Source organism: Arthrobacter sp. TmtSoilC51, assembly GCF_055388015.1.
Genome location: NZ_AP035877.1, coordinates 3,842,419 through 4,073,104, shown reverse-complemented (window position 1 = coordinate 4,073,104; position 230,686 = coordinate 3,842,419). Strand labels below are relative to the sequence as shown.

Below are 230,686 nucleotides of genomic sequence, written 5' to 3'. Positions count from 1 at the left end.
GGCAGGAACGGCTTTTTCACGTAGTCGTCCGCACCCGTCAGGAAAGCGGTCAGGGTGTCCGGTTCGTCTTTGCGTGCAGTGAGCATGACAACATAGGCATCACTGAATTGTCGGATTCGCCGTAAAACCTCGTGACCATCCATGTCTGGAAGCCCGACGTCCAGTGTCACAGCAACGGCCTGATGATGTCGGACAACTTCGACGCCTTCGCGTCCAGTGGCGGCGGAATGGACCACAAATCCCGCCTCTTTCAGGATGGCGCCCACCAAGTTCCGGACGTCTTCGTCATCCTCAATGACTACAGCAACCCCAGGCTCGTTCATTGATTCCCTCGAGTCGGCGCACATCCCCGCAAGCCCAGCGCAATGCGGGAAGCGTCACCCAATACGTACGATACAAGCATTCAAGTTTTATAGCACCTAATATGTGCAATATGCGCCGTCCCAACGTTCCGGTTTTACGCTCCGCCCCCTGCTCTTCCCGGAATCGGCGCGAAACGATATTTGGTCCGTGTCCCCCAAACGAAGGATTCTGCCTTGACTGAGCAGCCTTTGCTTCGCACAGCCGCCCGCATCTTTAGACAACTGACGCCGAGGGCGCGGGTAGCCGTCTGCGAATTGCCTTTGACTCTTGTTGTCGGAGGATTGTTCGTCTCTGCTCCTGCCCTTTGGCCAAATCTCATGCAGAACGGGTTGTTTGTCACCGGAATCCTCATGCACGGGATCCTTTTCGTGACTTGCTTCCTGGTACCGTGGGAGCGACTTGCGCCGAGCGCAAGCCTGGCCATCCCCGTCCTGGATCTGGTTGCCCTCGCATTCACGCGAAGTGGTGCCTACGGCTCATTACCAGGTCTTGGCGTGCTTGCCCTTTTCCCTGTGATCTGGTTATCCGCCTCAGGCCTGCGAACCAGGTCAAGCCTCATCATCAGTTTTCTGGGACCTCTGGTTATTGCACTTCCGCCATTCATTTCGCACCTGCCCAAACCGCCGTCCTCCGACATGTTCTCGGTTACCGTCCTGCCTCTCGTGATGTTGGCGGTGGCAATCACCATCCGGCTCTCCGGCTCGAATGCCCGGATTCAGCAACAACGTGTCAGGCAGCGCGACCAGGCTCTGCGGCAATTGCTCACGGCCAGCAGGGACCGCGAAATGCTGCTTGCGACAATCCTGGACACGATCGACGTCGGAATTGTCGCCGTCGATTCCAAAGGCGAGACGCTTTTGACCAACACCCAACAAAAAGAATTCGATCGCGTGGCAACTCCGGCCCGGCCCGGCGCGGCTCCGGCAAAGGACGAAGTCCTGATCTTTGGCCAAGACCGGCTGACGCCACTTCCACCGGAAAAGAGCCCTGTTCAAAGGGCAGTCCAGGGGGAAACATATTCCGATTACCTCGTGTGGTTCGGTACAGGAGCCGAACAGCGGGCCATTTCGACCGCCGCTCGCAGCATGAAATATGGCGTGGACGAAGGGTTCGGCGGTGCCGTCATCGTGTTCCGTGACGTGACCGACGTCGTCCAGGCCCTCGCGGCCAAGGACGAACTGGTTGCCAATGTCTCGCACGAATTCGGATCCCCGCTGACCTCGATCCTGGGCAACCTGGACCTGGTGCTCCGTGGGGATGAAGAGCTTTCCGATAGGGCAACCACCCGATTGGAAGTCGCCGAGCGCAACGCCGAGCGGCTCCGCGTTTTGGTGGATGATCTGCTCATGTCCGCCGCCGCAGTGGAGAGCATCCACCTACGGCGTACTGACGTGGCGGGCCTGGTTGAGAACAGCTTGGTCTCAGCCCATGCGCAGGCTGATTTTGCGAATGTGGGCCTCGTGGCCGATGTACCTTCACCACTGTGGGCCGATGCAGATCCGTTGAGGCTGGGACAGGCCCTGGATAACCTCGTGTCCAATGCCATCAAATACTCGCCAGGTGGCGGACGGGTTACCGTGCGGGCGGCCCGGAACGACGGATGGATCCAGCTGGAAGTTCAAGATACCGGCATGGGCATGACCACTGAGGAGACCTCCAAGATTTTCACACGCTTCTTCCGGACCGGCGCTGCCCGCCAGGCCGCGATTCCAGGGGTTGGCCTTGGACTGTCCATCACAAAGTCCATTGTGGAACGACACGGCGGCAGCATCACGTGCACCAGTAAACCGGGAAGAGGCAGCACCTTTACGGTTTCGCTTCCGGCCACCCCATCCCAGGAGAACATGAAGGCATAGGCCGTTCAGTGCATAAAGCCGCTACCGTCCCAGTCCCGATCGTACTTACCGCAACGGGTGCAGCGTCTATAACGACCGCTGCCATCTTCTGCCGACTCCACATGCCAGGCGTGACTCAAGTTCAGTTTGCACATGAGCATCTTGAGCATGGCGCTCTCCGTTCCTAAGCACGTACAACCCGCATACCGTGATTGCTTCGTGCCTCCTCAGTTTAGGCGTCGCGCCTTTTCGGTCGGTAGGACAATTGCGTTCGGGCATGCCCGGAAGATGTCCCGGAATGCCCACGATGTTCGGACCCGATGTCGTAGTCTGATGCGTAGTCGTGCCAGCTGCCGAGGAACGCGCAATGCCGGTTACTTTCATTGGGGGAATTGATGACGAATGACACGGATGGTCCGGCTTACGGCCAGCCGGACGTGCCAGCGGGGCCGCTGCAACAGTCGCAGCCCTTCGCGCCGCCAGGCTCACCTCCGTACTGGTCGTCGCAGCCCTTTGCGGCACCCGCTGCTCCGCCAGCGCCACACCAGTACCAGCAGCCACCTTTTCAGTACCAGCCCTACTACCAGCAGCCCTTCCAACCTCCGGGCTTCGGGCCCCCGCCCTTCCCACAGAATCCTGCGCGGGAAAATTGGTCCAGCGGTTCCAACAAGCGCTTGGGTCCGTCCTTTTGGATCGTGGGCGCATTGCTTGCCATACTTGCCCTCGCCAATGCACTGACTGGCAACGGCGAATCGATCCTGATCTTTATCGGCCTGGCAGCGTTGCTCACTGGTCTCTATTCGCTCATTTTCAAGAGACCCTCCTGGGCTGCGCTACCAAGTAAACAGGCGGCGATAGTGGTTGCCGTCGCCGGGGCGGTCTCGCTTTTCCTGGGCGTTATTGCTGCCGGAACTGAAGCGGCCCGTGATTCGGCGGCTACCGCTGCTCCGGGACCTGCGAGCACCATCCAAGACGGGACTATCCAAGACGGGACTATCCAAGATGGGACGTGGATTGTTGGGAAGGATATCGCCCCGGGAACGTACCGAACCATGAATGAAGTTACAGGCGCCTGCTACTGGCAGATCACGCGCCCGGGCAGCGGTAGTGACAGCTCCGAAGGAGCTGTGACGAGCGGGTTCCCCGTGGTGAAGTTGGTCAGGGGCCAGAGGCTGATAACAGAAGGCTGCGGAGGCTGGGCGAAGCTGTAGGCTCCACCCAGCCCGTGTCTCTGCAGCGTATTGACGTGGAACCGCTCGACGACGGCGCAAGGTCCCGGGTGACTTTCGAGCTCGATTTCGAAGGCCACGGCTTCGGCAAGGCGCTCGTGCCCGCCGTACGTCAGCTCGCGGCGCGGGGTGCCCCAGCGAGGCAAAGACGGCTCAAAGAGCAGCTCGAAGCGCCCGGATAATGCGGCACGGGAATCTGCAAGCGGCCGTAGGCGGCAAAGTGGTCGTCGAGCGCATGAGTCAACCCCGCGCCGCCCAGTCCGCATTCGTTGAACGCCACACGGCCGCGGCCACGAACGTGAGCCCGACGATCTCGAGCGCGCCACCGGCCACGGCGAACCACTCGTTGCCGACGATGATGTTGATGACGTGGCCGATTGTCCAGCAGATGATGAGCGCGCCTGCCCACCACGGCACCCCGACGGCGCGGCCGGCCAGGATCACCGCGAGGCCGAGCAGCAGCGTGCCGATAAGATTGCCGATCGCGAACAGCAGGTAGAACGGCTGGCCCCACGTCCCCGCGGGCGATGCATCCAGGGCGGCGGCCGCATCCACGCCGCTCGTGGCCAGGGCGATCCTGTCGAGGTTGGCGAAGCTAATGCCGAAGTAGCTGATGTAGCCGGCGACCATAAGCGCCACCGCCCACAAGGCCAGTCGCGGACGGGCCGGACGCAGCAGTCGCAGCGCAGCGGGAAGCCCAAGAACTGCCACCAGTGATCCGACAAGAGCGAACATGACAGCTGCCAGCAAAGCGCCGGGGGCCGCAGCGGCCAGCTCGAGGCCACCCGCGGAGCTGCCGGTGTCGCTGAGGCCGGTCGAGGTTGATACGCCGGCATATATCGCATTGCACACTAGCTGACAGACGAAGGCGACCGGCAGGGCGATCGCGGCGCTGCGGCGGCGGAACCCGGCGGTGGGATCGAGGACTGGATCCGGGTCGGAAGCCGAAGCATTCATGGCCTGACTTTACGGCAGTGCACCAGCAGCAGGAAGGGGCAGCGCTCGAGGAGCCGAGGGTCTGGCTGTCCGGCTGATCCGGACGGATTGGCCTGCCGCCGCTGAAAAAACATCAGCCGAGGAGATGAAGTCGTGACGTCAGCCGCGCTTTTTCGCAGCCATCTCTTCCGGCCCGGGCAGCGCCTTCGTGGTGCGCCACGTGTCCAAGGCAATCACTGCGGCCAGCACTATGAGTGACAAAGAAACTGAAGCGAGGACATCCGTTAGCCAGTGGTAGCCGAGGTAGAGCCTGCTGATGGCCTGGGTGGCGACCCCCGCGACGGCGGCGCTGAAGCCGGCAATGACAGCACCTATCCTGCGGCGGCGCGAAAAGACGAGGAATGCTCCCACAAGAAGGAAGTCGGACGCGCCGAGTACGTGGCCCGAGGGAAAAGAGTAGGTGCTGTCAGCGCCGAGCACCATGAGATCCATGGGCGGTCTTGGCCGTTCGACCAAACGCGTAATGACTTGGGCGAGGATCACGCCGGTCAGCATAGCGCCAGCCAGCAAGAGAGGTCGCCAGAGTTTTCGCGCCCTGATTATCCAGATCCCGGTCACGGCCGCCACGATGATGGGCATCACTATGGGGCCAAAAATGGTGGCAAGGACACCCATGACCGTTGTCGCCGCCGGCGAGCGTTGGCTCACGAACCAGGAGCTGACTGTTTCATCTACTGTGGCCAGATCTATTTTTTGCTTTACTTCGGCGAGGATGAGGAAGAAGGATCCGGCGCCGACCACCGCGAGGATAACCGCGATGACATAGAGGATCTTTTGACTCCTGGGTGCAACGTATCGTTCCGGGATTGTGAGCTTGTCGTGAAGGACCCCGGATGTATCTCCAGGGTCTCCGGGGGCGTTCGACGGCGGGCTGTCCGGGATGGGCATATCACAGGATAGCTGCTCCATCGGCGCAGGCGGTGGTCTCTCTCGGATCCAGCGACAGCCTTAGAGGTAATCCCCAACGTGGTCCCGGGCGATTTCCAACAGTGTTGTGTGGAACGCGACTTCGGCCGGCGCGTAGACCTTGTCCTGGCGTTGGGCCAGGAGAACCCGGCGCAGTGGGGCAGCAGCGCCGAGGCTCAGCACCCGGACGTCGGGGTGCTGGAGTGCGACGGCGGTTTTGGGCACCATTGCGACGCCCATTCCAACGCTGACCATGGCCTGCGCTTCCTGGTAGTCGTTGGCCAGGAATCCGATGGTCGGCTCGAAGCCTGCTTCGTTGGCCGAGCGTCGGAGCACTTCCACCACGGGATGCGCGTCCGCACGCACGATCCAGGATTCCTTTTTCAGATCCTCCATCTTTACTTCATCGAGGTCGGCCAGGTGGTGTCCTTTGGCCACGAGAATGACTGTGCTTTCCTGGAAAACTTCGGTCGTCCGGATAGCGTCGTCATGGAAGCGATTCCAGGGGTAGTCCCAGAGCAGGCAAAGGCCGGTCTCCCCGGATTCGAGGTCCGAGACCAGTTCCTCAAAACGGGCGCTGCGGACGGACAGGCTGATCGCCGGGTATCGCTTCTTGAAGGCGCGGATCACGAGCGGCAAGAACGATCCGGCGAGGGTGGGAAACGTGCCCACCGTCAGGGAGCCGCGGCGGAGTCCAGCGATCTGGTCGAGGTCGTTCCGGGCGGCGCGCATCTGCCCCACCATCTTGCGGGCGTGCCCGGCGAGGACCTGGCCGGCCTCTGTTGGCACCACACCGCGAGAGCGACGGGTCAGAAGCGGCTGCCCTACTTCCTGCTCAAGCTTGCGCAGTTGTTGGGAGACCGCCGATGGCGTGTAGAGCATCAGATCGGCCGCAGCAGTGATGGATCCCTGCTCCACCACCTCAACCAGCAGAGCCAACCGCCGAATGTCGAATAATTCCTGACCATGATCATTAAGCATCAGTTAACTCTCCTCTGATTTTGGTTCATTCTATGCAATCCTGCGCGATTTCCCCTAGCTATTGCCCAGAAAGCAGCCAGTAGTCAGAACGCAGGCAGCCTTCAACGGCTCAAAGCATAGTGAATGAAGCATCTCTACATGCCCCATCAAATATCCAACATTGTCTTCATTTGTGATCCGGATCATTCTTCTAATAGGCCCCTGAAACCCAGAGCGGCATGAGGAGATGGACGGATTGCCATGAAGATTGAAGCGGAATGGATGCGTGGAGGCACCAGCAAGTGCTGGGTCTTCGAAGGTGAACACCTGGACGAAACCCACAAAGACCTGGACTCTTTGCTGCCCCGGCTTTTCGGAAGCCCGGACCACCGCCAGATTGACGGCGTCGGAGGATCAACGTCCACCACCAGCAAGGCCATGATTCTGCGCCGACCTGCCGACCCGGATGTCGACGTCGAGTTCACTTTCGCTCAGGTCGGCATCGAGGAAGCGGCCGTGGACTGGGGGAGTAACTGCGGAAATTGCTCTGCGGTTGTTGGACTGTACGCGATCGAGAAGGGCTGGGTCACGCCCAGCGGCGACAACACCCGGATCGTCACGCGAAACACCAACACGGGCCAGATCATCATCCAGCGCGTTGCCACCCCAGAGGGCGCCCTGCCGATCGTTCCGGATGCGGAGATGCCCGGCGTCGTATTTCCCGGATACCGGGTGGGCCTGGGCTTCAAGGATCCCGCCGGAAAGACGACCGGGAAGCTGCTGCCCACGGGCGAACCGACGGACACGATAAGCGCCGGCGGGACGCGCTGGACAGTTTCAATGGTCGACGCCGGAGCTCCGGTTGTGATTGTCAAGGCTGAGGAGCTGGGCCTGGACACCGCCCGCTTCGAAAGTTGGCAGGCGGGCGTGAAGCTGCAGTTGGACACCCTGGACCAGATCCGGCGGCAGGCCGCCGTCCGTATGGGCCTGGCCCCAACAGTCAAGGATGCTGCCCGCGCTATCCCCAAGCTCGCAATAGTTGGAGCCCCCGGCGCGGGGGACACCGGCGACGTCAACGTCATGATGCTCTCCATGGGCAAGCCCCACCCGGCCCTGGCAATTACCGGAAGCATCGCCCTGACACTTGCAGCAAGCACCCCAGGAACTGTCCTCAACAGCATCACGGGCAGTGAACCGCGATCCATCCTGCGGCTTCGTACTCCTGCGGGCGTGATCGAGACCTGGAGCGAAGAACGCGACGGGTCCTTGTTGGTCGGGGTGGACCGGACGGCACGCACCATCGCCACCACCACCCTGCATCTCCCGGAACTCCTCGGCAGCGCCGTCGAGCCTTCCTTCGCATCAGCCGCCCAATAACATCCGCTGCTCAGTGACATCAGCCCACTCAACGAGGAGTAAAGATCATGACTAAGACCGATTACCAAGCCGCCTCCACATCAGTGGATGATGTTCAGGAGGCTGGTTCCAAACGTCCCAACCGCAGCCGCCGTATCCTGCTGATAACAGCAGCCGTGATTGCTGTCCTGGGTCTGGCCGCTGTGATGTTCGGAGGCGCCATTTTCAACCCGGCGGCCACCTCGGGAACGGAGCCGACCTTGACCGCTACGCAGATCATTCCCTTGGTCATCCTCGTGGTCATGTTCGTTGTCGCTACCAAGTGGCCCCTGAACATCGGTGTGATGGGGCTGGTAGCCTCGTTCGGCGTCGGGTATTTCATGCTGGGAATGACCGATAAGGAGATCCTGGAGGACTTCCCGGCCAGCATCGTCCTGACGATCATCGGCGTGACGTACTTCTTCAGCATGGCAAACCGCAATGGAACCATCGACATCATCGTGCAGAACTGTGTGCGCCTCGTCCGGGGCAAGACGATGCTGCTGCCGTGGGTCTTCTTCCTTATTGCTGCGGCGCTGACCTCGCTGGGCACGTTCTCGCCTGCCGCCGTCGCACTTCTGGCACCTGCCGCCATGGGTTTTGCCTACGAATCCCGTATTCACCCCGTCCTCATGGGTGCCTTCGTCATCAACGGCGCACACGCCGGTGGGTTCTCGCCACTCTCGGTTGCTGGCGTCCTGGTCCACAACATCGCCCACGATAACGGCTTCCCCATTTCCCAGGGCGGACTCTTCGCGGCGAGCTTCGCCATCAACCTGCTTCTCTCGGCACTCTCCCTGGCTTTGTTCGCGGTCTTCGGAAAGCTGAAGGACGGCACGGGGGTCAAGAACGTCGACCTCGATACTCCCCGCACCACGCGGCCTCACGGCCAGCAGATCATCACGCTTCTGCTGATCGCCGTAATGCTCGTCTGCACCTTGGGCTTCCGGATGCCGATTGGCTTTGTTGCCCTTTCCGCCGGCCTGCTGCTGGCGCTGATCAACATCAAGGAACACCGGACCTTCATCGGCGGCGTTTCCTGGTCCACCGTCCTCCTGGTGGCCGGCATGATCACCTACGTCTCCCTGCTGCAGCATGTGGGCGTTATCGACACCCTTGCAGAGATGGCTTTGGCTCTCGGCGCACCCCTGCTGATCGCTTTGGTTCTCTGCTACGTCATCGGCGTCGGTTCAGCATTTGCCTCGTCCACCGCGCTGCTGACCGCGTTCATCCCGCTCGCCGGGCCGCTGCTGGCCTCCAGCACGTTGAGTGCATCAGGAATGGTCGCGGCCCTTGCAATCGCAGCAACTGTGGTGGATGTTTCGCCCTTCTCCACCGACGGCGCACTGATCGTGGCCAACGCCCAGGAATCAGACCGTCAGCGCGTCTACAAGCAGCTGATGATCTACGCCGGTGGAGTGGTCCTGGTGGCGCCCGCCATGGCTTGGGCGCTGCTGGTTCCGACCGGCATCCTCTAAACCGCAACTTTTCACATGACTGCCGGCAAGTCCAGGTCGGCACGCGGAGGGACCCGCCCTGCATACCAACGCAACAGGTAACCCGACAGACGGGCGCAGGACTGGATCATCTCAACGCACCAAAGGCGGGACCACTGAACAGGTGGTTCCGCCTCTGGCGTGGGAAAAGCCTACGACGGCGTTGCTGCCGCTGCCCGTGCGGAAGGGTGACGGCGGGCGTACGCTGGCCGCATGGAGTCCGAGGTTAGGACCATCGCTTTGCGCACCGGGATCAACGTGCCCTGTTTTGTGCAGGGTCACCTTGTGGAAGCGTACGACGACGGCGGCGCACCCTTGGTTTTGTTGCATGCGTGGGGTGAATCCTGGCGGAGTTTTGATCGGCTGATTGCCTTGCTTCCATCCGTTACTCTGGTGGCGCCGGACCTTCGTGGCCATGGCGAGGCTGACAAGCCCGAAGACGGGTACTCGCTTACGGCGGTTGTGGAAGATGTTGTCGCAGCGTTGGATTCCTTGGGCGTAGCAAGAGCGCACATATTGGGTTCATCCAGTGGCGGCTACGTGGCGCAACAACTCGCTGTGATGAATCCGGAGCTCGTGCAATCCCTGATTCTGGTGGGATCTCCATTGAGCCTGCACGGGAAACCTCACTTCGCGAACGAGGTTGAGGCGCTTACTGATCCGATTTCAGAGGACTGGATTCGGGAATCATTGTCGTGGTATCGCTTGCTGCACACTGTGCCCGCCGCGTACATCGAGGACAGAGTGCAGGACGGTTTGGTCATGCCGGCGGCCGTTTGGAAGGCTTCCTTGCGGGGCTACTACCAAGCTGTTCCGCCATCGGAAGCCGGCACCATCTCAGCCCCGACGCTCATCCTGTGGGGCGCACATGATCACATTGTCCCGCGGCACCATCAAGCAACCCTTGCCAGCCGTATCTCGGGAGCTCAGCTGAAGATCTATGAGAAGACAGGTCACTTGGTGTTGTGGGAGTGCCCGGAGCGCGTGGCCGAGGATGTGCGTACTTTTCTGGCTGGGGTTGCGGGGTAGGGGCGGCTGACCATTCGCTGGGACATATCGAGGTTACGAGGAGCGACTCTCAAACGACCGCGGCGGTTGCTGCGGAGGTCTTGCTTGCGGTGGCGTAGCCGGCCTTGCTGCCGGTGACGGTGACGGTGATGGTCTTGCCCGCGTCTCCGGTGACCGGGATGTAGGTCGCGGCGGTGGCGCCGGTGATGACCAGGCCGTTGGCTTTCCATTGGTAGGTCAGGGTGACTGGGGATGGTCCCCACACGCCGGGTACGGCGGTGAGGGTTGATCCGACCTTGGCTGTGCCGGTGATGGTGGGCACGGGTGCCGGCGCCAACGCTGGCAGGGCAAGGACCGCGGCTGTAGCTGCGGAGGTCTTACTGGCGGTGGTGTAGCCGATCTTGCTGCCGGTCACGGTGACGGTGATGGTCTTGCCCGCGTCTCCGGTAACCGGGACGTAGGTCGCGGCGGTGGCGCCGGTGATGACCAGGCCGTTGGCTTTCCATTGGTAGGTCAGGGTGACTGGGGATGGTCCCCACACGCCGGGTACAGCGGTGAGGGTTGATCCGACCTTGGCTGTGCCGGTGATGGTCGGCACGGGAGCCGGCGCCAAGGCCGGCAATGCAAGGACCGCGGCTGTAGCTGCGGAGGTCTTACTGGCGGTGGCGTAGCCGGCCTTGCTGCCGGTCACGGTGACGGTGATGGTTTTGCCGACATCCCCGGTGACTGGCACGTAGGTCGCGGCCGTAGCGCCGGTGATGACCAGGCCGTTGGCTTTCCATAGATAGCTCAGGGTGACCGGGGATGGTCCCCACACGCCCGGTACCGCGGTGAGGGTCGATCCGACCTTGGCTGTGCCGGTGATGGTCGGCACCGGAGCCGGGGCCAACGCCGGCAATGCAAGGACCGCGGCGGTTGCTGCGGAGGTCTTACTGGCGGTGGCGTAGCCGGCCTTGCTGCCGGTCACGGTGACGGTGATGGTTTTGCCGACATCGCCGGTGACTGGCACGTAGGTCGCGGCCGTAGCGCCAGTGATCACGAGACCGTTGGCTTTCCATTGATAGCTCAGGGTGACCGGGGATGGTCCCCAAATACCTGGTACCGCGGTGAGGGTCGATCCGACTTTCGCGGTTCCCGTGATGGTGGGTACTGGAGCCGGGGCCAACGCCGGCAGGGCCAGGACCGCGGCGGTTGCTGCGGAGGTCTGGCTTGCGGTGGCGTAGCCGGCCTTGCTGCCGGTCACGGTGACGGTGATGGTTTTGCCGACATCCCCGGTAACCGGGACGTACGTCGCGGCCGTAGCGCCAGTGATCACGAGACCGTTGGCTTTCCATTGATAGCTCAGGGTGACCGGGGATGGTCCCCAAATACCTGGTACCGCGGTGAGTGTCGATCCGACTTTCGCGGTTCCGGTGATGGTCGGAACCGGAGCCGGACTCAGCGCTTGGGCTGGGAAGGCCAGGTTGAGGGTCGTGGTGCTGCCGCTGACCATGGCCACAGGCTTTGCAGCAGCTTCACTTGTCACGTTCCCTGAATACAGGTCTCCCAGTTCCGGGTTCCCGGTGCTGACCTTGACCACATACTGGCCCGTGCTCAGTCCCGGAATTGAGTATTTGCCAGTGGAGTCCGTCCAGGAACTACGTGTGACGAGCGAGCCGTTGGTTGTATAGGCGTACACGGGAACACGGGCCACTGGCTTTCCAGCTTTGTCGAGAACAGTTCCACTGAGTGTGCTGCCGGCGGTCAGGGTCGCGTTGACGTTCAGGACTGGTTGTCCGGCTTGGACTGCCAGCGTGGAGGCCTGTCCTACGCCCGCCGACTCGGGTTTGTTCTGGTAGAACTGGGCTTCCTCGGTGGAGTAACCACTGGAACGGTTGAACGCCACCTTGTAGGACCCGGCGGCAAGCCCAACGACGCTGAAGTTGCCGGCCTGATCGGAATAGCCTTGCTTGACAGCTTTGCCAGTCCCGTCAAGGACCGTGACTGGTGAATAGCCTTGCCTGGACCCGGAGATCTTGCCGGCAATTGAAGCGCCGAGTTGGGCCGTGAAATTGACAGATGCCTTCTCCAGCCCTGCGGTCAGCGCCAAGGATGATGCCGTTTCAAACGAGGCTCCGCCATACCACTGGTCGGTTGCTCCGCTGCTGGAACCCTCAAGTTTTGCCTTGTAGGAGCCCGTGGGCAGACCGATGATCTTATAGCTGCCATCCGCACTGACCCTGGTCGACTCCACCGGCGAGCCGGCGTTGGTTGCCGAGTAGACGTGGACGTAGGCGTTGGCCGGAGTGATTCCGGCAGCAGCCGAGAGCTTGCCGCTGATGCTCGCACCCTTAACCAGGGTGGCGTTGACGCCGGCGAGATCTTGGCTATTGGTGAGGGTGACGGCGTTGGCCGTGGCGAAGGAGGCAGCGTTGGCGTGCCACTGGTCCAGGGCACCAGTCCCGTTGCTCGCGAACTTCAGTTTGTAGCTGCCTGCAGGAAGCCCGATGAGCTTGTAGCTGCCGTCCGAACCGACCCTTGCGGATTCCACAACGGCATTGGCCGAATCACTCTTGTAAAGCTCCACTCTCGTGTTTTGAACTGCTATGCCGGCCGGCGCGGTGATCTTGCCGCTGATGGTGGCGCCCTTGATGTAGGCGGCGTTGACAGCGGTGAGGTCCTGCCCTGTGGTGACGCTCACTGCCGTGCCCGTGGCGAAGGTAGTTCCGTTCTTGTACCAGAGATCAAGGGCACCGGTGTCGTATCCACCGAAGTTCAGTTTGTAGCTGCCGGCCGGGAGGCCAATGAGCTTGTAGCTGCCATCTGATCCGATGGATGCGTATTGCACGTACCAGCTGGGGTCGTCGGCCTTGTACGCATAAACGTAGGCGCTGGCCAGACTGACACCGGCCGGTGCGGTGATTTTGCCGCTGATCGTCGCACCCTTGACGAGGGTGGCGTTGATGCCGCTGAGGTCTTGGCCCGTGGTCAGAGTGACTGTGGTGCCGGTGGCGAAGGACGTAGCGTTTGCGTGCCACTGGTCCAAGGCCCCGGTGTTGTTTCCACCGAAATTCACTTTGTAACTTCCAGGGGGAAGCCCGATGAGCTTGTAGCTGCCGTCGGACCCGACCGAAGTGCTCGCGACGGACGAATAGGCGTTGTCGGATTTGTAGACGGCGACGCTGACACCGCCCAGGCTGACTCCGGCCGGTGCCGTAATTTTGCCGCTGATCGTCGCGCCCTTAACAAGCGTGGCATTGAGACCGATCAAGTCCTGACTGGTAGTCAGGGTGATGGACGTGGCGGTGGCGAAGGATGACGCGTTGCTGTGCCACAGGTCCTGCGCTCCGGAACCGGAACCGGAGAACTTCAGTTTGTAGTTGCCGGCCGGGAGCCCAATGATCTTGAAGCTGCCATTGGAACTGAGGACGGAGTTCGCGATCGGGTAGGACTCGGTATCGGACTTGTAGGCGTAGGCCCTGATAGTGGAAAGGCTCACGCCGGCCGGGGCGGTGACTTTGCCGCTGATCGTCGCGCCCTTGACCAGCGTGGCGTTGATGCCGGTGAGGTCCTGCCCGGTGGTCACTGTGAGAGTGGTGGCAGTTTCAAAGGAAGCGGCGTTGCTGTGCCACTGATCCAACGCCCCTGTCTCGTTTCCGGTGAACTTCACCTTGTAGCTGCCAGCCGTGAGGCCGCTGAGCCTGTAGCTGCCGTCGGAACCGAGATCGGCGGAGCCCACGTTGTAGTCCTTGTTGTCTGTCTTGAAGAGCTCCGCGCGGGTGTTGGTTAGATTGACGCCGGCGGGTGCGGTGACTTTACCGCTGATGGTCGCGCCTTTGACCAATGTGGCGTTGACGCCTGCCAGGTCCTGGCCCGTAGTCAGGGTGACGATGGTGGCTGTGTCGAAGGAGGCGGCGTTACTGTGCCATTGCTCCAGGGCACCGGTGTTGTTTCCCTCGAAGTTCACTTTGTAGCTGCCTGCAGGGAGCCCAGTCACCATGTAAGTTCCGTCGGAACCGACGTACGAGTACGACGCGTAGGATCCCGGGTCATCGGACTTGTAGACATAGACCCTCGCGTTCGCAAGGTCGACGCCGGTTGGTGCGGTGACTTTTCCGCTGACAGTCGCGCTCTTCACGAGTGTGGCGTTTATACCGGTCAGGTCCTGGCCGGTAGTGACGGAGACCACCGTGGCGGTTTCGAACGACGCCGCGTTGCTGTACCACTGGGCCAAGGTCCTTGAGTCGTTACCGCCGAATCTCACCTTGTAGCTGCCAGCCGGAAGCCCAGTGAACTTGTAGCTGCCGTCGGAACCAATATAGGTGGAATCCACATACGTGTACTCGTTATCGGAACTGTAGATGGAAACCTGCAAATATCCGAGGCTGACTCCGGCCGGTGGCGTGACCTTGCCACTAATCGTCGCGCCCTTCGCCAACGTGGCGTTGATGCCTGTGAGGTCTTGGCCGGTGGTGACGGTGACCGCCGTCGCGGTTTCAAAGGAGGCCGCGCCGCTGTGCCACTGGGCGAGCGCGCCTGTGCCGCCGCCGTCGAACTCCACTTTGTAGCTGCCGGCTGGAAGCCCGGTGATCTTGTAGCTGCCATCGGAAGCAGGGTATGCGGAGCCGATGGTGGGGTAGGAGGAGTCGGATTTGTAAATCGCCACCCAGGTGTCGCGGACGTCTATGCCAGCGGGTGCTGTGATTTTGCCGCTGACGGTTGCGCCCTTGACGAGGGTGGGATTGATGCCGGTGAGGTCCTGACCCGTGACGAGAGCGATGACAGTAGCGGTGTCGAACGACGTGGCTCTTAGGTGCCACTGATCGAGTGTTCCTGTGCCATAGCCTGAGAATTTCAGTTTGTAACTGCCAGCCGCCAGACCCCTGAACTTGTAGGTGCCGTCCGGGTTGGCGTAGGCAGAGGCTACGGGAGAATAAGAATCGCTTGTCTTGTAGAGCTCTGCCCGCGTGTTGGTCAGGTCAACTCCCGCTGGCGCTGCGATCTTGCCGCTGATGGAGGCGCCCTTGACGAGAGTGGCGTTGACCCCCGTGAGGTCCTGGCCTGTGGTGAGAGTGATTGTGGTGGCGGTCTCGAAGGATGCCGCGTTGCTGTGCCACTGGTCCAGGGCGCCAGTGTTGTATCCACTGAACTTCAGCTTGTAGCTTCCGGCAGGGAGCCCAATGATTTTGTAGCTGCCATCAGAACTTACAGAAACCGACTTAACGGGGGAGCTGGAGAAGCTGGCGCTATAGGCGTACGCATACGTGTTGTAGCCCAGAGTCACTCCAGTGGGCACTGTAATTTTGCCGCTGATAGTGGCGCCCTTGATGAGGGTTGCGTTGATGCCGGTGAGGTCCTGGCCCGTGGTGAGAGTAATTGCCGTGGCGGAATCGAAGGATGTCGCGTTGCTGTGCCACTGGTCCAGGGCCCCGCTGTTGTAACCCGTGAAGTTAAGTTTGTAAGACCCGGCAGGGAGACCGATGAAACTGTAGCTTCCGTCGGAACCGACCCACGTGTAGCTATAGTACGAGCCGGCGTCGTCGGCCTTATAGAGATAAACGTAAGTATTAGGGAGGGTGACGCCGGCGGGTGCGGTGACTTTGCCGCTGATGGTGGCGCCCTTGACGAGTGTGGCGTTGACGCCAGAAGCGTCCTGGCCAGCGGTCAGGTTGATAGCAGTGGCGGTCTCGAAGGTCGCGGTGTTGTTATACCACTGCTCCAGGGCCCCGTTGCCGTTTCCTGCGAACTTCACCTTGTAGCTGCCAGCCGGAAGACCGATGATCTTGAAGGTCCCATCGAAGCCAGGGTAGGCAGACGCGAGATAGGACGATTCGTCGCTGGCCTTGTAGACGTAGATTCGCGTGCTTTGGAGGCTGACGCCGGCTGGTGCCGTAATCGTGCCACCGATGGTGGCGCCCTTGATAAGCGTGGCGTTGATTCCCGTGAGGTCCTGGCCGCCGGTTATGACAATGGCGGTCGCGGCACTGAACGACGCGGCGTTACTGTGCCACTGATCCAGCGCCCCTGTGTCACCGCCGGCAAACTTCAGCTTGTAGCTCCCAGCTTGCAGTCCAATGAACTTATAGGTGCCGTCCGAATTGACATATGCGGAGCCTACGAAGGAATTCTCCGAGCTTGCCTTGTAGAGCTCAATGCTTGCGCCGCTGACGTCGATGCCGGCAGGTGCGGAGACTTTTCCGCTGATGGTGGCGCCCTTGATAAGGGTGGCGTTGATGCCGGTGAGGTCCTGTCCGGCGGTGAGGGACACGGCGGTGGCTGTTTCGAAGGTCGCTGCGTTGTTGTGCCACTGATCCAGGGCGCCAGTGTCGTAGCCAGTGAACTTTAGTTTGTAGCTGCCAGCTGGAAGGCCGACGATCTTGTAGTTGCCGTCGGAACCAACGTACGCGGACTCGGCGTACGAGTCGCCTCCGCTGGTTGGGTAGGCCTCAACCTTGGCGCTATTGAGGTTGACGCCCGCTGGTGCGGTGACTTTGCCGCTGATGGTGGCTCCCTTGACGAGCGTGGCGTTGACCCCAGGGAGATTCTGACCGCTGGTGAGTGTGACGGCGGTGGCGTCGTCGAATGTGGAAGCGTTGCTGTACCACGTGTCCAGGGCACCTGTGCCGCTGGCCGAGAATTTCAGTTTGTAGCTGTCTGGTTGAAGTCCCGGCACGTTGTAGCTGCCATCGGAAGTGACCCAAACAGAATCGACGTAGAAGTCAGGCGAATTGGTTTCATACACCTCCACTCTCACATTGCTGAGAATGACGCCCGTGGGCGCGGTGACCTTACCGCTAATGCTGGCAGGTAAAGTTTCGGCTGCGGACGCCTGGAGGCCTCCTAAGAAAAACATCCCAGCTGCAGCAGCAAGAAGAACGGATATCCAGACACGCAGATTTGTAGCAAAGCGCAGCACAGGCCCCCCAATATGTACAAGCGGCTCCCAGAGGTGAACGAAGTCTCTGGGGCCGAAGCTCGTAATTTAGGCTTAGTGTAGCGATCGGAGCCACGTTTGCACTAAGAAGTCAAATAATGACAAAGGGGCTCGGGTATTCTTTGGCGGGGAACTGCCGCTCCTCCATTCTGAAGTTTGGATGTGCAGCTAAGCACCTTTCGCCGTGCACAGGTGTCGAATGAGAAGGCACATTCTTGGGGCGCTGCGCAGTTTGCTTAATAGAGAAGGAAACATTGGGGAAGACTGTGGGCAAAAATAAGAGTCAGCTTCGCACTTCCGTTGCAGCCTCGCGGCTTCCTGGGCTGTGTCTCGTGATGACGGCCCTTTCCATTCTGGCGTTTCAGCCCGGCGGACTCTTCAGATTCGTCTGGATCAAAATCGCGGTAATGATATTGGCCGTTCTCTTCGGTGTTCTTTCGCCAGTCGGCGCCCAAGTTCCACGCTTGCTAAAGATCCTCGTCTTTTCCCTTGCGCTGTGGATCCTGATCGCGATGTCCCTGTCGGGGAGTCCTTGGTCCAGTCTTGTCGGACGGTGGCCGCGGTACGAGGGCCTTCTTACTCTCGCCTTGTACTTGGCCGTATTCCTGGTGGGCGCCAAGGTGCTGGGCGGAAGCGGATCCCTTCCTCAATGGAAGACCCTGCGCCTTTCCTTGGCCGCCGTTTCTCTTCCCCTATTTGCCATTTCCGCCGTGGAGTCCCTTGGCCTGCGCCCTTTGGGTGGCGGCTTGGATGACCGTCCCGGTGCCACTTTAGGCAACGCAACGGATCAGGGGCTCATCGGATTCATCATCGCGGGAGTCCTGTCCGCACCGTCTTCCTCGGAGCAGGGCTGGCAATTGTGGCTGCGGCGCGCAGGGCTGGCGGCCAGCGCCGCCGTCGTCCTCCTCTCTGGGTCGCGAGCGGCTCTTGTGGGGCTCGCAATAGTTGCGTTGCATGCCGCGATCCTGTGGATGAGGAGCCGATTGTGGACAGGACTCAAGGCGGGCTTGGGTGCCGCCGCAGCCATTGCCGGCCTTGCGGTTGCCGTGCTCATGGTCCCGACCACGCGGGAGCGGTTGCTCTCTGCCGGAACCGTTGACGGGCGCTTGCTCCTATGGGAAAGAAGCCTTGCCTTGATAAGCGGCCATCCGCTATCCGGTGTTGGCCCAAGCGGCTTTGTGGATGGGTTGCCGGCATTCCTGAATGACGACTGGGCCCGAAGCGTTGGCGACACCTTCCCGACCGACTCTCCACACAACTGGATCCTGCAAGCTTTGGCCGCGGGCGGTGTCCCGTTGCTTCTTCTTGCACTGGCCTGCGCGGGGACCGCCATGTGGTTGTTCCGGGCGCGCCTCATGGAGACCCAAAATCCCGAGCTCAAGCGCTATCTGCTGGTGACGGGCGTTGCCATTCTGGCGTACTGGATTGCTCTCCTGACTCATTTCACGTCCATTGGAACCATCGCGCTGGTGGCGTTGCTGTGCGGTGGACTGGTGGGGCGCGACAGAGTCCCAGTTGCGTCCACCCCAGTCAGACCAGCCGCTACGTCGATAACGAGGTTCGGCCCCCTGCTTCCGCGCGTCGGAGGGATCGTCCTCGCGTGCGTGTGCCTGGCCGTGGCGATTCCTGCCACCCTTGCGGAGTGGTCAATGAGCTCCGGCGCCCAAGCTGCCCGGTCCGGCGACCCTGCACGGGCGCAACAGGCCTTTCAACTGAGCCACAGTCTTAGGCCGTGGGACAGCGATACGGCATTGCTCGCCGCCCAGGCCTTTGACGGGCCTGCAACAACGGGGGACCAGCTCTCAGCCCAGTATGCAGTTGAATGGGCGCGCTTGGCGCGGGAGGTTACACCGCAATCCCAAGAGGCCGGTCTTGCCCTTGCAATCGGCTACATCTACAGCGGCGAACTGGATAATGCAAAGGAACTGCTGGACGAGTTGCTGGCCGAGGCGCCTTCTTCGACGAGTCTCTTCGTGCAGCGTGGCGTCGCGAATTTCGGACTTGGACGTACGGCCGAGAGCATTGATGACCTTCAAAAGGCAGCCAGTCTCGATCCGACGATGGAGGAACCTTGGCGCATTCTCTCGGCGATCTATCAGCGGCTGGGGGACGATGGGGCCGCTCAGGCTGCCTTGGAACGCGCTGAGATACTCAGTCCGTAAGCGTACGACGGCGTTGGACAGCCTTACTGACAGATGCGCATGCGAGCTTGTCATTTGCAGCAAGTCTTCTGTCAAAAACCAGTCGATAAACCGGCAAGTCTGTGACTTCAGGCTGCGAGTCGATCAGATAGACCGCAGGTTAACCCTTTGTAACTACTGTTAAGTACCCCTGCTGTGAGCAGGCCCTGAATGATATCGTCGTCCCTGGAGAGACAGCTGGGATTTCGGAACGCTATTCCATGGGGGATCTGCATCCGCAACATCACATGAATATCGTAATTCGTCTCAGGGGGGACAATTGAAGAAATCTATTGCAGCGCTTGCACTCGCAGGCATAATCGCACTGGCTGGAACCGCTCCGGCCGTGGCCACCACCTACCCGGCGCCGGGCAACGAGCAGGGCACCGTTTCCGACGGCACCATCGCTGCCGGCGAATCCATCACTTTCGCCGGTACTGGCTACATCCCCGGCGAAACAATCAATGTTTCGTTCGAGCGGACCGGCGGCAAGAAGGATGCGTCCGGCGAGCGGCCCGCTCCGTCGAGCTTCAGCGTTATTGCTGACGGCACCGGCGCTTTCTCCACCTCCATCACCTTCACGGATGGTGGTCGGTACACGATCAGCGCCGTCGGCGCCACGTCCGGCAACACGCGCTGGGCAGCCATCACTGTCAATTCAGGCAACGGAGGAGGCAAGGGCAGCTCCGGATTCACTGGCGCTTCCAGCGTTACTGCCGTTGGCGCAACCGGTCAGGCCAACAGCGCTGGCGATTCCAGTCTGGTCATGTGGTCGCTTGTTGGTGCAGGCGCCCTGGCCGCCAGCGCAGCGTCCGCAGCGGTAATTCGCCGCCGCGGTAAGGATGCCAAGGCCTAATTCCAGACACGTAACGCATCTTCACACGGGCAGGTGTTTTCCGGGAAACCGGAAAGCACCTGCCCCTGGCTTTGACCTACGATGTTGATGCGCCTCTCCTGAATCAAAAAACGGTAGACACTCTCAGAGCTATTAACTAATATACGTATATCAAATTTCGTAATTCCCGTAAGGGCTTTATAGGGTTTGCTCATGACGACATGGGGGAATATTGTGCGCAAAGCTGTAATCCCGGCTGCTGGATTGGGAACGCGTTTCTTGCCCGCTACCAAGGCAATGCCGAAGGAGATGCTGCCGGTTGTGGACGCACCAGCCATCCAGTATGTGGTCGAGGAAGCTGTAAATGCCGGACTCACCGACATCCTCATGATCACAGGCCAAAGCAAGCGGGCGCTGGAAGACCATTTCGACAGGACCCCGGCACTTGAACGGTCCTTGGAGCTTAAGGGCGACCAAGCGCGCTTGGATGCCGTCCAACACGCATCAGCGCTTGGGCCCATCCACTACGTTCGCCAGGGTGAACCAAAGGGCTTGGGCCATGCTGTGCTTTGTGCTCGCCAGCACGTGGGCGATGAACCATTTGCGGTTCTGCTCGGAGATGACCTTATCGATGAACGCGACGAACTCCTGACCACAATGATGGAAGTTCAACAGAAGACTGGCGGCTCGGTGGTTGCCCTGATTGAGGTGGAGCCAGCACAGATTAGCGCCTATGGCTGTGCCGACATCTCTTCCATTGACGGTGAAGGCTATGTCCGCGTCAACAGCTTGGTTGAGAAGCCCAAAGTGGAAGATGCGCCGTCCAACCTTGCGATTATTGGACGCTATGTCCTGCACCCGGCTGTCTTCGACGTCTTGGAGAACACTGGGCCCGGCCGTGGCGGAGAGATTCAGCTGACTGACGCCCTACAAACTCTCGCCGCAGGGGAGGGCGAAGGCTCAGGTGTCTATGGCGTAGTCTTCCGCGGTCGGCGCTACGATACCGGAGACAAGCTCAGCTACCTGAAGGCCGTAATCACTCTGGCCTCTGAGCGCCCTGAATTCGGTGAGGATCTAAAGACTTGGATGAAGGGCTTCATCGGTTAGGAATTGCGCTGGGACTAGGCGAATTTTGTGCGGCTCCTCCGGGCAACCAACAGCACTGCTGCGACGCCAATGACAGTCCCAAGTGTGTTCATGACAACGTCAACCACGCTTGAAAAGCGGGCTGTAATGAACAGTAATTGCCCAAGCTCCATGCATGTGGAAACTATGATTCCAAGCCCAACGATGACCCACCAGGCTCGTGTTGGGAAGGCCATAGCGGCAAAGATTCCGAGGGGAATGAACATAACTACGTTCGCCGAGGATTCCACCACGTGGTAGTCGAACCAAGACGGTACGCCGTGCCGATGCAGAAAATTCAACAACGTCGCGAGGGTACCTTGGATAGGTTGGTCCACTGGAGAAGGCCAAAAACCCACAACAGCCAAGCCCCCCAAATATGCAACCAAAGCTATCCGCCAGGGGAGTGTGTTTTTCAATTGCACCTCAGGAAGTACGGATAAGTGCCCAAGCGCTGACGCTGGCGGCGGCAACTGCCAGCAGTGCCAAGAGAACGTATTGGGGAAATTCCTGGGGCAGAGTCGGTACCCGGTACGCCGGCAAACGTAGCTCGAAATGCCACCGTCGCCTACGCCAATGTCGCCCCATGATCATATGAATACCACAGAAGGTCTTGGATCAGGAACGCGAAAATAGAAAAGGGTGGCTTGTCGACGAAACAATCTCCGTCGACAAGCCACCCTGGTTTTGAAGCGTGGTGCCTTAGGCAGCAGCCTCAGTGTTCTTGGCGCGGCGGCGGGCGACTACCACGGATGCGGTACCGGCTGCCAACGCACCTGCGCCCACGAGGGACCACAGGATCAGGCTGGAGTCAGCGCCAGTGTTTGCCAGCGGAACGCCGCCAGTGTTCGCAAGACCCGTTCCCGTGCCGGAGTTTCCGCCGGTGTTGGAAAGGGCGGTGCCTCCAACTACCACCGTGACAGGACCAACAGTGTGGCCTGACGAGTTGCCCCTAGCAGTCAGGGCATATGCACCCGGAGTGTCGATGACAATCGGCGTTGCAAAAGCGCCGTTTCCATCGGCGACTGCACCGAGCGTCGAGGGTGCAAGCGGAATGCGGCCTGAGACGGAGAGGCTGCCGGCAGAAACGCTGCCACCACTAGCTGCCGGTGTGCCAGTCGGCGTGACAGTAATGGTAATGCCTTCACCCGGAGTAAAACCTGTGCCACTGAAAGTAAATGCTTCGCCCGGTGCTACCGATGCGTCGGAAACTGCAACGCTGGAGTTCGGTGCTGGGTAGTTGGTTGCCACGGCCGGAACTGCGCCGACAAGTGCTATGGAGCCTGCGAGCGTAAGCGCTGCAAGAGATTTCTTCATGTGTGTCCCCCTGAGACCCGTTTTGGTTACCACGTGTGTGTTGGAGATTTCCGCAGCCCTGAGCGACCGTAACGAAATCTCATGTGTTGCCCAACTAGAACTTACCATTTCAGTGGTAGTCTCAGCAAAGAAAATCCAAACCCGTTACAAAAGGTTAACGAGCTCGTCTTGTCCTATTCACAAGGGGTCATTTGTGCGGTAAGGACCACATCCTTGACCGGTTGAGTTGTGGGCGTGACAACTAAGTCGGGTTCGGCATGCTGGACGATATGGCCGAAATTAAACTCAACGGTGGTGCTCTGGCCTGGTGTGACTTGGACAGTGGCTGTTCCGACAGCCCTCTGGTCGTGACGCTGCGCCGCAAACGGGATTTTTCTGCCGTCCTTGACAACTGTGTCAATATTAGACTGCGCCGGGCCATAGGCGACGACGTTGGTTTGTACTGTTCCGGCAGGAACGCCGTATGCACCGTCGCCGGTCACATACGCAGGCAGAGATCTAGCAGCATCAGTTGGTGCGGTATTTGTGTTCGTAACACGGACAGTAATCTCCCGATATCCATCGCGAGTGCAGTCCCTCACAACCTGGACGGTCCGCCGAATCCAATAGTCCATCTTACCCCCGGTGCCGTCGTTAAAATAGACACCAAACTGAGCCGGAGATACGGCGCCACCAGATACCAGGCCGCCTAGTGTGTATTGGCCTATGGTGGCTTGTTCATCATCGGACGCTGACCACAGAATGATACGGCGCTCTTCAACGCCTTTTGAGACGGCTTCCATTAGTTTCTTGGGATCGGACTTCCCGGTCGAGAGAGCGGCAAAAATTTCTTTTGCTGTTCCAGCGAAGTACAAGTCCTGTTGTCGGGGGTCTTCGATCTTCGCGTAAGCATCAGATAGCAAAGTCTGCACCACATTTTTTCCAGTCAGCTGCGCGGGAAGCTTGCTTCCAATCTGCTGAAGTGCAGGATCGGACACCTGTACAGGGCCAGTTGCATCCAATATGAAGCTCAGCGCAACCGGATCAAGCGATAGGACACCATCAAGTCGCTCTCCGGTACTTTTCTCCCACATGGTGCGAGCGGTGCTGGCTGTCGTTGCGAAGTCCGGTGTGAGGTTGACGTCTTGCATGAATTTGCCGACCCGGCCGGAGTATATGTTCTGCTGTTCGGAATCGATTGGCACTGGCGGTGAAAATACTCCGAGCGCCGTGGCGCTCGTTTGAGAGTCTAAGCTCAAATTTCCTTTGTCAATAGTGAGGACTGCCAGGGCGCCTGGGATCCCACCAGTCGCCCGGGCCTCCGCGTTGTTCTGCATCAGAAGTAGGTAGCGTCGTGGACTATCGGCACCCAACATGCCCGGGGCAAGTTTGGATACTGCTGCTGCAGAATCCAGATCCTTCTGAAGGGAGGACAACTTCTCCCTTGCGTCAACAAGTGGACCCGAAATTTGTGGAAGGAGACTGTCAACTTCTATGTCGTTTAGACGCTGTACCGATTCTCTAACCGTGTATGCCGCCGCCTGTACTTTTGGTGCTGCAGACTGCAGTGGCTTTAGATCCATGCCTGTTGAGCTGGGAGTAAGGGTTTTCCAGTCAAGCGACTCAAATGCCCTTACCAGTGGAACGGCTCCGAGCCGAGCAACATCGTCGGCAGATGCTGCTACTTCACTGGCAGCTTGCAGGTTGGATCCCAGCCAAGGCAGGATTGACGCTGCCTTCCATACGGGATCGCTGGCGGCTTCGCGGGCCGACTGCGTGTGCTGAACGAGTGACTCAACTGTTCCCGCGGCTGCGATGGCGTCATTGGCAGCAATCTGCGTTTTGAGCGCTGGGAGCAGCGCTGTGCCGGCTTGCAGTTCCGACCTAATGATTGTTGCTTTCGATCCAATCCAAGCCGTAGCGCCGAGGAGCACAATGACAGTCGCCGCGATCCAGATACCTGCCAACTTGAGGCGTTGTTGAAGCTTTCGTGTGGAACGAGCGGATTTGCTCTTAGTTTTCGGGGACATAGCCGCCATAACCTCTTTTTCAGTATTCGACTCAGGTTTGTCGGTCAGTAGGCACCCGTACTGTGAAACACTGCCCTAACGGTCCGCAGGATAATCACCAGATCGCCAGCCAGGGACCAGTTTTCTACATAGTAGAGGTCGAGCCGCACGGAGTCCTGCCATGAGAGATTCGAACGCCCACTCACTTGCCAAAGACCTGTCAGCCCTGGCTTGACCAAGAGTCGGCGACGAACGTCATGTTCATATGCTTCTACTTCGCGTGGAAGGGGCGGACGCGGTCCAACCAGACTCATGGAACCACCTAGGATATTGAACAGTTGGGGAAGCTCGTCCAAGCTGTATTTGCGCAAGATATTTCCAACTCTAGTAATTCGAGGGTCATCCTTGATCTTGAATAGAACGCCTTTGCCTTCGTTGCGGTCTTGCAGTTCCGTGAGGCGGGCCTCGGCATCCACGACCATGGAGCGGAACTTCAGCATTTGGAAATGACTGCCTTCCATACCAACGCGGTTCTGCTTAAACAAGACAGGCCCCTTACTATCGAGCCTTACCAAGAGCGCGATAGCTCCCATCAGGGGAGAAACCAAGACAATTAGCACAAGTGAAACAACTATGTCGAAAAGGCGTTTTGCGACTCGTTGCCCACCCTCCAGCGTCGGAGTTGTCACATGAATCAGCGGGAGGCCCGCAACCTGCTGGGTGTGGATTCTCGGGCCTGCAATGTCCGTCAGCGCAGGGGCCATGATTAGTCCGACATTGCGGGCTGCGAGTTCCCATCCCAGGTGCCGAATCGTCTGTGGGTGCAGTTGGACGCCAGCTGAGACTGCTACAGCATCGGCTCGGCAAACGTCGATTGCTTCGAGGACGGCGACCGTGTCCGTCCCGGACCCTAGTATAGGCAAGCCCGAATTCGGCTCGATGGCGGGCTGGTCTCGAGCACCTGGCATATATGCGGCGACGGGCAAATACCCAGCGTGTTTCGCGCCATAGAGGGAAGCAGCGAGATGGGCGACCGCGCTTGGACCACCCAACAAAAGGAGCCTGGACATGCTCCCGCCGTTCTGTCGGGCAAGACTCAAATGCTGTCGCAGAAGCCAGCGCGCAAGAAGGAGGCCAACGAGCCCAACAGGAAGGGCGATGCCCACATAGCCCCGTGCCGTTTCGAACCTGAAAACGTAGGAGAAAATGGCAATGAGTCCGAAGAGCCACAATGATGCAGCTGCAACTCTCTTGTATTCGTCGGGTCCCGATCCGAGGATGCGACTCTGCCTGCTATTCCAGGCCCCCAGCATGAGCCACCAGACGGCTGCCAATGCCACTGAAAGCCAAAAGTAGTTCGGTTCTTGACTTGTAAGTAAGAAGTCTGTCTCAACGCCGAAACGTAGTACGTATGCTCCTGATACGGCCCACAAGATAACAAACGCATCAACAAACTTCAGGAGCCGCGATGTGCGCGGCCTCCAACCAGATCCGGTCCCCAATTATCATCCCCATTAACGTGAATTCGCTTCGCTTGGGAGGCCCCCGCCGTCAGGATACAACTGCTTCGACAAACCAAGGCAATTCTGATCGCTTGTTTCCTTCAGCCTACGATCTGGGATAGAACCTTCACATCAGCTTAATTTAGCGCCTCGAGGCGGACGACGCTAGGCCAAATCACGGGGTTGGCCTAGCGTCCTGCATGGCAGAAGCGTCACATGGCGGAATGAGCGCCAGCAAAACGTATGATTAGTCATGATTGTCAGCTATGGGCGTCATACGGTCTGACATACCTGGTTCAGTTCGCATGTGAGAGGCCATTTGAAAGTGGGGAAAATGGAACTAGAAACTGGATCACCTGTCCGACGTTCGGTCGCAATCATTGGTACGCGCGGGTACCCGAGTTACTATGGAGGATTCGAAACTGCAGTTCGCAGACTTGCACCTCATCTGGCCGGCAACGGATGGGATGTGACCGTCTATGGCCGGCCTGGAGCGACTAAGCCAGCGGATCCAACAAACGACGAACGCGTGAAGACAGTGGAAACGCGCGGTGTCGAGACCTCGTCTCTGAGCACTTTGTCGTTCGGTCTCACTGCGGTACTGCATGCCCTACGCGTCAAACCGGATGTGGCCCTGGTCATGAACGTTGCTAATGGATTCTGGTTACCCTTGTTGCGACTTCGGGGCATTCCGACCGTTGTTAACGTAGACGGCATAGAGTGGGAGCGCGCCAAATGGGGCCGTCTTGCCAAATTCGTGTTCCGCCTCGGGGCTAGGTTTACGGCTTTGACAGCGACTGAACTTATTGCTGATGCAACTGCAATTGCTGAGCGCTGGGAACTCGATTTCGGCAGGCAGTCTAGGTTTGTTCCGTATGGTGGAGACATCCCCGGCAAGCTCCCCGTCGACGAGGGCCTTACCCACAGGGGCTACATACTGGCGGTTGCACGCTTCGTTCCCGAGAACACGATTGAGGAGTTCTTTGATGCGGCCGCGACACTGGCTGAAAAGTATCCTGTCGTCATTGTGGGCTCGTCCGGCTACGGCGGGGAGCTTGATGCCAAGGCCAGGGAACTCGCCGAGCAACATGCCAATGTTTCTTGGTTGGGGCACCTCAGCGATGATCGCAGGCTTCATTCGCTTTGGCAGCATGCGGGCGTGTACTTCCATGGTCACAGCGTTGGCGGGACGAACCCAGCATTGGTCCAGGCAATGGCTTGTGGGGCGCCCATCGTGGCGAGGGACACCGTGTACAACAGGGAAGTTCTCGCTGACACGGGGATATTCGTCGAGCCAGACTCGGGTGAGATTGCGAAAGCACTGGACGCTTCGATGCGGCAGGCCGAAACCGCTGACATCACGCCAATTGTTGAGCGTGCCGAAACTCATTATTCCTGGCCCGGAGTCTGCGACGCATACGAACGGGCCTTACTAGCACAACTGCCAGACTACGTCGTCAGCCTGCGAGAACGACTCAGCTCGCGCGTAAGAGCCAACCGGTAAGTGAGATTCAGCATCAGGAACACTTTTGATTTAGTGTAAGGGCGCCGCAGAGTTCGAGGCAGTCTGCGCCCAGATCTCGATAGCACGATGGAAGATTACCGAGGTCACCCCCAACGTGGCACTCAATGACATGAGCACGATGGATCCATCGAACTTCAGCTTTGCTATAAACCTACAAAACAGTGTGGTGAAACTATGAAGTTGCTATTTGACGCATACTGGCTCGTCAAAGGCCCCCCCTCTGGAAAAACAGTTGTACGAGAGATCGTCCAGGCCTGGAGCCAAGAGTTTCCTGAAGACCATATCAGTTTGTTGGTTCCGGAAGCCGATCGGGTCATGGTCGAAGACATGGACTTTGTCAGGGACCGCGGAATGACTCTTCGCGCGACGCGGGCACCGATACACGCATTAGCTGTCGCAGGGATGCGCATACCGGACGACGTTGACGCCGTGATCAGTCAGAATTTCACGCCGATCATCCCACATCGAGCGATCAAAGCAACCTTCCTTCATGATGGTATTTTTAGACAGTATCCGGAGTGGTTCACGACAAAAGAGCGACTTTATCTGAACTTAGCCACGTTGTCTATCCGAGCAGCTAATCTGGTTCTCACATCAACTACGACGGAGTCCAAAAGAATCCAAAGGTACTTCGCAGGCACAAAACATAAGACCCACGCAGTTGGACTCGGAATGCCTTCGTGGATCGCGAGTGGAGATGTGGGTGAGCGGCGTCCAAAACCGGAAATCAAGCCTTACCTGCTAACCGTAGGTCGCCTAAATGTTAGAAAAAACCTTCGAGCGCTCATCCAGGCATTCGAAAGCACCCCTTCAGTTGAACGTAACTTCGACCTAGTCGTGGTCGGTGAACCAAACGGTAAAGCTGGAGACATTGCGCATAAATCGACTTCCATCCGGTTCATGAGTGGTATAGGTGACTCGGAACTTCGCGACCTTTATAGTGGTGCAGCCGGTTTCGTGTTTCCGAGCCTCGATGAAGGCTTCGGCCTTCCGCTGCTTGAAGCCGCGAACTTTGGAATTCCGACGGCTGCGAGTGATATAGAAGTTTTTCGCGAAATAGACCTGGCCCACATATATTTTAACCCTCGAATCCCGCGCAGCATTTCCGAGGCGCTTTGCCATCTCGTCGAGTTGACGGCTGATGGGGTCCCGGCAGGGCAGGCAGAACGCTTCAGCCGGGCGCAAGCAAAGTACAACTGGACTGAAGTGGTCAGAAACATGAGGCACACCTTGAATGCGGAAGGACTTTTGACATGCGGCGCATCCTAAATCGAATATATCGGCGCCTCCGAGACAGCGACGGCTTGGATCCCAGCGTGTCTACTAGCGATCTTGCATATTTTGCGGCCGGTAAAGGCGTGCAGGGAATGCGTGGAATCATACGTCTGCGTGCCAAGACATTCCTGGGTTCGGGGACAAGAATTCTTGGCCGTCAATCGCTGAAGATCGGAAAAGGTTGCAGTATTGGCGACGGTGTCACGATTAATGCGATTTCCCGAAATGGGGTCAACTTGGGTAATCGCGTTACGATTGACCGCAACGCCTCACTTCTGGGAAGTGCGGTTATTCGAAGTGTTGGCGAGGGAATATCTATAGGTAGCGGCGCATCGGTTGGGGCGTTCAATGTAATTCATGGCGGCGGCGGGGTCACGATTGGTAAGGATTCACTTCTGGGACCATTTGTAGCAATCTATTCAGAAAATCATCAATTTCAGGATCCTGACATCCCGATACGCTCGCAAGGTCACGTTCGGCAGTCTGTCCAGATTGGGAACGACGTCTGGATTGGAGCACACGCGGTCGTGCTGGCCGGAGTCTCTATCGGGGATGGTGCTGTAGTCGCAGCTGGAGCTGTCGTGACTAAGAACGTGCCCGACCGAAGTATTGTCGCTGGAGTGCCAGCCAAAGTGATAGGGAGCCGATAAGTGACGGCTGACAATCGAGTTGCGTCATTCATTATAGTGACCTACAACAGTGCCGAGGTTGTTGGGCGCTGCTTGGAGCCACTGGCCGCTTTGGTCGACGGAGGACACGAGGTGATCATTGTCGACAACAATTCGGTTGATGCCACCTTAAATATCTGCAGAGCCGTAGTGCCCGGTGTCAGAGTTATTCAAAATGCTAATAACGAGGGATTCGCCAAAGCTGTCAACATTGGCGTGCGTGCTTCCAAAGGTTCGACAGTGATCCTGCTAAACCCTGACGCCGTTGGAACCGCATTAGCCTTCGAGCAACTTATCAAATTCAGTTCTGAGAACCCTGAAGCTGTTTTGGCTCCGATGATCGTTCACCCGGAACAACGCCTCAAGGTTGTTTCGGCGGGGCGTATGCCGCACTTGAGACGGATGTTTCTGCATTATTCAGGTCTTTCCCGCTTGGCGGGCCCAAACTTCCTCGAAGGTCACTATCTGCTCCCGCATCAAGCTGGGTCGGATCGGGACGTTGAATGGGCGACAGGTGCCTGCTTGGCGATTCCCAGGACAATTTGGGAAGCCGTGGACGGAATGACTGAACGATGGTTCATGTATGCGGAGGATATAGAGTTTTGCTTTCGTGTTGCGGTCGCCGGCTACAGGATAAGACTCGTCCCGGGAATTCAGGTTAGTCACAACACGGGGACCGGCACATCTGAGCCAAAGTCCATGAAGCCGGACTGGATCGTCAATCTCTGGCAGTTCTACAGGGATGACTTGAGTCCGAACCGAGCCTCCAGCACTGTCTGGAAGTTGGTCGTTGCAGTGGGCTTGGCGTCACGAGCTGGCTACTACTCACTTAAAGCTGCTCGTTCGACAGAACATCAAGCGTGGCGCCATGAATCTCGAAGGTTCAGGGCCTTCTGTACTGCGGTCCTCAAGGCGAAATGATAACTGTTAAGCCCTCATCCACTGCCCTGCTCCTCGGCCTGCTTGGCACCTTTGTTGCAGCAGTACTGTATGCAACTCTCCCCGCAGGCCTATCAGAGCTGTGCTTGATCATCCTTGTCGCCGGGATCCTACTTGTTGCCTGCTCAGGGATGACTGCGAGTTGGACAATAGTCTTTATGGGGGCGACCTTTAACGGAATGTCTTTGGATCTAGGGGCTATTAGTGTCCGACCTGAGCATCTGACCATTCCAGTGTTCTTCATTATGGTCTACCAACTGCGCCGTGGGTTGCCATTTAGGCTTGGTCGTCCGAGTGCGGCGTTGATCAGCTTCGCTTCCGCCTTCATATTATGGAATGGCCTTGTGTCTTTGAGTAGCCCCAAACCGCCAGCCAGCCTATGGATAGTCTTACAGTATGCCCTTGGTGTCGCATGGTTGCTGCCCTTTATAGTTTCCCCTAGGTCCAAGTGGCCGCTCGTACGTGCAGGATCAATTGTCTTTGCCGGAGTCACGTTGCTGGGTCTGATTGCGTATTCTGCTTATGCAATTGGAATATCTGGGATACCTGGAGTCAGCCCAATAAGTGGCCGGCTGCAGGGATTTTCTTTTGAACCCAACATCTATGCTAGTCAGGCTGTTGTCTGGCTGGCGGTATTGTATTTCTGGCGCCGTTCTCTTGGGCGTGTGGAGAGGATTGCCGCATTCGTAATTGTTGTTGGTGTACTATTCGCCGGCACAAGATCTGCTTGGCTTGCGCTCCTGGCCGTTGCCGCTCTCGGCTTACTGAATGTTGCCAAACGGGGATCACCCCGATCGGTTGCCATTGGTGGTGTACTCGGTGTGACGGGTGTTTGCGCGCCTTTTCTGTTGTCTACCCTCACGACAGCTGGCTTTCTTGGAAAGGAGATCACGCATCGCCTCCTGAACCTGCTCGAGTCGGACTCCGGTACAGGAGCATATCGAATCGACAATTTTGAAGTTGCTTTTAGCGATCTCAGTACATGGGATTCCTGGTGGGTGGGCCTCGGTGCCAATTCGTTCTCCCAATATCACACTATGGACTCCACCGGACGTGGTCCAGCATACTTGGGATCTCTGTGGGTTACATTGCTCTATGACTCTGGATTTATTGGACTTGCATTATTCTTGGGATTGTTCTTCGTGTTGTGGAGAGAAACCGAACGACGGAGCGAGGGTCTAGCCGTTTTTGTTGCAATTGGCATTTGTGCTGCATTTACGAACTTCTTGTGGTTCCAATATGCGTGGTTATCGATTGCCATGGTAAGTGGCAAAATAGCCGGGGACGACAACCAGGCCGGAGCTGACAAGCAACTCAATTCAAAAATGGTATATGGAGGACTTCAAAAGTGAAGGCACTTGTTCTTTGGGCTGATGAAGAGTCGCCTAATCTAGGCGTGAGGGTATTGGCCAAAGGTATGGAGGTGCTACTGAAGCGGGCTTATCCGGGCATTGTTGTAGACAGCTTGGCGGATGCAACAAATGCCGCAGGAATCGGTCTTTCTGGGCGCCACCTAGCCAGGGAGTTAGTGGGCGCCCGTGGACCGCTTGCACGATTCATCAAGGGCTACGACGTCGTTGTGGACATAGGCGGCGGCGATAGCTTTAGCGATATCTACGGGTTGAAGCGACTTGCACTGATGCAGCAGGTTCATATCCTTTGCCGCAGGGCGGGAGTCCCGTTGATCATCGGGCCTCAGACCATCGGCCCTTTCTCGTCGCCGGCGGCGAAGTGGATTGGGCGATCCATGCTAACTTCTAGCGTGATGTCTGTCGCAAGGGACTCGAAGAGCGCGGAGTACTCCAGGACTATTGGCGCACCAGTGAGCCTGACTGCAACGGATGTTGTTTTTGCGTTGGATAAGCCTCGCCATAGGTCCAGAAATGGTGTGGTAGTAAACGTGTCAGGATTACTGTGGGATTCAAGTCGCCACGGCGATTCCGCTGCCTACCAAACATCGATTAAGCGGCTGGTTGATCAACTCTTGGCAGATGGGCGATCAGTTACCTTCCTCGCACACGTGCTTGACAGTCCCTCAGCAGATAACGATTGTCGAATATTTCCGGCTCTGAACGAGCTCTACGGTGGCAGCACCTCCTACGTCATTCCTCGTGACCTTGAATATGTCCGACAGATGCTTGCGTCGGCCGAAGTGGTCGTCGGTTCGCGGATGCATGCTTGCCTGAACGGCTTGTCTGTGGGTACACCAGCTGTCGCATGGGCTTACTCTCGGAAGTTCGCTCCACTCCTCGACGACCTTGGTTGGGAACAGGTCGTCGACTTGGCGACTTCAAAGGATCCAGTGGCCGCGACGATGGACCATATGTCCGTTGAGGGAGATTCCCGTCAACGGATTGGGGCCTTAAATGAACGGGCTGAGTCAAAGTTGGAAGCAGTTGTAGAGCGTCTCAGGGCGGGGTGGAACTAAGTGACTCCGTCGAAGTTGGAAAAGGCGGTCGGTCAGGTTATCGATAGTGGCATGTGCAGCGGGTGCGGCGCGTGTGCTTTGATCGATTCATCCATATCGCTCTCGCTCAATGATGAAGGCTTTCTAAGGCCGACGGTCGACTCGCCGTCATCGCAGAGCGATGACGGGCAACTTGCCAGAGAGTTCCGTCGAATCTGTCCAGGTGTCGGAGTAGATGGACGCCAGCTTTCGGCGCCGATGTCACATCCTGTTTTCGGGCGATATTATGGCGTTTGGACAGGGTATGCATCGGACGATGCCATTCGATTTAGCGGCAGCAGCGGGGGCGTGCTGACTGCCCTAAGTGTTTGGTTGCTTGAATCAAATCAGGCAAGTCGAGTCATTGGTGTTGGCGCTAAGGTGGGTGCACCTTCTCGAAGCGTTCCCGTCAGCATCATGTCAAAGGCGGAAGCGATCGCGGCGTCGGGTTCGCGGTATGCGCCGGTGGCCAATGCTTCTCAATATGACCAGGCGGATGGTGCCGGGGTCTTTATCGGCAAACCATGTGAGGCCTATGCCGCCTCTCAAATGGACGATGCATCCTCAGACTCTGGACCAGTGCGGCTGTCGTTCTTCTGTGCCGGGACCCCTAGCCAGCTCGCTACAGAAGCCCTGATCAGGAACATGGGGGCGGAACCTAAAAACATAAAATCGCTTCGATACCGCGGTAATGGCTGGCCGGGATACTTCACATTTGAGGATGAGTTCGGCGAAGTGGGCCAAGTCTCGTACGACGATTCTTGGGGTAAGCATCTGGGCCGCAACCTCCAGTGGCGGTGCAAGCTCTGCGTCGACGGGACAGGTGAGTTTGCTGATATTTCAGTGGGTGACTACTGGGAGACGGATGCGAAAGGTTATCCAACGTTTAGTGATTCCGAAGGCAACTCGATAGTAATCGCCCGCACGGCGCGGGGTCTTAGAATCGTGCAGGAAAGTGCGGCGGCTGGCGTTTTGAACCTAGCTCCAGCGAAACTTGATTCACTTATGAATATTCAGCCACTACAACGGATCCGTCGAATATCCATGGCCGGTCGGCTTGCTGGGCGACTCCTGGCGGGGCGGCGAGTCCCTCGATACCGCGGATTCAGGTTGACTCGCCTGGCGTTATCGTCCATCCGACTGAATGTGCGAGCAACGATCGGCACGTTTTTGCGAACGCTCCGCGGCAGATGACCTCCCAGTTTTCTCGTTGGAATACCCCGAGTCTCATGGCGATGGGGCGATTAATTGCGACCGTTCTGTCGTTTATCACAGTTCCCCTCATCGCAAGATTTCTTGGACCGGAAGGCAGAGGTGAGACGGCCACCGCAATTGCCGTTTTTGGACTGGCACCCGTGCTTCTGTCGTTTGGTCTTCATTTGGGCGTTCGACGAATGGTCGCTCTTGGCTGCGAAGAGACTGTCGTACGATCTGCTAGGGGTCTTTGCCTGGTTCTTTTTGTGCCGACAATAGTGCTAACGCTGATTCTCCACGGCACGTTGTTTTCCAGCTTTTCCACCGACGTGGCGTTGGTCGCCGACGTTATTCTGCTGCTTTCGCCTCTAGTAGTCTCCTGGATGATCGACGTCTCGGTATTTGTTGTGAGGTCGGACTTTTTTGCAGTGACCCTTGTATTCCTAATTCAGCCATTCGTTATGGTAGCTGGAATTATTGCGCTGTGGGGACTGGGAGTTATCTCGACGACGAACGTACTGATCGTTTATGGATGCTCAACAATCCTAACGACAATATTTTCCTGGCTTCGACTCCGAGTTGGTTTGCGAGGCCCCCGGCTGTCGATGAAAGCCTTGCTGAGGGAAAGCAGGGCTTATGCGGGAAGTAGCATCGCGGAGGCGGGCCTTCGGCGATTGGACCAAGTGCTAATGCTCCCACTTTTGGGGGCAGTCTCCGTCGGAATGTATTCAGTAGCCGCATCGGTTGTGATAGCACCGCTGTCCCTGAGCCAAGCACTGGCTGCTAGTTATTTCGGTTCTATCGCCACAGCAGTACGACGCGGGCAGCGAACACTAATCGCGGAGGCTGTCAGATCCGGATGGATACTTGGAGCCATGTCGAGTTTGGCTGTGGCTGCATTGGCACCTTTGTTTGTTAATCTCGTCTTTGGCCCTGCATTTTCCGAAGCAGTGGCACTGGTTTTGTGGTTAGTGCCGGTTGTTGCTCTCGGTGTTGTTGCATCCGTCCAGACTGGAATTCTAAACGCAATGGGACGCGGTCGAGTTATGTTCGTCGGAAACACGAGTGCCTTGGCGGTCGTTGTTTGCGGGTTTCCACTGTTCTTGCCATTGTGGGGAATGTCGGCCGCGATCGCTATTGTGATTCTTGCCAATCTTGTGCTAGTGATAATTACCGCTTCCGGTTTGGGTATCGGTTTCAGTCAAATGATTCCTAGGATTTGCGATGTAAACCGAACTCTGAAAATATTCTTTGGGAAGTTATAAGCTAGGAGCCCGTATGATGAAAGCAACGTTTATTCGCCCATTTGTTCGCCGATTTGGATCCGGTCGAATTGGCCGCTTGGTTTTGGGGGTCGCCGTTCGACTCGAAGGCGGGCAAATGTTATCGCTTTCCCTTCGGGACTATTTGTTGAAATATCATGGAGTCGCAGCCGGAAACTACAGCTATGGATCCCTTCTTGTGCCAGGCATGGCCGATCGAGGACTTGTTATTGGGTCCTACGTATCAATTGGGCCGAACGTCCGTAGGTTCGGGGCCGCCCATCCTCTGGACAGTATTTCCCTGCATCCGTATTTTTATAACCCTCAGTTGGGTTTGGTCGGACCGGAACGGGATGTCGAACGCACCGAGTGCCAAATAGGCGATGATGTTTGGATCGGTGCGGGTGCGATCATTCTTCCGGGCTGTACAAAAGTGGGAACTGGCGCCGTGATTGGGGCGGGCGCAGTAGTAACCAAGAACGTCCCTGCTTTCAGTATTGTTGTGGGCAATCCCGCCCGGATTATAGGAGAGCGCCTAAGCGAAGAGGAACGGGAGCAGACCCGCCACCATGCGTTTTGGGCCCGTCTGCCGGAGGAAATACTCCGGGATGTTTTGGCCGGCTAGCGATGGAGCCCCCTGGCTCTTGTTGCGTACGCATGGAAAGTGCTTCAAGATGTAAGTCGTCGCAATGCGACTCTCGGTGCTTCGTGGGAAATGATTCTGTGTCGTAGCTAAAAAGAGGGGCCCGTGGTCCTGCAGGGAGGAGTGTGTAGCGTTCAACCAGGAACGGGGCCACGAGCCTTGACTGAGGCTATCGTTGTAGCGGCCGACGCTGCCATCAGCATGTTCAAACCTGCCCGACTACCGCCTCCTCTGCAACGGCAAGCTGGCTGACGGGCGCTGCCAGGTCATTGTCGAAACCGACCAGCCACCGGGCTCCCCCCAATTGCGGCGTTGTCGCGCCCCGGCGGAAGGAAGCGCTTCCAGCACGGATCCGGGACATCCCTGTCGCTGGCGCGTGGAAGTGTTCTGATCCAAGTACCGCTGGCACCGCGAGGAAGCAGCCTGCCCGCGGCTCTGGTTCTACGAGTCCGCCGCCCAGGTCCCGCGCTGTCCGGTCCACCGGCCGGTTCCGGGACCGGGTCGTTGACGAATCTCCACCACCCGTTTTCAAAGTTCGTGTTGCGCTCGTTCGGCGATCTGAGTCCTCCGTGAAGACGACAGTCGTAGAGGACGCGGTCTGGTCTGGCACCCGCGGATGCACATGGTCAGGCGTGGAGCCGCGCTCCACTCCTGAAGTGACCGATGCCTTGGTTGGCAATGACAAAGATTTCAGCGGACTAGGACGACGGACCATGTTGGATTCCCTAGTGATGCGGGAACGCTTTTGAAGTCCTGTCCATAAGCCGGTTGCCTTTCTAACACCCCGAAGCCTTTAGACCTAGACGTGAGGCCCAGAATTTGAGTGGGGCCCGTCTGATTAGGGGGATCCACAACGAACTAATTGAAAGTCCGCTTCAGTTTTGGAACGCCCCTGACCCGGATTCTTTCGCAAGGCTGGCTGCAAAAACGCACTCAGGAGCGCCCGCCGACTCGTTCTCCTGGAAAGACTTGCGCTGAACGGTCGCCTGACTTGGTTTTTGATCCGTCGGCCGAGCGCCGGCGCGACTGCTGTGATCCAGTCCGCTCGGTGACTGAAGAGTTCTTGTGCAGGTCTTCGTGGCTGTAGTACGTGTACGAGTATGAGTCGGGTCCCTTTGTTGGAAGCCGGTTGAGAACAATGCCCAGTACGTTCGAACCAACCATGGCCAGAGCCGCGAGCGACTTTTCAAGGTCTTGATAGCGAAGCTTCTGGGAACCGGCCACGACGACCACTCCTCCAACATGCTGCGAAAGTACTGCAGAATCTGTCACTGGCAACAGGGGCGGTGCGTCAATGATTACCGTATCGAAGGATTGCTCAAGCCGAGAAATTAAGTGTTTCATTTCATCGGATCCGAGTAATTCGCTGGGGTTTGGGGGGATTTGCCCAGAAGTGAGGACAAACAGGTTATCTTCACCCCATGGCTGCAACAAGTCGTTGACGTCAGATGTCCCCAGCAGTGCAGTAGTAAGACCTGCGTTTCGGTCAAGTCCCAAGTACTCGTTGACCATGGGGCGCCGGAGGTCTGCGTCGACCAGACAAACTGAGAGTCCGGCCTGTGCCAAGGCAATCGAAAGATTCGTTGCGGTCGTGCTCTTGCCTTCGCCCGGCAGCGAGGACGTAATTAGAACAGATCTTGCATGTCCCGAAACATTGGCAAACTGCAGGTTCGTCCTTAGCTGACGGAAGGACTCCGACCGAGGACTTTGTGGAGCAGACTGGGTCAGAAGTGGTTTCTTGGAGGCCTCCTGATCGAACGATATTCCGCCGAGTAGTGGCGAATCTGTTACTCGCCGGAGGTCCGCTTCACCACGGATCCTATTGTCCAATGTGGTCCGCACGAGTGCACCGGCGATTCCCAATGCAAGTCCCACCGCCAGACCGGCCAGAAGGTTGATTCGTGTGTTCGGAGCGGACGGGGAGGCTGGAGCCTTCGCCGGTTTGATAATCGAAAGTCCTACGGGCGAGGTCCCTCCGGTTTTGGGCCGCTCCAATGAATCAACGGCTCGAATCAGGCTATTTGCGACTGCCTGGGCTATCGCCGCCGCTTGCACAGGTGATTGGTCCACCACAGTGATGTCGATCAAAACAGTGTTGACCTCCGAGCTCGCCTTCACACGTGTAGCGAGCTCCTCAGCGGTCACGTCCAGGCCGAGATCGTCAATCGCAGGTTGGAGTACAGCCGGTGATCCGACTGTTTTAACGTAAGACTGAACCCTGGCCTGACTGAACGTGTTTCCCTGCTGCAGTTCAAGGACCGAACCCGAACTTTGTATGGCTACGAACAGCTGTGTGTCTGCCGTATATGTCGGCTTGGCCAGCACGGAAGCAGCTCCGCCGACTAGAAGCCCAACTAAGGTTGACGCGACAATTAGGATCCAATTGCGCCGCATGACGCGCAAGTAGTCACGTAGGTCCAAACTGGTGTTCCCCCTGTGTCATGGTCCAAAGTTGCCTGATGGCATGTCCCGAGGACTGGCAATATCTATGGTTATAGCAAGTGTACTCGGCTCAGGTCCCTCGCCCTGTGCGGCGTAACAAGTCAACGACTTCGCCTTCCAGAACGGCATACGCAATTCTGAGACAAGACGAATTCAGAAGAGCTGTTGTGTCTTTGCATTGAAGATTTACTGCTTTTTGTTTCAAGGACTACGTATCGCGCTTTGCCGTTGAATAGACTCGACTGCAACCCGGATTCTCCTGCATGTCACATGTGACCGACTTTCGTTGGAGTGTAGGACCCGAATGGATTTCCAGCCAGGATGCAGGACGTCTACCCGTTCTTCAGATACTTTTCGAGGCGTCTCTGGAAGGGGACCGTCTCAAAATCAGCCTGCTGTAGTTTGTCCAGGCTCAGGGTACTGTTTTTCGGTCGCGGTGCAGCCAATTTGTCACGGAAGTAGGCTTCCGTGCTGACCCCTGAGATACTCTCCGGCGAGGCTCCCACTGTCTCGTACACGCAAGCGGCGATATCGGCCCACGACAGCGGGGTGCCGTCATTGCTCACGTTGTACGTCCCGTAGTTGGCCCGCGATTCCAGAAGATGGCGGATGGCAGCGGCGATGTCTTCGGCAAACGTGAGACGTCCGACCTGATCATTGACTACGGCCGGCTCTACTCCGCGCTCAGCAAGACTTGCCATGGTACGGACGAAGTTGTTTCCCTCGCCAATTACCCAACTTGTGCGCAACGTGTAGTGCTTGGGCACCACACTGACTACGGCGTCTCCTGCGGCTTTGCTCTGACCATAGACGCTGAGCGGTGAGAAGGCTTCTTCTTCCGAGTGGGATTCCTGTACGCCGTCAAAGACGTAGTCAGAGGAGATATTCACCAGCGTCAAATCATGGTCTATCGCCAGTCGTGCGAGTCTTGCTACGGCTGATACGTTGGTCTGCCAGGCAGTCCTTCTGCCCTCAGGCGTTTCTGCCGCATCTACCGCCGTGTAGGCGGCAGCATTGATGATCGTGGCATAGGACTTCCAGTCCCGTGATTCGAATGATTCCTCGCTGTTCAGGTCAAATTCACTGCGGCCAGCGAACTCTACAGCGGGGTCAGATGCAAACTCTGCCCGGAGCGCTTTCCCAAGCTGACCGTTCGCGCCGAGAACCAGTGTCATTTTGGGAGCCATGGGAGACACCTCGGAGAGGCGCGGGTGAGCCTTGTCCTTCTCGGAGAGCTCAGCCTGTGAAAGAGATATGGGCCAGTCGATTGCAGCGGTCTCGTCGGCAAGATTCAGGAACGTGTACTGTTCTTGTGCCTGCGCGCTCCAATGGTCGTTCACCAGATAGGTGTAGGCCGTATTGTCTTCAAGAGTCTGGAAAGCGTTGCCGATGCCACGAGGAATGTAGATGGCCTGGCTTGGATCAAGAGTCGCCGTGAATACAGCTCCAAACGTCGGACCTTGTCGTAGGTCAACCCAAGCGCCAAAAATCTTGCCGCTGGCTACGGATATAAACTTGTCCCACGGCTCGGCATGGATGCCGCGGGTAGTTCCTTTCTTTTCATTAAAGGAAATGTTGTTCTGGACGGGCTTGAAGTCCGGCAGGCCAAGATCCAGCATCTTCTCCCGCTGCCAGTTCTCTTTGAACCAGCCACGGTTGTCGCCGTGGACTGGCAGATCGTAGATCACGACACCAGGTATCGGCGTGTTCGTGGAGCTCAGCTTCTTTGAAAACTCGATCGGCATGCTACTGACCCTGCTTCTTGTACTTGGCTTCAGTTTTGGCCTTCTGAGGGCGCCACCATTGTTCGTTGCTTCGGTACCATTCGATGGTGTCTTTGATGCCGGAATCGAAGTTCGAATATTCCGGTGTCCATCCCAACTCGGTTCGGAGCTTTGAGGAATCGATTGCGTAACGAAGGTCGTGACCAGGGCGGTCAACGACGTGGTCGTAGGCATCACGGCTGTGGCCCATGTGTTCAAGAATCAGTTCGACGACGTCCTTGTTGTTCTTTTCGCCGTCGGCACCGATGAGATAGGTCTCTCCGATACGACCCTTCTCTATGATCGCGAGTACGGCCGAAGAATGATCGTTGGCATGAATCCAATCCCGGACGTTTTCGCCCTTGCCGTAAAGCTTGGGCCTGACGCCATCGATGACGTTGGTGATCTGCCGCGGTATGAACTTCTCGACATGTTGGTAGGGACCGTAATTGTTGGAGCAATTGCTGATTGTGGCCTGCAGACCGAAAGAACGTACCCAAGCACGAACCAGCAGATCAGACCCCGCCTTTGTGGAGGAATACGGACTGGAAGGATTGTAAGGAGTGCTTTCCGTGAAGCGACCCGGATCGTCCAACTCCAAGTCGCCGTAAACCTCGTCGGTGGAGATGTGGTGGAAGCGCTTGTTGTACTTTCTGGCCGCCTCAATCAGCGTGTAGGTTCCTATGATGTTTGTATCCAGGAAAGGGCGCGGATCGTGCAGAGAGTTGTCATTGTGGGACTCGGCGGCGTAATGAACTACAACCTCGTGGCCTTCCACTAGCTCGTCAACAACCTGGGCATCGGCGATATCGCCCTGCACAACACGGACACGCTCGCCGAGCAAACCATTCAGAGATGTCAAGTTTCCGGCATAAGTGAGCTTGTCCAGTACCGTGACGTGGTGAGTAGTGTGCTCAACCACGTAGTGAACAAAGTTTGAACCAATGAAGCCGGCACCGCCGGTTACGAGAATCTGCCCCATGACGCATAACCATACGGGTTTGCGCATCATCCTACGAACCGGAATGATCTGAGCATGCGAGGAATCATCTTGGCTGGGGGAACTGGTTCGCGACTGCATCCGATTACCCACGGCATTAGCAAGCAACTTGTCCCGGTCTATGACAAACCGATGATTTATTACCCCTTGTCGACTCTGATTCTGGCGGGAATCCGCGACATTTTGATCATCACGACACCTCATGATGCCGAGCAATTCCAGCGACTTCTCGGTGACGGTTCCCGATTTGGAGTGAGCCTCAGTTACGTTCAGCAGCCCTCTCCAGACGGACTGGCCCAGGCCTTTACACTCGGAGCGGAGCACATCGGCGATGATTCGGTCGCGCTTGTGCTGGGCGACAACATCTTCTATGGACAAGGCATGGGTACACAGCTGCGACGATATGCGAGCGTCGATGGCGGAGCTGTCTTTGGTTACTGGGTAAAGAACCCGAAGGCATACGGAGTAGTGGAATTCGGCCAGGACGGCCGGGCGATTTCCCTCGAAGAAAAGCCTGAGAACCCAAAGAGTCACTACGCCGTTCCGGGTCTCTACTTTTACGACAATGAAGTGGTCGAGATCGCCCGTAACCTCAAGCCGTCCGACAGAGGCGAGTTGGAAATCACGGACGTCAACAAAACATATCTGGAACGCGGCAAACTACATGTTGAAGTATTGCCTCGCGGAACAGCGTGGCTGGATACGGGGACCTTCGAGGACCTCAGCGATGCCTCGAACTTCATACGGACGGTGGAAAACCGCCAAGGCCTGAAAGTGGGATCGCCGGAAGAAATTGCATGGCGCGCCGGGTTCCTGTCAGACGAGGAACTCCGCACACGGGCAGAGCCTCTGGTAAAGAGCGGCTACGGTCTGTATCTCCTCGGACTGCTAGAAGCTAGCCAGCACGATCACCGGCCAGAGCTCGCCCATTAACGACAGAACGCGTACTGGACTGCGGTTGCAGTCAGCGCCAATATCTTCGGCCTCGGGCAGCTGACACGCATAGCCCGGACCGTAATCTCTAGTGCTGGCTGCATCGTTTTTGTTGCAGATACTCAGGCTTTTCCCTGTGGAACCAAGTAGTCACGCTCCAAAAGACAGGTACCGATTACTCGGGTGCTTGGATCCTCGCGTCCCTAACCTCAAAGAATGATCATTCTGCTGGATGTGGGCCCTGAATGGCCCGAAAGACCTGCGCGGCATGCGGGAGAGTTGCTGCAGGACGCTGGCTGGACGTTATTGTCAGCGGCTGCCGCGCTCATTGTGCTCCCCGCAATCGCAGTTGACGAGGCGTTGCGTGCCTTGTTCCCAAGGAGAATAAGGCACGAAATAGGAGACGAATACTGACGGGAATCCAGCCTCGATCAACCCGAGGTCCTCGGCAGGTGCACAGTCGGACGTGACCTGTTGAAAAGTGGGATCCCAGGTTATTGCAACAATGGCCGTTCTGCCTGTCAGTGATAGCTTCCGCCGCTGAGATTATTGGTCGCGACGTAGGTAGCCAACTCGTCCTTCCCGATCGCCGCCCCGATCTCCGAAATCGCTGCCGTGTCTGCAACCACGATCGATTGCCCGTCCGGCGATGTACCCACACCGAGGTTGGGCAGGGTGAACATGATGGTGTCGCTTTCCCGGAGGTCCTTGAACTGGAACGCGAGGCTTCCGATAGTGGCGGCGTCTAAGCCTTTGTCCACGCTCACGAACGGTGAAATGGCTCCCACCATGTTGTTGATCGTCACCGGATTCAGCAGGGTTTCCTTGGAGATCGTCTTGCTGATGACCGCTTTGAGGAAGAGCTGCTGATTCTTGACGCGGGTGTAGTCGTTGTCCGGGAAAGACTTGCGCTCACGAACGAAGGCCAGCGCTTCGGTTCCATTCAAGGTTTGCTTGCCGGCATTGAATGTGTGTCCCGGGAGCGTGCTGGGGGAGAACGGGGTCTTCACGTTGACCTCAACGCCGCCAAGGGCGTCGGTCAATCCCTTGAAACCTTCGAAGTCCACCATTGCCACGTGATCGATGCGCTGCTGGAAAAGCGACTCAACAGTTTGCACTGTCAGGGCAACTCCGCCGTAGGCCATCGCTGCGTTGATCTTGGCCTCACCCTTACCCGGGATACTCACCCAGGTATCGCGCATGATGGAAATCGCGAAGACGTTCTTCCGGTCGGCAGGAATATGGACCAGCATCAGCGTGTCCGTGCGCTGGTCAGTTGCTGCGGTGTCCTCTGTGTCCAGGTACCGGTCCGGATTTTTGTCCTAGCCCATTACCAGGATATTCATCGCCCCGGTCGCAGTCTTCGGCGGCCGGGTGGACTCATCCGGGAATGCGGACTCGATCTTGGTGGTCCCATGCAAGATCAGAAATCCAGTAATCGGCGTCACGATACGGCCCACGTGCCCACTGTGTATATGAACCACAAGTAGGCATGAGGGATCTGCGCCCAAGGGATCTCCCGTGCCGTCGATTCGCTAGGACTCACATGCCCGACTCAATTCCCCTGGTCACCATCGTCCTCGAGGCTCCCGGAGGTGTTGACCGAGAGTCCGTGATGTACCGAAGACTTATCGCCGCAAGGCTTCGCTATGAAGCACAGTTCTCCATAATCCAGGTTGATGAGCCGCTCACGACGCAGAAAATCACACGGCTTAGCGAAATCGTCGAAACCAAGTACGTCGTTTTCATGAGGACCTCGCATCAGCTTTCCCCTACCTACATGACCACGATGTTGGATTACCTACGTCCACGGACTGTCTATCTCGGGGAACCGGTCTTCTACAATGGCGCCATCGCCAGCAACGTGGCATCCACCAAGATCGACGACGCTTATCGCTACGCCCGGGATACTGACGTATTCGGTGTTGTTTTCAACACTCGTCGGTTAAGGGATGCGTTGGAAGCAATTGGCGACGTCGACCGCTCGGCTCTGTATCTGAGCTACCGTCTGTACTGGTCCATCGGAACGGTAAAGCCTCTCGCTACAGGCTTCTCAGTTGCATCTGACACCAAATCCGCCATTGGCCTGCAAATAGCTGAGGATGTCACGCGGCTGGTCCCACTGATTCCAACGGCTTCGAAGGAGGTCCGTCTCCACCTGGTGCGGTATGTTGCGCTGTTCCTTCGCGGCATGCGGGCCGGGAAGGTGACGCAGGTGGCTTTGGCTAGTCTCCGGGACGTGGTCCGGTCCTATCGTCTGGTCGAGCTGCTCCGCTTCGTTGAACCCTTGCAGCCGGTGGAGGCGTCCTGGATTCGGTGGTTGTCTGACCCGGAATCCGATACCCACCTCTACAAGCAGCTGAGCGACCGCGACTCATACTTGTCTTTCAGGGAAGGCCAGCCCACGCAGCAGCCCCTCTACGAATTGCATTTCGGTGGGGACACTGTAGTCATCGAGAAGTCGTATCGGCCGCGAGAATTACGGCCCGGCTATTCACGGGCTGCCAGCTACGACTTCTACAGCCGGCCCATCAGGCCTTCCTCAACCATGATCTTCTTTGACAGGCCCCTACAGGCAGACGACAATGCTGAGCACCTGTATGAATATTTCAGGGCGAACCATGGGGAGTACACAGAGGCGTACTTTGCGTTGAACCCAAAATCGCCGGACTGGAAACGGCTGCAAGCGAAGGGCTTCAAACTGATTCCGATCTTCACCACCGAGTTCTACGAGAAGTTCCTCATCTCGGATCTGGTGGTTTCGTCCCAGATTTACAACATCCGGTACCGGGGCAAGTCCTTCGCGAACTCCCGCTTTGTGTATCTGCAACACGGCATTCAGCTGAACGACATGACTGACTGGATCCTCTCCAAATACTTCGACGTGTTCGTGGCCACCGGCCAACTCGAAGCCGACTATCTGGGCAAGCTTGCCCCCGTCGAAACCCTGAACTCAGGGCTGCCCCGGTTCGAAGCCCTGACCCGAACGGCACACGAGCCACAGCACTTGCTCTTCATGCCAACGTGGCGTTTCAACCTGCACCAAGTGTCCACCGAACAGTTCGCCCAGTCGGACTACTTCCGTGCAATCGACGCCGTCCTCTCGGATCCACAGCTACTAGCGTTCCTCGAAGAAACTGGCCGTACTCTCCATGTGAAACTTCATCCAAACGTGGAAAAGAGAGTCAGCCAATTCCGGTTCTCCAAGAACGTTGTGAAGACTGATTTGAGCTATCGCGAAGCCATTGCCTCAGCTGAGATGGTCTTCACCGACTACAGCTCAGCCGTGCTTGATGCAGCCTTTATCGGGACGCCAATCGCCTATTACCACTGGGACGCAGCGGACTTCTTCCATGAGCAACCTTATGAAGGCCGAGTGGACTACCGCGATGATGGCTTGGGCCCAGTCTTTGAGGAGCACGCAGACCTGATCAACCACATCGTCCAAGAGCACTACCTCCGGCCTCACGAACTATTCAGTGCCCGCCGCGAACGCTTCTTCCAGGGAGTGGACCCCCAGAGAATCAATGCGAAAATCGTAGAGAGGATGCTGAGTCTCTGATGAGAAAGATCCGAGGCATAAAACGCACCGTCACGGGCATCGCGGTAGATGCTGCCTACTCGCAGGCCGGTACGGTGTTCGCCCGCAAACTGATGGCATCCCCGGCCAATGCACCAGCACGGCGATTCATCAAGGCAAAAGGCTTGGAAGGAAGCATTCGCAGGTTGGCGTCCGAAAACCTGCCGCAAGGAACCTACTTTGCAAAGCTGACTATTTCAAAATGGCACGCGCATAAGGGTAGGGGATTCAGGCTGCTCCAGGACGGCCAAGTGGTCTATGGGAACGCGATCGAACCCCCGGCTCGCGGCTTCCCGCTTGAATATCGCAACATCATTGTCACCTCCAAGAACCCCAAGCGGTTTACCTTGGACATCGACGCACCATATGAGCTGAAGATCGGCCGCGGTGCATTCACTACTCCCCAGCAGCTTAAATACGATCACCAGTACGGCGTGGAGCAGCACGGGGACACCTACTATTCGATGCGGGGAAATACCACCAATCCCAAAAAGCTCTTCATAACTTTCCCGGGATTCGGGCCATCGACTTCACGGATCTCCTACGCCGTCAGTTACCTCAAGGCCATTACTGATGCCGACCTGAAGGACACCCTTATGGTGTGTTTCCAGGACCGCTACCTTGCCGCAGGCTCTTACATGATGGTGGACAACGCTGGCCGGCCTCTGTACGGGCGGGTGTGGCAGGCCATCGAGGATCTACGGACCCGCTTCGGTATCGACCCAGCACAGATGCTGTTCTTCGGAGCTTCCAAAGGCGGCAGCATAGCCATCCACTATGCAAAGGACTTCCCGGCCGCGCAGCTCCTGCTAGCTGTGCCGCAAATGAATTTGCCGTACTACTTCAACAAGCCGTTCTTTCGAGACAACCTGTTCCGAAACCGCGCGCTCCATGATGTGCAGCAGCCAGAGAACAGCCTCCGCGAATACTTCGCTGAGGGAAGAAGAATCGACTATTTCTACACGAACTCCGATGAACTCAGCAACCACTCACTCATTGAACTTGTTGGAGACGTTCCGAACCTCACGAAATACCGCATTGATGGTGTCCACTCAGACGTGGCACGGGCCGCGTTGCCAGCTATGTTAGGCCTTATCCGTGGGTTCTTGGGCGGTCCACAGCATAGGGAGATCGGCGCCGACGAAGTACGTTCCTTCCCCCAAGAGAACGCCATTCAATTGCAGGTTCGGGTTGATTCTGCCGCCTCGAAGATTGCCCGCGCGAACTGGTTCATTGAAGGCTGGTTGGGCCGGACAAGATTCTTGCAGTCGATGTCCGAACATTCCTATGACTTCCTGAAGTTCACTTCGGAGAAGCAACGGCTCTATCCGGCCTACGATCCGGTCCAGCATCTCTCAGCGGTTGTAGCGATCGAAGCCAACGGAACTCAGTGGACTGGCTCTCTGCCCGCTTCCTTGATGCCGGATTCGAAGCAGGACGTGCAGCACTCAATGAGTGCAACTGCTCTGAGCCTCCATGCGAAGGATCCACAGACGTATGTGGTCCTTGACGGTGACCGTTTCGCCCGCTTTCGATATCGCAGCTATGGCGCAGACAATGAGGGCGACACGATGGAGGTCCACTTCGTTAGCGATGCCGAAATCGAGGTGTCTGGGGTGACCCTTGAGCGAGGCTCACACAAGGTTTCGCATGTTGCGGTCGTGGAACCTCTGGACGGCTGGGCCATGGCAGATCTGCTTGCCTTGAGATTCGTCATCACCGCTAAAGCCGAACATCTGTTGATCGTGGTTCATGGTGCCGGCTCGGCCGACGAGGCCGTGGATACCTTTGGAGCCGTGGACTGGAAGGCCTCCACGGTTGTTGCCGTAGTGGATGAGGCGCCGGCTTCGCATGAGGTGCCCGTAAATGTCAGATAGCGCCTCCGGGGCTGGCTCAGGAAGACTGGGTCAAACCCAAATTATTCGCTCCTACGCGGATGTCTCCACCATCACGGACAACGTAGTTCACTTGAATCAGACGCCAGAATCGGAGTTTCTCCACTCCTCGGTGGAGTTTGCCGGGAAGGGAAACGTGCTGTTCGTGGAGGACGGCGTCCAGCTTCGAAATTCGAGGCTACGGTTCCTGGGAAACGGCGCGGTCATTCACTTACGCCGCTCAGCACGGTACTTGCGGATTATTGCAACTGTTTTTGAAGAGTCAGTGCTCTATCTCGGCCCGGGCGCATCATTCACGGCGGAGGCTCATTTCCTTCCAACGGAACGCAAACACGTCATCATTGGCAGCGATGCCATGTTTGCATCCCGCGTCGTCTTCCGCACAGCCGATCCACATCTGGTCTATTCAGCGCTGACCCACCGTCGAATCAATGCCAGTGCCTCCATTTGGGTGGGGGACCACGTGTGGCTAGGCGAAGACAACTTGCTGCTCAAAGGAGCAAAGGTAGGTTCGGGCAGTATCTTGGCGGCACGAGCCGTCGTAACCAAGAACGTCCCGTCCAACTCAACGGGAGCCGGCGTGCCAGCCCGCGTAGTAGCCAGTGGCGTTTTCTGGACCAGGCCTTCCGTCCACGCATATACGTCTGCGCAGACGGAGGAGAGCGCGGTAGACCCAGCAGGCGACTTCATTTATACGCGCGATAAGCATGTTGTGAACATGGATCAACTCGAGCACATGCTGGATGCTGCGTCCTCAGGGCTTGAACGAGCAGCGTGGTGTCACAACCTGGATCAAATGACCTCGAAGAACAGGTTCTTCATCTGATCTGCACGCTTACCCCGCGATTGCTTCCGGGATGGAAGGCCTAGCTCCCCAAGCCCTTGGCTGTCACGTAGGCTGCAAGCTTGTCCTGGCCAATGGCTGTGGCGATTTCCGAAATGGCGGCATTGTCCGCCAGCACGATCGACTGACCATCCATTGACGTGCCCACGCCCAGGTTGGGCAGGGTGAACATGATGGTGTCCTTCTCGCGGAGATCTTTGAACTGTAGAGCGAGTCCACCGATGGTGGCGGCGTCGAAGTCCTTATCAACGCTGATGTAAGGGGAGATCGCGTCCACCATGTTGTTGACCTTCACCGGGTTGGTGAGGGTGTCCCGGGAGATCGTCTTGCTGATGACGGCCTTGAGGAAGAGCTGCTGGTTCTTGACGCGCGTGTAATCGGAATCAGGGAACGACTTCCGCTCACGCACAAAAGCCAGCGCCTTCTCGCCGTCGAGCATGTTCTTGCCCGCCTGGAAGGTGACCTTGCCCTTCAGCACGCTGGGGGTGAATCCCTGCTTGATGTTGACTTCCACGCCGCCCAGCGCATCGGTCAGTCCCTTGAAGCCCTCGAAGTCCACCATCGCAACGTGGTCGATGCGCTGCTGGAAGAGCGACTCCACGGTCTGAACGGTCAGGGCAACGCCGCCCTGAGCCATGGCGGCATTGATCTTCGCTTCGCCGTGACCCGGAATGTTCACCCAAGTGTCACGCATGATGGAAACCGCGAAGACGTTCTTGCGGTCCGCCGGGATGTGGACCCAGATCAGAGTGTCGGTCCGCTGGTCTGTCGGGGCGGAGTCATCCGTGTCCACAGACTTGTCCGCGTTCTTGTCCTTGCCCATGACAAGGATGTTCATGGCACCCGTGACGTTCTTGGTGGGTCGCGTCGCCTCGTCCGGGAAAGCATTCTCGATCTTGGTGGTCCCGTTGTTGAACGTCTGCGCGAGATTGTAGATATAGGCGCCGCAGACTAGGCCTATGACCACCACGGCTGCCGCGAAGCCGAGGAGTACGTTTCGAGCCGTCTTTTTGGAGCTCTTTTGACGTCGCGGACGGGAGTCTGTCGCAACGGCTTCGGTATCAAGGGGATGCGTCATGTATTCCTAGAGTTGGCAGCAGCAGAGTCGATTCTAACAAATGGACAAACATGCCAGATCCGGAGCTAGCCTTTGGTGCCCCGGGAAGACTGCTCTGTGTAGATGCGTTGCGAATAGAAAGCGTCGTTTTCCGCACCCCATTGGTTGGTGACATTGACGGTGTAGTAACGGCCGGCAGCCAGGGTTGTTTTGCCAACATTCACGAGGATCATTTCCAGTTCCGGGTTCATGCCGCTCTGGACTCCGTACGCGGTATTTGTGCTTGTGGGCTTCACGGTTTTCACGACGCGTTGCCCGCCTTTGGTGGTCCACTTCACTTGGGCGTTGCCACCTGAAAGATTGAAGCCTGTTATCCGCACTTGGCCGGTGGATGCGTCAAAAGTCGCGTCGGTAATAATTGGCGTTGCAATTCCAGCCTCCACCTGGGCTTTGAGGGGAACGCCCGCACCAACGCAGGTGTAATACGAATCCCACATGAAAGAAATGATCTTCTGCGCGTTGGAAAGCTGTTGAAGCTGCCGATCGATCCTGGCTTTGGAGCTTTGCCCGCGGAGACTGTCACCGCAAGGGTTGGAGGCTGTGGCCGGAGCCATGCCCTCCAAGTTTGCCCACAGAACTGCGCCCGTTCCGGAAATGCCCGCAGCAGCTGCCAGGAAATAATCCCGAATAGGTGCCACGTACTTACTGCTCCACGAGCCCTTACCTACGATGCTCTCCGCATAGCGGTCCACCGCCGAGTTCGCTTCGTTCGACTGAAACGCTCCTCCCTTGCCGGTTCCCATGCCGTCTTGGATGGCGATGTTCAGAATGAGTCCGCTGGCCGTTTGGGCAATTCTGCGGATCCCGTTTCGAGCCTCCGTCAGGCTGATACTGAAAGCGCTGACCCGCGCGTCAAGGTAGGGACTAATGATTGCGCCGCGCGTGGGGAAGATTCGATGGATGGCCTGGTTCTGCATCCGGTACAGATCCAGGATGGGGTCGAAGGTGTGGCCATCGGTGACGGGCATTTCTGTGCTGTGATAGAAGCCAGCCAGGCCCTTCACGTTATTTGTGGCTGCCTGATATTGAAGGAAGCGCTCGGTGAAGAGCGCAAGTGTCCCCTGATAGGAAACGTCAGGGAGGTACGCCGTATCCGTTCTCTTTACGGGCAGGGGCAGGCCGGCATAGAACTTCATGCCCAGTTTCGTGGCCGCTAAGGCGAGGGAAGCCGCTGGATCCATGCCACCGGCCGCGCCACCCCCTGCAACAACCACGTCATACTTCCCGTTCGTAGACGTGCAGCCGCTGCCTTGGGCAGGGAGGACCAGCACAACGAATGCCTTGCCTTGGCTGGTGATCCTGCGGTCCTGAGGACACTTCACGGCTTGGCTGCTCCATACGCTTCCGTCGGAGTACGTGAAATAACGGTTGACCTCCAGAGTTCCTGCAGCAGCCTTGGCGCAATTCACTCCATCGATGACACACTCCTTGGGCAGCGTTGCCAAGGTAGCTGGCGCGAGGGGCGTTCCAAAAGTGATGACAGTGTCAGCGCCTGCTGTTTTGATTTCAGTGAGCTTCTGGGTGTTTCTCGAAGTGTTGGGGGACGCGAAAACGAAATAGCCGCCAATTGGGTAGCTTGCCGGTTTCGGCGCCCGGGCAGCCGGAGTTGGCTTCGGGGCCGCTGGGGGCTGTTTATCCTGGGCTGGTGGCGTCGCCTCGGTGCCAGGGCTGGGGGCAACCAAAGCGGTTCCTCCAACTCCGGCTGTGAGCACAAGTGCTGCGAGGAGGACTTTGATGCGTGGACGGCTTCCGCGAATGAGCGTCATGAATTCCTTGGGGTCGGCATCAGCAGACGATCCTACGGAATCAAATGACTGTTATCCATACGCTAGACTAAATCGGGCTGCCCTCCTGCTGTTGGTGGCCGCGCCGACCCTCATTCAGGGTGGACGCGCTGGAACGGACGCTACTAGCGTTCTGTACGACATATCAACGGGGGGAAAGTTGGGCACCGGAATTAAAAGTGTTCAAGCCGCACTTGTGGTCATATTGATGGCTCTTCTTGGCTTTTTTGCCACCCAGCCAGCCATGGCCACCACGGTAACCAGCCCTGGCACGGACACGGAACAACCGGCCGAACCATCGCCGACGCCCGAGCCTACATTCCCGGTTGTCATCCCGCCCGTTATTGAGCCTTCTTCGCCTCCCCCCACTTTGGAACCTGTTTCTCCGGCACCTGCCCAGCCTTCCGAAGAGCCAGCTCCCGCGCCCGTGGTACCGCCCGTCGTCGAGCCCGTCGCTCCGCCCGCGGAAGTACCTCCCGTGACTCCTCCTGCTACCTCGCCCGTTCCTGCTCTTCCCACGGATGTTGCTATCGAGAACTTCGTTGTAGAGCCCGAGGTTCCCGTGGAGACCGACACGGCCACCGCCGAGGCAACCCCTACCCCTACACCGACTCCTACCAAAACCGCCGCCCCGCCAGTTGTCAGCGCAGACATCACCGGCCCGTTGAAGGTAGCCCTGGCCCCCGTCGCGGAGAACAACCCCCTAGTCCAAGGCCTGACGGTCTTGGTGTTGCTGCTGCTGGGCCTTGCATACTTCCGTGCCCTGCGCTCAAAGGGGATCCGCGGACCCCGCCTCAACGGCAAGTAGTCCATGGATACCTCCCTCCCCAGGGACGCGGCTGCCGTAAATCCTGCATTCCCGTTGCGTCTAATGCTGCTCACCCACTCGTATTGGCCGGAGCACAGCCCGCCGCAGCGCCGTTGGCTGTCCCTGACCCGGGAATTCCGGAAGGCAGGCTGGGACGTCGACGTCGTCGCTCCCGTCGCGCACTATCCCAACGGCAAGCGGGATCTGCCCCGGCGAAAGGCCGGATTCGCTTTTGCACACCAGGAAGGCCCGCACGGCGAAACCATCAGGCGCGTGCCGTACCTGCGGCACCTTGGCACATCGCCACTCGCACGCTTCGCTGACCAACTCTTCTCCGCTGTTATGTCCGTTCCCATAGGTTTGGGCGGCAAGAAACCGGACGCGATTCTCGCCACCGCACCGAGCCTCCCGACGCTGGCTACTGGATACGTACTTTCCCGACTTCGCAGGGTGCCCTTCATCGTCGAGATGCGGGATGCCTGGCCGGACCTGGCCCGCGACGCGCGAATCGTGCAAGGCAGCGTCAAAAGCCTGGTGGAGCGTGTGGTTGAGTTCGTCCAGCAGCGGGCGGACCTGGTTGTCACGGTTACCGACGGCTTTGCAGAGACCCTGCGGGACCGCGGCATCAAGAACGTCGTCACCGTGAGCAATGGCCTCGATCTAAACTCCATGCCTTTCCTTGAGCCCCCGGCCTTGGAACGGGACGTCTTTCATGCCGTGTACCTCGGGAATCATGGCAAAAGCCAGCGCCTGGACATCCTCATCAGGGCAAGTGCACTTCTGGGCGAGGGATTCCACCTGACATTGGTAGGTCACGGCACGAGCCGTCCGCAATTGGTGAAATTGGCCCGCGAACTCAACGCGCCCGTGACCTTCTTCCCTTCATTGCAGGGGCAGGCAGTCATGGACAAATACCGTGAAGCCGATACGTGCATCGTCTCCCTGCGAGATGACTGGAAGTCGTTCGAGACCACTGTCCCGTCCAAGACCTACGAGGTTCTGGCCATCGGCAGGCACGTCACCGCCGTGGTTCGGGGTGAAGCTGAACGCATCATCATTGAAGCCGGCGGAGGTGACGTCGTCGCGGCGAACGCAGAAGCAGTGGCGCAGCTATGGCGGGAGCTTTCCGAGGACCGAAGCAGGCTGGCCTCAGGCACAAGCGGACGCGACTGGGTCAGGGACAACGCCGACTACTCGCAGCTGGCCCTGCGATACATGGACTCAATAACCTCGTTGATCAGTCCGGAGCCAGCCGATGCTCGGGGGACTAAGTGATCCAACTCCTCAAGAACATCGCGCTGACTGCAGGAACCGTGTCAGAGCACCTCACTGAGTCGCCCTTTGTTTTGTTCCTCCAGGTCCTTCGCCGGCTGCCGTCCAGGATCGTCAGGCCGCTGGCTCGTTTCCTGGCCACGCTTGCTCCCAGTTCCGCCCGTCCACTCTTCCTGCTGGCTAGCCACGCGGCGGGGGACACCGCGGGGCTTACCCGTCGGTTTGAGCATGCTGTCCGCGCCGGCCTTGATGGCGAACGCGCCCGAAGGGCTGCAGAAGTAGCCATCGCTGCCGGCCAGCCAGCGTGGGCGGATGTCTTCCTGCCCCTCGCCGCAGGGGCGACGCGGACTCCGGCGACCCTCGCCAGGCGCAAGTGGTACGACGGCGACATGAGTGGCGCCGTCGTCGTCCTCGCTGGCGAGCCGGGCGGGACTGGAAAACAGCGGCAGCGGCTTGAGTCCGAAGTCCGCGTCTTCCAAGGGTGGCGTCCACAGCTGACTGCGTCTGCAGTGAAACCGCAACCGCGCAGGGTCCTGCACCTGCTGACGAATTCCGTGCCGCACACCGGAAGTGGCTATGCCCGGCGCAGCCACTCGATCCTCACCGCTCAACAGGACGCCGGTTGGGAAGCCATGGCCGTAACCCGCCTGGGTTACCCCGTGCAGATCGGCGCCTTGACAGCCCGCCAGTATGACGTCGTCGATGGCGTGCGCTACGAACGTATCTTGCCTGCCCGGATGCAGCCATCCATGCATGGTCGCTTACAGCAGCAGGCCGAAGGCATCTTGTCCCTTGCCCGAGACTTCAGGCCGTCGGTTCTCCACACCACCACCCACTTCGTCAACGGCCTGGTGGCCCGGGAAGTTGCAAAAGCCCTGGACGTCCCCTGGGCCTACGAGGTCCGTGGGCAATTGGCTGACACGTGGGCCTCGACGCGCGGCGAGGAAGCTCGCCGGAGTGAACGGTACAAGCTCTTTACCGAACGCGAAGCCGACGTCATGCAGAGCGCGGACCTCGTGGTGACGCTCGGCGAATCCATGAAACACAACATCGTGGCCATGGGCGTCCCGGACAGCAAAATCCTGATATGCCCCAACGCCGTGGGCGGCGCGTACCTGGAAGAACCGCTTAATCACGGCGATGCGCGGCGGGCTTTGGGATTGGACCCGAACGGGCTTTACATCGGGACAGTAAGCAGCCTTGTCGACTACGAGGGCCTCGACGATCTGGTCACCGCATTTGCGCTGCTTGCGCCACGGCTGCCACAGTTGAAGCTGGTCTTGGTTGGGGACGGCACTGCCGCGCCCGCTCTTCAGGACCAAGTCCGGCGCCTGGGAATTTCGGAACGAACCATATTTACAGGCCGCGTCCCTCCGGAGCGGGCTCGTCTGCACCACTTGGCGCTGGATATTTTTGTGGTTCCACGCAAGGACCTGGCTGTGACCCGGGCCGTGACGCCGCTCAAACCTGTGGAGGCACTGGCCTCTGGCCGGCCAGTGGTGGCCAGTAATCTGGACGCCTTGCGGGAGATAGTGCACGACGGCGTAAACGGCAGGGTGGCGAACGCTGAGGATCCGGAGGGGCTGGCTGAGGTGTTGTTCGAATTGCTGGACGATGAAGCTTTGCGCCAGCGGCTGGGCGCCGCGGGCAGGCAGGAAGTATTGGCTACGAGGACGTGGCAGGCGAATGCCCGGGCATACATTCGGGCTTATGAAAATTTGGGCGTCTAACTACGTAAGGAGGGTCAGCTGATGTCGGCGAAGAAAGCACTACTGCCCGAGCCAGCACTGGTACAACCACTGGCTGTGGACATGCGCCGCCTGACGCGCGTTGGTGCGCGTCCGGGCTTTCTGGACTATCTGGTTCAGCTCTGGGACTTCCGTGAGTTCATTTTCTATGACGCCCGCGCCAGGGTGCAGAGTGGCACCCGACGAGACCGTTTGGGTAGCGCATGGTTGCTGCTCAACCCGATCTTCAACGGCCTGACGTACTACGTTATTTTCGGCATCCTGCTCCAGACCAGCGGCGGCATTGAGAATTACGTCGGCTACCTGGTGATTGGAATCTTCATATTCCAGGGCACATCGGGAGCCATAACAAGCGGTGCCCGTTCCATCCACAGCAATAAGTCCGTGGTCCAGGCTTTCAATTTTCCCAGGGCCACTTTGCCGATCGGCATGAACATCCGGGAAATGATGTCCAACGTGCCGCTGATCCTCGCGATGCTTTTGATCATTACCCTGATCCCGCCGGTCGAGAAAATCACGTGGCTGTGGCTACTGATCATCCCGGCACTTTTGCTTCAGTCAGTCTTCAATCTTGGCGTGGGACTGATTCTGGCCCGCATCATTTCGCGCGTCCACGATGCTACCCATCTACTGCCGTTCTTCATGCGCGCGTGGATGTATGGCTCCGCAATCTTCTACTCCTACGAGAAGTTCGTGACACACCCCGACCTTCTTGCCGTTCTAAAGATGAACCCGTTGTTCAACGTCATCGACATCCTTCGGGATTGCATCCTTTACGCCGAATCACCCACCTGGCAGTCCTGGGCGACCCTGGCCGTCTGGGCATTGGGTGCACTTCTTGTGGGTATGGTCTTCTTCTGGCAAGGGGAGGAGTCCTATGGTCGCGGATGAGCAAGTCCTGGAGGTTGAAGGCCACCCGTGCGTGGTGGTTGACCGTGCTGCGATGGAATACCGTGTGGTCACAACGGACTCGGAAGCAGTTGCGCAAGAACGCCGGGACACCAGTTTCCTGAGCCGGCTGGGCCGCAGGCCAAACACCGTGACGGTACGCGCGCTTTACGAACTGTCCTTGGTGGTTGAACGCGGCGAGTCCGTGGGAATCATCGGCCGCAACGGCTCTGGCAAGAGCACTCTGATGAAACTCATAAGCGGTCAGATGCGTCCAACCTCCGGAGCGATCTTCGCTTCAAGTACACCGATCATGCTCGGTGTGAATGCTGCGCTGATGCCCGACTTGTCCGGGCACCAAAATGTGGTCCTCGGCTGCCTAGCCATGGGCATGAGCCGGCAGGAAGTCGAGGCCAAGTTCGCGAGCATCGTTGAACTCTGTGGGCTGGAAGATTCCATTTACCTGCCCATGAAGTCATATTCATCGGGCATGGCCTCGCGACTCCGCTTCGCCATCGCCGCGAGCATCGACCCAGAGATTCTTCTGGTGGACGAAGCCCTGAACACTGGTGACGCCCAGTTCGGCGATCGAAGCAAGCGTCGGATGGACCAACTGCGCGAACAGGCTGGCTGTGTCTTCCTGGTCAGCCACTCCCTGGACACCATCACCAAGATGTGCAGCCGGGTCCTCTGGCTGGACAAGGGACACCTGATCATGGATGGCGAACCGGAAGAGACCGTTCGCGCTTATCAGGACTTTACCGGTAATTTGGCCAAGGGAAACAACCTCTCCGCTGCACGTGTCCGCGACGAAGCTCGTGCCAATCTGCAAATGACTGAAGTCCTGGCAAGGAGCAAGATGCGCAGGAGCCGGGCATGACGGGTTTGATTTCGAATGTTCGTACAGCGGCATGGCATCTCCGGCATGGCGGCCTGTCACAGTTGAGATCGTGGTACCGCCGCCAGCGCGCACAGTCCCCGAGCGGCGTGCGGAACGCGCAGGGGACCATGCTCCGCAGCGGGCTTTCCTTTGCGCCCTTCGAATACCCCTCCGTACCTCCCCGCCGAGATGACCTCACAGTGGGCGTCATTCTGGATGACTTCTCCGGCAAGGCTTTTGCCTATGAGTGGAACGTGGTTTTCCTGCAGAAGGACACTTGGCTGCAGCAGCTCGAAGAACAGGCTGTTGACTTCGTGTTCGTCGAGTCGGCCTGGAATGGCAATGCCGGTTCGTGGCAGTACCAGCTCTCGGGGCCTAACGGACCCAAGCCCGAATTTCTTGAGCTGATCCGATGGTGCCGCGAGCAGGGCATTCCCACCGTCTTTTGGAACAAGGAGGATCCGCCCCACTTCGAGGACTTCCTTCCGGCGGCACGTGAGTTTTCTTTTGTCTTCACCTCGGACGAGAACAAACTCCCCGATTACCGGGAGGCCTTGGGGCATGACCGGATTGCGGTCCTGCCTTTCGCGGCCCAGCCTGCCATCCACAACCCTGTCCGGCCCTCCAACGGCCGGCATTCCCGGGACGTCGCCTTCGCCGGCATGTACTTCGCCCACAAGTACCCGGAACGCCGTGAGCAGTTGCAGCTCCTGCTGGATGGGGCGATCTCTGCCTCTTCGAAGTTCAAGAACGGTTTGGAGATCTTCTCGCGGCAGTTGGGCGGTGACCCGGACTACCAGTTCCCGCCTCCCTACGATTCGCACGTCGTCGGGTCACTGACGTACGACCAGATGCTGACGGCATACAAGTCGTACAAAGTGTTCCTCAACGTAAATTCCGTTGTTGATTCACCCAGCATGTGTGCCCGCCGCATCTTCGAGATCACAGCTGCTGGAACGCCAGTAGTCACCACGTCGAGCCCGGCCCTTCCCCGGTTCTTCCCTGACAGTGAAATTCACAGCGTGGACACCACTGAACAGGCCTCGGATGTCATCAAGGCTCTCATGCGAAGTACCGAACTCAACGATCGCTCGGTGCACCTTGCCCAGCGACGGATCTGGGCGGAGCACACCTATGCCCACCGCGCAGAGGAAGTCGTGGCGGCTGCTTTGCCTGCCAGGTCCCAGCCTGTTGAACCCCAGGCGGTCAGCGCGCTGGTTTCCACCATCCGTCCCCAACAGTTGGAGCACGTCTTCAGCACCATTGCTTCGCAGCGCGGAGTGGACGTTGAACTGGTCCTCCTGACTCATGGGTTTACGCCTGAGACCTCCACGATTGAGGGGCTTCGCGAGAAGTACAACGTGCCCAAGTTGACTCTTCTCGAAGCGCCGGAATCGCTCAGCTTGGGAGCTTGCCTGAACCTTTGTGTTGCGGCTTCCAAGGGCTCGGTTCTCACCAAGATGGACGACGACGACTACTACGGTCCGGACTATCTGAAGGACCAGTTGAACGCGCTCATGTATTCCGGCGCTGACGTGGTGGGCAAGTTCGCCCACTTCATGTTCATCTCAAGCCGTAACGCTGCTGTGTACCGCTTCGGACACATGGAACACAGGTTCAGCCACATGGTGATGGGTCCAACGATCATGGCGAACCGCTCTGTCTTCGAAAAGAATCCATTTGAGGAGAGAAGTCGCGGCGAGGACACAGCATTCCTCAACGCGGTGACCGAATCAGGGGGACGGATCTACTCCTCCGACCGATACAACTACTACCAACTCCGGAACGGCTCAGGACACACTTGGACTGCTTCCGACGACGAACTTCTCGCCTCCGGAGAGGTCAAGTTCTGGGGAAACCCTGCAGAACACGTCACGCTCTAGCCAGACTCACAATGCTGTAAACAAAAAAGGGGAACTTTGCTTTGAACACCATCAATCGAGTGGCCGTCATCGGCCTCGGATACATTGGCCTTCCGACGGCCGCCATCCTTGCAACCAACGGGATCGAGGTAATTGGCGTTGATGTTAACCAGCGTACGGTTGACGCCGTCAACGCTGGACAGGTCCCGTTCGTGGAGCCTGACCTCGGAGTCCACGTCTCCGGCGCCGTGAGCCAGGGCCACCTGAGCGCCAGCACGTCAACGCCCCAGGCGGACGCCTACATCGTTGCAGTGCCCACGCCGTTCAAGGAAGACCGCTCCGCTGACCTGAGCTACATTGAGGCCGCAGCCCGTGGCATCGCGCCTCAGCTCCAAGGTGGTGAGCTCCTGATCCTGGAATCCACCTCCCCTCCCGGCGCCACAGAGCACATGGCCAACTACATTCTGGACCTCCGGCCGGACCTCAGCCTTGATGGTTCCGACTCGAAGCCTGCCATCCTCGTGGCACATTGCCCTGAGCGAGTCCTTCCGGGACGGGTCATGATTGAACTCGTCACCAACGACAGGATTGTGGGCGGCATGACCGCTGAGGCAGCAGAGAAGGCCAAGCATCTCTACGCCGTCTTCTGCCAGGGCGAAATCCTCACCACGGATGCCGTCACCGCTGAAATGGCCAAGCTGGTGGAGAACTCCTACCGCGACGTCAACATTGCTTTCGCCAACGAGCTTTCTGTCATCAGCGACAAGCTGGGTATCGACGTTTGGGAACTGATCCGCCTGGCCAACCACCACCCGCGCGTCAACATTCTGCAGCCGGGTCCTGGCGTCGGTGGACACTGCATCGCCGTGGACCCGTGGTTCATTGTTGCAGCGGCTCCGGAGGAATCCCGCCTGATCCGTACCGCCCGCGAAGTCAATGACTCGAAGCCTGAGTGGGTCTTCGAAAAGGTTGTCGCCGCTTTGGAGGAGCTCCCCTCCACGGCAGAGGTGTCTGTCCTTGGACTGGCTTTCAAGGCCAACATCGACGACCTCCGCGAATCACCGGCTATCGAGATTGCGGCGCACCTGGCCGATGCTCTGCAGGACCGCCGTATCAACGTTGCCGAGCCGCACGTCGAAGAACTCCCCAAGCAGCTGGCTAATCGCAGCAACGTTGAGCTCGTTTCGATCGAAGATTCCATTGAGCGCTCAGAGGTTGTTGTTGTCTTGGTGGACCACGATGACGTCAAGACCGTTGCGCCGGAGCTGCTGCAGGGCAAGATCGTCATTGATACGCGTGGTGCGTTGACGCTTGAGCAGGAGACCGTGAATGCCCTCTGAGCGGACAGCATCCTGGCACGGAGACCAGACTCCGGCAGCAGTCGCCCGCCTTCGCCGTCGCCTTGCCGAAGGGCAGATCTCGGGCGACGCCGCAGCAAGCATTGAAGCTGCGGTACAAGAAGTTGAATGGCTGCTTCAAGACGCTACCCGTTGGCAAGGCCGTTTGACTAACGACTCTTCGGTGCAGCGCCCGAAAACGAAATCAGCTCCCACCCAGAAACAGGCTCCAGCCGCTGCCAAAGCGAAAGTCCTTGACCGAGCCTCGTTCCCAGCAATGGAGGCCGTTGCAGGAAATGGCCAAGTTGCCGACATCACCGTGGCCTCGATTCTGGATCCCTTCTCTCAGACCGCCTTTTCCTATGAGTGGAACAATATTGCGGTGGAGCCGAAGACGTGGAAGGCCCAACTACAGGAGACGAAGCCGGACCTTCTGTTCGTTGAATCGGCCTGGCAGGGAAACAACAGTTCCTGGCTGTACCAACTGACGGGCAGCCTGGCTCCGCGTGCAGAGATCAGCGAGCTCGTTGCTTGGTGCAAGGAGCAGGGAATACCAACGGTCTTCTGGAACAAGGAAGATCCGCCCCATTTTGACGACTTCCTGAAGAGCGCCAAGCTCTTTGATGTTGTTTTCACCTCGGACATCAACTGCGTACCAAAATACGTGGAGGCTCTCGGCCACGAGCGCATCCATGTTCTGCCGTTCGCTGCCCAGCCCCGTATGCATAACCCGGCGCGGCCGAACAGGATCACGCGCGACCGCGCCATCGCCTTTGGCGGAATGTACTTCCGCCACAAGTACCCCGAGCGCCGCCAGCAAATGGATTACTTGCTGCCTGCTGCACAGAAGTTTGGCTTGGACATCTTCTCGCGTCAGCTGGGTAACGACGAAAACTATCAGTTCCCCGAGCCATTCGATAAGAACGTGGTGGGCTCCCTCCCATACGAGCAAATGGTCACGGCCTATCACGCCTACAAGGTGTTCCTCAACGTGAACTCGGTGGTTGACTCGCCGAGCATGTGCGCCAGGCGGATTTTCGAAATTACCGCCTGCGGTGCGTCCGTGGTCAGCCCTCCAAGCCCGGCCATTGAGCGGTTCTTCCCCGATCAGTCGATTTTGACCGCGGCTGACGAGAAAGAAACCCACGCACACTTGAGGGCGTTGATGCGTAGCGAGTCGTATCGACAACGACTCGTCCACCGTGCGCAGCGCGAGATCTGGAAGAACCATACTTACGCCTCACGAGTGGACCAGATTCTGGCTAGCGTGGAACTGCCTGTACCTGCGCGGGACCGCTCTGTGTCCATCATGGCGCCCACGTACCGGCCTCATGCGATTGACTCCATTCTCGAGAATGCGGCTAGGCAGGTAGACCTGGAGAAGGAACTGGTAATCCTGACTCACGGCTTCGAGGTCAATGCCACTGAGGTGAAGGCGAAGGCCTTGGACTTGGGTCTGGGCAATGTCAGCATCATTTCCGCCGCGCGGGCAGTCACCTTGGGGGAGTGCCTGAACCTGCTGGTAGATGCTGCCGAAGGCGACATCCTCACCAAGATGGATGACGACGACTATTACGGCGAAAACTACCTGCCTGACCTTGTGCATGCGCTGAACTTCTCGCAGGCAGACTTGGTAGGCAAAGCGGCGACCTACTTCTACTTCGAGAGCAAGGACGCGACGATCCTGTCTTATGGAGCCCACGAGCACAGGTATACGGACTTCGTTCGCGGTGCTACTCTCACCGCGCCAGCCGAGGTATTTCGTGAGCACCGGTTTGAAGCACTTGGCCGTTCTGAGGACTCAACCTTCCTCAAGAACGTCAAGGGTGCCGGTGGCCGGATCTACGCGGCGGACCGATTCAACTACTTCGTCCGTCGCTCAGCAGACGTCAGCAGCCACACATGGCAGGTTGCCGATGACGAACTATTCGCTACGGGCGACGCCGAGGTCTTCGGCGATCCCATTGCCCACGTTTCGGTTTAGGGGAGCGCACAATGAATCTCGGAACGTTTAAGAGACTCCTTGGCCGACGCATGACGCAGCTTCACGCAGTGTTGCTGGCCTTGGCGCTGTTGGGGATCGTTGTTTGGGTCCTCAGCTCGGATGAACGATGGCTTGCCCTGCCCTTCGCTTCAGTGGCAAGCGCTGTTCTTCTGCTTGGAACCCAGTTGCAGTTTTCAGTGGATACGACTCAGACACTGAAAAACAACTCCCAAAAGCGCCATGCCGCACTGAAAGTCATGACTCAGCAAATCGAGTCCAAGACCCACGCCCGTGCGGATTCGATCGACCGGCAACTTAAAACAGTCGTTCAAGATCTGGCCAAGGTTACAGACGGGCAGCAACTCAAGGCGGTGCGCCAGGAATTGGCGAACCTCGCATCGCAGGGACAGGCTCTCTCCGATCAGCAGCGATTCCGTTTTGCTGAGATCATCGATCTCTACCAAGATCACGTTGATCGTCAGCAGGCTTTTGAATTGCGCTTGCGCCGGCTGGTGGACGAGAGCGTTGAATCGCAACTTTCTACTGTCGCAGAAGACAACGCCCCTGACGATGCGTCAGCAGAATCCACCCCGCCGGCGCCGTCCGTGGACAGCTTGGTCGAGTCACTTTGGCCGTCCGTCCAGAACCACATCTGGATTCGTGACCTCTATTCGCGCTCAGGCTCGGTTGCACCCCGGGGATTCCTTGCGTCGCCGAAAGACATGAAGGCCGGTGCCTTCCTGGCCGTTACCGAGTCTGTTCTCGTCAACTGGGGTATTGACAGCCTGACGTTCCATTTGGCTGAGGAGCGTGCCCGTCTCGGTATGACAACTGTCGCGGTGGAAACTGATGATCGTTTGGCCGACATTGCGGCCCAAGCACTGGGTGGGAACCTCAAAACTATCTCCACTGGCACGTTGGCAGCCAAGGAGCTCGGCTACGAGCTAGGGACGTTGATCACCGAGCCAGCTGGCTTGCTGCTCAGCCGCCGCTTGGATGATATTGCGTTGGCCAGGCTCGCAGCAGTATTGAACGATTTGCACCTTGTTGAGAGCGTCTACCTGACTGCGGCTCCGACGGGCGATGGGGGTTCAACTGTCGGCGTGCTGGCGAGCGCTGGGTTCAGCCGATCCCAGGCGATCGAAGAGAGCACCATTGATCGGGCAGGCCTAGAGCTCTGGCAGAGGGCCAGCTGATGTCCATGGCGACGGATCCGCTTCACATAAAGATCCAGAAGCCTCAGGCCAAAGGATCAAAGGTCACTTTCTCCTTTAGTGCATCACGCAACCTCGAGCTGCAGTCTCGCAACAGTTGGTACATCGACTATCAGGGCATTGATGTATCCCATGTCTCCAATGACATGTTTACTTTGGTATTCCTGGCCTGGCAGCTCCCAGTATTCCTGAAGTCGCGCGCGCTGAAGATCACTATCTCGGCGGATTTCCCTGTCTCCGAGGACGTGTGGCTCTTTATCCGACGGCTGATGAAGAACAAGGGGACGTCACTGCAGCGCGTTCGATTTGAGGGGCTCGTCAGCCGTCCGCCGGAAGCGACAGACGGTACGCCAGGATACGCGTATCGCCAAAAGGGCACGCTTTGCGTGGTCCCAGATGGCGTGCCTCATGGTGTAGTTCGTGAAGTTTTGACGCAGTTCACGGACGTCAAGGAACTTTCATTCCGCTCCCTGGAAGTACTCTTCGCTGCCAGTGCAGAGTCCGTCGCGCCCGGGCAGTCCCGACTTTCATCCAGCCTCAGCATCAGCTCTGACTTTGGTGTGACACTCCGGCGAATCGCACTCGGCGCTGCTCCCAGGGCTTTCAGCGCCTATGTTCTCGCCGCAGTCCCCGGCTTGATCGGCGGTGGTTTCACGCGGTTTGCCACTTTCCTGGGAGGGAATCGTTTCTGGCAGCACACCGTTGACTCAAGTTCAATCGGAAATAGTGGACAACGCACGGAGAACTTCCAAGCGCTCTCGGACTTCCTTGCCACGGCAGCCGGCTATCCCGTGCAATTCGCCAACCTCGGCAGGTCACTTTCCGGCTTTGGAGCCGTGCGTGCCCTTAACCGGCTGGCACCGGCGTGGATCGTGGACTACGAATCTGCCATTGCTAAATCGGAAAAATGGGCAACGCGTCCCACCGGTGTTTTGGCTTATGTTGCAGCATCAATGGACCGCGACGGTAAGTTGAGCGAGCGGGCAGAGACCCTGTTCCGGGAAAGCTCGGCTTTTGCGAACATCCGTGCCGTAGCGCAGGGAAATGCGAAAGTGGGCTGGGACTCGAACATTATGTGGGAGTCACGGCTCGGAATTCCGGATTTTGAGCAAATGGAGCTTCACGAGCTTTGCCACAAACTGACAACCCAGCCCGCGCAGGAAGAGGCCGGCGACGCATCCATTGTGGACACGCTTGCGCCATTCGGACAGCAGGGGTATCCGGATCTTTGGAACCTCCGGCAACTTGCCCCCGGCGAGTATAGAAATGGCTTCGAAGAATGTATAGCAGCTGTTCTGGAAGATGCCGTGGAAACGTCTGAATGGCGAGGCCACTATCCTCTGCGCTCAGAAGCCGTAAAGTTTACGGGCCTCGTGGAATTGCCACGTCCGTGGCCTATGTCCTTTAGACACCAGCAGGTGCCAATTGGCTAGGGTCCTGATTCTTGTAACCTACCAGGCAGCCTGGGGCGGGCTACATGAAAATGTTGCATACGCCGTCCGTGCCTTGATTCGGGCAGGTCATAGCGTAGATGTGGCCTGCCCGCCATCGCGGCTTACGGATCACCTGCTTGCACTTGGGGCCGGCGTCATCGACCTGCTTCCTTCGGCGACGTCTGAGGAACTGGAACCGTTGTTGAGGGGCCGTCAATACGATCTGATCCATGCGCACCCGTTCCGCTCACGTGAAATCGGCCTTCAATTGGCAGCTGCCTGGAAGATTCCGTTCATGGCCACCTTCCACGGCTCGTACTTGGATGCTGTTTCCACATGGCATGAACGTGCTGCTGTGATCGCTGCTGTATCGCCGGCTGTTTCGGAAAACCTTGTGGCGCATGGTGGCGTCCCGGGGCACAAGATCACTGTGATCCGCAACGGGGTGGAAGACGAACTCTTCGAGAGCCCGATCAGACCAGTCCTTGAGCGGGTCCGGGATGGCCGTGGCGACATCGTGGTGCTTGCTCGCATGGACCGCGATAAACAGGCCTTGGTGGAGAGCGTGGTGCCGACGGCAAAGATGCTCGCCCAAGAATTTCGCGAACTGCAGTGGCGACTAAGAATTGCCGGTTCCGGCGGTGCCGTGGGGGACTTCCGGGAACATCTTGGCCAAATGCTGGCAGTTATGCCCAACATTTCAATTGACTGGATGGGCTGGGTCAATTCCCAAGAGGCCAGCAGGATTCTAAGCGGTGCCGTCCTGGCGTTCGCCTCAGGCCGCGGTGCCGCCCAGGCTCTGGCCTTGGGAACCCCTGTAGTCGCTGCTGGCTCCCAGGGTGTGGTTGGACTCCAGGAAGGCGAGAACTTACAGCGCGGCTTTTGGGGCAACTTCGGCGGGCAAAAGCCGGAGGTTCCGACGGACAACCTCGACGTCGCCCACCGCGTGACTCAATTGGTCCGAGACCCTAAGTCCTGGCACGAGAAAATGTCACGCGGCAGGCAATCAATCCGTGGCGACGCGGCTCAGTCGGCCGTCGACGCGGCCTACGTGTCAGCTGTCCAGCTTGCCATGGAAACGGCGACTGGGTAGTTTACACGGACCGACGGGCGGGTTACGCGAAGTAACGGTCTTTGGATCACTATTTTGGAGAATGGAAGAGAAATTTGCGCGAACAATACATCGATACTGCATCCAATGTAGTGACCCGATTCCGCACTATCGACGAATTCGTGGAGCGTGGAATTGCGCCTAGGGGCATCATCTCGATTAATGAGGCCGGCGTTCCGATTGACTTGCTTAACAGCGACATCGGTGCGGATACCACCGTGGTCTTCTTCCACGGGGCTATCGAACCGCACTATCGCGTCCCCGTTTTGACGGGGCAGGGCATTTCCAACGGCCTGAACGCCAACCGAATATTTGTTTCCGATCCCAGCCTGTACCTCTCCTCGGAATTGGCGCTCGCGTGGTACGCCGGAAACCACAAACAGGATCTTCAATCCCTGCTGATGCGGGTCATCTCGCATGTGGTGAGCTCGCACGGTGCCAAGAGGGTAATCTATTTTGGCGGTTCGGGTGGAGGCTTCGCGAGCTTGTACTACTCGTCGCAGACTCCCGGCTCGGCAGCGGTGGTTTATAATCCTCAGACAGACATAACCAAGTACCATTCCAGAGCTGTCCGTTCCTTCGCGCAGATTGCCTACGGCATTCCGGAAGACGAATACGACCCGCTGTCGTCAATCCGCAACCGCCCAGTGACTAATCTGTGCCCGCTGTACTCGGAGCCCTTGTCGAACAAGGTCTACTACATGCAAAACAGCAACGATCAGTACCACGTCAAACGGCACATGGAGCCATTCCTTGCAGCGGCCTCGGGCGTCAACGACGTCGAGGTTCTTGTGGATGCCTGGAGGGATGGGCACACGCCACCGCCAAAGGAACTGCTTTCGGAAACCCTTCGGCGTTTCTGTGAATCGGGTTCCTGGTGACGTTGGCCGGGAGAGAGAACGCCATGGATGACCTTCCTGTAGCATCCGGGTTCGCCGACCTCGGGACGTTCCTCTCTGCGGATCGCATTCCCGATGGTCAATTGGAGATCGTGCATCGAGGGTTGCCAATCGAGGTGCTTAACCTTCCTGTTGGTTCAGACACCACGTTTGTGTTTTTCCATGGTGCGGCGGAGAAGGACGTGCGATTGCCGTGGTTTGCCGGGAAGGGCATATCCTCGGGACTGCCTGTGAACCGGATTTTCATCTCGGATCCGAGCTTGAGGAAAGCCGAGGAGCTGAGGCTCTCGTGGTATGCGGGATCGGATGCTCACCCTGACCTTCAGGAAGCCTTGGCAGACATCGTTCGTCGCATCGTGCGGGCGAGCGGTGGGTATAACGTCGTCTTTTTCGGCAGCTCCGGCGGCGGATTTGCAACACTTGCTGTGTCAAGGTTTTTCCCGACGTCGCTCGCGTTGGCCGTCAATCCTCAAACCTCACTCGGACGGTATTACAAATCGGCCTCGGACCGGTTCTTGACGCACGGTTGGGGTATGGAGGGCCGCGAACTAACAGAGCTGCCCGGAACTGTGGCGCACGACCTCGTAAAGTCATACCGGTCTGGTTTCGCTCACACCGTCGCCTTTGTACAGAACGCTCGTGACTGGTTTCACATCCAAAACCACCAGTTGCCGTTCCTCGAGGCAGTAGGCGAATCCGAGAATGTTTACATGCTCATGGATCGATGGGGTCCAGCGACTGGGGACGGACATACCCCTCCGCCCAAGGACCTGCTCCGGCAGCTCCTTGAAGTACTGGCGATTTGCCGCGGCGACTGGGCAGCAGCCCTGTTGGATGGCGGTTTTCAGCATGAAACGAGGCCCCAGGATGTGAGTGCCCGGCTGCGGGAAACCGCCGAGGTCGTCGAACAAACTTAACGGATGCGGGCCCTGCCCTCATGAGAGAGTGCGGGGCCCGTATGTCGAGTGGCAGCTATCCTTTAGCCTCGATCTGAGTAGAAGGCGTCATTTTTGGCGCCCGATCCATTCACCACATCGATCATGTAGTACTTTCCTGAACCAAGCGAGGTACTACCCAATTGGGCGGTCACGGACTCCAAGCGAGGATTGAGACCTTGCTGGATTCCGTAACTGGGGTTGTAGTTGGTGGCCGGTACCGTCTTTTCATAGGTCCGACCACTGGTGTCCGTCCATTTGATATAGACGGTTCCGCCACTGAGATTTTGCCCCGTCACGAGAACGTCTCCGTTACCGTAAAAGATCGAATCGGTAATTATCGGGGTCATGCTCCCCGTCTTCATTCGATCAACCAGCGGACCCCAGGCGCCTGAGCCTATGCATGTGTAGTAGGTGTCCCACATGAAGGAAATCACCTTTACCGGTGCGTTGCCCATCTGCTGCAACTGCTTATCGATCCGAGCCTTAGTGGTTTGACCCCGCAAGTTGGTGTCGCAAGGATTTTGGCTCGTTGCAGGGGCCATTCCTTCCAAGTTGCCCCACAGCTGGGCTCCCGTACCGTCAATTCCGTTTGCTGCCGCTGCGAAGTAGTCGCGGTTAGGGGCAAGATATTTGTCACCCCAGGTCCCACTTCCAACTATTGATGCGGCGAACGGATCCACTGCGGCGGTGGCTTCATTTCCAAAATATGCGCCGCCTTTACCGGTCCCCATGCTGTCTTGGATGGCGATGGACAGGCGGACCTTCCCGGCAGTCTTGGCAATCTTTTCGGCGCCATACATAACCTGTGTAGTGGTGATTTTTGAGCCAGTGCGACGTGAATCCAGGTACGGGCTGACCATTGCGCTGCGGTCCGGCAGAATCCGTGAAATAGCGTCATTTTGCATCTGGTAAAGGTTCAAGATGGGCTGGAATGACGTACCGTCAGTCACCGGCATTTCGAAGGAATGATAGAAACCGGCCAAGCCAGCTTGGTTGATTACTGCCTTCTGGTAGCGCAGGAATCGGTCCGTGAATTGCGTAAGTGCGGGCAGGTACGACACATCTGGCAGCCAAGCCAAGTCCGTTCGGCTTGCAGGAATTGGCATACCCGCGTAGTACTTCATACCCAGGGAAGTCGCAGCCTTTGCGAGCGAGACGTTGATTCCCAAGGTGCCGGCATACGGGGCGCCGCTTACTACCACGACGTCATACACCCCATTGGAGGACGTGCAGTTACTGCCTTGATTAGGAAGCACGAATACGGTGAACGGCTTTCCATTGCCCGTAAGGGAAACGTCCTTTGGGCAATAGCGGGACGGCGCGCCCCAGAGACTTGCATCGGAGTATGTGAAATATCGATTGACCTTCAGGCCAGTGGCCGCGGCCGTGGCACAGTTGACTCCGTTGATATTGCAGTCTTCAGGAATCATGTCGAGTGTGGCGGGCTTGAGCCTGGAGCCGAAGGTGATCACCGTGTCTCCACCTACGGACTTTATGTCGGTCAGTTTCTGAATGTTGATCGCATCGCTGGAACTGCCGAAGATGAAATAGCCGCTAATCGGGAAGACCGGCGGCGGCGTAGCAGCTTGGGCCGGGGAACCGTAAAGGAAGCCTACTATCAACACAAATACCGCTAAGATGCTGGACGCTAGATGTCGGGCGCGGATAGTAGGAGGGGGTGACGTTTCAGAGCTGAAGTTGGCCACAGCGGATCCTTGGACTCGTAGGGTGAGACCTTGGACCTATGGCAAAAGAATGGCGCGCTGCTACGTCAAACTCAAGGGCTTGACTAGAATCTTCAAGCTTCCGTGGGGCGAGTAAAGTGCGGCGGAACTTGTGACGGCCCCGTTACCGGGGCCGTCAAGGCTAGACAGAGACTGTCATGCCGAATTCGTCGATGCGCTGCCCTACGCCCAACAGTTCTGCTATTGCTGCGACGGTGCGCTCGGAGGCTCGGCCGTCGCCGTACGGGTTGACTGCGTTGGCCATGGTGTCGAAGTGATCGGCGTCGTTCAAGAGGCGGTCCACCTCAGCAACGATGCGTTCTTCGTCAGTACCAATGAGAGTCACTGTGCCGGCCACAACGGCTTCGGGACGCTCCGTGTTTTCCCGCATGACGAGAACGGGCTTGCCAAGGCTGGGAGCTTCCTCCTGGACTCCGCCGGAGTCGGTGAGGACGATGTGTGCCAGCGACAGCATGCGGGTGAATTCCCCATACGCCAGCGGCTCAGTCACAACAACATTCGGCTTGCCCTCGAGGGCAGGCAGCACGGCTTCGCGAACCACCGGGTTCTTGTGGGCCGGAAGGACGATGACAAGGTCCGGTTCAGCGTCAGCGATGCGGGCCAGGGCGCGGCCGACGCCGCGCATGGCATCGCCCTGGTTTTCCCGACGGTGCGTGGTGACAAGAAGAATCTTGCGGCCGCTGGCTGCGAGTTCCTCAAGCTGGGGGTCGGTGAAGGGGATCTGCTTGTCCACGGTGGTGAAGAGAGCATCGATGACTGAGTTGCCAGTAACAACGATGTCCTTGGCAGGCACGCCCTCAGCGAGGAGGTTGGCGCGGCTGGTGGAGGTGGGAGCAAGATGCAGCGTGCTGATCTGGCTGGTGATCTTGCGGTTGGCTTCTTCCGGGAATGGCGAAAGCAAGTTGCCGCTACGGAGGCCAGCCTCGACGTGGACCACGGGAATACCGTGGTAGAAGGCGGCGATCGCTCCGGCCGTAGAGGTCGTCGTATCGCCCTGGACGATCACGGCATCCGGCTTGTTGGCAGCGAACAGCTTGTCCAGGCCAGTCATGGTCCGGGTCATGATGTCAGTGAGCGACTGGCCGGGCTGGAGGATATCGAGGTCGTGGTCCGGCGTGATGCCGAATAGCTCGTTGACCTGGTCCAGCATTTCGCGGTGCTGGCCGGTGACGGTGACGATGCAGTCGAACTCTTCGGATTCATGCAAAGCATGGACGATGGGCGCCATTTTGATGGCTTCCGGACGGGTACCGAAAATGGGCATAATGCTGGGCACGTTTTTCCCCCAAGAGAGCGATCTTGCGATAGACAAAGACTTCAGTATCCTACCGGAGGGTGCCGGTGAAGAAGAATCGACGCACGCGAAGGGTGAGGGTTTTTGGACTAACCGGCCAAGAGTAGAGTGGCAAGCAGGACAGGAACTGCCAGGACCACTAGGACAACGAGAATAAGGGCTATGCGCCGCTTTTGCTGTTGATGGTTGGCGGCTGGTGTCGGAACGATGGGGATCGGTGCGGAAGAGGGCCGTGGATGGTCTGTGCGGGCCGACGGTTTGGTGCGGGCAGGACCTTGGGGCAGTTGGAGATTGAACCGCTGACGCTTGAAATGCCGGCCGGCCGGAAGCGGGCGTGGGGGTGTATCGCTCACCTTGTGCACCTTCCGTTGACGGCCGCTTAGCGACGCTTTTTCTGACAGCTCTTCCATCTACCTTAGTGAGAAGAACACTCCGGCTGCATCCACACGTCCATGAGCCCACCCGTTTCGACGACGAATCGGTCCAGCCAGGCTGCGGCCGAAAGCTCGGGTTGGGAGCCCACCATCTGGATCTCAGCAGACGTGCACTGCCGCATCAAAGTACCCGCCCGGACGAGGTGATAATCGGAGGTAACCACGGTGACGGACTTCCACCCGTTCTGGGCGATTAGCTCCGCAAGGCCTCTGGCTTCGCCCCGGGTATTCAGCGGGGAGGGACGGAAGCAAATCAAATTAGGGTCATCGTCTTCGTGGCACAAAGCGTCACCCTCGACATTGCCGGACAGGCCCGTAGTCGAGACGACCAAAATGGGGATGTCCAAGCTTTCCTGGAGTTCTTGGGCTACGGGAAGTCGTTCCTTGCTCAGCCCGCCCAAAACCACGATTGCGTCGGTCCGATGCGGGGTGCCCTGTGGAGGGCTGTAAAAGAACTGAAAAGCCGCGATCAGCCACAGGATGGCGATCACCAAAACCGCTACCATGGCGCGCACAACGCCGCGCGTGACGGAGGCAATTTTGAGGGGCACGGGGACAGTCTATGGTCCCGGAATGTGTGTTCCTCACACCCCTTGGAGTCCGTATATCAACTACCGAGTATCAACATCCTCAAACACCAGGAAAGTCTGGGTATCCAGCACTCCCTCCATGGACTGCAGTTGGTCGAAGATCACACGGCGCAGGTGGATGTTGTCCGTGGCGCGGACCAGCAGGATGACGTCAAAGTCGCCACCCACCAGGGCGATGTGGTGAACCTCGGGAATCGCGCGCAAGTGCTCCTTCAGTTCGCGCCATGAATGCTGCTGGACCTTGAGGGTGACGTAGGCGGAAGATCGTAGGCCGGCTTTGATCGGGTCCACCAAGGCCGTGAACTTGGTCAAAACCCCCTCTCCAGTGAGGCGGGCAATGCGTGAGTAAGCGTGCGCCCGGCTGATGTGCACGTTCTCGGCCACTTGTGTAATGGACATCCGGCCGTCAGTTGTGAGCTCGCGGATGATGTCCCGGTCAACATCGTCCAGGGGTACGGCAGTCTGCTCCGCCTCGGTCTCGCTCACGTGGTCTCCAATTCGTCTACAGGACTGGCTCGTTACCCAGCTCACATTTACAATTCGTCTTTCAGAATAGCCACTTCCTGCATGCTCTTCCATGATTTGAACGAAAGCTGGATACGAAACAGCTGTCCGGAACATACTGGAAGCACATAGTGGCTAGAGAAGGACGGACCAATGACGATCCACGCAGACCACACTGCGCCGGAAACGGCAGTAGAGGACCAAGCTGCTGACGTCCAAAGAAAATTTGGCATCAGCGTAGAGGACTACATGCTGCCCGCCCGGCACCAGATTCAGATGGTGAATCCGGATGGCACCCTCCGCTCCCAAGAAGAGCAGGGCACCGAACCCGGCCATGAGTACCCCACGCCGAGCGATGCTGAACTCATGGCCGCTTACGAGCAGCTCGTCGTCGGGCGTCGCGTCAACGATCAGAACTCCGCGCTCGTCCGGCAAGGCCGCATGGCTGTCTATCCGTCGAGCCACGGACAAGAGGCCTGCCAGGTGGCGGCCGCCATGTGCCTGAGCGAAGGTGACTGGCTCTTCCCGACGTATCGCGACGCCGTCGCAGTGATGACCCGTGGTGTGGATCCTGTTGAAGCGATGACGATCTTCCGTGGCGACTGGCATGGCGGCTACGACCCCAAGAAGCACCACGTGGGTATCCAGTGCACCCCGCTGACCACGCAGCTGCTGCACGCCGTCGGGGTCGCGCATGCCGCCAAACTTCGTGGTGAGGACACCGTGGTGATGGCCATGTGCGGCGATGGTGCCACGAGTGAGGGTGACTTCCACGAGGCCCTGAACTTTGCGGCCGTCTTCCACCTGCCGGTCATCTTCTTCGTGCAGAACAACAAATACGCCATTTCCGTTCCGCTTAGCCACCAGTCGGTGGCGCCATCGCTGGCCCACAAGGCTGTTGGCTACGGTATGGCCGGTGAGCGAGTGGACGGCAACGACCTCGTCGCGCTCCTCGCCGTGATGGACCGTGCCGTGAAGCTGGCCCGCGAAGGCTCGGGACCTCTCCTGATCGAGGCCCACACGTACCGCATGCAGGCGCACACCAACGCCGACGATGCTACGCGCTACCGCCCCGACAGTGAGGTGGCTGAATGGCAAGCGAAGGATCCGCTGACCCGCATGAAGTCCTATCTCACCGGCAAGGGGCTCCTGGACGACGCCGCCAATGAACGCATTGCCGAGCATGCCGAAGCCGTAGCAACCCAACTCCGCGAAGGCCTGGGCGAGGATGTTCCGGTTCAGCCTCTGGACCTCTTTAAGTACGTCTTCTCCAAACCCACCCCGCAGCTAAAAGAGCAGTCTGACCTGCTGGCAAGCGAACTCGCCCGCGAGGAGGGCTCAAAATGACCGTCACCACTTCCGTCAACGGCAACGTTAGCGCCGCCACCGCCAGCGCCGCCGCGTCCGCTGCAGCTACCGCTGAGGCGAGCGGCCCTCAGTCCATCACCATGGCCAAGGCGCTCAACACGGCAATGGCCGATGCCATGCGTGCCGATTCCTCGGTGCTGGTATTCGGTGAGGACGTCGGAATGCTGGGAGGCGTCTTCCGCATCACCGATGGCCTCATGGCCGAGTTCGGCGAACAGCGCTGCTTCGATACCCCTCTGGCAGAATCCGGAATTGTTGGCATGGCAGTTGGCATGGCCATCAACGGGATGCGGCCTGTCATTGAAATGCAGTTCGACGCCTTCGCCTATCCGGCTTTTGAGCAGATCGTCAGCCACGTTGCCAAAATGCATAACCGGACCAAGGGCAAGGTCAAGATGCCCCTGGTCATCCGCATCCCCTACGCCGGCGGGATCGGGGGAGTGGAGCACCACTGCGACTCTTCCGAGTCCTACTACGCCCACACCGCCGGCCTGAAGGTTTACACGCCAGCCACTGTGGCCGACGGATACCGGATGCTACGTGAAGCCATCGACTCCGATGACCCCGTGATGTTCATGGAGCCCAAAAAGCTCTATTGGTCCAAGGACCAGGTGGACTTGGACGCCTTGCGCGCAGAGCACGACGCCGGCACCTCCACCGAGGGCCGGGCGGCTATTGCGCGTCCAGGCACTGACGCGACGCTGATCGCCTACGGTCCCTCTGTTCCCACAGCGCTCGCAGCGGCGGCTGCTGCGGCCGAAGAGGGCCGCTCGCTAGAGGTCATTGACGTCCGCACCCTCGTCCCCTTCGACGACGAAACCGTCTGCGCGTCCGTACGCAAGACGGGACGCGCCGTCGTGATCGCCGAAGCCCATGGCTTCGCCTCTGTGTCCTCCGAGATCGTGGCCCGCGTCCAGGAGCGTGCGTTCCACTACCTCGCCGCGCCGATCCGCCGCGTGACCGGCTTCGATGTCCCGTTCCCGTCTCCCAAGCTGGAGCACTACTACCTGCCGAGCGTCGACCGCATTCTCGACGCCGTCGACGACCTTCAATGGGAGGACTGACCATGAGCTCAGATATGCAGGTATTCCGCCTGCCGGACCTGGGGGAGGGCCTCACCGAGGCCGAACTCGTGAACTGGCTCGTCGCTGTGGGTGACGAAATCAAGGTCGATCAGCCGATCGCCGAAGTGGAAACAGCCAAGTCCATGGTGGAAGTGCCCTCGCCTTATGCAGGTACAGTGGCCGAGCTTCACGGTGAGGCTGGCCAAACGCTCGACGTCGGCAAGCCGCTGATCTCGATCGCCCGTTCAGGCGCTGCTCCCGTTGCGCAGGAAACTCCCTCCACTGCCGAAGATGCGGTCTCGACCGGGGTGGTGGCTTCCCCAGAGGTTGATGCTGCCGCCGAGACGTATCGCACCGAGGAGAAAGCCGGGTCTGGAAACGTACTCATCGGATACGGCACTCCTGGTGGCGTGACTGGTGGCCGGACGCGCCCGCGGAAGGCGAGCCTCGCCGTCGTCGACCGCGAAACGGAAACCCGGGCCGAAGCCCCGGTTGCTGCCGAGCCACCTGTCGCCGGAACGCGCATTCCCGGCAAGCTCAGTGCGGTTATCTCGCCACTTGTCAGGAAGATGGCCCGGGACCACGGTGTCTCCCTTGAGACCATCCAGGGCTCAGGTGCCAGTGGGCTGATCATGCGCCGGGACGTGGAAGCTGCGATCTCTACGCCCGAAGCTCCCGAAGCTCCTGAGGCTCCTGGTGCTCCCGTTTCAGCGCTGGTTGCTGAGGGGGACCTCGACTCCCGCACCGGGCTACCTATCTCGGCCCGGACTCCCGTCCGTGGTGTTCGCAAGGCAGTTGCCGCGAACATGACCAAGAGCCGCACGGAGATCCCTGAGGCGACGGTCTGGGTGGATGTGGATGCCACGGCATTGCTTGATATGCGGGCTGAACTGAAGAAACGCGCTCCGCACGACACACCCGGTCTACTGGCTTTCATCGCCCGTTTTGTCACTGCTGGGTTAAAAAAGTACCCGGCCCTGAATACGCGCTTTGAAAGCGGAGAAGACGGCTCCCAGGAGATCGTCGGTTTTGACGGAATCAACCTCGGTTTCGCAGCACAGACGGATCGGGGGCTGGTGGTCCCGTCTGTCCGGAACGCTCACCAGCTGAGCGCTCGCGAATTGGATGCCGAGATCCGGCGCTTGACCACCGTGGCGCGAGACGGCAAGGCCACGCCCACTGAGCTCGGTTCAGGGACCTTCACGCTCAACAACTATGGCGTGTTCGGCGTCGACGGCTCGGCCGCAATCATCAACTACCCCGAAGTGGCGATGCTTGGTGTTGGCCGCATCATCGACCGGCCCTGGGTGGTGAATGGCGAGCTTGCCGTGCGCAAGGTTACCGAGTTGACCCTCGCCTTCGATCACCGCGTGTGCGACGGCGAGACTGCGGCCGGTTTCCTCCGGTACGTCGCCGACGCCATCGAGAACCCTGGTGGAGCGCTCGCAGATATGTAGGCAGAAGGGGGCGGCGTGGGTTGACGCCGCCCCTGGACCTCGCCTCTATGAGCCAAGCCCCTTTGTCAATGCTGCGAATTGCTGGGCCGCTTCGTTGCGTTTGTAAGGCGGGCTTCCGCGGTACAGGCCCCGCTGGAGATCGCCAATGAATTTCTCCGGCTCAAGTTCATCAACTTTTTCCAGGAGTCGTGCACGTTCCGGTGCCTCGAGCAGGCTCGCAAGATGCCTGCCAAAGAGTTCACTCATCGTTAGTGTCAGATCAAAGTCATTAGAGACGAGTAGATCAAACTCATTGTTGTAAATGTGGTCCTCATCGGATGGGCAATCCGCAAGCCACGTAAGTGCTGTCCCGATGTCTTCCGCATCCTTGGTCTTGTGCCATTTGGAACGGTCGGCCAACGCCTCGAGCTTAAGAATGACGTAGAACGATGGAGACACCACCTTAATGGGATCCGTGCCGGGGATCTGAAAGGTTTCGGCGGCATCGAAGGCAGAGACGTAACCGAGAACGTTGATGGGTTGCGAACCTGTGGGAGGATGCACAATGCCCTTTGGGTCTTCTAAGTCTCCGAACGGTATGACGTCGACTGGTGTTGTTTCGACCCGAAACCGTATCGCCGACTTGCTGCTATCAATGAGCTCGAAGGCTGACCTCAGGCGGTCGAGTCCGTTCCACGAAGGCATGGCGAGTGCCACGTCGATATCGCGTGTAGTGCTCAGTTCCTGAGATTCCAGGCCAAAACTCAAGTGAAGCAGATTTCTTGCTTCCGCGCCGACGACCATATCGTTCGTTGTGAGTTCCGTTTTGGCCGCCAGGGTGCTGATTACAGTTGCAAGTGGTTCAAAGCGTGATTGGTCTGAGCCACTGAAGTCGAGGTTCCTCTCGAACGAAAACACTGGCAATCTCCTGTTCCCTGGAATCGATGGATGAGATGAGATCGGCATAGACGAGCAATGGTGGTGCGGTTGTTTCGTTAGTCAGCAAATGCGACTCGTCAACGCTGCGAGGCTCGCCTAGGAAACTGTCCGGAGGCAGACTCCAGAACTTTTTGCGCAACTCAATGTTCGGTGTCGAGCTTCGTCGTAGCCTGTTCACTCGTATGAAATCCGATGTGAGGCTTGGGATGTAGATCGTGGCCGTTCTGGGGTGGATCAATTCCGGGACCGCGGACCCACCACTTACAGTTGCATCAGCGAGGTTTAGGTCCAACCCAAAAGGGGACTCCATTTGGTCGAGGCTGAGGGTCGGGCGAAGTTTGCTTCGATACGCGGCTAACCACGTTTGCGCGGTCAAGGCGCGACCGGAGTCAACCCATTGGCGTTCATGGACCATGCCGGTCTCTTCCAAATAGCGGATGGCCCGAGGGACAAGACCGAGGGAAACTCCTGCCACTTCGGCTAGAAGTCGTGTCGGTGCTTTCATTAGTCGAGGCCACGCAAGCAGGCAAAAAACGAGCTGTGCCGTCTTTGGTGAAGTGAGATCTACTGTGGTCGTTCTGTCGTGTTCGTTGATCCATGTTTTCAACAGATCGTCGGACTTTAGGTTCGAGCGGGGATCCATCTCCACGACCAGGCCGGGCGATCGTATGCTAAGCCGCCCAGCAAGGTCAGCGTGGTTGATCTGCATGTCGCGGAGCTGCGAGCTCAGCATGGGACCAATTTTTGGGGCAAGCACGAAATTCGCGTTGCTCGCTCGCGCGACGGATAGAGCCAAGTTTGGCGGTAGTGGATACTCACCGATTTCGACTGCGTTCAGTGTGGCCTCTACGTCCCCAATCACCAAGCGCAGCTTGTAGTTGGGGAGTGGTTTGTTACGGATGGTGCCGATGCGTCTAACGAACCAGCCTTGATCCCGGCATTGGCGGAGAAAGTTTTCGAAGAGAACGTCGGGGTCCATGTTCAATATTCTAGCTCGTTCAACGAGATTGAACAGCGTTAGATATTGAACGTTTCTTGAAAGCCTCGACTGGGGTTCGAGCGTGCGCAGCTAACGACCCAGGATTAGTAGGCGCGAGACAGACGCATAGGCCTGCTCTTTGTTGGGCAAATCCTCGACAAATCCTCACAAAAGACTTGGCTAATAAGGCAGCCAACTCTGCGTACAATTTTCTGTGGGGGTCAGCTGGTGGTCTCCAGTTGCCCGCGGCCAGCCGTACCGTGCTCAGTCGCCGTTCTAGGATGCCCAACGATGTTAAAAAACTCCCCAATGCGATCGTTGAGGACTGTCGGCTTCGCGCTGACCACGCTCCTCATCACTGGGGGACTGGCTGTACAGCCGGCAGTAGCGGGAGATAGTGACATCATCCCGAGCACCCCGCAATCACTCCGTCCGGCACCTGAGGTGGCAACGGACCAATTTATTGTCGGGTTACGGGACAACGCCGAAGCGGCTGCGGCTGCCGTGGAGCAGGTTGCCGGTCATGCGGCTATGAAGCTCGGAGTCGTTGCCGAGAGCTCGCACCCGAATGCAGCCGGCGGCCAGGTCATCAAACTTGCCAAGGCCCTTTCAGGGACAAAAGCCGAGGAATTCCTGAAGACCCTTCGTGCGGATCCCAACGTTGCCTACGCCGAAGCCGACGCCATCATGTATGCGGCTGCTGATCCGAACGATGCTTACTATTCCGTTCAGTGGGATCTGGCGGAGGACTTGGCTGGTATTCGGCCGGCCGGGGCATGGCAGTACAACCATGGTGAAGGCGTAGTAGTTGCCGTAGTGGACAGCGGGATCACCAGCCATGTGGAGCTCGACGCCAATGTATTGCCGGGCTACGACATGATGTCCGATGCCGCTGATGCACGCGATGGGACTGGCAGGGATGCGGACCCTACGGATCCCGGGGATTGGTCGACAGCAAGTGAATGCGAGGTGGGCAGCCTGCAGATAAATTCCTCCTGGCACGGAACCCACGTTGCGGGCACAATCGCTGCCATCGGGAACAACACTTACGGTGTGACCGGCGTGGCCCCGAAGGCAAAGATCCTTCCGGTGCGGGCGTTGGGTGCCTGTGGCGGGTATTCATCCGACATCGCAGATTCAATCATTTGGGCTGCAGGCGGCGTTGTTAGCGGGGCTCCAATCAATCCCACTCCGGCGCGAGTTATCAACCTCAGCCTCGGTGGTATCAGGCCCTGTTCTGCCACCTATCAAAACGCCATCAATTTCGCCTACAACGCTGGGGCAGCGGTCATCGTTGCTGCTGGAAATTCCAACCGTCCAGCGGCCGACTCCAGCCCGGCCAACTGCCAGAATGTCATCACCGTTGCGGCTAGCGACGGGACGGGAGCGAAGGCGAAGTACTCCAACTACGGGAGCGTCGTTGATGTAGCTGCTCCCGGCGGCGACATGAGTTCCTCGGCTGTGAACGGCATCTTGTCCACCTCCAATTCAGGGACAACCACGCAGGCAACGCCTGGCTATGCGTTCATGCAGGGAACGTCCATGGCTGCCCCTCACGTGGCGGGTCTTGCGGCTCTCCTTTTCTCAGCGGAGGGCAGCTCCTTGACTCCGGAGCACCTGGAACAGCAACTGAAGGAGACATCGCGGCCCCTTCCTGCTGGCTGCCCGGCCGGATGCGGTGCCGGTCTAGTCGATGCAACCGCGGCGCTCACCACGTTTGGCGGGCACCTGCCGGTGACGCCTGCGCCAATAGTATTCACAGACCGGGACGGCACCTCGAACGATACGTACACGATTCCCGCCACGGCCGGCGCTGAGTATTTGGTTGGCGGAAAGGTTGTTGCCGCTGGCACCTATCCGGGCAGCGGGGCAGTGACTGTTACCGCAAGGGCTCTTGCGGATTATTCGTTGGCCCCTGCAGCTGTGGCCGAGTGGAAGTTCACCTTCAAGACCTCCATTCAAAAAATCACTGATTTCGACGGGGACGGCAAGAGCGACGTCCTTGCTAGGGATAGCGGCGGTGTTTTGTGGCTGTACCCAGGCAACGGTTCTGGTGGCTGGCTTGCCGCCCGCAAGATTGGTGCAGGCTGGAATGCCATGACGTCCATTGAGTCACCGGGTGACTTCAACGGTGACGGCAAGATGGATGTCATCGCGCGGGATGCGAACGGTGTTTTGTGGTTGTACCCGGGCAATGGTTCCGGTGGTTGGTTTGCTGCCCGCCAGATCGGTTCCGGTTGGAACGCGATGGCCGCGATCGAGGCACCTGGTGATTTCAATGGGGACGGCAAAGCGGATGTGATTGCCCGGGACGCCAATGGTGTCTTGTGGCTGTATCCAGGTAACGGTTCCGGCGGTTGGTTTGCTGCGCGGCAGGTTGGTTCAGGGTGGAATGTCATGACCGCAATCGACGGCCCGGGCGACTTCAACGGGGACGGCAAAGCTGATGTTCTTGCGCGCAACGCGTCCGGTGCTTTGTGGCTCTACCCCGGCGATGGTTCCGGTGGATGGCTTGCTGCCCGCCAGATTGGTTCCGGCTGGAATGTCATGACCGCCATGGAAGGCCCGGGTGACTTCAACGGAGACGGAAAGATTGACGTCGTTGCCCGCAACGGGTCAGGTGACTTGTGGCTCTATCCCGGTGACGGTACAGGTGGCTGGTTTGCTGCCCGCCAGATTGGTTCCGGCTGGAACGCCATGACGGCCATCCTCTAGCCCGGCCCCAGTGCATCTACTACCGGGTCATTCCGGCTTCTCCCAGCTGCGCATGGGTAGAATCGAGGCCTGAACATCGCCGGATTGCACTGGATACGGAGAACTCATTGTCAGCTTGGCACGAACTTGGCTCGGACAACTACGTCTTGGAAACCGAGGGATCCTTACTCAACACCGGGCTCGTAGTTGGCAGTGAGCTCGCCATGGTCATTGACACCGGATGTGGCCCGCGCCAGGGCCGCGAGATACTTGCTGCTGTCCGGGAAAAGACCCAGCTTCCGCTGGTGGTAGTCAACACCCACGCGCACTACGACCACTTCTTCGGCAACGCTGTTTTTGCGGACGACGGCGTGACAGAGTTTTGGGCGCACGCCAACTGTGCGGCAACCATTGAGCGGGACGCCGACAACCAGCGTCGCTTCGTCACCACGAACGAACCGGAGATGGCCGCTGGGGAGGGCGACGCCGTCGACATCGTTGTTCCGAACGCGATCGTTGGCGACCAGCCGGTTCTGGTGGACCTTGGCGGAATTACGGCGACACTGTTCTATCTGGGTCGCGCCCACACCGACGGTGACCTCCTGGTGGGGACCAACTCGACGCTCTTCGTAGGCGACCTCGTCGAGCAGGGAGCCCATCCTTCGTTTGAGGACTCTTATCCCGAGGAATGGGCAGACGTCCTCCGGCACATCTCCGCTTTGCGTCACCGCTACGAATTCCTGGTTCCTGGCCACGGCAAGCCTGCGAGCGACGAATTCGTCAAGACCATGGCCGACACCATGAGCACCGCAGTGCGGCAGGCAACCCAGTCCATCCGCGACATGCCCAACGATGCCACCAAGGCCATCCCGGTGCTGCCTTATGGACCTGAGCAGTCGCGCTGGTTCATCAAACGGCTCCAGGAGACCAATGCCCAGCACGGACGGGCTGCGGGCGGATCCCTGGCGACGCCTGACTTTGGACCCGAGAAGACTGGCTTTTACCCTTCGTCATAAATGAAGGTTGCTTATAAATTTGTCATCTTGATTACTGCCTCCCCATGGACTATTGGGTAACACCAGTCCTAGGATGAAGTCGACCATCGGTTTGCGGCTACCTGGGGGGTGTCGAGATGAAGGCCATTCGCGCAATTCCGCGCGCTACTCAGATTCTCCGCTCCGTCATGATCGCTGGCGCTGGTACCGCAATTTGGATGGCCTTGTCCGCGACGGCTGCCAACGCCGATTCCGGGATCACCGATAATCACTCGTTGCTTGGTGGAGTGACGTCTTCGGTGTCTTCAACTGTTTCATCAGCCGACGGTGTCAGTACGCAAGCCAACAAGGCGCTCGGTGCCACAACGGGTGCGGTTAAGAAGGCTGTTGGGTCAGTTGCAACTGCCGCCACACCAAAGGCTTCGGGACCCGCGGTCAGTATCCCGGTACCGAACGTACCGCTTCCCGCTCCCGCCAAAGCCGTTATCCCGACGCAACCGATAACCGTGCATGTTCCTGCTGTAACTCCGGTGGTTGGGCAGGTGGCTGACTCCACGGACAAAGTGATCGCCACGGTTCCCGTGGTCAAGCAAGTAGTTCCCGGGAACACGGTTGGGAGCGTTGCTGACAGGCTGGTCAAGCCTGCCACGGGCAGCATTGACGACACCGTTGAAAACGTTCTTCCTCCAGTGAATGATGTCCTGGCGCCCGCTGGGCTGGACCCGGTGACGGACGTGACCAACCCGGTTGCGGCGCCCATCGTTAAGGTCATCGACAGCATCCTGCCGCCTCTCGGCAACGTCCTGCCTCCGGCCGCTGGACCCGGAAACCTGCTTCCACCGCTATTGGGCGGCGGGGCTATACTCCCCGAAACGCCAGGTGCTGGGGATATCCAGCCTCCCGCCGTCGGTACTTCGCCGGCAGCGACTTCAGTCGCCGACGACTCGGCCACGGAATCCGCTGGCCTGCCCCTCGGGACAACCCCGCCCACCTTTAATGCCGGCGTTTCACTGACCTTTGTTCTGGCGCGAGGTTTTGCTCCTGCTTCGTCTGGTGACGTAACCGGCGCCTCTGCCATCGTCGAACCTGAGGCTCCAACCGAGCTGCCTGCTGACCCCGACGCGGCACCCCTCGGTGTCATTGGCGCGGGCTCGGGTACCTCACAAAATGGGCCACCAAGCCCTGCAGCAGCCTTCCTGCACGGTGCGTTGATCGTTCCTGCAGACTCACTTTCTGGTCCAGCAGCGGCCAGCAATGAAGATCATCCAAAGCCGGTGTCCTTCGATCCCGGCTCATCTCCTGACTAGTTCCCCAGCCCAGCCGCGCTTCTACATGCGGCCGATGGTTAGCCGGACGATCCGTAATGGGACGTCTTTGGGAACACGACCTTCAGGAGAAGATCACAATGAACTCGACAATTCGCAGGTGCCTGATCGGCACATGCTTTGCCGGAGGCTTGATCGCCCTCGGCGGGACCGCGGCCAACGCGGCAGATACGACCAGCGGAAAGGACGGCATCCTTTCCGGTACCCAGGTGGTGGCACCGGTGACAGCGCCAGTCAACACAGGCGCAACGTCATTAGCCCTTGTGGGAGATTCTTCCTCAACCACAAAGGCGCCAGCAGCCGCTCCGGCTGCACAGACAGCGCCAGCTGCCAGCACCACCGGTTCCAACGGCGTTGGCTCCGGGACACAGGTAGTCGCGCCCGTAACAGCGCCCATAAACCTGGGCTCGTCATCAGTGGGTCTGCTGGGGGGCTCCACTGCGACGGGCCCAGCCAAACCTGCCGCTCCAACTGCATCAAGCAGTTCGACGCCGGCGGCTGGCACCAACGGTTCCGGAGGTACTGCCTCCGGTACCCAAGTAGTTGCACCGGTGACGATCCCCGTAACTGTGGGATCGACGTCGACGGGTGTCCTGGGGGACTCATCGGCAACGACATCACCAGCAGCAACATCAGGTTCTGCGCCGGCCCAAGCGCCAGCGCAGGCAACAACGTCGGGGGGAGATAGCATCGCATCCGGCGCTCAGGTAGTGGCTCCGATATTGGTCCCTGTTAACATCGGAGCCACTGCCGCGGGTGTGGGTGGAGATTCATCTGCCACGTCCGGCGCACCCTCGAATACGGGCAGCGCACCTGCTGCCGCTACTCCGGGTGCAACGACCAGCGGTTCTGATGGTGTTGCTTCCGGCACCCAGGTGGTTGCTCCGGTTACCGCTCCGGTGACTGTTGGTTCGACGTCGGCTGGTGTGCTGGGTGACTCTTCGGCCACTGGCGCTGGTTCCTCGTCCGGTACTTCCGGAACGGGAACCGCTTCGGGGTCCGGCACCAACGGGTCAAATGGCGTTGCTTCCGGAACCCAGGTGGTTGCTCCGGTTACCGCTCCGGCGACCGTTGGTTCGACGTCGGCTGGTGTGCTGGGTGACTCTTCGGCCAGCACTGCCGGTACTTCCGGTGGGACTGCCCCGGCGGGAACGTCGGGTGCTACGACCTCCGGATCTAAGGGCCTTGGCTCCGGTACACAGGTGGTGGCTCCGGTTACTGCTCCCGTGACTGTTGGTTCGACCTCCGCGGGTGTGCTGGGTGATTCCTCTGCCGGCACAACTGGTACTTCCGGTGGGACTGCACCGGCGGGAACCGCACCAAGTGGCACCACGAGTGGGAGTGACGGGATTATCTCCGGCACGCAGTTGGTTGTTCCGATCACGGCTCCTGTCGCCATCGATTCCACTTCGCTTGGCATCGGTGGCGCTTCGGTAGGATTCATCACGCCTCCCGTGGTGAATCCTCCGGTTGTGAATCCGCCCGTGGTCAACCCTCCCGCTGTGAACCCACCCGTGGTCAACCCTCCCGTTGTGAACCCTCCCGTGGTCAACCCTCCCGTCGTCAACCCGCCAGCGGTTAACGAGCCGGGCGGTGCTGGACTTGGCGTTGGCGGTGCTAACCCTGGCACCAACAATCCGGGTGTCGAGATCGGTCGTGCCGGATCCGGCAACGCTGGCATCGGGACGACCGGAATCGGTGGCACTCAGCTGGGTGGCAGCGTTCTAACCGCAGGCGGCACGCAAGGTGTGCTGACAGCAGGCGCTGCGACCGGCGTCGGGGGTTCCAACTCCCTGGCCACTACGGGATTGGACGGCAGCTTCACCCTCTGGGCAGTTGGCCTTCTCCTCATGGGCTTGGCGCTCGCGGCAGGCGGTCATCGGAAGGCAACTGCTAAGCGCATCTAATCGCCTGGACGAGGCCTAGTCTCGCGAGCAGTTGTTGCGGTTCCGGATCTCCGGAACTGCGACAACTGCGAGGAGGCTGGGTTGGAGTCCTAGGATGAAGGGGATGACAACTACCCAAGAAGAACAAAACTTCAGCCTCCGCAGCATTGCGCTACCGGCCTTCGGGCCAGCGCTGTTGTTCTGTATCGGCGAAGGGGCGGTTCTTCCGGTGATCGCGCTCTCGGCGCGTGACCTTGGAGCATCGGTAGCAGTCTCGGCGTTGATCGTCACGCTAATCGGTTTGGGATCCTGGCTCTTCAATATCCCGGCATCGCTGATCACCATGAGGTTCGGCGAACGTTGGGCAATTGTCGGGGCAGGTGCCGTAGGAGCCCTTGCCCTCGGCGCAGCAGCTTTCGCTCCGCAGATGGAGCACGGGATCTGGCTGCTGGCCGCGGCTATGACCTTGGTGGGCATGTCTGCGAGCGTCTTCAACCTTGCCCGCCAGAAGTACCTCACCGAGGCTGTCCCCGTAATGTTCCGCGCTCGTGCGCTCTCCACTCTGGGCGGTGTCACGAGGATCGGCATCTTCATCGGTCCGTTCATCGGTGCCGGCGTGATGCAGTTCTCCGGAATCAGCGGGGCGTACTGGGTTGGTTTTGTCGGGATGATGGCCGCCGCTGCCTTGTCGCTCACCATCCCGGACTTGGAGGCTCCCGCTACGTCCGACGGCGGACCAGTGATTCCGGCGTCAACGCTGCGAAAGGTGGCCGCTTCACATGCGGGTGTCTTCCTGTCTGTGGGCTTCGGAATTCTACTGCTCAGCGCGCTGCGTGCTTCGCGCCAAGTTGTCATCCCGCTGTGGGCTGATCACTTGGGCATGGACGCGACACAAGCCTCCCTGATCTACGGCCTCTCGGGAGCCATCGACATGTTGGTGTTCTATCCGGCAGGGAAGCTCATGGATCGCAAGGGACGGCAGTGGGTGGCGGTTCCGTCCACGGTGATCATGGGAACGGCGTTGGTCCTCATCCCGTTTACGGGTGGGTTCGTGCCGCTGTTGTTGGCTGCCCTGCTGATTGGCTTTGGCAATGGCATCAGCTCCGGGTTAATCATGACGTTGGGCGCTGACTTCTCACCGGATAACGGAAGGAGCCACTTCCTTGGCATCTGGCGGTTCATTGCTGATTCGGGTGCTACAGGTGGACCGGTACTCTTATCCGCCCTGACTGCTGCCATTTCGCTCGCCGCTGGCGTCTGGGCTACTGGCGTCCTGGGCTTCGCAGCGGTAGCCGTGTTCGCCGTCGCAATACCCAGGCTGAAGCATCGACGGAACTACTAACTCCAAATCTTGGCTGGGTTCCCGGGCGGCGTTGCTTCCGGACCCTGTTTTCGGCTGCCCAGCTGGCAAATCAACCCATTCAGGGTGTTTCCCCGCCGAGCAAGGCTCAAAGCAGGTCAGGAAGCCCCGCGTTCCTGAGTGGTCCACGGGAATAGTTGGTTAGTTGGGGATGGCTCGAACCATGTTGTTGCGTTTCTCGTGGGTCAGTTCGACCAGCCCGAGTTTTTCGAGCAGCGGCGGGACGTACATACCAAAGCGGCCGCGGTATCCTTTGCGGAGCCCGTACCACCCGGATACAGGGTTCATGGGGTCCCGTCCCCATGCTTCAACGCTTCCCTCTGGTGCTGGTTTATTCTCATCGGCCGCGCCCAGAGGCACCCAGTCTTGCTGCTCACGGAGCCAGGTGGACAGATCCTCGATGGCTCGCAGGTGATACCTCAGGGTGGTCGATCCTACTTGGCAAACAAGGGCTGGCGGGTCTGACTCCGGGTCGCGGTACATGGAGTACTCCGACGAGCCCGGTGCCGTGACCAGCACCCATGGGTCTTCTTTGGTTCCTTCAGCAGTCATGACAGGTCCTTTCCCGCGTCCCCGGTTTCAGCGTAGAGGAGTAAGGCTCCCGCACCTACAGCAGGATGGCCGTTTACCGATGTTGGTTTACAGGGCAAAATCCGCCTAGGAGATTGGCTGGCGGGAGCGCCGGAGCGAACGTCCCCGAAGAATCTCTGCCGCGCCGTATCCCAGGCCAAGGACAATCATGCTGCCCAGCCACGCCGTCGACAGGAAGATCAGGACCATCCAGTTCCTGTCCTCGACAGGTTTAAGCGACTGCCCCGCGACGACTACCTGTTCCCCAGCCGGGCGCGCTACCACCGCCATCCGTAGGCCCGGCTCCGGCTGCCAGGTCACGGCATCGGATCCAGTCCGTCTTGCCGCCTCGAGGACTCCGTCAGGAAGGACGGGAAAGGACCCATGAAGGGCGGCTGTGCCGGACATCGGTTTGTTATCCGCCCCGTAGACGATGACGAAGACACCGCTGTCAGGATTCAATTCCAGCGGCGGCGCAGTTGGCGCCGGAGAACCAATGGCTTCAACCCGTGCTGCAGCAGCAGCCGTCGGCGCATCATTCGCTGCGCGGCGGCCCAACTGCTGCAGCGTGACGTAGGCACTTCCGAAGATGAGAGTGACGATGACGGCTGCGGCCAGCCAACCGATGACCCGTTGCATTCCTCCATCTTCGGCCCAATACGGCCAAGACACACGAAGATGCCGAAAAATGGGCATCCAGACCCAAACTCACAGCCCGGCCTGGGACTTCTTAATGAGTTCTTAAATGCCCTCGCGAGAATTGGAAGAACGATACGTCCTGCCGAAGGGTCCCATGTTGCCGCAACCTACACTTCCCCCAGTACCCCTACAGCGGCTGCCAGCGCCCAAACACTGGCTGGCCGTTGGGCTTATGTTGGTGGCAGTCGTCATCGCAGTCGGGCTGGCGGTCCAGGTCGTGCCAGGATTTACGTCGGCTGAGCTGACTGTGGATCAGAACTTCAGCCGCAACCATAACCCTGTCCTGACCGGTTTAGCCCTGGCTTTTAACCTGCTGTTCGAGCCTGTGGTGGGAGCGATGGTGGTGCTCGCTACAAGTCTGTATCTCCTGCTGATTCGACGTTCCCCCCAGAAAGCTGTGCTGTTTGCCCTCACAGTTGGTTCGGGATGGTTAAGCTGCCAACTGTTCAAGGTGGTCATCGGCAGGATCCGGCCCGACCCGGCACTCTTGTTGGACCCGCTGGCGCCGGAGCCGGTATCCAACAGCTTTCCCAGCGGGCACACCTGTCTGGCCGTCGCCCTGGCCTTGGCAGCGTATTTCGTGGCCCGGGGTACCCGAGTGGAGAAGCCCGTTCTCTGGACAGGAATGATCCTCGCAGTGATCGTCGGCTGGTCCCGTGTCTACATCGGCGCGCACTATCCACTGGATGTCATGGCGTCGTTTCCGGCGACCATTGGCGTCGTCGTGTTGATGGCTGGTCTCTGGAACCGTCAAGCACCATCGATCGTGGCCCGGTTCCAGTCCGCGAGAGACCGGCGCGCAACAATGGATTCGTGACCACTGCAACCAAGCCATCCCTGCTCCTGGTCGAAGACGACGTCGTCCTCGGGCCGCTCATCGCCGAGCTCCTTGAGCCGGACTACCAGGTTCACGTTGCCGTCGACGGCCATGAAGGCCTGCATCGGGGACTCTCCCGGATCTGGGATGTGATGGTGGTGGACCGGGGCCTGCCCGGCATGGACGGCGTCGCGCTGATTGCCGCGCTCAGGTCCAGGGGTATCGCCACCCCTATCCTCATACTCACCGCCCTCGGCGCAACGGAGGAGAAGGTCAGGGGACTCGACGCCGGCGCGAATGACTACATGACCAAGCCCTTCGACCTCTTGGAACTGGGAGCCCGGCTAAGGGCGTTGACCCGCAGCTACCAGCAAGAGGTCAAGACCTTCAGTATTGGAGACTGGGAACTGGACCCTTCTTCCAGGTCCGTCCGTTCCATTCACGGATTCCGAACCTCATTGACGGCCAAGGAGAGTGAATTGCTGACTACGATGGCCGCGCAACCGGACCACGTGTTCACACGGGAAGAGCTGATCAATGCCACCTTCAGCCAAGGTGAACTGCCCGGAGTGATCGACACCTACGTCCACCACCTGCGTCGGAAGATCTCCAGATCGATCGTCCGTACCGTGCACGGGGTGGGGTACCAGATCGGCGACGCGAATGACTGAACATCCTGCTCCTTTGGGCCAGGACCAGGCATTCCTGCGTAGGACATCCATGAGAATCGCCCTCGGCATCAGTGCCGCCTGCGCCGTTCTGGTCCTCTGCCTTCTGGCGGCGTCCACGCTTTACCTGCTTAACCAGTCCGGCAGCCCGGAACCGGCTGAACCCGGCGCCGTGTACGCCTATCTAGATACCAACGATCTGATCAAAGCCATGATCATCGCAGGAGCGGCCGGCATCCTTCTGGCCGGGGGCGTTGGATGGCTCAGTGCACGCAGCGCGATCCGTCCGCTGGGTGAAGCGCTGGCCATGCAGCGGCGTTTCGTCCAAGACGCGAGCCACGAGATGCGCACGCCATTGGCCATCCTGGACGCCAGAGTTCAATTGGCGCAGCGCGGCACAGAAGCGGATTCACCGGCCGGGCAGGCGTTGGCGCAGATCCGGAGCGACACGGCCGCGCTGACGGCGATAGTCAACGAACTCCTGGAATCCGCCATCGGAACAGGACAGCAACCGGACATAGCCCTGACCAACGTCGCCGGTGTTGCCCAGGACGTGGTGGACAGTATTCGCCAATTGGCCGTTGACCGAGGCATCACCGTGGATTTTTCCAGCATGGGGCAAGCGCGGACCCTTATTGCTCCTCAAAGACTGCACCGTGCAATCCTGGGTCTGGTCGAGAACGCACTCGTCCATACGCCGGCGGGAGGCCAAATAATGGTCGCCACCACCGTGGCCGGAGGCCAGGCCATGATCACCGTGACCGATACGGGTCCCGGCATCACCGGCATTGACCGGGCTCGGATTTTTGACCGATTTGCCCGAACAACCCATCAGGGCGGGGGCCAACAGCAACGCAGCTTCGGCATTGGGTTGTCCCTTGTTCGCGAGATCGCCGTCTCTGCGGGCGGCTCCGCGGACGTGGCCTACGCGGGCCCGCATGGTACCTCCATGAGGATTACACTGCCCGTAGCAACGACAAATCCAGGCCTCCCACGGGAAGGTGCGGCCCAAAGCTCCCTCCGCCGTTGGCCTTCACGACGCCGGTAGACGAATCACGGGTCCAACGGCGCTGGACGCACCTGAACAGCGGCACGGGAAGCGATGACTGAAACGGCGGTGAAAGCACCGGCGGCCATGATCCCGGCCAGGACCACAATCTGGAACCTCCCGGCTTCAAGGGGTGAAACACCGCCGAAGATCGCCCCGACAAAAGCACCCGGAAGAGTAACTAGCCCCGTAGTCTTCGTTTGGTCAATGGATGGAATCAATGCTGAATAGACGGCGCGACGGGCCAATTCCAACGTTGACCGGCGAGGTGTCGCGCCCAGGGCCAACCACCCTTCCACTTCCTCCCAGTGATCACGGACGGCCTCCGAGAAACGGCGACCGGCCAGGGTCGCCGTGGTCATGGCGTTGCCGATGATGATGCCACCAATCGCCAATGCATAACGTGGAGTCAGCGCAACCGCGCCGCTGGCGAAGATGACGCCGAGCGTCACGGCGACGCCCAGCCCCATGGATCCGCCAACGAGGCCAAGGGTTTTCCAACTCCACCCGATGCGCCGGGCAGCAGTCGTTGCAGCCACAGCAAACATGATCAGCAGTGCCAGCGCCACGAAGCCGGGACTTGAGATGACACCGCTGAGGATGACACTGATAGCTGCTAACTGAACCGTCCCCCGCAGGATCGCCAACGCTGGCGCCCACCTGTAAGGCACTTTATAGGCGGTCAGCGCTGCCGCGGTCAGGGTCACGAGGAGGACGACCCCCAGCAAGGTCGGCCCCAAGGCCTCAATCGTCGTCATCCGGTCAGCCTAGTGTCAGGAAGAAAAGTCTGCGGGACTTGTGGTCAGGAATGGGCCGAAAGGGCGTAGCCTGAGTTTTGAGGATATTCGCTCCTGACGCCGGGCCGTTCCGCGGCGCATCTTGGCGCCACCCGCCTGGCGGCCAGGTTCGCTCAAAGCACGTACACATTCTGTGCGGCCTTCACATTCAATTTCACTTGCGCTAAATCGCAGCGAGTCCGATCCAACTAACCCATCATTGAAGGGCAGTGCTGATAAGAATGCACATCAGGGAAATTTGGAACCAGCTATCTCCGGATACGCGGCAATGGCTTATCGACAATCCCGGGAGCATGATCATCCCGCGTACGGTAACGGCCAAGCTCAACCATGAAAGTGGTGAGGATGGTCCTGTTGACGGGCACGGAGGCACATTGTTGACCGAAGATGACCGGGAATTCATCCATGACCAAGCACGGGCCAGCAAGGATGAGCACGCGGGGGATCCCAGGTTCTTCGATTCCGTACGCCCGGAGGACTGAGGCACCCAAACAAGCGGCGGGTTCCATGCCGGCCGCGCGACTGGAGCGTCGCTCCAAAGGTAAGCTGTCGGCGTCGAGCGCTAAACCGCTGGTTCCCTAGCGCTTCCTGGCCGCCAAGCCGAACAGCCACGTCCCACCAAGCGCGGACAGGTATCCGGCGAGGACTATGAACGCGGTCCCGGACCAGAAGTAGTCCACGGTGCTGTCGGCGCTGAGTCCCGGCATTACTTGGAGCAGTGAGTAGCCTGCCACGATAGCTGCCAGGAGCAAGGCAATGGCGGTCAGCCATACCCAGAGCCGTGATGCAGCCCAGTGCTCGCCGTAGCCCTTCCAAACATTCCAGCTGCTTCCGGTGCGGAGGATCAGCCAGCCAGCGGGCAGCATGACAGCGCCCACCACAAGGAAGGCTGCTACGACGTCGGAAGGCCGGTGCCATTGATTGATGAGCGTGGAAACTCCAGTGGCCACGGCGAACGTGCTGCCAAGGAAGCCTGCCAGGGGCCGCCAGCGGGGCGAGACCATGAGGAAGACCGCCGCAGCAGCAGAAGCTGCCAACGTTGTGTGGCCGGACGGCAGTGAGTTGAGTTCAAGTGTCTGCACACCGCGGTCTGGCCTGTCGGGGATAAAGAACTTGAGTACCTGGGTAGCCAGATTGGCGGCGATGCACGCGGTGATGGCAATTCCTGCGGCGGTCCAACGGCGACGCGCCACCGTCACGAAGAGCACCACCAAGGTGGCGATTGCCAATGACAGGATGGGCAGCATATCCAGGAATTTCGTGGAGGCCCTGCCCGCAGATCCGCTCAGTTCGGTGGCCTCGACCAATGCTGACTCGTCGATGAACTGACCCATGGTGGTCCGCACGAAGAAGTAGTACGTGGCAATCAAGCCCAGCATGCTGGCGATGGTACCGAGGCAGAAAAGCAGTCCTGTACCGAGGCCGGGCTTGCGACCTTGTGCTGACCGGTCAGGGGACATTGCCAGGGAGCGGGACTGCTGGGAACTCATTGAATCTAGACTGCCACAGTTCGCTGGAAGGCTCATGTGAAGATGCCTCTGGCGTGGCGTATATATCAATAAGGCGCCTTATGGTCAAGGGTAAATCGGCCTACTCTTAACGTATGGAACCTACTACAGGCCTAATGCTGGCGTTGCTGGCTGTGATTGTCTGGCTGGGGATAACCATTGTGCCGCTGATGCTGCTGGCTCCGTCGCATTCTCGGGAAGATGGGACCTCCGCGAACCGGAGGGGCCGCCGCGAGGGTCACAAGAGGGCGTTTTCGGGCGCGCGACCGGTCTTCTCGCACTCATCCGCGCGAACGCGATCGATGCGGCATCCTCGTATCCAGCACTGAAACCCCGTCCGGCACTGAACCCCCATCCAGCACTGAACCCCCACCCAGCACTGAACCCCCGTCCGGCTGTGAGCCGGAGGAATTAACGTGGCGCCGCTTTTGTCGGTCACGAAGCCACCGCTCCACGCTGCCCATGGCCCGCGTCGCAGTGGCCCAGTAGGCCACGCCCACGAGCAATGATGCCGCAAGGGCCAGTCCCTGGTTGGCCTGTTCAAAGAGCGGATACACGAGCCAGTGCGTGACGTAGATATACAAGGATGAGCTGGCCAAAAGTGCCGTGATGCGGTGCAGGCCACGCGGCACGGGCAGGGTAGGGATCCAGAGCAGGATGAGGAAGCCGGCCAGGATAGTGGCGCTGCGGTATTCGTTGCTGAAGGACCCTGGAATCGTCAGGAGGGCGAAGGCGGTCATGGCAGCGCGTTGCCACCGCTTTCTGGATACAGCAGCAGCCCATCCGAAGGCGAACAGCCACAGGACAGGCCCTTGGCCAGGGTACGGCAACTCGATGACGTCGAAGCGCTGCAGGAGGTCGACACCGGCCAACGCGAGAGGAAACGCCCACGGCCATCTGCGCAGTGCACGGTCTACCGCGGGTATGGCCAGCAGGACAGCCAATCCGACCAGGATGTGAACCAATACTTCGACAAACCAGAAGCGGGACATGTCAGTCCACCCCTGCGGGCCCACGAGCGAGTTCAACAAGAGCACGTTGTGCCAGCCGTAGTCGTCAGTGACGGCGAACGCGGCGCCGATGACCACGACGCTGGGTATGACAATCCGCGCCACGGCACGCAACTGCCGACGGAGCCGTTCCCGCCGGGATCCCGTCAGCTGGAAACGGGCAAAGTTGTAGCCAGCCACCGCCATAAGCACGTGCGCGGTGCCTTCCCAGGAGAAGAATTTGATGTGCGTGGCCACGATGAAAATGATGGCCACCGCACGCAGCACGATCCCCGTTTCCATGCGTGCCGACAACTTCCCCCGCCATGTACGGAGAAATCCCTTGCCCATGGCACCCGCATCTTCCGGGGTTCGATGAGTTGTGGGCTTAGATGCCGGGACGAGCTCGCAAATGGGCATCAGGTGCCACCCTTGAGGGGTGCGGCCCAGCGCGCGCTCAAGCCGGACTGACGCAGCTACATAGGAGAGCGAATCTCCGCCAAGGGAAACGAAGCTGTCCGTCTCTGCGATGTCCTGGCGTTCCAGGACGTCTGCGAAGATCTCACGAACAGTCTCTGTCTCAGGCGCGGGTTCCGAGGACTGTGCCCCGTGGCCCCGCTCGGACTGCGCAGGCAATGCGAGGATGGCCGGATAATCAGGCTTCCCATTGCCGAGCCGTGGAATGTCTGGCACCGAATGCAGCTGGACGGCTGCGCGCGGTAGGCCCAGATCCTGCGCCAGGCTCTTGGCTACCAAGGCGAGATCGTGGTGACCTTCCACCGCGGCGACCACAGCGTCGTCGGAGCCGGCGGCAGCGGCTGTTAGTCCAAGATCGGCAAGGAGCCGTTCCACCCGTCCCAGGTCAACGCGCAGACCAACGATTTTCACGAATCGGCTGCGCCTGCCGACGATCTCATAGAGTTCATCAGGTCCAAGCCGGGCAAGGTCCCCCGTGTGGAGCTCTGTGATTTCCCGCCCAAGGGCCAGGTCTTCGGGCTTTTCTGCGTAGCCCAGCATGACATTCGGGCCTGTGTAGACCAGCTCGTGGTCGTCCAACCCCGGGACCGGTTCGAGCCGGAATTCTCCGCCGGGAATCGCGACTCCAATGGCCTGTGGATGCTCCGCCGCCAGGTCCGGCGGCAAGTAAGCCATGCGGGCTGTGGCTTCGGTCTGCCCGTACATGACAAAGAGGTCCCAACCGCGCTCGCGGCCCAACTCTGCATAGGACCGGACGCGCTCCGGAGCAAGGCGACCTCCGGCCTGCGTGATGTAGCGCAGGCTCGGAACGTCCATGTGCTCGAATCCCGCACGGTCCAGAAGCTCGAAGGTGTAAGGCACGGCAGCGAAGGAGGTCACCCTCTGGGAACGGACCAAGTCCCAAAAACAGGGGTCCACTACGGAGAGGTCCGTCAGCGCCAGAGATGCGCCTACCAGAAGATGGCTGTTCACCACGCTCATCCCATAGCAGTAGGAGAGGGGGAGTGTTGTGGCGGCAGTATCGCTGGGGCGAAGGTGCAAGTACTGTGCGATGGCTGCCGCGTTCGCCTGGATGGAAGCCCCGGAAAGGCGAACGAGTTTCGGTGATCCCGTGGAGCCTGACGTGCTCACCAGAAGCGCCAGATCCGGGTGCAACTGGTGTGTTGTCTCGTATCGGCGCACTTCCAGGGTGGGTTCACCGTTGGAGGCCCGGGCAATGATGTCCGGATCGTAGGCCGCGATGAGTGTTTCGGCTGCTTTTCCGCCGCCCGCGGGCAGGATAAGCAACGGATGGCCTGACGCCAGGGCGGCGAGATACACGGTCAGGGACGGCAGGGTGTTGTCGGCTTCAAGGGCGATCAGGCGCCGCGCAGGGCCGAGTTTGCGTGCCATGTCCTCCACTCGCGCGGCAAGGTCGCGGTAGCTGATGGTGCAATCCCCGGTGCTGATGGCGGTGCGGTCGCCGAAAGACGCCAGGTTGGTGGCGAACGAGATTCGGGCCACATCCGGTTGGGTAGTCACGGGCCAATGTAACAAGGTAAACCTAACCTAACTCAACTGGATAATGCCTTGGCTAAGAATCATGACGCGATTGGCGGCGCCCCCGGCAGGCTACCGACGTGAGGCTGCCGCAACACTCCTGTGACGGTTGACACGTGTTAGGTGACCGGAATAGGCTTCCTCACACGTGTTAGGGAAGGAAATCTACATGCCGGGAACCAATGGGGCTTTGCGACAATTCACACGCAGAACCGCCCTCACAGCCCTCGGTGCTGGGATAGTCGGAGCAACAGCGGCGTCGTGGCCGCGATTGACCGGGACGGATATTCCAGGCCGGGGAGACAATAGCCTCAGCATCGCCATCATGGGCACCGCCGCAGACGCCGCAGCGCGTCAAAAGGTCATCGACGCCTTCGCGAAGGTCCACCCCGAGATCAAGGTCAAGGTCCAAGCCATCCAAGCTGTGGACTGGAAGGACTTCTTCACCAAGATCCTCACCATGGTGGCTGCAGGTACGCCACCGGACGTTGTTTACGTGGCAACGGAAGGCGCCCAGCTCTTCGCCGAGAAGCTGGCCCATCCGCTGGACGAGTACCTGCGCCGCGACGCCGAGCACATGAAGGAGTACTTCGAGGACGTCCACCCCAGCCTGGTGGAAGCCTTCATGTACAAGGGCAGCCTGTTCCAGCTCCCTATCGACTGGAACGCCGCCAACATGTACTACAACACCGCAGCATTCCAGCAGGCCGGCCTTGAACGCCCTGCCGACGACTGGACGCACATGGACTTCCGCAGCACGCTCGCTGCGATGAAAAAGGCCAAGCCACAGGACTTCACGCCCTATTACTGGACCAACCGACTCTTCGGTGGAGTAGTGCCATGGCTGTATGCCAACGAGACGAGCTTCCTCAAAGAAACCAAGTCCACCGGCGGCGAATGGCTGTGGGATGGCTTCTATGCCAACGATCCCTCGCGCAGCCTCCGCTCCGGCGGTTACCAATGGCTGGAACCCAACGCGGACGATCCCCGCGTCTTCGAATCGTTCGACTACCTCCGCGGCCTGGTGAAAGACGGGCTGGGTGTCCGGCCCGAGGAAGGCGGCGGCAGTGCACTGATTGGTCTCTTCGCCTCCAACAGGATAGGTACGACGCCGGCGGGCGGCTATTGGGTGCAAGGCCTCCACGAAGCGGGAATGACGGAAGATGGATTCGACGTCCAGTTCTTCCCGAAATGGCGAGGTCAGCGGCACCAGTTCGGCACGGCAGGCTACGCCATCATGAAGACCGCCAAGGACAAGGACGCAGCCTGGGAATGGGTAAAGTTCAGCTCCAGCCTGGAGGCCATGAGGATCGTGTTCCCCACACCGAACACCACTCCCGCCCGCCGTTCCATGGTCAACGAACAGCTCTACGCAGGCACCGGCCCGCGGAACTGGAAGGTCTTCTACGACACGCTTGACCGGTTCCCCACCACAGGTCCCATCCCCGCACCACCCCAGCAGGCCGCCGTCGAGACGGCGCTCATGAAGAACGTATCCCTGGCTGTCAGCGGGGACGAGCGCCAGCTCAAACAGGCCCTCGAATCAATGCAGCGCGATCTTGAACTGGCCCTGAGGAGGCAGCCATGAGCACCGCAACCAGTACCCCCACCGGGACAGGGAAGCAGCCGGGCAGCCGTCAGGCCACCCACAAGCACAGCCAGCCCTCCAAGCGTGGCCGCGTCCAACAACGCTGGCTGCCATGGGCCTTCCTTGCCCCGACCATCGTGGGCATGGGGATCTTCACCCTCCTGCCGATCGTCGCTTCGGTGGCGCTCGCCTTCTTCCGCTGGGACATCATCTCCGCGCCGACGTTCGTGGGCTTCGATAATTTCGCCGAGGTAGTCCAGGACCCGACGGTGCGCGTCTCGTTCCTCAACACCATCGTGTTCGTCATCGTGGCCGTCGCCCTCCAGTTGGGACTCGCCCTGGGCTTGGCCATCATGGTGCAGGAGAAGCTCCCGGCCTGGCTGCGGGTGTTCTTCCGTTCGGCCTTCTTCTTCCCGCTGATTCTTTCCGCCGCATCGGTCTCCATCTTCATGCGGTACCTCTTCAACGAGCAGTTTGGCGTGGTGAACTGGCTATTGTCCATGGTCGGCGTCCCCGCGGTACCGTGGCTGACGACGCCAGGGGGATCGGCCGCCGTCGTAATTCTCGTGTACGTGTGGCAGAACTTTGGCTTCTCGTTCCTGCTGTTTGTTGGTGGGCTTGCCTCGATCCCCGTTGAAACCTACGAGGCCGCGTCGATCGACGGTGCCACGGGCTGGCGCAAACACTTCTACGTCACTCTGCCGCTGCTGAGCCCCACCACCCTGGTGGCCTCGGTGATGGCCATCATCAACGCCCTGCAAGTGTTCGATCAGCCCTATGTGCTCACACGCGGCGGGCCCGGCGACTCAACGCGCACCGCCGTCATGGTGATCTTCGAATCCGCGTTCCAACGCCTCGAATTCGGCCAGGCCTCGGCGATCGGCGTGATCCTGACGCTCATCATCATGGCCATCACCGCCGCGCAGTTCCGGCTCAGCAAACGATTCGTCTTCTACCAGTAAGGCCCGCCATGACCCTCATTTCAGATCGTGTTGAAACCACGGCGCCTGTAGTTACGCGTAAAAAGCGCGACTGGTCAGTTGCCGGGCGCGTCGCCATCTTGCTGATCGCATCCGTCTTTGTCCTGGGCCCCGTCCTCTGGACGTTATCCACCTCGCTGCGGCCGCCGTCGGAATCCTTCAAACTGCCGCCTGCCTTCCTGCCGCTGAACCCCGATCTCGCGTCCTACCAGCAGGTGTTCAAGCAGCTCAACATCGTGGGACTGGTACTGAACAGTGCCCTTGTGACCGGACTGATCGCCGTCGGACAGATGGTGACAGCAGCACTGGCTGGTTACGCGTTCGCGCACCTTCGTTTTAGGGGACGGGGCGCCCTGTTCTCCATCGTGCTGGCCACCATGATGGTGCCCGCCCAGGTGACGATCGTGCCGGTGTTTATGCTGATCCGAGGCGTCGGGCTCTCGGACACGCTGCTCGCGTTGATCATTCCAGCCATCCCGACGGCGTTCGGCACCTTCCTGATGCGCCAATACTTCATGGGATTGCCGGGTGAGCTCGCTGAGGCCGCCGCTATTGATGGCGCCTCACCGTGGCGGACCTTCCGCTCCGTCTACGCGCCGCTGGCCATGCCGGGCCTGGCGATCGTGGGCATCCTGGCGTTCAACTTCCACTGGAACGAGTTCTTCAGGCCACTCATCATGACCATCTCCGAGCAGAACTTCACACTGCCATTGGGACTGGTCTCCCTCCAAGGCAACCTCGGCACAGGAAGCATCTCCGTGGTGCTCGCCGGCGTCGTACTCTCCATGATTCCCGCGCTGGTGGTGTTCATGTTCGGCCAGCGCGCACTGCAGGACGGACTCACCGCCGGAACGGGCAAGTAGCTCCACTCATTATTGAAAGGGTTCCAGTGACGGACCTTGCACTTTTTAGTTCCCTTGTTTCGGCTGCCAGCCATCCGGATCCGGCGTTCCCGCGCTTCCACCCGCGTCCCGCCCAAGGCTGGATCAACGATCCCAACGGCGTCAGCTACATCAACGGCCGGTACCACGTCTTCTTCCAGTACAACCCGGAATCTGCCCGACACTCGCAGATCCAGTGGGGCCACGTGAGTTCCCCCGACCTGATCCAGTGGGAAGAACACCCCGTAGCGTTGAAGCCGCAGCCCGGAGGTCCGGATTCCGCAGGCTGCTGGACGGGCGTGGTGACCTCCGATGGTGGCGTCCCGACCGCGGTCTACTCGGGCGTCCGCGATCACGGAGGGCACTCGCAGGTAGTCATTGCCCGCGGTTCCTCGGACCTGGTGACGTGGGAGCAGACCGGGCACGTTGCTGCGTCAATGCCCTCCGATCCTCTGGTCACGGCCGTGCGCGATCCCTTCATCTTCCGCTTCAACGGGGCTCGATACGCCATCCAAGGAGCGGGCCTGTCTGATGGGCGCGCCGCTCTGCTCCTGTACACAGTGGAGGACATGAATGACTGGCACTACGAGGGGATTTGGCTAACCTCCGCTGATCCCGTGGCTGCCGTTCACACGCCTGCCGAGATTTGGGAGTGCCCGCAGTTGGTGCAGGTGCCTGACGCGTCGGGCGGCTCCGCGTGGGTGATGATGTTCTCGCTCTGGCTGGCTGGCGATGACCACGAGCACGCCAACGGGGTTGGGCACCTGATCGGTTCCCTTGCCTCGGACCCCGCGACGGGGCTGCCTGTGTTTGTGCCGTCCTCCGGTGGGAAGTCCGATCTGGGGCGCGACTTCTATGCACCGCAGGTTGTCCAGCTCTCTTATGGCTCCTCGGATTCTTCGCCGGATTCTTCGCCTACGGCGTTGTTGTGGGGGTGGGCCAACGAAGGCCCCGGACGCGACGGCCGCCGTGGCCGCACCCAGGAACAAATCGACGACGCCGGGTGGGCGGGCGTGCTGACACATCCTCGCCTCCTGTCCGTGGTGGACGGGGCGCTTGCGGTTTCCCCGGTGCCGGAGGTGTTGGCGTACAGGGGTGCTGCTGTAGCTACGGGTGCTGCGGGCTCGGTGGTGGTTCCCGCGTTTGCCGAAGTGCTGGTGACGGGTGGTGATGTGCCGTCCGGCGTTGTGGAGTTGGCGCTCGTTTCGCATCCAGAGACAGGCTCCGGGGACAACAGGCAAGTCGTCTACTCGGGTTCGTTGGCCGCGGGGGAGGAGCTTCGGATCTTCATCGATGCTTCCCTTGTGGAGGTGTACCGCACGGGTTCGGTCGCGACGACGCTTCGCGCCTACCCGGCGGCTGGGGAAGAGTGGCAGCTCACCCTGCCCGCCGGCGCAACCGCCGACGTGTGGGAGTTGACGCTCCCGGGGTAGGCGGCAGGCCGACGTCGTGCGTTGTGGGGCTTGCTCTGCGTCCCCACCCCCTCCCTAACTTCGCAAGCTCAGCCAGGGAACCCGGGTGGTGTGGGCCCTATTTGACGTGGCAAACCCGCTATTCCGTTGTTGCCCGACAACGGAATAGCGGGTCAACGACGAACTACTCAGCGCGTGGGCGCAGGGCCGGTTGATTCCCGGATAACCAGCTGGCAGGGGACCATCGTTTCCATGGTGGTTTCCGCCGTGTCTTCGGCGGTAGCGCCCTCGATCGCGTCCAGGAGCGTCGTCATGGCCGCGCGGCCGATCTCACGCAGCGGCAGGGCCATGGTGGTGAGGGCGGGGACCATGGTGTCGGCGATCCGTTCTTCGTCGTCGTAACCCATCACCGAAAGATCCGCCGGGATGCTGAGCCCTAGACGGGCTGCGGCCAGGGCAACGCCGATTGCCAGACGGTCATTCGCGCACATGATGGCCGTGGGCCGCTCGGCCGGGGACACGCCGTCGAGCAGTTTCATGGCGCCGTGGAAACCGGCGTCGATGTCCCAACCCGCCATGGTGATCCTGTCCGCGCGAACCGACAGGCCAGCAGCAGCATACGCGTCCCGGTAGCCCTCGACTCGCAGGGGAGCGGCCGGGGACTCCTCAGCGCCAGCAAGCAAAGCGATGTCCCGATGGCCTAACTGCAGCAGGTACTCGGTAGCTTCCCTGCCGCCGGTGACTTCGTCCGGGATGACGTGATGGAGCTGAGGCTCGGGGCTGTTGTCGTAGCAATTGGCCAGGACTGATGGGACGCGCAGCATGCCGTGGGGCACATCGAGCGGCTTCAAACCCACGGTCACGTACATGAGCCCGTCCACCTGCCGGTCCAGGAGGGTTTCAATTGCACTCTCATCCCGGGCGGCGTCGCGCTCGGTATCCATGACCACGGTGACGAAGCCCCGGCTGCGGGCGACATCGTCCGCGCCGCCGATGATATTGCCGTCGAAGGGGCTGACCACAACGTCGTCGGAAACGATGCCGATCACGCGGGAGCGTTGGTTCCGCAGGCTGAGCGCGATCGCGTTGGGGGAGTAGTTGAGTTCCTGTGCGGCAAGGCGGATCCGGTCCTGGCTCTCTTTGGCCACATTGCCGTCGCCGCGGCCATTGAGCACCAGCGAGACCGCACTCCTGGACACCCCCGCCCTTTTGGCGACGTCCAGGGCTGTGGCCTTGCGGTTCATCGGGAGAGTCCTTCCATCCTTCATTTTTCAGCAGTCTACCTAACGCGTGTGAGGACAGGCGTCCAAGATGCAATTCGGATGAGTCGTAGGGAGATATAGGCAGTAGGCGGCACCGGTTCAGGGAAGTGACGCTTATGCTGGCACCATGGCACGCACCGCTAGAGAGCGCATTGAAAGTGACCCTGCTTCATCCAGTATTTACAAGGCAATCACGGATTCACTCTCCGAGTTGGAAGGCTGGGAAGTACAGGAGAACGCCTCATCCTTCCACGTCACGCACGGGCGCGCGTTTCTCGGGATTCATCCTCGTCGTGGTGGCATTCTGGTCAACATAGTCCTCGAGAGCGAGATTGAGTCAGATCGTGTTCACCGGGCTGAGCGCGTGTCGAGTAACCGGTGGCACAACGAGGTCATAGTGAAGGACGTCACTGAAATCGACGGTGAGTTCCTGACCTGGGTTCGTGCGGCCTACGCACTTACTGCATGAATCGTGTCCTTGATTGGCGCCAAGACCTTAGGCGTTTATTGAATAACCGATCTGGGAGTACAGCGATTGCATCATTGCGGACATCCAGATGCCGGCCACGATCATGGACAACACAAATGTGCCAATGAGTGCCCACACCGGCCACATCCCACGGCCAGGGGCAACCTTCCGGACAATCACCGTGCGGCCAATGACATACACGGCGGGACTCAGGAAGCACCATGCCCAATGGAAGGGGCGGACGACGCCGGAACGGGCCAGCCGCCGGTGGTCCAAGTAGGCCATCAGGACAGATACGCCATAAACGATGACCCCTGACGCTTGGAGCAGGAAGTAGCCCGGTGTGTAGAGCGACATTGGGTCGATGGTGGTGGCACCCTGCCTGGTGGTGATCATTCTGAACTCCGGCTGCCAGGTAAGCATCAGAAGGATGCTCACCAGCGGCAGCAGCACCACCGTCCAAATGAAGGGGTTGTACACAGGCGTCTGATTGCTGATCAGCACACGCTGGGGCGGCATGAACTGCTGGCTGGCAGGTGCCAAATGCGGCGTCCATTGCACGCCGTCCCACCAGCGCATCTGCTGTGGAAAAGAAGGATCCGGGTACCAGCCGGCCGGCGTCATGGAACCATTGGGTGCGTGCGTCATATTTCCCCCGAATAGAGTCGTGAATCAGAGGATAGCGCGGTTCCATCCTTCCGTTCGGATTGCAACCCTCCCTTAGCTTTCGTGGCGGTGTAAGGATGGAAACATGACGTTCTTCGACGATCTTCCAGAGCCACCCCAACGTCCGCGCCAACCCCAGCCCCTCCGCCCAGGCTGGTCCGGTCCGCCGTCGGACGAGCTGCCTGGCGTGGTTCACATCGGCGAGTTCGTTTACAACAGCCGGCAGGTAGTGATGGCGCTGAAGCTGGTTGAGGTGTATTCCACGGGATGTACTTTGGACCTGGTGTGGTCGGTTCGCCGCGGCGACGAGTCGGACCGCGAATGGCGTGACGTCATGGACCAATCCTTCAACCATCCGCGTTCAAGCCTCGATACCGGGACAGGATTGCAGATAGGGGTCGCTTTCCCCGATGGGCGCAAGGCGGTTGCAGCGATTCACGGGCCGTCGATGTACGAAGGGGCGGACGACGTCACAGGTCCCGTGCTGACTACTCTGGGCGGCGGCGGGGGGAGCAGCAATGATGAAATCGTTCAATCCACGGCCCACTACTGGCTGTGGCCTTTGCCGGTAGAAGGTGACACCCAGCTAGTGGCTCGGTGGGACGCGTTGGGCATGCCGGAAAGCTCCCTTACCTTGTCCGGTGAGCAGCTGAGCGATGCACTGGGCAAGATCCGGAAATACTGGACGGAATAGTTGTCCACATAGCCATATTGGCCTGCCGTTCTCGTCGGGAGCCGCCGGTACAGTGGCAATATGCCTGCTCGCCTCCCTGATTTGCCGTCGCTCGAAGAACTCCTGGACAACGCCCACGTCGTTTCACTGCCCATGCGCGTGAAGTTCCGCGGCATCATGGAGCGGGAAACACTCCTCCTGAGAGGGCCGCTGGGTTGGGGGGAATTCTGCCCCTTTCCGGAATACGACGACGACGAATCCTCCCGTTGGCTCTCTGCAGCCCTGGAAGCGGGCTGGATTGGTTTCCCTCCAACACTTCGGGACAGCATTCCCGTGAACGCCACCGTTCCCGCAGTCCCCGCGGAACGCGTGCCGGAAGTACTGGATCGGTTTGGCCGCGTGGATGCCGTCAAGATCAAAGTTGCTGAGCGTGGGCAATCTCTCGCCGACGACGTCGCACGGGTCACCGCCGTGCGCGATGCCCTCCCCGACGCCGCCATCCGCGTCGATGCGAACGGAGGCTGGGATGTCGGCCAGGCTGTAGAGGCACTAGGCAGATTGTCTGTTGTTGGACTCGAATATGCTGAGCAACCCGTAGCGGACATTGAGGGTCTGGCTGAGGTGCGCCGTCGCCTTGCCACCGAGGGAACGCCCGTCCTGATAGCCGCAGATGAAAGCGTCCGGAAAGAAACCGACCCCCTTCGCGTTGCGAGGGCGGGTGCTGCGGACCTGATCGTCGTCAAGGTAGCGCCACTTGGGGGAGTGGTACGCGCCTTGGACATCGTCGCCCAGGCCGGCCTGCCCGCCGTCGTCAGTTCCGCCCTGGATACCTCCATCGGGATCCGCGCCGGTCTGGCGCTCGCGGCCGCGCTGCCTTCGCTGCCATACGCCTGCGGGCTTGGCACGGTTTCGCTCTTCGCCTCGGATATCACCCTGGATCCCTTGGTAGCCGACGACGGCGCCATCCGCCTTCGCGAAGCCGTCGCCGATCCCGGGCTGCTGGAGCAATACGCGGCTCCGGTGGACCGTCGCGACTGGTGGCTGGAGAGGTTGCGACGCGTACATTCCACGCTTGCGTCCTCGTGGGAAAGCATGTTCACCGAAACTTAACCAGAGTGTCCTCTCGGATTCGGATTGCGCTGAAAGGCTCAGCGGGAACCTCGTACATACTCTGGAAGGTCCCCCATGTCTGATACCACCGGACGCTCGTTCCCACTGCTGCCCATGTTCGGCCACACCAAAGGCAAGCGCAGTGCCGTTACGTGTGCGCTCAAGTGCGACAACGCCTGTGCAGGCGACGTTTGCAACACCAGCTCCAACGGCTACTTCCGCGACATCGCTTCAACGGCAATGACCCGCCGCGCCGCCCTGGGGCTTGGCGCCGCCGGTGCGCTCGCCGTCGTGCTTGGTAGTGCAGTGACGGGTGCCGAACCTGCGGTCGCCGATGCCGGCAACGGATTGTCGGACGCGGCCAAGCAGGGCTTCGGGAAGTCAAAGCTCCAGTTCACGGCAATCAAGCCTGTTGACGCCGCTGTTGACGCTTTCACAGTTCCGGACGGCTTCGACTGGAAGCCGGTCATCCGCTGGGGTGACCCCCTGTTCGCCGATTCGCCGGCCTTCGACCTCAACGCCCAGACCGCTGCGGCCCAGGCACGGCAGTTCGGCTACAACAACGACTACACGGACATCATCCCGATTCCCGGGTCCAAAGACCGCCGTGCCGTACTGTTCACGAATCACGAATACACCAACGAGAACATTATGTTGCCCGCAGGTTTTGACGCCGCCGAGGCCCGTGCGATCGGCCGGGCAGGTCATGGCCTGACGGTGGTGGAATTGGAGCGAAAGAACAAGAACAAGCCGTGGAACTACGTTCAGGGCGCACCCCTGAATCGCCGCTACCTCACGGACACGGTCTACGAGCTCACTGGTCCCGCCGCGGGCAGCAACCTGGTCAAGACCATCGACGACCCCGCCGGCCGCTGGATCAAGGGCACGCTGGGCAACTGCTCCGGCGGTACCACTCCCTGGGGAACCATCCTCTCCGGCGAAGAGAACTTCAACGGCTACTTTGCCGCACCAGGTACCAGCGACAGCGACAAGCGCTACGGCATATCTGCGAGGCCGACCACGCGTCAGTGGGAACTCGACGAGCCACGCTTCGATACCCGCAACGCTGGGTACGCCAATGAGACCAACCGCTTCGGCTGGATCGTGGAAGTGGACCCGTTCGACCCCACCTCCACCCCGAAGAAGCACTCCGCCATGGGCCGCTTCAAGCATGAGGGCGCCAACGTGATTGTCGCACCGTCAGGCCAGGTGGTGGCGTACATGGGTGACGACGAACGCTTCGATTACCTCTACAAGTTCGTCTCCAAGGGCAAATACCAGCCCGGTGACTCAGCGGAGGCCCGCAAGAACAACATGGGCCTGCTGTCCGAAGGAGATCTCTACGTTGCCCGCTTCACGGGGGACTCCCCGGCAGCGGAAGTCGACGGCACGGGCAAAGTCCCCGCAGACGGTGCCTTTGACGGCACTGGCGAGTGGTTGCCGCTCGTGGTCAACGGCACCTCCGCCGTCCCTGGTATGTCCGTCGCAGAGGTTCTCGTCTACACCCGTCTTGCCGCTGACAAGGTTGGTCCCACCAAGATGGACCGCTGCGAAGACGTCCAGCCCAACCTCCTCACCGGCAAGGTTTACGTGGCCTGCACCAACAACTCGGACCGCGGCAAAGCCGGCAAGGAAGGGGCCACCGAGGTCAACCCCCGTACGCTGAACCGCGACGGCCACATCGTGGAAATCACCGAAGGGCCGGAGCAGACGGGCACCAAGTTCAACTGGACCTTGCTGCTGGTGGCCGGTGACCCCGCCAAGAACACTTCCACATACTTCTCCGGATTCCCGGCGGACAAGGTATCCCCGATCTCCTGCCCAGACAACGTGGCGTTCGACTCCGTGGGCAACCTCTGGATCTCCACCGATGGTGCACCGTCCACCATCGGCTACGCAGATGGGCTGTTCAAGGTCACCCTCGAAGGCGCAGAACGCGGAAAGGTGGAGCAGTTCCTCGCCGTCCCGCGCGACGCCGAGACCTGTGGTCCGATCATCCACGATGAGGAGCGCACTGTTTTCGTAGCCGTCCAGCACCCGGGCGAGGAAGGTACGTTCGCTGCGCAGAACTCTTTCTTCCCGGATTACGTGGACGCTGGAGCCACGCCCGCCGCCGGTGCGGTCCGGGCTCCGCGCCCCTCGATCGTCCAGGTGTTCCGCAAGTAGCTCCGACGGACGTTCTCTCACTTCCCGCGGGTTTTCGACGGTTGTTCTCTCACTTCCTGAGGGTTTTCAACGGATGTTCTTCCACTTCCTGAGGGTTTTCGACGGTTGTTCTTCCACTTCCTGAGGGTTTTCAACGGATGTTCTTCCACTTCCTGAGGGTTTTCGACGGATGTTCTTCCAGTTCCCTCAGCGCTCCGGCCGGTCCTGGGAAGCCGGTTGGATGTGAGAGAGCATCCGGTGGGAGCCGGTTGGATGTGAGAGAGGAACCCGTGGGTGGCGGTGGGATGTGAGAGAGGAACCCGTGGGTGGCGGTGGGATGTGAGAGAGGAACCCGTGGGTGGCGGTGGGATGTGAGAGAGCATTTGGGGTCCGGTCTACGCCAATAGACTGGAACAGTGACTTCCCAGGACTCTCTGACATCCATCGCCTCCGCCAGAATTGCCGTCACGGCGTTGCTCGACGGCGGCGTGCGGCACGTGGTGGTGGCGCCAGGTTCACGTTCTGCGCCCATGGCGTACGCCCTGGCCGAGGCGGAAGCTGCGGGCAAAGTTCTCCTTCATGTCAGGATCGATGAACGAGATGCAGGATTCACGGCCCTTGGCCTTGCCCTCGCAACCGAAGCGCCCGCCGCCGTCCTGACCACCTCGGGTACCGCCGTCGGGAACCTGCTGCCAGCTGTGATGGAGGCCAACCACTCAGCCGTACCGCTCGTGGTCGTCTCCGCGGACCGGCCGGAGGAACTTCACGGTACCGGGGCGAACCAGACCACAACCCAGCTGGACCTTTTCGGCGAACACGTTCGCTTCGCCGTCGACGTCGCCGCGGGGGACAGCCCACAGCGGGCAGTTGCCACTGCGCTGTACGCGGCGACCGGCGCCCTTGAGGACACCCCGCCGGGACCCGTTCAAGTAAACCTCGCGTTCCGCGCCCCGCTTGTTCCCGATGCCGGCGATGCACTCCCCGCCGCCGCTGGTCACAGCATTTTCCATTACGACGCCGGTCCCCAAGCACTGGATCTCCCGCCGGCATCCACCGACCTCGCCGAGCGACGCACGGTGGTCCTCGCAGGTCACGACGCCGGTCCCGTGGCCGAGGCCTTCGCACGCGCCCATGGCCTTCCGTTGCTCGCGGAACCTTCATCCAATGCGCGGTTCGGGCCCAACGCCGTGGGTCCATACCGCGTGCTGCTGGAGCACTTCGGCCCGGATTCGGCCACCCCGATCGAGCGCGTAGTCCTGTTCGGCCGGGCCACCCTTTCGCGACCCGTTGCTGCGTTGTTGGCCCGCCCCACCATCGAATCCGCCATCTACCAGCCGGTTCCCGTGGCTTGGTACGAGGCCGGGCGACGCCGCGAGACACCTATCGAGACCCTCCCTGAGCTGGCAGAGTTTGCCGGCCGTGGCTCTGCCGAGTGGCTGGATTCCTGGCTCTTGGCAGGGGCCGCCGCCCAACATGCCTTGGACGGAATACTGGCAGGGGAGTCCACGGCCAACGGTCCTTCGGTCGGAGCCACCGTCTGGGAGCACTCGCGCGGCAAACTGGTACTCGGATCCTCCAACGGCATCCGCGACGTCGACCTCGCCGGCCAACCACACCCCGACCCCATCGCCACGGTTTACGCCAACCGCGGCCTCGCGGGCATTGATGGCACCATCGCCACGGCCACAGGAATTGCCCTGGGCAGCGGACGCGAAACCACGCTTCTCCTGGGCGACGTCACCTTCCTCCACGACGCCGGCGGATTGCTCCTGGGCCAGGGCGAGCCCGTCCCCGATCTCCGGATCGTAGTCCTTAACGACTCCGGTGGCGCCATCTTTAGCCTCCTCGAACACGGTGAGGTGGAGGACTCCGGGGCCTACGGCACCGCCGTCGAACGCCTCTTCAGCACCCCGCACTCAGTGGACATCGCGGCACTCGCGGCGGCTTACGGCGTCGGACACCAAGCGGTAAGTACGACGGCGGAACTCGCCGAGGCACTTAAGTCGCCGCTGAAGGGCCGCACCATTGTGGAGGTGCGCGTGGATCGAGCGGGCCTGCGCGGACTTCATGCCCGCATCAAGGAAGCAGTCTCCGGCGCCGTGGGCAAGGTCTTGACGGCGGGCTAGCGGGGTTTCCCACGCCGCCCCAATTCGCCCACGCCACGCTCATGCCTCCACGCTGCTCAAACGGACAGGCGACATCTGGATATGGGTGTCACCAGCAGGATTAGGTGTCAGCAGGCAATTTGAGTGTCGTGCCAGGGTCCCCACCGGGGCGGATCCCGCGAGCGTGGCCGCACACATCGGGAAGGCTGCGCTCAGATTTCCACATAGGGCGAAGAAGCCCTCCTCTTTGCCCTGGCAATTTTCAAGACTTGTGCCATGCGGACGCTACCCAAACTCATTCTTGCCAAGGACTTATCCCTCATTGGCGGGGATTCCCGCAAACTGTCGATGGCAGCGAGGAGTGGGAATCTCGTGAGAGTCCGCCACGGGGTCTATGTCGATGCGAAAAGCTGGGCAGCGCTGGAGAAGGGGGAGCGTTATGCCCTGAGTGTTGAGGCTGCTGCTGAGACTTTTACGTCACCGACCATCTTCTCGCACCACTCTGCTGCGTCCGTACACGGAATTCCAGCCATCCTCGGTCGCCACCCTGTCCAGGCGCTCACGGCGTACGCTCGTGGCGGACGATCCAGGGCAGGCGTTCGTCGCCATTACGTAAGCAGCGAATTTCGACAGGCTGAAGAGGTGAGGGGATTCCTTGTTACCGACAGGATTCGAACGGCGCTGGACATAGCTGCATCGGTGCCCTTCGCGGAGGCTATTGTCCCTTTGGATTTCTTGTTAGGTGTGGAGAGCAACGGCAGCCCCGTAACCCAGGTTGAGTTGCTGGCTGCCATCGACGGCAGATACTCGAAGGCGGCAGCCCGCAGGATCATTGCAGCTGTTGAGTTTGCCGTCCCAAATTCAGGTTCGCCGGGGGAGTCCTATGCCCGTGGCCTGATGCATGTGTCCGGGTTCGCCACGCCGGAGCTCCAATGCCCGATCCTGACCAAGCAGGGGATTGTCTACAGCGACTACTACTGGAGGGATGTTCGAATAGTGGGGGAATTCGACGGCCGTGAAAAGTATATGAAACCGGAATTTCTGAAGGGACGCACTCCTTCGCAGGTTGTTGTTGCTGAAAAGGACCGCGAAAATGCCATCCGGGCGACGGGCCGCGGCGTTCTCCGGTTGGTGTGGAGTGACCTCCTATCGCCGGGTCGGCTGGAAGCCGAGCTCGAGGCAGCGGGGGTTCCCCGCCGCCGTCGTGCTTCTGCGGGACGCGCAAATTCATAGCTGATACAAATACGGGAGGGCGACACCTATATATAGGTGTCGCCCTCCCGCATGCGTCGCGCTTACGAATTTGCGTGGCGCAAGCTGTCCTGCAAGCCGCAAGAGCCAACGTAGCGGTGGACCTAGTCCTCCACGACGTCGATGTGCGTCGGGTCCAGGACGCGGCGCAGGAATTCCTTGGTTCGCGGCTGGGACGGGGCACTGATGACGTGTTCCGCCGGGCCTTCCTCCACTACTACGCCGGCATCCATGAAGACCACGCGGTCAGCCACCTCGCGGGCGAAGCCCATCTCATGGGTGACCACCAGCATGGTCATGCCTTCCTGGGCCAGTTTGCGCATAACGGCAAGGACATCGCCCACCGTCTCCGGGTCAAGGGCGGACGTCGGCTCATCGAACAGCATCAGCTGCGGATCCATGGACAGCGCGCGCGCAATGGCAACGCGTTGCTGCTGGCCGCCGGAGAGCTGGTCAGGGAAACGGTCAGCAAGGTGTCCAAGGCCAACACGCTCCAGGTTGCGGCGGGCCACCTCGGCGGCCTGGGACTTGGATCGCTTGAGGACCTTCATCTGGGAGATGGTGCAGTTGTCCAGCACGCTCAGGTGTGGGAACAGGTTGAAGTGCTGGAACACCATGCCAACGCTTTGACGCATGCGGTTGAGGTCTACGTCGGGGTCGGTTGCCTCGAACTTGCCCACGTTGATGGTGCCCGCATTCGGGTGCTCCAGCAGGTTCACGCAACGCAGGAGGGTGGACTTTCCGGAACCGGACGGGCCGATCAGGCAGACAACCTGGCCTGGTTCCACGGTCAGCGAGATCCCCTTGAGGACCTCGTTGCTTCCGTAGGACTTGCGCAGATCCTTGATGTTCACGCCCGCGGCCTGGACGGTCGCTGGGTTGTTTACGACGTCGTTCATGACTGTCCTGCCTATCGCTTCGTCCGCGCGGAGCGGCTTTCGAACTTCCGTGCCAGGAGGCTCAAGGGGATGGTGATGACCAGGTAGAAGGCACCGGCCACGAGCAACGGGGTCAACCCGGCTCCAAGGCTGGAGATACCGTCACGGCCGAACTTGGTCAGCTCATACTGGGACGCGGTGAGGCCAAGGACGTAGATCAGCGAGGAGTCCTTGGTGAGCAGGATGATCTCGTTGGTCAACGGCGGCAGGACGATTTTGAACGCCTGGGGAATGACGATGGAGACCATCGCGCGCCAGTGCGGCATGCCGAGTGAGCGCGCGGCTTCCATCTGTCCCTTGGGAACGGCCTGGAGTCCGGCGCGCAGGGTTTCGGCGATGTATGCGGAGGCCACCATACCGAGGGAGACCATGACCACAATGTTGACGTCCCACTGAACGCCAAATGCGAGGGGCACGCCGTAGCCAAAGGCGATGAACACCAGCAGGGCAGGAACGCCGCGGAAGAACTCGATGTATCCGGTAGCGAGCCAGCGGTACAGCGGGAAAGAGGAGAGCTTCATCAGGGCGAGCAGCAGGCCGCCGGAGAGGCCCACAACGAAGGCAAGTGCCGTGTAGATGAGGGTGTTCTTGAGGCCGATCAGGAAGATATCCGGGAACATCGGGCCGATTTTGGCGAAGTTGAAGACGCTGTTGCCAACGGTCTTCCAATCCACGGCGAGGATCACTGCGGCCACGGCCACAACGAAGATCCCGGCCTGGACGTACAGACTGACTTTGGCTCGTTGACGTGCAGTCATTGCCATGGTGTTCTCACATTCGTGTTGCGCAGGTGGGGCCCCGAACGGACTGCCTGGACAGATCGTTGCGGGGCCCGCCTGCGTGATTCTTGGGAGCCGGGGCTCGGACTACTTCTTGGTGGCTTCGCCGAACCAGGTCGTCTGGAACTTCTTCAGGGTGCCGTCATCGGTGATGCGCTTCAGAGTGGCGTTGACAGCATCAGCCATGGCCGTGTTGCCCTTCTTGATGGAGATGCCCAGCTTCTCGCCTGTTGCGTAGTCTTCAACGCGCTTGAGCTTGGAATCGCCCATGATGGCGTAGCCCAGAACCGACTGGTTGCCCACTGCGGCGTCGATGGTGCCTGCCTTGAGGGCTTGGACCAGGAGACCGGAGTCTTCGAACTGCTGGGCGTCGATTCCCTTGTCCTTTGCGTACTGGGCGCCGGTGGTGGCCTGCTGGACGCCCACCTTCTTGCCCTTGGCGCCGTCGAGGTTGTTGATGCCCGACGATGAGGTAGCGACGAGGGTCAGGTCGTCGTCCATGTAGGGGTTGGAGAAGTCCATGACGTTCTTGCGGACGTCGGTGATGGAGATTGAGGAGATGGAGACGTCGCAACCAGTCAGTGCCGTACCGGTCTCGATTGCTTCGAAGGAGCTGTCCACTACGTTGAGTTCGGCCTTGAGGTCCTTGGCCACTTCATTGGCGATGTCCATGTCGAAGCCGACGATCTTGCCGTCCTTCTGGAATTCGAAGGGCTCGTAAGGGACATCGGAGCACACCGTGAGTTTGCCGGCGTTGATGAGCTTGGGGCCCGATTCACTCGAGGCTGCCGGGGTGGAGGAACCACCGCAAGCGGTCAGGGCCAGGACGCCTGCTGCGAGCACGGCGGCCATCTTGGTGCCGGACAGAACCGAACGGGAGATCTGCATGTTTTTTACCTTTTGTTGCAGTGGATGCTGAACTGAGTCGGTTTTAGTGTAGCGCCGAACGTGAGATGTGCATCACAGGAAACTTAGTTTCACTATCAGATAACTAGTTTAGCGAATATGCAAGTGTCGGCCGGCAGTCCCAGTCTGAGATCCCAGATTCAGCGCTGGATGCCCAGAGCCTCAAGCATTGGCCGGAATTTCGCCCATGTCTCAGCGAGTTCAGCCTCCGGCTGGGAACCTTCCACGATCCCGCAGCCCGCGTAAAGTCGCACTGTATTGGCGTCCTCTATGACCGCACCGCGCAGGGCAATGCCCCACTCGCCATTGCCTGCGGCGTCCAACCAACCCACCGGCCCGGCGTACGGTCCGCGGTCCAGATGCTCCAGTTTCCGGATGAGCGCTCCTGCCACCAAGGTGGGTGTTCCGCAGACGGCCGCAGTGGGATGCAACGCGTTGATCAAGGCCAAACAGGTGGGCACGTGACCTTCGATATCAGCAAGCTCAGCCTTGACGTCCGAGGCCAAATGCCACACGTTGGGCAGTTCAAGAATGAAGGGCTCACTATGGGAGTTCATCGCCTCGGAAAACGGCGCCAGCTGGCGTGTCAGCGAATCAATAGCGATCTCGTGCTCGTGGCGCTGCTTTTCGGATCCGGCCAGAACCCGCTCTGCGTATGCCATGGGGGATCCGTCAACGCCTTCGGCGTCGCGGCGATCCAACGTTCCTGCCAGCACGCGGGCCTGAGCTGTGCGGCCCTCTACCTGAATCAGCATTTCCGGCGTCGCGCCCACCAGGCCGTCAACACCGTAGGTCCAGCATTCCCGGTACCTTGCAGCGAGTTGGCGAAGCACCTCCGCGGCGTTCACGCCCGCAGGAAGGTTGGCTACGACGTCGCGCGCCAACACAAGCTTCTCCAGCTTGCCGGCGCGGATTTCCGCCACGCCGTTGGAGACGGCCTGCATCCAATCCGTTTCGCTCAAGGAGCCGCGGCTGAGGTACGCACCGTCGGGCGACAAAGCATCAGGTGACAGCCCGACGTCGGATCCGCCTGCCGCCGAATCCTCACCGTTCGGCTCGCCACCACTGAGCCAGCGGTCCAGGGCGGCGAGGACACCCGCCTCGGTGAGCTCGGCGTCGTCGAACGTTAGTTGGGTGGCCCAGGCGCGGCCATCGCGGATGCCAACCACCATTTCAGGGACAATCAGCCGGGAAACGTGCGGGGACATCTTGGAAAAAGCGAACGAGCCGAACGCCACCGGGCCAGTGCCCGGAATCTCCACGTGGTCAGTGATTTCGGCTTCAAGGATGAGGTGCCGCCACCAGATATCGGCTTCAAGGAAGCGTTCAGGGCCCGAGGCGTTGAACCGGGTCAGCTCGCCGTACCCCACCAGACCGGCTTCGCGGCGTGACCAGCAGAGGACGTCGTCCCGGACCAGAAACGACGGCAGCCCCCCGGAGGATGATTCGACATCGAGGGGGACTGTCAAGGTACGGAGCGTGCTCGTCATGATGGAACAACAGTACTCCCGCGTGCCACCAGAACCTGAGCCGAGTTCTACAGCGCAGCAAAGTCGGCTGAATGTCTGAGACAATTACAGGGTGAACCGAGCATCCTTGGAAAAGCGTCCGGACGAAGTTGCGACGATGTTTGACGATGTCGCCCCCAAATACGACGTCGTGAATGACGTCCTCTCCATGGGGCAGACGCGGCGGTGGCGCCGGATCGTGGTTGATGCCATGGATGTCAGGGTGGGCCAGCGGGTCCTGGACCTCGCCGCTGGAACGGGCACTTCCAGCGAACCCTATGCCGACGCCGGCGTGGACGTTGTGGCTTGCGACTTCTCCCTGGGCATGCTCAAGGTGGGCAAGCGCCGCCGCCCGGACATCGACTTCATTGCAGGCGACGCCACCAACCTGCCCTTCGCGGACAACAGCTTTGACGCGTCCACCATTTCCTTCGGCCTGCGGAACGTCGTGGAACCGCGCAAGGCGCTCGAGGAAATGCTCCGCGTCACCAAGCCCGGCGGCCGGCTAGTCATCGCCGAGTTCTCGCAGCCCGTAGTTCCCCTGTGGCGCAACCTTTACACCGAGTACCTGATGCGTGCCCTCCCGGCCATCGCCACCAAGGTCTCCTCCAACCCGGACGCCTACGTCTACCTGGCAGAGTCGATCCGTGCCTGGCCGGATCAGGACCACCTGGCCCAGTGGCTTAGCGAGGCTGGCTGGACGGACATCACCTACCGCAACCTCAGCGGCGGTATCGTAGCGGTGCACCGCGCACAGAAGCCCGCCGAACACCGCGAAAGCGTTCCCGTCGCCAAGCTGCGCCGCCAGATCAAACCGCGACGGTCCGGCAGCCAGCCCAGCTGACGTGCCACTTATTTAGGACGATGTGAAAGTACTGATAGTTGGCGCGGGGCCCGCCGGGTCCACCGCTGCGTATTACCTCGCCCAGGCCGGCATTGACGTCACGGTGCTGGAAAAGACGAGCTTCCCGCGTGAAAAAGTTTGCGGCGATGGCCTGACCCCTCGGGCGGTTCGGGAAATCCAGAAGCTTGGGTTGCCGCACGCCGAATCAGAGGGCTGGCGCCGTAATAAAGGTCTCCGCCTGATCGCCGGTGGCCGTACCATCGAGCTGCCGTGGCCTGAGGTTTCAGACTTTCCCACGTACGGACTGATTCGGACGCGTCTGGGCTTCGACGAAGAGTTGGCCCGTCACGCACAGGCCGCGGGCGCCGTCGTGCTTGAACGCCACAGCGTCACTTCCGCCCTGACAGCTGACGACGGGCGCGTCATCGGCGCACGGGCGTCCATCCTTGACGAGTCCGGACGCAAGACCGGCGAAACGCGCGACTTCCATGCCGACGTCGTACTCGCCGCGGACGGCAACTCCACGCGAACCGCCGTGTCGCTGGGCATGCACAAACGTGACGACCGTCCGCTGGGCGTCGCCGTACGCACGTACTTCACCTCTCCCCGGCACGAAGACGACTGGATGGAAGGCTGGCTGGAGCTCCCCGGCAAGTCCGGCAAGCCGTTGCCCGGTTACGGCTGGGTGTTCGGCGTGGGCGACGGAACGTCCAACGTTGGCCTCGGGATCCTGAACTCTTCAAAGGAATTCGGCAAGCTGGACTACAAGCAGGTCCTTCGCGAATGGACCGCCGGCATGCCCCCTGACTGGGGCTTCACCCCCGAAAACCAAGTGGGGGAGATCCGCGGCGCCGCACTGCCCATGGGCTTCAACCGCACGCCGCACTACTCGCCCGGGCTGCTCCTGCTGGGCGACGCCGGCGGCATGGTTTCCCCGTTCAACGGCGAGGGCATCTCCTACGCCATGGAGTCGGCCCGGTTCGCGGCCGAGTTTATTGTCGATTGTGCCGCCCGGTCCGCTTCTGCCGGATGGACCGCCGACGACGCCGACGCCCACCTTTCGCGGTACGCGGACCATGTGCGGGACCAATGGGGATCGCACTTCACCTTGGGTCGCATGTTTGCTTCCTTGATCGGGAAGCCCGCCGTCATGAAGCTCGCATTGCGCACGGGCATGCCCATTCCGGTGCTCATGCGCTTCGTGGTGCGTATGCTTGCCAACCTCACGGATCCGTCCGCGAAGGGCTTCGAAGACCGCGTGATCCGCGTCCTTGAGATGCTCGTCCCGGCCACGTCCAACGTTTCCTCTGTCCGTCCTTTTAAGCCGGCAGACTCCGACACCGCGGTTTCCGCAACAACTAGTTAGGGTTAAGCCGTGACGAACTCTGCCGAACACAGCTGGACGCATGCCGGGCACGGCCTGCCGGACACTGTTGAGCCTGCTCCCAACACCACCGCGATCGCAACGGGACTCCAGCTGCCCGCCGGATTTGCCGCCATCGCCGGCGACGCCGAACTCGGCCCAGCCATCACCACAAACCTCGCCCGCGTGGAGAAAAAGCTTCGCGAAGCCATCTCCAACTCGGATCCCCTGGCTGACGCGACGTCGCGCCACCTGGTGGAAGCCGGCGGCAAGCGCATCCGTCCGCTGCTGACTTTGCTGTGCGCACACCTTGGAGATGCATCCCGTCCCGAGGTGGTCCAGGCGGCTGTCGTGGTTGAACTGACGCACCTCGCCACCCTGTACCACGACGACGTCATGGACTCCGCGCCCTTCCGCCGCGGCGCCCCGACAGCTCACGAGGTCTGGGGCAACTCCGTGGCAATCCTCACAGGCGACCTCATCTTTGCCCGCGCCTCCATTCTCGTCTCCGAACTCGGTTCCCGCGCCCTCGGCATCCAGGCCCGCACCTTCGAACGCCTGTGCCTTGGCCAGCTCCACGAAACCGTGGGCCCGCGTGAGGACGAAGACGCGGTTGAGCACTACCTGTCCGTCATCGCCGACAAGACTGGCTCCCTGGTTGCAGCCTCCGGCCAACTTGGCGCGATCTTTGCCGGTGCCGACGAAGCGTTCGAGGACGTCTTGGTTGAGTACGGCGAGAAGGTGGGCGTGGCCTTCCAGCTTGCCGACGACGTCATCGATGTCACCGGTGTAAAGGTCAAGTCCGGCAAGTCCCCGGGCACCGATCTGCGCGAAGGCGTGCCCACTTTGCCCGTGCTCCTCCTGCGCCGGGACGCTGCAGCGGGGGATTCCTCCGCGGCCGCCCTGCTGGAGTTGGTGGACGGTGACTTGTCTTCGGATGCCGCTCTCGCCGAGGCTGTGGCTGGCCTGCGGGAGCACCCGGTGACCACTGAATCCTGGAAGATCGCCCGCCAGTGGTCTTCGGAGGCAATTGCAGCCCTTGCGCCGCTGCCCGAGGGCGTAGTGAAGACGTCGCTGACTAACTTCGCGCACGCTGTGGTGGACCGGAGCAGCTAACTTTCCCCTTGTGGCTGTGGGTGTTCACGGGGTCCGTCACGACCCACTTTGGGCGCGCAAGGTCCGCGGCGCGCCAGGCACTGCGGCGAGTCGCCGGCGTCGTGCGTTCAAAGTGGTTGCTGGCCGCACACGTCGCTCGCCCCGTACTTGATTACCGCGGATCTTGCGCTGGCTTAAAAGGAATGGCCCCGGCTCGCTGCAACATTACGAGTCATACGTTGCACCGAACCGGGACCACAATCTCCGTTCGCATCAGACCCACCGGAGGCATTTAGTGGATCCGTGAATAGCTTATGACAAACCTGTCACATATGCAACTTTCTGAGTCAACGAAAATTTAGTGTGGGCCACGGCTATTTACAGACTCGCCGGTACCTCCACGACCTAGTCTGAAATGTGGTGCCGGCCGACACGCCGGGATCCAGGTGTGACGGTAGCCATTTGGCGCCAAAGTGGGGCGTGGTCGTAGGTCGGAGTTATCCACATACAGCCGAATGCTGCCCCCAAGGCATTTCTCTCGGCTGCAGCGTTGACTGATGGACATCAATGAATTTCTTCGTCGTCGGTATGGGGCCGCAACCACCGGTGCACTCGAGAGGGCAGGCTTTCCCAGAAGGGCCGTGGAACGCGCTGTTCTCGATGGCACAATACTTCGGCTGCACCGAGGCGTTTACGTATCAAAGGATGCGGACCTCGAGATCGTGGCGGCCTTCCGGGCCAACGGTCGGCTGACGTGTATTTCGGCAGCCCGGTTTTACCGTCTTTGGACTCTGAGCGCCCCCGAGCAACTTCATCTGAGCTGCGGAACTGGGCGACCCAGGCACCGAGTGGTGCATCACGGTGACTGTTTGCATCCCGTCCACCCATATCTGCCTGTGGCGGGGGTGGCTGATGTCTTGCTGCATGCACTGAGGTGCCGGCCCGAACTTGAAGCGCTGGTGCTGGTGCAGAGTGCGGTTAGTCAAGCTTTGCTGACAACCGACTTCCTTCGATCCAAATTACCGGGGAACAGGAACGGGAAACTCCGGGCAATCCTTGACTTGGTGCTCCCCAGGGCAGATTCGCTCCTGGAGGTACTCGCCCATACCCATTTTGTCCGCGCCGGGCTCAGGGTGCGGATGCACGTGGAATTGCCTGGCGTAGGGGAGGTGGATTGCTTGATCAATGAATGCCTGATTGTTGAACTCGACGGCAGAACCCACTTGGAAGGCAAGCAGGTAAAGAAAGACCAGTATCGGAACAATGCCGGTGTCCGGGGAGGCCTGCTGACGCTGCACTACTACTACGTGGATGTGGTGCATCACCCCCAGCGAATGGTTGAGGAGGTGTTGACTGTCCTTCTGAACAGGGAAGTCGGCCGGTATGCACCGGCGCGCTACGCACCCGGGTGGGTACCGCCGTCGTGAATCAGCGCGCGTGTACCGTCACGACCTACTTTGAGGACCAAAAGTGGGCGACACGTCGCTGGTGCGGCGCGTCCGGGCTGGTTTCCAGTTCAAAGTGGGTCCTGACCGCGCGGAGCCGCAACAAAACAGCCCCCACGCCACCCAAAAGGGAGCGCAGGGGCCGCCAGTCAAAACCTAGTCTTCGTCGTTGAACGCCCACTCGAACATGTCGAAGACGAACTCGGAGAACGTGCCTTCTTCGCTCTTCCACTGGCCGCGGGCGTTGTTCCGGCGCCACACAATGGGGTCCGGGATGCTGACATCGGCAATGCGGAATCCCCAGGTGAATTGTTCCTCTTCGTCCTCCAGGAACATGAGGAAGCCTTCGTCATCTACCTCGAGTTCCTCGGGATCCCAGAAGTAGTGGTACGCCTCCATGAGGTCCTCGCAGCCACCGAGGGCGAGGTAGAACTCGCGCAGGGCAAGCGGGATGGTGAAGGAGTGGTCAGCGAGGGCGTCGTCCAGTTCGTCGGGCGTGAGGCCGTCTTCTTCCTGCCATTCATCCTCGAGATACTTTGGGACCAGCGCGCGGAACTTCTCGAGGAACATGTCAGTCATGCTCTTATCCTAGCTAATCGCGGGCACCCGAAATTGCGCCCGCCCCGGTGCCTCCGCGCTGCCAACCACGCACGGCCAACGGCACGTACCAACTCCGCCTCCAGGCTGTGACGCGGAAAGCAAAAACAATGCCGGCTACCAAGCATGCGGTGAGTCCGCTGAACAGGCCAAGGTGCCAGAGCAATGTGGTCAATCCGGCCCCCACAAAAGCCGGTAAGGCGTAAATGTCGCGGGCATCAAAAAGAGTAGGAATCTCGTTGGCGGTGATGTCGCGCAACAGTCCACCGCCTACTGCCGTGGTGACGCCCAACAGGATCGCAGCAACGGGGTTCATCCCCGCGGTGAGCGCCTTCAAAGTCCCGGTGATGCAGAAGAGTGCCAGCCCGCCGGCGTCGAACAGCGTTAACAGGGATGTGAAGCGCTGCACGGAGGAGAAGAGGAAGTAGACCAGCAGCGCAGCCAGCAGTGGCGGAACCAGGTAGACCGGGTTTGTGAAGGCCACGGGAGGTCCGGCGTTGATGACGACGTCGCGGATCGCGCCGCCGCCCAGCGACACAATGGAGGCGAGGAGAACTGAACCCACGATGTCGAATTGCTTGCGGGCTGCCAGCAGCGAACCCGAGACCGCGAAGAAGAACACGCCGACCAGGTCAAGCCACAGAAGGACAATGTCGATGGAAATCAAGTGGACGGGTTCTTTCTGCCTGCGACTCTCAGTAGGTGCTGGCTCAACGTTACGCTAGCTCCCATGAACAGCCCCGTTTTGATCGCCTGCGCCCACGGAACCCGCAACGCCGAAGGCCAGGCCGCCATCCGCCACGTCATGGCCGAAATTGAGGCCCTCCGCCCGGGTCTGCGGGTCCTTGAGGCGTACGTGGACGTGCAGGAACCCGAGTTGTCCGGGGTGGTGGAGGGCCTGCCTGAGGGGACTGCCGCCGTCGTCGTACCGCTTTTGCTCAGCACAGGCTTCCACATCAAGGTGGACGTGCCCAAGGCCATCAAGAGCCGGCCGGAGGTAGTGGCCGCGAGGCCGCTGGGCCCGGATCCGCGACTGGCTGAGCTGCTCGCCGCGCAGCTGCGCGCCGCTGGCCTGACCGAGCACGACGGCGTGCTGCTGGCTGCCGCCGGATCGTCGCTTCCGGACGGGTCGGTGGACTCGGAGGAGCAGGCGCGGCAACTCGCTGAGCTGCTGCCGAACAAGGTTCGGGTCGCCTACGGTGCCAGCGCGAAGCCAACAGTGCCCGACGGCGTCGCCTCCTTGCGTGCCGAACTTGCCGAAGACGGTGGAACCGGCAGGGTCTTCGTGTCCTCGTACCTGCTGGCAACCGGCTACTTCCATGACCAACTGGCCAAGGCCGGAGCGGATATTGTTACGGCTCCACTGTTGCCGTCGCCGGTTCTCGCAGAGATAGCGCTGGAGCGTTACGACGCAGTGCTGGCAAGGGCGTCCTAACCTTTGTTTGCGCGGCGGGAGCCCCAAAAAGGACCTGCATATGCAGGCCCTCGGGACAAGGCCGCTGGCGTGTTCGTGACGAAATGTTTCCCTAGGTGACTTAGCGTTTCCGGACCTTTGCTGACGAAAACTGGCCAGACCTAAAGTCGACGTATGACAGATACAGCTGTAGCCGGTGCGCCCTCGGACGCCGCAGTCCCCTCGCGCCCAGCACGCACCCGCCCTGCCGCCAAGCCCCACGGTCAGTGGAAGGTTGATGGCACTGCGCCACTCAACGCCAACGAAACCTGGAAGCAGGAAGACAACGGACTGAACGTCCGTGAGCGGATCGAGTCTGTCTACTCCAAAGAGGGCTTCGACTCGATCGACGGTACGGACCTCCATGGCCGTTTCCGCTGGTGGGGCCTCTACACCCAGCGCAAGCCCGGGATCGACGGCGGCAAGACCGCCACGCTTGAGCCGCACGAGCTCGAAGACAAGTACTTCATGCTGCGCGTGCGCATCGATGGCGGTGCGCTGACCACCGAGCAGCTGCGCGTCATCGGCCAGATCTCCGTGGACTTCGCCCGCGGCTCGGCCGACCTCACGGACCGCCAGAACATCCAGCTGCACTGGATCCGCGTGGAGGACGTGCCGGAAATCTGGCGCCGCCTCGAATCCATCGGCCTGTCCACCACCGAGGCCTGCGGCGACGTTCCCCGCGTCATCCTCGGCTCCCCGGTCGCCGGCATCGCCAAGGACGAGATCATCGACCCCACGCCGCTCATCCACGAGCTCGCCGAGCGTTTCATCGGCGACCCGGAGCTGGCCAACCTGCCTCGTAAGTACAAGACCGCCATCACGGGCCACCCGTCCCAGGACGTGGTGCACGAGATCAACGACTTCGCCCTGGTGGGTGTTGTCCACCCCGAGCTCGGTGCCGGTTACGACCTCTGGGTTGGCGGCGGTTTGTCCACCAACCCGCGCCTTGCCGAGCGCCTCGGTGTGTTCGTCTCGGCCGACGTCGCCGCTGAAGTATGGCTGGGCGTCACCAGCATCTTCCGCGACTACGGCTACCGTCGCATGCGCACCAAGGCCCGCCTGAAGTTCCTCATGAACGACTGGGGTCCGGCCAAGTTCCGCCAGATCCTGGAAGACGAATACCTCGGCTTCAAGCTGCCGGACGGCCCCGCCGCTCCCAAGCCCACGGCTCCCGGAGACCACATCGGTGTCCACGAGCAGAAGGACGGCAAGTTCTTCATCGGCGTGACCCCCACTGTGGGCCGCACGTCCGGAGAGGCGCTGGTCAAGCTCGCCGACACGCTGGAACAGCACGGCACCTACCGCCTGCGCACTACTCCTCACCAGAAGCTCGTCATCTTGGACGTTGCCAAGGAGCAGGTGGAGCCGCTCATCGCTGAACTGGACACCCTGGGCCTTTCCGCCCGCCCGTCCGTGTTCCGCCGCGGCACCATCGCCTGCACGGGCATCGAGTTCTGCAAGCTCGCCATCGTGGAAACCAAGGTCACCGCGGCCACGGCGATCGCCGAGCTGGAACGCCGCCTGGCTGACCTCGTGGAGACCAAGCAGCTGCCGCAGGCACTGTCCCTCCACATCAACGGCTGCCCCAATTCCTGCGCCCGCATCCAGACCGCGGACATCGGCCTTAAGGGCATGATGCTGCCAACGCCCGACGGCGACCCCACCCCGGGTTTCCAGGTCCACCTTGGCGGCGGGCTGGCTAACAACGAGCGTGAGGAAGCCGGTTTGGGACGCACCGTCCGCGGCCTCAAGGTCACGGTCGAAGAATTGCCCGATTACGTGGAGCGTGTGGTCCGTAAGTTCGTCGCTGTTGGCGCCGAGGGCCAGACTTTCGCAGAGTGGGCACACTCCGCCGATGAAGGAGACCTCCAGTGACCGTTGTTACTAAGCGCTCCCACGAAGAACTCAAGGCTCTGGCCGAGGCCGGAGCTGCCGAGCTCGGTTGGAATGCCCCCGCCCGCGATGTCATCGCCTGGGTGGCCCGGAACTTCGAACTGCCTGCAGTGACGGTCGCCTGCTCCATGGCCGACGCCGTACTGCCGGCTTTGGTCGCGGACCAGCTTCCCGGCGTCGACGTTTTGTTCCTGGAGACCGGCTACCACTTCAAGGAAACGTACGAGACCCGCGACGAAGTCGCGGCGAACCTGCGCGTCAACGTGGTGGACGTCCTTCCGGAGAACACGGTGGAACAGCAGGACCGCTTGCTGGGCAAGGACCTGTTCGCCCGCGACCCCGCCCAGTGCTGCGCGCTGCGCAAGGTGGAGCCGCTGCGCCGCTCGCTGGCTGGCTATGAAGTGTGGTTCACCGGAGTCCGACGTGACGAAGGCCCCACCCGCACCAATACGCCGGTGATCACCTGGGACGAGGGCTTCGGCCTGGTCAAGGTGAACCCGATGGTCGACTGGACTTTCGACCAGCTGGTCGAGTATTCCGAGGACAACATCCTTCCCGTCAACCCCCTCCTGAGCCAGGGCTACCCGTCCATCGGCTGCCAGCCCTGCACCCGCAAAGTGGCCCCGGGTGAAGATCCCCGTGCCGGCCGCTGGGCTGGATCCGACAAGACAGAATGCGGACTACACACATGAGCACCCAAACAACCAGCGAGGACCTCGAGTTGAACCAGTTGCAGAGCGAAGCTGAAGGGGCCGCCGCGGCGTGGCGGGCATCGCGAAGCGGGCACGGCGGCCCTTCAGCTGAGCGGTTGAGCTCACTGGACACCCTCGAGTCCGAAGCAATCCACATCATCCGCGAGGTTGTTGCTGAGTTCGAGAAGCCTGCGCTGCTGTTCTCCGGCGGCAAGGACTCCGTGGTCATGCTGCACCTGGCCACCAAGGCTTTCTGGCCCGGCAAGGTTCCTTTCCCGGTCCTGCACGTGGACACCGGCCACAACTTCCCGGAGGTCATCGATTTCCGTGACCGCACGGTTGAGCGACTTGGCCTGAAGCTGGTTGTTGGTTCGGTCCAGGAGTTCATTGACCGCGGCGAATTGGCCGAGCGTGCCGATGGCACCCGCAACCCGCTGCAGACAGTCCCGCTGTTGGATGCCATCCAGCGCAACAAGTTCGACGCCGTGTTCGGCGGCGGCCGTCGCGACGAGGACAAGGCCCGCGCCAAGGAGCGCATCCTGAGCCTCCGTGACGAGTTCGGCCAGTGGGACCCGCGCAACCAGCGCCCCGAGCTGTGGAACCTGTACAACGGCCGCCACACGGTGGGCCAGCACGTCCGTGCATTCCCCATCAGCAACTGGACCGAGCTGGACATCTGGCGCTACATCGAGCGCGAGAACATCGAGCTCCCCAGCCTGTACTACGCCCACGAGCGCGAGGTCTTCGCACGCGACGGCATGTGGCGTGCAGTGGGCGAGGTTTCCGAACCGTTGCCGCACGAGGAAGTCATCACCAAGCTGGTTCGCTACCGCACAGTTGGCGACATGTCCTGCACCGGTGCCGTCGAATCCGACGCACGCACCGTGGCCGACGTCGTAGTTGAAGTCGCTGCCTCCACCCTGACCGAACGTGGCGCCACCCGAGCAGATGACCGCATCTCCGAGGCAGCCATGGAAGACCGCAAGAAGGACGGCTACTTCTAAATGAGCACCGATACCGTATTCCTTGACGGCGGCCTTGAGTCCGCGCAGCTCCCGTCTACTCTCTTCCGCTTCGCTACTGCCGGATCGGTTGATGACGGCAAGTCCACTTTGGTGGGCCGCCTCCTTCACGACTCGAAGGCAATTCTTGCTGACACGCTCGACGCCGTTGCCCGCACCTCTGCGGACCGCGGCTTCGGCGGGGACAAGGGTGGGATCGACCTCGCCCTCCTGACCGACGGCCTGCGTGCCGAGCGGGAGCAGGGCATCACCATCGACGTCGCTTACCGCTACTTCGCCACGGACCGCCGCAGCTTCATCCTGGCGGACTGCCCCGGCCACGTTCAGTACACCAAGAACACGGTGACCGGCGCGTCCACTGCGGATGCCGTCGTCGTACTCATTGACGCCCGCAAGGGTGTCCTTGAGCAGACCCGCCGGCACCTGTCCGTGCTGCAGCTGCTTCGCGTGGCCCACGTGATTGTTGCCGTGAACAAGATCGACCTCGTTGACTTCAGCGAGCAGGTGTTCCGCGACATCGAGGCGGACGTGCAGAAGGTTGCCCGCGAGCTGGGACTTGGGTCCGATGGCGTGGCTGATCTGCTGGTGGTGCCGGTTTCAGCGCTCGACGGCGACAACGTCGTGGACCGCTCGGACCGCACCCCCTGGTACAGCGGTCCCGCTCTGCTGGAGGTCCTCGAAACGCTCCCGGCAGCCGACGAGCTTGAGGCCGAACTGGAGAGCTTCCGCTTCCCCGTGCAGCTGGTCATCCGTCCGCAGGGTGCCTTGGCGCCTGATGCTGTGGCTGGTGGCTTGGACGTGGAGGCATACCGCGATTACCGCGCCTACGCTGGCCAGATCACCGAAGGTTCCGTCAAGGTCGGCGACGAAGTGACTGTCCTGAGCCCTGGCCACGAACCGCGAATCACTCGGGTCATTGGCATCGACTTCGCCGGTAAGGAACTTCAGGAAGCGGCCGCTCCGCAGTCCGTTGCCGTCCGTCTGGCCGACGAGATCGACATCGCCCGTGGCGACACGATCGCTGCTGCCGGCACGGTCCGCGAAAGCACTGCCGATCTGTACGCGTCGCTGTGCTGGCTCTCGCCCAAGCCGCTGCGTGAAGGCCAGAAAGTCCTGGTGAAGCACGGTACGCGCACGGTCCAGGCCTTGGTCCGGAATGTCACCGGCAAGCTTGATCTCGCTACGTTCAACGTGGAGCCGGCTTCAAGCCTGGAGCTCAACGACATCGGCCACGCCCAGCTGCGCCTGGCTGCCGCGTTGCCGCTGGAGAACTACCTGCACCACCGCCGTACGGGCGCTTTCCTGGTGATCGACCCCATCGACGGCAACACCCTTGCCGCGGGCTTGGTCAAGGACCACCCGGGCGATCACGAAGACGAGCGTTACGTCATCTAAGGTCGAAGAGTCAGATAGACCGCAGCTTGTTCGAAATTCCCGGCCTTGTACGGCGGGGATTTCGAACAAGCTGCGGTTTTTTCATTGAGCGATTAGCAGGAAGATCACTATATGCCGCGGAACATAGCACTTAGCACCTTGTTGGATTCAGGTCAGGACCTCGTCCTGGACGGCGCGCTGGCCACGGAACTGGAAGCCCATGGCTGTGATCTGGAGGACGCATTGTGGTCCGCTAAGGTTCTGCTGGAGCAGCCACACCTGATCAAGCAGGTCCACCGCGACTATTTCGACGCCGGTGCCTCCGTGGCCATCACGGCCAGCTACCAGGCCACTCCCCAGGGGTTCGCGCGGCGTGGCCTAGGGGAGCGCGAGGCCTTGGAGCTGGTGGCTTTGAGTGTGCAGCTTGCAGACCAGGCACGGCGCGAGCATGCCGAGACGAAACCTTCCAAGCGCCCGCTTCTGGTGGCCGGGTCCGTGGGCCCGTATGGTGCCTATCTTGCTGATGGCTCGGAGTACCGGGGCGATTACACACTGAGCCGCGCCGACTTCATGGAGTTCCACCGTCCCCGGATCGCTGCGCTCGTGGAGGCCGGAGCGGATTTCCTGGCGTGCGAGACGCTGCCATCGTTCGCCGAAGCGGAGGCACTGTTGGCGCTCGTGGCGGAGTTCGACGTCGAATCCTGGTTTACGTTCACGCTGCGGGACGCGGAACACATCAGCGACGGAACCCCACTGGCGGATGTGGTCGCGCTGCTCAGCGCGGAACCGAGAGTGGCCGCCGTCGGGGTTAACTGCGTGCCGCTGGACCTGGTGACCTCGGCGCTTGGGACGCTCAACGAGGTCTCGGACAAACCCTTGGTCGCGTACCCGAACTCCGGGGAGACCTACGACGCCGTCACGAAGACCTGGGGACCTTCCGCAGGCGGTCACGGCACCACTACCCTCGCCGGGAACGCCGCTGATTGGCGCGATCGGGGAGCCAGGCTGATCGGTGGCTGCTGCCGCACGACGCCACGGGACATTGAAGACCTTGCAGCAAACATGACGCCGGGTGACCCTTCGTGAACGCAAGTGCCGCACAACCCGGCGCAACTTTGAAGGCCTGGCAGTGAATATGACGTCGCGTGACCCTGCGTGAACCTTGGTTTCTGCGGGATTGAAGCGGAAATATGACAGTCCCTACTGTGAAGTCATGACCTTTCCGGAATGGTCCTTCCTTGCCCTCGACGGGCGATGTTACGGGGCCTGATCTTCGCCCCCCTTCGCATCCCACATCTCCTTAGGACCTCCCCATGGCAAACACCCCCGAGTCACAGAAACCCGATTCCGGCACCACCCGCATCGTCGCCGGTGAGACCGCACCCAAGCCCAAACGCCGCCGCACTGTAGAGATCGCCCTGGCCCTCGGCCTGGTGCTGCTCATCGGTGCAGGCGCCGCGGTTGCGTCCGCCGTCTCCCGCAGCAACGAGGCAGCACCGGCGCCCACAACGTCGCCAGCCGCCGAACTCAAGCTCGGCTACTTCAGCAACGTAACCCACGGCCCGGCGCTGGTGGGCATCAGCAAGGGCATCATCGCCAAGGACCTCGGCGACACCAAGCTCAGCACGCAGATCTTCAACGCCGGCCCTGCCGCGATCGAGGCATTGAACGCCGGTGCCATCGACGCCACCTACATTGGCCCGAACCCGGCCATCAACTCGTTCGTCAAGAGCAACGGCGAGTCCATCAGCATCATCGCCGGCGCAGCAGCAGGCGGAGCCCAGCTTGTGGTCAAGCCCGAAATCAACTCGGCCGCCGACCTCAAGGGCAAGGTGCTCGCCTCGCCGCAGCTTGGCGGTACGCAGGACGTAGCCCTCCGCGCCTGGTTGGGCCACCAGGGCTACAAGACCAACCCGGACGGCAGCGGCGACGTCACCATCAACCCGACCGAAAACGCCCAGACGCTGAAGCTCTTCCAGGACGGAAAGCTCGACGGCGCGTGGTTGCCCGAGCCGTGGGCCTCCCGTTTGGTCCTGGAAGCAGGCGCGAAAGTACTCGTGGACGAGAAGGACCTGTGGGACAAGGGTGAGTTCACCACCACCATCCTGATCGTGAACAAGAAGTTCGCCGCGGAGCACCCGGAGACCGTGAAGGCACTGCTCAAGGGTCACGTCGAATCCGTGAACTGGCTGAATTCCGCGTCGGCTGAGGAGAAGGCAAGCACCATCAACGCGGTCCTCAAGGACACTGCCGGCAAGCCGCTTCCCGCCAACGTGATCGACCGCGCGCTGAAGAACATCACCTTCACCACGGATCCGCTCGCTGGAACCTACAAGAAGCTCCTGCAGGACGGCGTGGACGCCGGCACTACCAAAGCAGCCGACATCAACGGCATCTTCGACCTCCGGGCCTTGAACGAAGTAGAGGGCAAGAAGACGTCCGCTGCCGGGCTCGGCCAGGACTAAGCACCAACCGGCTGGTCCGCTTCCCCTCGGAAAACACGTGGGGGAGCGGGCCAGCCTTCAGCCATATCAGCTACACCAATCAACACGAAGGACGGGACCATGCCAGTCGTACTCGAGAACCTGGGCAAGCGCTTCGGCGACGGCGCCCCGGTGCTGGACGACGTCAACGCCACCATCGCGCAGGGCGAGTTCGTTGCCCTCCTCGGTGCGTCCGGCTGCGGCAAGTCCACGCTGCTGAACATCATGGCGGGACTTGAGCATCCGACGTCGGGCGCCCTTGAGGTGCCCAGCGACGGCGCGGCCTTCATGTTCCAGGACTCGGCACTGTTCCCGTGGTTGACGGCGCGAGGCAACATCGAGCTCGCACTGCAGCTGGCCGACAAATCCAGCACCAAGGCCAGCCGCCGCGCACGGGCAACTGAACTGCTGGAACTCGTCCACCTGGGTGGCGCTGGCGACAAGCGTCCACACGAGCTGTCCGGCGGCATGCGCCAACGCGTTGCCCTTGCCCGTTCCCTGGCGCAGGACCGGCAACTGTTGTTGATGGACGAGCCCTTCGCGGCCCTTGATGCCATCACGCGCGATCTCCTCCACGACGAGCTTGAGCGGATCTGGAAGGAGACTGGCCGCACCATCGTGTTCGTGACCCACAACGTTCGTGAGGCCGTGCGGCTGGGCCAGCGCGTCCTGCTTTTGTCCTCGCGTCCTGGCCGTGTTGTGGCGGAATGGGATGTGACCGAAGAACACCGAACTGATGCTGGTCGTGCTGGGGAGCTGACCGGAGTCATCACCCGCCGGCTACGCGAGGAGATCCGCCGCCATGCCAAGTAACCCCACCACTACCCAAGAGCGGACCCTGCCCGTGAGCGAATCCAGCGAGCACATTACGTCGCCGTCCTTGAAGGGCAACCCCTCAGAGCTGCGCGACCTCGAAGCGGGCCTGGATAACCTCCAGTCCGATACCGGACGTAAAACCGGTATCGAATGGAAGCGCATACTGCTGCCGATCGCAGCCCTCGTAGTCCTGGTGCTCCTCTGGCAGTTCTACGTTTCCCTCGGCCTCAAGCGCCGCGACCAGGTGCCCGGGCCCCTTGACGTGCTCACCCAGTTGGTGACGCTCTGGGGCGAAGGCAAGGTCCAGGAATCGGTGTGGACCTCGTTGCAGCGTGGCTTGGTCGGCTTCCTGATTTCGGTTGTGATTGCGACGCCCGTGGGTCTGTTGCTGGCACAGGTTGCTCCGTTACGGCGGGCCTTTGGGCCGCTGATCTCGGGTCTTCAGGTCCTGCCGTCGGTGGCCTGGGTGCCTGCGGCGATCATCTGGTTTGGCCTGACCGACGCCACCGTCTACTTTGTGGTGTTCATGGGTGCTATCCCGTCCATCATCAACGGGCTCATCTCCGGCGTAGACCAGATCCCGCCCCAGTACCGCAGCGTTGGCACCGTGCTCGGCGCGAACCGGCTTCAGATGGCCCTGCAGATCGTCCTTCCTGCTGCACTTCCCGGGTACATCGGCGGATTGAAGCAGGGCTGGGCGTTCTCCTGGCGCTCTTTGATGGCCGCGGAAATCATCGCTGTGGGTGGCTCTATCGGCTTCGGCCTGGGCTCGCTTCTTGACCAGGGACGTACGTTGGCCGACATGGCAGTGGTCATGTCCGCGATCCTGTTGATCCTGGCTGTGGGCATCCTGATCGAACTCCTCGTTTTCGGACCGATCGAGAAGCGACTGCTCCAGCGTCGCGGTTTGCTGGCGGGCAGCAGCCGCTAGGCCCCCTTTAGCTGCATAGAATCACCTAATGGGCCTTCTAACGTTCAGCATCAATGTCACACTGGATGGTTGCATCGACCACCGGGAGGGCATCGCCGACGACGAGACGCATGCCCACTTCACCCGGCTCCTGGAGGAGAGCGGCGCGATGCTCTGGGGCCGAACCACGTACGAAATGATGGAGGCCTACTGGCCGCTGGTGGCCCGTGGCGACGTCGACGCGCCGCCAGCCATGCGCGATTGGGCCCTCAAACTGGAGACCAAGCCCAAATACGTGGTCTCGTCGACCCGTAGCGACTTCCCCTGGACCAACAGCCATCACCTCGACGGCGAGTTGCGCAGTGCTGTGCAGCATCTCAAGGACGGGACTCCTAACGGCGTGCTTGTCGGCAGCGGCAAACTTGCCGCCGAGCTGGACCGCCTGGACCTCATCGACGAGTACAAGTTCCTGGTCCACCCCGTGATCGCCGGCCACGGTCCCACTCTGCACCAGGGCGGACTGCCCAGGAGCAGGCGCCTGGCACTGATCTCGGCCGAGCCGCTCAGCAACGGCGCGGTCGCCGTGCACTACCGACGCGCCGAGTGAGGAATTAGCGGGCGCCCACTGCTGTTGTCCCGGACATGCACAACAAACGGATCGGCTTCCTTTCCTTCGGCCATTGGGCACGCGTCCCTGGTTCGCTGGTACCGTCGGCCGGTGAAGCACTTAAGCAGGGCATCGATCTGGCGGTAGCGGCAGAGGAACTTGGGATCGACGGCGCGTTCTTCCGCGTCCACCACTTCGCCCGGCAGCAAGCCTCCCCGTTCCCGCTGCTCGCCGCAATCGCGGCGCGGACCAGCACGATCGAGATGGGCACCGGCGTGATCGACATGCGCTATGAGAACCCGCTGTACATGGCGGAGGAAGCTGCTGCCACGGACCTGATCAGCGACGGCCGGCTTCAGCTTGGAGTAAGCCGTGGTTCACCCGAGCCTGCTTTGAACGGAGCCGCCAACTTTGGCTATGTCCCGAACGAAGGCGAGGACGCAGCCGACATGGCGCGGCGCCACACCGCACTCTTCCGCAAAGCCATTGCCGGGCACGGCGTAGCCCAAGCTGATCCCCACTATGCAGGCGGAGCCACCGGGCTTCTGCCTATCCAGCCGCTCTCTCCCGGGCTCCCACAGCGGATCTGGTGGGGTGCCGGCACCCGCAAGACGGCCGTCTGGGCTGCCGAGCAAGGGATGAACCTCATGAGTTCGACGCTCCTGACCGAGGACACGGGCGTCCCGTTCGACCAACTGCAAGCCGAGCAGATCCACATGTTCCGCGAGGCCTGGGCTGCTGCCGGGCACGACTTCGAGCCCCGTGTTTCAGTCAGCCGCAGCATCTTGCCGATCGTCGATGAGGTGGACAATCGCTACTTTGGTCTCCGCGCCCAAGCGGACCGGCAGGACCAGGTAGGAATCCTCGACGGCGCGTTGTCCCGTTTCGGGAAGAGCTACATCGGGGGGCCGGACACCTTGGCCGAAGAACTCGCATCCGATGCAGCCGTCCAAGCTGCAGATACGGTCCTTCTGACGGTGCCCAACCAACTCGGCGTCGAGTACAACGCGAAGCTCCTGGGGAACGTCGCGAAGTACATCGCACCTGCTTTTGGTTGGGCCCGCCAAAGAGCCTGACGGATCCGGTTACGCCCTACGACGCGGCGGGCAGCCGCCCGATGCCGGCCGCTGCGACAGCACTTGCCGAAACGCCAGATTCCGAAACACCAGACTCAACCACTGACCCATCCACGAAAACCCGGTATCCACGTTCGTGATCGAAACCGTGGATCTCGCGGGTGTCCAAAGCGGCCATGAACTCCAACGTCTGCCGGGTAATGACCTGGCCCGGGACGAGGATGGGGAAGCCCGGCGGGTACGGCGTAACGAAGCCGGCGGAAATAACTTCCTGGCCTTCTCGTACCGCAATGGCCAGCTCCTCGGCGGACAAGTACGCGGTGGATTCCGGCTTGTAGCTTTCGAAGTAGGCGGCGCGGATATCGCCGTCTTCGCAGGCGTCGTTCACACGGAACCGCGCGGCGAACGTGCTGAAGTCCGGAAGTGGCGGCGTCTGCCCAAGCCCCGCTGACCCTCCGGCCTGCGAAAGCACAGGCACTGACCGAGGCCGCGATGAGGGATGCGGGTTATCGAAACCTTCTGCGAGTTTGACCAGCACCTCGATCAAGTACGCCACGGAACTCCGCGATGTGCCGATGTTGGTCATGAACAGCACCGTGTTCCGGGACGTCTTGTTCACCTGGATTCCGTGATCGTCCATGAGGTAGCTGTGGCGGAACGTGTCGCCGTCGATGCCCGTCTTGCTGATATCCAGCGTGAGGCGGCTGGGATCGATGACGAACTCATCGCGCTGCCAGGCGTCCTCAAGTTCCGCCAATCCCTCCCGCAACGGCATGGCGGCGCTGGTCTCACGGTATTGGGGCTCAATGAGGTCCCGCGAGGTCAACACACGGAAGTACTTCTTCAGCAGGGGATGCCGTGCCACGGCTTGTGCCACTGAGACGGCGAGGTCGGATTGCCTCTGGACCAAGCCAAAACCTTCAAGCTCCACCTGCCGCCGGCCAATGTCCAGGGACGCCAGGATTTGGTAATTGGGTGAGGTGGAGGTGTGGGTCATGTACGCCTCACGGAAGGACTCCTGGTTGGACGACATGAAGTCTTGGTCGTACACATGGATCATGGAGCCCTGGCGTAGGGATGTCAGGGTCTTATGCGTGGACTGGGTGGCGTAGACCCTGATGCGCGCCTTCGCGGGGTCGGGAATCAGCCGGGTGTTCAGCCAGGCCTCATCATCCACTGGCTCACCCGTGGCAGGGTCATGGAGGGCCGCTGCCTGATCGGCAAACCGGGCAGCGTAGGCCGGGTTGCTGAAGGACGCCTCCAACGCAGCTGCCGATGCCATCGCCGTTCGGCGCCGGTAGATGGGATGCGAGCGGGCGAAGGCAAACCATGCCTCGTCCCAGAGGAACACCAGATCAGGTTTGATGGCCAGGCATTCCTCCATGACACGTTCCACGTCGTAAACGATCCCGTCAAAGGTGCAGTTGGTGAGCGTGACCATTTTGACTTCGTGGAGCCGCCCGGCACGACGGTACTCCAGCAGCCTGCGCTTCAGGCTGGCCAAGGGCACGGCGCCGTAGAAGGCGTACTTGTCCAAGGGGTAGGCATCCAGATATGAAACCCGGGCACCGGCGAGCACGAACGCGTAGTGATGGGACTTGTGGCAGTTTCGGTCAACCAACACAACGTCACCGGGGGCCAACAGGGATTGGTGAACGATCTTGTTGGCGGTGGAGGTGCCATTGGTAACAAAGTAGGTTCTCTGCGCTCCGAAGGCCCGGGCGGCGAGGTCCTGCGCCTGTTTGATGGATCCGTGCGGGTCAAGCAGGGAATCAAGGCCGCCGGAGGTCGCGGATGTCTCCGCCAAAAGAAGGTTTGTCCCGTAAAAATCGGCCATGTCCCGGATCCAGGGGGAGTTCCCTACGGATCCGCCCCGTGAAATGGGCAGGGCGTGGAAGACGCTTGCGGGCCTACGGCTGTAATCCTGCAGGGCCGTGAAGAACGGAGCTTCGTATCGTTCTGCAACCCCGGACAACAGGGACAAATGCAGGTCCAGGTGATCCTGCCTGCGGAAAATCCTTCGGAACTTCCTGGTCAGTGACCCGGCCAAGGATTCGATGGAAACGCCTGCAACCAGGTAGACGTCCAACTCAGGCCGGAGCCCGGATAATTCCTCGGCCAAGCCCAGGATCCGTTTGACAGGTCGCAAAGCCTGCAGGTCTTCGGGGGTGTGCCCAGCCAGGAACCGGCGGAGATCGCTGCCGAGTAGCTGGGAGCTGCGAACGGAAAAACCCGGACGCAGGATCACGGCTTGGATATCCGGGTTAAGCAGGACGGCAACCAACGCGTCTTCGTAGCTGGGAACCACATTGATGTCGTAAGTAAAAGCATCGGAAGGACGGCGCTGGGCTGCCATATTGCTCTTGAGCGACTCAGCTTCCTGGACCGTGACGTTGTCCACTACCAAGACTTCGAAGCGGGGACGCTCAGCCTGCTCGGTTTGCGAAACCTCGTCCTCCAGCGACTCCTGGATAACTCCGGACACTGAACCGGGCTCCGTTCCAGAAGCCAGCGGAAGGTGCGCCAAACCGCCCAGAAGCTCGAGCGCGGCGTGGGGGTCGCCGTCGTCGACCAATTGGCGCAACTGCGCCACAGCGTCAACTCCCGGCTCTGCCCAGTAGGGTTCCACGGCGTCCAGGAGGGCAAAAGTGCGGCTGATCTGGGAGCGCAAGCCCGAATCGGGGGACGCGGAGTTGTGGTCCAAGGCAAGTTGCTTGATGGCGTATCCCAGGAACTCCCAAGCATCGGCGCGCGACCTCCAGGCGCGGCTGGGTGTGCCAATTTTTGGAAGGGGGGAGAGGGTGCTCATGTGACGTGTTTTCTCTTTCAAACTGAGGGCGGGTTCAAAGCGGGCTGCTCGTTGTGGATTCGGCCCCGGTGGGCATACCAGCCGCCGACGAGCAGCGGTGCCAGCACCAGCAGGGAAGCGAGCACCCATCGGCCTGTTTCCGAGAAGCCCATGGTGATGAGGACAAAGGCCAGGAATCCGAGAGTCAGATAAGAAGTAAAGGGGGCGCCGAAAAGCTGGAACGCAGGCCTTGCCACTTTGCCGCTCCGCACCCACGCCTGGAGTTTGATGTGGCAGAGCATGATGGTGGCCCAGCCCCCGATGATGCCCAGAGCAGAGACCTCAAGCACGATTTCAAAGACCTGCGACGGAACGATCGCATTGAGGCCCACACCCATCAACGTGATGACCGCAGTCAGCAAGATGCCGCCGTAAGGAACACCGGAAGCGCTGATGCGGGCGGTGAAGCGTGGAGCTGAGCCTTTGACAGCCATGGAGCGCAGGATCCGGCCGGTGGAGTACAAGCCGGCGTTGAGGCTCGAGAGGGCGGCGGTCAGAACCACGAAATTCATCACGGAGGCCGAAATCGCGCCAGCCTGGGGATCGCCAAGGTGGGAGAAAAAGGTCACGAACGGCGATTCGCCGGACTTGTAGGACGTGAAGGGCAGCAGCAGGGAGAGCAAAAGGACGGAGCCGACATAGAAAATACCGATACGAAGCACCACTGTGTTCACGGCTTTGGGCATGACCTTGTGAGGGTTGGCGGTTTCGCCGGCGGCGGTGCCCACCAGTTCAACGGCCGCGTAGGCGAACACGACGCCGCTGATCGCCAGGAGCGGCGCCACCGCGCCGGTGGGGAAGAGACCCCCGTTGTCCGCAATGACGTTCAGGCCGGGAACGCCCACATCCGTTTTGCCACCAAGGACAATGAAGCAGATTCCGACGACGAGGAAGGCCACGAGCGCACCCACCTTGATGAGGGCGAACCAGAACTCCATCTCGCCGAAAATCTTCACCGACACGAGGTTCAACGCCAGCACTACCACCAGGGCGATGAGGGCGATGAGCCACTGGGGGACGTCATTGATGGGCTGCCAGAACTGGCCCCAAAACTTCACGTACAGGGCCACTGCGGTGACGTCCACAATGGAGGTCATGGCCCAATTCAGGAAGTACAACCAGCCAGCCGTGTACGCCATCTTCTCGCCGTAAAACTCACGGGCATAGGAAACAAACGAGCCCGAGGCTGGGCGGTAGAGAACCAACTCGCCCAGAGCCCGCAGGATGAGAAAGGCAAAAAATCCGCACACCGCATAAACCAGGACCAAGGCGGGGCCTGAACCATTGAGGCGGCCTCCTGCGCCCATGAAAAGCCCCGTGCCGATCGCGCCACCGATGGCGATCATCTGGATCTGGCGAGGCTTGAGTGTCTTCCGGTAGCCCGATTCTTCCGTTGAGAAATCCTGGCCTGGCTCCTGGCCATCAAGCAGGGTGCCGGCCCCGTCGGACCGGTTGGGCGCAGCAGTATGCGCTGAAACTGACGTGGGTATCACTGAGGGGTCTCCTTTGACTCCGGCGCCGCCGTCGGCAGCTCAACAGTCCCAACGGGCACAGACGTGTTCTCTGGCACTGGCGCGACAGTCAGTGTTTGTGGCGTTGGGGACAGTCAATAACTCTAGATCTCAGGCGAATCGCGCAAATTGGCTGGCGAACCAAATTCAGGGCCCGGCTCTTGTGCTGGCTGGACAACACTGGTGTCCTGAAGGCCCGGTAATGTTTCTCGCTGTGCGCGATTGCGCAGGAGCATGGGCAGGATTTCTTCAATGGCGATGGAATCCAGTTGACCCGAACTGAATACGAGAGGAAGCGATAGCTTCGTTGAAGGCCCTGGAAATTGACGACGACGGCGTCGTCACCTTGCTGAGCGATGTACTTGAAGACCTGGGGGTGGACAACGCACGGTTGTTGCTTGCCCCCGACACGGACAACCTGACAGTTCGTGAAACGGTCATTGTGGATGCTGAAGACGAGAATGCCACCCGCCCCGGGTCCTTGGTGATGCTCATCGGCGCCCGTGGACGTGTGGCGCTGCCGGCAATCCGGCGGATCATTAGCGACAGGCCAACGGCCGTCGCGGTCAAGGGCAACGAACGTGAACTCGAAGCCGTGGCGGAGCTGTTGCAATCCACCGGAATCGGATTGGTTGCCGTAGCCCCGGGCCTTCGCTGGGACAAGTTCGAAAGCGTCGCCTTGGACCGTATCCGGGAACGCGGTGTGTCCGGGGAGAATCCCACCACGGTGCACAGGGACTTGTTTGCCATCGCCCAAACAACGGCAACCCTGACCAACGGCCACGTCGTCATTGAGGATCCGGGAAACCGGGTCCTCGCGTACTCGCCGGCTTCCAACGACGTCGATGAGCTCCGGCGCCTGTCCATTCTTGCAAGGCGCGGACCGGAGCGGTACCAGAAGCTCCTCAAGGAATCAGGCGTCTACAAGCACCTTCAGGCCACCGAAGAGCCCGTTCACGTGGATGCCAACCCCGCGGCCGGGCTTCGGGAACGCGTGGCCATTGGCATCCATGCGGGGAGCCGCGTGATGGGCTACATCTGGCTGCAGGAAGGGGCCGAACCGCTGGCACAGAACACTGACAGGCTGATGATCGGCGCTGCGCGCCATGCGGCGATCGAACTGGTGCGCCACCGGAACCAGCAATCCCAATCCATGCGCGAGGACCGGGTGTCCAGCCTGCTGAGCGGCACGGCACAGGTTCATTCGCAGGCCCAGTCGGCAGGAATCGACCCCTCCAAACCTGCGGCCTTGGTGTTGATTTCCGCGGGCGGGTTGGACCAGAGCGCCCCCGGCCTCCAGCTCCGCAGGGGTGAGCTCTCCAACCTCGCATCCATCCACGCCGCGGCATACCGTCCGGGAGCAGTCGTGGGAGCGCTGGGCATGGAAACAGCAATTATCCTGCCCGATCTGGACCCGGTAAAGTCCCTGCCCGCCATCAACCGGCTGGTCAATACGATTGTGCGTGACGCCACCACACACCTGCATTTCCAGGTCCAGGCCGCCGTTGGCCCGATTGTTCCCCGGCTGGACGCCCTGCACGCAACGCTTGACCACGTCCGCAGTGTCCTTAAGGTGCTGCAAAGCACCCCGTCCATCCGGGTTGCCTCCTACAGGGATGTGGAAACCACAGTCCTTACCAACGAATTGCTTGATCTGTTGGAAACCCGCAAGAGGCTGCGGCACCAGGGCATAGCGAAGCTCTGCGACCGCTATCCGGAGTTCGCTTTGACCCTTCTCACGTACCTCGAATTCTTCGGCGATGTGAACCGCTGCGCCGAGGAACTGGCCATCCACCGCAACACCGTCCACTACCGTCTGCGACGTGCGTGCGAGGAAGCAGGGCTGGACCTGCAGTCCGCGGACGAACGCTTGCTTGCCCATCTCCAGTTACGACTGTGGACCTACGCAGAGGCCAGGAGCTAGAACCTTGGACATCCAGAATCTCCTCGACGACATCGTCGGGGCAGTACAGCCGCACGTCGGCCAAGGCAACGTGGCCGATTACATCCCGCAGCTGGGATCCGTCGACCCACACCAGTTCGGCATCTCCCTCGCCACCCGGGACGGTGACGTCTACTCTTCAGGGGACGCGCATGTGCCTTTCTCAATACAAAGTATTTCCAAAGTGTTCGCGCTCGCCTTGGTGTTGGCCTTCGATGGCGATGGAATCTGGAAGCGCGTCTTCCGCGAACCATCGGGCAACCCGTTCAACTCGTTGATCCAATTGGAGAGCGAGGAAGGGATTCCCCGGAACCCCTTCATCAACGCAGGCGCGATCGTGGTCAGCGATCGGCTCCTCAGCGTCACGGGAAGTGCTGCCCTGTCTGTCCGCGATTTGATGCGCAGGGAAACCGGCAACTCCACCGTGGCCGCGGACCACTACGTCGCTGCGTCGGAACTACGGAACAGCCACCGCAACGCCTCACTGGCCCACTTCCTTGCCAGCTGCGGGAACCTGGAAAACCCCGTGGAAGCTGTCCTGGAGTCCTATGTGGAACAGTGCGCCCTGGCCATGACGTGCGAAGACCTGGCGCTCGCAACCCGATTCCTGGCGGCCAACGGCGTAGGAGCGGACGGCACGCGATTGCTGTCGCCGGCGCAGACCAAGCGGATCAACGCCGTCATGCTCACCTGCGGGACCTACGACGCCGCCGGGGAATTCGCCTATCGCGTGGGCCTTCCGGGAAAGAGCGGCGTTGGAGGCGGAATCGTCGCAGTAGTTCCCAACAAATGCGCCATCAGTGTGTGGAGCCCGGGCCTTGGCCGGTCCGGCAACTCGGTGGCGGGAGTCGCTGCGTTGGACGAATTCACGACGCGTACGGGCTGGTCTGTTTTTTAGGGGATGAAGTTTTAGGGGGATGAACCCAATGTGACGCTGGATTACCCAGCGTTACCGGGTGTTTCCGAGCCTTTGAAGCATGTTACGAGCCAGCCCTACAGTTTTTTCATGGCAATACAGGACATTTACCCCACAGCATTACGGCTGCTTGGCCGCCCGGTGCTGGTTGTGGGCGGCGGGCCCGTCGCGGAGCGCCGCGCCAAGGGACTGCTTGACGCCGGTGCAAAGGTCACCGTTGTCGCCCCCGTTGCCTCCGAAAACCTCCGCGGACTCGCCCACGCTGGACTCCTCACCTGGGAGCCGCGCGAGTATCGCACGTCAGACCTCGACGGCGTCTGGTTCGTTCAGACGGCCACTGGCGCTCCCGCAGTGGACACCCAGGTTGCAGCCGACGCCGAAGCGCAGCGCATCTGGTGCGTCAATGCCTCGGACCACGAATCTTCGGCCGCATGGACTCCGGCAGTGGCAGTGGTGGATGACGTAAAGATCGCCATCAACGCCGGGGGAGACCCTCGCCGTGCGATGGCCCTCCGCGATGCCGTTGCCACCGCCCTGGAAACCGGTGACCTCCCGCTTCGCCGCCACCGCAAGCCCGATGCGTCCGGAAAGACCTCCACTGGTTCCGTCGGCTCAGTCGCTTTGGTAGGTGGAGGCCCGGGCGACTCGGGACTCATCACAGTCCGTGGTCGCCGCCTGCTTGGTCAGGCCGACGTCGTGGTTGCCGACCGTCTGGGCCCTCGTGAGCTGCTCAAGGAACTTGCCCCGGATGTCCGCGTGATCGAGGTAGGCAAGACGCCCGGTCACCACCCTGTGCCGCAGCTGGAGATCAACCGCATCCTGGTGGACGAAGCCCTCAAGGGCAACCGCGTGGTCCGCCTCAAAGGCGGCGACCCCTACGTTCTGGGACGCGGTGGCGAGGAAGCAGAGTTCTGCCGGCAGAACGGCGTCGAGGTTGAAGTTGTGTCTGGCGTGACGTCGGCAATTTCGGTTCCCGCCGCCGCTGGTATCCCGGTGACTCACCGGGGCCTGGCCAAGGGCTTCAGCGTGGTGACTGGCCACGAAGAGCTGTCCGAAGTCCCTGCCCGGCCGGATCACACTGTGGTTTTGCTCATGGGCGTGGCCCAATTGCGCGATTCCGCGGCTGCCCTGGCTGGCTCGGGTCTGCCTTTGGACACTCCAGTAGGTATCGTTGAGAACGGGTATTTGCCGGACCAGCGCGTCACCATCGGCACGTTGGGAACCATTGCGGACCAGGCTGAAGCCGTCGGCGTGGCCAATCCAGCAGTCATCGTGATCGGCGATGTGGTCCGTGTCAGCCCCTTCGCCCCCCAGCATTTCAAGACCGCTGACTACAGCACCATTACCCCCAACCGTCCCCGCGTCCGCACCAACTGAGAAGAAGAAGGAACACAGCCGTGTCAACTAGCACCCCCGTAGGTTCTGCGGACCGTCCGCTTCGCGTCGCCGTCATCGGCTCCGGCCCGGCCGGCGTGTACGCAGCAGACATCCTGACCAAGAGCGAAGCCGTCAAGAGCGGCGAACTCAACGTCAGCATCGACCTCTTTGACCGCTACCCGGCACCGTACGGCCTCATCCGCTACGGCGTTGCTCCGGACCACCCCCGCATCAAGGGCATCGTCAACGCCCTGCACAAGGTCCTGGACCGCGGCGATATCCGCTTCTTCGGCAACGTTGACTACGGCACGGACATCTCCATCGAGGACCTGCGCAAGCACTACGACGCCGTCATCTTCGCCACCGGCGCCATCAAGGACGCGGACCTGAACATCCCGGGCATCGAGCTTGAGGGATCCTTCGGCGGCGCCGACTTCGTCTCCTGGTACGACGGCCACCCGGACGTTTCCCGCGAATGGCCGCTGGACGCCAAGGAAATCGCTGTCCTCGGCAACGGCAACGTTGCCCTTGACGTGGCGCGTGTCCTCTCCAAGCACGCCGATGACCTGCTGGTCACCGAAATCCCGGACAACGTTTACGCCGGCCTGAAGAACTCTCCGGTCACGGACGTCCACGTCTTCGGCCGCCGCGGCCCCGCCCAGGTGAAGTTCACCCCGCTGGAACTGCGCGAACTCTCGCACTCCAAGGACGTAGACATCATCCTCTACGCCGAGGACTTCGAATTCGACGAAGAGTCCGACCGCCAGGTCCAGACCAACAACCAGACCAAGACCATGGTGGGCACGCTCACCAACTGGATCGCTGAGCAGCCCGAGGACCTCTCCGAGCTCAAGGCTTCCCGCCGCCTGCACCTGCACTTCCTGCACAGCCCGGTTGAGATCGTTGACTCCGCGGAGACTCCGGGCAAGGTTGCCGGCATCAAGTTCGAGCGCACCGAGCTGGACGGCACGGGCAACGCCCGCGGAACCGGCGAGTTCATCGACTACCCGGTCCAGGCCGTTTACCGTGCCATCGGCTACTTCGGCTCCGCCCTGCCGGACGTTGAGTTCGACCACAAGAAGGGCGTTGTCACGAACGACGGCGGCCGCGTCCTGGACGCCGACGGCCAGCACGTACCGGGCCTCTACGCAACGGGCTGGATCAAGCGTGGTCCGGTGGGCCTCATCGGCCACACCAAGGGCGATGCCCTGGAGACCGTCACGTACCTCCTTGAGGACCGCCAGAACCTGCCCTTCGCTGAGGTTCCCGAAGCTGATGCGGTGGTGGAACTGCTCGACGCCCGCGGGGTGAAGTTCACCAGCTGGGAAGGCTGGCTGGCACTGGACGCCCACGAGCTCGCGCTCGGCGCTGCAGCCACCGAGGCCGGCACGTCCCACGGCGTTGAGGTCACGCGTGAGCGCATCAAGGTTGTGCCGCGTGAGGACATGGTGGACATCTCCCGCGACGGAGTAGCCGCACAGGTCTAGTTTTTCTGCGTTGGCGGGGTCACTCATTGAGTGGCCCCGCTTTTGCTTAACCTTCAGCGGTACGCTGAATCATGGACGTCGTAGTCATCGAAACCATGGCATTGGGGGACCGCAGCTACCTGGTGCATGACGGCAAAGTTGCGCTGGTTATAGACCCGCAGCGGGACACTGATCGGATAGAAGCGGCAGCGAGGCAAGCTGGCGTCCGGATCACCCACGTCGCCGAAACCCATCTGCACAACGACTACGTCACCGGCGGGCTGGTTTTGGCTGAAAAACATGGTGCCGAGTACTTGGTCAACGGTGATGACCATGTTGCGTTTGATCGCGTCCCCGTCACCGACGGGCAAGTCATCCGTGTGGGGCGCTTGATTGTGAAGGTGCTCGCAACGCCTGGGCACACGCACACGCACCTTTCGTACGTCGTCCGGGAGGAAGCGCACGACGGCGGCCCCGAGGCTGTGTTTTCCGGCGGCAGCTTGCTCTACGGTTCCGTTGGGCGGACGGACCTGGTCTCGCCACATGACACGGCCGGCCTGGCACACGACCAGTATTCTTCGGTCCGGCGTCTGGTCGCTGAGGCGCAATCCGATGCTGCCCTTTATCCAACGCACGGCTTCGGATCCTTCTGTTCCATCGGACCAGCGAGCAGGCAGAACGCCTCGACCATTGGCGAGCAAGCCGTCGCCAATCACGCGTTAACGGACCCCAGTGAGGACCATTTCGTGGCTGAGCTCTTGGAGAACATCACGGCTTACCCGGCCTACTACGCGCACATGAGCCCGCTCAATGCAGGTGGCCCTGGCCCGGCAAATCTGGGAGTACCTGATTCAGTGGACGCCGCAGAGCTGGGTCGTCGTTTGGACGCGGGCGAGTGGGTGGTGGATCTGCGGCACCGGGTGGCCTTTGCGGACAGCCATCTTCACGGCAGCGTGAGCTTCGAATACGGAAGCGGCTCCAACTTCACCAGCTACCTCGGCTGGGTGATCCCGTGGAACCAGCCACTCACCCTACTGGGCCCGTTGGACGAAGTAGAGAAGGCGATCCGTGACCTGGCGAGAATCGGCATCGATAGTCCGGATGCCGCCGTCGGGCCTAACGCTAAAGTCTTGGACATTGGTGCCTTGGCGCCGGACCACACGCAGGCGTCGTATCCGCACTCGGACTGGGCCGGGCTCGTCAAGGACAGAACACCGGAGGACGTGGTCCTTGATGTTCGGCGGCCGGATGAATTCGCGGCCTCGCATGTCAGGGGCGCGCTCAACATGCCGGTATATGAGCTGCTCGGAAGGATCACGGAGCTGCCGGAGTCAAGAATCTGGGTGCACTGCGCAACGGGTTACCGGGCGAGTGTTGCAGCCAGCCTCCTGGACCGGGCGGGACGCGACGTGGTGCTGATCAACGCCAGGTACAAGGACGCGGCCGGGGTGGGAATCGAAACGACTCCGTAAAGACGTTGCCGGGCCGCTGTTACGTGGTTGGGCAACAACGGAAAAGCGGGCTGGCAACGGACTAGCGAAGGGTTAATGTGGGGTTTTGTCCGCGCAGAAATCCAGGTTCCGGTAGACGCTCCGGACGGCGGCGTCGGGATCGTGGGCTTCCAAAGCATCCACCAGTTCATCGTGCCCCTCGCGGGGGATGCCGTTGAAGCCCTCCTTGCGTTGCTGCCGGAGGAGGTCATTGTGGAAGACCCCCCCAAACGAGACGTAGAGCTGATGCAGCAGCGGATTTCCGGATGCCAGGGCAACCCGTTCGTGGAATTCCCAGTCAGCGCGGGCCCAGGTGGGGTAGTCCTCGGACTGCCAGGCGTCATGGCGCAGGGCCAGCAGGCGCCGCATCTCGGACAGGTCTTCCACCGTTGCGTGCTTGGTGGCAAGGCGGGCCGCCTGGGTATCCAGGCCGAGCCGCACTTCCACGATGTGTTCCTGGGTGTGCTCCAAGTACATGCGCTGGGCCGCACCGGACATTTCACTGTTGGCCCGTACATACGTGCCGTCTCCCCGGCGGACTTCGAGCATGCCCGAGTGTGCCAAAGCCTTGATGGCCTCGCGGAGGGTTCCCCGCGAAACGCCAAGGCTCGCCATGAGTTCAGGCTCAGCCGGGATGCGCTCCTGGAGCGGCCACTCGCCTGATTTGATCATGTCCCGCAGCTTGGCGGTGATCTCCTCGGCAAGTGCCGGGCGATGCGAAGGAGTAAGGGTCATGCTTTCCTCGGTCCGGTCTTGGTAGCAGTGCGCTTGCTCGTGAGCATGTGGCAGGTAACCATGAGCGCCACTGCCACGATGGACAGCAAGCTCAGGGGCAGCGCCCACCCGCCCGTAGCGCTGTGGAGCAGCCCCATGCCAAAGGGGCCGATTGCCGCAATCAAGTATCCCAGCGATTGGGCGATCGTGGAGAGCGCGGTGGTTTCCGCCGTCGAGCGCCCGCTGCGGCTGATGATCACCAGGACCAGCGGGAAGATGCCCAAGCCAAAGCCGAAGAGCACTGCGGAGATGACCGCCAAGGAGGTGGGCAACCAGATCATGGCGGCAATGGCAACCAGCGTGGAGCTGCTCGCGAGGTAGAGAGCAGGCCGCAGCATGCCCGGCCGGGAACCGAAGGCGAGCAGGATCATGCCGGCGGCTACGGAGACCAGCTGCATGACGCCAAACTGCAGTCCGCTTTCGGAAGCACTGAGGCCCTGGGAGGTGAGGATGTACGCGAACCAGCTCATCACGGCGTAGGCGAGGAAAGCCTGGAACGTGAAGATAGCGGTGATGAGGATCCCCAGGCGGGTGCGGAGCAGGGGCCACATGGATACGCGTGGACGGTCCGTCTTGGTGGAATTCCTGTGCGAGTGCAGGACCACCGGGAGGAAGCCGAGTAGCGCTGCGACGCCCAGGATGCCCCAGGCGGCAAGGCCCATCGACGGCGAACCGAGCTGCTGGGCCAAGGGAACGCTCACGGCCGCTGCGAACGTAGCGCCGCCGGACATCGTGAAGGTGTAGAGCCCGGTCATCATGGAGGTGCGGTCCGCATAGTGTTCGCGGATGAACGACGGCATGGCCACGTTGCACACGGCAAGTCCGGACATCGCCAGGACGGTTCCACCGAGCAGGGCGCCCGTCATTGGAACACCGCGCACCAGCAAGCCCCCTGCCAGCAAGGCCAAGGCGATCGCGATGGCCTTCTCAACACCCACGCGGCGGGTCAGCCACGAGGTCCCCATCCCTGCAACCGCAAAGCACAGCAGCGGAATCGAGGGCAGGATCGAAGCCACCAAGGCGCCGTAGCCCAGCGCCTGCTGCAACTCGTGGAAGAGCGCCGCTGCGCTGGTGATTCCGGCGCGCAGGTTCAGTCCGATGAGGACCACTGCAACGATGCCGACGACGGCGACGACGCGCGTCTTGGGGACTGCCTTCACCGCGTGGGCTGTTGCCACGTTGGCGGGGGCAATCTGTGGGAGGTTTCCTGTGGTCGGGGTGTAAGGGGTCGTCGCAGCCATATCTAAAGGTTAGACGTTTGACGTTTCATGTCTAGAACTTTGTGGCGAATCTCTCCGGCGGCGCGGCGGCTGGGCGCTTACCGGGGGTTCCGCGAGCCCAGCCGCTGCACGGCCAGCGCAAGCCAAAGCTGCACCCGGTCCTGCGTCTGCGAGGGGTCGTAGCCCGTCAACTCGGTAATCTGCGCCAGCCTGTACCGCACCGTGTTGCGGTGCAGCGTCAGGGCTTCGGCGACGGCCGCCACAGAGCCGTTGTGGTTGAGGTAGCTCTCCAGCGTGGTCACCAGTTCGGCACCGTGCGCGGCGTCGAACTTCCGCAGGGGGGTGAGCGACTCGCTGGCCATGTCGGCCAACGGAACGTCCTCGCTCGCCAGCAGCAGGGAGGTCAGGCTCAGCCGCTCGGGTTCGTTCACGGGCAAGCCGTGCGCCACGGCGTCGCGCGCTTCAAAGTAGCTCCAGCGCAGGCCGTTCGGCTTCGTATAGGCGCCGCCGATTCCGATCACGGCGTGGATCCCGGCTTCCTGCAGATGGTCGCTCAGGCTCTTGGCCAAGGCTGTGGCAGAGCTGCCGTCGTCGCTGATGACGGTGACCAGGTCCTTCCCGACCACCGCGCTGACGCCAGCTTCCAGCGCCTGGGGCAGCGAGATATTCACCAGTTGCTTGTGGTGTGCCGTGGACTCCGCCACGAGCACCACGTTCTTCCTGGTGCTGTTGATTCCAACGCCTGCCAAACGGCGGGCAGCCTCTATGGTTTCCAGCGTGCCGTGGATGACGTCGTCCAGCACCTGCCCGGCCATGGCTCTCTGGGCCTGGCGCTGCTTGACCATGTTGTTGAGCTCCACGCTGATGAGGTTCTGTGCGTAACTGACAATCCCGGAGTCCACGAACGGCTGCCGCAACCACAGTGTGCAGGCGTCCCTACGGCCGGTGGGAATCGGATACGAAGCCCAGCCATCCGCCGTCGGGGCCGGTTTCCCGGGAACGCTGTTGTAAAGTTGCGCGCTGAACTGGGTAAGCACGACGTCAGTGCGCAGCATGCTGCCCAATTGCTTGAGGAGTTCGCCCAGGCCGCCGCCGGTAAGGAGCGATCGGGCGAGGATCTGGTGTCCTGCCAGGAGTCGTTCCAAGTTTGCGTAGTGGTCAGCCGAATGCGACTCGGCAACGAGTTTTCCGATGGCGATGAAGGGAATCTCGTACTGCACTTCCACCAGGGGCAGGCCCCAACGGTTGGCTTCGGCGATGAGGGCCTCGGGAACGGACTCGTGCGTAAGGCCGATGCCGAAGCCGATGCCCACCGCACCCGCGCGCTGGACCTGCCGGACGAATCGGCGCTGGTCGGCGGCGCTCTTCAGGCGCAGGCCCGTGGTGAGGACCAATTCCCCGCCGCTGAGGAAGCGCTGTGGATCTTCCAGCTCCGTCACGGCCACCCAGCTGATGTCCTGGTTCCAGGTTGTTTCTGCGCTACCTGTTTTGCGGAGCTTCAGGGAGGGGACAGCGACGAGCGAAGAGAGGGACATTGCCATGGTTACAAGCGTAACCCGGCGCTGGTCAAGCGCACTAAGGAGAGTGTGCGTGTGTGTGCAGCTGACTATTCCTTGGACCCCTCTGCTGGCATAGGCTCTGATCAGCTAAAACCCATGCCCACACACCGAAAGAGGGTTGCACACCGTGGTTCAAACCTTGCAGAACTTCATCAACGGCGAATTCGTTACGCCGGCAGGTACGGGTCTCCTGGACATCGTGAACCCCACCAACGGGGAGATCGTTGCCAAGTCGCCGATTTCGGTGCAGGCCGATGTTGACGCCGCCATGACCGCTGCCAGCGACGCTTTCAAGACGTGGAAGCACGTCACACCGGGCCAGCGCCAGCTCATGTTGCTCAAGCTCGCCGACGCCGTGGAGGCCAACAGCGAGGAACTCGTTGAAGCCCAGCACCGCAACACCGGCCAGGTTCGCTCCCTGATCGCTTCCGAGGAAGTTGCCGCCGGCGCAGACCAGCTCCGCTTCTTCGCAGGTGCTGCACGCATCATGGAAGGCAAGTCCGCAGGCGAGTACTTCGAGGGCCACACCTCCTACGTCCGCCGCGAACCGATCGGTGTCGTGGCCCAGGTCGCGCCGTGGAACTACCCGTTCCTCATGGCCATCTGGAAGATCGGCCCCGCCCTGGCCGCTGGAAACACTGTTGTCCTCAAGCCGTCGGACACCACCCCGGAATCCACCCTGGTGCTGGCACGCCTCGCGGGGGAAATCTTCCCCGCCGGCGTCCTCAACGTTGTCCTGGGAACCGGTGAAACCGGCGCCATGATGGTGGATCACAAGGTCCCCGGCCTGGTGTCCATCACCGGTTCCGTCCGCGCCGGCATCGCCGTTGCCAGCGGTGCGGCCAAGGGCCTCAAGCGTGCACACCTGGAACTTGGCGGCAAGGCTCCGGCCATCGTCTTCAAGGACGCCGACATCAAGAAGAGCGCTGCGGCCATCGCAGAATTCGCCTTCTTCAACGCCGGCCAGGACTGCACGGCCATCACCCGTGTACTGATCGAGGACGAGATCCACGATGACATGGTGGCGGCCATGGTTGAGCACACCAAGACGCTGCACACCGGTTCCGAGAACGACGAAGACAACTACTTCGGCCCGCTCAACAACGTGAACCACTTCAACGCCGTCACCTCCGTGGTGGAACACCTCCCGGAGAACTGCAAGATCGAAACCGGCGGCCACCGCGCGGGCGAGAAGGGCTTCTTCTTCGAGCCCACCATCATCACCGGCGCCAAGCAGACCGACGACATCGTCCAGAAGGAAACCTTCGGTCCCGTCATTACGGTCCAGAAGTTCAGCACCGAAGCCGAAGCGCTCGAGCTGGCCAACGACGTCGAATACGCCCTGGCATCCAGCGTCTGGACCACCGACCACGGCACTGCCATGCGCATGAGCCGTGACCTGGACTTCGGCGCAGTCTGGATCAACACCCATATCCTCCTCACGGCAGAGATGCCGCACGGTGGCTTCAAGCAGTCCGGCTACGGCAAGGACCTCTCCATGTACGGCGTGGAGGACTACACGCGCATCAAGCACGTCATGAGTGCATTGGATGCATAACTCAGTTGCATAACGCAGTCGCGTAACCCTCCACACCTGGCTTCCCAGAAAGGCAATCACCCCATGACCACTACCGCGAACGAACTCTCGTACCGCATCGAGCAGAAGCGCAACATCAACGGCGCCTTCCCCGGCCCCAAGTCGCAGGCACTGGCCGAGCGTCGCTCCGCCGTCGTTGCTGCCGGCGTCGCTTCCGGCGTACCCGTCTACGTCGAAGACGCCGACGGCGGCATCATCCGCGACGTCGACGGCAACTCCTTCATCGACCTCGGCTCCGGCATCGCCGTGACCAGCGTCGGCGCGTCCGACCCCGCCGTCGTCGCCGCCGTCCAGGAAGCCGCCGCGCACTTCACGCACACCTGCTTCATGGTCACCCCGTACGAGGGCTACGTCGCAGTGGCCGAGCAGCTCAACCGCCTCACCCCGGGCGACCACGCCAAGCGCACCGTGCTGTTCAATTCCGGCGCTGAAGCCGTGGAGAACGCCGTCAAGGTTGCACGCCTGGCTACCGGCCGCGACGCTGTTGTTGCTTTCGACCACGCTTACCACGGCCGCACCAACCTGACCATGGCGCTCACTGCCAAGGCCATGCCGTACAAGACCAACTTCGGCCCGTTCGCGCCCGAGGTCTACCGCATGCCCATGAGCTACCCGTTCCGTGAAGAGAACCCGGAGATCACCGGTGCCGAGGCTGCCAAGCGCGCCATCACCATGATCGAGAAGCAGATCGGTGGCGACCAGGTTGCCGCGATCATCATCGAACCCATCCAGGGTGAGGGTGGCTTCATCGTTCCGGCCGAAGGCTTCCTCCCGGCACTGTCGGCTTGGGCCAAGGAAAAGGGCATCGTCTTCATTGCTGACGAGGTCCAGTCCGGTTTCTGCCGCACGGGCGAATGGTTCGCCGTTGACCACGAAGGTGTTGTCCCGGACATCATCACCATGGCCAAGGGCATCGCCGGCGGCCTGCCGCTGTCCGCGATCACCGGCCGCGCCGATCTGCTCGACGCCGTCCACCCGGGCGGCCTCGGCGGCACCTACGGTGGCAACCCGGTTGCTTGCGCAGCAGCTCTCGCAGCCATCAACACCATGGAGCAGCACGACCTCAACGGCCGCGCCCGCCACATCGAAGAGCTCGCCCTGGGCAAGCTCCGCGATCTGGCTGGAGAAGTTTCCGTGGTTGGCGACGTCCGTGGCCGTGGCGCCATGCTGGCCATTGAGCTCGTACAGCCCGGCTCCAAGGAACCGAACGCTGAGCTCACCAAGGCCGTCGCCGCCGCATGCCTCCAGGAAGGTGTCATCATCCTGACCTGTGGCACTTACGGCAACGTGATCCGCCTGCTTCCGCCGCTCGTGATCAGCGACGAGCTGCTCCTCGACGGCCTCGAGGTTCTCGCCGCCGCCATCAAGGCCAACGCGTAAGGTCTGTTTCGCGGAGGAGGGCCGGGATTTCCCGGCCCTCCTTCTGCGTTAAACGGCCGAGTTCGCGGGAACCCGCCGAGTTCGCGGGAGGTTTCCGTGCGAACTCGCACGGCTCCCACGGTGTCGGCGTCGCGGGGCTGCACGTTCCAGAGAACGCACGACGCCGGAGCCCACCTAGGTGCCCAGCGTCAGGTTCTTCTGGTGGCCATGTCCGTCGAGTTGGACTTCGATGACGAGGGGATCGACGCTGACAAGGGCCACGCCGTCGTCGGCCTGTGCCAGCGTGCGCCACTGGGTTCCTGGCAGCGTGACCCGAACGCTGGACTGTGTCCGGGACGGATCTGCAACGGAGACAGCGAGCTGGTCCCCAACCTGGCGGACTGCCAGCGTGCCGGGCCCGGAGACCGTATAGCCCTCGCTGCTGCCTGCGGCGAAGAAGTTGGCCAGGACCAGCTTTTCCGTCGCGACTTCGATCATCTGCGACACTGAGGAGTTTGCCAGGACCCTTACATCGGGATTCGCGGACTGCGAGAACGTGGTGTCGTGGGTTGCTGCGGGGAGCACTATGTATGCGTAGCCGGAATCCGCGGGATCCACGCCGTGGCGGTGTGTGATGGTCACGTATTCCCGTGTGACGGGATCCGTGGTGCCGCCGGTATCCGCTCCGGAGTTGACGTCATACCAGCTGCCCGTTCGGCGGATCACGGCGACCTCGGTTGCTCCTGAGATGCCGGGCGCGTCCAAGAGGACATAGCCGCCATGCCCTTCAATGTGAACTGATCGTTTAATGGCTACGGGGGAATCGCCATCAGCCAGGCGACGCGTCCGGGAATCAGTTCGCAAGTCCGGAACGGACCCCACGGCGAAGGACCTGTTCTCGATGGTGGTCCGAACCGAAGCTCCACCTGTACCGGTGATGCCCGCGCCCAGGCAGATGACGGCGTCATCCAGGAAGAACCACGATTTCCTTCCGGACAGGGACTTGTTGTGGTTGAGGTGGTCCATACCGATGACGCCCCAACGTCCGTCCACGGTGAGTCCGCCGGCAAAGGCCTGGAAAGCGCGGGGGATTCCAGTTCCTGCACCGCCTGCTCCGCTCGCGCGTGCTTGGTCGTTGACTGTGGTGCCCGGGAGTGCGTAGGGATCCACCGTGGGCCAGAAGTCAGCGCTGAACTGGGAGGGATCTTGCCGGGTGTACAAAAAAGTCATTCCGTCGCCCTGATACCAGCCGAGGTTGTTCTCGCTGTTGCCCCACTCGTAGCGGCCAATGCGCTTGGAGGACAGGTTCACCGTGCAGCCCCACTGTGGTCTGTGGTGCACCAGCCGATCCTGGTCGGCGAACATCCGGCTATACACAGGCGCGGGTGCTGAAACCACGGAGGAATCGGACAGGACGCCCATCGATAACAGGGACTTTGCCAGGCTCTGCGTTGGATGGCCAACGAGTTTCTGGTCCGCGCAGCGTTCAAGCCAGCCCTTGGCCAAGGCGAGGAACCTCGAACGGTACGGCTCCTCGCAGCCTGGTGCCAGCAGTAAGACGGCGGAGATCAGCCCAAAGCCGCTGACATAGTCGGGCTCGCGCTGCCGGGATACGGCACGGCCACGGATGGTGTCCATGATCCGGCCGTCCCACACGAACGGTGCGTAGGTGTTCTCCACTGCCTCCAGGAGCACGGAACGCTTGGGGTCGTTGACTGCCCAGGAGCTTCCACCGAGCATGGCGATGATCTCTGCGATGCCGGCCAGAGCCACAACGCCGTAGGTTCCGGCATATGGCAGATAGCCGTGCTGCACAAAGGAGCCGTCCGTGTAGAAGCCGTCGCCGCTGCTCACGTACGTGAACACACTGTTGGTGCCGCCGCGTACCGTGTCGCTCAAAGCGTCCCTGCCCAGGGCTATCTCATCCGCGTTGTTGTCCAGGATGCCCCGCATGCAGCAGGCCAGCGATTTGTCCACGCGGTTGGCGCCGGTCTCCGCGAGGGACGTTGCGCGCCCGCGCCAATTCGGGTTGGGAGCGAACCAGCGCACTGCTGCCAGCAGCGAAGCCCGCAGCGTTTCGGGCACCTCGGCGTAGAGAAGGGTGAGGATGTCCACCGATTTGCGGGGGACACCTATTTCCCAGAACCACCAATTGCCAGCGGCCCGCATGCCGGGCTTGTACGCGGTGTCATGGAGGAGCTGCAGGCCAGCCACAATATCGGCCGCCAGTTGCGGGTTTCCGGCATAGGGAGTTCCCGGAACCGCATAGCCAAGGGCCATGTCATAGAGGCGGTTGAAATGCAGGCCCATATTGCCGGTGGCCGCCGTGGACTGTCCAATGCCAATCAGCGGAATGTCATTCCACAACGAGGTCCGTACGGGAGCCTTGTCCATGGAAGTCCACCACTTTTCCGTGGTTTGGCCCATACCCTCAAGCTGCGCTGCGAGCTCAGGGACGTCCGCAGCGCTTTGCCCGCCGGCAAGGACCAAGCGCCTTCGATCGATGAGCTGCAGCAGTCCGGGTGCCTGTTCCGCAAACGCCGGGGCGGAGTGGGATAGCAGGGCTCCGGCCAGGGCGGCCGCGCCTGCCGTGCGGAAAAGGGTCCTGCGGTTCAGTGTGGGTCCATTGATGTTCAAAACGGCTCCGTTCAAAACTGTTGCCAGCAAAGGGCAGGTCCATCTGACTGTCATTCGTCTTTGTTCCCCGATGTGGGAACAGCCGCAAATGCCAGCTATGTGGATGTGCCTGTACTCGTTGGCAGGTTGGGGTGGACGTGGCGGTGAAAGTTTCCGCAACTTTATGTCCGGTTGACGGACACCTCAACAGAAATGAACAAAAGTGCTCAGGCTATGAGTTCGTCGGAGAGATGCAACTACGCCGGAAAGCTCCGGCGTTCACGACGCATTCCAGCGTCGATGCACTCCTCCGGCGTTTTCAGCAGTCTGGCTAAGCTCCCGCAGCGGCCGCGATCCTGGCCTTCTTCTTCAGGGACGAGTTCTTCTTTGCCGTGTTCAGCATGTCCACAGTGAGCACCAGCAGGGCGAGCCACACCACGCAGAATCCGATCCAGCGGGCCGTGGTCATGGTCTCGTTAAAGACCGCCAGCGCCACGATGAACTGCAGAATCGGCGCGAAATATTGGAGCAGGCCGATGGTGGTCATGGGCAAACGACGTGCCGAGGCGCCAAAGAAGAGCAGCGGCACAGCCGTGATGACACCAGATGCCAGAAGCAACCAGAAATGACCGGGTCCAAAGGCGGTGAGTGTCGCGACGCCGCTCACGCCCAGGACAACCATGGTTGCGGCTGCAAAGGGGGCCAGGACCACTGTCTCAACGGAGAGACTGGTGAGCGCATCAACCTTGGGGCCGACGCGCTTCTTGACGAATCCGTACAAACCGAAGCTGAAGGCCAGGGTCAACGCGATCCAGGGAAGTTGCCCGTAGGAAAAGGTCAGGACGCCCACTGCCACGAAGCCGATTCCAACTGCTGTCCATTGGAGTGGCCGCAACTTCTCCTTGAGGACGAATACGCCGAGCAGGACCGACACCAAGGGGTTGATGAAGTATCCAAGGGACGTTTCAACTGCGTGTCCTGTGGTGACGCCGAAGGTATAGGTGAGCCAGTTGATGGCAATCAATCCAGCCGCCAAGGCCAGCGAGCCAAAGACTGAGCGGTCCTTCACGGCTGCGCCAAAAACCCTCCAAGCCCTCGTGACCGTGATCAGCAAGGCACAGAAGATCAACGACCAAACGACGCGGTTGGCAACGATTTCCATGGCCCCGGCCGGTTGAAGGGCCAGGAAGTACAGCGGAAGCAGCCCCCACAAGCTGTAAGCGCCAATGCCAAACAGGATTCCCGCCGTCGACTCGCTCCAGACCGGCTTCCGTCCGGGAGCCCTGCCGCCTGTGGTGCGTCCGTCGCTTTCTATTTCACTGCTGGACGCACTCTGGACCCTGGGCTGGTTGGAAGAGGACGAGGTTGCGGTGATCTGCTCGGGTGTCGACACAATGTCGCCAACACCAAACGGCGGCGCAATATTCCGCAATGTTGGAAGCAACAGTGTGTTTTTGTGTGACTCCCGCCATATAGGAGGCTGGGTGCAGGGTGGACATCTAGAATTGGAATCTGCGCGCCCCAACAACGGGCGTGGCTTACTGATTCGGAAGGGCTCACGGTGTCCAACTCAGCCGCAACCACCCCCAAACGTCCGCTTCGCGTCGCCATCGTGGGCGCCGGTCCCGCCGGCGTGTACGCCGCCGACATCCTGACGAAATCCAACGAGGTCAAGGACGGGGACGTGGAGGTCAGTATCGATCTCTTTGAGGCGTACCCGGCCCCGTACGGGCTGATCCGCTACGGCGTGGCGCCAGACCATCCCCGCATCAAGGGCATCGTCAACGCCCTGCACAAAGTGCTGGACCGGGGCGACATCCGGTTCCTCGGTAACGTGACTTACGGCCGGGACCTGACTCTTCACGATTTCCGTGCTTTCTATGACGCCGTGATCTTCTCCACGGGTGCCATCAAGGACGCGGACCTCAACATCCCGGGTATCGGGTTGGAAGGTTCGTTCGGCGGCGCTGATTTCGTTTCCTGGTATGACGGACACCCGGATGTCCCGCGCGACTGGCCGTTGGATGCCAAGGAGATCGCGGTCATCGGAAATGGCAACGTTGCCCTCGATGTGGCCCGCATGCTGGTCAAGCACCCCGAGGAACTGCTGGTTACCGAGATCCCGGAAAATGTGTACGAAGGGTTGAAGAAATCACCCGTTACCGATGTCCACGTGTTTGGTCGCCGCGGTCCTGCGCAGGTGAAGTTCACCCCGTTGGAACTGCGGGAGCTGTCCCACTGCAACGACGTAGACATCGTGCTTTACCCGGAGGACTTTGAGTTCGATGAAGCCTCAGACGAAGCAATCCGCAGCAATAACCAAATCAAGACCATGGTCAACACCATGACCAACTGGCTGGTGGAAGAACACGCGGAATCCGAGCAGCCGTCCTCCCGCCGTCTGCACCTGCATTTCCTGCATAGCCCGGTGGAAATCCTGGACTCGCCGGAAACTCCCGGCAAGGTTTCCGGCATCAAGTTCGAGCGCATGCAGCTCGATGGAACCGGCAACGTCAAGGGCACCGGTGAATTTGTGGAGTACCCCGTGCAGTCCGTCTACCGGGCCATCGGCTACCACGGCTCGCCTCTCGAAGAACTGCCATACGATGCCCGCCGCGGTGTGATACCGAACGACGGCGGTCGCGTCCTGGACGCCGACGGCAAGCCCGTGCCGGGAATCTATGCCACCGGCTGGATCAAGCGTGGACCTGTCGGCCTGATCGGTCATACCAAGGGCGATGCCCTGGAAACCATCGGCTGCCTCCTCGAAGACCGGCTCACGCTGCCTCCGGCCGAGAACCCGGATCCGCAGGCAATCATTGACCTCCTTGAGGAACGCGGTATCGAATACACCACATGGGAGGGGTGGAACCGTCTGGATGCCCACGAGGCCGCCCTGGGTGCCGCGTGGTCCGAATCGGGCAACGGCAACGGCGTCATCCGCGAGCGCATCAAGGTAGTTCCTCGTGAGGAAATGATCCAGATCTCGCGCGGCTGACAATCGCCTCCACCGGAACTAGACTTCTCGGTACTGTGCCGCATCGGTAATGTGCCGGACGCTCGGTGCATCAGGGGAGTTCGATGAGGAATCCAATCCATCCGTCAGTTCCAGGCAGCGAGGCCCGGGGACTTGTGCAGAAGCGCGCCCTGATCAGCCATGAACAACTGGATACCCTGCGGGCCGGATCTCCGGGGGAAATCCCGGGCCTGCGGCGTTTGGTCCGCGAGTCCTGGCAGCGTTCGGCCAGCCTCCAGGCCAATCCCGATGTTCCGGAAGCGCCGCTCGCGATGGACCGCGACGAGCTGGAGGACTACCGCAGGCAACACCCGCTGGCTGCAATCATGCCGGTCATCAGGAAATTGCTGGTCCAGCCAAGCCATGACAGTGGGCTGTTGGTGGCGGTGGGGGACGACGTCGGGCGGCTTTTGTGGGTAGATGGCGATCCCGTCATGCAGCGCAGGGCCGAAGGCATGATGTTTGTTGCGGGCGCCGATTGGTCCGAAGCCTCTGTGGGGACCAGCGCGCCTGGGACGGCGCTGGCCCTGGACCGCAGCATCCAGATCTCAGGCGCTGAGCACTTCAAGAGATCGGTTCACCCGTGGAGTTGTACCGCTGTTCCTTTCCATGATCCGGATTCCGGTGCCGTGCTGGGCGTCGTGGACATCACTGGAACGGAGACTGCGGTGGCCCCGCATACGGTATCCCTGGTGGAAGCAACCGTTGCGGCTGCGCAGGCGCAGTTGCGCATTGAACGCCTCCAGCTTGCCGCCGCTGTCCGGGAGAAACCACGACGCCGGAGTTCAGCTTCCGCTTCGGGCCGCACTCTGTATCGGAACAGCCTGCAGTTGCTGGGGCGCGATCAAGCGCTCCTTAGTATCGATGGCCGGACGGTTTCCTTGTCGGCCCGGCACAGCGAAATCCTGGCTATCCTTTGCAGCCAACCGGCCGGCCTCAGCGCAGATGATCTCTGCGCCCAGCTATACCCCGGAGATGGCTCGGCCGTGACCCTGCGCGCGGAAATGGTGCGCCTGCGCAAGGTGCTACATGAGCTCAGCCCGGGGGCCGTTCCCGAATCGCGGCCATACCGGTTGCCCGTCGAGTTGCTTCCCGATTCCGGTCAAGTGCTCAACTGCCTGCAGCGGGGTGCCCATCGGATTGCCTTGGAGATCTACAAAGGAGCAGTCCTGCCGCGCTCGGAGGCGCCAGGCGTCGTGGAGTTGCGTGAGCGGGTTTCGCATCTGTTGCGGGAAGCGCTGCTCAGCGACGGCAGCGTTGATTCGCTCCTGAAGTACGCTGAGCTGCCCGAAGCGAAGTACGACGTCGAACTCCGCCTTGCTGTCCTGAAGCTGCTGCCGCCGCGCTCACCCAAGCGCGCCGCCGTCGTGGCCGATCTTGAACGGCTCGAGAGCGAACTGACAGCCTGAACCTACGCGCGTGAGCTGAATCACATGGTTGCAACGTAGCTGCAACCTGCCCGCTCCTAGGCTCGAATCAATGGCGACAGCCACCGTGATTCGCAGCAAAGGAGCTAGCAATGACCGTTTATGCACAGCCGGGCGCCGAGGGTTCGAAGGTTACATTCAAGGACCGGTACGAGAACTGGATTGGCGGGGAATGGGTTGCTCCCGTCAAGGGCGCCTACTTCGAAAACATCACGCCCGTCACAGGCAAAGCTTTCTGCGAGGTTGCCCGCGGCACGTCCGGGGACATCGAACTGGCCCTCGACGCCGCGCACAAGGTCGCGCCATCCTGGGGTAAGACGTCAGCGGCAGAACGAGCCGCGATTCTGAACAAGATCGCAGACCGCATAGACGAGAACGTGGAACTGCTCGCCGTTGCCGAGACGTGGGACAACGGCAAGCCCGTCCGGGAGACCCTCAACGCGGACATTCCGTTGGCGGCCGATCACTTCCGCTACTTCGCTTCGGCTGTCCGTGCCCAGGAAGGCCACCTTTCGCAGCTTGATGACGACACCACCGCCTACCACTTCAAGGAACCGCTGGGCGTGGTTGGCCAGATCATCCCTTGGAACTTCCCCATCCTCATGGCCGTGTGGAAGCTGGCCCCCGCGCTCGCCGCCGGTAACGCGGTGGTGCTCAAGCCCGCCGAACAGACACCGACGTCGATACTGGTGCTCATGGAATTGATCGGGGACCTGCTGCCGGCGGGCGTAGTGAACGTCGTCAACGGTTTCGGCGTCGAAGCCGGAAAGCCGTTGGCATCCAGTCCCCGCATCCGCAAGATCGCCTTCACTGGTGAGACCACCACGGGCCGGCTTATCAGCCAATATGCGTCCAACAACCTCATTCCGGTCACGTTGGAACTTGGCGGCAAAAGCCCCAACATCTTCTTCGACGACGTCGCGGCCCAGGATGACGCTTTCTACGACAAAGCACAGGAGGGCTTCACGCTGTTTGCCTTCAACCAGGGTGAGGTCTGCACCTGTCCGTCACGTGCCTTGGTCCAGGAGGGCATCTACGAGTCCTTCATGGCAGACGTTGTAGCCCGAACCAACAAGATCATCCAGGGCAACCCGCTGGACACGGAAACCCAGATCGGTGCCCAGGCTTCCAACGACCAACTGGAGAAGATCCTCTCCTACATCGACATTGGGAAGCAGGAGGGCGCCAAAGTCCTCACCGGGGGCGCGCGGGCTGAACTGTCCGGTGACTTGGCCGGCGGCTACTACGTGCAGCCCACCATTTTCGAAGGCCACAACCGGATGCGGATTTTCCAGGAGGAGATCTTCGGGCCTGTGGTCTCTGTGACCAGGTTCAGCGACTACAACGACGCCATCGGCATCGCCAATGACACCTTGTACGGCCTGGGTGCCGGCGTATGGTCGCGCAACGGAAATGTCGCCTACCGCGCGGGCAGGGAAATCCAGGCCGGCCGCGTGTGGGTCAACAATTACCACGCCTACCCGGCCGGTGCCGCCTTTGGTGGCTACAAGTCCTCAGGAATTGGCCGTGAAAACCACGCCATGATGCTGGACCACTACCAGCAGACCAAGAACCTCCTGGTCAGCTACAACGAGAACAAGCTCGGCTTCTTCTAAATCCGCCCTGTTCATCGATCAATTCCGTCCTGTTCATCGATCAAAGGAGATCGTCAATGTCTACAACCATGCAAGCTGCAGTAGTTACGGAGTTCGGAACCGACCTTAAAGTCATGGACGTGGAAAGGCCGACGCCGGGTCCCGGCCAAGCGCTGGTCCGCCTGATCACGTCGGGGGTATGCCATACCGACCTGCACGCGGCCGAGGGTGATTGGCCGGTCAAACCTACACCTCCGTTCGTACCTGGACACGAGGGAGTGGGTGAAGTAGTGGCCCTTGGCGAGGGTGTAACTGACGTTGCCATCGGGGACCTTGTTGGCAACGCCTGGCTGTGGTCTGCCTGCGGAGATTGCCAGTACTGCCGCACTGGATGGGAGACCCTGTGCGAGTCCCAGCAGAACGGTGGCTACAGCGTGGATGGCTCATTCGGCGAGTACATGTTGGTGGATACGCGTTTTGCAGCGCGCATCCCGGAGGGCTCCGATCCTGTGGAGGTTGCTCCGGTACTGTGCGCCGGAGTCACCGTCTACAAGGGCTTGAAGATGACCGAAGCCAGGCCGGGTCAGTGGGTCACCATCTCCGGAATCGGCGGACTGGGACACATTGCCGTCCAGTACGCGGTGGCCATGGGGCTGCGTGTGGCGGCCGTGGATATTGCCGACGACAAGCTGGCGTTGGCCAAGGAGCACGGCGCTGAGCTGACGGTCAACGCACTGCATGAGGATCCAGCAGAGGTCATCCAGCGCGAAACCGGCGGCTGCCATGGCGTCCTGGTCACGGCGGTGCACCCCTCTGCTTTCGGGCAGGCCATCGGCATGGCCCGGCGCGGCGGAACAATCGTCTTCAACGGCCTTCCTCCTGGTGACTTCCCGGCCCCGATCTTCGAGATCGTCCTGAAGGGACTCACCGTGCGGGGATCGATTGTGGGCACGCGCCAGGACCTTGAAGAGGCTCTGGAGTTCTATGCGCAGGGCAAAATCAAGCCAACGGTTTCCACGAGAGAGCTCTCCGAAGTCAATGCAGTCTTTGACGAGATGAAGCACGCCAAGATCGACGGCCGAGTGGTTCTGAAGTTCTGATGTCCCAGAACATGTCCCAGGACATCCTGGAGGCTTCGGTGACGCTGCCCGGGGAGGACTTCTCCCGGGTGGCGCTCACCGGAGCATCCGTGGAATTGCTGCGCAAACTCTGGGAGCAGCATGGGCCGCTCATGTTTCACCAATCCGGTGGGTGCTGCGACGGCTCCGCCCCCATGTGCTACCCGGCGGGGGAGTTTCTCACCGGTGATTCGGATGTCCTCCTCGGCAGGTTCGATATCAGCGCAGGCTTCGGAACCGGACCCGGCCAGGATCCAAAGCCTCTCGAGTTCTGGATGTCCAGGGAACAGTTCGCTTACTGGTCGCACACCTATCTCACCGTCGACGTGGTTCCCGGCCGGGGAAGCGGCTTCTCTGTAGAGTCCCCCGAGGGGAAGCGTTTCCTGATCCGCTCCACCATCATGGACTGGGACGTTCCGGAGGTTTAGTGGTGTGACGGGGGCTACTCGCCTCCGTCACACCAGTCACATCAGTAACGTGGACTCGGGGACCGTCTCACTATCTGGGATAAATATGGTCGTCCACTGACCGGACACTATTCTTGATGAGTCCTATACCACCCCCCTCCAGAATGTGGCATTTTTATGAACATTTTCAGGACCAAGTCGATCGAGCAGTCGATCGCCGACGCCGACGAGCCCGGGCGCAAGCTGAAGCGAAGCCTCAGTACCTGGGACCTGATGATCATGGGTGTCGCCGTCGCTGTCGGTGCCGGTATCTTCTCCGTTGGCGCCAAGGCTGCTGCAAACTTTGCCGGCCCTGCCGTCACCATCTCCTTTGCCATCGCAGCTGTCACGTGTGCCTTGGCCATCATGTGCTACGCCGAATTCGCCACGGCAATTCCCGTGGCAGGCTCGGCCTACGTTTTTACATACGCCACCATGGGCGAGGTACTCGCGTGGATCATTGGATGGAACCTCATCCTCGAACTCTTCACTGCTGCTGCGGTAATCGCGAAGTACTGGGGCATCTACCTCAGCAAAGTCTTCGCCCTGATGGGCCTGGACATCCCGCCAGCGCTCAGCCTGGGCGGCGTTGACCTCTATTGGGGCGCCTTCCTCATTGTCGCTATCTTCACCGTGTTGCTGGTGCTGGGGACGAAGTTGTCCGCCCGCGTTGGCAACATCTTCACCTTGATCAAGATCGCAGTAGTGCTGTTCGTGATCGTCGTGGGCTTCAGCTATGTGAAGTTCTCCAACTACACACCGTTCATCCCCGCGTCCGAGCCCACTACCGGAACGGGTGCCGCTGATGTCATGAAGCAGTCCTTCTTCGGCTTCCTGACCGGTGCTGTTCCTGCCCAGTACGGCACCTTGGGTATCTTCGCTGGTGCTGCCCTCGTCTTCTTCGCGTTCATTGGCTTTGACGTGGTTGCAACCTCCGCGGAGGAGGTCAAGAACCCGCAGAAGACACTGCCGCGCGGTATCTTCGGTGGCCTGGCAGTGGTGACGCTGCTCTACATCCTGGTCTCCCTTGCGTTGACCGGCATGGTCTCCTACACCCAGCTGGCTGAGGAAAAGAACCCCACGTTGACCACGGCTTTCGAGGCCGTAGGCAACAACGATGCCGCCAAGGTCATTGCGTTCGGGTCCCTGGTGGGCCTGACCACGGTGATCATGGTGCTGCTCATGGGCCTTTCCCGCGTGGTGTTGGCCATGAGCCGCGACGGGTTGCTGCCGCGGTCTCTGTCAAAGACCAGCGCGAAGCGCTCCACTCCTGCACGCCTGCAGATCATTTGTGGTGCAGCAGTGGCCCTGGTGGCCGGGTTGACCAACGTGGATCTCCTCGAGGAAATGATCAACATCGGCACGTTGTCCGCCTTCGTGATGGTCAGCCTGGGCATTTTGGTCCTGCGCAAGAAGCGTCCGGACCTCAAGCCCGCCTTCCGGGTGCCGTTCGGCAAAGTCCTGCCCTGGGTGTCCGCGATCCTGTGCATCTACCTCATGACCAACCTGGCAGTCGAGACCTGGATCTTCTTCGCGATCTGGCTGGTCATCGGCATGGTCATCTACTTCTCCTACGGGCAGCGCCACTCGCGGCTCAACGAGAAGTTCGCCTCAGCCAAGGCAGCTGTCAACGGCGGCCCCGCAACCGCGGCGATCAAGGGCGACGAGGACGAGGACTCCTTCACCAAGGTCTAAACCAATCCCAGCTGCTTGTCAGACAGCTGGCTTGAATCACCACTGAAAGCGCTCGGGAACATTGCTTCCCGGGCGCTTTTGGCATTCCGGGGGCGTCGGTTTAAGGCAGGGGGCGCTACCCGGTGAAAGCGATCATCGCTTATGGCGCTGCATGCTTCCCAACCCAGTCCACCAAGGGCCTCAGCACTTCCCAGCGATCAGCGATCTCCTGCTTTGCTGATGGTGTGGAGAGCCATTCAGGCTCACCAACCTCAACCCCTGCAGACAAGGACTTGTGCTTCAGGAGCTCGGCGCGTGGGTGATCTTTGTCGAAGCCCCGCGGAACGGTCTTGAGCTTCTCGCCTTGGATGGCGAAACCCGCTGCGGCAACTGAGTCCACAATCTGCTGCAATTCCCCTCCGCTGTCAGGAGCGTCCACAGCAGCGCGGAAGCGTGCCAATTGCGGGGGAGTATATGAATGGCAGCCGCCACCGATCAAGAGACCATCGGCACTGACTTGGAGGTAGAAGCCGAGGCCTTCCTGTGACGCTGCGAAGGCCCCCTGGGCCGTTTTGTAGGGCGACTTGTCCTGGGAGAACCTGATGTCCCTGTTCGGCCGGAAGATTTTCGCAGGCCCGAACTCAGGCTCCAGCTCCGAAAGGAGGGCCACCAGCGGCTCCTTGACGGCGGCGTCGTAGATGTCTTTGTGCTCCAACCACCACTCGCGGTTGTTGTGCTCTTCCAGTTCCTCATAGAAACGGAAAGCTGCGGACGGAATTCCTTCGAATGTGCTCATGGAAGGATCCTATGGACCACGGCACCAGCGCAGCCAGAGCCCGGCCCGCCTATGTGGAAAACAAGAAAGAACACCCCGCCGCGGAGATCCGCAGCGGGGTGTTCCCGGCAATTCTTTGCTACTCAGAACCTTAGAGCTTGTTGGCTGCTTCGGCGTCGGAGGAGGTCTGGCCGGCACCGAGGTTGGCGCGCAGCTTGGCGCCGAGTTCGGCGTCAACGTTGGTCCAGTACTGGATGGCGCGTTCCTTGATGTCGGCGCTCTTCACGCCGCCAACGGCACCGGTGATGGTGTCCAGCAGGCGTGCCTTGGCGGCGTCGTCGTAGACCTCGCGGTACAAGGTACCGGCCTGGCCGAAGTCGCTGTCCTCGGAGTGGAGGGTGTGTGCGGAAAGCGTGAGCTCGCCGTCGTTCTCCCAGCCGCCGGCCGGGGAAGCCGGCTCAACAGCAGCCGGGCCACCAACGGAGTTCGGTGCGTAGACCGGGGTGGTGGGGGCGTTGAACAGGTAACGTCCGGCGCCGTCCTGGCTGTAGTTGTTGACCTGGTTCTTGGGCTGGTTCACCGGGATCTGGGCGTGGTTGGTACCCACGCGGTAGCGGTGTGCATCGGCGTAGGAGAAGATGCGGGCCTGCAGCATCTTGTCCGGCGAGGCGGCGATACCCGGTACGAAGTTCGACGGCGCGAAGGTGGCCTGCTCGATCTGCGCGAAGTAGTTCTCCGGGTTCTTGTTCAGCTCCATGGTGCCCACGTGGATCAGCGGGTAGTCCGCGTGCGGCCAAACCTTGGTGAGGTCGAACGGGTTGAAGCGGTAGGTCTTGGCGTCTTCGTACGGCATGACCTGGACGTGCAGTTCCCAGGAGGGGAAGTTGCCGGCTTCGATGTTCTCGGAGAGGTCGCGGATGTAGAAGTCTGCATCCGAGCCTGCCAGCTGCTCAGCCTGGTCGCCCGTGATGGTCTTGACGCCCTGGTTGGACTTGAAGTGGTACTTGACCCAGAAGCGCTCACCGGCGGCGTTGATCCACTGGTAGGTGTGCGAGCCGTAGCCCTGCATTTCGCGCCAGGAAGCCGGGAGGCCACGATCGCCCATGAGCCAGGTGACCTGGTGTGCGGACTCGGGGGAGAGGGTCCAGAAGTCCCACTGCATGTCAGCGTCACGCAGGTGGGTACCCGGGAGGCGCTTCTGGGAGTGGATGAAGTCCGGGAACTTGATGCCGTCGCGGATGAAGAACACCGGGGTGTTGTTGCCCACGAGGTCGTAGTTGCCCTCGGAGGTGTAGAACTTCACGGCGAAACCGCGGGGGTCGCGCCACGTGTCAGGAGAACCATTCTCGCCGGCAACGGAGGAGAAACGGATCAGCATGTCCGTCTCGACGCCCGGCTGCAGGAACGCGGCCTTGGTGTAGGCCGAGACGTCCGAGGTGGTCTTGAACGTACCGAAAGCGCCGCCACCCTTGGCGTGCACTACACGCTCCGGGACCCGCTCGCGGTTGAACTGGGCAAGCTTTTCCACCAGGTAGTGGTCGGTCAGGATGATGGCACCGTCGGCGCCGACGGACTTGGAGTGCGCGTCGGAAGTAACGGGGGCACCTGACTGGGTTGTCGAAATAGCAGTCATTGTTCTCCTTGTTCTTATTTTTGAGTTACGGACGTTGGTTCGGGGAGCTGTTGTTTTGCCTGGCAGTCCTGGCAGATGCCTTGATACAGGACGTCTGCGATCTGGATAGTCATTGGCTTGGAATTTTCATCCCAGTGCGGGGTGAGGCACGGTGCGTGACCCACGGCGCAGTCCACGTCTTCCACTCGACCGCAACTGATGCAGACGGCGTGGTGGTGGTTATCGCCTACCCGGGTTTCATAGAGCGCCGGGGAGTGCGGGGGTTCAAAGCGGCGCAGCATCTGCAAATCCGTGAGGTCGCTTAGCACTACATAAACGGACTGCGCTGTCAGTTCAGGAAGCTCTTTGCGGGCAGCGGCAAGGATGCCTTCTGCCGGGGAGTGCGGATGGTGCTGGACCGCGGCAAGCACTGCCAGCCGCTGTTTTGTCACGCGCCTGCCGTGGGCATGCAGCGCAGAGGCCCATGCTTGCTGGTCGGCTGTGTGATCGGTCATGCTCTTATTGAAACACTTATTTTGATCAGTTCACAATAAGGTGAGGCTAACTTCAGGCAAATTAAGTACCTCCACCATCGGATTGGCTTCTTCCGCAGCAGATCGACCTACCGCGTGGATGCGGAGGCGTGGGTCCAGGTTCCCGCCTTCCACGGCCACGCAGCTAAAACCACTGAGTCCACTGGCCAGCGGCAGCGCACCCAATGCGGCACCTACAGCGACGAGTTCTCCGGGAAGGACCTGGGAAATCGAAGCCGCCCCACTGGCAGGCTCGATCACGCGGTGGTGGCGGGCTGCGTCAATTGTCGCAACCAGCGGAAGCGGCACCTGCGCGGGTACGACGCCGGACGCCGCCTCAGGTGCGGATCCCACCTGCCCAGTGGGTGCTTTCGGGATACCGGCCGAAGCAACCCGCAGTGATTCCCGGATCCGTGCATCGACGATGTCCAGGCTGTCCTCAGGCACCGCAACGCGATGGTGGGCCGGCAACCTCAGCTGGCGTCCCGGCGTCGTGGTTTCCGCCTCCCAACGCCCGAAAAGGTGGAACGTTGGCGTCGAAGACTCAGCCACCGGCTCGCCGATAGCCGAACCCAAAGGGTGCCATCGGTGGGCGAACATCACGGCGCACCTCTTCGCGCCCAGGACGTTGTCCAACGCAACCCGCGCGAGGTTGTGGCAGAACAACCAATCAACCGCCGAGGATTCCGTAAATTCCGTGGACGGGTCCGAGAGGCGGATCAGAATGTGCCCGGCAGTCAGCGGGTGACGCGGCCTGGCAATTTCCCAGATGACCGAGCGGAACAGCAATCGTCGCGACAAGACCATGTGGACTCCTTCCCCCGGGTGAGCCTACCAACCAGCGCGTTACGGCGGGAGACGCACCATCGAAGCCATGCGGGCAACGACGTCCCCGGGGTGGTTAGGGTGGCTGGGTGGCGAAACTACTGGCAGACATCACTCCGCTCAAGGAGAGTCCGGCCTTCCGGCGGCTCTGGCTCGGAGCCTCGGTGGCTGCCATTGGCACCCAGCTCACGTTGGTGGCCGTCAGCCTGGAGGTCTACCGCCTGACACAGGAGAGCTTCTACGTAGGCCTCCTGGGCATCTTTGCGCTGGTGCCCCTGGTGATCGCAGGACTGTACGGTGGCTCGGTTTCGGACGCCTATGACCGCCGCAAAGTAGCCCTGATCGCATCGCTGGTGCTGTGGGCCACCACCGCAGGCCTGGCCCTGCAGGCCTGGCTGGAAATCGGCAACGTCTGGATACTGTACGTGTTGGTCGCCATCCAAAGTGGCGCACAGGGCATCAACGGTCCGGCCCGCAGCGCCATCATTCCGCTCCTGGTCCGCAAGGACCTGCTCCCCGCGGCGAACGCTTTGAGCATGCTGACGTTCGGCCTGTCCATGACTGCCGGGCCACTGCTGGCCGGTGTCCTGGTGGCCACGATCGGTTTCGGTTGGACCTACACGATCGATGTCGTCAGCTTCACTTTTGCCCTGTGGGGCCTTGCCAAACTCCCGCCGTTGCCACCGTCCAAGGATGCCGTCCGGCCCGGGCTCCGCTCCGTTGTGGAGGGCTTCCGGTTCCTTGGCACGCGACCCAATGTCCGCATGACTTTCATCATTGACCTCATTGCCATGATCTGCGCCCAACCCCGCGCCCTGATGCCTGCAATTGGGGCGGTCATGATTGGAGGCGGAGAGACGACGGTGGGTCTGCTGCTGGCATCCACCGCCGTGGGCGCCTTCCTGGCCGGACTGTTTTCGGGTCCCCTCGGCAGGGTGAGGCGGCAGGGCAGCGCAGTGGTGTGGTCCGTAGTCGGGTGGGGTGCCTCGATCGCAGGCTTTGGCCTGGTGGTGTTGCTGGCTGGAGATTCGGGCCGCGAGGGCGTCACGCCATGGCTCCTTCCTGCTGCCCTGTGCTGTGCGCTGGCTGGGATCTCCGACTCTGTCAGCGCGGTCTTCCGCACCACAATCCTGCAGTCCGCCACGCCGGATCACCTGCGCGGAAGGCTGCAAGGCGTGTTCATTGTGGTGGTGGCAGGAGGTCCTCGAGTGGGGGACATGCTGGCCGGCGGTGTCACACAATTCCTCAGCGAAGGCGGAGTGCTGCTCATTGGCGGGATCGCATGCATCGTGTTGGCCTGGCTGGCCTCCTGCCTGCAGCCGGGCTTCGTCGCGTACGATGCGAAGCATCCGGTGCCGTAACCCACGGGCAGGCAGCGGGCAGTGCCGATTCCAGCTCAAGGTGCGGCAGCTACGGAACACGGCGACCGCCGTCGGCGTTAATCCGTACAAGACCTCTGATAGAGCCAATGAAACTGAAAGAACAACCGTGCACAAACACAACAATGGACTCAAGACCGCGGCACTCTTCGGTGTGCTGTGGGCGGTGCTGTTGGGTTTGGGCGCCATTATCGGGGCCGGAACGCGGAGCAACACGCCCATCTGGATCTTTGCCCTGATCGGGGTAGCCACCACCGCCTACGGATACTGGAACAGCGACAAGATCGCCATCCGCTCCATGGCCGCATATCCGGTCACCGAAGCGCAGGCCCCGCAGTTGTACCAGATTGTCCGGGAGCTTTCCGTTCGCGCCAACAAGCCCATGCCGCGGATCTACCTCTCGCCCACCATGACGCCCAACGCTTTCGCTACAGGCCGCAGTCCCAAGAACGCCGCGGTCTGCTGTACGGAGGGAATCCTGCACGTCCTTGATGCCCGCGAACTGCGGGGTGTCCTGGGCCATGAGCTCATGCACGTGTACAACCGTGACATCCTGACATCGTCCGTGGCGGCCGCCGTTGCCGGCGTGATCACGTCCGTGGGGCAGATGCTGTTGTTCTTCGGCGGCGGGGACCGGCGCAACGCCAACCCGATCGCAATGATCGCCATGGCATTGCTGGCACCGTTCGCGGCCTCGCTGATCCAGATGGCGATCTCCCGCACCCGTGAGTACGACGCCGATGAGGACGGCGCGGAGCTGACCGGCGATCCGTTGGCGCTCGCTTCAGCTCTGCGCAAGATCGAGTCGGGTGTATCCCAGCTTCCTCTTCCACAGGATCAAAGGTTGGTGAATACCTCTCACCTCATGATCGCGAATCCGTTCCGCGGTGGCGGGATGCGGCGCCTGTTCTCTACCCACCCGCCCATGAAGGAACGGATCACCAGGCTTGAGCGGATGGCTGGCCGCCCGCTTTCCTAATTCCCAAAAACGTCGTGAACCCGCTATTCCGTGGTTGGCCAACAACGGAATAGCGGGTTTCCGACGCAACAAGGAATCAGCGCAATAGGGAATCAGCCTAAGCGAACAATCCCTCGCCAATAAAGCCACCCTGCTGGACGCCCGGAGGCACGGCAAACAGTCCCGAACCTGTGTGTTTGAGGTATTCCACGGACAACGTATCGCCCTTGGCCAGCGCCATCTGCATGGGAACGTAATGGGTCCGCGGATCCTTGACGAAAGCGATGAAGAACAGCCCCGCGTCCAGATGCCCGAGTCCGTCTGAGCCGTCCGTGAAGTTGTAGCCGCGGCGAAGCATCCGGACACCCCCATTCTGGTCGGGATGGGTCAGCCGGACGTGCGAGTCCAAGGGAATGAGTGGATCACCGTTGCGACCCGCGAGCTTGAAATCGGGCGCCGTGAATTCTTCGCCACCGGACAACGGAGCTCCCACGCCCTTCGTTCGGCCGATCAGGCCTTCCTGCTCGCGCAGGGACGTCCGGTCCCAGATCTCGATGTGCATCTGGATCCTGCGCGCCACAAGATAACTGCCGCCGCTCATCCACTGCTCATTTGATGAACCTCCGGAACCTACCCAGACATGCTCGTCGAGGAGTGCCCTGTCCTCAACCTTGAGGTTGTTGGTGCCGTCCTTGAAGCCAAAGAGGTTGCGGGGCGTCACCTGTGCACGGGAAGTGGAGGACGTGCGGCCAAAGCCCAATTGGGACCAGCGAACCCGCACCTTTCCGAATCCGATACGCGCAAGGTTACGGATGGCGTGTACGGCCACTTGGGGGTCGTCGGCGCATGCCTGGACCACGATGTCGCCTCCGGTGCGGCCAGGTTGAAGGTCATCGCCCGGGAAATGCGGGAGGTCGATCAAGGCTTCGGGCCTGCGACCTTCCAAACCAAAGCGCACCTTGCCATTCTTCTCAAACAGCCCTGCGCCGAAACCGAAGGTCAACGTCAACTGTGCGGCGGCCAGGTCCAGCGCCTCACCGGTGTCTTCCGGCGGGGCATCGTAGGGACCGTCGACGGCGCCAGTCGCCCCCGTCGTGCGGCCCGCCGTCATGGCCTCAGCCGCAGCAGTCCAGTCCTTCAGGAGCTTGATCAGCTCTTTCCGGTCCTCCGTGGTGACATCGAAGGCAGCCATGTGAAGGCGGTCCTGGGCCGGGGTGGTGATGCCGGCCTGGTGCTCGCCGAAAAAGGGAACAACAGCACCCCCCGCGTCGGATTCCGCAGCCGCTGCAGCGCCAGCCGTTACCAGGTCATGGCCCAGGAAACCTGCGGCGAGGCCGGCGACTGCGCCGGCGCCGCCCACTCCGGCAAGGGAAAGAAGACCCCGGCGGGACAGCCGGGAGGTATCAGCGGCAGTTGCCGGGCCGCCGTCGGGCGTCGCCGTGGAACGTACGACGCCGGTCGCCTCGCCTGGGCGGGCGGCATCGTTCACATTCACTGGCTGTCCGGCAGCTGGAGCTTCGGGGGCTTCGCCGGTGTGCCCGTAGGGGCAGCCGCTCACAGCACGACGGCCGAGGTGAGCTTGGACAGTGGTTCGCCCAAGGAATCGACCAGCGCGGCGAGTTGCTGGATCTGATCCTGGCTCAGCTCGTTGTAGTAGGAGAAGCCATCGCCCTTGGCGTGCTTCTTGAGCTCGGCCTGGAGGGCTGCGAACTTCGCGTCCAAGGACTTGGCGAGCTCGGCGTCCTTTTGCTCCAACGCCGGCTTCAAGCTCTCGAAGGCGATGCGGGCGCCATCCACGTTGGCCTGGAAATCCCAGAGGTCGGTGTGGGACCAGATCTCTTCCTCACCCGTCACCTTGCCGGTAGCAACCTCGTCGAGGAGTTCCTTGGCACCGTTGCCCAGCTTGTCCGCAGTCAATTCCACCGTGCGGGTACGCGTTGCGAGGTCCGCGGTGTCTGCAACCAGCTGAGTGGAAAGCGCGCCACGTTCGGCTGCGGTCATGGCCGTGTAGTCCGCAGGCGGGAACAAGTCCTTCTCTGCGCGGTGCCAGCCAGTCCATTCCTGGCCTGGCTCGAGATCGGCCTCGCGTGCGTCCAGCTTGGGATCGAGATCGCCAAACGACTCGGCTACGGGCTCGATCCGTTCCCAGTGCATTCGGGTTGCGGCATACAGTTCGCGTGCCTTGGCGGCGTCGCCGGCTGCGAAGGCGTCTGCAAAGGCCTTGGTGCCCGTGACGAGTTGCTCCGTTTGGTCCTTGACGTACGCGGAGTATTGCTGGGAGCCCGTCGCAAGGAGCTTTTGGAAGTCAGCGTCTGCGCTTGGCTTGTTTCCGGATTCAGTGACCTCAAATGAGGCCCGGATGCCATCGCCCTGCATGCCCGGCTTGCAAGCGGTGTTGTACTTGCCGGCAGGAGCTGTGACCACCAGGTTCCGGGTAATTCCGGGTCCGATATTCTCCACTTCACCGATGATCCGCAAACCGTCCTCGGCCAGCAGGTAGAACTCGGTGACCTCAGTACCGTCGTTCTTCACGGCAAACGTCAGGTTGCCGCTGGGCACAGTGCTTGTGGAGACCTTGCATTCGTTGGCCGTGCTGCTGACCTGGATGGGCCCATCTGTTGCAACGGTGGTTTTCGTATTGTCGGTGCAGCCCACCAGAACCATGGGGACCGCTGCGGCCGCACCGATGACGGCGAGGGTCCTGCGGAGCTTGGGGGACGTGGGGTTGGACAGGAACTTGCCAGGCATGGGGGTCCTTTGCGTTGGGGGAAGGCGCGTTGTGCGAGGGCTGCGCGCGAGTTGGGGCGGCGTGTTTGAGGCCGCAGGTTCTTACGGTTGAACGGGTTCTTACGGTTGAACGGGTTCTTACGGTTGAACGGCGACTGCCGGGTTCGGGACTGAAGTCTTCGCTTTTGCCGCCGGAGGATTGGAACGGTTGGCCCGGATGTACAGGAACAGGACCGGAATGACATACAGCAGCCAGGCTGCTGCTTCCAGCCAAGTGGTGGCCGGGGAGAAGTTCAGCGTGCCCTTCAGCAAGGTCCCGTACCAGGACGACGGCGGGACGGCGGCTGAGACGTCGAAGGCCAAGCTATGCAGGCCGGGCATGATGCCGGCCTCCTGGAGATCGTGGATGCCATAGGCCAGGACGCCGGCGGCGATGATGATGAGCCCTACGCCCGTCCAGGTGAAGAATCGCCCCAGGTTCACTTTGAGGACGCCGCGGTGCAGCAGGTATCCAAGCCCGGCAGCCGTCAGGAGGCCGAGCAGGGCACCAAGAAGGGGGAACGTGGTTTCTCCGGTGGCTTGGGCTGCCGCCCAGATGAAGAGTGCGGTCTCCAGTCCTTCGCGGCCCACGGCCAGTGCTGCAACCAGCGCAAGGCCCCAGGCGGCGCCGTCGGCTGCTTTGTCCACGTGGGACCTGAGGTCGCTTCCGAGGTTGCGTGCAGTGCGCGCCATCCAGAAGACCATCCAGGTCACGAGGCCCACGGCAACAATGGACAGCCCTCCGCCGATCGCTTCCTGGGCCTCGAAGGTGAGGCCTCGTGGCCCGAACGTAAGCAGGGCACCGAAGGCGAGGGAGATGGCAATGGCCAGCCCGACGCCGGCCCAGAGCCGGGGGAGCAGGGACTTCCTGCCGGTCTTGATGAGGTAGGCCATCAGGAGGACCACGACGAGCGATGCCTCAAGGCCTTCGCGAAGGCCGATCAGGAAGTTGGCGGTCATGTGGGTTTCTTTCACTCAGGGGAGCCATACTTAGGCTTGCCTAAGGAAGAAGAATACTGCCACTGGACGATTACGCAAAAAGTTTGTGCCCTAATAGGCGAGCCCATTACGACACTCGATGTAGTGAGGGCAGTAAAAAGCCGGGGTGCCGCGCCTTTGGCAGGCGCCGCACCCCGGCTTTCATGACGCTGGCATTGCAGCCAAGGCAGCCTAACTGCGGAAGTTCACGAACTGCAGGTCTGCCTCTTCGAACTTCTTGAGGATGTTCATGGTTTCCTGCAGGTCGTCACGGGACTTGGACGTGACGCGGAGTTCGTCGCCCTGGATCTGGGACTTGACGGACTTGGGTGCTTCGTCGCGGATGATCTTGTTGATCTTCTTGGCGATGTCCTGCGCGATGCCCTCCTTGATGCTGCACTCCAGCCGGAATTCCTTGCCGGAGGGGTAGGGCTCGCCCTGGTCCAGGGACTTCAATGAGATGCCCCGCTTGATGAGCTTGGACTGGAAGACGTCCAGGACGGCGAGGACGCGATCCTCCGAGTTGGCCTTCATGAGGATCTTTTCGCCGCTGAAGTCGATCTCTGCGCCGACGCCCTTGAAGTCGTACCGCTGTGCGATTTCCTTCTGCGACTGGTTGAGCGCATTGGCGACCTCTTGCTTGTCTACCTTGCTGACGACGTCGAATGTTGATTCGCCTGCCATGACTCTCCTTAGGTTGGGGGCCCGGTAAGGGCGGTTTGTCTGCCATCCAGCCTAGTACGGAAGGGCCGTGATGGGGCCGTGGATGCGTTTCACAGTTCGCTCACAGCACATGCTTGGTTGGAACCGAGGTGGATGTTTAAGAGTTGTACCAGTTGGAAGAGCACACCCCGGAGGTAAGCATGAGCCACAAGGCCGTCCAGTACGTCACCAAATCCGCATCCGCGGCAGCTGGGTCAATCGGTACGGCAGCGGCCGCCGCGGCAAGTGCCGTGGCTGCGGTGACCGTGGCTGCGTCGATCGTCCTGAGCCCGGTGCCGGATGCGGCCTCGCGCATGGACGGTGTGCACGCGGATTTGCAGCGCGCGGTGGAGCTCAACCAAATCACGGCTGAGCAGGCCGAGAAGTTCGAGGCGAAACTGGCCGGTCGGATCCTCGGCGAGGCCTGAAATGCGGGCCATTCCGGCGCGTCCGCCCTCGATTAGATTCTTGGCGAGAAGTTCTGTAAGGTTGTCTCTGCCTTCGGTTACCGGATCGAAAGAAACGGTCTCCGGAAGTGATCTTCTTTTGAAGTTCGGCAGATTACCCGAGCGGCCAAAGGGGGCTGACTGTAAATCAGCTGGCAACGCCTACGGGGGTTCGAATCCCTCATCTGCCACCCAATGGGAAATCCCCGGAACCATCAGGTTCCGGGGATTTTTCGCGCTCTGGCTCTGTGTTCATGCGGAGGTCCGCGCTCTTCCGCAGTTCCGCAACCTCGAGCCGCAGGGCTGCAATTTCAGCGACCAGGTCAGCCAGCTCAGCACGGACCGGTTCTTCGGCGGCTGCTGCTTTGTCTTCCACCGCCGCAGCAACTTCCTCCGCGTTTTCCTCGATTCGTTGCACCAGCCACGAGGCAATAGAAGCCGTCACAATACCCAGGACCGCAATCCCGCTCATCATGAGTGCCGCCGCCACGATCCTGCCGATGGGGGTAACGGGGTAGAGGTCGCCATAGCCAACGGTGGTGATCGTGGTGATGGCCCACCAAGCGGCGTCTCCAAACGTCAGGATCTTCGCATCCGGCGCATTCTGCTCCACGTCAAGGACTGCCAGGGCGCCGATGAGCACAAGCATGGCGGCTGAGCCGGCCACGTAGGTGGCAACGCGTCCGCGAAGGGTCTCTCCCACGGTGCGTTGTAGTACGGACAGGAGCGTGACGAGCCGAAGGAGCCGGAGTGGCCGGAAGAAGGGGAGCACCACGATGAGGAGTTCGTGGAGATTCCAGATAAACCAGCGCCGCCGATCCTCGGCCAGCCACAGGTTGGCGACGTAGTCCACAGCGAAGATCCCCCAGGTAATCCAGAGGATTATTTCGAAAGGGAGGGCAGCGGCGCCGTCCACGCGTCCGATAACCTGCCAGGCATATGCAGTGAGGAATATCAGTGCAGTCGCCATGAGGGGCCATTCGACGAGGTCCCGGTATCGCGCTTGAGTCATACGGGAATACTAGCCACGGCTGCAACCCCGGCCGCGGAAGATCGGATCAGGCCGCGGGAGTCTCCAGCCAGTAGCCGTCCAAGTGGTGCACGAGCTGCCGGCCCAAACCGCCTTTGAGTTGTACCCACAGTGTGCTGTGGTCTTCGGTCATGCCATCGATGGTTCCTTCGATGCAGTTGCCGCGGGCGTCCCGGAGCACAACGTCCTGGTGCCGGGCGAGGTCGGGCCAGACGTCGGCGTGCGGCTTGGTGCTTTGCAGAGTGCTCAAAGGGATCTCCCTGGGTGTGAGTCGGTGTTTCCGGGTTTCAGATATTGTGCACGGGATGGATGAACTGGCGGTAAACGTTTATGCAATCGTTGGACATAAAGCCCTGAATGTACTAACGCTGAGTCCACTATTCGGTCTGCCTATTCCCGCTGAAGTTACTCGCGGGTAACATAGCCCGCATGCATTTGCTTCTCCGCACCCTCATGTTGCTGTTCACCTCATCCAAGCGTTCTCACTTGGGTGCCTGGGAAACGTCCTCGCTGCCCATGCGGGTTCTGCCCACGGACATTGACATCGCCATGCACGTCAACAACGGCATGTATTTCTCCTTGATGGACCTCGGCCGTTTCGATCTCATGGTCCGAAGCGGTATCTGGAGAAAGATGCGCCGACGTGGCTGGAGTCCCGTGGCCGCCGGAGAGACCATCGCTTTCCGCAGGTCGTTGCAGCTTTGGCAGCGCTACACCATCGAGACGCGCATCATTGGCCTGGACAGCAAAGCCATCTACTTCGAGCAGCGAATGGTGGTGGACGGCGAGATCTACGCTCGCGCCCACATCGCAACCCGCCTGGTAAATAAGGGGAAGCCGGTGACGCAGGAAGAGATCATTGCTGAGTTCGGTGCGCCGCCGGCTGATCTGCAACTGCCGGAGTGGATTCACGAGTGGCGCGAAAACAATGCGCTGCCAGGAGCCCGCCGGCCAGCTCCGCACGTGTGGGCTTAGGGGAAGTCAAACCCCTACGTCCCGTCTCTGGAGTGCAACGGCGCCCAGCGCGATAAGCGCAGCGGAGATACCGAGCAAGCCTGCAGCGGCTCCCCAATCGGCGCCGTTCGTTACCGGTGAGTTGCCATGCGCCCAGTGGTATGGCGAGAGGTTAAGGAGCCAGTCGACGTCGGGACTTTGCCTGCCAACAGCGTTGAAGACATAGCCGAGGACGGCGACGGCGGCACCTGCCGCAATCGCGTAAACCTTCCGTCCGGTCAGCGCACCGGCGCACAGCGCGGCCGTTCCGCTGAGCAATGCCAAGGCGGCGAACAGCACCACCGCCCCGATGAGATGCCCGACGTCGATATCCAGTTTCGAGGGCCCGTTAAGCACCAACACCAGCAGGAATACCAAAGCGGAGAGGATCGCGACGCGCACCACCAGTGCCAGGGCGCGCTCAAGGACCACCTGGATGCGGGTCACGCTGTGCGCCAAGGTCAGCTCAAGCAGCCCCGACTCCTCGTCCCCGCCGACCGCCGCCGCGCCCCACCCCACGGACGCCATGGACATCAGCAGGAAGCCGATCAGCCCAAACAAGGTGGCCTGTGTGTAACCCGGGCCGGTCGCGATTTGATCGTAGTTCAAGGCCTTGGTCATTTCCTGTGGCAGGGCGTCGATCATTTGCTGCATTTGTGCGCTGCCCCCGATGGATGGATAAAGCGGCAGGTACAGCATGATTGCAGCCGATAGTCCCAGGGCCCATGCGAGCGTGGACCGCCACGAGTCAGTGAGGGCCTTGGTGAAGAGGGGGAGGAACCTAGGCATGACGCGCTCCTTCCGCGGGTTTCACCGCATCGTTCCCATTTCTTCGGGGATCGTTTCCGTTGCCGACGTAATGCCCCGTGTAGAGAGTCAGCACGGCTTCCTCCAGGTCCGGCTCTTCCAGGACGAGGTCTGTGAGGTTCAGGTGCGCCAGTTCCTGCACCAGCGCCTGGACCTGACCCGAAAGCGTAGCCGTTGCCTCGACGGCGGCATCCGCTGTGCCGTCACCAGGAAGCTCCCGCAGTACAACATTGCCGACGCCGGGCACCCGGGCCAGCAGCGCGCCGACGTCGTGCGCTGCTGCCCCGGCCGCGTTGAACCGCAACTGGCGTACAGCCGCGTTCCGGAGGGCCTCAACAGTCGAGATCGTCACGATTCCACCGTCGCGGAGGATGGCAACGGCGTCGGCGGCCTGCTGGACCTCGCTCAGCACGTGGGAGCTGAGGAAGACCGTAGCGCCGTCCTCCACCACTTCCCGCACCATGGCATGGAATTCCTGCTGGACCAGGGGATCCAGGCCGCTGGTCGGTTCATCGAGCACCAGGAGTTCGGGGCGGTGCATGAACGCCTGCAGGAGTCCGAGCTTCTGCTTGTTGCCTTTGGAGAGCTTGCGGGTCTGCCGGTCCAGATCCAGGTCCAACCGCTCTGCCAACTCGCTGACATACTTTGGCTCTACTGGGCCGCTGATGGCCGCGAAGTGTTCAAGCATCCGGCGGCCCGTGGTCCGGTTCTCCAAGTGGAGTTCACCGGGCAGGTAGCCAATCCTGCGGCGGAGGGCGGTTCCGGCGCGCCGTGGGTCCTGGCCCAGCACGGAAATGGTTCCCGCACTTGGCCGGATGATGTCCAGCAGGCAGCGCATGGTGGTTGTCTTGCCCGCTCCGTTCGGTCCAATGACGCCGAAGACCGTTCCCGGTTCAACGGCGAAATCGAGTCCGTGGAGGACCTCGCGCTGGCCGAACTTTTTGCGCAACCCTTCGACGACGATTGCCTGGGTCACGGGGCATGCTCCCTTCTTTGGTTGGTGGCCTCCTGCTGCAGGGCTTCGCGGGCCGAGTCGAGGAACCGCGAATCTGCATAGAAGCCGTTGGTGTAAATGTCCAGTGCAGGCAGTGTCAGCTGCCGCAACAGTTCGGGCCCGATGCCGTGGGGTTCGGGTACCTCGGCACCGAGCGCCCGTGAGAGGTGCCTGCCCAGCATGAGCATGGAGAGGCTGTTGGATGCAATGACGACGGCGGTGGCCCGGACGTCCTCGAAATCCCGGATGGTGCCGGCTGCGATTCCGGCCTCGATGATGTCCTGGGTCTGGCCCACTACCGCGTCGAAGAACGCATCGCCTGCCTCCGACTCGTCGCCCAGCGAGCGGCGAATGTAGGCGATCTCATCGGCATACTGGTCCGGGCGGTTGAGGTAGTCCTGGATCAATTGACGTACGGAAGCGGGGTTGGTTTTCTCCCTGCCCTGGCTGGCTGTTTGCGCGAGCACATGCTGGTCGCAAGCTTCGCGCAAACCTGCCTTGCTGCCGAAATGGTGGATCACCAGACCAGGGCTGACCCCAGCCGCGGAGGCCACCGCCCGGACAGTGGCAGGGGCGAAACCAGCGCGGCCGAACAGTCCGATGGCGGCGTCCCGAATGCGTGCCCGTGTGGTCAAATCATCTGCGCTTAAACGCATGTTTCATAGACTAAACACTTGTTCAATCGCAATCAATAGTCCATCAGCAAGCCCACTTGCTTGCACGGGGTGAACAGCCGGCTGAAGTCAGCGAGGTAGCGTTCCAGGCTTGTTTAGGTTCAGGCTCCCGGCATCTGGATGATGCCGAGTTGTTGCATTAGTCCAAGGTCGTCGCGGTCGGACCAATGCTCGGCAATCCTTCCGTCCTGAATTCTGTGGATTGCCACGGCGGTTTCGTCCAGTTGAGCACCCGTAGCGGGCAGTGGCCCGGGCAGGTCGCCTTCGTGTCGACCATGGGCGGTCAATCTTGTAACTACCTTGTCGCCTTCGCAGATCTGGTCCTCAATAACGTGATGTCCCGGCGTAGCGTGCAGGAAAATGCGGAAGGCCTCCTTTAGGCCGTCCCGCCCAGCCGAGAGCCCGGGGAATGGAGGGTGATGGTCCAGGTAGTCTTCAGCCACCAGATCGTCCATCGCTTCGATGTCGCCGGCATCGATCGCTGCGTAGAAGCGCCTAACCAGCGCTTTGTTCTCCTCAGGCTCCACGTTCATCCCTTCATTGAATGCGTGGCCGCCGGGACCGGAACTGCTCCCCGGACCGGAATGCTCTTGGCAGGCAACGCAACCGGTCCCCAAGTCTCTATGGGGAGGCCAGTCTAGGACGAACTATCCACTCATGACAGACGTCGCGCTGACTTGGCGAAAAGGGGCCTGCCGGCTCGGAACATAACGATGTGACACCAAACGCTGCGTCGTCGCTGCCTCAACTGCCGCCGTCGAACATACTGGCTTCACTGTCTTCATGGGGGAGCAGTGACAGGGGCTGGGACCCGAAGATGCAGGGGTAGAGAAGTGGGTTGTTCAAGGTCGGCTTCATCGTCGAGGAAAAGCAAAATTGCCAGGTCTTTGGCGGCGCTGCTGTTGACCCCCGGCCTGCTCGCAACCGCGGCATCGGCGCAAGCCGCAACATCGGGCAGCGTCCGGATTGAGGCCGCAACACCTCCAGTCACCGGCGCCATCGGGCAGCTTTACACCACGAGCGCCTGGGCCCGAAGTGTACTGATCCGGCCAACGGCTACTGAGGAATGCTCCAGCACGGGCTGTGTACAACCGTTCGTCGGCGGCGATATCGCTTGGTCGCCCCGCACGGGAGCGCGCGTGGTGGTCAATGGACCTGTGCGCACAGCGTGGTGGGAAGCAAATGGGCCCGCGGGCTATCACGGATATCCCACGACGGATACCGCCAGCGGCCTGCGCAATGGAGGTTCCAAGCAAATCTTCGAACGTGGGGCGATTAGCTTCTCGCCGGCAACTGGCGCCCAGCGCACAACGGGATCCATCCACTTGGCATGGGGGCGGACGGGTTTTGAGGGGGGTTTCCTTGGCTACCCGGCAGGCAGTGAACGCACAGAACTGCCCGACGGCGGTGCCTACCAGGTCTTTGAGCGCGGCTTTGTTGTGTGGTCGCCGGCGACCGGCGCACATCCCTCCATGGGTGCCATCCGTGAACGCTGGCGCCAATCCGGGCTGGAAAGCGGTGAGTTTGGCTATCCCACCACGGATGAAGCGACGGGACTGCGCAATGGTGGCTCTTCACAGCAGTACCAGCACGGAACCATCATCTGGTCGCCTGCCACCGGTGCGAGGGCGCTGACGGGAGCCATCCGGAGCTACTGGTCCGCGACTGGGGGCCAGAACGGTGCCCTGGGGTATCCGGTCAGCGAGGAGTACCGGCAGAACAACTTCGTCTACCAACTCTTCCAGGGCGGCACGGTCTACTGGTCGGCGGCAACGGGTGCGCATTCCACCACCCACGGCGATGTCCACAACCGCTATGTGGCCCTGGGTGGAGCTGCCGGTCAATTGGGCCTTCCACTTACGGACAAACTTCCGCGGGCGGGGGGCCTGGTGCAACAGTTCGTCAACGGCTGGCTCGTCTGGGGTCCTGCCACTGGAGCGCGGATTGTGGGGCACTCCACATACAAAGTGTGGTCCATCAATCCGGGCGAGTTCGGTTGGCCGCTGCGTGACACCTGGACGGATGCAAGGGGCTCGCACGTCGCCTTCCAAAAGTTGGAGACAATCTGGAACGACTCCACGGAGGAGCTGTATTCAGCCGAAGCGGTTGACGCCTCCACGGTGGTCTTCCTTGGAGACTCGCAGCTCGACCTTGATTCGTGGGGCGAACAGGGCGCCCGTGCCGATGGCTACACCCGACAGGTGGTCCGAAGCATCGGTGGCATCGGATATGTTTCGGGGAGCCCCGCGGTCGGCGGCAACTCAGCGACCGATGCCGTGCTCCTGGACCGGATCCTCTTGCCCCAAGGGAACCCCGGACTGGTGGTGGTGACGCTTGGCGGAAACGACGCCCGGATTCTTGCCACCGATGCTGCGATCTTGTCCCAGGCCAACCGGCTATGGGACGAACTGCGCCGCAAGTATCCCCGCAGCACCATACTTATCAATGGGGTTCTCTCCCGCTACGATGCCAGCCATTTCCAACGTCGGTGGGTGGACGGGCTCTTGACCCGCGAAGCCGCTGTCCGTGGATGGCCGCGCATCTCGATGGCCGGCACCGCAACCATCGCAGGAGCTACCTGGGACTATCTGGACGGTGTGCACCTGAACCAAACCGGACACAACAAGGTGGCCCCGCTCTACGCGTCCGCGCTCAAGTACGTCCTAGGCAAGTAGCAGTTTTATTCCCGGTGACGCGGGAAGCGAACATCGCCCCTCCCCGCGGGACTTGGGGAGCGGGGTCGCGTACCGTGGAAACATGGCTACAGTTGACATCACTGGAGAACAGTTCGCTTCGACCATCGAAGGCAATGACATTGTCCTGGTGGATTTTTGGGCTGCATGGTGCGCCCCGTGCCGTCAGTTTGCGCCCACCTATGGGGCAGCCTCGGAGAGACATCCTGATGTGTTCTTCGCGAAAGTGGACACGGAGGCCGAGCAGCAGCTCGCCGCCGAAGCCGGGATTACGTCCATCCCAACACTCATGGCCTTCCGCGAGAAAGTGCTTGTCTTCTCCCAGCCTGGTGCGCTTAACGGCCCGCAGCTGGAGCAGGTCATCGAGGCTGTGAAGGGCCTGGACATGAAAGAAGTCCACGCACACGTGGCCAAGGCGCGCGCCGAGGCCCAGGAAAGCTAGACCCACCCGGCGAAATCGCCGGAAAAGCATCGAGGTCGCCGGAGAATTCCGGCGACCTCGATGCGTTTCGGCGTTACCGCGTTGTTCCAGCGGTTTCGCTACGTGGAGAGCCTAGAGCCGCTCGAGCTGGACCGGCTCGGCAAGCAGCGCACTGAGGGACTCGTTCAGGTCCTGCACAGCAATGCCCTTGGAGTGCTTCTCAAGGAGTTCCTCGGATTCCCAGCGCTCGGTGAGCACCAGCTTCTCCTCGGTGGCTTCGGTCAGTTCATAACGGATGCAGCCGGGCTCGTTCACGACCTCGTCGATCGCGATTTCCAGGGCGAGCTTCACGCGGAAGAATTCGCCTTCGTTGGGGATGAACGTGGCCTGCAGGTCGATGGGTGCACTCATGGATCCAACCCTACCGGGAGGACACGCAGCGGATTGTCCTCTTTACGGTTCTGTTGCGCGGACTGACTTGGTAGCGTTCGGTCATGTTGTCCTACACTGCCGGAGACACTGACGTCCCGCTGCTCGAAGAGACCATCGGTGCCAATTTTGAACGCATCGCAGCGCAATTCCCGCTCAGGGACGCCCTGATCGAAGCGGCTGCCACGCCAGGCGGGGACGCCCGGCGCTGGAGCTACGAAAAGCTTAACGACGACGTCGATCACCTCGCCCGCGCTCTCCTCGCCCTGGGCATTGGGAAGGGTGAGCGCATCGGCATCTGGAGCCCGAACTGTGCCGAGTGGACCATCCTGCAGTACGCCACAGCAAAGATCGGCGCTGTGTTGGTCAACGTCAACCCGGCGTACCGAAGCCACGAGCTGGAGTTCGTGGTTAAGCAGAACGGCATGCGGATGCTGGTGGCTGCGCCCTCGGACAAGAACAGCAATTACGTGGGCATGGCCAGGGAGGCCGCCGGCACATGCCCCGAGCTCAGGGAGATCGTGTTCCTCCCGGGCGACCCTCTCACCGGGCTCACAGCGGGTGTCCCTGAAGCCAGCCACGAACTGACCTACGCCCAACTCCTGACCCGGGCGGACGGCGTCGGGCCTTCTGCGGTGCGGGACCGCATGGCAGAACTTGATCCGCACGAGCCCATCAACCTCCAGTACACGTCGGGCACTACGGGCTTCCCGAAGGGTGCAACTTTGACGCACCACAACATCCTCAACAACGGCCACTCGATCGGCCGCCTCCTGGGCTACACCGAACATGACCGGGTGGTGATTCCGGTGCCGTTCTACCACTGTTTTGGCATGGTGATCGGGAACCTGAATGCCCTGAGCTTCGGGGCGGCAACCATCATCCCCAGCCGCGGATTCAATCCCTCGGCCGCGCTGGAAGCGGTTCAGGACTTCGGCGGAACATCGCTTTACGGTGTGCCCACCATGTTCATCGCCGAACTCGCACTGCCTGACTTCGCCACCTTCGATCTCTCCACGCTCAGGACCGGCGTCATGGCGGGATCGTTATGCCCCATCGAAGTCATGCGCAGGGTCATCGACGAGATGCACATGGTTGATGTGGCTATTTGCTACGGCATGACCGAGACATCGCCGGTTTCCACCATGACCCGGGCGGGGGACACCTTGGAACACCGCACCAGCACTGTGGGCAGAACCATGCCGCACCTGGAGAGCCGGATCGTGGACCCGGGTTCCGGCGAAGTGGTGGAGCGCGGTGTGATCGGGGAACTCTGCACCCGTGGTTACGCGGTGATGCAGGGCTACTGGGGCCAGCCGGACAAGACAGCCGAGGCCATCGACGCCGAGGGCTGGATGCACACCGGCGATCTCGCCCGCATGGATGAGGACGGGTATCTGGTGATCGAAGGCCGGATCAAGGACATGGTGATCCGCGGTGGGGAGAATATCTACCCGCGCGAGATCGAAGAATTCCTCTACCAGCATCCTTCCATCCAAGACGTGCAGGTCATTGGCGTTCCCGACAAAAAGTACGGGGAGGAGCTCATGGCCTGCATCATCCTCAAACCCGGAGTCTCCACGCTCACGGAAGAGGACATTGCCGAGTACTGCCGTGGCAAACTGGCGCACTACAAGATTCCCCGGTACGTGGACGTCCGCGAGAGCTTCCCCATGACCGTTTCGGGAAAGGTCCGGAAGGTGGACATGCGCCAGGAAGCGGTGGCCCGCCTGCACCTTTAGTGGCCGCGGTGGTCCTGGATAGTCATGCGTGGGCCGAAAGTTGGTTTGCGGAAGCCGCTGAGGTAGAGCATGCGAACCAGCCGCTGCCTCTGCCCGCGCCAGGGTTCCAGCAACTCCACCATGCCGGCGTCGTCAATCTTCCGCCCCGTCAACGCATAGCCCACGAACGACGCAAGATGGTAGTCGCCCACGGAAATCGAATCCGGGCAGCCGTGGGTCCGCTGGACCACCTCCGCAGCAGTCCAGACGCCGATGCCGGGAATGGTCTGAAGTTTGGCTCCGGCCCGCGCTGAGTCCACGCCAGCCAGGCGTTCAAGCGCGACGGCGGATTGCAGCGCCCGCATCACTGTCGCCGAGCGCTGTGGCCCGACTCCCGCCTTGTGCCATTCCCAGGACGGAATGGCCAACCACTGCCGCGCCGTTGGAGGAACGAGGAGGCCCGGGGGAGCAACGCTGCCCGGGGCTTTTGTTCCGAACCGGTACATCAAGTAACGGTAGCCACGCCTGGCCTCCAAGGTGGTGACCTTTTGCTCCAGGATGGTGGGCACAAGGGCGTCAACCACCCGCCCGGTGGAGGGGAGCCGCAGAGCCAGGTTCCGGCGTCGTGCTTCAGTGACAAGGCGGGGGAGCGTTGCATGGAATCCGGGTTCGTCAAAAGCGGACCAATCATCGTCCGCGCCGAGCAGCCGGGGTACGCCGGCAATGGCGTGCTCCGCGCCGGGCCCCCATGCCTGCGCATCAACAAACGATTCAGATCCCAGGCCGCCTGCCGAGAGCCGCAAGGCGACAGGCCCGGAAGGACCAGTGAAGGCCAACCAGAAACCACTGGCATGGGCCGCGAACGAGGGATCGGCGTTGCCCCGCATGAGGGGAAATATGGTTTGGTCGAGCCTGTAGGAGGCACCCGGGCGCCATCGCACGGAAGCGTCTGCCGCGGCCGCAACAAGGGGCGGGGCGTCTGCGATGGTCATGTTTTCATGGTCCCACGCCTGGCCGACAATCCGCTCCGGAAGCCTCTTACGGCGAATGCCTTCCGGGTCTAGACTCCCTGATGTGGCGCGGGTGGGCCGCGCCCGAATCCCAATCCAGGAGCGCCAACCATGGCCGGAATAGTGCATTTCGAGATTCCCACAGATGACAACGGGAGGGCCAACACTTTTTACCAGAGTGCTTTCGGCTGGAACCTTAGTCCCATGCAGGGGATGGACTACACGATCGCCATCACCACTCCGTCCGATGAAGAAACCGGCAGGCCCAGCGAACCCGGAGCCATCAACGGCGCCCTGTTCCCCCGGACAGACAACCTGAAAAGTCCCATCCTCACCATCGATGTGGACGATGTAGACGCCGCCCTCGGCCAGGTGGAATCCGCCGGCGGTTCCATAGTGCAGGGCAGGGACGCCGTCCCAGGCATGGGCTGGTACGCCTACTTCAAAGACACCGAAGGCAACATCCTGGGACTTTGGCAGACCGATTCATCCGCAGGGAAGTGATGCACGGCAAGTGATGCAAGGCAGGGCGGGCTGCGGGCAGGCGGTAACTTTGTACCTATGAAGTACGCCCAGTCCGTGTTGGACCTCATCGGCAATACGCCGCTCATCAAGCTCAACCACGTAACGGACGGGATCAAAGCCACCGTCCTGGTCAAGCTTGAATACGTCAACCCCGGCGGATCCATCAAGGACCGGATCGCCGTGAAGATGATCGAAGAAGCAGAAAAGGACGGGCGGCTGCAGCCGGGCGGAACCATTGTTGAGCCGACGTCGGGGAACACCGGGGTGGGACTGGCGCTCGTGGCCCAGCAAAAGGGCTACAAGTGCGTCTTCGTGGTGCCGGACAAGGTGGGCGAAGACAAACGGGCGGTCTTGGCCGCGTATGGCGCCGAAGTCGTGGTGACGCCCACAGCCGTGGCCCCCGACAGCCCGCAAAGTTACTATGGCGTCTCGGACCGCTTGGTCAAGGAGATCCCGGGGGCTTTCAAGCCGGACCAGTTCTCCAACCCCGCAGCCCCGGGCAGCCACTATGAGTCCACAGGCCCGGAGATCTGGCGCGACACTGACGGCAGGGTCACGCACGTCGTCATCGGCGCCGGTACGGGCGGCACCATCACCGGAACGGGCCGCTTCCTTAAGGAAGTCTCGGCGGACCGGCCCGAGTCCGACGGCGGCCGGGTCAAGGTCATCGGCGCGGACCCCGAAGGTTCTGTGTACTCAGGCGGTACCGGACGCCCGTACTTCGTGGAGGGCGTTGGCGAAGACATGTGGCCCGCCAATTACGACAAGACCGTGCCGGACCAGGTCATTGCCGTCTCTGATGGCGATTCATTCGCCATGACCCGCCGGCTGGCACGCGAAGAGGGCCTCCTGGTGGGCGGCTCTTCCGGCATGGCCGTGGTGGCTGCTCTGCAAGCCGCCAAGGACCTGGACGAGTCCGCGGTGGTTGTGGTGATCCTCCCCGATTCCGGCCGCGGCTATCTTGCCAAGATCTTCAGCGATCAATGGATGCGCTCGTACGGCTTCCTTTCCGGCGGCGAAGAGTCGTCCGTGGGCGAGGTGCTGAAGTCCAAGACGGGCGAGATGCCGGACCTGGTCCACATCCACCCGAACGAGACCGTGCGTGACGTCATCAACATCATGAACGAGTTCGGCGTCTCCCACATCCCGGTCCTCTCGCAGGAGCCGCCCGTGGTTATGGGCGAGGTCCTCGGCGCAGTTGATGAGCGCAGCCTCACCACCAAGCTCTTCCGCGGCGAAGCCAAACTCACAGACAAGATCGCCGAACACATGGGGGAGCGCCTGCCCGTTATCGGATCGCTTGAGACCATTTCCGCGGCACGCGAGCTGTTGTCCGACGTCGATACTGTGATGGTGACGTTCGTTGGGGCGCCCGTGGGCATACTGACCCGCCACGACCTTCTCGCCTACCTGAGCAACTGAGCGCTCGGCGCCCACATCCAACCGTTGAACACTGAAAGAGGAGCTTCCATGTCTGTCAACAACAATGCCGGGTTCAACACGAGGGCTGTCCACGCGGGCCAGGCCTTCGAACCCCGGACAGGCGCTGTGGTGCCGCCTCTGCATTTCAGCTCAACCTACGCCCAGGATGGAATTGGCGGCCTGCGTTCCGGCTACGAATACGGCCGCGGGGGCAATCCCACGCGTGACTCCCTGCAGGAGCAGTTGGCAGCCCTTGAAGGTGGTTCGGCCGCGTTCTCGTTCGGCTCGGGCCTTGCTGCCGAAGACTCGCTGATCCGCGCTGTGGCACGTCCGGGGGACCACATCGTCCTGGGCAATGACGCCTACGGTGGCACTTACCGCCTCATTGACCGCGTGCTCGGTGACTGGGGCATTGGCAACACTCCCGTAGACATGTCCGACCTCGATGCTGTGGCACGTGCCGTTGCCGCGAACAAGACGCGCATCGTGTGGGTGGAAACGCCATCCAACCCCCTGATGAAGATCACCGACATCGCGGCGCTCGCCGCCGTGGCGCACGACGCCGGCGCCCTCCTGGTGGTGGACAACACCTTCGCGTCTCCCTACTTGCAGACCCCGTTGGACCTGGGTGCCGACGTCGTGATCCACTCCACCACCAAGTACATCGGTGGCCACTCTGACGTGGTGGGCGGAGCGATCGTCGTCAACGACGCCGAGCTCGCCGAGAAGATCGGGTTCATCCAGTTCGCCGTTGGTGCCGTTTCCGGGCCGATGGATGCTTTCCTCACCACGCGTGGCCTCAAGACCCTGGGCGTGCGCATGGATCGGCACAGCGAGAACGGCCAGGCTGTGGCCGAATGGCTGCTGCAGCGCCCCGAAGTTGAAGCTGTGCTCTACCCAGGCCTCCCGGATCACCCCGGCCACGAACTCGCTGCGAAGCAGATGAAGAAGTTCGGCGGCATGGTCTCCGTGCTGTTCAAGGGCGGTGAGGCAGCTGCCCGTACCGTTGCCGAGTCCACGTCGATTTTCACGCTGGCGGAATCACTGGGCGGGATCGAATCCCTCATGAACTACCCCTCGGAAATGACGCACGCTTCCGTCAAGGGGACAGAGCTGGCCGTTCCCGTGAACCTCCTGCGCCTGTCCTGCGGCATCGAGGAGTCCGAGGACCTGATTGCGGACCTTGAGCAGGCCTTCGCCAAGATCAGCAACGGCTGACACTGTGGCTTCTTCTTCACCCACGGTTGTTTCGGCTGCCCAGCGCGGCTGGATCCTGACCGTCGCAGGCGCGCTGACCCTCGCCGTCGCCGTTTGGTTCCTCTATACGGACTACGCGCCGTTCCTGAACGACTTCGAGGTCTATTTCTACGGCGGCGGCAAGGTCCTCCAAGGCGGGGACCTGTATGCAGTGCGCGATGGCCTGCCATTTACTTACCCGCCCTTCGCGGCGTTGCTCTTTGCCGGCCTGGCGGCAATGGGTTTCTTCGCCAGCAGCATGGTCTTCATCATCGCTGCCTTGGCAGGCGCCGCAGTGGTGGCTGCCTGGTTGGCACGTCACTACTTTGGACTGAAGACATGGCGTTCCGCATTCGCCGACTATCGCTTCAGGACCACGGCTTTAGTGGGAACGGGGGCCATCCTGCTCCTGGGTCCGTGGCGGGACACATTCGTTTTCGGCCAGATCAATATCATCCTCATGGGCGTGATCCTGGCGGACTTCGCACTCTACGGTAAAGCGCGCGCCGGCCTCATCCGGTGGCCCGCAGGACTATTGATCGGCCTGGCTGCCGGTGTGAAGCTCACGCCGCTGGCGTTCGGCCTGTATTTCCTGGTCCGCCGCGACTTCAAGGCACTCGCTTGGATGGCCACAGGGTTCTTCGGATCCATCGCCGTGGCCTGGGCCATCCTGCCGCAGGCGTCCCTGGCATTCTGGACCCAAATCCTCCCCGACACCGGCCGCATCGGTGGTCCGGGCTACGTGGACAACCTGTCCGTCAAGGGGCTGCTCCTGCACTTCGGCATGCCGGATTCCACTCTCACCAGCTTGGTGTGGCTGGTTCTTTCCCTGGGACTCGCGGTCCTTGCGGCGTTGGTCATTAAGTGGGCCGTGGACGTCGACGAGAACTTCATTGCGGTCTCGGCCACGGCCATCCTGATGCTCCTGGTCAGCCCCGTCTCCTGGTCCCACCACTGGGTTTGGGTAGCAGTAGCCCTCCCAAGCATGGCCTTCGCGATGCATCGGGTACCGTCCCGCAGCGGGCGTATGCGCACAGCCGGGTGGGTCATCGTGGCCTTCTCCACCGTTGCCTTTTACATGACGCCCAAGAACCTGGCCGTCTGGGCGGGGGCGGCCGAGTGGGGCAAGGACCCCCAGACGCAATGGCAGCTCATGGTTTCCAGCCTCGGTGTAGTCTGCGGAATCGCGCTGCTGGTCTACTGGGCCCTGGCTTACCGGCCCTCGCGCGCAAGCCTCGTTCCTGCCGGGATGCGCCCTGGAGCGGGCGACTCATCGGGCCTCCCGGGAAACCAGCCGCGCACCTAAAACTCCAGCTCACAAATCCCGCGCTTGTTCACCTTTCCAACCTTTCCCGCTGTGGGGTGAACAAGCGCGGGATTCTTCAAAGTGTTGCGTTCCGGCTAGCCCGAGATACCTTCCATGCCGTCTTCCTCACGACCGGTTAGGCGCCTCCGGAAGGAAGCATCCTCGGGTGAGGTGACCTGGATGTCGTACCAACCCTGCAGCGTCTCCCAACCGATCTTCTTTGTTTGGCCCGGCTTGAGTTTTACGGTGTCGCTGCCGTCCAGGTACTGCAGGGACTCGAGCTTTAGAGTCACGGACGCTCCTCCGTTATTGCGTACCTCCAGTTCCACCGCCTTGTTACCGCGGCGACCGTTCATGGTGACGTCGACGCCGGCCGCAAGGCCCGCCGTCGAGCCTTTCAGCTCGTACTGGTAGCGGTTGGGACCGGTGACGACGACGTCGAAATCGCTGGACGGGACGGTGAGCTCCACCTTCTGGTTGCCCAAAACGTCCGCATGCCGGGGTTCGGTGACTTCGCCCGCGTAGCCATAGATGGTGAAGTGGCTGGACCGTGTGCCGCTGTTTGCCAGTGCCAGGGTAATTTTGCCGGGCTGAACCGCGGCCGATACTCCGGGCCTGTAGGGCAGCGGACGGGCCGGCCGGCTTCCGGGTTCCTGGATGGGGGCCACCTGGACCGCCGGTGGGTTCGGCCGCCACCTGCTGATCTTGGCAGGCACAGGGCCGGGGTGGTCCAGAACCGGGGGAGTCCCCGGGGAATCGAAGTTAAAGACGCCTGTGAGGTCGCCGCAGACTTCACGGCGCCAAAGCGAGATGTTGGGCTCTTCGACGCCGGTCCAGCGCTCCAGGAAGCGGAGCACGGAGGTGTGGTCGAAGACCTCGGAGCTCACATAGCCGCCTACGGTCCATGGGGAAACGATGGTCATGGGAACGCGCGGGCCCAGGCCTATGGGCCGTGCCGTGGTCCAGTCAGTGGATTCCCCGGACTCCGGGCGTGGTTGGACGGGTGGTGGGACATGGTCGAAGTAGCCGTCGTTCTCGTCGAAGTTGAGGAAGATTGCCGTGGTGTCCCACGTGTCCGGGTTGCTGGCTACGGTGTCCAAAAGCCTGTAGACGAAGTTTGCACTGCCCACTGGCGTGGATGCTCCCGGGTGCTCGGAGTCTGCCGCCGAGGGAACCAGCCAGCTGACTTGCGGCAAAGCGCCATCCTTGATGTCGGTGCTGAGCCGTTGAAGGAGCGTGTCAGGCCGGCCGCGCCACATGGCTTTGTCGAAGAGCGCTTTCTCGGACTCGCTGAGCGAAGCGCGGCCTTGCTCAAGCTGGGCAAGGAGGCGGTCCTGCTCGGCAGGGGTCTTGCCGGCCAGCTTGTCGTAGAACTCCTCGGTGGTGTTGAGGTTGCCCTCTACCGAGGCCAGCATCTTCCTGCCGATTGCCTTGAAGGTTTGGAAGTACTCCACGGCATTGTCCGTGAAGTTGTCCCAGTCCTGATAGATCCTCCAGGAAATACCGGCCTTTTCCAAGCGTTTGGGGTAGGTGGTCCAGTCGTATCCGCCGTGGGTGTAGCTGTAGGCCGCGTTGGTCACGGCCCGCTTGGTGCTTCCTGGCTCGTTGCCCGTGGTGCCGCTCCAGAGGTAGTTGCGGTTGGGATTGGTGGAGCCGTTGACGGAGCAGTGGTAAGCGTCGCAGATGGTGAACGTGTCGGCGAGTTCGTACTGCAAAGGAATGTCTGCACGCTCATAGAAGGTCATGGTGGATGCGCTCTTGGCAGGAACCCATTTATCGCACCAGCCGTTGTTCCACGCCGTCGTAGTACCAGCGAAGGAGTGGTCAAGATCGCCCAGGTACTGGATGTCGGAGCCTGGGCGGCCAGCGAGCTCCGCTGCTTTGCGGAGGGAGAACGGCAGAACGGTCTCGCCCGTTGCCCGTGGCTGCTCGAACATGGACTTGCCATTGGGCAGCCGCGTCACGGACTTGTCGCCATATCCGCGGACGCCACGCAGGGAGCCAAAGTAGTGGTCGAAGGAACGGTTTTCCTGCATCAGCACAATCACGTGCTTGATGGATTGGAGGTTTCCTGGCGGGACTGGCTTGGCCATCGCTGCCTGAACGGATGGAGGCAGCAGCGAGCCGGTGGCGGCAAGCGCCGTCGCTGCTGCCGCGGTGCCCAGGAAGCCGCGGCGGGAAAGCGCGGACCCTCCGGTGGAACGATTAACCAAGTCAGGGGTATTCGAGGACATTCAGGGTGCCTTTCGTGGTCAGAGTTGACGCAGCCAGCCTAGGCAGTCCGGGTAAACCAATGATGAAACTACGGCAAACCAGCGGGGGTGTGTCGCGGAGGTCACATGTGGTTCCAGGTTCAAGATAGGTCAGGACACTGCCGTGGTCTTGGCTTTCTTTAGAAAAGTCATGTACTTTGTCCGCATGCCTCTACGATCCGACTGGTCCGCGCGCACGTGCAGCCTGGCCCGCGGTCTCGATGTCCTGGGCGATCCATGGGGGAGCCTGGTACTCCGCGAGATCTTCTTCGGAAACGGCCGCTTCGAGGCCATCAAACAGCGGCTCGAGGTCGCGGACAACATCCTCAGCAAGCGGCTCAGCTGGCTGCTGGAGAGTGGCTTGCTGGCCCAGCGTCCTTACCAGGATGGGGCCCGGATCCGGCAGGAATACGTGCTCACACCCAAGGGCGAGGACGCTCTTCCGGTCCTGAATGCCATCATCATCTGGGCAGAGAAACACTTGGACGCCCCCAACGCGGTATCCCATATGCGGGTCATCCACACGGACTGCGGACAAGCCACGGCGTCCGCGGACACCTGCACCCACTGTGGCGTCCAACTGACTGCCGCCAATACCAGCTGGCATAGCTTCAAACGCAGCGACCAGCCGATGCCATTGGCCGTCGCGCCGCCCCTAACACCTTCCCTCGAAACGGAGATCTCCGCATGACCGCTCCCGATGTCACAGGAACTCCGACAACTCCGACAAACGCGGCAGAGGTCCCCACCGGTAAGCGCCCTGAAGCTGCCAAGCGCCCTGAACCTGGGAAACGCTCCGGGCGGAGGCTGCACCCGGCCTGGATCGTAGCCGCCGTTGCTTTCCTCGCCTTGGTAGGGGCGGCCGGATTCAGGGCCGCGCCCGGTGTGCTGATGGTCCCGCTTCAAGAGGAATTCGGCTGGTCCACCACGGTCTTGTCCCTTGCGGTGAGCATCAACCTCGTCCTGTTCGGGCTGACTGCCCCGTTCGCCGCGGCCTTGATGGAACGCTTCGGTATACGCAAAGTCACGTCGCTGGCCCTCTGCCTGATTGGCCTGGGATCTGCGCTTACTGTGTTGGTGAACCAGTCCTGGCAGATCCTGCTCACGTGGGGCCTGTTGATTGGCCTGGGAACGGGATCCATGGCCCTCGTCTTCGCGGCGACCATCGCCAACACGTGGTTCGCCAAGAGCCGTGGCCTGGTGATCGGCATACTGACCGCCGGCAGCGCCGCTGGCCAACTCGTGTTCCTGCCCTTCATCGCCGCACTGGCACAGGACCCGGGCTGGAGGGGCGCGTCGCTCCTCATCGCCGCTGGCGCGCTGGCGGTGGTACCACTGGTCCTGCGCTGGTTGCGGAACTCACCGGCCGACGTCGGGGTGTTGCCTTACGGTGCGGAAGCACCTGACGCCAGTACCGCCGGAACAAAGACCACGACGCCGGCCGGTGCGGGGGCGTCGCCACAGCCCGGTCCCGTTACAGCCAAGCCGGATTCGGCGAACGCGGCCGTCCGGGCATTGCAGGTCCTCAAGCGCGCCAGCAAAGTGCGCACGTTCTGGGCGTTGGCTGCGGGCTTCGCCATTTGTGGTGCCACCACCAACGGTCTCATCGGCACGCACTTCATTCCCTCAGCGCACGATCACGGAATGCCCGAAACCACAGCGGCGGGCTTGCTGGCCGTCGTCGGGATCTTCGACATCGTGGGGACCATCGCATCCGGTTGGCTGACCGACCGTTTCAACCCCAAAGTCCTGCTGGCGGTGTATTACCAATTCCGGGGGATCGGTCTTCTGGTGCTGCCGCTGCTGCTGGGCTCATCCGTGGAACCGAGCATGATCATCTTCGTCGTGGTCTATGGCTTGGACTGGGTGGCGACTGTTCCTCCGACTGCAGCCATCTGTCGCTCGGTGTTCGGCGCCGATGGCTCCGTGGTGTTCGGCTGGGTGTTCGCGGCCCATCAACTCGGAGCGGCGGCCGCAGCCCTCGCAGCTGGCTTCATCCGTGACGCCACGGGCCACTACAACTACGCCTGGCTGGGCGCGGCCGCAATGTGCACGGTGGCTGCGGTGATCAGCGCAACCATCCGCAAGGACGCCGCGCGGAAGCAACCCGTGGCGGTCGCCGGCTCCCCAACTGTGTAGCAGCTGAGCGCGTAGTCAGGCATGAAAACGCGCTCAGCTGCTACCTACTTGGGTGGGGTTAGCCGCGGAAGGCGCCGATCCCCGTGATGTGCTGCCCCAGAATCAGGGTGTGGACCTCGTCAGTGCCCTCATAGGTGCGAACTGATTCCAGGTTGTTGGCGTGCCGCAGCGGCGCATACTCCAAGGTGACGCCATTGCCGCCCAGGATGGTGCGGGCCTCGCGGGCGATCTTGATGGCCTCGCGGACATTGTTGAGCTTGCCCAGCGAGATCTGCTGCGGCTGGAGGTGTCCGTCGTCTTTCAGGCGGCCCAGGTGGAGTGCGAGCATGGTGCCCTTCTGGATCTCGAGGAGCATGTTTACCAGCTTCTCCTGGGTGAGCTGATAACCCGCCAGCGGGCGCCCGAACTGCAGTCGCGTCCCGGCGTACTCGAGGGCGGCCTCGTAGGAGTCCCGGGCCGCACCCATCGCTCCCCAGGCGATGCCGTACCTGGCCTCGTTGAGACAGGAGAACGGGCCCCGAAGTCCTATGGCACCCGGGAGGATTGACTCTGGACCCAGCCTCACGCCGTCGAACTTTACGTCGCATTGGATAGATGCACGCATGGAGAGCTTCGGCTCGATCGGTGTGGCCGTGACGCCCCGCGTGCCGGCCGGTACGAGGAATCCCCGGATGCCGTCCTCTGTTTGGGCCCACACCACCATGACGTCGGCAATAGAGGCCAGTCCGATCCAGCGCTTGACGCCGTTGAGCATCCAGCCGTCTGCCGTTTCACGGGCGAACGTGGTCATCGACGACGGGTCCGAACCCGCCGTCGGCTCGGTCAACGCAAAGCAGCCGATCAGCTCACCGGCGGCCATCCGCGGCAGCCACTGTTCTTTCTGTTCCTCTGAGCCCCACTTGTGAATAGCCGTCATGGCGAGCGAGCCTTGCACCGAGACGAACGTGCGGATGCCGGAATCGCCGGCCTCCAGTTCCATGGCTGCCAGGCCATACTCGACGGCGGTGCGGCCGGGGCAGCCATAACCCTCCAGATGCATTCCAAGGACGCCGAGCTCGCCCAACTCGGGGGCGATCTCCCGTGGGAACACTGCGTCCTCATACCAGCGCGCGATATTCGGCCTGATCCGCTGGGTTGTGTAATCCCGCACTTTCTCACGGAGGGCCAGCTCGTCGCTGGTCAACAGGGAATCAAGGGCCAGCACATCCGAGGTGTTCGTCGTTGAATCGCTCATTCCAGCATCCTAAGCGGCTCCACGCCCGGTAAAGGTTGCTCCCGGTAGGTTGCCCGCGGGAAGGTTGCCTCTGGAGTCCGAACGATCGGCCCGTTGGGGGCTCATAAGTAGTATGTATTCGGGAGCCCATGTTCCCCACTGCGCACATGGAAAATATTGGGGGACAAGAAATGGCACTGCCCGTCGTCGACTTACAGGCCAAGGCGGATGCCGAAGTTCCGCGCCCGCCCGCATTCACCGCTTCAAGGGCAATCCGCTGGCTGCCGGTGGCGTTCGTTGTGTTGCCGGTGTGGCTGATGCTTGCCGGCTGGGCCAAGCAGGGCCTGGACTTCAGCGTCTATTGGTTTGGCGGAAGCATCCTCAACGAAGCCGGGGCCTCGCCGTCGGATCTTTACGCCCCCACTGTTGCATGGGCAGGGGGACCGCAACTTCCCTTTACCTACCCGCCCTTCGCGGCCCTCGTCTTCGGCCTGCTGGCACTGTGGCCCCAGCCAGCTGCGCTCATGCTGTTCAACGTGGCCGGGGTTGCGGTCGCAGCCTGGGTTGCCGCCACCATCGTCAAGTACTGGGCATCGAAATCCGACTGGCGTGCAGCGTTGGCACCAGGCCGCAGCCGCTGGTTCGTGGCTGCACTGTTCCTGGCCGTCTTGTTTCTCGGACCGTGGCGCGAGACGTTGGCGTTCGGCCAGATCAACATCCTGCTGATGGGCCTGATGGCCGTCGACTTGCTGGGAGTGGGCTCCCGGGGCCGGGGACTCCAAAGCAGCGGCTTCCTTGTGGGCATCGCAGCAGGTATTAAGCTGACGCCGCTGGTCTTCGGCCTGTATTTCCTGATGCGCAAGGACTGGCGTGGGCTGGCCAACATGGCCATGGGTTTCAGTGGCACAGTCCTTCTGGGATGGCTCCTCAGGCCTGCCGAATCGATCCAGTTCTGGCTTGAAATCCTCCCTGACACGTCCCGAATCGGTGGAGCCGGTTACGTCGACAACCTTTCGATCAAAGGTGCCTTGCTGCACTTCGGTGTTCCACAGGACTCGGTGACGCTTCCGTGGCTCGCCCTCAGCCTGGCCACGGTCGTTGTGGCGGCTTCTCATCCGTTCGGCATCCGCACAGGGTGCCCGCGTCATAGCGATGTCAGCAACGGCCCTAACCATGCTGCTCATCAGCCCGGTCTCGTGGTCGCACCACTGGGTGTGGATGGCAGTGGTCCTTCCGGCCTTTGCCTGGACCATCAAGGAAACCCCGTCCAGGTACATGGCGCAGCGAATCGTGATGGGTGCCGTTCTGGCCGTTTCCGCGTTCGTGTTCTTCTCTTCGCCAAAAACCATTGGAACGGCCCTGGGCGCCGAGGACCTCAACGTCCAGACACCGGGCCTGTGGATCATGGCGTCGAGCGCCGGAGTTTTCTGCGCCGTTGCGATCCTGGTCTGCTGGCTCGTGGCACTGCGGCGGGACACTGTCTTGCCGGACGGCGTGCCCGACCGGCTCCGCCGCTGGGCCATGGCCGCCCGTTAGTTCCAAAGGGAACGCAGCGTTACTCGCCGCGGACCAGCCCGACCTCGGTGTGCTCACCGGTGAAGAAGGCACGCGTCGCAGGTGCGAAGCGGCACACGATGGCAAGCACGACGCCCAGGACCAGGAGTAGGACACCACTCACAAAGGCTCCGCCGATCCCAAAGATCTGGGTGTCCCCGTATTCCGGATCCCACATCTGCACCGCCGAGATGAAGAACGCCACCGTCAGCGAAACCGCGCCCAGGAAGGGCAGGATGCCGCGGAACCACAGGTTGCGGGCAGAATCGCGGAGCGTAGAGCGGAAGAACCATACGCATGAGAAGCCGGTCAGGGCGTAGTAGAACGCGATGAAAAGGCTGATGGCGCTGATCGAGTCGGCCAGCAGGTCCTCGCTGAGGAAGCTCATGGCCACGTAGTACGCCACCGCAGCAACGCCCATGACCTGGGTAGAGAAACCCGGTGTCTGGAACCTTTGGTGGACCTTGCCAAAACGCGCTGGCAGGGCACCATGAACGCCCATGGACAGCGTTCCCCTGGCTGTTGGGAGGATGGTTGTCTGCGTTGAGGACAGCACCGATGCGAGCACAGCCACCACGATCAGCCAACCCCAGGGGCCCAGCACGACGTCCTTCATGGCCAGGAACACGTCATCCTGGTTCGCTTCATTGCCCAGGCCAATGCCATCTGTACCGACACTCGCATACATCATCACCAGCAGGGCGACGGAAACGTAGATTGCCACCAGGACAAACGCCGAGATAACGGCTCCCCGGCCGGGAGTCTTCGCAGGGTTTTCAGTCTCTTCGTTCAGGGCCAGGCACGTGTCCCAGCCCCAGTAGATGAACAGGGCAAGCAGGACCCCGTGAACTACGGCGCTGGGGTCGGCGAACGCCCCCGCGGGGTTGAACCACTCAAGGTCGAATGCCTGGATGGTGGTGTCGCTGCCGTTGGCTCCGCCAGGTGCGCCACCGGCGATCCGGACAATGATGGCCACCGCAAAGATGCCCAGGGAGATGTACTGGATGTAGGTCAAAGTCCGTTGGACGTGCTCACCAAGGCGGATGCCGCGGTGGTTCACGTAGGTCATGAACCCGATGAACAAGACCCCGGTGGCGGTGACCAACCACGTGTTGTCGGCCAGGGAACCGTCGCCGATCAGCAACCACAGGTACTTCCCCGCAATTTGGGCCAAGTTGGCGAGGACTACGATCCCGGCCAACGCCACGCCCCAGCCGCCCAGCCAGGCGGCCCACGGCCCAAAGGCTTTGCGGGCCCAGAAGAACGTGGTGCCGCAATCAGGGAGTGCACTGTTCAGCTCGCGGAAGGCGTAGGCGATGAACAGCACGGGGATGAAGCCAAGAACCAGGATCAGGGGAGTGTAGTTGCCGTTGACGGCGACAATGAGCCCCAGCGTAGCGGCCAGCGAATACACAGGCGCCGTTGACGCCAGCCCCAGCATGACGGAGTCGCCAAGGTCCAGGATGCCTGCATGGAGGCCTTTGGAAGGTACGACGGCGGTACGGTCGCCACCCGCTGAACCGCCGTCCGGCGTCGAAATTTCAGTGCTCAAAGCGCAGCTCCGTAGGAAGTAGTAGTGGGCGCGGCAGGCGCCGGGGCGTCAATGGTGTTGGGAACGAAGCGGCAGAAATAGTCCGTGATGGGGCCATCCGATTCGCGGATACCGCAACCGACGGACTCGCCATCCACCACCCATAGGCCCAGCACCGGGTGGTTCCCCTCGAAGTCAGGGAGTGCGTGGTACTGCTGGAAGCACCACCCTTCACGGCCATAGCCGCCGGGTTGCTGGAGTTCGATGCCGGGGGCGTGGATCCGGATGTTGTCGCCCTCGCGTCCGTGCAGGGGTTTGGCCACCCATTCCTTGAGCGGGCCGGGATCGCCGAGATACGCCGGCAGCAGGTTCTCGTGGCCGGGGTAAAGATGCCAGAGCGCAGCCAGGAGCGCCTTGTTGGACAGCAGCATCTTCCACGCGGGCTCCACCCATCGAGGGTTGTGCGCCCGCGTCAGCAGCCGGTGTCCGAACGGTTCCTTCATCATCAGTTCCCACGGGTACAGCTTGAACATGGTGCTGATCATGAAGTTGTCCAGGTCCACGAAGCGGTTCAGGTTGGGGTCCCAGCCGATGTCGGACATATTGATGCCGATGGTGGTCCACCCGCCCTGGCTCGCTACATCCCGCATATAGGCCGCAGTCATCCAGTCTTCACCGGATTCCTCCGCTTCAGAGTGGGCTACATGGAGGGTGCTCATGCCGGTCCGGAACTGCAGCTTCTTCCACTGCCGGATCAGGGCCTCGTGGATTCCGTTCCACTGGTCCTTTTCCGGGAACACATCCTGTAGCCAGAACCACTGTGCAACGGACGCTTCAATCAGGCCTGTGGGCGTGTCGGCGTTGTACTCCAGCATCTTGGCCGGCCCACCCTTGCCGTCATAGATGAAGTCGAAGCGGCCGTAGATGTCCATGTCCCCGGCCTGCAAGGATTCGCCGGCGAGCTCCAGCGCCTGTTGCCCGATCCCAATTTCGCCCATCGCCCCGGTGGCAAGGTACTTTGCCGCCTCCAGGCACATGAGGTGCATGTCCTCCGCTGTCTTCTCGAGCGTCTCCACCTCGTCCATGGTGAATTCGTAGTACGCCGACTCGTTCCAGTATTCGATTTTGCGGCCGTCGGGCATGGTGGTGGTGGAAAAAACCAGGCCTTGTTCTTCGATCTTCTTTTTCCAGTCCGGCCTGGGCTCGGAGGGCAAACGCTGCACGCCTAGCCTCCCGAGCTTCCGCCGCTTTTGGAACTGCTGCCAAAGCCGCCACGGCTGACGGTTCCGCCCTTGGTGCTGTAGCCCGTGGAGGTCTTGGCGCCCTGCGGAACTGTCTTGGTGTAACTCGGGTAGGCGCTGCGGTTCTGTCCCACAGCGGGCACGCTGGCTCCGCGGGAGTAGAAGTACCAGGCGTAAATGGCAGAACCGCGGCCATCCGAGCTGCTGTTGTTGCATTGGGTATCGTCTACGCGCTCGCCGGTTTCATCGTTGAAACAGACCTGCGCGTAGTCGGCCTCTTGCTCACTGCTGGCAACAACGGCGGTGATGGTTCCGGCCAGAAGGGCGGTAACGCCCAAACCCACGACGACGGTGCGGCGCCGGGAGCGCTTCTTCCGTGCCTCTGCCTGGGCTGATTCGCGTTCACGTTCCTTGGCGAACGGATCAATGATCGGAAGGGGTCCGCCTGGCTCCGGGTGGGATGCATCGGGCCTGGGGGAGCCAGGCTTGTGTCCGTTTGGCGTTTCGTTCTGGTCGTCAACGGCAGGCGGGATCAACTCGGGGTGAAGCTCGGGCTTGGGCACTTGCCATGGTGGTGGCTTGGGCGGATTCCTGGCCGCGTCCGAGCCATTGCCTGAACCGCCGTTGCCTGCGGCGCCTTCTTTCGGGTCCATGTATATCCCCCTGGATAGACCGTTGGAGTGTCCGACGCCATGCCGGACCAGATGCTGAAAGCAAGCCTAGTCCTTGAGCGGAGCGCGGGCACTGGTCTCAGAGCAGGGTGGGCAGAACTGCCCACCCTGCCAATCGTGGAAGGATGTAGCCATGCCAGGTCCTGAAGCACAAAGCACCGAAGCCGACGCCGTTCTCCTGCGTCTTCCCGCGGTTCGGGGCATCGGCCGTGGACGTGTTGCCACAGGCCTTTTCCTGGCCCTGCTGTTGCCGCCCGGCGTCGAAGTACTGGTCACTTTGCTGGGCTTCCGCAACTTCGCCATGATCATGCTCCTTCAGCTGGCAGCAGCCGTGGCCGTTGCCGCAATCGGAGGCCTGTGGCCGGCCGTGGTCGCAGCGGTGCTGGGCAGTTTCCTCTTGAACTACTTCTCCGCCGAACCCGTTGGTTCGCTGTCCATCGCTGATCCCACCACCCTCTTCACCCTTGTGGTTTTCCTGGCTGTGGCCTGCGGCGTGGCGCTCGCGGTGGGACTGGCAAGCCGCAGGGCCCAGGAAGCTGCGAGGTCCGAGGCAGAGGCCACGGCCCTGAGCGAGTTGGCCCTGCGCATCCTTAGCTCGGACGGCAGCCTTGAGTCCTTCCTTGAAAAGGTCCGCGGCAACCTCGGCATGGAAGCTGTGACATTGTTGGGTTCCCCCACCCCGGACAGCGTCACAGTGCCAGGGGCGCCGCCACAGTGGCGGGTCCTTGCGAGTGCCGGCCCCAATCCGCCGGTGACCCACGCCGCGGCCGACCATGCCGCCGTCGTCGATCCCCACTACACGCTGTTGTTGCGCGGCGGTGCGCTGTCTTCGCAACACCAGCGGCTGCTGGCCGCCTTCGGAGCGTTCGTGGTTGCCGTGCGTGAGCGGCAGCAACTGGTCAAGAGCCGGCGGGACAACCTTCGCCTGGCCGAGGGAAACAAGATGCGCACGTCCATCCTTCGTGCCGTTTCGCATGACTTGCGGACGCCGCTGGCCGGCATCAAACTGGCTGTCAGCAGCCTGCGGCAGGAAGAGGTCCAGTTCCCGCCGGACGTGGAGAAGGAGTTGCTGGAGACAATCGAGAATTACGCCGATCGCCTGGACCATTTGGTGGACAACCTGCTGGATATGTCCCGGATTACCGCCGACGCCGTGAACCCGTTGCTCGCGGGCACCACGTGGGCTGAAATTCTGCCTGAAGCACTACGCGGGATCCCGAAGGACCGGATACGCAACGAGCTGCAACCCAACCTTCCGCCGGTAACGGCTGATGCCGGAATGCTGGAGAGCGTGGTGGCCAACATCGTTGAAAACGCAGTGAAATACGCGCCGGGTTCGGACGTTGTCCTCACTGCGCGTGCAGGCGCAGGGATCACCGTGGGGGACAGGCCTGCCAGCGAACTGAGGATCGTGGACCACGGCAGCGGAGTGGGACACAACGAGGTGCTTGAGATGTTCCAGCCATTCCAGCGGCTTGGCGATTCGCCTGCCCCCGCAAGCGCCGGCGGTGGAATCGGCCTGGGACTTGCGGTGGCCAAAGGTTTTACGGAAGCCATGGGAGGCACGCTTATGGCGGAGCCGACGCCAGGTGGCGGCCTGACCATGGTGGTTACGCTGCCGTTGTGGACCGGTCACGGCGGGGGCAGGGCATGACCCGGGTGCTGATAGTTGAGGACGAAGCCCAGATTGCGCGGGCAATGCAGGTCACCTTGCAGGCCCATGGCTATCAGGCAGTGACCGTGGGAAACGGCGCCGACGCCTTGAACGCGGTGGCGAAACAAAGCGTGAATATTGTTGTGCTGGACCTTGGCTTGCCGGACATGGACGGAGTGGAGATCATCCGCCGCATCCGCGGGTGGAGCAGCATGCCCATCATCGTCTTGTCCGCCCGGCATGCCTCGGAGGACAAAGTTGAAGCGCTCGACGCCGGCGCGGACGACTACGTGACCAAGCCTTTCGGACTGGATGAACTGCTTGCGCGGCTTCGGGTTGCCTCGCGCCGGGTCCTCACCGATCGTGAAGAACCTACCTTGGCGACGTCGGACTTCATGGTGGACCTGGCCGGCAAGAAAATCGTGAAGGATGGTTCAGAGGTGAGGCTGACGCCCACCGAGTGGAACATCCTGGAGTTGCTGGTCCGGAACAAGGGGAAGCTCGTGAGCCAGCAGCAGATCCTGACGCAGGTCTGGGGTCAGGCCTATGCCAAGGAGACCCAATATCTGCGGGTCTATATTGCCCAGTTGCGGCGAAAGCTGGAGCGGGACCCGGCCGCGCCGCGTCACTTGCACACCGAAGCGGGAATGGGTTACCGGTTCGATCCTTAAATCCGGCCCTTCGTCCGTAAACTGTTGTCCATGAACACCGCATCCCTCCTCGCTGTCTGCCGGGTCCACCAGCTGTTGCCGGACCCGGAAGGAAGCGTTGGCGTCACCGCGATCGATAAGCGTCCCGTGGAAGGCCCCGTCAAGATCCACAAGCTCGGGGTCCATGGCGACGTCCAGGCAAACCGGTTCGATCACGGGGGCGAAGACCAGGCGCTTTACGCCTATTCCCAGGCAGACGCCGACTACTGGTCCACGGAACTGCATCGTGAGCTTCCAGCCGGGGTGTTCGGGGAGAACCTGCGCGTGGCCGGAATCGAAACCACGGGAGCCGTGATTGGTGAACGCTGGAAGATCGGTCTGGATGTGGAAGTGGAAGTGACGTCCCCTCGGGTCCCGTGCGCCACGTTCCAGCGCTCGCTGGATGAGCCGCAATGGGTGAAGCGCTTCACGCAGGCCGGACGGGTGGGAACATACCTGCGCGTGATCAAGACCGGGACGGTCTCTGCGGGAGACCACATTCACCGGCTGTTCGTACCGAAGCATGGCATTACCGTTGGCCAGTGGTTCAGCGAGCCCACGCCGGACATGGTCCAGGCCCTGCTCGACGCCGAAGCGGACGGTGAGGTCCGGCTTCAGGATGAATACCATCACAAGTTCGAGAAAGTCCTGCGTCGGAACGGGCTGTAAGGCTTGTTGAACTGGCTGTAGTGCTTCATGGAGGCCCCTTAGAGTTCGGGTGTGTTCAAGCTCACCCTGGCTTCATCAGCCCTCAACTCGCGGTAACGACCCTCTGTGCCCTACACTTGAAATATCCCCCACTCCGGAAATCCCTTTATCCTGCCCAATTCTTGAGGCAGGACTGGTAAGTGTTGGGGCCCGCAAATGTGTGCGGGCATTTTCATAGGGAGAGCCGGCTAAAGAAAACGCTGTACAGACTGCTGGGATAGCAGCCAAGAGATGCAGCGGGAAGTCCTGCCATGGGATTGCGATAGCGCCGGACTTCTTGCGAAAGCAGGGCACCTTTGCCCGGCTCTTCGCGACGAGTAATGCGGCCAAGCCCAACCGGGCCGCGCCGACTGCCCTATGGATGAGGAATTTCCCCCTATGACCGAAAATCTCAACGAAAACTTCGATGCCCCGAACGCTGAGTCTGCTGACGTAGCAGGGACCGCCGCTGAAGGCACCGTAGTAGAAGCACCGGCTGCCGCCGCTGCCCCCGTCGAGACCGCTGCACCCGAGTCTGCAGCCCCTGCCTTCACCGAAGCTCCTGCCCCGAAGGCAGAGGACGAGGAAGAAGAAGGCGTCCGCTTCGTCGATCTTGGCATCGATGGCCGCGTTTTGGCCGCGTTGCAGGATGTCGGGTACGAAAAGCCGTCCCCCATCCAGGCAGCCACCATCCCGCTGCTGCTTGAAGGCCGCGACGTCGTCGGCCTGGCCCAGACCGGTACCGGCAAGACTGCAGCCTTCGCTGTCCCCGCACTGTCCCGCCTGGCCGAGCTGCACGACCTCAACGGCCCGTCCCGCAAGACCCAGGCATTGGTCCTGGCGCCGACGCGTGAACTCGCCCTCCAGGTTGCTGAAGCCTTCACTTCCTACGCCAAGCACATTGACGATTTCACTGTCCTCCCGGTTTACGGTGGGTCCGCTTATGGCCCCCAGCTGGCCGGCCTCCGCCGCGGTGCGCAGGTTGTTGTCGGTACCCCCGGCCGTGTAATCGACCACATTGCCAAGGGCTCACTGGACCTTTCCGAACTCCAGTACCTTGTGCTGGACGAGGCTGACGAGATGCTGCGCATGGGCTTCGCCGATGACGTTGAGCAGATCTTCCAGCAGACTCCGGAAACCCGCCAGGTTGCGCTGTTCTCTGCCACCATGCCGGGCCAGATCCGCCGCATGTCCAAGCAGTACCTGAACAACCCTGCTGAAATCTCGGTGAAGTCCAAGACCACCACCGGCGCCAACACCAAGCAGCGTTACCTCCAGGTCATGGGCCCGCACAAGCTGGACGCCCTGACCCGCATCCTCGAGGTTGAAGAGTTCGACGGCGTCATCGCCTTCGTGCGTACCAAGATGGCCACCGAGGACCTGGCTGACAAGCTGAAGGCCCGCGGTTTCCAGGCTGCCGCCATCAATGGCGACATCCCGCAGCAGCAGCGTGAACGCACTGTTGACGCGCTGAAGGAAGGCCGCATCGACATCCTGGTTGCTACCGACGTCGCAGCCCGTGGTCTTGACGTTGAGCGCATCAGCCACGTCATCAACTACGACATCCCCCACGACACCGAGTCCTACGTCCACCGCATCGGCCGCACCGGCCGTGCAGGCCGTTCCGGTGACGCCATCCTGTTCATGACGCCGCGCGAGAAGTACCTGCTGCGTTCCATCGAGAAGGCCACGCGCCAGCCGGTGGAGCAGATGCACCTGCCCACCGCCGAGACCGTGAACACGCTGCGCCTGGGCAAGTTCGCCGAGCGAATCACCGAGACCCTCGAGTCCGAGGATGTTGCAGCGTTCCGCGACCTCATTTCCTCCTACGAGGAAGAGCACAACGTACCGGCCTCGGAGATCGCCGCTGCACTTGCGGTCATGGCCCAGGGCGGTCAGCCCCTGCTGGTGAAGGAACTGCCTGCAGCTCCTGAGTTCCAGAAGCGCGAGCGCTCCAAGGACGGCTTCGGCTCCCGTGGCCCGACCCGTGCACTCACCGAGGGCAACGCAACCTACCGGATCGCCGTCGGACGCCGCCAGCGCGTCATGCCGGGCTCGATCGTGGGCGCCATTGCCAACGAAGGCGGCATCTCCTCTGCACAGATCGGTGGCATCGATATCCGCTCGGACCACTCCCTGGTGGAGCTTCCGGCTGACCTTAGCCCCGAGCAGCTGCGCGCACTATCCCGCACCCGTATTGGTGGCGAACTGATCCACCTCGAGCTGGATAACGGACGCAAGCCCAGCGGCGACCGTGGCGGTTACTCCGGCGGTGGCGCAGGTGGACGTGGTGGCTACGGCGACCGCGAAAACCGTGGCGGCGGCAACTTCAAGGGCAGCGGTGGGTTCAAGAAGGACTTCCGTAAGTCCGAGGGCGGCGAGCGTTCCTCTGCCGACCGTGGTGGCCGCACCTACAGCGACCGCTCCGAGCGCACTGCAGGCAGCTTCGGCGACCGTGACCGCGGCCAGTCCAGCGGCTCGCGCTTCGGTGGCCATGGGGACGGCGCCCGCAAGCCCCGCAGCGGTGGCGAAGGCGGACACCGCGACTTCAACCGCAAGGGCAAATGGTAAACACCGCCAAGTGGTAAATACTGCCAAGTGGTAATCACTAAGTAGTCCCGTCAGGGGTCGGCTTTTGGGCCGGCCCCTGATGTGTTTAACGCTGGTAAACGGTGCGGTGGAAGGCACTCCGCCGTACGATCAAAGTGCTACGAGCCGCGTAGCTGCGAAGAGCCTGACGGTCGCAAGCTGAATGTAGGAGGGTTCCCATGGGATTGCTCGACAACTTGAAGAAGAATCTTGGCCTTGGTGAGAAGGATCACAGGGGTCAGGTTGCGCCCACCGCCCCGGAAGCTGCTGCGGACCAATCTGCTGCCGACCAGGCCGCAGAGGACGCTGCCGCCGTCGGGACTTCGAGCAAGGCCGCCGGAGAAGCTGCTGCAGCCCAGGCGGCCGAGCAGCAGGAGGCCGCCAATGCTGCGGGCGCTCAGATCGCCGGAGAGGCTGGCTTGGAACCAGAAGCCCCGGAGGTCCAGCCATTGGCCCAGCAGGCGGCTGCTGAGGCCGCTGCCGAGGCAGGACAGCGCGGTCCAGTCGCCCCACGTGTCACGGAAGTTGTGGTGGAGCCCGGCGACACCATGAGGGGTATCGCTGCACAGTTCGGTGTGGACCTCGGTGCCCTGATCGCGACCAACGCCGACACTGTGCCCAACCCGGATCTCATCTACCCCGGGCAGGTGCTTCGCCTGCCCTGATTTTGGCCGGTATCTGGATCAGGAAAACGGCCTCTGCGCAAATTGTGTCGGCGCCGTTTTTCCCCGGATTTTCGCCGATTTGTAGCTTCTGAAAACGTCCGGTAGAGTATTTACTCGTTGCCCCCCTAGCTCAGTGGTAGAGCGCGTTCTTGGTAAGAACGAGGTCACCGGATCGATTCCGGTGGGGGGCTCTGAATGAGGGCCTGTGTCAAGGCGGTTTTGACCGGCTTGACACAGGTTTTTCTCATTCGTGGCGGTGTAGCTCAGTTGGTTAGAGCGCACGACTCATAATCGTGAGGTCGGGAGATCGAGCCTCCCCACCGCTACAGAGCAAGGCCCCGCAGGTATCACCTGCGGGGCCTCTTCATTTCCCCGCCCGCGCCAACTTCCCATGTGGGACAGAATGGGTGCATGAGCCGAATCGCAATCATTGGCGGCCACGGCAAAGTGGCCCTGCATTTGTCCCGCATTCTTAGTGGCGAAGGTCACGACGTCACGTCTTTCATTCGAAATCCCAACCACGTGGCAGACGTCACGGAGACGGGCGCTGCTGCGCAGGTCCTGGACGTGGAAAACTCGACGACGGCGGAGCTCGCCCAGGCGCTGAAAGGCCACGACGCCGTGGTCTGGTCAGCAGGAGCCGGTGGCGGCAACCCGGCCAGGACGTATGCAGTGGACCGGGACGCCGCTATCCGATCCATGGACGCAGCCCAAGAGGCCGGCATTAAGCGCTATGTGATGGCGTCCTACATCGGCAGTTCAAAGGATCACGGCGTTTCCGAGGACCACCCCTTCTTCCCCTACGCGGAGTCCAAGGCCGTGGCTGATGATTACCTGCGGAGCACCGGACTGGACTGGACCGTGCTGGGACCGGGAACCCTGACGGAGGAGCCCGCCTCCGGGATGATCGATGTCAATCCAGCACACCCGGGCAATGGTACGCAGACTTCCCGTGCGAACGTTGCCCTGGTGGCGGCTGCAGTTCTGGAACTTCCTGGCACCATCCACCGGACCATCACTTTCAAGGACGGATCAGTCGACGTGGTGGATGCACTGACGGCGGAATGAAGCTGGCAGGGGATCCATGGACCCCGGGATATGTTGGTAGGTAGCTTCTGCGGGCCACGTCTGCGGTGGGCACGTACAACTTCTGGGGAAGCAGGAATATGGATCAGCTGGCACTCATTGTCGGATTGCTGCTTGCGACGGTGCTGGCTGTGGGCTTGGGGGACAGGCTTCGGCTTCCGTACCCGGTCCTGATGCTGCTTCTGGCTGTTGCGCTGACGTTCATTCCAGGCTTCCCTGAGTTGGAGATTACGCCGGAGTTGATCCTGCCGATCTTCCTCCCGCCGCTGCTTTTTGCCACCGCGCAGAAGAGTTCCTGGGCCGTTTTCCGGGTGCGTTGGCGGACGTTGCTGCTGATGGCTGTCGCTTTGGTGGTGGTTTCCACCGTAGTGGTGGCTGGTGCAGCATGGCTCATGATTCCTGGCATTGGCATCCCGGCGGCGATTGCATTGGGAGCCATGGTGGCGCCGCCGGATCCGGTCGCAGTGGAGTCAGTAGCTGGCCGCGTGCATATGCCCCGACGGCTCATCACCGTTCTGCAGAGCGAGGGCCTTTTCAATGATGCCGCCGCCATCGTGATTTTCCAGGCAGCGGTCGCCGCCACGGTGTCTGGTAGCGAAGTGGGGCCCAATGTCATCCTGCAATTTGTGATGGGTGCTGCTTTGGCGGTGGTCATCGGCATCGCCATGGGCTGGCTGACCAAGTTCATCTCCAAGCTTGTGACATCCATGGTTGCCCGCAGCGCAGTCACGCTAGTTGTTCCCTTCGCGGCATACATTCTGGCGGAAGAGCTGCACGCGTCAGGTGTGGTGGCCGTCGTCGTGACTGCCCTGGAACTGCAACGCCACGCACGGCCGCAGGACGCTGCCGAGCGCATTACGCGGACAGCCTTCTGGGATGTGGTGGAGCTGCTGGCAACCGGCCTGGCCTTCGGCCTGGTGGGCTTGGAAATCAGGCACGTTATCCGTGACGAGGGGACGGCCATTTTCGGGATGATCGGCGCGGCTGTGGTGATCTGCATCCTGGTGTTCGCCGTTCGCTACCTATGGCTCGGACTGCTTGCGCTGACCGCCCATCGGCGGCGGAATCTCCTGCAGCCAACCTCACCCAAAGAAGTACTCATCCTGACGTGGTGTGGAATGCGTGGCCTGGCAACACTGGCCCTCGCCTTGGCGCTCCCGCTGACACTGCCTGATGGCAGCGACTTCCCGGCGCGCCACGAAATCCTGGTCACCGCCTGCGCCGTGCTTCTGGCCACCTTGGTACTGCCTGGCCTGACGCTTCCGTGGCTGATGCGGGTCCTCAACGCCATGGAGGACGGTTCACATGAAAAGGACGCTGCCCGCGTGCTGGCCAAACGTGCCCAGTCGGCAGCGGTAGCGGCGCTGAAGGACCACGAGCTCATGAAGGAGCTCCCTGCGGACAAGGTGGCACTGGTCAAGGAAAAGATGCGCCGCCTCCATGCCGAGCTGCTGGATGGGACGTTGCGGAACGAGTCGGCCGCGGAGAAACGCAAACGAGGGCGTGAACTAGCCATCGCCGTGCAGACGATCGCGCTGGATGCCGCCCGCCAGGAAGTGGTGTACGCACGCAATGAGCCGGGTACCGATCCTGAGGTGGCGGACCGCGTTCTCAGGCAGCTGGACCTGCGCACCATGTCCATGCCGGAGTAGCGATTCCGGCAGCCAGGTGGCAGTCGGGTGGCAGCCGGGTGGCAGCAAAGAACCTGGAAGGGTCAGGAAGCGTCCGCGTGTTTCGGCAGTGATGCGGGGTAAAGGTCCAGTGCATGCTCTTCGACATAGTCCAAGGCATGGCGGATCGCGCCGAGGGACACAATGCCGTCGCCCAGAATGGATGTTGCCAGGCGCGGGGGAGTGAAGGTGAAGTCCGGCAACTGCTTCCCGATGTCCGGGAGCAAGGCGTGGACTGACGCTGCGACGCCGCCGGCAATAACCACAAGCTCAGGGTTGACCAATGTGCTGATGGAGCCGATGACGCGGGCCATGCGGTGCGCCACACGATCAAGGGCGATACGGGCGGCGCGGTCACCGTCCGCGGCTGCCTTGAAAACCATCTCTGCCGTCAGGGCCGCAGGATCGCCGCCACAGAGCAACCGCAGGGTCGTGCCGGAGTCATCGGCAAGGGCTTCCCGCCCCCACAGCGCAGCGTAGTGGGCGATGCCGTAGGTGTCGCCTACGCCGTCCACGTTGTCGAGGTATCCCAGTTCGCCAAAGCCACCAACTTGCCCATGGAGCAATCGGCCCGACTCGAGGATGCCGGAACCCAGGCGGTCTCCGGCGAGCATGACCACCAGGTTGTCGACTCCTTGCGCCGTGCCCTGCCACCTTTCTGCGAGGGCTGCAAGGTTGGCGTCGTTTTCGAGGAGTACCTGCCAACCATGCCGCTCGGACACAATCCGGCGGACATCAAATGACTTCCAGAATTCCTGGGCCGTGAGCACCTCTCCGTCGCGGCTGACGGGAGCGGCAACACCAACAGAAACAGCAAGAACAGAGTCAGCGGTTACGCCGGCTTTTTCCAGGGCATCCGCCGCGATCCGGTCCAGCACATCGGCGCGCTCATCGGCAGGTACGTTGTAAGCGCGGAAGGGCATCGTCACCTGGGACAAAGGTTTTCCGGCCATGTCAGCCACAATCGTGGTGATCTTGTTGGCGCCGATGTCGATTCCGAGCACGCTGGCCGCGCTGTCGTCGAAGATAAAGCGGCGTGCCGGCCTGCCTTTGACGTAGTCTCCGGCACCTCGCTGGTTTTCCAGTTCCTGCAGCCATCCGAGCCGGACAAGTTCGTCGCAGATCGAAATGACGGTGGCGCGTGAGAGTCCGGTGGAAGCCATCAGTTCCGTGCCTGTGACTACTCCCGCACCACGCATTGCCTTCAGCATCGCGCCGGCGTTGACCCTGCGTACCAGCTGTGTTGACGGCGCAGTCCCGATCACCATTGATGCTCCTTCCAGCCGCCCTTCCGGTGATAGAGCGGTCTCTCTAAATTTAGTGCATAAATTTAGATGACGACGCATTTCCACCAAAAGCTTGACCATGTGGCGCTGCTCACTAAATACTAGCGATAGGTCATAAATTTACCCCCTATCTAAACTTCGGGTTGAGCTTGACGCGACCACTTCCCCGCGGCATAGCGGCCACTCGGAATCCGCACGACGAAAGGACTATGGAGTCTGTGAAAGCTACGCGCAAGAAACGCATGGCAGCGATGGGCCTGGGGCTGGCCCTGCTGGCCGGCCTCCTCTCGGGCTGCACCGGGGACCCTGGCAAAGAGACCATCCGCTTCACCTTCAGCAAGCGGGAGGCCATCGGCTTCATGACCAAACTCGTTGCCGACTACAACGCTTCCCAGAACGAAGCCGAGGTAGTACTGGACACATCGGGCGTCGACGTCGTGTCGGCAAGTTTCGTCCGCGGCAATCCACCGGACATCGCGCTTGCAAACTACAACATGGAGACTTCCCGCTTTGTCCAGCGCGGAGCGTTGAGCGACCTGTCCGGTACCGAGGCCGCATCCCACATCCGGGAGGACCTTCAACCGCTCATGGACCAGTACGGTTCATATCCGGGTCGGACCAGTGCCCTGCCGTACTCGGTCATGGCATCCTCCGTGATCTACAACAAGGAAATCTTCGCTGCGCACAACATAGCTGTGCCGAAGACGTGGAGTGAGATGATCGCGGCGTGCGAGGCGCTGAAAGCCGCTGGCGTGACGCCCTTCTATGCCACATGGAAGGATGACTGGACCATCGCCCAAGGGTGGTTTGACTACTCGGTAGGTGGTCAGGTGGACACCATTGACTTCTTCAAGAAGCTTGCTGCCGAAGGCACGGAAGTTGGGCCGCAGTCCTCCGTGTCATTCCAGAAGGACTTCAACCAGCCGGTCGAGAAGATGCTGACGCTCGCAAAGAGCTACGTCAACAAGGATGCTGCAAGCCGGGCCTACGGTGACGGTAACCTCGCGTTCTCACAAGGCAAGGCCGCAATGTACATGCAGGGACCCTGGGCCTTCAGCGAGATCGCCAAGACCGCGCCGGACCTCAAACTCGGGACCTTTCCGCTCCCTATGACCGAGGACCCCAAGGACTTGCGCGTCCGCGTGAATGTGGACCTGGCGGCCTGGATTCCGGAGGCGTCCAAGCACAAGGACGCTGCGCGTAACTTCCTGGAGTACCTGTACCGGCCGGAGGTGATCGATGCCTACAACAAATCACAGTTGGGCTTCACACCCACCAAGGACTCTGCAAATGTCCCGGACCCCCGGATAGAGGGAATGGTGGAGTACTACGAGAATTCGCAGGTTTATCAGGGCCCATCGGTGCTGGTTCCGCGCACCATCCCGATCATGAACTACACGCAGGCAATCGTGTTCGGCGCGTCCCCTGCATCCACCCTCCGCACACTCGACGCAGATTGGGCGCGCCTGGCGTTCCGCCAGTAGTGCCGAACACAGGAAGTCAGAAACATGTCCAGCATTAGCACCTCAACCACATCCGGCCCTACCAGCCGAAGCCGTACCCGCGAAATGAAGGGCAGCAGGCGGCGGGTGGAACCGATCTTCTACTTTTTCCTCCTGCCCAGCCTCATCCTGTTCACCCTGGCCATCACGATACCGGGCATCATTGGCATCTTCTTCAGCTTCACGGACTCCATCGGAATCGGTGACTGGGAGTTCACCGGCCTGACCAACTACATCGCGATCTTTACTGACCCCGCTATCCTGCAGAGTTACCTGTTCACCTTCGGTTTCTCCATCGTCACAGTGATCGCGGTGAATGTAATCGCCTTCCTCCTTGCAGTCGGCCTGACCTCGCGCATCCGGATGAAGTCCGCACTCCGGACCATCTTCGTCATCCCGATGGTGGTTTCCGGCATCATCATCGCCTACGTTTTCAACTTCCTGTTTTCGAACTCCCTCCCGGCGGCTGGTGCCGCGGCAGGGATCCCATGGCTGGAGAGCAGCCTCCTGGCCAACCCAGACCTCGCCTGGATTGCGACTGTGCTTGTCACGGCCTGGCAGGCTGTGCCCGGGGCGCTGCTCATCTACATTGCCGGCCTTGTTGCCGTGCCCGGGGATGTCTATGAGGCCGCGGAAATTGACGGCGCGAGCAAATTCCAGCAGCTGCTGAAGATCACCCTTCCGCTGGTTGCCGGCTATGTGGTCATCAACATCATTCTCGGTTTCAAGGGCTTCCTCAATGCTTACGACATCATCGTCGGGCTGACGAACGGTGGCCCGGGAACCTCGACCAGGAGCATCGCGATGACTGTTATCGCCGGCTTCAACGGCGGCGACTACGCCTACCAGATGGCCAACGCGACCATCTTCTTCGTGGTCGCCATCCTTATCTCTCTCCTACAGCTATCGCTGACTCGCGGACGGAACGCACTCTGATGACCAAGCAAGCCACCCTCGCAATCGAAGACTCCTCCCAGGTTGAAACCGCCACCGCCCCAACCAGCCGACGTCGTTCCTCTCCAGCGGTGGAACGGGTCAACTGGTCCGGAACCACCATCCTGGTCTTGTGCACGGTTACCGTGCTCCTACCTCTCTATGTCACGGTCTCCATGGCTTTCAAGACCCAGGGGCAGGCTGTGGATGGCAATGCCTTCTCATTTCCCGCTCCATTCAGCCTCGACGGGTTCGTCCAGGCCTGGACTCTGACAAACTTTCCCGTCGGCGCCGCGATGTCATTGCTGGTGACCGCGGGGACCGTTCTTGCCACCATCGTCCTGGCCGCCTTCGCCTCGTACGCGATTGTGCGCAACTGGGAACGCCGGCTGTTCAGGTACTCGTTCTTCTACCTTCTTGGGGCGATGTTCATTCCGTTCCCGGTGGTTGCCCTGCCGCAGATCCAGCTCACGGGCCGCCTCGGGCTGGACAACCCGCTGGGCGTCATTCTTCTGGCCACAATGTTCCAACTGAGCTTCAGCGTGCTGCTATTCACCGCATTCCTCCGTTCGATTCCCATGGAACTCGAAGAGAGCGCCAGGATCGACGGCGCTACAACGTGGCAGACGTTTTGGAAGCTGATCTTCCCACTGCTGGCGCCGATGAGCGCGACCGTCGGTATCTTTGCATTCCTTTACGCCTGGAATGACTTCATGATGCCGTCGCTGATTATCTCCGATCCGGCACTGCAGACCCTTCCAGTACGGCAAAACCTGTTTCAGACCCAATTCAGCAACAACTACCACGTGTCCTTCGCGTCCTACCTGATGGCGATGGCGCCCGCAATCGTCGCGTACCTCTTCACCCAGAGGTGGGTCATGGCAGGCGTTACCCAAGGGGCCGTTAAGGGCTGACACTTGTTGACCTTCCGCACCCGGCGTTTCATACTGGTTCGGGACATAAATTTAGATTCTAAATCAAAGGAGTTTCGTGAGCACTTCCGCCACTCAGGCACCCCGTACCGACGCAGAGCGCATGGCTGATCCGAACTGGTGGCGCCAGGCGGCCGTTTACCAGATCTACCCCCGCAGCTTCGCTGATTCCAACGGCGACGGCATCGGCGACATCAAGGGCATCACGGCAAAGGTCCCGTACTTGAAGGAACTTGGGATCGACGCCGTCTGGCTAAGTCCGTTCTATCCCTCCGCACTCGCTGACGGTGGCTACGACGTGGATGACTACCGCAACGTGGATCCCAAGCTGGGGACGCTTGAAGACTTCGATGAGATGGCTGCTGCCCTCCACGCCGCGGGCATCAAGCTGGTGGCCGACATCGTGCCCAACCACTCCTCGGACCGCCACGAATGGTTCAAGGAAGCTTTGGCATCACCCAAGGGCTCCGCTGCGCGCGAACGCTACATCTTCCGGGACGGCAAAGGTGAAAACGGCGAGCTCCCGCCCTCGGACTGGGACTCAGTGTTCGGCGGACCGGTCTGGGAGCGCATTACAGAGCCGGACGGTACTCCCGGCCAGTGGTACATGCACATCTTTGCCAAGGAGCAGCCCGACTTCAACTGGGACAACCCGGAGGTCCGTGAGGACTTCCTGAAGACCCTGCGCTTCTGGTCCGACCGTGGCGTGGATGGCTTCCGCATCGACGTCGCCCACGGCATGGCCAAGGATCTCTCCGAGCCCATGCCGATGAAGGCCGATCTCGCAGCCCGGGCCCATGGCACAGATGGCTTCGTGGACGGATCACACCCGTTTTGGGACCGCGACGAAGTGCATGAGGTTTACGCCGAGTGGCGGAAGCTTTTCAACGAGTACAACCCGCCACGGACTGCCGTGGCCGAGGCTTGGGTCCACGAGTCCCGCCGTGCCCGCTATGCGAGCCCTGAGGGACTGGGCCAGGCTTTCAACTTCGACCTTCTGCAGGCCGATTTCGATGCACCTTCCTTCCGGAAGATCATCACGGAAAACCTGATCGCGGCCAAGGAAACCGGGGCTTCCTCCACCTGGGTGTTCTCCAACCATGACGTCGTCCGCCACGCCACACGCTACGGCTTGCCCAGGGGCGGTTCAGTGGCCCAGGGAACCAATACGGCCCAGGACATCTCGTCCACCAAGCCCAAGGGCCAGGACGGCAAGGGCTGGCTTCTGGCCGGAGCTCCGGCGGAAGAGCTCGACGTCGAACTCGGCTTGCGTCGTGCCCGTGCTGCCACGCTGCTGATGCTCGCACTTCCTGGTTCTGCCTACCTGTACCAAGGAGAAGAGCTTGGCCTGCGTGAAGTGACCGAAATTCCTGACTCCGAGCGGCAGGACCCGTCCTTCTTCCGCAACCCGGGAGTCGAGATCGGCCGCGATGGTTGCCGCGTCCCGCTCCCTTGGACTGCAGACGGACCTTCCTTTGGCTTCGGCGAAGATAGGGCACACTTGCCCCAGCCGGAGTGGTTCGCACGCTACGCAGTTTCAGAACAGGAAGGCGTGGAAGGCTCAACGCTGGAGTTCTACCGCAGAGCGCTTCGCCTGCGGAGCGAACTGCAGGCCGACGAGGAACTCGAATGGGTTGAGACTGGCAACCAGGACGTGCTGCACTTCAGCCGTCCGGGTGGTTGGGACACGGTAACCAACTTCGGAACCGAGCCGTTCGAGCTTCCGGCGGGGACCGTCGTCGTGAGCAGCGGACCGCTGGAAGACGGCCTGCTTCCTGCCGACACCTCTGCGTGGGTGGTCCGCGACGCTTAAGCGTTGCGGAAGAATCTGAAGACATGACTAACGCGAACGGGCGCGGGCGCCTCATTTACGGTTGCATGGGCCTGGGCGGTCCTTGGGACGGTACCTCGTACGGTGCTGCGGAGATCGAACAGGCTGCCGCAGTTATCGAGGCAGCACAAGGGATCGGCATTGAGTTGTTCGATCACGCGGACATCTACCGGAGCGGTAAGTCCGAAGCCGTTTTTGGGGAAGTCCTCGCCCGTTCACAGGGCCTGCGCGAAAAGATCCAGCTCCAAACCAAGTGCGGAATCAGGCTGGGGGAGCGTGGGCTTGATACCCACTACGACCTCAGCAGGGAAGCCATCCTGGAACGGGTCAATGGAAGTTTGAAGCGGCTCCAAACGGACTACGTGGACATCCTGCTCCTGCACCGTCCGGATCCCCTCATGGACCCACGCGAGGTGGCGGACGCCGTCGGGCAGTTGATGTCGGAAGGCAAAGTGCGGCAGCTGGGGGTGTCCAACATGTCCGGCGCGCAGATTGCGTTCCTGCAGGACGGCCTTGAGATTCCGATCATTGCCAACCAGCTGGAGATGAGCCTGCTGCGCCGGGACTGGCTGGAAAGTACGGTGCTGGTGAACCATGCAGAGGGAGTGGGCTACAGCTTCCCGCACGGGACGGTGGAGCTATGCATGGCAAAGGGGATTGAGCTCCAGGCCTACGGTTCCATGGCTCAAGGGCGCTACACGGGAGCGCCGTCCGAGGAAAAGTCGCTGGCCGAGTCGGCAACCGCTGAAATGCTTCAGCGGCTCGCGGGAGAGAAAGGCACCACGCCTGAATCGGTGCTGCTGGGGTGGCTCATGAAGCACCCGGCAGGGATTTCGCCTGTTGTGGGGACCACCAATCCTGCACGGATCGCAGCCTGCACTGATGCCGTGTCCGCGGCTGCCGATATGTCCAGGGCCGAGTGGTACGGCCTGTGGGTGGCGGCGCGGGGAAGCAACATCCCCTAAACCCAACTGAGTCGCAGTTGTGCGCGTTATGAAGCCTCAAAACGCGCTTAACTGCGACTCAGTTGGGTGACAACAGCAACACATATCCCCTCCTAGGAGACGGTCACCGGGGCCACCACCGAGTAGGTGCTCGAATCACCTTGGATGGACTGGCTGGGCTTGCCATCGATGCCCACCGGAATGTCGCCGGCAATGGTCACGCGGTTGAGCTTGCGCGGCTGGCCGTCGTAGTTGTCCGGGGCGTAGTGCTGGGTGATGCGGTTGTCGAACAAGACCACTTGGTTCGGTTCCCAGTTCACTCGGACCACATTCTCAGGACGCGTCACGTATGCCTGCAGGAGGCGGATGATGTCCTTCGATTCCGTGTTGGACAAGCCCACGATCCGAAGCCGCTGCGCGAAGCCCCCAATGAACAATCCGCGCTCGCCGGTCAACGGGTGGACGCGCACCACAGGGTGGGCGGTTTCGAACTTCAGGCGGGTGAACTCCTTACGGCGCTCCTCGGCATTCTGGTGCTCAAGGTTCTTGGGCACTGAGTAGTCGTAATCGTTGGTGTGGATGGCCCACAGGGTGTCCGCGAAGTTGCGCAGTTCCTCCGGCAGGTCCTGGTAGGCGCCGGCAGAGGAAGCGATGAGGGTCTCCCCGCCATAAGCAGGCAGATCGATGCTCCGCAACGTGGAGGCCTGCGGTGGGTTGACCACAAACGTGACGTCGGTGTGCCAGTTGTTGGCGGAGCCGTTCTCGCTGTCTACGGGCAGGACGTTTTCTTCACCTTCCACGGAAGCAACTGTGGGATGCGCCTTGGTGAGCGGGCCGAAATGGCTGGCGAACTTCACCTGTGCTTCGTCGCTCAGGATGTTGGCCTCCCGGAACACCAGGGCCTTGTGCTCATTGAGGGCCGCACGGATTTGGGAGACGGTGGGCTGGCTGAGGTCTCCGCTGATGTCGAATCCGCGGATTTCGGCTCCGATGCGGGAACCCAGCTTGGCGAACTCGAGTTTGGTTTCGGTAATGACGGTCATGGTTTCGTTTCCTTACTTGTTGTGTTGGTTGCGGCAGGTGCCGCAGTGGGTGGTTTTAGGAAGCTGCGGCGCCAACGGCGGTCCGCCAGCGCGAGAAGTGCCGTTCAAGGGCCACCAGCAGGAAGTTCACGCCGAGACCCAGCAGCGAGACGGTCAGGATGCCCGCGTACATGTCCGGGATCAGGAAGCTGCTCTGCGCGTTCACAATCAGGTATCCAAGGCCCGCTTTGGCACCCACCATCTCGGCAGCAATCAGTACCAGGATGGATGCCGTGCCGGCCATGCGGATGCCAGTGAAAATCGTTGGCACGGCGGATGGCAGGATGACCTTCTGGAAGAGGCGGAAACTGTTCAGGCCCAACGAGCGCGCGGCCCGGATGAGCAGCGGATCCACGGTTTTCACGCCCGCAATCGTGTTGAGCAGCACCGGGAAGAAAGCCGCGTAGGCAACGATGCTGATCTTGGATTCCTCGCCGATGCCCAGCAGCAGGGTGAACACCGGCAGGAGGGCCAGCGCGGCCGTGTTGCGGAACAGTTCCAGCAGGGGGTTGAGGACTGCGTTGAGCCGGCCGTACCAAGCGATCAGGAGCCCCAGCGACACACCTGCAACGAGCGCTGCGCCGAAACCGGCTACGGACCTGGTCAGGCTGGCCGCGATGTGGCCTTGGATGGTTCCCGCTTCGAAAAGCTTGCCCCACGCCAGCAGCACGTCATGCAACGGTGGGAGGAACACCCTGGTGGACGGACTGGCCAGATACGTCGGGCCGAGTTCCCACAGTGCCAGGAAGGCCAGGATTGCGGTGGACTTCCACACGCCTGAACCGGCTGCTGCGGTAACCCTGCGCACGGTAGCGAGCAGCGGCGTCGTGCGTGCCCGTGAGCCCCTCGATGCGGAAGGTTCGACGGCGGGGCTTGGGTGTGGCGCGGTGCTCGCCTGAGGCGCCGCTTCTGTTGGCGCGAGCGTGGTGGTCATCAGGCAGCGCTCCTTTCAGTGATGGTGGTGGCGGGCTCGTCCGGGGCGCTGCCGTCCGGGAGGATCTTCCGGTGTCCGGCGTCCTGCGCCCTGCGGACCTCGTCGTGCAGCAGCGTCCACACCTCGTGCCGATGCTCCACGAAGGCCGGGTTGGAGCGGATGTCGTCATCGCCGTCGCGGTCGGGGATATGGATGTCCACGATTTGCTTCAGCCGGCCAGGGCGGGCGCTTAGCACGGCCACGCGCTCGCCGAGGTAAACGGCCTCGTCAATGCCGTGCGTGATGAACACGATGGTCTTTCCGGTGGCCTTCCAGATGCGCAGCAGTTCGTCCTGCAACTGCTCGCGGGTCTGAGCGTCCAAAGCCGCGAAGGGCTCGTCCATCAGCAGGACGTCGGGCTCGTAAGCCAGGCTGCGGGCAATCGCAACACGTTGCTTCATGCCCCCGGAGAGTTCATGGGGATACCGATCTTCGAAACCGGCCAGTCCCACCAGTGCCAAGTACTCCCTGGCCTTGGCTGCCCGTTCGCGCCGGTTCAATTTCCTGCCGCCGGGCCCTGTTCCTTCCAAGCCAATCGAAACGTTGGCCGAAGCCGTCCGCCACGGGAACAATGCGTACTGCTGGAACACCACAGCGCGGTCCTTGCCGGGTCCGGTGACGGGTTTGCCGTCTACCAGAACCTCGCCCGACGTCGGCGTTGAGAGTCCGGCGAGCAGGTCCAGCAGCGTGGTCTTGCCGGACCCGCTGGGCCCCACCAGGGTGAGGAACTCGCCGTCTTGGACGTCCAGGCTCAGGGAATCGATGGCCGTGAGGGTGGTGGCAGCAGCGGACTTCGTAGCCCGGACCGTGAATTGCTTGGTGACATTGCGGAGGCTGATTTTCGCTGTCATGGCTATCCCTTCTTCGCGAGCTCGTTGAAGTCGTTGGTGTAGTACTTGGACGGCGTGAGCTTGTCCTTCACGATTCCGGAAGAGTTCAGCCACCCCTCCCAGCGGGTGAAGTCCTTGTCCCGGATCACGCCGGAGTCGGGAACGCCAGGGCTCTTCCAGAACTTCAGGTTGGCCGTGTTCTCATTGCGTCCGCGGTTTTCGATGATCTTGGTGAAGCGGGCAATGACTTCGTCCCGTGGTGTTTCTGCTGCCCATTTGATGGCTTTGGCAACGCCGCTGGTGAATGTACGCGTCGTGTTCGGGTTCTTTTCGATGAAGTCGCTCCGGAGCACGATCTGGCCGCCTGCAAAGTTGCCGAACAGCTGCACATCGCTGAACAGCGAACGTAGTCCGCCAGCCTCGATGGCATGGTCCTGCAGCACGCCGCCGAGGGTTCCCGCGTCCACTTGGCCGCGGCGGATGGCTTCCTCAGTGTCGTTCGGTGCCAAAGGGACGAGCTGGACCTGCTTGATCTCATCCGGGCTGAGCCCGTTCTTGGTCAGATAGCTGTTGATGACCGCTTCGTGGTGTGCGCCGAGTGTGTTCACCGCGATCTTCTTGCCGATCAGGTCGCGGGGTCCCTTGATGGAGCTGTCCGCCTTCACGTAGTAGCCGCTGAAGGTCTTCTCGTCCGAGCCGTAGTAGTTGACCACAGCCTTCACGGGCGCGCCTGCTTCGATCAGCTTCACCACGGCTCCGGAGAACGCACCGCCGAAGTCGGTCTGGTTGGTGGCTGCGGATTGGATGTCCTGGGGGCCGCTGGTGGTGTTGCCCACCCAGTTCAACTTCAGGTCGCCCAGGTATCCGAGGTCTGCAGCAAGTTCGGGGAAAGTCACGTTGTTGGCGGAGCCTTGGTACCGGAGTTCCTTGACCTCGTTGCCGGCTTGGTTGGCCTGACTTTGTCCGGCTTCGGCTGCACCGCCGCAGCCGGACACCGTCAGCGCTAGTACGACGGCGGCCGCGACGCTCAGCAGGGGCAGATGCAGTTTCATGGGAGCTACTTTCGAGTGGTTTGGTGTGTTGGGGGAGCCATACGTTCACTGGCTTGGGAACGATGTAAGCCCATTCAGGCGGCCGGTTGAAAGTGGAGCGGTCATGGTGGGAAACGGCGGGAAACGCGGTGAAACAGCGGGCAACGGGGCGCAACGCGGGGCCACGAAAAGCAACGGACGGACAATCCAAGGCGCCGTGTTGAGCAGCATGAAGAACGTGTTGAGCCCTGTGACGAACAGCGACGGGTGCGCCGGAATTGACTGGTGCTTGCCGCCGTCGGACGGTCATACTGCGTGAGGGGACAGTCATAAGGGCTTTAGTTCGTATTGATCCTCACAACCGGGCGGATTTCTTCGCACTGCGGGGCGCTTGGCGGATACGGTAGATACATGACGTCTAGCATCGCCGCCGAATCCATTCGGCCTACCCGCAATATTCCCGCCGATATCGCCCGTTCCTGGCTCCTTGTGAACGCCATGAAAACGGAACTTTTTGACGAATCCGCGGCCTCACGGGCAGATGCCATCATCCTTGACATCGAAGACGCCGTGGACCCTTCCCAGAAGGACGCAGCCCGCGAGAATGTTGTGAACTGGCTAAGGTCCGGCGGTCAGGCCTGGGTCCGCATCAACGATGCCACCAGTAAGTTCTGGGCCGACGACCTCGCCGGCCTGCGCGGCACCCCGGGCCTGCTCGGCGTGATGCTCGCCAAGACCGAGTCCGCGGACCAGGTCACCGAGTCCTACCACCGCATGGACGGCAAGACTCCCGTAATTCCGCTGGTCGAGTCTGCCCTCGGCATCGAGGAAGCCAACCACATTGCCCGCGCCCAGGGTGCGTTCCGCCTGGCTTTCGGTTCCGGCGACTTCCGCCGCGACACCGGCATGGCCGCCACCCCCGAGGCCATGGCCTACCCGCGTGCCAAGCTCGTGGTAGCCAGCCGCGTGGGCAACCTGCCGGGCCCCATCGACGGCCCCACAGTCGGCACCAACCACCCCATCCTGCGCGAGCAGACCGGCATCACCGTGACCATGGGCATGACCGGCAAGCTCTGCCTGGCCATCGACCAGACCACCGTGATCAACGAGGTCATCAGCCCCACGCCGTCCGACGTCGCATGGGCCACCGACTTCATGAACGACTTCGAAGCCAACGGCCGGGTTATCCGCGATGGTTCGGACCTCCCGCGCCTTGGCCGCGCCGAGAAGATCATGAAGCTCGCAGTTGCCTTCGGGGTCCAGCCTTCCCTGTAGCCATGCTGGTCCACGGCGTAGCTTGGGACTCCTCTTCACCGGCACTGAGGTTGTTCTCGCCTGACGGGGAGTTCACCGGGGTTGCGTTGGCCCAAGGTTTAACGTTGGGCTTGCGCGTGCTTCCCGGGGTGTGGTGCCTTGGCCATACCAAGGTCCATGGGCCGGGGGAGCGCACTCATGTTCCTTGCCGTAGCGGCTCACCGGCCGAGCGCGGGAAGCAATGCGGGGCCTGCTTTGCCCGGGACGATTCCCGGCTCATGCACGACTTCCACCGCGGCGGGTCCGTGCCCACTGGCCTGCGTTCTTACCTCATGCAACCCCATTGGCTGTACGTTGCAACGTTCGCAAATGGTGCCACCAAGGTTGGTACCGCCTCAGCTCCGCGTAAGTGGAACCGGCTGGCCGAGCAGGGTGCCGTTCACGCTTCCTATGTTGCCCATGCCGAGGACGGTCGTGTCGTTCGAGTGCTCGAGGATCTTGTGACACGCGAGCTTGGGCTCGTCCAGCAGGTCCGTTCCGCAGCCAAGGCGGCATCGCTTGTTGAGCCGCGCCCCGGCGTCGAACTCGTGGCCACCAACCGCCGGCATGCCGCACAGGTGCGTGAGTTGCTGGGCGGACTCGCCATGACCGGTTTCGCCCTTGTGGAGGAAGAGTGGAAGCGGCCGGTTTTGGCAGACCAGCTCTGCACCGCGCGTGCGGAGGGTGGCCTTCGCCACCCATATCCGGCAACGTTCGACGGCGGCGGGCATGGCCTGCGGGTCCGCTCGCTTTCCGGTGCCATCGCCCTGGCCGGGCTGCCTGATGTTTCCGGGAACGAGGTTCAGGGAAGTTTCGTGGCAGACCTGGGCGCCTTGAAAGGCCGAAAGATCGAGTTCGGCCCCCACGTCACGGAAATCCCTGCGCTGCAGGACTCGTTGTTCTAGCTCCGTGTGGGGCCTGTTGTGCGTGCTATTTGTGGGTTTTGGGGCGCAGAGCGGGCCTGCAACGCGCACCGGTAGACTTGGACGGTGCTGAACGAATTCTGGGCCACCTCGTCCACCGCCTACAAGACGCTGGTTTTCAGCGCCATGGGGCTGATCGCCGTCGGACTTGTACTCTCCATCGCGGGTAACACGTCCGGCAACCAAGGCCTGGCCATAGCCTCGCTGCCCGTGATCGGCCTCGGGTTGGTGCTCCACGTGACCGGGCTCGTGGTCCGCGGCCAGAAGATCCGTAAGAGCTACAAGAAGTAGTCACCGCACCACTCACAGTCCGCGGGCCCGATAGGGTTGGACCATGAGTATCAATCCGGACCTGCAGGGCCGAAGCTACCCTGCCGCAGAGGTTTACGACGTCGGCCGTGAAAAGATCCGCGAGTTCGCGAAGGCCGTCAAAGCCAGCAACCCCGCGCATTTCGATGTTGAGACGGCACGGGCCATGGGCCACAGCGATCTCGTTGCTCCGCCAACGTTCGCCATCATCGTGGCCCAACGAGCCGACGCCCAGCTTGTGGAGGACCCCGAGTCCGGCATCGACTTCTCCCGCGTGGTGCACGCGGACCAGCGCTTCACCCATCACCGGCCGATTGTTGCCGGGGACCGGCTCGTGGCTGAGTTGCACGTGGACGGAGTCCGCGCCATGGGCGGCGGTGCCATGATCACGACGCGTTCGGAGATCTTCGCCCTCAACGGCGATGACCGTGAAAAAGTAGCCACCACCACCTCGTCCATCCTGGTCCGCGGAGAGGGACAGTAACTATGAGCCCCAAATTCGAAGAACTGACGGTCGGCCAGGAAATCGGCACCCGCAGCATTGAGGTCACCCGCCAGGACCTGGTGAAGTATGCAGGCGCTTCCGGCGATTTCAACCCGATCCACTGGAATGAAGCCTTCGCAACGTCCGTTGAATTGCCCGGCGTGATCGCCCACGGGATGTTCACTATGGGCTCCGCAGTGCAACTGGTCAGCGACTGGGCAGGCGACCCCGCCGCCGTCGTCGATTACCAGACGCGCTTCACCAAGCCCGTTCTGGTCACCGACACCACCGGAACCGATGAAGCCGGTGCCGTCATCGACGTCACCGGTGTTGTGGGAGCGCTCGACGCCGAGGCCGGCACCGCGCGCATCGATCTCACCGTAGTCGCAGCCGGGCAAAAGGTCCTGATGAAATCCCAGGCAGTCGTGAAGGTCTCTTGAACCAACTGAACACCTCCCGTCGGCGTGCCACCGCGACTCAGATGTCGCAGTGGCGCGCCGCTGTTTTGGCCTCCTATGCGGCAAGCGGCCTGGCTTTCGCCACCTGGGTTTCCCGCCTCCCTGCCATCCGCGACGGACTGGACCTCACCCCGGGCGGCATCGGGCTGTTGCTGATGTGCATGACCGTAGCCTCTTTCATTTCGATCTCGGCATCCGGCCTGATCGTGCTGCGGCTGGGTCCCAAGCTGACTACCCGGATTGGGAGCAGCATGGTGGGGGCAGGCCTCGCCGCCGTTGGCTTTGGCAGTTCGATCGTGGGGAATCCGCTGGTAGTGGCCGCCGGGCTGGTGGTGGTCGGCCTGGGCACGGCCAGTTGGAACACCGCTTCCAACGTGGAGGGGGCCGCGCTTGAGCGTGCACTGGACCGGCACATCATGCCTCGGCTGCACGGTGCCTTCAGTTTGGGAACCGTGGCGGCTGCCGGTTTCGGTGCCTGGGCAGCAGCCGTGCACATGCCTGTGTTCTGGCATTTCCTGATATCAGGAGCGGTAGTTGCTGCATCCGTTGTGACCGCCGGATTCTGGTTCCGCGCCGAGAAGGAGGGTCCGGCTCCGCGGAACTATCGTCCGGACGGGCGGGACACTTTCGACGACCCGTCTACAGGCCCGTTGCCCGTGATCACGCCGGAACCCGTACCGCTGGACAACAAACGCCTGGTTGCCCTGGCCTGGCGCGATCGCCGCACGCTGTTGATTGGCGTACTGGTCCTCGGGTTGGCCCTCGCTGAGGGCGCCGCAGGGGACTGGGTGGCCCTGGCTTTGGCCGATGGCTACGGGCAGACCGACGCCGCGGGTGCCGTCGGCTACGGCCTGTTCGTGACCTTCATGACCATCGGTCGGTTTGCCGGAACCGTCATCCTGGACCGTTTTGGCAGGGTGGCGGTGATGCGCTGGTGCTCGGCCATCGCCGTCGTGGGCCTCGCGCTCTTCGTCTTTTCCCCGGTTCCGTGGATGGCGTTCGTCGCTCTGGCGGTGTGGGGGCTCGGTGCCTCCCTTGGCTTCCCTGTAGGGATGTCCGCTGCCGCGGATGATCCCGTACATGCCGCCGCAAGGGTGTCGGTGGTTTCGACCATCGGTTACGGCGCATTCCTTTGCGGACCACCGCTCCTTGGATTGCTGGCCGAACACTTTGGCATCCTGCACTCCCTTTTGGCACCCCTCGTACTGTTGGTCATCAGCTTCTTCCTGGCTCCGGTGTCACGCAAGCGGCCCGCTGCGTCAGTACAGGCCGCCAATCCCCGTTAGGCTTGATTGGTGACCCAGACGCTGCTTTCCGAACTGACCACAGCCGCCGTCGGCGGACCCGCGGGAAACCTCGTGGAGGCCCGCACCGAGGCTGAAATCATCGACGCCGTGCGGTCCGCTGACGCTGCAGGGGAGAAGCTCCTCATCATTGGCGGTGGCTCCAACCTGCTGATCTCGGACGAGGGCTACGCCGGCACGGTCCTGAAGATCGCGTCCCAGGGCTTCACCGTGAACTCCGAGGACAGCTGCGGGGGCGTGTCCGTGGTGGTCCAGGCCGGCCACAACTGGGATGCCCTGGTGGAACATGCGGTGCTGCACGCGTGGTCGGGCATCGAAGCGTTGTCAGGCATCCCCGGCGCCACAGGAGCCACCCCGGTCCAGAACGTGGGCGCATACGGGTCGGATGTCTCGCAGACCATCGCTGCGGTCCGTACCTGGGACCGCGAACGCAATGCGGTTCAGACGTTCACCAACTCAGAACTTAAATTTGGCTACCGCGACTCGATCCTGAAGCAGACCACGGTTGAGGGCTCGCCGCGCTACGTTGTGCTGACTGTTGAGTTCCAATTGCCCCTGGGCCGCATGAGTGCGCCCATCCGCTACGCAGAACTCGCACGGGTGCTTGGCGTGGAACCCGGAAAGCGCGCCTACTCCAACGATGTCCGCCGCGAAGTCCTGCGGCTCCGTGCCTCCAAGGGGATGGTTCTGGACTCTGATGACCGCGACACGTATTCCACGGGCTCCTTCTTCACCAATCCGATCGTCCCCGCCGAACGCGCCGCCGAACTGCCGGACAGCGCGCCGAAGTATCCTGCCGGTGCTGACGGATTGGTCAAGCTCTCCGCTGCCTGGCTCATCGACCACGCAGGATTCGGCAAGGGGTTCGGCCTCGAAGAATCCAGCGTTTCGGGCGGCCGGGCATCCCTGTCCACCAAGCACACGCTGGCCATCACCAACCGCGGCTCAGCCTCGGCAGCGGATATGGTGGCGATCGCGCGCGAGGTGCGTGCCGGCGTCGTGAATCGCTTTGGCATCGAGCTGCACCCGGAACCGCTGCTTATTGGCGTTAAGCTCTAGCAACGCTCAGCGCGTGCGTCGCTCCGCGATGGGCAGCACTTTGTTGAGAAGCAGGAAGGTCAGCCCGCAACTGACCGATCCAAGCAGGAAGATCTGGCTGAACGCAATACTTTGGGGCGAAGGGCCGCTCGGCATGAAAAGGCCCGCCGTGGCGAAGCCGACCAAGCCGAGGAGCATCACAATGGCGCCCAGCAGGAAGCTGCGGACCTGGGCTGCTGCCGCCGGATAGAACCAGGGCTCGGGGGCGTCGTCACCGCGATCAGCAACTGGTTGGCTGGCCGCAGCGGTACCGATGAGCAGCGCGGCTGCGGCCGTGGCAACCAGCCCTGCCGTCTGGATACCCTGCATGGCGGGGGAGAGGCTAACTCCGGTACCAACTGCCACGATCAACCCGGTTCCAAGCCCGACGACCGTGCAACACCAGCCAGCGGCAGCCAACCACCGGCTGAGCGGCCGCACAAGCGGAGCAAGATCACCAAAGAGCATGGATCCATCCTAGGAAACGCTGCTGGAAGGCTGCTGGGAGGCGTTGCAAGGTTTCCTGTACCGGCGGCCCCTCTTAGGATGAAGCATGCCTGAAACCCACCCGCGTTCAGTTGCTGTTACCCCACGAGTCATGGGCCGCCTGCGACTTGCCAGCCAAGGCCTGCTCAATGGGGGTTTTACCTCTGTGCCGGACGCGGTTCGTTGGATGACCGCCATGCAGGCACAGGATCTGGGGTCTGCCTTATGGGCCGTAGGGCAGCGCGTCCCGGGATCGGCCGCGTCCGATGTCCGCGGAGCCATTGATGCAGGGACCGTGGTCCGCTCATGGCCAATGCGGGGAACACTGCACCTTCTGGCCCCCGAAGACCTCCGGTGGATATTGGGTATCACCAGCGAGCGGCTCATGAACATGGTGGCAGGCCGTCACCGCGAGCTCGGCATCACGGCTGACGACATCAGCCACTGCCGTGACATCGCACTCAAAACCATAGAGACCATCAGGACAGCGGAGGGCGGACGCGGCGCCACCCGCGAGCAACTCTTCGCCGCGTTCGAAGAAGCAGGCCAGGTGACCAAGGCCCAACGTGGCATCCACCTGATCGGGAGCCTGTGCCAGCGTGCGTGGCTCGTCCAAGGACCCATGGCCGGAACGAACCGAAAGATGGGGGTCCAGCAGTTGTTCGTGGCGTTCGACGAGTGGATCAAGGATTCGCGGGATCTTGATCGTCAGGAAGGAATTGCCGAGCTCTTGTTCCGCTACGTTCGCAGCCACGGGCCCGCGACCGTGAAGGACTTTGCCTGGTGGAGCCAGGTGCCGCTCGCGGAAGCGCGCAGGGGCCTCGCCTCGGTTCAAGATCGACTGGTGGAGCTGCCGTTCGGCGGTACCAGCTATTGGCTTTCGCCGGAGACAGCTGCACTGCTCGACGACGGCGTCCCCGGCTCGCGCACGCTGCTCGCTCTTCCGGGCTTTGATGAATTCCTGCTCGGTTACCAGGACCGGAGCCTTGTCCTTGCGCCCGAGCATGCCGAATTAGTGGTACCCGGCAAGAACGGAGTGTTCAAACGCATCATCGTGGCCGGGGGAGAAGTTGTGGGAACTTGGGCCAGGACCGGCAACGGCAAGGCCCCTGGCGTTGTTCCTGAGCCTTTCTCCGGAGAGCTGGGCCCGGCCGCGGAGCGTTCGTTCCGGGCGCAGGGGCGGGCCTACCTGAAGTTCATGGCGGGCTGAGCCCTGCCCTTGTCCCAAACCCGTTGCTTGGCCGCTTTTAAGTGGTTGGCCAACAACGGATAAGCGGCTTGGCAACGAAGTTGTCCACATCCGGTGCCCCAGCCCTGCCGGTACGCGTACGTGTTGGCCACGATGGTCCCATGCAACTGCGAAAGCTCGATGCCCTGATCACCGCACACTGGCCGGGAACCCCCGTGGCCTCGACTCCCGAGCTTGTTGGCTGCGGGCTTGGCGATCGCGTTCTCACGGCTGGTGTCCGCAATCGAAAGCTCCTCAGGCTGCGGCGGGGTGCGTATGTGCGCATGGATCAATGGCGCCGGAGCAAACCTTGGGAGCAGGACCTTCTGCGGATCCAGGCCCACCATTGCAGCACTACGGGCGGGAGTATCTACAGCCACATTAGCGCCGCCCGCCTGCACGGTTGCCACGAGTGGGAAGGTGGGCCGTTGGTGCACGTGACCACGCCCTTCTCACCGGCCCAGGCCAGTTCAGGAAGCGACGTCGCAGCCCATGCCGGGGGCCTGGTCCCTGATGAGATTGTTGAGGTGCAGACGCCATGGCAGCGGCCCGTGCGGACCACGAGTCTCGAGCGCACGGTGGTGGACTGTGCCCGGACGCTGGACTTTGATCGAGCGGTTGTCATTGCCGACCATGCCCTTCGACTCGGCGCCGATCCCCGGAAGATGCAGGACTATCTGGACAACGGCAGGACCACCCGTGGCGGCCGCCGCCTGCGCCGGGTCCTGGAGTTTATGGACGCAAGGTCCGCACTCCAAGCCCAGGGGTGGAAAGTGGTTCGGATCGAATGGGACGATCTCAGCAGGCCTTGGGACGTCGACCGCAAGCTCAGGGAGGCGCTGGATGGATCACGGGTAGAACGTAGAAAACCCGCTGTTCCGTTGCCGGGCAGCAACGGAACAGCGGGTCAGCGACGAAATAGCGGCGACGGGGCCTAGAGCTTGCCCGTCGCGATGTTGAGCATCCGGCGCAGCGGCTCAGCTGCACCCCAAAGGAGTTGGTCGCCCACAGTGAAGGCGCTGATGTACTCGGGGCCCATTTCAAGCTTGCGGATACGGCCAACGGGAATGTCCAGGGTGCCGGATGCGGCAACCGGGGTCAGGTCCGCCATGGAGGCTTCCTTGGTGTTCGGAACAACCTTGGCCCACTCATTGTCCTTGGCCAGGAGGTTCTCGATCTCCGTGACGGAGAGGTCCTCGCGCAGCTTGAGCGTGAGGGCCTGGGAGTGGGAGCGCATGGCGCCGATGCGGATGCACAGGCCGTCCATGGCAATGTGGTCCTTGCCCGCGGTGCCTTTGCCCGTGCCGAGGATCTTGTTGGTCTCCACCCCGGCCTTCCACTCTTCCTTGGACTGGCCGTTGCCGAGGTCGGCATCGATCCAGGGAATCAGCGAACCGGCCAGCGGAACGCCAAACTGGGTAGCGTCAACGCCAGTGCGCTGGGCAGCGAGGACCTTGTGGTCGATCTCCAGGATGGCCGAGGCCGGATCCTGCAGTTCGCTGCTGACCTCGTTATTGAGGGTGCCGAACTGGTTCAGGAGCTCGCGCATGTGGCGGGCGCCGCCACCTGAAGCTGCCTGGTACGTCATGGAAGTGCCCCACTCGACCAGGTTGTTCTTGAACAGTCCGCCGAGACCCATGAGCATGCAGGAAACCGTACAGTTGCCGCCGATGTAGTCCTTCACGCCGCCGGACAGGCCGGCGTCGATGACGTCGCGGTTGATGGGGTCCAGCACGATGATCGAGTCATCATTCATGCGCAGCGTGGAGGCGGCGTCGATCCAGAGGCCATCCCAGCCGCGGCTACGGAGTTCGCCATGGACCTGCTTGGTGTAGTCGCCGCCCTGGGCGGTGACAATAATCGGCAGCTTGGCAAGCGTCTCAATATCGAACGCGTCCTCGAGCTTGCCGGCCCCGTCAGCAAAGGAAGGGGCGGCACCCCCTGCGTTCGAGGTGGAGAAAAATACCGGGTTGATGTTGGCGAAGTCGTTCTCTTCCTGCATGCGCTGCATCAGGACGGAGCCGACCATGCCACGCCAACCGACCAGTCCAACGGACGGATTAGCTGCTGTAGTCATTCACCCAGTCTAAACTTTCGGAGCACAGTGCCGCTGTTGGTTACGTCACGCACGCAAAGCACGACGCCGGTACTCGCCACAGCGGTGCGCCAGCGGGCCATGGGGCCTAGGTTCCGGCGTCGGGCTCCTGCAGCAGGACGGCCTTGCGCTTGCGCAAGGCAAAGAACGCACCGAACGTGAAGACCTGCGTGACCACTATCAAGACGATGATGCCGACAATGCGGTTTCCGCCAAGGATCATGGTCAGCCCCACGATGGCGGAGATCAGCGCGAAAAGCGGCAGCAACATATAACCCAGCACGAACAATGTTTCAGGTTTCTTCAGCATGCAGGCGTTCCTAGCTTTCCGTCCGGCGCCATGTGGTGAACCGGTATTGTGTGCCGTTTTTGGCGGTCAGCCAGCCCTCGGCCGGCGCAACAGTGTCAAAGGTCCAGTCGTCGCCCAGTTCAGGCGCGAACGTATCGCCGTCGAAGTCGGCATCGATGATGGTGACGACCGCGACGTTGGCAATTCCCATGGACTGTTCGAAGATCTCGCCGCCGCCGACGATCCAGACCTTCTGGCCGCCCGGCGCGAACTGGGATTCCAGCAGGGCTGCGTCCAGCGAGGAAACCACGACGGCGCCCTCGGCCTCCGGGGTTGAAGCCCACTTTGAGTTGCGGGTCACCACAATGTTGGTGCGCCCTGGCAGTGGCCGGTACTTGTCCGGGAACGACTCCCAGGTCTTGCGGCCCATGATCACTGGGTGGCCTGTGGTTAGTTGGCTGAAGTGCTTCAGGTCCTCGGGCAGGTGCCACGGCATGGAGCCGTCCTTGCCGATGACGCCGGACTGCGTTTGGGCCCAGATCAAGCCGATACCGGTCATTTTGGCTGCCGTTTCCTGGGTGAAGATCACTCCGGGGAGCGGGGCGGGCGTTTCCTGGCCGGGGTTGTCTTGGATGCTCATACCGCGATCGGCGCCTTGATAGTGGGGTGGTGGCGGTAGCCCACAACCTCGAAGTCGTCCAAGGTGTAGTCGAAAATCGAGTCCGGCTTGCGGAGGATTTTCAGTTGTGGATACTCGTACGGTTCGCGGCTGAGCTGCTCGCTGACTTGCTCCACGTGATTGTCGTAAATATGGACGTCGCCGCCTGTCCAGACGAACTCGCCAGGCTCCAGGCCCAACTGCTGGGCGACCATGCACGTCAGCAAGGCGTAGGAGGCGATGTTGAAGGGAACGCCCAGGAACGTGTCCGCGGAGCGCTGGTACAGCTGGCAGGACAACTTGCCGTCCGCCACATAGAACTGGAAGAGCGCGTGGCAGGGCGGAAGCGCCATGTCCTTGAGCTCGGCCACGTTCCACGCGGACACGATGTGTCGCCGGGAATCCGGGTTGGCAGACAGGTTGGCCATGAGCTCGGAGATTTGGTCGATGTGCCCACCGTCGGGCGTGGGCCAGCTGCGCCACTGCACACCGTACACGGGGCCGAGTTCGCCATCCGCATCCGCCCATTCGTCCCAGATGGAAACGCCTTGGTCCTGCATCCACTTCACGTTCGAATCGCCACGCAGGAACCACAGGAGCTCCACCGCCACGGACTTGAAGTGGACCCGCTTGGTGGTGATGAGCGGGAAGCTCTTGGCAAGATCGAACCTCAGCTGGCGACCAAAAACACTTCGGGTTCCGGTTCCGGTGCGGTCGGACTTGTGCGTGCCGTTGGCCATGACGTCGCGCAGGAGGTCTTCATACGGGGTGGGGATGCTCACGAGTCCAGCTTACTTCGTTCAGCCAAGCCACCCCGTAGCAGATCGATGAGTGTCTCATCACCCAACCCAGCCTCCCGCGTCGCTGTCATTGTTACCGTGGCAGGCCAGGCGCCTGTGGCTAGTCGTCGAAAGGCCTGACCTGTTCCACCGACACAATCTTCCGTTCTGATCCCCTGGCGACCTGGCAGACGATGACCTCGCCCGGCGAAAGGAAGGGATCGGACGTGGGCAGCAGGCCCCGCAAAGCCGCGGACATGTGCTGGCCTAATTGCTTCAGCACTGTGGGCAGCGCGGGCCGGTGCGTGCAAACAGCGATTGGCACCTGT

194 protein-coding genes, 3 tRNA genes and 2 pseudogenes (2 of these 199 running past the window's edge) are annotated in these 230,686 nt (G+C 61.2%); 125 read left to right on the top strand and 74 right to left on the bottom strand.

Annotated elements, in window-relative coordinates:
• Positions 1–323, bottom strand: partial view of a response regulator transcription factor gene (locus ACZ5G6_RS18550; protein WP_498687178.1) — the 5' end (the start) only. 451 nt of this gene lie to the left of the window's left edge; the window shows 323 of its 774 coding nt (coding positions 1–323); it begins with the start codon at positions 321–323; its stop codon lies off the left edge, out of view.
• A gap of 213 nt (positions 324–536) precedes the next feature.
• On the opposite strand from ACZ5G6_RS18550, the gene ACZ5G6_RS18545 reads away from it, so the two are divergent.
• The 3 genes from ACZ5G6_RS18545 (at position 537) to ACZ5G6_RS18535 (ending at position 3,609) form a co-directional block, all read left to right on the top strand.
• Positions 537–2,219, top strand: coding sequence for a sensor histidine kinase (locus ACZ5G6_RS18545; protein ID WP_498687177.1), 1,683 nt, complete (start codon positions 537–539; stop codon positions 2,217–2,219).
• A 374-nt stretch (positions 2,220–2,593) separates the two neighbouring features.
• On the top strand, positions 2,594–3,409 hold the full coding sequence (locus ACZ5G6_RS18540; RefSeq protein ID WP_498687175.1) for an Rv1352/Rv1906c domain-containing protein: 816 nt from the start codon (positions 2,594–2,596) through the stop codon (positions 3,407–3,409).
• Positions 3,410–3,423: 14 nt separating this feature from the next.
• Complete coding sequence (locus ACZ5G6_RS18535) at positions 3,424–3,609, top strand: SRPBCC family protein (protein ID WP_498687173.1); 186 nt, start codon at positions 3,424–3,426, stop codon at positions 3,607–3,609.
• A gap of 58 nt (positions 3,610–3,667) precedes the next feature.
• On the opposite strand, the gene ACZ5G6_RS18530 is transcribed toward ACZ5G6_RS18535, so the two are convergent.
• The 3 genes from ACZ5G6_RS18530 to ACZ5G6_RS18520 form a co-directional block, all read right to left on the bottom strand.
• The gene (locus tag ACZ5G6_RS18530; protein ID WP_498687172.1) at positions 3,668–4,384 is read right to left on the bottom strand and encodes a hypothetical protein; all 717 of its coding nucleotides are present in this window, start codon (positions 4,382–4,384) and stop codon (positions 3,668–3,670) included.
• 138 nt (positions 4,385–4,522) lie between these two features.
• Positions 4,523–5,311 carry a phosphatase PAP2 family protein gene (locus tag ACZ5G6_RS18525; RefSeq protein ID WP_498687170.1) on the bottom strand — a complete coding sequence of 263 codons (789 nt, stop codon included), beginning with the start codon at positions 5,309–5,311 and terminating at the stop codon, positions 4,523–4,525.
• Positions 5,312–5,371: 60 nt separating this feature from the next.
• The gene (locus ACZ5G6_RS18520; RefSeq protein WP_223946737.1) at positions 5,372–6,310 is read right to left on the bottom strand and encodes a LysR family transcriptional regulator; all 939 of its coding nucleotides are present in this window, start codon (positions 6,308–6,310) and stop codon (positions 5,372–5,374) included.
• A 240-nt stretch (positions 6,311–6,550) separates the two neighbouring features.
• Here ACZ5G6_RS18520 and ACZ5G6_RS18515 point away from each other — a divergent pair, with 240 nt between their 5' ends.
• The 3 genes from ACZ5G6_RS18515 (at position 6,551) to ACZ5G6_RS18505 (ending at position 10,209) form a co-directional block, all read left to right on the top strand.
• Complete coding sequence (locus ACZ5G6_RS18515) at positions 6,551–7,666, top strand: PrpF domain-containing protein (RefSeq protein WP_498687167.1); 1,116 nt, start codon at positions 6,551–6,553, stop codon at positions 7,664–7,666.
• A gap of 47 nt (positions 7,667–7,713) precedes the next feature.
• On the top strand, positions 7,714–9,162 hold the full coding sequence (locus ACZ5G6_RS18510; RefSeq protein ID WP_498687165.1) for an SLC13 family permease: 1,449 nt from the start codon (positions 7,714–7,716) through the stop codon (positions 9,160–9,162).
• Between the two features lie 231 nt (positions 9,163–9,393).
• Positions 9,394–10,209 carry an alpha/beta fold hydrolase gene (locus ACZ5G6_RS18505; protein ID WP_498687164.1) on the top strand — a complete coding sequence of 272 codons (816 nt, stop codon included), beginning with the start codon at positions 9,394–9,396 and terminating at the stop codon, positions 10,207–10,209.
• 49 nt (positions 10,210–10,258) lie between these two features.
• On the opposite strand, the gene ACZ5G6_RS18500 is transcribed toward ACZ5G6_RS18505, so the two are convergent.
• Positions 10,259–16,909 carry a beta strand repeat-containing protein gene (locus ACZ5G6_RS18500; RefSeq protein ID WP_498687161.1) on the bottom strand — a complete coding sequence of 2,217 codons (6,651 nt, stop codon included), beginning with the start codon at positions 16,907–16,909 and terminating at the stop codon, positions 10,259–10,261.
• Between the two features lie 599 nt (positions 16,910–17,508).
• Here ACZ5G6_RS18500 and ACZ5G6_RS18495 point away from each other — a divergent pair.
• From ACZ5G6_RS18495 to galU, 3 genes are all read left to right on the top strand, one after another.
• Positions 17,509–19,263, top strand: coding sequence for an O-antigen ligase family protein (locus ACZ5G6_RS18495; RefSeq protein ID WP_498687159.1), 1,755 nt, complete (start codon positions 17,509–17,511; stop codon positions 19,261–19,263).
• A 298-nt stretch (positions 19,264–19,561) separates the two neighbouring features.
• Entirely contained in the window at positions 19,562–20,137 is a 576-nt protein-coding gene (locus tag ACZ5G6_RS18490) for a hypothetical protein (RefSeq protein ID WP_498687156.1), read from the top strand.
• A 192-nt stretch (positions 20,138–20,329) separates the two neighbouring features.
• The gene (galU, locus tag ACZ5G6_RS18485; protein WP_498687154.1) at positions 20,330–21,223 is read left to right on the top strand and encodes a UTP--glucose-1-phosphate uridylyltransferase GalU; all 894 of its coding nucleotides are present in this window, start codon (positions 20,330–20,332) and stop codon (positions 21,221–21,223) included.
• Positions 21,224–21,237: 14 nt separating this feature from the next.
• Here the strand turns inward: galU and ACZ5G6_RS18480 are convergent, their stop codons facing one another.
• From ACZ5G6_RS18480 to ACZ5G6_RS18465, 4 genes are all read right to left on the bottom strand, one after another.
• Positions 21,238–21,579, bottom strand: coding sequence for a VanZ family protein (locus tag ACZ5G6_RS18480; RefSeq protein WP_498687150.1), 342 nt, complete (start codon positions 21,577–21,579; stop codon positions 21,238–21,240).
• 364 nt (positions 21,580–21,943) lie between these two features.
• Positions 21,944–22,558 (bottom strand): LPXTG cell wall anchor domain-containing protein, encoded by a 615-nt coding sequence (locus ACZ5G6_RS18475; RefSeq protein WP_498687148.1) that lies wholly within the window; start codon positions 22,556–22,558, stop codon positions 21,944–21,946.
• Positions 22,559–22,731: 173 nt separating this feature from the next.
• Positions 22,732–24,567 carry a DUF4012 domain-containing protein gene (locus tag ACZ5G6_RS18470; RefSeq protein ID WP_498687147.1) on the bottom strand — a complete coding sequence of 612 codons (1,836 nt, stop codon included), beginning with the start codon at positions 24,565–24,567 and terminating at the stop codon, positions 22,732–22,734.
• Between the two features lie 44 nt (positions 24,568–24,611).
• Positions 24,612–25,979 (bottom strand): sugar transferase, encoded by a 1,368-nt coding sequence (locus tag ACZ5G6_RS18465; RefSeq protein WP_498691947.1) that lies wholly within the window; start codon positions 25,977–25,979, stop codon positions 24,612–24,614.
• A gap of 403 nt (positions 25,980–26,382) precedes the next feature.
• On the opposite strand from ACZ5G6_RS18465, the gene ACZ5G6_RS18460 reads away from it, so the two are divergent.
• From ACZ5G6_RS18460 to ACZ5G6_RS18420, 9 genes are all read left to right on the top strand, one after another.
• Positions 26,383–27,552: a glycosyltransferase gene (locus tag ACZ5G6_RS18460; RefSeq protein ID WP_498687146.1), complete on the top strand. Its 1,170-nt coding sequence runs from the start codon at positions 26,383–26,385 to the stop codon at positions 27,550–27,552.
• Positions 27,553–27,747: 195 nt separating this feature from the next.
• Positions 27,748–28,842 carry a glycosyltransferase family 4 protein gene (locus ACZ5G6_RS18455; protein WP_498687144.1) on the top strand — a complete coding sequence of 365 codons (1,095 nt, stop codon included), beginning with the start codon at positions 27,748–27,750 and terminating at the stop codon, positions 28,840–28,842.
• 47 nt (positions 28,843–28,889) lie between these two features.
• Entirely contained in the window at positions 28,890–29,498 is a 609-nt protein-coding gene (locus ACZ5G6_RS18450; RefSeq protein WP_498687143.1) for an acyltransferase, read from the top strand.
• Positions 29,499–30,437, top strand: a complete 939-nt coding sequence (locus tag ACZ5G6_RS18445) for a glycosyltransferase family 2 protein (protein WP_498687142.1) — start codon at positions 29,499–29,501, stop codon at positions 30,435–30,437. It abuts the gene before it with no gap.
• Positions 30,434–31,807 (top strand): O-antigen ligase family protein, encoded by a 1,374-nt coding sequence (locus tag ACZ5G6_RS18440; RefSeq protein WP_498687140.1) that lies wholly within the window; start codon positions 30,434–30,436, stop codon positions 31,805–31,807. The genes ACZ5G6_RS18445 and ACZ5G6_RS18440 overlap by 4 nt, the downstream gene beginning before the upstream one ends.
• Before the next feature lie 65 nt (positions 31,808–31,872).
• Positions 31,873–32,883, top strand: a complete 1,011-nt coding sequence (locus ACZ5G6_RS18435) for a polysaccharide pyruvyl transferase family protein (protein ID WP_498691945.1) — start codon at positions 31,873–31,875, stop codon at positions 32,881–32,883.
• Between the two features lie 78 nt (positions 32,884–32,961).
• The gene (locus ACZ5G6_RS18430; RefSeq protein ID WP_498687138.1) at positions 32,962–34,095 is read left to right on the top strand and encodes a Coenzyme F420 hydrogenase/dehydrogenase, beta subunit C-terminal domain; all 1,134 of its coding nucleotides are present in this window, start codon (positions 32,962–32,964) and stop codon (positions 34,093–34,095) included.
• A gap of 35 nt (positions 34,096–34,130) precedes the next feature.
• Positions 34,131–35,360, top strand: a complete 1,230-nt coding sequence (locus tag ACZ5G6_RS18425; RefSeq protein ID WP_498687136.1) for a lipopolysaccharide biosynthesis protein — start codon at positions 34,131–34,133, stop codon at positions 35,358–35,360.
• Between the two features lie 13 nt (positions 35,361–35,373).
• On the top strand, positions 35,374–35,982 hold the full coding sequence (locus ACZ5G6_RS18420; RefSeq protein ID WP_498687135.1) for a CatB-related O-acetyltransferase: 609 nt from the start codon (positions 35,374–35,376) through the stop codon (positions 35,980–35,982).
• A 951-nt stretch (positions 35,983–36,933) separates the two neighbouring features.
• Here the strand turns inward: ACZ5G6_RS18420 and ACZ5G6_RS18415 are convergent.
• The 3 genes from ACZ5G6_RS18415 to rfbB all read right to left on the bottom strand — a co-directional run bounded on the left by ACZ5G6_RS18415 (position 36,934) and on the right by rfbB (position 41,187).
• On the bottom strand, positions 36,934–38,421 hold the full coding sequence (locus ACZ5G6_RS18415; RefSeq protein WP_498687133.1) for a tyrosine-protein kinase domain-containing protein: 1,488 nt from the start codon (positions 38,419–38,421) through the stop codon (positions 36,934–36,936).
• A 353-nt stretch (positions 38,422–38,774) separates the two neighbouring features.
• Complete coding sequence (locus tag ACZ5G6_RS18410; protein ID WP_498687132.1) at positions 38,775–40,187, bottom strand: sugar nucleotide-binding protein; 1,413 nt, start codon at positions 40,185–40,187, stop codon at positions 38,775–38,777.
• Between the two features lies 1 nt (position 40,188).
• Positions 40,189–41,187, bottom strand: a complete 999-nt coding sequence (gene rfbB / locus ACZ5G6_RS18405; protein WP_498691942.1) for a dTDP-glucose 4,6-dehydratase — start codon at positions 41,185–41,187, stop codon at positions 40,189–40,191.
• Positions 41,188–41,241: 54 nt separating this feature from the next.
• Between rfbB and rfbA the strand changes: the two genes are divergently transcribed.
• Complete coding sequence (gene rfbA / locus ACZ5G6_RS18400) at positions 41,242–42,138, top strand: glucose-1-phosphate thymidylyltransferase RfbA (RefSeq protein WP_498687131.1); 897 nt, start codon at positions 41,242–41,244, stop codon at positions 42,136–42,138.
• A gap of 521 nt (positions 42,139–42,659) precedes the next feature.
• Here the strand turns inward: rfbA and ACZ5G6_RS18395 are convergent.
• Complete coding sequence (locus ACZ5G6_RS18395) at positions 42,660–43,391, bottom strand: LCP family protein (protein ID WP_498687129.1); 732 nt, start codon at positions 43,389–43,391, stop codon at positions 42,660–42,662.
• A gap of 293 nt (positions 43,392–43,684) precedes the next feature.
• On the opposite strand from ACZ5G6_RS18395, the gene ACZ5G6_RS18390 reads away from it, so the two are divergent.
• Genes ACZ5G6_RS18390 through ACZ5G6_RS18380 form a run of 3 tightly spaced genes read left to right on the top strand, consistent with a single transcriptional unit; the run spans position 43,685 to position 48,439 of the window.
• Positions 43,685–45,700 (top strand): CDP-glycerol glycerophosphotransferase family protein, encoded by a 2,016-nt coding sequence (locus ACZ5G6_RS18390; RefSeq protein WP_498687127.1) that lies wholly within the window; start codon positions 43,685–43,687, stop codon positions 45,698–45,700.
• Complete coding sequence (locus tag ACZ5G6_RS18385; protein ID WP_498687126.1) at positions 45,700–47,595, top strand: hypothetical protein; 1,896 nt, start codon at positions 45,700–45,702, stop codon at positions 47,593–47,595. The genes ACZ5G6_RS18390 and ACZ5G6_RS18385 overlap by 1 nt, the downstream gene beginning before the upstream one ends.
• On the top strand, positions 47,585–48,439 hold the full coding sequence (locus ACZ5G6_RS18380) for an acyltransferase (protein WP_498687124.1): 855 nt from the start codon (positions 47,585–47,587) through the stop codon (positions 48,437–48,439). The genes ACZ5G6_RS18385 and ACZ5G6_RS18380 overlap by 11 nt, the downstream gene beginning before the upstream one ends.
• A 40-nt stretch (positions 48,440–48,479) precedes the next feature.
• Here the strand turns inward: ACZ5G6_RS18380 and ACZ5G6_RS18375 are convergent, their stop codons facing one another.
• A complete protein-coding gene (locus tag ACZ5G6_RS18375; RefSeq protein ID WP_498687122.1) occupies positions 48,480–49,535 on the bottom strand; it encodes an LCP family protein in 1,056 nt (351 codons plus the stop codon).
• A gap of 65 nt (positions 49,536–49,600) precedes the next feature.
• Positions 49,601–51,340, bottom strand: coding sequence for a DUF4434 domain-containing protein (locus ACZ5G6_RS18370; RefSeq protein ID WP_223934251.1), 1,740 nt, complete (start codon positions 51,338–51,340; stop codon positions 49,601–49,603).
• Positions 51,341–51,602: 262 nt separating this feature from the next.
• On the opposite strand from ACZ5G6_RS18370, the gene ACZ5G6_RS18365 reads away from it, so the two are divergent.
• The 13 genes from ACZ5G6_RS18365 (at position 51,603) to ACZ5G6_RS18305 (ending at position 67,711) form a co-directional block, all read left to right on the top strand.
• On the top strand, positions 51,603–52,166 hold the full coding sequence (locus ACZ5G6_RS18365) for a hypothetical protein (RefSeq protein WP_498687120.1): 564 nt from the start codon (positions 51,603–51,605) through the stop codon (positions 52,164–52,166).
• 3 nt (positions 52,167–52,169) lie between these two features.
• Positions 52,170–53,441 carry a glycosyltransferase family 4 protein gene (locus ACZ5G6_RS18360; RefSeq protein ID WP_498687119.1) on the top strand — a complete coding sequence of 424 codons (1,272 nt, stop codon included), beginning with the start codon at positions 52,170–52,172 and terminating at the stop codon, positions 53,439–53,441.
• A complete protein-coding gene (locus tag ACZ5G6_RS18355; RefSeq protein ID WP_498687117.1) occupies positions 53,438–55,168 on the top strand; it encodes a glycosyltransferase family 4 protein in 1,731 nt (576 codons plus the stop codon). Before ACZ5G6_RS18360 ends, ACZ5G6_RS18355 begins: the two co-directional genes overlap by 4 nt.
• A 21-nt stretch (positions 55,169–55,189) precedes the next feature.
• Positions 55,190–56,077, top strand: coding sequence for an ABC transporter permease (locus ACZ5G6_RS18350; protein WP_223934247.1), 888 nt, complete (start codon positions 55,190–55,192; stop codon positions 56,075–56,077).
• The gene (locus ACZ5G6_RS18345; RefSeq protein WP_223934246.1) at positions 56,064–56,954 is read left to right on the top strand and encodes an ABC transporter ATP-binding protein; all 891 of its coding nucleotides are present in this window, start codon (positions 56,064–56,066) and stop codon (positions 56,952–56,954) included. The genes ACZ5G6_RS18350 and ACZ5G6_RS18345 overlap by 14 nt, the downstream gene beginning before the upstream one ends.
• The gene (locus ACZ5G6_RS18340) at positions 56,951–58,837 is read left to right on the top strand and encodes a glycosyltransferase family protein (protein ID WP_498687114.1); all 1,887 of its coding nucleotides are present in this window, start codon (positions 56,951–56,953) and stop codon (positions 58,835–58,837) included. The genes ACZ5G6_RS18345 and ACZ5G6_RS18340 overlap by 4 nt, the downstream gene beginning before the upstream one ends.
• A 41-nt stretch (positions 58,838–58,878) precedes the next feature.
• Positions 58,879–60,156: a UDP-N-acetyl-D-mannosamine dehydrogenase gene (wecC, locus tag ACZ5G6_RS18335; protein WP_498687112.1), complete on the top strand. Its 1,278-nt coding sequence runs from the start codon at positions 58,879–58,881 to the stop codon at positions 60,154–60,156.
• Positions 60,146–62,137 (top strand): glycosyltransferase family protein, encoded by a 1,992-nt coding sequence (locus ACZ5G6_RS18330; protein ID WP_498687110.1) that lies wholly within the window; start codon positions 60,146–60,148, stop codon positions 62,135–62,137. The genes wecC and ACZ5G6_RS18330 overlap by 11 nt, the downstream gene beginning before the upstream one ends.
• A 68-nt stretch (positions 62,138–62,205) precedes the next feature.
• Positions 62,206–63,333 (top strand): hypothetical protein, encoded by a 1,128-nt coding sequence (locus ACZ5G6_RS18325; protein WP_498687108.1) that lies wholly within the window; start codon positions 62,206–62,208, stop codon positions 63,331–63,333.
• A gap of 5 nt (positions 63,334–63,338) precedes the next feature.
• Complete coding sequence (locus tag ACZ5G6_RS18320; protein WP_498687106.1) at positions 63,339–64,784, top strand: hypothetical protein; 1,446 nt, start codon at positions 63,339–63,341, stop codon at positions 64,782–64,784.
• Complete coding sequence (locus ACZ5G6_RS18315; RefSeq protein WP_498687104.1) at positions 64,777–65,877, top strand: glycosyltransferase family 4 protein; 1,101 nt, start codon at positions 64,777–64,779, stop codon at positions 65,875–65,877. The genes ACZ5G6_RS18320 and ACZ5G6_RS18315 overlap by 8 nt, the downstream gene beginning before the upstream one ends.
• A 74-nt stretch (positions 65,878–65,951) precedes the next feature.
• Positions 65,952–66,776, top strand: coding sequence for a hypothetical protein (locus tag ACZ5G6_RS18310; protein WP_498687101.1), 825 nt, complete (start codon positions 65,952–65,954; stop codon positions 66,774–66,776).
• 23 nt (positions 66,777–66,799) lie between these two features.
• Complete coding sequence (locus ACZ5G6_RS18305; protein ID WP_498687099.1) at positions 66,800–67,711, top strand: hypothetical protein; 912 nt, start codon at positions 66,800–66,802, stop codon at positions 67,709–67,711.
• A 62-nt stretch (positions 67,712–67,773) separates the two neighbouring features.
• Here the strand turns inward: ACZ5G6_RS18305 and ACZ5G6_RS18300 are convergent, their stop codons facing one another.
• The 4 genes from ACZ5G6_RS18300 to ACZ5G6_RS18285 form a co-directional block, all read right to left on the bottom strand.
• The gene (locus ACZ5G6_RS18300; RefSeq protein WP_498687097.1) at positions 67,774–69,438 is read right to left on the bottom strand and encodes a hypothetical protein; all 1,665 of its coding nucleotides are present in this window, start codon (positions 69,436–69,438) and stop codon (positions 67,774–67,776) included.
• Positions 69,439–69,598: 160 nt separating this feature from the next.
• Positions 69,599–70,753, bottom strand: a complete 1,155-nt coding sequence (gene wecB, locus ACZ5G6_RS18295) for a non-hydrolyzing UDP-N-acetylglucosamine 2-epimerase (RefSeq protein WP_498687095.1) — start codon at positions 70,751–70,753, stop codon at positions 69,599–69,601.
• 433 nt (positions 70,754–71,186) lie between these two features.
• Positions 71,187–71,756 (bottom strand): YdcF family protein, encoded by a 570-nt coding sequence (locus ACZ5G6_RS18290; RefSeq protein WP_498687093.1) that lies wholly within the window; start codon positions 71,754–71,756, stop codon positions 71,187–71,189.
• 60 nt (positions 71,757–71,816) lie between these two features.
• On the bottom strand, positions 71,817–72,281 hold the full coding sequence (locus ACZ5G6_RS18285) for an Lrp/AsnC family transcriptional regulator (protein ID WP_216926440.1): 465 nt from the start codon (positions 72,279–72,281) through the stop codon (positions 71,817–71,819).
• 171 nt (positions 72,282–72,452) lie between these two features.
• Between ACZ5G6_RS18285 and pdhA the strand changes: the two genes are divergently transcribed.
• Genes pdhA through ACZ5G6_RS18270 form a run of 3 tightly spaced genes read left to right on the top strand, consistent with a single transcriptional unit; the run spans position 72,453 to position 76,188 of the window.
• Entirely contained in the window at positions 72,453–73,646 is a 1,194-nt protein-coding gene (gene pdhA, locus ACZ5G6_RS18280; protein ID WP_498687090.1) for a pyruvate dehydrogenase (acetyl-transferring) E1 component subunit alpha, read from the top strand.
• A complete protein-coding gene (locus tag ACZ5G6_RS18275; protein WP_498687088.1) occupies positions 73,643–74,731 on the top strand; it encodes an alpha-ketoacid dehydrogenase subunit beta in 1,089 nt (362 codons plus the stop codon). Before pdhA ends, ACZ5G6_RS18275 begins: the two co-directional genes overlap by 4 nt.
• Before the next feature lie 2 nt (positions 74,732–74,733).
• Positions 74,734–76,188, top strand: a complete 1,455-nt coding sequence (locus tag ACZ5G6_RS18270) for a dihydrolipoamide acetyltransferase family protein (RefSeq protein ID WP_498687086.1) — start codon at positions 74,734–74,736, stop codon at positions 76,186–76,188.
• A 45-nt stretch (positions 76,189–76,233) separates the two neighbouring features.
• Here the strand turns inward: ACZ5G6_RS18270 and ACZ5G6_RS18265 are convergent, their stop codons facing one another.
• Together ACZ5G6_RS18265 and ACZ5G6_RS18260 are read right to left on the bottom strand one after the other, a co-directional pair.
• Complete coding sequence (locus ACZ5G6_RS18265; protein WP_498687084.1) at positions 76,234–77,085, bottom strand: hypothetical protein; 852 nt, start codon at positions 77,083–77,085, stop codon at positions 76,234–76,236.
• Positions 77,030–78,085 carry a type IV toxin-antitoxin system AbiEi family antitoxin gene (locus tag ACZ5G6_RS18260; protein ID WP_498687083.1) on the bottom strand — a complete coding sequence of 352 codons (1,056 nt, stop codon included), beginning with the start codon at positions 78,083–78,085 and terminating at the stop codon, positions 77,030–77,032. The genes ACZ5G6_RS18265 and ACZ5G6_RS18260 overlap by 56 nt, the downstream gene beginning before the upstream one ends.
• Positions 78,086–78,394: 309 nt before the next feature.
• Here ACZ5G6_RS18260 and ACZ5G6_RS18255 point away from each other — a divergent pair, with 309 nt between their 5' ends.
• The 3 genes from ACZ5G6_RS18255 (at position 78,395) to ACZ5G6_RS18245 (ending at position 83,081) form a co-directional block, all read left to right on the top strand.
• Positions 78,395–80,800, top strand: a complete 2,406-nt coding sequence (locus ACZ5G6_RS18255) for a S8 family serine peptidase (protein ID WP_498687081.1) — start codon at positions 78,395–78,397, stop codon at positions 80,798–80,800.
• Positions 80,801–80,907: 107 nt separating this feature from the next.
• The gene (locus tag ACZ5G6_RS18250) at positions 80,908–81,795 is read left to right on the top strand and encodes an MBL fold metallo-hydrolase (RefSeq protein WP_498687078.1); all 888 of its coding nucleotides are present in this window, start codon (positions 80,908–80,910) and stop codon (positions 81,793–81,795) included.
• Positions 81,796–81,911: 116 nt separating this feature from the next.
• A complete protein-coding gene (locus ACZ5G6_RS18245) occupies positions 81,912–83,081 on the top strand; it encodes a hypothetical protein (RefSeq protein ID WP_498687076.1) in 1,170 nt (389 codons plus the stop codon).
• A gap of 82 nt (positions 83,082–83,163) precedes the next feature.
• Here the strand turns inward: ACZ5G6_RS18245 and ACZ5G6_RS18240 are convergent, their stop codons facing one another.
• Positions 83,164–83,790, bottom strand: coding sequence for a hypothetical protein (locus ACZ5G6_RS18240; RefSeq protein WP_223934226.1), 627 nt, complete (start codon positions 83,788–83,790; stop codon positions 83,164–83,166).
• 31 nt (positions 83,791–83,821) lie between these two features.
• Here ACZ5G6_RS18240 and ACZ5G6_RS18235 point away from each other — a divergent pair, with 31 nt between their 5' ends.
• Together ACZ5G6_RS18235 and ACZ5G6_RS18230 are read left to right on the top strand one after the other, a co-directional pair.
• Positions 83,822–85,006, top strand: coding sequence for a DUF320 domain-containing protein (locus tag ACZ5G6_RS18235; protein WP_498687074.1), 1,185 nt, complete (start codon positions 83,822–83,824; stop codon positions 85,004–85,006).
• Positions 85,007–85,109: 103 nt separating this feature from the next.
• A complete protein-coding gene (locus ACZ5G6_RS18230) occupies positions 85,110–86,327 on the top strand; it encodes an MFS transporter (protein WP_498687072.1) in 1,218 nt (405 codons plus the stop codon).
• Between the two features lie 159 nt (positions 86,328–86,486).
• On the opposite strand, the gene ACZ5G6_RS18225 is transcribed toward ACZ5G6_RS18230, so the two are convergent.
• Positions 86,487–86,897: a DUF6855 family protein gene (locus ACZ5G6_RS18225; protein WP_498687070.1), complete on the bottom strand. Its 411-nt coding sequence runs from the start codon at positions 86,895–86,897 to the stop codon at positions 86,487–86,489.
• 105 nt (positions 86,898–87,002) lie between these two features.
• Positions 87,003–87,554: a hypothetical protein gene (locus ACZ5G6_RS18220; RefSeq protein WP_223934222.1), complete on the bottom strand. Its 552-nt coding sequence runs from the start codon at positions 87,552–87,554 to the stop codon at positions 87,003–87,005.
• 106 nt (positions 87,555–87,660) lie between these two features.
• On the opposite strand from ACZ5G6_RS18220, the gene ACZ5G6_RS18215 reads away from it, so the two are divergent.
• The 3 genes from ACZ5G6_RS18215 to ACZ5G6_RS18205 are packed head-to-tail and all read left to right on the top strand — an operon-like array spanning position 87,661 to position 90,147.
• On the top strand, positions 87,661–88,431 hold the full coding sequence (locus ACZ5G6_RS18215; protein ID WP_498687067.1) for a phosphatase PAP2 family protein: 771 nt from the start codon (positions 87,661–87,663) through the stop codon (positions 88,429–88,431).
• Positions 88,428–89,102 (top strand): response regulator transcription factor, encoded by a 675-nt coding sequence (locus ACZ5G6_RS18210; protein WP_498687066.1) that lies wholly within the window; start codon positions 88,428–88,430, stop codon positions 89,100–89,102. The genes ACZ5G6_RS18215 and ACZ5G6_RS18210 overlap by 4 nt, the downstream gene beginning before the upstream one ends.
• Complete coding sequence (locus tag ACZ5G6_RS18205) at positions 89,095–90,147, top strand: sensor histidine kinase (protein WP_498687065.1); 1,053 nt, start codon at positions 89,095–89,097, stop codon at positions 90,145–90,147. The genes ACZ5G6_RS18210 and ACZ5G6_RS18205 overlap by 8 nt, the downstream gene beginning before the upstream one ends.
• 5 nt (positions 90,148–90,152) lie before the next feature.
• Here the strand turns inward: ACZ5G6_RS18205 and ACZ5G6_RS18200 are convergent, their stop codons facing one another.
• A complete protein-coding gene (locus ACZ5G6_RS18200; RefSeq protein ID WP_498687063.1) occupies positions 90,153–90,905 on the bottom strand; it encodes an ABC transporter permease in 753 nt (250 codons plus the stop codon).
• A 332-nt stretch (positions 90,906–91,237) separates the two neighbouring features.
• On the opposite strand from ACZ5G6_RS18200, the gene ACZ5G6_RS18195 reads away from it, so the two are divergent.
• Entirely contained in the window at positions 91,238–91,426 is a 189-nt protein-coding gene (locus ACZ5G6_RS18195) for a hypothetical protein (protein WP_498687061.1), read from the top strand.
• Positions 91,427–91,522: 96 nt separating this feature from the next.
• Here the strand turns inward: ACZ5G6_RS18195 and ACZ5G6_RS18190 are convergent, their stop codons facing one another.
• Together ACZ5G6_RS18190 and ACZ5G6_RS18185 are read right to left on the bottom strand one after the other, a co-directional pair.
• The gene (locus ACZ5G6_RS18190; RefSeq protein WP_498687059.1) at positions 91,523–92,434 is read right to left on the bottom strand and encodes a phosphatase PAP2 family protein; all 912 of its coding nucleotides are present in this window, start codon (positions 92,432–92,434) and stop codon (positions 91,523–91,525) included.
• Between the two features lie 299 nt (positions 92,435–92,733).
• Complete coding sequence (locus ACZ5G6_RS18185) at positions 92,734–95,439, bottom strand: AMP-binding protein (RefSeq protein WP_498687057.1); 2,706 nt, start codon at positions 95,437–95,439, stop codon at positions 92,734–92,736.
• Between the two features lie 187 nt (positions 95,440–95,626).
• Here ACZ5G6_RS18185 and ACZ5G6_RS18180 point away from each other — a divergent pair, with 187 nt between their 5' ends.
• From ACZ5G6_RS18180 to ACZ5G6_RS18165, 4 genes are read left to right on the top strand one after another with little or no spacing between them, the layout of a single operon-like run.
• Positions 95,627–97,045: an extracellular solute-binding protein gene (locus ACZ5G6_RS18180; protein ID WP_498687055.1), complete on the top strand. Its 1,419-nt coding sequence runs from the start codon at positions 95,627–95,629 to the stop codon at positions 97,043–97,045.
• Positions 97,042–98,007 (top strand): carbohydrate ABC transporter permease, encoded by a 966-nt coding sequence (locus tag ACZ5G6_RS18175; RefSeq protein WP_498687054.1) that lies wholly within the window; start codon positions 97,042–97,044, stop codon positions 98,005–98,007. Before ACZ5G6_RS18180 ends, ACZ5G6_RS18175 begins: the two co-directional genes overlap by 4 nt.
• 8 nt (positions 98,008–98,015) lie before the next feature.
• Complete coding sequence (locus ACZ5G6_RS18170) at positions 98,016–98,888, top strand: carbohydrate ABC transporter permease (RefSeq protein WP_223934213.1); 873 nt, start codon at positions 98,016–98,018, stop codon at positions 98,886–98,888.
• A gap of 26 nt (positions 98,889–98,914) precedes the next feature.
• Positions 98,915–100,339, top strand: a complete 1,425-nt coding sequence (locus tag ACZ5G6_RS18165; protein ID WP_498687051.1) for a glycoside hydrolase family 32 protein — start codon at positions 98,915–98,917, stop codon at positions 100,337–100,339.
• A 167-nt stretch (positions 100,340–100,506) separates the two neighbouring features.
• Here ACZ5G6_RS18165 and ACZ5G6_RS18160 read toward each other — a convergent pair whose 3' ends face one another.
• Complete coding sequence (locus ACZ5G6_RS18160) at positions 100,507–101,562, bottom strand: LacI family DNA-binding transcriptional regulator (protein ID WP_498687050.1); 1,056 nt, start codon at positions 101,560–101,562, stop codon at positions 100,507–100,509.
• Positions 101,563–101,707: 145 nt separating this feature from the next.
• Here ACZ5G6_RS18160 and ACZ5G6_RS18155 point away from each other — a divergent pair, with 145 nt between their 5' ends.
• Positions 101,708–102,049: a DUF5655 domain-containing protein gene (locus ACZ5G6_RS18155; RefSeq protein ID WP_498687048.1), complete on the top strand. Its 342-nt coding sequence runs from the start codon at positions 101,708–101,710 to the stop codon at positions 102,047–102,049.
• A gap of 27 nt (positions 102,050–102,076) precedes the next feature.
• Here the strand turns inward: ACZ5G6_RS18155 and ACZ5G6_RS18150 are convergent, their stop codons facing one another.
• Positions 102,077–102,697, bottom strand: a complete 621-nt coding sequence (locus tag ACZ5G6_RS18150) for a DUF2510 domain-containing protein (protein WP_498687046.1) — start codon at positions 102,695–102,697, stop codon at positions 102,077–102,079.
• A 103-nt stretch (positions 102,698–102,800) separates the two neighbouring features.
• Here ACZ5G6_RS18150 and ACZ5G6_RS18145 point away from each other — a divergent pair, with 103 nt between their 5' ends.
• The 5 genes from ACZ5G6_RS18145 to ACZ5G6_RS18125 all read left to right on the top strand — a co-directional run bounded on the left by ACZ5G6_RS18145 (position 102,801) and on the right by ACZ5G6_RS18125 (position 109,981).
• Positions 102,801–103,409, top strand: coding sequence for a hypothetical protein (locus ACZ5G6_RS18145; RefSeq protein WP_498687044.1), 609 nt, complete (start codon positions 102,801–102,803; stop codon positions 103,407–103,409).
• A 60-nt stretch (positions 103,410–103,469) separates the two neighbouring features.
• Positions 103,470–104,498, top strand: coding sequence for an o-succinylbenzoate synthase (locus ACZ5G6_RS18140; RefSeq protein ID WP_498687041.1), 1,029 nt, complete (start codon positions 103,470–103,472; stop codon positions 104,496–104,498).
• A gap of 75 nt (positions 104,499–104,573) precedes the next feature.
• Complete coding sequence (locus ACZ5G6_RS18135; protein ID WP_498687039.1) at positions 104,574–106,664, top strand: PhoX family protein; 2,091 nt, start codon at positions 104,574–104,576, stop codon at positions 106,662–106,664.
• Between the two features lie 395 nt (positions 106,665–107,059).
• Complete coding sequence (menD, locus tag ACZ5G6_RS18130) at positions 107,060–108,769, top strand: 2-succinyl-5-enolpyruvyl-6-hydroxy-3-cyclohexene-1-carboxylic-acid synthase (RefSeq protein ID WP_498687036.1); 1,710 nt, start codon at positions 107,060–107,062, stop codon at positions 108,767–108,769.
• Positions 108,770–109,024: 255 nt separating this feature from the next.
• A complete protein-coding gene (locus ACZ5G6_RS18125; RefSeq protein ID WP_498687032.1) occupies positions 109,025–109,981 on the top strand; it encodes a hypothetical protein in 957 nt (318 codons plus the stop codon).
• Positions 109,982–110,103: 122 nt separating this feature from the next.
• Here the strand turns inward: ACZ5G6_RS18125 and ACZ5G6_RS18120 are convergent, their stop codons facing one another.
• From ACZ5G6_RS18120 to ACZ5G6_RS18105, 4 genes are all read right to left on the bottom strand, one after another.
• The gene (locus ACZ5G6_RS18120) at positions 110,104–110,898 is read right to left on the bottom strand and encodes an amino acid ABC transporter ATP-binding protein (RefSeq protein WP_498687030.1); all 795 of its coding nucleotides are present in this window, start codon (positions 110,896–110,898) and stop codon (positions 110,104–110,106) included.
• 11 nt (positions 110,899–110,909) lie between these two features.
• A complete protein-coding gene (locus ACZ5G6_RS18115) occupies positions 110,910–111,701 on the bottom strand; it encodes an amino acid ABC transporter permease (protein WP_223934202.1) in 792 nt (263 codons plus the stop codon).
• 102 nt (positions 111,702–111,803) lie between these two features.
• Positions 111,804–112,604 (bottom strand): ABC transporter substrate-binding protein, encoded by an 801-nt coding sequence (locus ACZ5G6_RS18110; protein WP_223934201.1) that lies wholly within the window; start codon positions 112,602–112,604, stop codon positions 111,804–111,806.
• 158 nt (positions 112,605–112,762) lie between these two features.
• Complete coding sequence (locus ACZ5G6_RS18105; protein ID WP_498687029.1) at positions 112,763–114,112, bottom strand: isochorismate synthase; 1,350 nt, start codon at positions 114,110–114,112, stop codon at positions 112,763–112,765.
• Positions 114,113–114,203: 91 nt separating this feature from the next.
• Here ACZ5G6_RS18105 and ACZ5G6_RS18100 point away from each other — a divergent pair, with 91 nt between their 5' ends.
• The 5 genes and pseudogenes from ACZ5G6_RS18100 to ACZ5G6_RS18080 all read left to right on the top strand — a co-directional run bounded on the left by ACZ5G6_RS18100 (position 114,204) and on the right by ACZ5G6_RS18080 (position 118,859).
• The gene (locus ACZ5G6_RS18100) at positions 114,204–114,974 is read left to right on the top strand and encodes a demethylmenaquinone methyltransferase (protein WP_223934199.1); all 771 of its coding nucleotides are present in this window, start codon (positions 114,204–114,206) and stop codon (positions 114,972–114,974) included.
• Between the two features lie 22 nt (positions 114,975–114,996).
• Positions 114,997–116,340, top strand: coding sequence for a geranylgeranyl reductase family protein (locus ACZ5G6_RS18095; protein WP_498687026.1), 1,344 nt, complete (start codon positions 114,997–114,999; stop codon positions 116,338–116,340).
• Positions 116,341–116,349: 9 nt separating this feature from the next.
• Positions 116,350–117,453 (top strand): polyprenyl synthetase family protein, encoded by a 1,104-nt coding sequence (locus ACZ5G6_RS18090; RefSeq protein ID WP_223934197.1) that lies wholly within the window; start codon positions 116,350–116,352, stop codon positions 117,451–117,453.
• A 536-nt stretch (positions 117,454–117,989) separates the two neighbouring features.
• Positions 117,990–118,070 (top strand): annotated as a pseudogene (locus ACZ5G6_RS18085) (hypothetical protein); the annotation flags it as partial.
• A 426-nt stretch (positions 118,071–118,496) separates the two neighbouring features.
• Positions 118,497–118,859: an endonuclease domain-containing protein gene (locus ACZ5G6_RS18080; RefSeq protein WP_498692018.1), complete on the top strand. Its 363-nt coding sequence runs from the start codon at positions 118,497–118,499 to the stop codon at positions 118,857–118,859.
• Between the two features lie 174 nt (positions 118,860–119,033).
• On the opposite strand, the gene ACZ5G6_RS18075 is transcribed toward ACZ5G6_RS18080, so the two are convergent.
• Both ACZ5G6_RS18075 and ACZ5G6_RS18070 read right to left on the bottom strand, forming a co-directional pair.
• On the bottom strand, positions 119,034–119,456 hold the full coding sequence (locus ACZ5G6_RS18075) for a hypothetical protein (RefSeq protein WP_223934195.1): 423 nt from the start codon (positions 119,454–119,456) through the stop codon (positions 119,034–119,036).
• A gap of 13 nt (positions 119,457–119,469) precedes the next feature.
• The gene (locus tag ACZ5G6_RS18070; protein WP_223934194.1) at positions 119,470–120,141 is read right to left on the bottom strand and encodes a trimeric intracellular cation channel family protein; all 672 of its coding nucleotides are present in this window, start codon (positions 120,139–120,141) and stop codon (positions 119,470–119,472) included.
• Between ACZ5G6_RS18070 and ACZ5G6_RS18065 the strand changes: the two genes are divergently transcribed.
• The 11 genes from ACZ5G6_RS18065 (at position 120,142) to ACZ5G6_RS18015 (ending at position 131,803) form a co-directional block, all read left to right on the top strand.
• A complete protein-coding gene (locus ACZ5G6_RS18065; RefSeq protein WP_498687021.1) occupies positions 120,142–120,909 on the top strand; it encodes a sirohydrochlorin chelatase in 768 nt (255 codons plus the stop codon).
• Between the two features lie 153 nt (positions 120,910–121,062).
• Positions 121,063–122,805, top strand: a complete 1,743-nt coding sequence (locus ACZ5G6_RS18060) for a nitrite/sulfite reductase (RefSeq protein ID WP_223934192.1) — start codon at positions 121,063–121,065, stop codon at positions 122,803–122,805.
• Entirely contained in the window at positions 122,802–123,515 is a 714-nt protein-coding gene (locus ACZ5G6_RS18055) for a phosphoadenylyl-sulfate reductase (protein WP_498687019.1), read from the top strand. The genes ACZ5G6_RS18060 and ACZ5G6_RS18055 overlap by 4 nt, the downstream gene beginning before the upstream one ends.
• Positions 123,512–124,519: a sulfate adenylyltransferase subunit CysD gene (gene cysD, locus ACZ5G6_RS18050; RefSeq protein WP_223934190.1), complete on the top strand. Its 1,008-nt coding sequence runs from the start codon at positions 123,512–123,514 to the stop codon at positions 124,517–124,519. The genes ACZ5G6_RS18055 and cysD overlap by 4 nt, the downstream gene beginning before the upstream one ends.
• Positions 124,520–125,932: a sulfate adenylyltransferase subunit 1 gene (locus ACZ5G6_RS18045; RefSeq protein WP_223934189.1), complete on the top strand. Its 1,413-nt coding sequence runs from the start codon at positions 124,520–124,522 to the stop codon at positions 125,930–125,932. It abuts the gene before it with no gap.
• A gap of 111 nt (positions 125,933–126,043) precedes the next feature.
• Entirely contained in the window at positions 126,044–126,997 is a 954-nt protein-coding gene (gene mmuM, locus ACZ5G6_RS18040) for a homocysteine S-methyltransferase (protein WP_498687016.1), read from the top strand.
• 227 nt (positions 126,998–127,224) lie between these two features.
• Positions 127,225–128,376 (top strand): ABC transporter substrate-binding protein, encoded by a 1,152-nt coding sequence (locus ACZ5G6_RS18035; protein ID WP_498687014.1) that lies wholly within the window; start codon positions 127,225–127,227, stop codon positions 128,374–128,376.
• Between the two features lie 99 nt (positions 128,377–128,475).
• Positions 128,476–129,207, top strand: coding sequence for an ABC transporter ATP-binding protein (locus ACZ5G6_RS18030; protein ID WP_498687011.1), 732 nt, complete (start codon positions 128,476–128,478; stop codon positions 129,205–129,207).
• Positions 129,197–130,141 carry an ABC transporter permease gene (locus ACZ5G6_RS18025; RefSeq protein WP_498687010.1) on the top strand — a complete coding sequence of 315 codons (945 nt, stop codon included), beginning with the start codon at positions 129,197–129,199 and terminating at the stop codon, positions 130,139–130,141. The genes ACZ5G6_RS18030 and ACZ5G6_RS18025 overlap by 11 nt, the downstream gene beginning before the upstream one ends.
• A 28-nt stretch (positions 130,142–130,169) precedes the next feature.
• Entirely contained in the window at positions 130,170–130,727 is a 558-nt protein-coding gene (locus ACZ5G6_RS18020; RefSeq protein WP_498687007.1) for a dihydrofolate reductase family protein, read from the top strand.
• Between the two features lie 35 nt (positions 130,728–130,762).
• Positions 130,763–131,803 (top strand): LLM class flavin-dependent oxidoreductase, encoded by a 1,041-nt coding sequence (locus ACZ5G6_RS18015; RefSeq protein ID WP_498687005.1) that lies wholly within the window; start codon positions 130,763–130,765, stop codon positions 131,801–131,803.
• A 16-nt stretch (positions 131,804–131,819) separates the two neighbouring features.
• On the opposite strand, the gene ACZ5G6_RS18010 is transcribed toward ACZ5G6_RS18015, so the two are convergent.
• A complete protein-coding gene (locus ACZ5G6_RS18010) occupies positions 131,820–134,612 on the bottom strand; it encodes an aminotransferase class I/II-fold pyridoxal phosphate-dependent enzyme (RefSeq protein ID WP_498687003.1) in 2,793 nt (930 codons plus the stop codon).
• 17 nt (positions 134,613–134,629) lie between these two features.
• Positions 134,630–136,081, bottom strand: a complete 1,452-nt coding sequence (locus tag ACZ5G6_RS18005; RefSeq protein WP_498691940.1) for an amino acid permease — start codon at positions 136,079–136,081, stop codon at positions 134,630–134,632.
• 388 nt (positions 136,082–136,469) lie between these two features.
• Between ACZ5G6_RS18005 and ACZ5G6_RS18000 the strand changes: the two genes are divergently transcribed.
• The 5 genes from ACZ5G6_RS18000 to ACZ5G6_RS17980 all read left to right on the top strand — a co-directional run bounded on the left by ACZ5G6_RS18000 (position 136,470) and on the right by ACZ5G6_RS17980 (position 143,335).
• The gene (locus ACZ5G6_RS18000) at positions 136,470–138,086 is read left to right on the top strand and encodes a PucR family transcriptional regulator (RefSeq protein WP_223934181.1); all 1,617 of its coding nucleotides are present in this window, start codon (positions 136,470–136,472) and stop codon (positions 138,084–138,086) included.
• A gap of 4 nt (positions 138,087–138,090) precedes the next feature.
• The gene (locus tag ACZ5G6_RS17995; protein ID WP_223934180.1) at positions 138,091–139,002 is read left to right on the top strand and encodes a glutaminase; all 912 of its coding nucleotides are present in this window, start codon (positions 138,091–138,093) and stop codon (positions 139,000–139,002) included.
• Positions 139,003–139,110: 108 nt separating this feature from the next.
• Positions 139,111–140,397 carry a uroporphyrinogen-III C-methyltransferase gene (gene cobA / locus ACZ5G6_RS17990; RefSeq protein ID WP_498687001.1) on the top strand — a complete coding sequence of 429 codons (1,287 nt, stop codon included), beginning with the start codon at positions 139,111–139,113 and terminating at the stop codon, positions 140,395–140,397.
• Positions 140,398–140,417: 20 nt separating this feature from the next.
• Complete coding sequence (locus ACZ5G6_RS17985) at positions 140,418–141,884, top strand: FAD-dependent oxidoreductase (RefSeq protein WP_223934178.1); 1,467 nt, start codon at positions 140,418–140,420, stop codon at positions 141,882–141,884.
• Positions 141,885–141,955: 71 nt separating this feature from the next.
• On the top strand, positions 141,956–143,335 hold the full coding sequence (locus ACZ5G6_RS17980; protein WP_498686998.1) for a rhodanese-like domain-containing protein: 1,380 nt from the start codon (positions 141,956–141,958) through the stop codon (positions 143,333–143,335).
• 72 nt (positions 143,336–143,407) lie between these two features.
• Here ACZ5G6_RS17980 and ACZ5G6_RS17975 read toward each other — a convergent pair whose 3' ends face one another.
• The 3 genes from ACZ5G6_RS17975 to ACZ5G6_RS17965 form a co-directional block, all read right to left on the bottom strand.
• Complete coding sequence (locus tag ACZ5G6_RS17975) at positions 143,408–144,088, bottom strand: FadR/GntR family transcriptional regulator (protein WP_498686996.1); 681 nt, start codon at positions 144,086–144,088, stop codon at positions 143,408–143,410.
• Entirely contained in the window at positions 144,085–145,368 is a 1,284-nt protein-coding gene (locus ACZ5G6_RS17970) for an MFS transporter (protein WP_498686994.1), read from the bottom strand. The genes ACZ5G6_RS17975 and ACZ5G6_RS17970 overlap by 4 nt, the downstream gene beginning before the upstream one ends.
• A 77-nt stretch (positions 145,369–145,445) precedes the next feature.
• Positions 145,446–146,888, bottom strand: a complete 1,443-nt coding sequence (locus tag ACZ5G6_RS17965) for a PucR family transcriptional regulator (RefSeq protein WP_223934173.1) — start codon at positions 146,886–146,888, stop codon at positions 145,446–145,448.
• Positions 146,889–147,033: 145 nt separating this feature from the next.
• On the opposite strand from ACZ5G6_RS17965, the gene ACZ5G6_RS17960 reads away from it, so the two are divergent.
• Both ACZ5G6_RS17960 and gabT read left to right on the top strand, forming a co-directional pair.
• Positions 147,034–148,464 (top strand): gamma-aminobutyraldehyde dehydrogenase, encoded by a 1,431-nt coding sequence (locus tag ACZ5G6_RS17960; RefSeq protein WP_223934171.1) that lies wholly within the window; start codon positions 147,034–147,036, stop codon positions 148,462–148,464.
• A gap of 63 nt (positions 148,465–148,527) precedes the next feature.
• The gene (gabT, locus tag ACZ5G6_RS17955; RefSeq protein WP_498686990.1) at positions 148,528–149,883 is read left to right on the top strand and encodes a 4-aminobutyrate--2-oxoglutarate transaminase; all 1,356 of its coding nucleotides are present in this window, start codon (positions 148,528–148,530) and stop codon (positions 149,881–149,883) included.
• A gap of 174 nt (positions 149,884–150,057) precedes the next feature.
• Here gabT and ACZ5G6_RS17950 read toward each other — a convergent pair whose 3' ends face one another.
• Positions 150,058–152,499, bottom strand: a complete 2,442-nt coding sequence (locus tag ACZ5G6_RS17950; RefSeq protein WP_498686988.1) for a polysaccharide lyase 8 family protein — start codon at positions 152,497–152,499, stop codon at positions 150,058–150,060.
• Between the two features lie 310 nt (positions 152,500–152,809).
• Entirely contained in the window at positions 152,810–153,793 is a 984-nt protein-coding gene (gene rarD / locus ACZ5G6_RS17945; RefSeq protein WP_498691939.1) for an EamA family transporter RarD, read from the bottom strand.
• Between the two features lie 246 nt (positions 153,794–154,039).
• Here rarD and ACZ5G6_RS17940 point away from each other — a divergent pair, with 246 nt between their 5' ends.
• The 6 genes from ACZ5G6_RS17940 (at position 154,040) to ACZ5G6_RS17915 (ending at position 161,775) form a co-directional block, all read left to right on the top strand.
• Positions 154,040–155,476, top strand: coding sequence for an FAD-dependent oxidoreductase (locus ACZ5G6_RS17940; protein WP_498686986.1), 1,437 nt, complete (start codon positions 154,040–154,042; stop codon positions 155,474–155,476).
• Positions 155,477–155,559: 83 nt separating this feature from the next.
• Positions 155,560–156,903 carry a GAF domain-containing protein gene (locus ACZ5G6_RS17935; RefSeq protein WP_223934164.1) on the top strand — a complete coding sequence of 448 codons (1,344 nt, stop codon included), beginning with the start codon at positions 155,560–155,562 and terminating at the stop codon, positions 156,901–156,903.
• Between the two features lie 110 nt (positions 156,904–157,013).
• Positions 157,014–158,537 carry an acetaldehyde dehydrogenase ExaC gene (gene exaC, locus ACZ5G6_RS17930; RefSeq protein ID WP_498686983.1) on the top strand — a complete coding sequence of 508 codons (1,524 nt, stop codon included), beginning with the start codon at positions 157,014–157,016 and terminating at the stop codon, positions 158,535–158,537.
• A 56-nt stretch (positions 158,538–158,593) separates the two neighbouring features.
• Positions 158,594–159,616, top strand: coding sequence for an alcohol dehydrogenase AdhP (adhP, locus tag ACZ5G6_RS17925; protein WP_223934160.1), 1,023 nt, complete (start codon positions 158,594–158,596; stop codon positions 159,614–159,616).
• 11 nt (positions 159,617–159,627) lie between these two features.
• The gene (locus ACZ5G6_RS17920) at positions 159,628–160,062 is read left to right on the top strand and encodes a DUF779 domain-containing protein (RefSeq protein ID WP_223937629.1); all 435 of its coding nucleotides are present in this window, start codon (positions 159,628–159,630) and stop codon (positions 160,060–160,062) included.
• A 156-nt stretch (positions 160,063–160,218) separates the two neighbouring features.
• Positions 160,219–161,775, top strand: a complete 1,557-nt coding sequence (locus tag ACZ5G6_RS17915; protein ID WP_498686981.1) for an amino acid permease — start codon at positions 160,219–160,221, stop codon at positions 161,773–161,775.
• A gap of 139 nt (positions 161,776–161,914) precedes the next feature.
• Here ACZ5G6_RS17915 and ACZ5G6_RS17910 read toward each other — a convergent pair whose 3' ends face one another.
• From ACZ5G6_RS17910 to ACZ5G6_RS17895, 4 genes are all read right to left on the bottom strand, one after another.
• Entirely contained in the window at positions 161,915–162,550 is a 636-nt protein-coding gene (locus ACZ5G6_RS17910; protein ID WP_223934156.1) for a DUF2461 domain-containing protein, read from the bottom strand.
• A gap of 130 nt (positions 162,551–162,680) precedes the next feature.
• A complete protein-coding gene (locus ACZ5G6_RS17905; RefSeq protein ID WP_223934154.1) occupies positions 162,681–164,162 on the bottom strand; it encodes a catalase in 1,482 nt (493 codons plus the stop codon).
• A gap of 14 nt (positions 164,163–164,176) precedes the next feature.
• Entirely contained in the window at positions 164,177–164,656 is a 480-nt protein-coding gene (locus tag ACZ5G6_RS17900; protein WP_223934152.1) for a Fur family transcriptional regulator, read from the bottom strand.
• 30 nt (positions 164,657–164,686) lie between these two features.
• Positions 164,687–165,481, bottom strand: coding sequence for a hypothetical protein (locus tag ACZ5G6_RS17895; protein ID WP_498686976.1), 795 nt, complete (start codon positions 165,479–165,481; stop codon positions 164,687–164,689).
• 107 nt (positions 165,482–165,588) lie between these two features.
• On the opposite strand from ACZ5G6_RS17895, the gene ACZ5G6_RS17890 reads away from it, so the two are divergent.
• The gene (locus tag ACZ5G6_RS17890; RefSeq protein WP_223934149.1) at positions 165,589–166,860 is read left to right on the top strand and encodes an MFS transporter; all 1,272 of its coding nucleotides are present in this window, start codon (positions 165,589–165,591) and stop codon (positions 166,858–166,860) included.
• A 127-nt stretch (positions 166,861–166,987) separates the two neighbouring features.
• The gene (htpX, locus tag ACZ5G6_RS17885; RefSeq protein ID WP_223934147.1) at positions 166,988–167,857 is read left to right on the top strand and encodes a zinc metalloprotease HtpX; all 870 of its coding nucleotides are present in this window, start codon (positions 166,988–166,990) and stop codon (positions 167,855–167,857) included.
• A 97-nt stretch (positions 167,858–167,954) separates the two neighbouring features.
• Here the strand turns inward: htpX and efeB are convergent, their stop codons facing one another.
• From efeB to ACZ5G6_RS17865, 4 genes are all read right to left on the bottom strand, one after another.
• Positions 167,955–169,394, bottom strand: a complete 1,440-nt coding sequence (gene efeB / locus ACZ5G6_RS17880; protein ID WP_498686973.1) for an iron uptake transporter deferrochelatase/peroxidase subunit — start codon at positions 169,392–169,394, stop codon at positions 167,955–167,957.
• Positions 169,391–170,584, bottom strand: a complete 1,194-nt coding sequence (gene efeO, locus ACZ5G6_RS17875) for an iron uptake system protein EfeO (protein ID WP_498686971.1) — start codon at positions 170,582–170,584, stop codon at positions 169,391–169,393. Before efeO ends, efeB begins: the two co-directional genes overlap by 4 nt.
• Positions 170,585–170,701: 117 nt before the next feature.
• A complete protein-coding gene (efeU, locus tag ACZ5G6_RS17870; RefSeq protein WP_498686968.1) occupies positions 170,702–171,562 on the bottom strand; it encodes an iron uptake transporter permease EfeU in 861 nt (286 codons plus the stop codon).
• A 210-nt stretch (positions 171,563–171,772) separates the two neighbouring features.
• Positions 171,773–172,264: a YajQ family cyclic di-GMP-binding protein gene (locus ACZ5G6_RS17865; RefSeq protein WP_133202449.1), complete on the bottom strand. Its 492-nt coding sequence runs from the start codon at positions 172,262–172,264 to the stop codon at positions 171,773–171,775.
• A gap of 179 nt (positions 172,265–172,443) precedes the next feature.
• Between ACZ5G6_RS17865 and ACZ5G6_RS17860 the strand changes: the two genes are divergently transcribed.
• Both ACZ5G6_RS17860 and ACZ5G6_RS17855 read left to right on the top strand, forming a co-directional pair.
• Positions 172,444–172,710 carry a hypothetical protein gene (locus ACZ5G6_RS17860; protein WP_223934141.1) on the top strand — a complete coding sequence of 89 codons (267 nt, stop codon included), beginning with the start codon at positions 172,444–172,446 and terminating at the stop codon, positions 172,708–172,710.
• Between the two features lie 127 nt (positions 172,711–172,837).
• Positions 172,838–172,919: transfer RNA gene (locus ACZ5G6_RS17855), tRNA-Tyr, on the top strand.
• Here the strand turns inward: ACZ5G6_RS17855 and ACZ5G6_RS17850 are convergent.
• On the bottom strand, positions 172,910–173,740 hold the full coding sequence (locus ACZ5G6_RS17850) for a potassium channel family protein (protein ID WP_498686966.1): 831 nt from the start codon (positions 173,738–173,740) through the stop codon (positions 172,910–172,912). The genes ACZ5G6_RS17855 and ACZ5G6_RS17850 overlap by 10 nt on opposite strands.
• A gap of 46 nt (positions 173,741–173,786) precedes the next feature.
• Entirely contained in the window at positions 173,787–174,008 is a 222-nt protein-coding gene (locus tag ACZ5G6_RS17845) for a hypothetical protein (RefSeq protein WP_223934137.1), read from the bottom strand.
• Between the two features lie 179 nt (positions 174,009–174,187).
• On the opposite strand from ACZ5G6_RS17845, the gene ACZ5G6_RS17840 reads away from it, so the two are divergent.
• Positions 174,188–174,733 (top strand): acyl-CoA thioesterase, encoded by a 546-nt coding sequence (locus ACZ5G6_RS17840; RefSeq protein ID WP_498686962.1) that lies wholly within the window; start codon positions 174,188–174,190, stop codon positions 174,731–174,733.
• 6 nt (positions 174,734–174,739) lie between these two features.
• Here the strand turns inward: ACZ5G6_RS17840 and ACZ5G6_RS17835 are convergent, their stop codons facing one another.
• From ACZ5G6_RS17835 to ACZ5G6_RS17820, 4 genes are all read right to left on the bottom strand, one after another.
• A complete protein-coding gene (locus ACZ5G6_RS17835) occupies positions 174,740–175,540 on the bottom strand; it encodes an ABC transporter permease subunit (protein ID WP_498686960.1) in 801 nt (266 codons plus the stop codon).
• Complete coding sequence (locus ACZ5G6_RS17830; RefSeq protein ID WP_498686958.1) at positions 175,533–176,534, bottom strand: ABC transporter ATP-binding protein; 1,002 nt, start codon at positions 176,532–176,534, stop codon at positions 175,533–175,535. The genes ACZ5G6_RS17835 and ACZ5G6_RS17830 overlap by 8 nt, the downstream gene beginning before the upstream one ends.
• Positions 176,531–177,208, bottom strand: coding sequence for a TetR/AcrR family transcriptional regulator (locus ACZ5G6_RS17825; protein ID WP_498686956.1), 678 nt, complete (start codon positions 177,206–177,208; stop codon positions 176,531–176,533). The genes ACZ5G6_RS17830 and ACZ5G6_RS17825 overlap by 4 nt, the downstream gene beginning before the upstream one ends.
• Before the next feature lie 119 nt (positions 177,209–177,327).
• The gene (locus ACZ5G6_RS17820) at positions 177,328–177,753 is read right to left on the bottom strand and encodes an ester cyclase (protein ID WP_498686954.1); all 426 of its coding nucleotides are present in this window, start codon (positions 177,751–177,753) and stop codon (positions 177,328–177,330) included.
• Positions 177,754–178,128: 375 nt separating this feature from the next.
• On the opposite strand from ACZ5G6_RS17820, the gene ACZ5G6_RS17815 reads away from it, so the two are divergent.
• A complete protein-coding gene (locus ACZ5G6_RS17815; protein WP_498686952.1) occupies positions 178,129–179,901 on the top strand; it encodes an SGNH/GDSL hydrolase family protein in 1,773 nt (590 codons plus the stop codon).
• Between the two features lie 82 nt (positions 179,902–179,983).
• Positions 179,984–180,361, top strand: coding sequence for a thioredoxin family protein (locus tag ACZ5G6_RS17810; RefSeq protein WP_223934122.1), 378 nt, complete (start codon positions 179,984–179,986; stop codon positions 180,359–180,361).
• Positions 180,362–180,472: 111 nt separating this feature from the next.
• Here the strand turns inward: ACZ5G6_RS17810 and ACZ5G6_RS17805 are convergent, their stop codons facing one another.
• Positions 180,473–180,751: a putative quinol monooxygenase gene (locus ACZ5G6_RS17805; RefSeq protein WP_223934120.1), complete on the bottom strand. Its 279-nt coding sequence runs from the start codon at positions 180,749–180,751 to the stop codon at positions 180,473–180,475.
• An 83-nt stretch (positions 180,752–180,834) separates the two neighbouring features.
• Between ACZ5G6_RS17805 and ACZ5G6_RS17800 the strand changes: the two genes are divergently transcribed.
• Positions 180,835–182,511 (top strand): AMP-binding protein, encoded by a 1,677-nt coding sequence (locus ACZ5G6_RS17800; RefSeq protein ID WP_498686947.1) that lies wholly within the window; start codon positions 180,835–180,837, stop codon positions 182,509–182,511.
• On the opposite strand, the gene ACZ5G6_RS17795 is transcribed toward ACZ5G6_RS17800, so the two are convergent.
• On the bottom strand, positions 182,508–183,482 hold the full coding sequence (locus ACZ5G6_RS17795; RefSeq protein ID WP_498686945.1) for a DNA-3-methyladenine glycosylase family protein: 975 nt from the start codon (positions 183,480–183,482) through the stop codon (positions 182,508–182,510). The genes ACZ5G6_RS17800 and ACZ5G6_RS17795 overlap by 4 nt on opposite strands.
• Positions 183,483–183,611: 129 nt before the next feature.
• Here ACZ5G6_RS17795 and ACZ5G6_RS17790 point away from each other — a divergent pair, with 129 nt between their 5' ends.
• From ACZ5G6_RS17790 to ACZ5G6_RS17775, 4 genes are read left to right on the top strand one after another with little or no spacing between them, the layout of a single operon-like run.
• Positions 183,612–184,004 (top strand): VOC family protein, encoded by a 393-nt coding sequence (locus ACZ5G6_RS17790; RefSeq protein WP_498686942.1) that lies wholly within the window; start codon positions 183,612–183,614, stop codon positions 184,002–184,004.
• Between the two features lie 57 nt (positions 184,005–184,061).
• Positions 184,062–185,447: a cystathionine beta-synthase gene (locus tag ACZ5G6_RS17785; RefSeq protein ID WP_498686940.1), complete on the top strand. Its 1,386-nt coding sequence runs from the start codon at positions 184,062–184,064 to the stop codon at positions 185,445–185,447.
• A 48-nt stretch (positions 185,448–185,495) separates the two neighbouring features.
• The gene (locus ACZ5G6_RS17780) at positions 185,496–186,665 is read left to right on the top strand and encodes a cystathionine gamma-synthase (protein WP_498686938.1); all 1,170 of its coding nucleotides are present in this window, start codon (positions 185,496–185,498) and stop codon (positions 186,663–186,665) included.
• Between the two features lie 4 nt (positions 186,666–186,669).
• Positions 186,670–187,989 (top strand): glycosyltransferase 87 family protein, encoded by a 1,320-nt coding sequence (locus ACZ5G6_RS17775; RefSeq protein ID WP_498686936.1) that lies wholly within the window; start codon positions 186,670–186,672, stop codon positions 187,987–187,989.
• A gap of 95 nt (positions 187,990–188,084) precedes the next feature.
• On the opposite strand, the gene ACZ5G6_RS17770 is transcribed toward ACZ5G6_RS17775, so the two are convergent.
• Positions 188,085–190,223 carry a phosphocholine-specific phospholipase C gene (locus tag ACZ5G6_RS17770; protein ID WP_498686934.1) on the bottom strand — a complete coding sequence of 713 codons (2,139 nt, stop codon included), beginning with the start codon at positions 190,221–190,223 and terminating at the stop codon, positions 188,085–188,087.
• A 184-nt stretch (positions 190,224–190,407) separates the two neighbouring features.
• On the opposite strand from ACZ5G6_RS17770, the gene ACZ5G6_RS17765 reads away from it, so the two are divergent.
• Positions 190,408–190,932 (top strand): winged helix-turn-helix transcriptional regulator, encoded by a 525-nt coding sequence (locus ACZ5G6_RS17765; RefSeq protein WP_223937627.1) that lies wholly within the window; start codon positions 190,408–190,410, stop codon positions 190,930–190,932.
• Positions 190,929–192,380, top strand: coding sequence for an MFS transporter (locus ACZ5G6_RS17760; protein ID WP_498686932.1), 1,452 nt, complete (start codon positions 190,929–190,931; stop codon positions 192,378–192,380). The genes ACZ5G6_RS17765 and ACZ5G6_RS17760 overlap by 4 nt, the downstream gene beginning before the upstream one ends.
• A gap of 58 nt (positions 192,381–192,438) precedes the next feature.
• Here the strand turns inward: ACZ5G6_RS17760 and ACZ5G6_RS17755 are convergent, their stop codons facing one another.
• Positions 192,439–193,614: an acyl-CoA dehydrogenase family protein gene (locus ACZ5G6_RS17755; protein WP_498686928.1), complete on the bottom strand. Its 1,176-nt coding sequence runs from the start codon at positions 193,612–193,614 to the stop codon at positions 192,439–192,441.
• 128 nt (positions 193,615–193,742) lie between these two features.
• Here ACZ5G6_RS17755 and ACZ5G6_RS17750 point away from each other — a divergent pair.
• Positions 193,743–194,663 (top strand): annotated as a pseudogene (locus tag ACZ5G6_RS17750) (glycosyltransferase family 87 protein); the annotation flags it as partial.
• 82 nt (positions 194,664–194,745) lie between these two features.
• Positions 194,746–195,129 carry a hypothetical protein gene (locus ACZ5G6_RS17745; protein WP_498692016.1) on the top strand — a complete coding sequence of 128 codons (384 nt, stop codon included), beginning with the start codon at positions 194,746–194,748 and terminating at the stop codon, positions 195,127–195,129.
• A gap of 19 nt (positions 195,130–195,148) precedes the next feature.
• On the opposite strand, the gene ACZ5G6_RS17740 is transcribed toward ACZ5G6_RS17745, so the two are convergent.
• Genes ACZ5G6_RS17740 through ACZ5G6_RS17730 form a run of 3 tightly spaced genes read right to left on the bottom strand, consistent with a single transcriptional unit; the run spans position 195,149 to position 198,572 of the window.
• Positions 195,149–196,699: an APC family permease gene (locus ACZ5G6_RS17740; protein ID WP_498686927.1), complete on the bottom strand. Its 1,551-nt coding sequence runs from the start codon at positions 196,697–196,699 to the stop codon at positions 195,149–195,151.
• Positions 196,696–197,901 (bottom strand): glutathionylspermidine synthase family protein, encoded by a 1,206-nt coding sequence (locus ACZ5G6_RS17735; protein WP_223934100.1) that lies wholly within the window; start codon positions 197,899–197,901, stop codon positions 196,696–196,698. The genes ACZ5G6_RS17740 and ACZ5G6_RS17735 overlap by 4 nt, the downstream gene beginning before the upstream one ends.
• A gap of 2 nt (positions 197,902–197,903) precedes the next feature.
• A complete protein-coding gene (locus tag ACZ5G6_RS17730) occupies positions 197,904–198,572 on the bottom strand; it encodes a Tat pathway signal protein (protein ID WP_498686924.1) in 669 nt (222 codons plus the stop codon).
• Positions 198,573–198,723: 151 nt separating this feature from the next.
• Here ACZ5G6_RS17730 and ACZ5G6_RS17725 point away from each other — a divergent pair, with 151 nt between their 5' ends.
• The 9 genes from ACZ5G6_RS17725 to ACZ5G6_RS17685 all read left to right on the top strand — a co-directional run bounded on the left by ACZ5G6_RS17725 (position 198,724) and on the right by ACZ5G6_RS17685 (position 207,612).
• Positions 198,724–200,244, top strand: a complete 1,521-nt coding sequence (locus ACZ5G6_RS17725) for a sensor histidine kinase (protein WP_498686922.1) — start codon at positions 198,724–198,726, stop codon at positions 200,242–200,244.
• Complete coding sequence (locus ACZ5G6_RS17720) at positions 200,241–200,915, top strand: response regulator (RefSeq protein WP_223934094.1); 675 nt, start codon at positions 200,241–200,243, stop codon at positions 200,913–200,915. Before ACZ5G6_RS17725 ends, ACZ5G6_RS17720 begins: the two co-directional genes overlap by 4 nt.
• Positions 200,916–200,945: 30 nt before the next feature.
• Complete coding sequence (locus ACZ5G6_RS17715) at positions 200,946–201,602, top strand: MOSC domain-containing protein (RefSeq protein WP_498686919.1); 657 nt, start codon at positions 200,946–200,948, stop codon at positions 201,600–201,602.
• Positions 201,603–202,019: 417 nt separating this feature from the next.
• Positions 202,020–204,191 carry a DEAD/DEAH box helicase gene (locus tag ACZ5G6_RS17710; protein ID WP_498686916.1) on the top strand — a complete coding sequence of 724 codons (2,172 nt, stop codon included), beginning with the start codon at positions 202,020–202,022 and terminating at the stop codon, positions 204,189–204,191.
• A 197-nt stretch (positions 204,192–204,388) separates the two neighbouring features.
• Complete coding sequence (locus tag ACZ5G6_RS17705) at positions 204,389–204,874, top strand: LysM peptidoglycan-binding domain-containing protein (protein WP_498686914.1); 486 nt, start codon at positions 204,389–204,391, stop codon at positions 204,872–204,874.
• 119 nt (positions 204,875–204,993) lie between these two features.
• A tRNA-Thr gene (locus ACZ5G6_RS17700) sits at positions 204,994–205,065 on the top strand.
• Between the two features lie 61 nt (positions 205,066–205,126).
• Positions 205,127–205,200: transfer RNA gene (locus ACZ5G6_RS17695), tRNA-Met, on the top strand.
• An 85-nt stretch (positions 205,201–205,285) separates the two neighbouring features.
• The gene (locus ACZ5G6_RS17690) at positions 205,286–205,942 is read left to right on the top strand and encodes an SDR family oxidoreductase (protein ID WP_498686912.1); all 657 of its coding nucleotides are present in this window, start codon (positions 205,286–205,288) and stop codon (positions 205,940–205,942) included.
• A 98-nt stretch (positions 205,943–206,040) separates the two neighbouring features.
• A complete protein-coding gene (locus ACZ5G6_RS17685; protein ID WP_498686910.1) occupies positions 206,041–207,612 on the top strand; it encodes a Na+/H+ antiporter in 1,572 nt (523 codons plus the stop codon).
• 62 nt (positions 207,613–207,674) lie between these two features.
• Here the strand turns inward: ACZ5G6_RS17685 and ACZ5G6_RS17680 are convergent, their stop codons facing one another.
• On the bottom strand, positions 207,675–208,898 hold the full coding sequence (locus tag ACZ5G6_RS17680; RefSeq protein ID WP_223934083.1) for an ROK family protein: 1,224 nt from the start codon (positions 208,896–208,898) through the stop codon (positions 207,675–207,677).
• A gap of 227 nt (positions 208,899–209,125) precedes the next feature.
• Between ACZ5G6_RS17680 and ACZ5G6_RS17675 the strand changes: the two genes are divergently transcribed.
• From ACZ5G6_RS17675 to ACZ5G6_RS17655, 5 genes are all read left to right on the top strand, one after another.
• Complete coding sequence (locus ACZ5G6_RS17675) at positions 209,126–210,400, top strand: ABC transporter substrate-binding protein (protein WP_223934081.1); 1,275 nt, start codon at positions 209,126–209,128, stop codon at positions 210,398–210,400.
• Between the two features lie 24 nt (positions 210,401–210,424).
• Positions 210,425–211,354, top strand: coding sequence for a carbohydrate ABC transporter permease (locus ACZ5G6_RS17670; protein ID WP_498686907.1), 930 nt, complete (start codon positions 210,425–210,427; stop codon positions 211,352–211,354).
• Positions 211,354–212,265 carry a carbohydrate ABC transporter permease gene (locus ACZ5G6_RS17665; RefSeq protein ID WP_223934080.1) on the top strand — a complete coding sequence of 304 codons (912 nt, stop codon included), beginning with the start codon at positions 211,354–211,356 and terminating at the stop codon, positions 212,263–212,265. The genes ACZ5G6_RS17670 and ACZ5G6_RS17665 overlap by 1 nt, the downstream gene beginning before the upstream one ends.
• A gap of 76 nt (positions 212,266–212,341) precedes the next feature.
• The gene (locus tag ACZ5G6_RS17660) at positions 212,342–214,096 is read left to right on the top strand and encodes a glycoside hydrolase family 13 protein (RefSeq protein ID WP_498686904.1); all 1,755 of its coding nucleotides are present in this window, start codon (positions 212,342–212,344) and stop codon (positions 214,094–214,096) included.
• A gap of 23 nt (positions 214,097–214,119) precedes the next feature.
• Positions 214,120–215,079, top strand: coding sequence for an aldo/keto reductase (locus tag ACZ5G6_RS17655; protein WP_498686903.1), 960 nt, complete (start codon positions 214,120–214,122; stop codon positions 215,077–215,079).
• Positions 215,080–215,171: 92 nt separating this feature from the next.
• Here ACZ5G6_RS17655 and ACZ5G6_RS17650 read toward each other — a convergent pair whose 3' ends face one another.
• Genes ACZ5G6_RS17650 through ACZ5G6_RS17635 form a run of 4 tightly spaced genes read right to left on the bottom strand, consistent with a single transcriptional unit; the run spans position 215,172 to position 218,995 of the window.
• Positions 215,172–216,101 carry a TauD/TfdA dioxygenase family protein gene (locus ACZ5G6_RS17650; RefSeq protein ID WP_498686901.1) on the bottom strand — a complete coding sequence of 310 codons (930 nt, stop codon included), beginning with the start codon at positions 216,099–216,101 and terminating at the stop codon, positions 215,172–215,174.
• 55 nt (positions 216,102–216,156) lie between these two features.
• Complete coding sequence (locus tag ACZ5G6_RS17645; protein ID WP_223934072.1) at positions 216,157–217,074, bottom strand: ABC transporter permease; 918 nt, start codon at positions 217,072–217,074, stop codon at positions 216,157–216,159.
• A complete protein-coding gene (locus ACZ5G6_RS17640; protein WP_498686899.1) occupies positions 217,074–217,964 on the bottom strand; it encodes an ABC transporter ATP-binding protein in 891 nt (296 codons plus the stop codon). Before ACZ5G6_RS17640 ends, ACZ5G6_RS17645 begins: the two co-directional genes overlap by 1 nt.
• Positions 217,965–217,966: 2 nt before the next feature.
• Entirely contained in the window at positions 217,967–218,995 is a 1,029-nt protein-coding gene (locus ACZ5G6_RS17635) for an ABC transporter substrate-binding protein (protein ID WP_498686897.1), read from the bottom strand.
• A 390-nt stretch (positions 218,996–219,385) separates the two neighbouring features.
• Between ACZ5G6_RS17635 and ACZ5G6_RS17630 the strand changes: the two genes are divergently transcribed.
• The 7 genes from ACZ5G6_RS17630 (at position 219,386) to ACZ5G6_RS17600 (ending at position 224,804) form a co-directional block, all read left to right on the top strand.
• Positions 219,386–220,249, top strand: a complete 864-nt coding sequence (locus ACZ5G6_RS17630; protein WP_223934066.1) for an HpcH/HpaI aldolase/citrate lyase family protein — start codon at positions 219,386–219,388, stop codon at positions 220,247–220,249.
• Positions 220,250–220,251: 2 nt separating this feature from the next.
• Positions 220,252–221,172 carry a DUF2797 domain-containing protein gene (locus ACZ5G6_RS17625; protein ID WP_498686895.1) on the top strand — a complete coding sequence of 307 codons (921 nt, stop codon included), beginning with the start codon at positions 220,252–220,254 and terminating at the stop codon, positions 221,170–221,172.
• An 84-nt stretch (positions 221,173–221,256) separates the two neighbouring features.
• Positions 221,257–221,481: a DUF3188 domain-containing protein gene (locus ACZ5G6_RS17620; RefSeq protein WP_223934064.1), complete on the top strand. Its 225-nt coding sequence runs from the start codon at positions 221,257–221,259 to the stop codon at positions 221,479–221,481.
• Positions 221,482–221,524: 43 nt separating this feature from the next.
• Positions 221,525–221,983, top strand: coding sequence for an FAS1-like dehydratase domain-containing protein (locus ACZ5G6_RS17615; protein ID WP_498686891.1), 459 nt, complete (start codon positions 221,525–221,527; stop codon positions 221,981–221,983).
• Between the two features lie 2 nt (positions 221,984–221,985).
• Complete coding sequence (locus ACZ5G6_RS17610) at positions 221,986–222,423, top strand: MaoC family dehydratase (protein ID WP_498686890.1); 438 nt, start codon at positions 221,986–221,988, stop codon at positions 222,421–222,423.
• Positions 222,424–222,464: 41 nt separating this feature from the next.
• The gene (locus tag ACZ5G6_RS17605) at positions 222,465–223,727 is read left to right on the top strand and encodes an MFS transporter (RefSeq protein ID WP_498691935.1); all 1,263 of its coding nucleotides are present in this window, start codon (positions 222,465–222,467) and stop codon (positions 223,725–223,727) included.
• 9 nt (positions 223,728–223,736) lie between these two features.
• Positions 223,737–224,804: a UDP-N-acetylmuramate dehydrogenase gene (locus ACZ5G6_RS17600; protein ID WP_498686888.1), complete on the top strand. Its 1,068-nt coding sequence runs from the start codon at positions 223,737–223,739 to the stop codon at positions 224,802–224,804.
• A gap of 6 nt (positions 224,805–224,810) precedes the next feature.
• Here the strand turns inward: ACZ5G6_RS17600 and ACZ5G6_RS17595 are convergent, their stop codons facing one another.
• Positions 224,811–225,290 (bottom strand): hypothetical protein, encoded by a 480-nt coding sequence (locus ACZ5G6_RS17595; protein ID WP_223934055.1) that lies wholly within the window; start codon positions 225,288–225,290, stop codon positions 224,811–224,813.
• Between the two features lie 85 nt (positions 225,291–225,375).
• On the opposite strand from ACZ5G6_RS17595, the gene ACZ5G6_RS17590 reads away from it, so the two are divergent.
• Both ACZ5G6_RS17590 and ACZ5G6_RS17585 read left to right on the top strand, forming a co-directional pair.
• On the top strand, positions 225,376–226,518 hold the full coding sequence (locus tag ACZ5G6_RS17590) for a winged helix DNA-binding domain-containing protein (RefSeq protein ID WP_498686885.1): 1,143 nt from the start codon (positions 225,376–225,378) through the stop codon (positions 226,516–226,518).
• A gap of 68 nt (positions 226,519–226,586) precedes the next feature.
• Positions 226,587–227,474: a hypothetical protein gene (locus tag ACZ5G6_RS17585; RefSeq protein WP_498686883.1), complete on the top strand. Its 888-nt coding sequence runs from the start codon at positions 226,587–226,589 to the stop codon at positions 227,472–227,474.
• Here the strand turns inward: ACZ5G6_RS17585 and asd are convergent.
• From asd to ACZ5G6_RS17560, 5 genes are all read right to left on the bottom strand, one after another.
• Positions 227,471–228,613 carry an aspartate-semialdehyde dehydrogenase gene (asd, locus tag ACZ5G6_RS17580; protein ID WP_223934046.1) on the bottom strand — a complete coding sequence of 381 codons (1,143 nt, stop codon included), beginning with the start codon at positions 228,611–228,613 and terminating at the stop codon, positions 227,471–227,473. The genes ACZ5G6_RS17585 and asd overlap by 4 nt on opposite strands.
• A 106-nt stretch (positions 228,614–228,719) precedes the next feature.
• Complete coding sequence (locus ACZ5G6_RS17575; RefSeq protein WP_223934044.1) at positions 228,720–228,941, bottom strand: NF038396 family protein; 222 nt, start codon at positions 228,939–228,941, stop codon at positions 228,720–228,722.
• Between the two features lie 10 nt (positions 228,942–228,951).
• The gene (locus ACZ5G6_RS17570; protein WP_223934042.1) at positions 228,952–229,560 is read right to left on the bottom strand and encodes a dihydrofolate reductase; all 609 of its coding nucleotides are present in this window, start codon (positions 229,558–229,560) and stop codon (positions 228,952–228,954) included.
• Entirely contained in the window at positions 229,557–230,360 is an 804-nt protein-coding gene (locus tag ACZ5G6_RS17565; RefSeq protein ID WP_498686881.1) for a thymidylate synthase, read from the bottom strand. Before ACZ5G6_RS17565 ends, ACZ5G6_RS17570 begins: the two co-directional genes overlap by 4 nt.
• Before the next feature lie 118 nt (positions 230,361–230,478).
• Positions 230,479–230,686, bottom strand: partial view of an NUDIX hydrolase gene (locus ACZ5G6_RS17560; RefSeq protein WP_223934038.1) — the final stretch only. Its footprint extends 761 nt past the window's final position; 208 of the gene's 969 nt are visible here — the last part of the coding sequence; its start codon lies off the right edge, out of view; it ends in the stop codon at positions 230,479–230,481.

What these genes read in the sequence shown, in the direction of transcription:
- ACZ5G6_RS18540 (WP_498687175.1), top strand. Translation starts at nt 2,594, where the DNA reads ATGACGAATGACACGGATGGTCCGGCTTACGGCCAGCCGGACGTGCCA.
- ACZ5G6_RS18530 (WP_498687172.1), bottom strand. Translation starts at nt 4,384, where the DNA reads ATGAATGCTTCGGCTTCCGACCCGGATCCAGTCCTCGATCCCACCGCC.
- ACZ5G6_RS18525 (WP_498687170.1), bottom strand. Translation starts at nt 5,311, where the DNA reads ATGCCCATCCCGGACAGCCCGCCGTCGAACGCCCCCGGAGACCCTGGA.
- ACZ5G6_RS18520 (WP_223946737.1), bottom strand. Translation starts at nt 6,310, where the DNA reads ATGCTTAATGATCATGGTCAGGAATTATTCGACATTCGGCGGTTGGCT.
- ACZ5G6_RS18515 (WP_498687167.1), top strand. Translation starts at nt 6,551, where the DNA reads ATGAAGATTGAAGCGGAATGGATGCGTGGAGGCACCAGCAAGTGCTGG.
- ACZ5G6_RS18510 (WP_498687165.1), top strand. Translation starts at nt 7,714, where the DNA reads ATGACTAAGACCGATTACCAAGCCGCCTCCACATCAGTGGATGATGTT.
- ACZ5G6_RS18505 (WP_498687164.1), top strand. Translation starts at nt 9,394, where the DNA reads ATGGAGTCCGAGGTTAGGACCATCGCTTTGCGCACCGGGATCAACGTG.
- ACZ5G6_RS18495 (WP_498687159.1), top strand. Translation starts at nt 17,509, where the DNA reads ATGATATTGGCCGTTCTCTTCGGTGTTCTTTCGCCAGTCGGCGCCCAA.
- galU (WP_498687154.1), top strand. Translation starts at nt 20,330, where the DNA reads ATGACGACATGGGGGAATATTGTGCGCAAAGCTGTAATCCCGGCTGCT.
- ACZ5G6_RS18475 (WP_498687148.1), bottom strand. Translation starts at nt 22,558, where the DNA reads ATGAAGAAATCTCTTGCAGCGCTTACGCTCGCAGGCTCCATAGCACTT.
- ACZ5G6_RS18470 (WP_498687147.1), bottom strand. Translation starts at nt 24,567, where the DNA reads ATGTCCCCGAAAACTAAGAGCAAATCCGCTCGTTCCACACGAAAGCTT.
- ACZ5G6_RS18460 (WP_498687146.1), top strand. Translation starts at nt 26,383, where the DNA reads ATGGAACTAGAAACTGGATCACCTGTCCGACGTTCGGTCGCAATCATT.
- ACZ5G6_RS18455 (WP_498687144.1), top strand. Translation starts at nt 27,748, where the DNA reads ATGAAGTTGCTATTTGACGCATACTGGCTCGTCAAAGGCCCCCCCTCT.
- ACZ5G6_RS18440 (WP_498687140.1), top strand. Translation starts at nt 30,434, where the DNA reads ATGATAACTGTTAAGCCCTCATCCACTGCCCTGCTCCTCGGCCTGCTT.
- ACZ5G6_RS18435 (WP_498691945.1), top strand. Translation starts at nt 31,873, where the DNA reads ATGGAGGTGCTACTGAAGCGGGCTTATCCGGGCATTGTTGTAGACAGC.
- ACZ5G6_RS18425 (WP_498687136.1), top strand. Translation starts at nt 34,131, where the DNA reads ATGGCGATGGGGCGATTAATTGCGACCGTTCTGTCGTTTATCACAGTT.
- ACZ5G6_RS18420 (WP_498687135.1), top strand. Translation starts at nt 35,374, where the DNA reads ATGATGAAAGCAACGTTTATTCGCCCATTTGTTCGCCGATTTGGATCC.
- ACZ5G6_RS18410 (WP_498687132.1), bottom strand. Translation starts at nt 40,187, where the DNA reads ATGCCGATCGAGTTTTCAAAGAAGCTGAGCTCCACGAACACGCCGATA.
- rfbB (WP_498691942.1), bottom strand. Translation starts at nt 41,187, where the DNA reads ATGGGGCAGATTCTCGTAACCGGCGGTGCCGGCTTCATTGGTTCAAAC.
- rfbA (WP_498687131.1), top strand. Translation starts at nt 41,242, where the DNA reads ATGCGAGGAATCATCTTGGCTGGGGGAACTGGTTCGCGACTGCATCCG.
- ACZ5G6_RS18395 (WP_498687129.1), bottom strand. Translation starts at nt 43,391, where the DNA reads ATGCTGGTCCATATTCCTGCCGACCGGAAGAACGTCTTCGCGATTTCC.
- ACZ5G6_RS18390 (WP_498687127.1), top strand. Translation starts at nt 43,685, where the DNA reads ATGCCCGACTCAATTCCCCTGGTCACCATCGTCCTCGAGGCTCCCGGA.
- ACZ5G6_RS18385 (WP_498687126.1), top strand. Translation starts at nt 45,700, where the DNA reads ATGAGAAAGATCCGAGGCATAAAACGCACCGTCACGGGCATCGCGGTA.
- ACZ5G6_RS18380 (WP_498687124.1), top strand. Translation starts at nt 47,585, where the DNA reads ATGTCAGATAGCGCCTCCGGGGCTGGCTCAGGAAGACTGGGTCAAACC.
- ACZ5G6_RS18375 (WP_498687122.1), bottom strand. Translation starts at nt 49,535, where the DNA reads ATGACGCATCCCCTTGATACCGAAGCCGTTGCGACAGACTCCCGTCCG.
- ACZ5G6_RS18370 (WP_223934251.1), bottom strand. Translation starts at nt 51,340, where the DNA reads ATGACGCTCATTCGCGGAAGCCGTCCACGCATCAAAGTCCTCCTCGCA.
- ACZ5G6_RS18365 (WP_498687120.1), top strand. Translation starts at nt 51,603, where the DNA reads ATGGCCACCACGGTAACCAGCCCTGGCACGGACACGGAACAACCGGCC.
- ACZ5G6_RS18360 (WP_498687119.1), top strand. Translation starts at nt 52,170, where the DNA reads ATGGATACCTCCCTCCCCAGGGACGCGGCTGCCGTAAATCCTGCATTC.
- ACZ5G6_RS18350 (WP_223934247.1), top strand. Translation starts at nt 55,190, where the DNA reads ATGTCGGCGAAGAAAGCACTACTGCCCGAGCCAGCACTGGTACAACCA.
- ACZ5G6_RS18345 (WP_223934246.1), top strand. Translation starts at nt 56,064, where the DNA reads ATGGTCGCGGATGAGCAAGTCCTGGAGGTTGAAGGCCACCCGTGCGTG.
- ACZ5G6_RS18340 (WP_498687114.1), top strand. Translation starts at nt 56,951, where the DNA reads ATGACGGGTTTGATTTCGAATGTTCGTACAGCGGCATGGCATCTCCGG.
- ACZ5G6_RS18330 (WP_498687110.1), top strand. Translation starts at nt 60,146, where the DNA reads ATGCCCTCTGAGCGGACAGCATCCTGGCACGGAGACCAGACTCCGGCA.
- ACZ5G6_RS18320 (WP_498687106.1), top strand. Translation starts at nt 63,339, where the DNA reads ATGGCGACGGATCCGCTTCACATAAAGATCCAGAAGCCTCAGGCCAAA.
- ACZ5G6_RS18305 (WP_498687099.1), top strand. Translation starts at nt 66,800, where the DNA reads ATGGATGACCTTCCTGTAGCATCCGGGTTCGCCGACCTCGGGACGTTC.
- pdhA (WP_498687090.1), top strand. Translation starts at nt 72,453, where the DNA reads ATGACGATCCACGCAGACCACACTGCGCCGGAAACGGCAGTAGAGGAC.
- ACZ5G6_RS18275 (WP_498687088.1), top strand. Translation starts at nt 73,643, where the DNA reads ATGACCGTCACCACTTCCGTCAACGGCAACGTTAGCGCCGCCACCGCC.
- ACZ5G6_RS18270 (WP_498687086.1), top strand. Translation starts at nt 74,734, where the DNA reads ATGAGCTCAGATATGCAGGTATTCCGCCTGCCGGACCTGGGGGAGGGC.
- ACZ5G6_RS18260 (WP_498687083.1), bottom strand. Translation starts at nt 78,085, where the DNA reads ATGGACCCCGACGTTCTCTTCGAAAACTTTCTCCGCCAATGCCGGGAT.
- ACZ5G6_RS18255 (WP_498687081.1), top strand. Translation starts at nt 78,395, where the DNA reads ATGCGATCGTTGAGGACTGTCGGCTTCGCGCTGACCACGCTCCTCATC.
- ACZ5G6_RS18245 (WP_498687076.1), top strand. Translation starts at nt 81,912, where the DNA reads ATGAAGGCCATTCGCGCAATTCCGCGCGCTACTCAGATTCTCCGCTCC.
- ACZ5G6_RS18240 (WP_223934226.1), bottom strand. Translation starts at nt 83,790, where the DNA reads ATGCTATCTCCCCCCGACGTTGTTGCCTGCGCTGGCGCTTGGGCCGGC.
- ACZ5G6_RS18230 (WP_498687072.1), top strand. Translation starts at nt 85,110, where the DNA reads ATGACAACTACCCAAGAAGAACAAAACTTCAGCCTCCGCAGCATTGCG.
- ACZ5G6_RS18225 (WP_498687070.1), bottom strand. Translation starts at nt 86,897, where the DNA reads ATGACTGCTGAAGGAACCAAAGAAGACCCATGGGTGCTGGTCACGGCA.
- ACZ5G6_RS18220 (WP_223934222.1), bottom strand. Translation starts at nt 87,554, where the DNA reads ATGCAACGGGTCATCGGTTGGCTGGCCGCAGCCGTCATCGTCACTCTC.
- ACZ5G6_RS18215 (WP_498687067.1), top strand. Translation starts at nt 87,661, where the DNA reads ATGCCCTCGCGAGAATTGGAAGAACGATACGTCCTGCCGAAGGGTCCC.
- ACZ5G6_RS18205 (WP_498687065.1), top strand. Translation starts at nt 89,095, where the DNA reads ATGACTGAACATCCTGCTCCTTTGGGCCAGGACCAGGCATTCCTGCGT.
- ACZ5G6_RS18200 (WP_498687063.1), bottom strand. Translation starts at nt 90,905, where the DNA reads ATGACGACGATTGAGGCCTTGGGGCCGACCTTGCTGGGGGTCGTCCTC.
- ACZ5G6_RS18195 (WP_498687061.1), top strand. Translation starts at nt 91,238, where the DNA reads ATGATCATCCCGCGTACGGTAACGGCCAAGCTCAACCATGAAAGTGGT.
- ACZ5G6_RS18190 (WP_498687059.1), bottom strand. Translation starts at nt 92,434, where the DNA reads ATGAGTTCCCAGCAGTCCCGCTCCCTGGCAATGTCCCCTGACCGGTCA.
- ACZ5G6_RS18180 (WP_498687055.1), top strand. Translation starts at nt 95,627, where the DNA reads ATGCCGGGAACCAATGGGGCTTTGCGACAATTCACACGCAGAACCGCC.
- ACZ5G6_RS18175 (WP_498687054.1), top strand. Translation starts at nt 97,042, where the DNA reads ATGAGCACCGCAACCAGTACCCCCACCGGGACAGGGAAGCAGCCGGGC.
- ACZ5G6_RS18170 (WP_223934213.1), top strand. Translation starts at nt 98,016, where the DNA reads ATGACCCTCATTTCAGATCGTGTTGAAACCACGGCGCCTGTAGTTACG.
- ACZ5G6_RS18160 (WP_498687050.1), bottom strand. Translation starts at nt 101,562, where the DNA reads ATGAACCGCAAGGCCACAGCCCTGGACGTCGCCAAAAGGGCGGGGGTG.
- ACZ5G6_RS18155 (WP_498687048.1), top strand. Translation starts at nt 101,708, where the DNA reads ATGGCACGCACCGCTAGAGAGCGCATTGAAAGTGACCCTGCTTCATCC.
- ACZ5G6_RS18150 (WP_498687046.1), bottom strand. Translation starts at nt 102,697, where the DNA reads ATGACGCACGCACCCAATGGTTCCATGACGCCGGCCGGCTGGTACCCG.
- ACZ5G6_RS18145 (WP_498687044.1), top strand. Translation starts at nt 102,801, where the DNA reads ATGACGTTCTTCGACGATCTTCCAGAGCCACCCCAACGTCCGCGCCAA.
- ACZ5G6_RS18140 (WP_498687041.1), top strand. Translation starts at nt 103,470, where the DNA reads ATGCCTGCTCGCCTCCCTGATTTGCCGTCGCTCGAAGAACTCCTGGAC.
- ACZ5G6_RS18135 (WP_498687039.1), top strand. Translation starts at nt 104,574, where the DNA reads ATGTCTGATACCACCGGACGCTCGTTCCCACTGCTGCCCATGTTCGGC.
- ACZ5G6_RS18125 (WP_498687032.1), top strand. Translation starts at nt 109,025, where the DNA reads ATGCGGACGCTACCCAAACTCATTCTTGCCAAGGACTTATCCCTCATT.
- ACZ5G6_RS18120 (WP_498687030.1), bottom strand. Translation starts at nt 110,898, where the DNA reads ATGAACGACGTCGTAAACAACCCAGCGACCGTCCAGGCCGCGGGCGTG.
- ACZ5G6_RS18115 (WP_223934202.1), bottom strand. Translation starts at nt 111,701, where the DNA reads ATGGCAATGACTGCACGTCAACGAGCCAAAGTCAGTCTGTACGTCCAG.
- ACZ5G6_RS18110 (WP_223934201.1), bottom strand. Translation starts at nt 112,604, where the DNA reads ATGCAGATCTCCCGTTCGGTTCTGTCCGGCACCAAGATGGCCGCCGTG.
- ACZ5G6_RS18105 (WP_498687029.1), bottom strand. Translation starts at nt 114,112, where the DNA reads ATGACGAGCACGCTCCGTACCTTGACAGTCCCCCTCGATGTCGAATCA.
- ACZ5G6_RS18075 (WP_223934195.1), bottom strand. Translation starts at nt 119,456, where the DNA reads ATGACTGACATGTTCCTCGAGAAGTTCCGCGCGCTGGTCCCAAAGTAT.
- ACZ5G6_RS18060 (WP_223934192.1), top strand. Translation starts at nt 121,063, where the DNA reads ATGACAGATACAGCTGTAGCCGGTGCGCCCTCGGACGCCGCAGTCCCC.
- cysD (WP_223934190.1), top strand. Translation starts at nt 123,512, where the DNA reads ATGAGCACCCAAACAACCAGCGAGGACCTCGAGTTGAACCAGTTGCAG.
- ACZ5G6_RS18045 (WP_223934189.1), top strand. Translation starts at nt 124,520, where the DNA reads ATGAGCACCGATACCGTATTCCTTGACGGCGGCCTTGAGTCCGCGCAG.
- mmuM (WP_498687016.1), top strand. Translation starts at nt 126,044, where the DNA reads ATGCCGCGGAACATAGCACTTAGCACCTTGTTGGATTCAGGTCAGGAC.
- ACZ5G6_RS18035 (WP_498687014.1), top strand. Translation starts at nt 127,225, where the DNA reads ATGGCAAACACCCCCGAGTCACAGAAACCCGATTCCGGCACCACCCGC.
- ACZ5G6_RS18030 (WP_498687011.1), top strand. Translation starts at nt 128,476, where the DNA reads ATGCCAGTCGTACTCGAGAACCTGGGCAAGCGCTTCGGCGACGGCGCC.
- ACZ5G6_RS18025 (WP_498687010.1), top strand. Translation starts at nt 129,197, where the DNA reads ATGCCAAGTAACCCCACCACTACCCAAGAGCGGACCCTGCCCGTGAGC.
- ACZ5G6_RS18020 (WP_498687007.1), top strand. Translation starts at nt 130,170, where the DNA reads ATGGGCCTTCTAACGTTCAGCATCAATGTCACACTGGATGGTTGCATC.
- ACZ5G6_RS18015 (WP_498687005.1), top strand. Translation starts at nt 130,763, where the DNA reads ATGCACAACAAACGGATCGGCTTCCTTTCCTTCGGCCATTGGGCACGC.
- ACZ5G6_RS18010 (WP_498687003.1), bottom strand. Translation starts at nt 134,612, where the DNA reads ATGAGCACCCTCTCCCCCCTTCCAAAAATTGGCACACCCAGCCGCGCC.
- cobA (WP_498687001.1), top strand. Translation starts at nt 139,111, where the DNA reads ATGGCAATACAGGACATTTACCCCACAGCATTACGGCTGCTTGGCCGC.
- ACZ5G6_RS17980 (WP_498686998.1), top strand. Translation starts at nt 141,956, where the DNA reads ATGGACGTCGTAGTCATCGAAACCATGGCATTGGGGGACCGCAGCTAC.
- ACZ5G6_RS17975 (WP_498686996.1), bottom strand. Translation starts at nt 144,088, where the DNA reads ATGACCCTTACTCCTTCGCATCGCCCGGCACTTGCCGAGGAGATCACC.
- ACZ5G6_RS17970 (WP_498686994.1), bottom strand. Translation starts at nt 145,368, where the DNA reads ATGGCTGCGACGACCCCTTACACCCCGACCACAGGAAACCTCCCACAG.
- ACZ5G6_RS17965 (WP_223934173.1), bottom strand. Translation starts at nt 146,888, where the DNA reads ATGGCAATGTCCCTCTCTTCGCTCGTCGCTGTCCCCTCCCTGAAGCTC.
- gabT (WP_498686990.1), top strand. Translation starts at nt 148,528, where the DNA reads ATGACCACTACCGCGAACGAACTCTCGTACCGCATCGAGCAGAAGCGC.
- ACZ5G6_RS17935 (WP_223934164.1), top strand. Translation starts at nt 155,560, where the DNA reads ATGAGGAATCCAATCCATCCGTCAGTTCCAGGCAGCGAGGCCCGGGGA.
- exaC (WP_498686983.1), top strand. Translation starts at nt 157,014, where the DNA reads ATGACCGTTTATGCACAGCCGGGCGCCGAGGGTTCGAAGGTTACATTC.
- adhP (WP_223934160.1), top strand. Translation starts at nt 158,594, where the DNA reads ATGTCTACAACCATGCAAGCTGCAGTAGTTACGGAGTTCGGAACCGAC.
- ACZ5G6_RS17920 (WP_223937629.1), top strand. Translation starts at nt 159,628, where the DNA reads ATGTCCCAGGACATCCTGGAGGCTTCGGTGACGCTGCCCGGGGAGGAC.
- ACZ5G6_RS17915 (WP_498686981.1), top strand. Translation starts at nt 160,219, where the DNA reads ATGAACATTTTCAGGACCAAGTCGATCGAGCAGTCGATCGCCGACGCC.
- ACZ5G6_RS17910 (WP_223934156.1), bottom strand. Translation starts at nt 162,550, where the DNA reads ATGAGCACATTCGAAGGAATTCCGTCCGCAGCTTTCCGTTTCTATGAG.
- ACZ5G6_RS17905 (WP_223934154.1), bottom strand. Translation starts at nt 164,162, where the DNA reads ATGACTGCTATTTCGACAACCCAGTCAGGTGCCCCCGTTACTTCCGAC.
- ACZ5G6_RS17900 (WP_223934152.1), bottom strand. Translation starts at nt 164,656, where the DNA reads ATGACCGATCACACAGCCGACCAGCAAGCATGGGCCTCTGCGCTGCAT.
- ACZ5G6_RS17895 (WP_498686976.1), bottom strand. Translation starts at nt 165,481, where the DNA reads ATGGTCTTGTCGCGACGATTGCTGTTCCGCTCGGTCATCTGGGAAATT.
- efeO (WP_498686971.1), bottom strand. Translation starts at nt 170,584, where the DNA reads ATGCCTGGCAAGTTCCTGTCCAACCCCACGTCCCCCAAGCTCCGCAGG.
- efeU (WP_498686968.1), bottom strand. Translation starts at nt 171,562, where the DNA reads ATGACCGCCAACTTCCTGATCGGCCTTCGCGAAGGCCTTGAGGCATCG.
- ACZ5G6_RS17865 (WP_133202449.1), bottom strand. Translation starts at nt 172,264, where the DNA reads ATGGCAGGCGAATCAACATTCGACGTCGTCAGCAAGGTAGACAAGCAA.
- ACZ5G6_RS17860 (WP_223934141.1), top strand. Translation starts at nt 172,444, where the DNA reads ATGAGCCACAAGGCCGTCCAGTACGTCACCAAATCCGCATCCGCGGCA.
- ACZ5G6_RS17850 (WP_498686966.1), bottom strand. Translation starts at nt 173,740, where the DNA reads ATGACTCAAGCGCGATACCGGGACCTCGTCGAATGGCCCCTCATGGCG.
- ACZ5G6_RS17840 (WP_498686962.1), top strand. Translation starts at nt 174,188, where the DNA reads ATGCATTTGCTTCTCCGCACCCTCATGTTGCTGTTCACCTCATCCAAG.
- ACZ5G6_RS17835 (WP_498686960.1), bottom strand. Translation starts at nt 175,540, where the DNA reads ATGCCTAGGTTCCTCCCCCTCTTCACCAAGGCCCTCACTGACTCGTGG.
- ACZ5G6_RS17825 (WP_498686956.1), bottom strand. Translation starts at nt 177,208, where the DNA reads ATGCGTTTAAGCGCAGATGATTTGACCACACGGGCACGCATTCGGGAC.
- ACZ5G6_RS17810 (WP_223934122.1), top strand. Translation starts at nt 179,984, where the DNA reads ATGGCTACAGTTGACATCACTGGAGAACAGTTCGCTTCGACCATCGAA.
- ACZ5G6_RS17805 (WP_223934120.1), bottom strand. Translation starts at nt 180,751, where the DNA reads ATGAGTGCACCCATCGACCTGCAGGCCACGTTCATCCCCAACGAAGGC.
- ACZ5G6_RS17800 (WP_498686947.1), top strand. Translation starts at nt 180,835, where the DNA reads ATGTTGTCCTACACTGCCGGAGACACTGACGTCCCGCTGCTCGAAGAG.
- ACZ5G6_RS17795 (WP_498686945.1), bottom strand. Translation starts at nt 183,482, where the DNA reads ATGACCATCGCAGACGCCCCGCCCCTTGTTGCGGCCGCGGCAGACGCT.
- ACZ5G6_RS17790 (WP_498686942.1), top strand. Translation starts at nt 183,612, where the DNA reads ATGGCCGGAATAGTGCATTTCGAGATTCCCACAGATGACAACGGGAGG.
- ACZ5G6_RS17785 (WP_498686940.1), top strand. Translation starts at nt 184,062, where the DNA reads ATGAAGTACGCCCAGTCCGTGTTGGACCTCATCGGCAATACGCCGCTC.
- ACZ5G6_RS17780 (WP_498686938.1), top strand. Translation starts at nt 185,496, where the DNA reads ATGTCTGTCAACAACAATGCCGGGTTCAACACGAGGGCTGTCCACGCG.
- ACZ5G6_RS17770 (WP_498686934.1), bottom strand. Translation starts at nt 190,223, where the DNA reads ATGTCCTCGAATACCCCTGACTTGGTTAATCGTTCCACCGGAGGGTCC.
- ACZ5G6_RS17765 (WP_223937627.1), top strand. Translation starts at nt 190,408, where the DNA reads ATGCCTCTACGATCCGACTGGTCCGCGCGCACGTGCAGCCTGGCCCGC.
- ACZ5G6_RS17760 (WP_498686932.1), top strand. Translation starts at nt 190,929, where the DNA reads ATGACCGCTCCCGATGTCACAGGAACTCCGACAACTCCGACAAACGCG.
- ACZ5G6_RS17755 (WP_498686928.1), bottom strand. Translation starts at nt 193,614, where the DNA reads ATGAGCGATTCAACGACGAACACCTCGGATGTGCTGGCCCTTGATTCC.
- ACZ5G6_RS17745 (WP_498692016.1), top strand. Translation starts at nt 194,746, where the DNA reads ATGTCAGCAACGGCCCTAACCATGCTGCTCATCAGCCCGGTCTCGTGG.
- ACZ5G6_RS17730 (WP_498686924.1), bottom strand. Translation starts at nt 198,572, where the DNA reads ATGGACCCGAAAGAAGGCGCCGCAGGCAACGGCGGTTCAGGCAATGGC.
- ACZ5G6_RS17725 (WP_498686922.1), top strand. Translation starts at nt 198,724, where the DNA reads ATGCCAGGTCCTGAAGCACAAAGCACCGAAGCCGACGCCGTTCTCCTG.
- ACZ5G6_RS17720 (WP_223934094.1), top strand. Translation starts at nt 200,241, where the DNA reads ATGACCCGGGTGCTGATAGTTGAGGACGAAGCCCAGATTGCGCGGGCA.
- ACZ5G6_RS17715 (WP_498686919.1), top strand. Translation starts at nt 200,946, where the DNA reads ATGAACACCGCATCCCTCCTCGCTGTCTGCCGGGTCCACCAGCTGTTG.
- ACZ5G6_RS17710 (WP_498686916.1), top strand. Translation starts at nt 202,020, where the DNA reads ATGACCGAAAATCTCAACGAAAACTTCGATGCCCCGAACGCTGAGTCT.
- ACZ5G6_RS17705 (WP_498686914.1), top strand. Translation starts at nt 204,389, where the DNA reads ATGGGATTGCTCGACAACTTGAAGAAGAATCTTGGCCTTGGTGAGAAG.
- ACZ5G6_RS17690 (WP_498686912.1), top strand. Translation starts at nt 205,286, where the DNA reads ATGAGCCGAATCGCAATCATTGGCGGCCACGGCAAAGTGGCCCTGCAT.
- ACZ5G6_RS17685 (WP_498686910.1), top strand. Translation starts at nt 206,041, where the DNA reads ATGGATCAGCTGGCACTCATTGTCGGATTGCTGCTTGCGACGGTGCTG.
- ACZ5G6_RS17680 (WP_223934083.1), bottom strand. Translation starts at nt 208,898, where the DNA reads ATGGTGATCGGGACTGCGCCGTCAACACAGCTGGTACGCAGGGTCAAC.
- ACZ5G6_RS17675 (WP_223934081.1), top strand. Translation starts at nt 209,126, where the DNA reads ATGGAGTCTGTGAAAGCTACGCGCAAGAAACGCATGGCAGCGATGGGC.
- ACZ5G6_RS17670 (WP_498686907.1), top strand. Translation starts at nt 210,425, where the DNA reads ATGTCCAGCATTAGCACCTCAACCACATCCGGCCCTACCAGCCGAAGC.
- ACZ5G6_RS17665 (WP_223934080.1), top strand. Translation starts at nt 211,354, where the DNA reads ATGACCAAGCAAGCCACCCTCGCAATCGAAGACTCCTCCCAGGTTGAA.
- ACZ5G6_RS17655 (WP_498686903.1), top strand. Translation starts at nt 214,120, where the DNA reads ATGACTAACGCGAACGGGCGCGGGCGCCTCATTTACGGTTGCATGGGC.
- ACZ5G6_RS17650 (WP_498686901.1), bottom strand. Translation starts at nt 216,101, where the DNA reads ATGACCGTCATTACCGAAACCAAACTCGAGTTCGCCAAGCTGGGTTCC.
- ACZ5G6_RS17645 (WP_223934072.1), bottom strand. Translation starts at nt 217,074, where the DNA reads ATGACCACCACGCTCGCGCCAACAGAAGCGGCGCCTCAGGCGAGCACC.
- ACZ5G6_RS17640 (WP_498686899.1), bottom strand. Translation starts at nt 217,964, where the DNA reads ATGACAGCGAAAATCAGCCTCCGCAATGTCACCAAGCAATTCACGGTC.
- ACZ5G6_RS17635 (WP_498686897.1), bottom strand. Translation starts at nt 218,995, where the DNA reads ATGAAACTGCATCTGCCCCTGCTGAGCGTCGCGGCCGCCGTCGTACTA.
- ACZ5G6_RS17630 (WP_223934066.1), top strand. Translation starts at nt 219,386, where the DNA reads ATGACGTCTAGCATCGCCGCCGAATCCATTCGGCCTACCCGCAATATT.
- ACZ5G6_RS17625 (WP_498686895.1), top strand. Translation starts at nt 220,252, where the DNA reads ATGCTGGTCCACGGCGTAGCTTGGGACTCCTCTTCACCGGCACTGAGG.
- ACZ5G6_RS17615 (WP_498686891.1), top strand. Translation starts at nt 221,525, where the DNA reads ATGAGTATCAATCCGGACCTGCAGGGCCGAAGCTACCCTGCCGCAGAG.
- ACZ5G6_RS17610 (WP_498686890.1), top strand. Translation starts at nt 221,986, where the DNA reads ATGAGCCCCAAATTCGAAGAACTGACGGTCGGCCAGGAAATCGGCACC.
- ACZ5G6_RS17605 (WP_498691935.1), top strand. Translation starts at nt 222,465, where the DNA reads ATGTCGCAGTGGCGCGCCGCTGTTTTGGCCTCCTATGCGGCAAGCGGC.
- ACZ5G6_RS17595 (WP_223934055.1), bottom strand. Translation starts at nt 225,290, where the DNA reads ATGCTCTTTGGTGATCTTGCTCCGCTTGTGCGGCCGCTCAGCCGGTGG.
- ACZ5G6_RS17590 (WP_498686885.1), top strand. Translation starts at nt 225,376, where the DNA reads ATGCCTGAAACCCACCCGCGTTCAGTTGCTGTTACCCCACGAGTCATG.
- asd (WP_223934046.1), bottom strand. Translation starts at nt 228,613, where the DNA reads ATGACTACAGCAGCTAATCCGTCCGTTGGACTGGTCGGTTGGCGTGGC.
- ACZ5G6_RS17575 (WP_223934044.1), bottom strand. Translation starts at nt 228,941, where the DNA reads ATGCTGAAGAAACCTGAAACATTGTTCGTGCTGGGTTATATGTTGCTG.
- ACZ5G6_RS17570 (WP_223934042.1), bottom strand. Translation starts at nt 229,560, where the DNA reads ATGAGCATCCAAGACAACCCCGGCCAGGAAACGCCCGCCCCGCTCCCC.